Source organism: Thermus brevis (assembly GCF_026427635.1).
In the GTDB taxonomy this organism is placed as follows: Bacteria; Deinococcota; Deinococci; order Deinococcales; family Thermaceae; genus Thermus; species Thermus antranikianii.
The window spans coordinates 1,848,161-2,061,889 of sequence record NZ_CP102606.1 but is presented as its reverse complement, the minus strand read 5'-3'; the positions used below and the strand labels follow the sequence as shown (position 1 = coordinate 2,061,889).

237 protein-coding genes, 5 tRNA genes, 2 other RNA genes, 2 riboswitches and 1 other annotated feature (2 of these 247 only partly in view) are annotated in these 213,729 nt (G+C 65.6%); of the genes, 145 read left to right on the top strand and 99 right to left on the bottom strand.

Annotated elements, in window-relative coordinates:
• Positions 1-750 carry the 3' portion of a pyrroline-5-carboxylate reductase gene (proC, locus tag KQ693_RS11150; protein ID WP_015717584.1) on the top strand. The gene continues 36 nt to the left of window position 1, outside the view, so the window shows 750 of its 786 coding nt (coding positions 37-786); the start codon falls outside the window, past its left edge; its stop codon occupies positions 748-750.
• 4 nt (positions 751-754) lie between these two features.
• Positions 755-1,327 carry a hypothetical protein gene (locus KQ693_RS11145; RefSeq protein ID WP_267261313.1) on the top strand — a complete coding sequence of 191 codons (573 nt, stop codon included), beginning with the start codon at positions 755-757 and terminating at the stop codon, positions 1,325-1,327.
• On the opposite strand, the gene KQ693_RS11140 is transcribed toward KQ693_RS11145, so the two are convergent.
• From KQ693_RS11140 to rpsB, 8 genes are all read right to left on the bottom strand, one after another.
• Positions 1,324-1,953 carry a glycosyltransferase family 2 protein gene (locus tag KQ693_RS11140; RefSeq protein ID WP_219758542.1) on the bottom strand — a complete coding sequence of 210 codons (630 nt, stop codon included), beginning with the start codon at positions 1,951-1,953 and terminating at the stop codon, positions 1,324-1,326. The two genes, KQ693_RS11145 and KQ693_RS11140, sit on opposite strands and share 4 nt — an antisense overlap.
• Positions 1,954-2,964 (bottom strand): M50 family metallopeptidase, encoded by a 1,011-nt coding sequence (locus KQ693_RS11135; protein WP_267261312.1) that lies wholly within the window; start codon positions 2,962-2,964, stop codon positions 1,954-1,956.
• A complete protein-coding gene (gene dxr / locus KQ693_RS11130) occupies positions 2,961-4,064 on the bottom strand; it encodes a 1-deoxy-D-xylulose-5-phosphate reductoisomerase (RefSeq protein WP_267261311.1) in 1,104 nt (367 codons plus the stop codon). The genes KQ693_RS11135 and dxr overlap by 4 nt, the downstream gene beginning before the upstream one ends.
• Entirely contained in the window at positions 4,061-4,891 is an 831-nt protein-coding gene (locus KQ693_RS11125; RefSeq protein ID WP_219758539.1) for a phosphatidate cytidylyltransferase, read from the bottom strand. Before KQ693_RS11125 ends, dxr begins: the two co-directional genes overlap by 4 nt.
• Positions 4,892-4,984: 93 nt before the next feature.
• The gene (gene frr, locus KQ693_RS11120; RefSeq protein WP_267261310.1) at positions 4,985-5,542 is read right to left on the bottom strand and encodes a ribosome recycling factor; all 558 of its coding nucleotides are present in this window, start codon (positions 5,540-5,542) and stop codon (positions 4,985-4,987) included.
• 10 nt (positions 5,543-5,552) lie between these two features.
• Entirely contained in the window at positions 5,553-6,257 is a 705-nt protein-coding gene (gene pyrH / locus KQ693_RS11115) for a UMP kinase (RefSeq protein ID WP_038029605.1), read from the bottom strand.
• Positions 6,258-6,332: 75 nt separating this feature from the next.
• On the bottom strand, positions 6,333-6,923 hold the full coding sequence (gene tsf / locus KQ693_RS11110) for a translation elongation factor Ts (protein ID WP_019550673.1): 591 nt from the start codon (positions 6,921-6,923) through the stop codon (positions 6,333-6,335).
• Positions 6,920-7,708 carry a 30S ribosomal protein S2 gene (rpsB, locus tag KQ693_RS11105; RefSeq protein ID WP_015717575.1) on the bottom strand — a complete coding sequence of 263 codons (789 nt, stop codon included), beginning with the start codon at positions 7,706-7,708 and terminating at the stop codon, positions 6,920-6,922. The genes tsf and rpsB overlap by 4 nt, the downstream gene beginning before the upstream one ends.
• A 164-nt stretch (positions 7,709-7,872) precedes the next feature.
• Between rpsB and KQ693_RS11100 the strand changes: the two genes are divergently transcribed.
• A tRNA-Ala gene (locus tag KQ693_RS11100) sits at positions 7,873-7,947 on the top strand.
• A 219-nt stretch (positions 7,948-8,166) separates the two neighbouring features.
• Entirely contained in the window at positions 8,167-9,414 is a 1,248-nt protein-coding gene (locus tag KQ693_RS11095; protein WP_267261309.1) for a Gfo/Idh/MocA family protein, read from the top strand.
• 15 nt (positions 9,415-9,429) lie between these two features.
• Here KQ693_RS11095 and KQ693_RS11090 read toward each other — a convergent pair.
• Positions 9,430-9,523: transfer RNA gene (locus tag KQ693_RS11090), tRNA-Ser, on the bottom strand.
• Positions 9,524-9,579: 56 nt separating this feature from the next.
• Between KQ693_RS11090 and KQ693_RS11085 the strand changes: the two genes are divergently transcribed.
• The 4 genes from KQ693_RS11085 to KQ693_RS11070 are packed head-to-tail and all read left to right on the top strand — an operon-like array spanning position 9,580 to position 13,530.
• A complete protein-coding gene (locus tag KQ693_RS11085; protein ID WP_267261308.1) occupies positions 9,580-12,066 on the top strand; it encodes a CBS domain-containing protein in 2,487 nt (828 codons plus the stop codon).
• Positions 12,041-12,646: a zinc metalloprotease gene (locus KQ693_RS11080; protein WP_219758535.1), complete on the top strand. Its 606-nt coding sequence runs from the start codon at positions 12,041-12,043 to the stop codon at positions 12,644-12,646. The genes KQ693_RS11085 and KQ693_RS11080 overlap by 26 nt, the downstream gene beginning before the upstream one ends.
• Positions 12,643-13,302, top strand: a complete 660-nt coding sequence (locus KQ693_RS11075; protein WP_267261307.1) for a site-2 protease family protein — start codon at positions 12,643-12,645, stop codon at positions 13,300-13,302. Before KQ693_RS11080 ends, KQ693_RS11075 begins: the two co-directional genes overlap by 4 nt.
• 9 nt (positions 13,303-13,311) lie before the next feature.
• The gene (locus KQ693_RS11070) at positions 13,312-13,530 is read left to right on the top strand and encodes a hypothetical protein (protein WP_267261306.1); all 219 of its coding nucleotides are present in this window, start codon (positions 13,312-13,314) and stop codon (positions 13,528-13,530) included.
• On the opposite strand, the gene nfo is transcribed toward KQ693_RS11070, so the two are convergent.
• From nfo to ileS, 5 genes are read right to left on the bottom strand one after another with little or no spacing between them, the layout of a single operon-like run.
• Positions 13,510-14,328 (bottom strand): endonuclease IV, encoded by an 819-nt coding sequence (gene nfo / locus KQ693_RS11065; RefSeq protein WP_267261305.1) that lies wholly within the window; start codon positions 14,326-14,328, stop codon positions 13,510-13,512. The genes KQ693_RS11070 and nfo overlap by 21 nt on opposite strands.
• Before the next feature lies 1 nt (position 14,329).
• Positions 14,330-14,827, bottom strand: a complete 498-nt coding sequence (locus KQ693_RS11060) for a septal ring lytic transglycosylase RlpA family protein (protein ID WP_267261304.1) — start codon at positions 14,825-14,827, stop codon at positions 14,330-14,332.
• Positions 14,828-15,859, bottom strand: coding sequence for a M24 family metallopeptidase (locus KQ693_RS11055; protein ID WP_267262382.1), 1,032 nt, complete (start codon positions 15,857-15,859; stop codon positions 14,828-14,830).
• A 23-nt stretch (positions 15,860-15,882) separates the two neighbouring features.
• Entirely contained in the window at positions 15,883-16,050 is a 168-nt protein-coding gene (locus KQ693_RS11050) for a hypothetical protein (protein ID WP_267261303.1), read from the bottom strand.
• 4 nt (positions 16,051-16,054) lie between these two features.
• A complete protein-coding gene (gene ileS, locus KQ693_RS11045) occupies positions 16,055-19,186 on the bottom strand; it encodes an isoleucine--tRNA ligase (RefSeq protein WP_267261302.1) in 3,132 nt (1,043 codons plus the stop codon).
• Between the two features lie 34 nt (positions 19,187-19,220).
• Positions 19,221-19,458 (bottom strand) — a binding site (T-box leader).
• A gap of 137 nt (positions 19,459-19,595) precedes the next feature.
• Between ileS and fsa the strand changes: the two genes are divergently transcribed.
• The 8 genes from fsa to pdxT all read left to right on the top strand — a co-directional run bounded on the left by fsa (position 19,596) and on the right by pdxT (position 28,133).
• Positions 19,596-20,267: a fructose-6-phosphate aldolase gene (gene fsa / locus KQ693_RS11040; RefSeq protein WP_267261301.1), complete on the top strand. Its 672-nt coding sequence runs from the start codon at positions 19,596-19,598 to the stop codon at positions 20,265-20,267.
• A complete protein-coding gene (gene rho / locus KQ693_RS11035; RefSeq protein ID WP_015717442.1) occupies positions 20,264-21,547 on the top strand; it encodes a transcription termination factor Rho in 1,284 nt (427 codons plus the stop codon). The genes fsa and rho overlap by 4 nt, the downstream gene beginning before the upstream one ends.
• 125 nt (positions 21,548-21,672) lie before the next feature.
• On the top strand, positions 21,673-22,869 hold the full coding sequence (locus KQ693_RS11030) for a LysM peptidoglycan-binding domain-containing M23 family metallopeptidase (RefSeq protein ID WP_267261300.1): 1,197 nt from the start codon (positions 21,673-21,675) through the stop codon (positions 22,867-22,869).
• An 87-nt stretch (positions 22,870-22,956) separates the two neighbouring features.
• Positions 22,957-23,838 (top strand): pyridoxal 5'-phosphate synthase lyase subunit PdxS, encoded by an 882-nt coding sequence (pdxS, locus tag KQ693_RS11025; RefSeq protein WP_219758527.1) that lies wholly within the window; start codon positions 22,957-22,959, stop codon positions 23,836-23,838.
• 20 nt (positions 23,839-23,858) lie between these two features.
• On the top strand, positions 23,859-24,218 hold the full coding sequence (locus KQ693_RS11020; RefSeq protein ID WP_219758526.1) for an ArsR/SmtB family transcription factor: 360 nt from the start codon (positions 23,859-23,861) through the stop codon (positions 24,216-24,218).
• Positions 24,219-24,249: 31 nt separating this feature from the next.
• Positions 24,250-26,304, top strand: a complete 2,055-nt coding sequence (locus KQ693_RS11015) for a heavy metal translocating P-type ATPase (RefSeq protein WP_267261299.1) — start codon at positions 24,250-24,252, stop codon at positions 26,302-26,304.
• Between the two features lie 7 nt (positions 26,305-26,311).
• Positions 26,312-27,550 carry a Na+/H+ antiporter NhaA gene (gene nhaA / locus KQ693_RS11010; RefSeq protein ID WP_267261298.1) on the top strand — a complete coding sequence of 413 codons (1,239 nt, stop codon included), beginning with the start codon at positions 26,312-26,314 and terminating at the stop codon, positions 27,548-27,550.
• 7 nt (positions 27,551-27,557) lie between these two features.
• A complete protein-coding gene (gene pdxT, locus KQ693_RS11005) occupies positions 27,558-28,133 on the top strand; it encodes a pyridoxal 5'-phosphate synthase glutaminase subunit PdxT (RefSeq protein WP_267261297.1) in 576 nt (191 codons plus the stop codon).
• Between the two features lie 28 nt (positions 28,134-28,161).
• Here pdxT and KQ693_RS11000 read toward each other — a convergent pair whose 3' ends face one another.
• From KQ693_RS11000 to asnS, 4 genes are all read right to left on the bottom strand, one after another.
• A complete protein-coding gene (locus tag KQ693_RS11000; protein WP_267261296.1) occupies positions 28,162-29,475 on the bottom strand; it encodes a TRAP transporter large permease in 1,314 nt (437 codons plus the stop codon).
• Positions 29,465-29,983, bottom strand: coding sequence for a TRAP transporter small permease subunit (locus KQ693_RS10995; protein ID WP_323808522.1), 519 nt, complete (start codon positions 29,981-29,983; stop codon positions 29,465-29,467). Before KQ693_RS10995 ends, KQ693_RS11000 begins: the two co-directional genes overlap by 11 nt.
• Positions 29,984-30,002: 19 nt before the next feature.
• Positions 30,003-31,085: a TRAP transporter substrate-binding protein DctP gene (gene dctP, locus KQ693_RS10990; protein WP_267261294.1), complete on the bottom strand. Its 1,083-nt coding sequence runs from the start codon at positions 31,083-31,085 to the stop codon at positions 30,003-30,005.
• 224 nt (positions 31,086-31,309) lie between these two features.
• Entirely contained in the window at positions 31,310-32,626 is a 1,317-nt protein-coding gene (gene asnS, locus KQ693_RS10985) for an asparagine--tRNA ligase (RefSeq protein WP_267261293.1), read from the bottom strand.
• A gap of 80 nt (positions 32,627-32,706) precedes the next feature.
• On the opposite strand from asnS, the gene KQ693_RS10980 reads away from it, so the two are divergent.
• From KQ693_RS10980 to KQ693_RS10965, 4 genes are all read left to right on the top strand, one after another.
• Entirely contained in the window at positions 32,707-33,345 is a 639-nt protein-coding gene (locus KQ693_RS10980; RefSeq protein WP_267261292.1) for a hypothetical protein, read from the top strand.
• Between the two features lie 61 nt (positions 33,346-33,406).
• A complete protein-coding gene (locus tag KQ693_RS10975; RefSeq protein ID WP_267261291.1) occupies positions 33,407-34,069 on the top strand; it encodes a response regulator transcription factor in 663 nt (220 codons plus the stop codon).
• Positions 34,047-35,291, top strand: a complete 1,245-nt coding sequence (locus KQ693_RS10970; RefSeq protein ID WP_267261290.1) for a sensor histidine kinase — start codon at positions 34,047-34,049, stop codon at positions 35,289-35,291. Before KQ693_RS10975 ends, KQ693_RS10970 begins: the two co-directional genes overlap by 23 nt.
• On the top strand, positions 35,267-35,905 hold the full coding sequence (locus KQ693_RS10965; protein ID WP_267261289.1) for a hypothetical protein: 639 nt from the start codon (positions 35,267-35,269) through the stop codon (positions 35,903-35,905). Before KQ693_RS10970 ends, KQ693_RS10965 begins: the two co-directional genes overlap by 25 nt.
• Here KQ693_RS10965 and KQ693_RS10960 read toward each other — a convergent pair.
• The 4 genes from KQ693_RS10960 to hisS are packed head-to-tail and all read right to left on the bottom strand — an operon-like array spanning position 35,902 to position 40,641.
• Positions 35,902-36,729 (bottom strand): HAD family hydrolase, encoded by an 828-nt coding sequence (locus KQ693_RS10960; protein WP_267261288.1) that lies wholly within the window; start codon positions 36,727-36,729, stop codon positions 35,902-35,904. The genes KQ693_RS10965 and KQ693_RS10960 overlap by 4 nt on opposite strands.
• On the bottom strand, positions 36,729-37,622 hold the full coding sequence (locus tag KQ693_RS10955) for a PhzF family phenazine biosynthesis protein (protein ID WP_267261287.1): 894 nt from the start codon (positions 37,620-37,622) through the stop codon (positions 36,729-36,731). The genes KQ693_RS10960 and KQ693_RS10955 overlap by 1 nt, the downstream gene beginning before the upstream one ends.
• The gene (gene aspS / locus KQ693_RS10950; RefSeq protein ID WP_267261286.1) at positions 37,615-39,360 is read right to left on the bottom strand and encodes an aspartate--tRNA ligase; all 1,746 of its coding nucleotides are present in this window, start codon (positions 39,358-39,360) and stop codon (positions 37,615-37,617) included. Before aspS ends, KQ693_RS10955 begins: the two co-directional genes overlap by 8 nt.
• A 24-nt stretch (positions 39,361-39,384) precedes the next feature.
• Positions 39,385-40,641, bottom strand: coding sequence for a histidine--tRNA ligase (gene hisS, locus KQ693_RS10945; protein WP_267261285.1), 1,257 nt, complete (start codon positions 40,639-40,641; stop codon positions 39,385-39,387).
• A 41-nt stretch (positions 40,642-40,682) separates the two neighbouring features.
• Here hisS and KQ693_RS10940 point away from each other — a divergent pair, with 41 nt between their 5' ends.
• Complete coding sequence (locus KQ693_RS10940) at positions 40,683-41,027, top strand: hypothetical protein (protein WP_267261284.1); 345 nt, start codon at positions 40,683-40,685, stop codon at positions 41,025-41,027.
• Positions 41,028-41,483: 456 nt separating this feature from the next.
• Here KQ693_RS10940 and KQ693_RS10935 read toward each other — a convergent pair whose 3' ends face one another.
• From KQ693_RS10935 to modA, 3 genes are all read right to left on the bottom strand, one after another.
• Complete coding sequence (locus KQ693_RS10935) at positions 41,484-42,485, bottom strand: ABC transporter ATP-binding protein (protein WP_267261283.1); 1,002 nt, start codon at positions 42,483-42,485, stop codon at positions 41,484-41,486.
• A complete protein-coding gene (gene modB / locus KQ693_RS10930) occupies positions 42,464-43,138 on the bottom strand; it encodes a molybdate ABC transporter permease subunit (RefSeq protein WP_267261282.1) in 675 nt (224 codons plus the stop codon). The genes KQ693_RS10935 and modB overlap by 22 nt, the downstream gene beginning before the upstream one ends.
• A gap of 1 nt (position 43,139) precedes the next feature.
• Entirely contained in the window at positions 43,140-44,021 is an 882-nt protein-coding gene (gene modA, locus KQ693_RS10925) for a molybdate ABC transporter substrate-binding protein (protein WP_267261281.1), read from the bottom strand.
• Positions 44,012-44,135, bottom strand: a riboswitch (molybdenum cofactor riboswitch). (Overlaps the previous gene by 10 nt.)
• A 79-nt stretch (positions 44,136-44,214) precedes the next feature.
• Here modA and argF point away from each other — a divergent pair.
• The 9 genes from argF (at position 44,215) to KQ693_RS10880 (ending at position 50,315) form a co-directional block, all read left to right on the top strand.
• Positions 44,215-45,120, top strand: coding sequence for an ornithine carbamoyltransferase (argF, locus tag KQ693_RS10920; RefSeq protein ID WP_267261280.1), 906 nt, complete (start codon positions 44,215-44,217; stop codon positions 45,118-45,120).
• 4 nt (positions 45,121-45,124) lie between these two features.
• Positions 45,125-45,643: a Uma2 family endonuclease gene (locus KQ693_RS10915; protein ID WP_267261279.1), complete on the top strand. Its 519-nt coding sequence runs from the start codon at positions 45,125-45,127 to the stop codon at positions 45,641-45,643.
• A gap of 2 nt (positions 45,644-45,645) precedes the next feature.
• Complete coding sequence (gene argC / locus KQ693_RS10910) at positions 45,646-46,683, top strand: N-acetyl-gamma-glutamyl-phosphate reductase (protein ID WP_219758698.1); 1,038 nt, start codon at positions 45,646-45,648, stop codon at positions 46,681-46,683.
• Entirely contained in the window at positions 46,674-47,819 is a 1,146-nt protein-coding gene (gene argJ / locus KQ693_RS10905) for a bifunctional glutamate N-acetyltransferase/amino-acid acetyltransferase ArgJ (RefSeq protein ID WP_267261278.1), read from the top strand. The genes argC and argJ overlap by 10 nt, the downstream gene beginning before the upstream one ends.
• Before the next feature lie 142 nt (positions 47,820-47,961).
• Positions 47,962-48,435 (top strand): hypothetical protein, encoded by a 474-nt coding sequence (locus KQ693_RS10900; RefSeq protein WP_267261277.1) that lies wholly within the window; start codon positions 47,962-47,964, stop codon positions 48,433-48,435.
• A 91-nt stretch (positions 48,436-48,526) separates the two neighbouring features.
• Positions 48,527-48,979, top strand: a complete 453-nt coding sequence (locus KQ693_RS10895) for a hypothetical protein (RefSeq protein WP_267261276.1) — start codon at positions 48,527-48,529, stop codon at positions 48,977-48,979.
• Between the two features lie 21 nt (positions 48,980-49,000).
• The gene (locus KQ693_RS10890) at positions 49,001-49,573 is read left to right on the top strand and encodes a hypothetical protein (RefSeq protein ID WP_267261275.1); all 573 of its coding nucleotides are present in this window, start codon (positions 49,001-49,003) and stop codon (positions 49,571-49,573) included.
• A 29-nt stretch (positions 49,574-49,602) separates the two neighbouring features.
• Positions 49,603-49,881 (top strand): hypothetical protein, encoded by a 279-nt coding sequence (locus tag KQ693_RS10885; RefSeq protein ID WP_267261274.1) that lies wholly within the window; start codon positions 49,603-49,605, stop codon positions 49,879-49,881.
• Complete coding sequence (locus tag KQ693_RS10880; protein WP_219758505.1) at positions 49,878-50,315, top strand: DUF420 domain-containing protein; 438 nt, start codon at positions 49,878-49,880, stop codon at positions 50,313-50,315. Before KQ693_RS10885 ends, KQ693_RS10880 begins: the two co-directional genes overlap by 4 nt.
• On the opposite strand, the gene minC is transcribed toward KQ693_RS10880, so the two are convergent.
• Genes minC through deoC form a run of 7 tightly spaced genes read right to left on the bottom strand, consistent with a single transcriptional unit; the run spans position 50,260 to position 56,199 of the window.
• A complete protein-coding gene (minC, locus tag KQ693_RS10875; protein ID WP_267261273.1) occupies positions 50,260-50,829 on the bottom strand; it encodes a septum site-determining protein MinC in 570 nt (189 codons plus the stop codon). The genes KQ693_RS10880 and minC overlap by 56 nt on opposite strands.
• Positions 50,830-50,838: 9 nt before the next feature.
• The gene (locus tag KQ693_RS10870) at positions 50,839-52,584 is read right to left on the bottom strand and encodes a penicillin-binding transpeptidase domain-containing protein (protein WP_267261272.1); all 1,746 of its coding nucleotides are present in this window, start codon (positions 52,582-52,584) and stop codon (positions 50,839-50,841) included.
• Complete coding sequence (gene mreD / locus KQ693_RS10865; protein WP_267261271.1) at positions 52,581-53,039, bottom strand: rod shape-determining protein MreD; 459 nt, start codon at positions 53,037-53,039, stop codon at positions 52,581-52,583. The genes KQ693_RS10870 and mreD overlap by 4 nt, the downstream gene beginning before the upstream one ends.
• Complete coding sequence (gene mreC, locus KQ693_RS10860) at positions 53,036-53,824, bottom strand: rod shape-determining protein MreC (protein WP_219758501.1); 789 nt, start codon at positions 53,822-53,824, stop codon at positions 53,036-53,038. Before mreC ends, mreD begins: the two co-directional genes overlap by 4 nt.
• Positions 53,821-54,396: a Maf family protein gene (locus tag KQ693_RS10855; RefSeq protein ID WP_267261270.1), complete on the bottom strand. Its 576-nt coding sequence runs from the start codon at positions 54,394-54,396 to the stop codon at positions 53,821-53,823. The genes mreC and KQ693_RS10855 overlap by 4 nt, the downstream gene beginning before the upstream one ends.
• Complete coding sequence (locus tag KQ693_RS10850) at positions 54,372-55,526, bottom strand: phospholipase D-like domain-containing protein (protein ID WP_267261269.1); 1,155 nt, start codon at positions 55,524-55,526, stop codon at positions 54,372-54,374. Before KQ693_RS10850 ends, KQ693_RS10855 begins: the two co-directional genes overlap by 25 nt.
• On the bottom strand, positions 55,516-56,199 hold the full coding sequence (gene deoC, locus KQ693_RS10845; protein WP_267261268.1) for a deoxyribose-phosphate aldolase: 684 nt from the start codon (positions 56,197-56,199) through the stop codon (positions 55,516-55,518). The genes KQ693_RS10850 and deoC overlap by 11 nt, the downstream gene beginning before the upstream one ends.
• A gap of 73 nt (positions 56,200-56,272) precedes the next feature.
• Here deoC and ychF point away from each other — a divergent pair, with 73 nt between their 5' ends.
• The 15 genes from ychF (at position 56,273) to glgP (ending at position 72,868) form a co-directional block, all read left to right on the top strand.
• Complete coding sequence (gene ychF / locus KQ693_RS10840) at positions 56,273-57,397, top strand: redox-regulated ATPase YchF (protein ID WP_267261267.1); 1,125 nt, start codon at positions 56,273-56,275, stop codon at positions 57,395-57,397.
• A gap of 109 nt (positions 57,398-57,506) precedes the next feature.
• Positions 57,507-57,580: transfer RNA gene (locus KQ693_RS10835), tRNA-Gln, on the top strand.
• A 44-nt stretch (positions 57,581-57,624) separates the two neighbouring features.
• A complete protein-coding gene (locus tag KQ693_RS10830; RefSeq protein WP_219758496.1) occupies positions 57,625-57,984 on the top strand; it encodes a response regulator in 360 nt (119 codons plus the stop codon).
• A gap of 20 nt (positions 57,985-58,004) precedes the next feature.
• Positions 58,005-60,143, top strand: a complete 2,139-nt coding sequence (locus KQ693_RS10825) for a transglycosylase domain-containing protein (protein WP_267261266.1) — start codon at positions 58,005-58,007, stop codon at positions 60,141-60,143.
• A gap of 22 nt (positions 60,144-60,165) precedes the next feature.
• The gene (locus KQ693_RS10820; protein WP_267262381.1) at positions 60,166-60,921 is read left to right on the top strand and encodes an RNA methyltransferase; all 756 of its coding nucleotides are present in this window, start codon (positions 60,166-60,168) and stop codon (positions 60,919-60,921) included.
• Positions 60,914-62,461: a sensor histidine kinase gene (locus tag KQ693_RS10815; protein WP_219758494.1), complete on the top strand. Its 1,548-nt coding sequence runs from the start codon at positions 60,914-60,916 to the stop codon at positions 62,459-62,461. Before KQ693_RS10820 ends, KQ693_RS10815 begins: the two co-directional genes overlap by 8 nt.
• A 13-nt stretch (positions 62,462-62,474) precedes the next feature.
• Positions 62,475-62,966: a low molecular weight protein-tyrosine-phosphatase gene (locus KQ693_RS10810; protein WP_219758493.1), complete on the top strand. Its 492-nt coding sequence runs from the start codon at positions 62,475-62,477 to the stop codon at positions 62,964-62,966.
• The gene (locus KQ693_RS10805) at positions 62,944-63,732 is read left to right on the top strand and encodes a fructosamine kinase family protein (protein ID WP_219758492.1); all 789 of its coding nucleotides are present in this window, start codon (positions 62,944-62,946) and stop codon (positions 63,730-63,732) included. The genes KQ693_RS10810 and KQ693_RS10805 overlap by 23 nt, the downstream gene beginning before the upstream one ends.
• Complete coding sequence (locus tag KQ693_RS10800; protein WP_267261265.1) at positions 63,708-64,469, top strand: DUF4388 domain-containing protein; 762 nt, start codon at positions 63,708-63,710, stop codon at positions 64,467-64,469. Before KQ693_RS10805 ends, KQ693_RS10800 begins: the two co-directional genes overlap by 25 nt.
• Before the next feature lie 19 nt (positions 64,470-64,488).
• Positions 64,489-65,334, top strand: coding sequence for a pseudouridine-5'-phosphate glycosidase (locus KQ693_RS10795; protein WP_219758490.1), 846 nt, complete (start codon positions 64,489-64,491; stop codon positions 65,332-65,334).
• 4 nt (positions 65,335-65,338) lie between these two features.
• Complete coding sequence (locus KQ693_RS10790; protein WP_267261264.1) at positions 65,339-66,214, top strand: RodZ domain-containing protein; 876 nt, start codon at positions 65,339-65,341, stop codon at positions 66,212-66,214.
• Positions 66,215-66,296: 82 nt separating this feature from the next.
• Positions 66,297-67,601, top strand: a complete 1,305-nt coding sequence (gene rimO, locus KQ693_RS10785) for a 30S ribosomal protein S12 methylthiotransferase RimO (RefSeq protein WP_267261263.1) — start codon at positions 66,297-66,299, stop codon at positions 67,599-67,601.
• Between the two features lie 12 nt (positions 67,602-67,613).
• Positions 67,614-68,951, top strand: a complete 1,338-nt coding sequence (gene trkA, locus KQ693_RS10780) for a Trk system potassium transporter TrkA (protein WP_267261262.1) — start codon at positions 67,614-67,616, stop codon at positions 68,949-68,951.
• On the top strand, positions 68,923-70,395 hold the full coding sequence (locus KQ693_RS10775) for a TrkH family potassium uptake protein (RefSeq protein ID WP_267261261.1): 1,473 nt from the start codon (positions 68,923-68,925) through the stop codon (positions 70,393-70,395). Before trkA ends, KQ693_RS10775 begins: the two co-directional genes overlap by 29 nt.
• A gap of 16 nt (positions 70,396-70,411) precedes the next feature.
• On the top strand, positions 70,412-72,868 hold the full coding sequence (gene glgP / locus KQ693_RS10770) for an alpha-glucan family phosphorylase (protein WP_267261260.1): 2,457 nt from the start codon (positions 70,412-70,414) through the stop codon (positions 72,866-72,868).
• Positions 72,869-72,915: 47 nt separating this feature from the next.
• On the opposite strand, the gene KQ693_RS10765 is transcribed toward glgP, so the two are convergent.
• On the bottom strand, positions 72,916-73,647 hold the full coding sequence (locus tag KQ693_RS10765) for a cytochrome c (RefSeq protein WP_267261259.1): 732 nt from the start codon (positions 73,645-73,647) through the stop codon (positions 72,916-72,918).
• A 199-nt stretch (positions 73,648-73,846) separates the two neighbouring features.
• Between KQ693_RS10765 and KQ693_RS10760 the strand changes: the two genes are divergently transcribed.
• The 6 genes from KQ693_RS10760 to KQ693_RS10735 all read left to right on the top strand — a co-directional run bounded on the left by KQ693_RS10760 (position 73,847) and on the right by KQ693_RS10735 (position 79,667).
• Positions 73,847-74,611 (top strand): ABC transporter substrate-binding protein, encoded by a 765-nt coding sequence (locus KQ693_RS10760; RefSeq protein ID WP_267261258.1) that lies wholly within the window; start codon positions 73,847-73,849, stop codon positions 74,609-74,611.
• Between the two features lie 56 nt (positions 74,612-74,667).
• A complete protein-coding gene (locus KQ693_RS10755) occupies positions 74,668-75,456 on the top strand; it encodes an amino acid ABC transporter permease (RefSeq protein WP_028493034.1) in 789 nt (262 codons plus the stop codon).
• Positions 75,457-75,517: 61 nt separating this feature from the next.
• A complete protein-coding gene (locus KQ693_RS10750; RefSeq protein WP_267261257.1) occupies positions 75,518-76,468 on the top strand; it encodes a TAXI family TRAP transporter solute-binding subunit in 951 nt (316 codons plus the stop codon).
• Between the two features lie 55 nt (positions 76,469-76,523).
• Positions 76,524-78,497 (top strand): TRAP transporter permease, encoded by a 1,974-nt coding sequence (locus KQ693_RS10745; RefSeq protein ID WP_267261256.1) that lies wholly within the window; start codon positions 76,524-76,526, stop codon positions 78,495-78,497.
• A complete protein-coding gene (locus KQ693_RS10740; protein WP_323808501.1) occupies positions 78,494-79,237 on the top strand; it encodes an amino acid ABC transporter ATP-binding protein in 744 nt (247 codons plus the stop codon). Before KQ693_RS10745 ends, KQ693_RS10740 begins: the two co-directional genes overlap by 4 nt.
• A 4-nt stretch (positions 79,238-79,241) precedes the next feature.
• The gene (locus KQ693_RS10735; protein WP_219759712.1) at positions 79,242-79,667 is read left to right on the top strand and encodes a hypothetical protein; all 426 of its coding nucleotides are present in this window, start codon (positions 79,242-79,244) and stop codon (positions 79,665-79,667) included.
• 3 nt (positions 79,668-79,670) lie between these two features.
• Here KQ693_RS10735 and KQ693_RS10730 read toward each other — a convergent pair whose 3' ends face one another.
• The gene (locus tag KQ693_RS10730) at positions 79,671-80,510 is read right to left on the bottom strand and encodes a patatin-like phospholipase family protein (protein ID WP_267261255.1); all 840 of its coding nucleotides are present in this window, start codon (positions 80,508-80,510) and stop codon (positions 79,671-79,673) included.
• A gap of 55 nt (positions 80,511-80,565) precedes the next feature.
• On the opposite strand from KQ693_RS10730, the gene trpC reads away from it, so the two are divergent.
• Genes trpC through KQ693_RS10705 form a run of 5 tightly spaced genes read left to right on the top strand, consistent with a single transcriptional unit; the run spans position 80,566 to position 84,998 of the window.
• Positions 80,566-81,333, top strand: a complete 768-nt coding sequence (trpC, locus tag KQ693_RS10725) for an indole-3-glycerol phosphate synthase TrpC (protein ID WP_267262380.1) — start codon at positions 80,566-80,568, stop codon at positions 81,331-81,333.
• Positions 81,334-81,337: 4 nt separating this feature from the next.
• Positions 81,338-82,048: a 1-(5-phosphoribosyl)-5-[(5-phosphoribosylamino)methylideneamino]imidazole-4-carboxamide isomerase gene (gene hisA, locus KQ693_RS10720; protein ID WP_267261254.1), complete on the top strand. Its 711-nt coding sequence runs from the start codon at positions 81,338-81,340 to the stop codon at positions 82,046-82,048.
• A 4-nt stretch (positions 82,049-82,052) separates the two neighbouring features.
• Positions 82,053-82,367 carry a LapA family protein gene (locus tag KQ693_RS10715; protein WP_267261253.1) on the top strand — a complete coding sequence of 105 codons (315 nt, stop codon included), beginning with the start codon at positions 82,053-82,055 and terminating at the stop codon, positions 82,365-82,367.
• A 45-nt stretch (positions 82,368-82,412) separates the two neighbouring features.
• Positions 82,413-84,431 carry a single-stranded-DNA-specific exonuclease RecJ gene (locus KQ693_RS10710; RefSeq protein ID WP_267261252.1) on the top strand — a complete coding sequence of 673 codons (2,019 nt, stop codon included), beginning with the start codon at positions 82,413-82,415 and terminating at the stop codon, positions 84,429-84,431.
• 3 nt (positions 84,432-84,434) lie between these two features.
• Positions 84,435-84,998, top strand: coding sequence for a DUF6812 domain-containing protein (locus tag KQ693_RS10705; protein ID WP_219759716.1), 564 nt, complete (start codon positions 84,435-84,437; stop codon positions 84,996-84,998).
• Here KQ693_RS10705 and KQ693_RS10700 read toward each other — a convergent pair.
• Entirely contained in the window at positions 84,982-87,570 is a 2,589-nt protein-coding gene (locus KQ693_RS10700; RefSeq protein ID WP_267261251.1) for a valine--tRNA ligase, read from the bottom strand. The two genes, KQ693_RS10705 and KQ693_RS10700, sit on opposite strands and share 17 nt — an antisense overlap.
• A 212-nt stretch (positions 87,571-87,782) precedes the next feature.
• Here KQ693_RS10700 and KQ693_RS12935 point away from each other — a divergent pair, with 212 nt between their 5' ends.
• Positions 87,783-87,938 carry a hypothetical protein gene (locus KQ693_RS12935; RefSeq protein ID WP_323808500.1) on the top strand — a complete coding sequence of 52 codons (156 nt, stop codon included), beginning with the start codon at positions 87,783-87,785 and terminating at the stop codon, positions 87,936-87,938.
• Here KQ693_RS12935 and KQ693_RS10690 read toward each other — a convergent pair.
• Positions 87,908-88,513 (bottom strand): hypothetical protein, encoded by a 606-nt coding sequence (locus tag KQ693_RS10690; protein ID WP_267261250.1) that lies wholly within the window; start codon positions 88,511-88,513, stop codon positions 87,908-87,910. The genes KQ693_RS12935 and KQ693_RS10690 overlap by 31 nt on opposite strands.
• A gap of 97 nt (positions 88,514-88,610) precedes the next feature.
• On the opposite strand from KQ693_RS10690, the gene KQ693_RS10685 reads away from it, so the two are divergent.
• The 5 genes from KQ693_RS10685 to KQ693_RS10665 are packed head-to-tail and all read left to right on the top strand — an operon-like array spanning position 88,611 to position 92,127.
• Entirely contained in the window at positions 88,611-89,663 is a 1,053-nt protein-coding gene (locus tag KQ693_RS10685) for an Mrp/NBP35 family ATP-binding protein (protein ID WP_219759719.1), read from the top strand.
• Position 89,664: 1 nt separating this feature from the next.
• Positions 89,665-90,261, top strand: coding sequence for a helix-turn-helix transcriptional regulator (locus KQ693_RS10680; protein WP_015717375.1), 597 nt, complete (start codon positions 89,665-89,667; stop codon positions 90,259-90,261).
• A 4-nt stretch (positions 90,262-90,265) separates the two neighbouring features.
• Positions 90,266-91,030, top strand: coding sequence for a 50S ribosomal protein L11 methyltransferase (locus KQ693_RS10675; RefSeq protein WP_267261249.1), 765 nt, complete (start codon positions 90,266-90,268; stop codon positions 91,028-91,030).
• Positions 91,031-91,033: 3 nt separating this feature from the next.
• On the top strand, positions 91,034-91,720 hold the full coding sequence (locus tag KQ693_RS10670; RefSeq protein ID WP_219759722.1) for a 16S rRNA (uracil(1498)-N(3))-methyltransferase: 687 nt from the start codon (positions 91,034-91,036) through the stop codon (positions 91,718-91,720).
• Positions 91,717-92,127 carry a hypothetical protein gene (locus tag KQ693_RS10665; protein ID WP_267261248.1) on the top strand — a complete coding sequence of 137 codons (411 nt, stop codon included), beginning with the start codon at positions 91,717-91,719 and terminating at the stop codon, positions 92,125-92,127. Before KQ693_RS10670 ends, KQ693_RS10665 begins: the two co-directional genes overlap by 4 nt.
• Here KQ693_RS10665 and KQ693_RS10660 read toward each other — a convergent pair.
• Positions 92,077-92,979: an AEC family transporter gene (locus tag KQ693_RS10660; protein WP_267261247.1), complete on the bottom strand. Its 903-nt coding sequence runs from the start codon at positions 92,977-92,979 to the stop codon at positions 92,077-92,079. The genes KQ693_RS10665 and KQ693_RS10660 overlap by 51 nt on opposite strands.
• Before the next feature lie 9 nt (positions 92,980-92,988).
• Between KQ693_RS10660 and KQ693_RS10655 the strand changes: the two genes are divergently transcribed.
• Complete coding sequence (locus tag KQ693_RS10655) at positions 92,989-93,837, top strand: Rossmann-fold NAD(P)-binding domain-containing protein (RefSeq protein WP_267261246.1); 849 nt, start codon at positions 92,989-92,991, stop codon at positions 93,835-93,837.
• On the opposite strand, the gene KQ693_RS10650 is transcribed toward KQ693_RS10655, so the two are convergent.
• From KQ693_RS10650 to KQ693_RS10630, 5 genes are read right to left on the bottom strand one after another with little or no spacing between them, the layout of a single operon-like run.
• Positions 93,834-94,742 carry an NADPH:quinone oxidoreductase family protein gene (locus KQ693_RS10650; RefSeq protein ID WP_267261245.1) on the bottom strand — a complete coding sequence of 303 codons (909 nt, stop codon included), beginning with the start codon at positions 94,740-94,742 and terminating at the stop codon, positions 93,834-93,836. The genes KQ693_RS10655 and KQ693_RS10650 overlap by 4 nt on opposite strands.
• A 9-nt stretch (positions 94,743-94,751) precedes the next feature.
• Positions 94,752-95,558: a carbohydrate ABC transporter permease gene (locus KQ693_RS10645; RefSeq protein WP_019551145.1), complete on the bottom strand. Its 807-nt coding sequence runs from the start codon at positions 95,556-95,558 to the stop codon at positions 94,752-94,754.
• Positions 95,558-96,667, bottom strand: coding sequence for a carbohydrate ABC transporter permease (locus tag KQ693_RS10640; RefSeq protein ID WP_267261244.1), 1,110 nt, complete (start codon positions 96,665-96,667; stop codon positions 95,558-95,560). The genes KQ693_RS10645 and KQ693_RS10640 overlap by 1 nt, the downstream gene beginning before the upstream one ends.
• 53 nt (positions 96,668-96,720) lie before the next feature.
• The gene (locus KQ693_RS10635) at positions 96,721-97,956 is read right to left on the bottom strand and encodes an ABC transporter substrate-binding protein (RefSeq protein WP_267261243.1); all 1,236 of its coding nucleotides are present in this window, start codon (positions 97,954-97,956) and stop codon (positions 96,721-96,723) included.
• The gene (locus KQ693_RS10630) at positions 97,913-99,106 is read right to left on the bottom strand and encodes an ROK family transcriptional regulator (RefSeq protein ID WP_267261242.1); all 1,194 of its coding nucleotides are present in this window, start codon (positions 99,104-99,106) and stop codon (positions 97,913-97,915) included. The genes KQ693_RS10635 and KQ693_RS10630 overlap by 44 nt, the downstream gene beginning before the upstream one ends.
• 131 nt (positions 99,107-99,237) lie before the next feature.
• A riboswitch (cobalamin riboswitch) is annotated at positions 99,238-99,397 on the top strand.
• 132 nt (positions 99,398-99,529) lie between these two features.
• On the opposite strand from KQ693_RS10630, the gene KQ693_RS10625 reads away from it, so the two are divergent.
• From KQ693_RS10625 to KQ693_RS10600, 6 genes are all read left to right on the top strand, one after another.
• On the top strand, positions 99,530-100,384 hold the full coding sequence (locus KQ693_RS10625; RefSeq protein ID WP_267261241.1) for an ABC transporter substrate-binding protein: 855 nt from the start codon (positions 99,530-99,532) through the stop codon (positions 100,382-100,384).
• Positions 100,385-100,387: 3 nt separating this feature from the next.
• Complete coding sequence (locus KQ693_RS10620) at positions 100,388-101,416, top strand: FecCD family ABC transporter permease (protein WP_267261240.1); 1,029 nt, start codon at positions 100,388-100,390, stop codon at positions 101,414-101,416.
• Positions 101,403-102,155, top strand: a complete 753-nt coding sequence (locus KQ693_RS10615; protein WP_267261239.1) for an ABC transporter ATP-binding protein — start codon at positions 101,403-101,405, stop codon at positions 102,153-102,155. Before KQ693_RS10620 ends, KQ693_RS10615 begins: the two co-directional genes overlap by 14 nt.
• Entirely contained in the window at positions 102,136-102,450 is a 315-nt protein-coding gene (locus tag KQ693_RS10610; RefSeq protein ID WP_015717361.1) for a hypothetical protein, read from the top strand. The genes KQ693_RS10615 and KQ693_RS10610 overlap by 20 nt, the downstream gene beginning before the upstream one ends.
• Before the next feature lie 84 nt (positions 102,451-102,534).
• Positions 102,535-103,272 (top strand): SDR family oxidoreductase, encoded by a 738-nt coding sequence (locus KQ693_RS10605; RefSeq protein WP_267261238.1) that lies wholly within the window; start codon positions 102,535-102,537, stop codon positions 103,270-103,272.
• 32 nt (positions 103,273-103,304) lie between these two features.
• Positions 103,305-104,471: a serine hydrolase domain-containing protein gene (locus KQ693_RS10600; protein ID WP_267261237.1), complete on the top strand. Its 1,167-nt coding sequence runs from the start codon at positions 103,305-103,307 to the stop codon at positions 104,469-104,471.
• On the opposite strand, the gene mntR is transcribed toward KQ693_RS10600, so the two are convergent.
• From mntR to KQ693_RS10585, 3 genes are read right to left on the bottom strand one after another with little or no spacing between them, the layout of a single operon-like run.
• On the bottom strand, positions 104,453-105,124 hold the full coding sequence (mntR, locus tag KQ693_RS10595; RefSeq protein ID WP_038069595.1) for a manganese-dependent transcriptional regulator MntR: 672 nt from the start codon (positions 105,122-105,124) through the stop codon (positions 104,453-104,455). The genes KQ693_RS10600 and mntR overlap by 19 nt on opposite strands.
• A gap of 30 nt (positions 105,125-105,154) precedes the next feature.
• Positions 105,155-106,063, bottom strand: coding sequence for a DUF72 domain-containing protein (locus tag KQ693_RS10590; protein WP_267261236.1), 909 nt, complete (start codon positions 106,061-106,063; stop codon positions 105,155-105,157).
• Positions 106,064-106,102: 39 nt separating this feature from the next.
• Entirely contained in the window at positions 106,103-106,423 is a 321-nt protein-coding gene (locus tag KQ693_RS10585) for an ArsR/SmtB family transcription factor (protein ID WP_234558123.1), read from the bottom strand.
• Between the two features lie 246 nt (positions 106,424-106,669).
• Between KQ693_RS10585 and KQ693_RS10580 the strand changes: the two genes are divergently transcribed.
• The 3 genes from KQ693_RS10580 (at position 106,670) to KQ693_RS10570 (ending at position 110,813) form a co-directional block, all read left to right on the top strand.
• Positions 106,670-107,152, top strand: a complete 483-nt coding sequence (locus KQ693_RS10580) for an arsenate reductase (azurin) small subunit (protein WP_267261235.1) — start codon at positions 106,670-106,672, stop codon at positions 107,150-107,152.
• 12 nt (positions 107,153-107,164) lie between these two features.
• Complete coding sequence (locus tag KQ693_RS10575; protein ID WP_267261234.1) at positions 107,165-109,750, top strand: arsenate reductase (azurin) large subunit; 2,586 nt, start codon at positions 107,165-107,167, stop codon at positions 109,748-109,750.
• 199 nt (positions 109,751-109,949) lie between these two features.
• Positions 109,950-110,813: a complex I NDUFA9 subunit family protein gene (locus KQ693_RS10570; protein WP_267261233.1), complete on the top strand. Its 864-nt coding sequence runs from the start codon at positions 109,950-109,952 to the stop codon at positions 110,811-110,813.
• Here the strand turns inward: KQ693_RS10570 and KQ693_RS10565 are convergent.
• The 32 genes from KQ693_RS10565 to KQ693_RS10410 all read right to left on the bottom strand — a co-directional run bounded on the left by KQ693_RS10565 (position 110,803) and on the right by KQ693_RS10410 (position 136,999).
• Positions 110,803-112,008 (bottom strand): YeeE/YedE family protein, encoded by a 1,206-nt coding sequence (locus KQ693_RS10565; protein ID WP_267261232.1) that lies wholly within the window; start codon positions 112,006-112,008, stop codon positions 110,803-110,805. The genes KQ693_RS10570 and KQ693_RS10565 overlap by 11 nt on opposite strands.
• A 101-nt stretch (positions 112,009-112,109) precedes the next feature.
• Positions 112,110-112,664 (bottom strand): DOMON domain-containing protein, encoded by a 555-nt coding sequence (locus tag KQ693_RS10560; protein WP_267261231.1) that lies wholly within the window; start codon positions 112,662-112,664, stop codon positions 112,110-112,112.
• Between the two features lie 15 nt (positions 112,665-112,679).
• Positions 112,680-113,123 carry a hypothetical protein gene (locus KQ693_RS10555; RefSeq protein WP_267261230.1) on the bottom strand — a complete coding sequence of 148 codons (444 nt, stop codon included), beginning with the start codon at positions 113,121-113,123 and terminating at the stop codon, positions 112,680-112,682.
• Positions 113,124-113,133: 10 nt separating this feature from the next.
• Positions 113,134-113,571 carry a hypothetical protein gene (locus KQ693_RS10550; RefSeq protein WP_267261229.1) on the bottom strand — a complete coding sequence of 146 codons (438 nt, stop codon included), beginning with the start codon at positions 113,569-113,571 and terminating at the stop codon, positions 113,134-113,136.
• Between the two features lie 263 nt (positions 113,572-113,834).
• Entirely contained in the window at positions 113,835-114,335 is a 501-nt protein-coding gene (ruvC, locus tag KQ693_RS10545; RefSeq protein WP_267261228.1) for a crossover junction endodeoxyribonuclease RuvC, read from the bottom strand.
• Between the two features lie 12 nt (positions 114,336-114,347).
• On the bottom strand, positions 114,348-115,403 hold the full coding sequence (gene ftsZ, locus KQ693_RS10540; protein WP_267261227.1) for a cell division protein FtsZ: 1,056 nt from the start codon (positions 115,401-115,403) through the stop codon (positions 114,348-114,350).
• Between the two features lie 30 nt (positions 115,404-115,433).
• Positions 115,434-116,678 (bottom strand): cell division protein FtsA, encoded by a 1,245-nt coding sequence (gene ftsA / locus KQ693_RS10535; protein ID WP_219759743.1) that lies wholly within the window; start codon positions 116,676-116,678, stop codon positions 115,434-115,436.
• Positions 116,675-117,259: an FtsQ-type POTRA domain-containing protein gene (locus KQ693_RS10530; protein ID WP_219759744.1), complete on the bottom strand. Its 585-nt coding sequence runs from the start codon at positions 117,257-117,259 to the stop codon at positions 116,675-116,677. The genes ftsA and KQ693_RS10530 overlap by 4 nt, the downstream gene beginning before the upstream one ends.
• A 33-nt stretch (positions 117,260-117,292) precedes the next feature.
• Entirely contained in the window at positions 117,293-118,090 is a 798-nt protein-coding gene (locus tag KQ693_RS10525; RefSeq protein ID WP_267261226.1) for a UDP-N-acetylmuramate dehydrogenase, read from the bottom strand.
• Positions 118,080-119,420, bottom strand: a complete 1,341-nt coding sequence (gene murC / locus KQ693_RS10520; protein WP_267261225.1) for a UDP-N-acetylmuramate--L-alanine ligase — start codon at positions 119,418-119,420, stop codon at positions 118,080-118,082. The genes KQ693_RS10525 and murC overlap by 11 nt, the downstream gene beginning before the upstream one ends.
• Entirely contained in the window at positions 119,417-120,436 is a 1,020-nt protein-coding gene (locus KQ693_RS10515; protein WP_267261224.1) for a UDP-N-acetylglucosamine--N-acetylmuramyl-(pentapeptide) pyrophosphoryl-undecaprenol N-acetylglucosamine transferase, read from the bottom strand. The genes murC and KQ693_RS10515 overlap by 4 nt, the downstream gene beginning before the upstream one ends.
• A complete protein-coding gene (locus tag KQ693_RS10510; protein WP_267261223.1) occupies positions 120,424-121,482 on the bottom strand; it encodes an FtsW/RodA/SpoVE family cell cycle protein in 1,059 nt (352 codons plus the stop codon). The genes KQ693_RS10515 and KQ693_RS10510 overlap by 13 nt, the downstream gene beginning before the upstream one ends.
• Positions 121,461-122,714 carry a Mur ligase family protein gene (locus KQ693_RS10505; RefSeq protein WP_267261222.1) on the bottom strand — a complete coding sequence of 418 codons (1,254 nt, stop codon included), beginning with the start codon at positions 122,712-122,714 and terminating at the stop codon, positions 121,461-121,463. Before KQ693_RS10505 ends, KQ693_RS10510 begins: the two co-directional genes overlap by 22 nt.
• Positions 122,711-123,568, bottom strand: a complete 858-nt coding sequence (locus KQ693_RS10500; RefSeq protein WP_267261221.1) for a phospho-N-acetylmuramoyl-pentapeptide-transferase — start codon at positions 123,566-123,568, stop codon at positions 122,711-122,713. Before KQ693_RS10500 ends, KQ693_RS10505 begins: the two co-directional genes overlap by 4 nt.
• The gene (locus KQ693_RS10495) at positions 123,559-124,266 is read right to left on the bottom strand and encodes a hypothetical protein (protein ID WP_267261220.1); all 708 of its coding nucleotides are present in this window, start codon (positions 124,264-124,266) and stop codon (positions 123,559-123,561) included. The genes KQ693_RS10500 and KQ693_RS10495 overlap by 10 nt, the downstream gene beginning before the upstream one ends.
• Positions 124,254-125,564, bottom strand: a complete 1,311-nt coding sequence (locus tag KQ693_RS10490; RefSeq protein WP_267261219.1) for a UDP-N-acetylmuramoyl-tripeptide--D-alanyl-D-alanine ligase — start codon at positions 125,562-125,564, stop codon at positions 124,254-124,256. Before KQ693_RS10490 ends, KQ693_RS10495 begins: the two co-directional genes overlap by 13 nt.
• Positions 125,548-126,867, bottom strand: coding sequence for a peptidoglycan D,D-transpeptidase FtsI family protein (locus tag KQ693_RS10485; RefSeq protein ID WP_267262379.1), 1,320 nt, complete (start codon positions 126,865-126,867; stop codon positions 125,548-125,550). Before KQ693_RS10485 ends, KQ693_RS10490 begins: the two co-directional genes overlap by 17 nt.
• Positions 126,864-127,127 carry a hypothetical protein gene (locus KQ693_RS10480; RefSeq protein WP_267261218.1) on the bottom strand — a complete coding sequence of 88 codons (264 nt, stop codon included), beginning with the start codon at positions 127,125-127,127 and terminating at the stop codon, positions 126,864-126,866. Before KQ693_RS10480 ends, KQ693_RS10485 begins: the two co-directional genes overlap by 4 nt.
• On the bottom strand, positions 127,127-127,987 hold the full coding sequence (gene rsmH / locus KQ693_RS10475) for a 16S rRNA (cytosine(1402)-N(4))-methyltransferase RsmH (protein ID WP_219759754.1): 861 nt from the start codon (positions 127,985-127,987) through the stop codon (positions 127,127-127,129). The genes KQ693_RS10480 and rsmH overlap by 1 nt, the downstream gene beginning before the upstream one ends.
• Positions 127,988-127,993: 6 nt before the next feature.
• On the bottom strand, positions 127,994-128,428 hold the full coding sequence (gene mraZ, locus KQ693_RS10470; RefSeq protein ID WP_038028266.1) for a division/cell wall cluster transcriptional repressor MraZ: 435 nt from the start codon (positions 128,426-128,428) through the stop codon (positions 127,994-127,996).
• A gap of 1,420 nt (positions 128,429-129,848) precedes the next feature.
• The gene (locus KQ693_RS10465; protein ID WP_267261217.1) at positions 129,849-130,097 is read right to left on the bottom strand and encodes a DUF6848 family protein; all 249 of its coding nucleotides are present in this window, start codon (positions 130,095-130,097) and stop codon (positions 129,849-129,851) included.
• Between the two features lie 10 nt (positions 130,098-130,107).
• Positions 130,108-130,521 carry a hypothetical protein gene (locus KQ693_RS10460; protein WP_267261216.1) on the bottom strand — a complete coding sequence of 138 codons (414 nt, stop codon included), beginning with the start codon at positions 130,519-130,521 and terminating at the stop codon, positions 130,108-130,110.
• A gap of 11 nt (positions 130,522-130,532) precedes the next feature.
• Entirely contained in the window at positions 130,533-131,954 is a 1,422-nt protein-coding gene (locus KQ693_RS10455) for a DUF2586 family protein (RefSeq protein WP_267261215.1), read from the bottom strand.
• A 10-nt stretch (positions 131,955-131,964) separates the two neighbouring features.
• Positions 131,965-132,168: a hypothetical protein gene (locus KQ693_RS10450; protein ID WP_267261214.1), complete on the bottom strand. Its 204-nt coding sequence runs from the start codon at positions 132,166-132,168 to the stop codon at positions 131,965-131,967.
• Position 132,169: 1 nt separating this feature from the next.
• Positions 132,170-132,655, bottom strand: coding sequence for a hypothetical protein (locus tag KQ693_RS10445; RefSeq protein ID WP_267261213.1), 486 nt, complete (start codon positions 132,653-132,655; stop codon positions 132,170-132,172).
• Positions 132,652-133,143, bottom strand: coding sequence for a phage virion morphogenesis protein (locus KQ693_RS10440; protein WP_267261212.1), 492 nt, complete (start codon positions 133,141-133,143; stop codon positions 132,652-132,654). Before KQ693_RS10440 ends, KQ693_RS10445 begins: the two co-directional genes overlap by 4 nt.
• Positions 133,143-133,580: a gp436 family protein gene (locus KQ693_RS10435; RefSeq protein WP_267261211.1), complete on the bottom strand. Its 438-nt coding sequence runs from the start codon at positions 133,578-133,580 to the stop codon at positions 133,143-133,145. The genes KQ693_RS10440 and KQ693_RS10435 overlap by 1 nt, the downstream gene beginning before the upstream one ends.
• Positions 133,580-134,482, bottom strand: coding sequence for a Mu-like prophage major head subunit gpT family protein (locus tag KQ693_RS10430; protein ID WP_267261210.1), 903 nt, complete (start codon positions 134,480-134,482; stop codon positions 133,580-133,582). Before KQ693_RS10430 ends, KQ693_RS10435 begins: the two co-directional genes overlap by 1 nt.
• On the bottom strand, positions 134,483-134,866 hold the full coding sequence (locus KQ693_RS10425) for a capsid cement protein (RefSeq protein ID WP_267261209.1): 384 nt from the start codon (positions 134,864-134,866) through the stop codon (positions 134,483-134,485).
• Between the two features lie 2 nt (positions 134,867-134,868).
• Positions 134,869-135,888, bottom strand: a complete 1,020-nt coding sequence (locus KQ693_RS10420; protein WP_267261208.1) for a phage protease — start codon at positions 135,886-135,888, stop codon at positions 134,869-134,871.
• A gap of 71 nt (positions 135,889-135,959) precedes the next feature.
• Entirely contained in the window at positions 135,960-136,235 is a 276-nt protein-coding gene (locus tag KQ693_RS10415) for a hypothetical protein (RefSeq protein ID WP_267261207.1), read from the bottom strand.
• Positions 136,236-136,324: 89 nt separating this feature from the next.
• Positions 136,325-136,999, bottom strand: a complete 675-nt coding sequence (locus tag KQ693_RS10410; RefSeq protein ID WP_267261206.1) for a helix-turn-helix domain-containing protein — start codon at positions 136,997-136,999, stop codon at positions 136,325-136,327.
• Positions 137,000-137,066: 67 nt separating this feature from the next.
• Here KQ693_RS10410 and KQ693_RS13010 point away from each other — a divergent pair, with 67 nt between their 5' ends.
• From KQ693_RS13010 to rnpB (KQ693_RS10285), 26 genes are all read left to right on the top strand, one after another.
• The gene (locus KQ693_RS13010) at positions 137,067-137,297 is read left to right on the top strand and encodes a helix-turn-helix domain-containing protein (RefSeq protein WP_416376359.1); all 231 of its coding nucleotides are present in this window, start codon (positions 137,067-137,069) and stop codon (positions 137,295-137,297) included.
• Entirely contained in the window at positions 137,278-139,233 is a 1,956-nt protein-coding gene (locus tag KQ693_RS10405; RefSeq protein ID WP_267261205.1) for a DDE-type integrase/transposase/recombinase, read from the top strand. The genes KQ693_RS13010 and KQ693_RS10405 overlap by 20 nt, the downstream gene beginning before the upstream one ends.
• Before the next feature lie 10 nt (positions 139,234-139,243).
• Positions 139,244-140,041, top strand: a complete 798-nt coding sequence (locus KQ693_RS10400; protein WP_267261204.1) for an AAA family ATPase — start codon at positions 139,244-139,246, stop codon at positions 140,039-140,041.
• A complete protein-coding gene (locus KQ693_RS10395; RefSeq protein WP_267261203.1) occupies positions 140,038-140,373 on the top strand; it encodes a hypothetical protein in 336 nt (111 codons plus the stop codon). The genes KQ693_RS10400 and KQ693_RS10395 overlap by 4 nt, the downstream gene beginning before the upstream one ends.
• On the top strand, positions 140,360-140,785 hold the full coding sequence (locus KQ693_RS10390) for a hypothetical protein (protein WP_267261202.1): 426 nt from the start codon (positions 140,360-140,362) through the stop codon (positions 140,783-140,785). The genes KQ693_RS10395 and KQ693_RS10390 overlap by 14 nt, the downstream gene beginning before the upstream one ends.
• Positions 140,785-140,973, top strand: coding sequence for a hypothetical protein (locus tag KQ693_RS10385; RefSeq protein ID WP_267261201.1), 189 nt, complete (start codon positions 140,785-140,787; stop codon positions 140,971-140,973). The genes KQ693_RS10390 and KQ693_RS10385 overlap by 1 nt, the downstream gene beginning before the upstream one ends.
• Entirely contained in the window at positions 140,960-141,244 is a 285-nt protein-coding gene (locus KQ693_RS10380) for a hypothetical protein (protein WP_267261200.1), read from the top strand. The genes KQ693_RS10385 and KQ693_RS10380 overlap by 14 nt, the downstream gene beginning before the upstream one ends.
• Positions 141,241-141,513, top strand: a complete 273-nt coding sequence (locus KQ693_RS10375) for a hypothetical protein (protein ID WP_267261199.1) — start codon at positions 141,241-141,243, stop codon at positions 141,511-141,513. Before KQ693_RS10380 ends, KQ693_RS10375 begins: the two co-directional genes overlap by 4 nt.
• A complete protein-coding gene (locus KQ693_RS10370) occupies positions 141,503-141,745 on the top strand; it encodes a hypothetical protein (protein ID WP_267261198.1) in 243 nt (80 codons plus the stop codon). The genes KQ693_RS10375 and KQ693_RS10370 overlap by 11 nt, the downstream gene beginning before the upstream one ends.
• Entirely contained in the window at positions 141,742-142,119 is a 378-nt protein-coding gene (locus KQ693_RS10365; RefSeq protein ID WP_267261197.1) for a helix-turn-helix domain-containing protein, read from the top strand. The genes KQ693_RS10370 and KQ693_RS10365 overlap by 4 nt, the downstream gene beginning before the upstream one ends.
• Positions 142,116-142,499 (top strand): hypothetical protein, encoded by a 384-nt coding sequence (locus KQ693_RS10360; RefSeq protein WP_267261196.1) that lies wholly within the window; start codon positions 142,116-142,118, stop codon positions 142,497-142,499. The genes KQ693_RS10365 and KQ693_RS10360 overlap by 4 nt, the downstream gene beginning before the upstream one ends.
• Entirely contained in the window at positions 142,483-142,698 is a 216-nt protein-coding gene (locus KQ693_RS10355; RefSeq protein ID WP_267261195.1) for a hypothetical protein, read from the top strand. Before KQ693_RS10360 ends, KQ693_RS10355 begins: the two co-directional genes overlap by 17 nt.
• Positions 142,671-142,862: a hypothetical protein gene (locus KQ693_RS10350; protein WP_267261194.1), complete on the top strand. Its 192-nt coding sequence runs from the start codon at positions 142,671-142,673 to the stop codon at positions 142,860-142,862. Before KQ693_RS10355 ends, KQ693_RS10350 begins: the two co-directional genes overlap by 28 nt.
• Entirely contained in the window at positions 142,859-143,107 is a 249-nt protein-coding gene (locus KQ693_RS10345) for a hypothetical protein (protein ID WP_267261193.1), read from the top strand. The genes KQ693_RS10350 and KQ693_RS10345 overlap by 4 nt, the downstream gene beginning before the upstream one ends.
• Positions 143,077-143,340: a hypothetical protein gene (locus KQ693_RS10340; RefSeq protein WP_267261192.1), complete on the top strand. Its 264-nt coding sequence runs from the start codon at positions 143,077-143,079 to the stop codon at positions 143,338-143,340. Before KQ693_RS10345 ends, KQ693_RS10340 begins: the two co-directional genes overlap by 31 nt.
• The gene (locus tag KQ693_RS10335) at positions 143,337-144,149 is read left to right on the top strand and encodes a helix-turn-helix domain-containing protein (RefSeq protein ID WP_267261191.1); all 813 of its coding nucleotides are present in this window, start codon (positions 143,337-143,339) and stop codon (positions 144,147-144,149) included. The genes KQ693_RS10340 and KQ693_RS10335 overlap by 4 nt, the downstream gene beginning before the upstream one ends.
• Positions 144,142-144,591: a hypothetical protein gene (locus KQ693_RS10330; protein WP_267261190.1), complete on the top strand. Its 450-nt coding sequence runs from the start codon at positions 144,142-144,144 to the stop codon at positions 144,589-144,591. The genes KQ693_RS10335 and KQ693_RS10330 overlap by 8 nt, the downstream gene beginning before the upstream one ends.
• 66 nt (positions 144,592-144,657) lie before the next feature.
• On the top strand, positions 144,658-144,903 hold the full coding sequence (locus KQ693_RS10325) for a hypothetical protein (protein WP_267261189.1): 246 nt from the start codon (positions 144,658-144,660) through the stop codon (positions 144,901-144,903).
• Positions 144,904-144,912: 9 nt separating this feature from the next.
• On the top strand, positions 144,913-145,242 hold the full coding sequence (locus tag KQ693_RS10320) for a hypothetical protein (protein WP_267261188.1): 330 nt from the start codon (positions 144,913-144,915) through the stop codon (positions 145,240-145,242).
• Position 145,243: 1 nt separating this feature from the next.
• Positions 145,244-145,426: a hypothetical protein gene (locus tag KQ693_RS10315; RefSeq protein WP_267261187.1), complete on the top strand. Its 183-nt coding sequence runs from the start codon at positions 145,244-145,246 to the stop codon at positions 145,424-145,426.
• Positions 145,414-145,962 (top strand): phage protein Gp27 family protein, encoded by a 549-nt coding sequence (locus tag KQ693_RS10310; protein WP_267261186.1) that lies wholly within the window; start codon positions 145,414-145,416, stop codon positions 145,960-145,962. Before KQ693_RS10315 ends, KQ693_RS10310 begins: the two co-directional genes overlap by 13 nt.
• Complete coding sequence (locus KQ693_RS10305; protein WP_267261185.1) at positions 145,952-147,229, top strand: terminase large subunit domain-containing protein; 1,278 nt, start codon at positions 145,952-145,954, stop codon at positions 147,227-147,229. The genes KQ693_RS10310 and KQ693_RS10305 overlap by 11 nt, the downstream gene beginning before the upstream one ends.
• Complete coding sequence (locus tag KQ693_RS10300) at positions 147,229-148,740, top strand: phage portal protein family protein (RefSeq protein WP_267261184.1); 1,512 nt, start codon at positions 147,229-147,231, stop codon at positions 148,738-148,740. Before KQ693_RS10305 ends, KQ693_RS10300 begins: the two co-directional genes overlap by 1 nt.
• Positions 148,724-149,914, top strand: coding sequence for a phage head morphogenesis protein (locus KQ693_RS10295; RefSeq protein ID WP_267261183.1), 1,191 nt, complete (start codon positions 148,724-148,726; stop codon positions 149,912-149,914). The genes KQ693_RS10300 and KQ693_RS10295 overlap by 17 nt, the downstream gene beginning before the upstream one ends.
• 20 nt (positions 149,915-149,934) lie before the next feature.
• Complete coding sequence (locus tag KQ693_RS10290; protein ID WP_267261182.1) at positions 149,935-150,162, top strand: hypothetical protein; 228 nt, start codon at positions 149,935-149,937, stop codon at positions 150,160-150,162.
• Between the two features lie 292 nt (positions 150,163-150,454).
• Positions 150,455-150,825: RNase P RNA component class A (gene rnpB / locus KQ693_RS10285), an RNA gene on the top strand.
• Between the two features lie 126 nt (positions 150,826-150,951).
• Here rnpB (KQ693_RS10285) and KQ693_RS10280 read toward each other — a convergent pair.
• Positions 150,952-151,578, bottom strand: coding sequence for a DUF4352 domain-containing protein (locus tag KQ693_RS10280; RefSeq protein WP_267261181.1), 627 nt, complete (start codon positions 151,576-151,578; stop codon positions 150,952-150,954).
• 66 nt (positions 151,579-151,644) lie between these two features.
• On the bottom strand, positions 151,645-151,866 hold the full coding sequence (locus tag KQ693_RS10275) for a helix-turn-helix domain-containing protein (RefSeq protein WP_267261180.1): 222 nt from the start codon (positions 151,864-151,866) through the stop codon (positions 151,645-151,647).
• 132 nt (positions 151,867-151,998) lie between these two features.
• On the opposite strand from KQ693_RS10275, the gene KQ693_RS10270 reads away from it, so the two are divergent.
• The 13 genes from KQ693_RS10270 to KQ693_RS10210 all read left to right on the top strand — a co-directional run bounded on the left by KQ693_RS10270 (position 151,999) and on the right by KQ693_RS10210 (position 163,311).
• The gene (locus KQ693_RS10270; RefSeq protein ID WP_267261179.1) at positions 151,999-152,265 is read left to right on the top strand and encodes a hypothetical protein; all 267 of its coding nucleotides are present in this window, start codon (positions 151,999-152,001) and stop codon (positions 152,263-152,265) included.
• Between the two features lie 8 nt (positions 152,266-152,273).
• A complete protein-coding gene (locus KQ693_RS10265) occupies positions 152,274-152,981 on the top strand; it encodes a hypothetical protein (RefSeq protein ID WP_267261178.1) in 708 nt (235 codons plus the stop codon).
• 292 nt (positions 152,982-153,273) lie between these two features.
• The gene (locus KQ693_RS10260) at positions 153,274-153,906 is read left to right on the top strand and encodes a M23 family metallopeptidase (protein WP_267261177.1); all 633 of its coding nucleotides are present in this window, start codon (positions 153,274-153,276) and stop codon (positions 153,904-153,906) included.
• On the top strand, positions 153,907-156,804 hold the full coding sequence (locus KQ693_RS10255) for a phage tail tape measure protein (protein ID WP_267261176.1): 2,898 nt from the start codon (positions 153,907-153,909) through the stop codon (positions 156,802-156,804). It abuts the gene before it with no gap.
• 1 nt (position 156,805) lies between these two features.
• Positions 156,806-157,399, top strand: a complete 594-nt coding sequence (locus KQ693_RS10250; protein WP_267261175.1) for a hypothetical protein — start codon at positions 156,806-156,808, stop codon at positions 157,397-157,399.
• On the top strand, positions 157,396-158,082 hold the full coding sequence (locus KQ693_RS10245) for a hypothetical protein (protein ID WP_267261174.1): 687 nt from the start codon (positions 157,396-157,398) through the stop codon (positions 158,080-158,082). Before KQ693_RS10250 ends, KQ693_RS10245 begins: the two co-directional genes overlap by 4 nt.
• Entirely contained in the window at positions 158,079-158,723 is a 645-nt protein-coding gene (locus KQ693_RS10240) for a phage baseplate assembly protein V (RefSeq protein ID WP_267261173.1), read from the top strand. Before KQ693_RS10245 ends, KQ693_RS10240 begins: the two co-directional genes overlap by 4 nt.
• A 3-nt stretch (positions 158,724-158,726) precedes the next feature.
• Entirely contained in the window at positions 158,727-159,089 is a 363-nt protein-coding gene (locus KQ693_RS10235) for a hypothetical protein (RefSeq protein WP_267261172.1), read from the top strand.
• Entirely contained in the window at positions 159,082-160,119 is a 1,038-nt protein-coding gene (locus KQ693_RS10230) for a baseplate J/gp47 family protein (protein WP_267261171.1), read from the top strand. The genes KQ693_RS10235 and KQ693_RS10230 overlap by 8 nt, the downstream gene beginning before the upstream one ends.
• Positions 160,112-160,768: a hypothetical protein gene (locus KQ693_RS10225; protein WP_267261170.1), complete on the top strand. Its 657-nt coding sequence runs from the start codon at positions 160,112-160,114 to the stop codon at positions 160,766-160,768. Before KQ693_RS10230 ends, KQ693_RS10225 begins: the two co-directional genes overlap by 8 nt.
• A 9-nt stretch (positions 160,769-160,777) precedes the next feature.
• Positions 160,778-162,031, top strand: a complete 1,254-nt coding sequence (locus KQ693_RS10220; RefSeq protein WP_267261169.1) for a hypothetical protein — start codon at positions 160,778-160,780, stop codon at positions 162,029-162,031.
• Entirely contained in the window at positions 162,031-162,840 is an 810-nt protein-coding gene (locus tag KQ693_RS10215) for a Kelch repeat-containing protein (protein ID WP_267261168.1), read from the top strand. Before KQ693_RS10220 ends, KQ693_RS10215 begins: the two co-directional genes overlap by 1 nt.
• 123 nt (positions 162,841-162,963) lie before the next feature.
• The gene (locus tag KQ693_RS10210) at positions 162,964-163,311 is read left to right on the top strand and encodes a hypothetical protein (RefSeq protein WP_267261167.1); all 348 of its coding nucleotides are present in this window, start codon (positions 162,964-162,966) and stop codon (positions 163,309-163,311) included.
• A gap of 553 nt (positions 163,312-163,864) precedes the next feature.
• Here KQ693_RS10210 and rnpB (KQ693_RS10205) read toward each other — a convergent pair.
• Positions 163,865-164,233: RNase P RNA component class A (rnpB, locus tag KQ693_RS10205), an RNA gene on the bottom strand.
• A 53-nt stretch (positions 164,234-164,286) separates the two neighbouring features.
• Between rnpB (KQ693_RS10205) and KQ693_RS10200 the strand changes: the two genes are divergently transcribed.
• From KQ693_RS10200 to KQ693_RS10190, 3 genes are all read left to right on the top strand, one after another.
• Positions 164,287-164,469, top strand: coding sequence for a hypothetical protein (locus tag KQ693_RS10200; RefSeq protein ID WP_019551117.1), 183 nt, complete (start codon positions 164,287-164,289; stop codon positions 164,467-164,469).
• An 80-nt stretch (positions 164,470-164,549) separates the two neighbouring features.
• Positions 164,550-164,765 carry a 50S ribosomal protein L31 gene (gene rpmE / locus KQ693_RS10195; protein ID WP_015717326.1) on the top strand — a complete coding sequence of 72 codons (216 nt, stop codon included), beginning with the start codon at positions 164,550-164,552 and terminating at the stop codon, positions 164,763-164,765.
• Positions 164,766-165,114: 349 nt separating this feature from the next.
• The gene (locus KQ693_RS10190; protein ID WP_041438428.1) at positions 165,115-165,693 is read left to right on the top strand and encodes a thymidine kinase; all 579 of its coding nucleotides are present in this window, start codon (positions 165,115-165,117) and stop codon (positions 165,691-165,693) included.
• Here the strand turns inward: KQ693_RS10190 and KQ693_RS10185 are convergent.
• Entirely contained in the window at positions 165,687-166,094 is a 408-nt protein-coding gene (locus KQ693_RS10185; RefSeq protein ID WP_015717323.1) for an Hsp20/alpha crystallin family protein, read from the bottom strand. The genes KQ693_RS10190 and KQ693_RS10185 overlap by 7 nt on opposite strands.
• 18 nt (positions 166,095-166,112) lie before the next feature.
• Here KQ693_RS10185 and miaA point away from each other — a divergent pair, with 18 nt between their 5' ends.
• The 4 genes from miaA to KQ693_RS10165 are packed head-to-tail and all read left to right on the top strand — an operon-like array spanning position 166,113 to position 170,298.
• A complete protein-coding gene (miaA, locus tag KQ693_RS10180) occupies positions 166,113-167,021 on the top strand; it encodes a tRNA (adenosine(37)-N6)-dimethylallyltransferase MiaA (RefSeq protein WP_267261166.1) in 909 nt (302 codons plus the stop codon).
• Positions 167,022-167,028: 7 nt separating this feature from the next.
• A complete protein-coding gene (gatA, locus tag KQ693_RS10175) occupies positions 167,029-168,444 on the top strand; it encodes an Asp-tRNA(Asn)/Glu-tRNA(Gln) amidotransferase subunit GatA (protein ID WP_267261165.1) in 1,416 nt (471 codons plus the stop codon).
• Complete coding sequence (locus tag KQ693_RS10170; RefSeq protein WP_267261164.1) at positions 168,444-169,187, top strand: 3'-5' exonuclease; 744 nt, start codon at positions 168,444-168,446, stop codon at positions 169,185-169,187. Before gatA ends, KQ693_RS10170 begins: the two co-directional genes overlap by 1 nt.
• A 1-nt stretch (position 169,188) precedes the next feature.
• Entirely contained in the window at positions 169,189-170,298 is a 1,110-nt protein-coding gene (locus KQ693_RS10165) for a hypothetical protein (protein WP_267261163.1), read from the top strand.
• Here the strand turns inward: KQ693_RS10165 and csaB are convergent.
• From csaB to KQ693_RS10145, 4 genes are read right to left on the bottom strand one after another with little or no spacing between them, the layout of a single operon-like run.
• The gene (gene csaB, locus KQ693_RS10160) at positions 170,261-171,265 is read right to left on the bottom strand and encodes a polysaccharide pyruvyl transferase CsaB (protein WP_267261162.1); all 1,005 of its coding nucleotides are present in this window, start codon (positions 171,263-171,265) and stop codon (positions 170,261-170,263) included. The two genes, KQ693_RS10165 and csaB, sit on opposite strands and share 38 nt — an antisense overlap.
• Positions 171,250-172,950, bottom strand: coding sequence for a DUF5693 family protein (locus tag KQ693_RS10155; RefSeq protein ID WP_267261161.1), 1,701 nt, complete (start codon positions 172,948-172,950; stop codon positions 171,250-171,252). The genes csaB and KQ693_RS10155 overlap by 16 nt, the downstream gene beginning before the upstream one ends.
• Entirely contained in the window at positions 172,947-173,585 is a 639-nt protein-coding gene (gene udk, locus KQ693_RS10150) for a uridine kinase (protein WP_219759554.1), read from the bottom strand. Before udk ends, KQ693_RS10155 begins: the two co-directional genes overlap by 4 nt.
• Positions 173,586-173,635: 50 nt before the next feature.
• Positions 173,636-174,766, bottom strand: coding sequence for an ABC transporter ATP-binding protein (locus tag KQ693_RS10145; protein ID WP_219759555.1), 1,131 nt, complete (start codon positions 174,764-174,766; stop codon positions 173,636-173,638).
• Between the two features lie 278 nt (positions 174,767-175,044).
• Between KQ693_RS10145 and mscL the strand changes: the two genes are divergently transcribed.
• Positions 175,045-175,425, top strand: coding sequence for a large conductance mechanosensitive channel protein MscL (mscL, locus tag KQ693_RS10140; RefSeq protein ID WP_219759625.1), 381 nt, complete (start codon positions 175,045-175,047; stop codon positions 175,423-175,425).
• Here the strand turns inward: mscL and KQ693_RS10135 are convergent.
• Positions 175,379-176,227, bottom strand: coding sequence for a hypothetical protein (locus tag KQ693_RS10135; protein ID WP_267261160.1), 849 nt, complete (start codon positions 176,225-176,227; stop codon positions 175,379-175,381). The two genes, mscL and KQ693_RS10135, sit on opposite strands and share 47 nt — an antisense overlap.
• A 121-nt stretch (positions 176,228-176,348) precedes the next feature.
• Between KQ693_RS10135 and KQ693_RS10130 the strand changes: the two genes are divergently transcribed.
• The 8 genes from KQ693_RS10130 to KQ693_RS10095 are packed head-to-tail and all read left to right on the top strand — an operon-like array spanning position 176,349 to position 184,334.
• Complete coding sequence (locus KQ693_RS10130) at positions 176,349-176,678, top strand: ArsR/SmtB family transcription factor (RefSeq protein WP_015717312.1); 330 nt, start codon at positions 176,349-176,351, stop codon at positions 176,676-176,678.
• A complete protein-coding gene (locus KQ693_RS10125; RefSeq protein ID WP_267261159.1) occupies positions 176,675-178,330 on the top strand; it encodes a proton-conducting transporter transmembrane domain-containing protein in 1,656 nt (551 codons plus the stop codon). Before KQ693_RS10130 ends, KQ693_RS10125 begins: the two co-directional genes overlap by 4 nt.
• Positions 178,327-179,181: a respiratory chain complex I subunit 1 family protein gene (locus tag KQ693_RS10120; RefSeq protein WP_267261158.1), complete on the top strand. Its 855-nt coding sequence runs from the start codon at positions 178,327-178,329 to the stop codon at positions 179,179-179,181. Before KQ693_RS10125 ends, KQ693_RS10120 begins: the two co-directional genes overlap by 4 nt.
• Complete coding sequence (locus KQ693_RS10115; RefSeq protein WP_015717309.1) at positions 179,169-179,801, top strand: NADH dehydrogenase; 633 nt, start codon at positions 179,169-179,171, stop codon at positions 179,799-179,801. Before KQ693_RS10120 ends, KQ693_RS10115 begins: the two co-directional genes overlap by 13 nt.
• Positions 179,802-179,803: 2 nt before the next feature.
• Positions 179,804-181,150: a proton-conducting transporter transmembrane domain-containing protein gene (locus KQ693_RS10110; RefSeq protein WP_015717308.1), complete on the top strand. Its 1,347-nt coding sequence runs from the start codon at positions 179,804-179,806 to the stop codon at positions 181,148-181,150.
• A complete protein-coding gene (locus tag KQ693_RS10105) occupies positions 181,138-182,469 on the top strand; it encodes a hydrogenase large subunit (RefSeq protein ID WP_015717307.1) in 1,332 nt (443 codons plus the stop codon). The genes KQ693_RS10110 and KQ693_RS10105 overlap by 13 nt, the downstream gene beginning before the upstream one ends.
• 8 nt (positions 182,470-182,477) lie before the next feature.
• Positions 182,478-183,266, top strand: coding sequence for an NADH-quinone oxidoreductase subunit B family protein (locus tag KQ693_RS10100; protein WP_015717306.1), 789 nt, complete (start codon positions 182,478-182,480; stop codon positions 183,264-183,266).
• Positions 183,267-183,275: 9 nt separating this feature from the next.
• Positions 183,276-184,334 (top strand): pyridoxal-phosphate-dependent aminotransferase family protein, encoded by a 1,059-nt coding sequence (locus KQ693_RS10095; RefSeq protein WP_054392007.1) that lies wholly within the window; start codon positions 183,276-183,278, stop codon positions 184,332-184,334.
• On the opposite strand, the gene KQ693_RS10090 is transcribed toward KQ693_RS10095, so the two are convergent.
• A complete protein-coding gene (locus KQ693_RS10090) occupies positions 184,297-184,887 on the bottom strand; it encodes a TIGR01440 family protein (protein ID WP_028492963.1) in 591 nt (196 codons plus the stop codon). The genes KQ693_RS10095 and KQ693_RS10090 overlap by 38 nt on opposite strands.
• A gap of 85 nt (positions 184,888-184,972) precedes the next feature.
• Between KQ693_RS10090 and KQ693_RS10085 the strand changes: the two genes are divergently transcribed.
• Together KQ693_RS10085 and KQ693_RS10080 are read left to right on the top strand one after the other, a co-directional pair.
• Positions 184,973-185,428 carry a hypothetical protein gene (locus tag KQ693_RS10085; protein WP_244922427.1) on the top strand — a complete coding sequence of 152 codons (456 nt, stop codon included), beginning with the start codon at positions 184,973-184,975 and terminating at the stop codon, positions 185,426-185,428.
• 19 nt (positions 185,429-185,447) lie between these two features.
• Positions 185,448-185,777, top strand: a complete 330-nt coding sequence (locus KQ693_RS10080) for a cupredoxin domain-containing protein (protein WP_248595786.1) — start codon at positions 185,448-185,450, stop codon at positions 185,775-185,777.
• Between the two features lie 52 nt (positions 185,778-185,829).
• Here KQ693_RS10080 and KQ693_RS10075 read toward each other — a convergent pair whose 3' ends face one another.
• The 8 genes from KQ693_RS10075 to carB form a co-directional block, all read right to left on the bottom strand.
• Positions 185,830-186,492 (bottom strand): anti-sigma factor, encoded by a 663-nt coding sequence (locus tag KQ693_RS10075; RefSeq protein ID WP_267261157.1) that lies wholly within the window; start codon positions 186,490-186,492, stop codon positions 185,830-185,832.
• Positions 186,493-187,053: an RNA polymerase sigma factor gene (locus KQ693_RS10070; protein ID WP_267261156.1), complete on the bottom strand. Its 561-nt coding sequence runs from the start codon at positions 187,051-187,053 to the stop codon at positions 186,493-186,495.
• A gap of 198 nt (positions 187,054-187,251) precedes the next feature.
• Positions 187,252-188,103, bottom strand: coding sequence for a menaquinone biosynthesis prenyltransferase MqnP (mqnP, locus tag KQ693_RS10065; RefSeq protein ID WP_054392012.1), 852 nt, complete (start codon positions 188,101-188,103; stop codon positions 187,252-187,254).
• Complete coding sequence (gene panD / locus KQ693_RS10060) at positions 188,100-188,450, bottom strand: aspartate 1-decarboxylase (RefSeq protein ID WP_038031501.1); 351 nt, start codon at positions 188,448-188,450, stop codon at positions 188,100-188,102. The genes mqnP and panD overlap by 4 nt, the downstream gene beginning before the upstream one ends.
• 23 nt (positions 188,451-188,473) lie before the next feature.
• Positions 188,474-190,024, bottom strand: coding sequence for an Rqc2 family fibronectin-binding protein (locus KQ693_RS10055; RefSeq protein ID WP_038031495.1), 1,551 nt, complete (start codon positions 190,022-190,024; stop codon positions 188,474-188,476).
• The gene (locus KQ693_RS10050; protein ID WP_267261155.1) at positions 190,009-190,773 is read right to left on the bottom strand and encodes a tRNA (adenine-N1)-methyltransferase; all 765 of its coding nucleotides are present in this window, start codon (positions 190,771-190,773) and stop codon (positions 190,009-190,011) included. Before KQ693_RS10050 ends, KQ693_RS10055 begins: the two co-directional genes overlap by 16 nt.
• Positions 190,774-190,901: 128 nt before the next feature.
• Positions 190,902-191,231: a cyclic-di-AMP receptor gene (locus KQ693_RS10045; RefSeq protein WP_015717299.1), complete on the bottom strand. Its 330-nt coding sequence runs from the start codon at positions 191,229-191,231 to the stop codon at positions 190,902-190,904.
• A gap of 35 nt (positions 191,232-191,266) precedes the next feature.
• Positions 191,267-194,374: a carbamoyl-phosphate synthase large subunit gene (gene carB, locus KQ693_RS10040; RefSeq protein WP_267261154.1), complete on the bottom strand. Its 3,108-nt coding sequence runs from the start codon at positions 194,372-194,374 to the stop codon at positions 191,267-191,269.
• Positions 194,375-194,509: 135 nt separating this feature from the next.
• Between carB and KQ693_RS10035 the strand changes: the two genes are divergently transcribed.
• The 6 genes from KQ693_RS10035 to clpX all read left to right on the top strand — a co-directional run bounded on the left by KQ693_RS10035 (position 194,510) and on the right by clpX (position 198,125).
• Positions 194,510-194,794, top strand: a complete 285-nt coding sequence (locus KQ693_RS10035; RefSeq protein ID WP_267261153.1) for a rhodanese-like domain-containing protein — start codon at positions 194,510-194,512, stop codon at positions 194,792-194,794.
• A gap of 28 nt (positions 194,795-194,822) precedes the next feature.
• Positions 194,823-194,899, top strand: a tRNA-His gene (locus tag KQ693_RS10030).
• Between the two features lie 54 nt (positions 194,900-194,953).
• A tRNA-Leu gene (locus tag KQ693_RS10025) sits at positions 194,954-195,038 on the top strand.
• A gap of 37 nt (positions 195,039-195,075) precedes the next feature.
• The gene (gene tig, locus KQ693_RS10020) at positions 195,076-196,290 is read left to right on the top strand and encodes a trigger factor (protein ID WP_267261152.1); all 1,215 of its coding nucleotides are present in this window, start codon (positions 195,076-195,078) and stop codon (positions 196,288-196,290) included.
• A gap of 61 nt (positions 196,291-196,351) precedes the next feature.
• The gene (gene clpP, locus KQ693_RS10015) at positions 196,352-196,936 is read left to right on the top strand and encodes an ATP-dependent Clp endopeptidase proteolytic subunit ClpP (protein WP_038031487.1); all 585 of its coding nucleotides are present in this window, start codon (positions 196,352-196,354) and stop codon (positions 196,934-196,936) included.
• Complete coding sequence (gene clpX / locus KQ693_RS10010; protein ID WP_015717294.1) at positions 196,923-198,125, top strand: ATP-dependent Clp protease ATP-binding subunit ClpX; 1,203 nt, start codon at positions 196,923-196,925, stop codon at positions 198,123-198,125. Before clpP ends, clpX begins: the two co-directional genes overlap by 14 nt.
• 4 nt (positions 198,126-198,129) lie before the next feature.
• Here clpX and KQ693_RS10005 read toward each other — a convergent pair whose 3' ends face one another.
• Positions 198,130-199,653 carry a nicotinate phosphoribosyltransferase gene (locus tag KQ693_RS10005; protein WP_267261151.1) on the bottom strand — a complete coding sequence of 508 codons (1,524 nt, stop codon included), beginning with the start codon at positions 199,651-199,653 and terminating at the stop codon, positions 198,130-198,132.
• Positions 199,654-199,695: 42 nt separating this feature from the next.
• Here KQ693_RS10005 and metH point away from each other — a divergent pair, with 42 nt between their 5' ends.
• The 4 genes from metH to greA all read left to right on the top strand — a co-directional run bounded on the left by metH (position 199,696) and on the right by greA (position 206,521).
• On the top strand, positions 199,696-203,244 hold the full coding sequence (gene metH, locus KQ693_RS10000; RefSeq protein WP_267261150.1) for a methionine synthase: 3,549 nt from the start codon (positions 199,696-199,698) through the stop codon (positions 203,242-203,244).
• An 85-nt stretch (positions 203,245-203,329) separates the two neighbouring features.
• Positions 203,330-205,180, top strand: a complete 1,851-nt coding sequence (locus KQ693_RS09995) for a chorismate-binding protein (protein WP_267261149.1) — start codon at positions 203,330-203,332, stop codon at positions 205,178-205,180.
• Positions 205,177-205,995 (top strand): aminotransferase class IV, encoded by an 819-nt coding sequence (locus KQ693_RS09990; RefSeq protein WP_267261148.1) that lies wholly within the window; start codon positions 205,177-205,179, stop codon positions 205,993-205,995. The genes KQ693_RS09995 and KQ693_RS09990 overlap by 4 nt, the downstream gene beginning before the upstream one ends.
• 55 nt (positions 205,996-206,050) lie before the next feature.
• Positions 206,051-206,521: a transcription elongation factor GreA gene (gene greA, locus KQ693_RS09985; RefSeq protein ID WP_015717289.1), complete on the top strand. Its 471-nt coding sequence runs from the start codon at positions 206,051-206,053 to the stop codon at positions 206,519-206,521.
• On the opposite strand, the gene recO is transcribed toward greA, so the two are convergent.
• Entirely contained in the window at positions 206,516-207,211 is a 696-nt protein-coding gene (gene recO / locus KQ693_RS09980; RefSeq protein WP_267261147.1) for a DNA repair protein RecO, read from the bottom strand. The two genes, greA and recO, sit on opposite strands and share 6 nt — an antisense overlap.
• Positions 207,212-207,230: 19 nt before the next feature.
• On the opposite strand from recO, the gene KQ693_RS09975 reads away from it, so the two are divergent.
• From KQ693_RS09975 to queA, 6 genes are all read left to right on the top strand, one after another.
• Complete coding sequence (locus KQ693_RS09975; RefSeq protein WP_267261146.1) at positions 207,231-207,461, top strand: hypothetical protein; 231 nt, start codon at positions 207,231-207,233, stop codon at positions 207,459-207,461.
• A 147-nt stretch (positions 207,462-207,608) separates the two neighbouring features.
• On the top strand, positions 207,609-208,112 hold the full coding sequence (locus KQ693_RS09970; protein ID WP_038031477.1) for a DsrE family protein: 504 nt from the start codon (positions 207,609-207,611) through the stop codon (positions 208,110-208,112).
• A 37-nt stretch (positions 208,113-208,149) separates the two neighbouring features.
• On the top strand, positions 208,150-208,908 hold the full coding sequence (locus KQ693_RS09965) for a TIGR00282 family metallophosphoesterase (RefSeq protein ID WP_267261145.1): 759 nt from the start codon (positions 208,150-208,152) through the stop codon (positions 208,906-208,908).
• Positions 208,905-211,490 carry a phosphoenolpyruvate carboxylase gene (locus KQ693_RS09960; RefSeq protein WP_267261144.1) on the top strand — a complete coding sequence of 862 codons (2,586 nt, stop codon included), beginning with the start codon at positions 208,905-208,907 and terminating at the stop codon, positions 211,488-211,490. The genes KQ693_RS09965 and KQ693_RS09960 overlap by 4 nt, the downstream gene beginning before the upstream one ends.
• Positions 211,491-211,501: 11 nt before the next feature.
• Positions 211,502-212,038, top strand: a complete 537-nt coding sequence (locus KQ693_RS09955) for a LabA-like NYN domain-containing protein (RefSeq protein WP_267261143.1) — start codon at positions 211,502-211,504, stop codon at positions 212,036-212,038.
• Positions 212,035-213,069, top strand: a complete 1,035-nt coding sequence (gene queA / locus KQ693_RS09950) for a tRNA preQ1(34) S-adenosylmethionine ribosyltransferase-isomerase QueA (RefSeq protein WP_219759580.1) — start codon at positions 212,035-212,037, stop codon at positions 213,067-213,069. The genes KQ693_RS09955 and queA overlap by 4 nt, the downstream gene beginning before the upstream one ends.
• Here queA and KQ693_RS09945 read toward each other — a convergent pair.
• Positions 213,059-213,451, bottom strand: a complete 393-nt coding sequence (locus KQ693_RS09945; protein ID WP_267261142.1) for an inorganic diphosphatase — start codon at positions 213,449-213,451, stop codon at positions 213,059-213,061. The genes queA and KQ693_RS09945 overlap by 11 nt on opposite strands.
• Positions 213,448-213,729: the 3' end of a magnesium transporter gene (gene mgtE / locus KQ693_RS09940; RefSeq protein ID WP_267261141.1), read on the bottom strand. It continues 1,068 nt past the right edge of the window; the window shows 282 of its 1,350 coding nt (coding positions 1,069-1,350); its start codon lies beyond the right edge, outside the window — the gene reads right to left on this strand; the stop codon is at positions 213,448-213,450. The genes KQ693_RS09945 and mgtE overlap by 4 nt, the downstream gene beginning before the upstream one ends.

The following is a 213,729-nucleotide window of genomic DNA, read 5'->3' as shown; positions in this document are numbered from 1 at the left end:
AAAAGCATCCTGAAGGGAGCCTTGGACCGGGGTTTCCTCAGGCCCGGGGAGGTGGGGGTGGTGGGCCGCACCCCGGAGCGCACCCGGGAGCTGGCCGAGGCCTTTGGCCTTCGTCCTTTAGCGCTTAAGGAACTCGCCCAGGCGGAGCGGGTGCTTTTGGCGGTCCAGCCCCGGGATTTTCCCCATCTGGCCCCGGAGATCGCCCACCCCGGGGTGGGATACATCTCCATCATGGCCGGGGTATCCACGGCGGTGCTTTCCCGCAGGCTGGATACCCGGCGGGTGGTGCGGGCTATGCCCAACCTGGCGGCGGTGATCGGGGAGAGCTCCACCGCCCTTACCGCCTTGAGGGAGGCCCGGGAGGCAGGGGACCTGGAGTTTGCCCGGTCCCTTTTCGCCACCGTGGGGGATGTGTACGAGATCCCCGAGCACCTCTTTGACCCCTTCACTGCCATGTCCGCTTCCGCCCCCGCCTATCTGGCGGTGGTGGCGGAGGCTTTGGCCGATGCTGGGGTGAAGATGGGTATGCCCCGGGCCCTGGCCCTGCGCCTGGCGGCGGAGGCCCTGGCGGCCACGGGGGAGCTCTTGAAAAGCCGTCATCCCGCCCAGCTCAAGGACGAGGTGGCCAGCCCCGGGGGAACCACCATCCACGGCCTCCATGCCCTCGAGGCCCGCTCCTTGAGAGCTGCCTTCTACGAGGCGGTGGAGGCCGCCACCCGTCGCGGGCACGAGCTGGGAGAGGCGGAGTAAGGGTATGGAAAGGGCTAAGGGCAGGGGGCTTTGGCGGTTCCTCTGGGCGGTGCCGGTGTTCCTTTCCCTGGCTCTCGGCCAGGTCTTTCCCCAGGGAGGGGGACGGTACCTGTACTCCGATGGCACCCAGCAGGAGCTTCTTCCCACCCAGGAGGGGTATCGCCTTCGCTACTGGAAGGAGGGGCGCGTGTTCCGGGAGGACCGGCTCAAAGGGGGAACCGAGGGGCTTTTTCTCCTGGGGGTGGGCCTGCCCGAGGGGTATTTTCCCTTTACGCCCCCTCTTCTTCTCTATCCCTCGAGGCTGGACCCGGGGCTTTCCTGGGGGGGAAGCGCCCGGTTTCGCGGGCAGCGGGTGGCCCTTTCCGCCCGGGTGGAGGGAATCGAAGGGGTAAGGGTGAAGGCCGGGGCCTTCAACGCCTACCGGGTGCGGGTGGCCTACACCACGGAGAAAGGGGGTACGGACCTCAAGGAGATCTTCCTGGTTCCGGGCCTCGGGGTGGTGGCCTACCGCACCGGGGAGGCCTGGGTGGAGCTTTTAAGGCTCCCACAGGCCCTTACGCCCAGGCAGGGGCCCTAAGCCTTGGCCTTGAGGTAATAGCGCAGGATTTCCCGGTACATGCGCAGGCGGTGGAGAAATCCCGGTAGAAGCCCCCGCTTTTCCTCCTTCATCACCTGGCTCACCCCAGGAAGGGGCAGGTAGAGGACCCGCCAGCCCGCCTTTTTGGCGTGGCGGGTGAGGAGGAGTTCCAGGTCGTATCGGGCACCCTCGAGGCCCGGCACCCTTCGCAAATCCTCCGTCTTCAGGGCCCGCTGTCCGGAGAGAAAGGGGGTAAGGCGCATGGCGAGATCCGTGGAAAGCCTTCCCCCTTGGAAGACGCCCACCGTCATCTCCGCCTTCCCCTTTGCCACAGGGTCCAGCAGGGACTCCAGATGGTGCGGGGCAAGACCCAGAAGATCCGCATCCAGGAGGAGGACCAAGGGGGTGTTCACCCGTTTGAGCCCCTCGGCGATGGCCCCGCCCTTACCCCGGTTGTGGGGCAGGCGCACCACCTGGGCTCCAGCCCTGGCTGCCTCCTGGGCGGTGCGGTCCTCTGAGCCGTCATCGGCCACCACCACGGGGAAACCTGCCTCCTTGGCTACCCGCACCACCCCTGCGATGGTGGCCTCCTCGTTGTAGGCAGGGATGAGGACCGTGGCCTCCATCTAGCCCCCGAGAAGCCGTCTTAGGTCCTGGAAGGTGACCAGGATGACCAGGAGGATGAGGAAGACGAAGCCCAGGTAGTGGACCATGGCCTCTTGCTCGGGGCGGATGCGGAGGAAACGGGAGAGGAAGAGGAGGAGAATACGCCCGCCATCCAGGGCAGGAATGGGTAAAAGGTTGAAGAGGGCCAGGGAGAGGTTGATGGCCACGGTGAGCTCCAGGAGACGGAAAGGCCCCTCTTGGGCTGCCCGGCCTGTTTCCGCCACGATACCCAACGGGCCCACTACCCCGCTATCCGGGTTCCCGGCCAGCACCCCCAAAAGCCCTCCCACCAGGGCCTTCACCATCTGGGGTCCGAAGGCCAAGGAGCGGCTCACCGCCAGGGTAAGGCCCTTGAGGAAACCCACCTTGCGGAAGGCTACCTCGGGCTGGTACACCACCCCAAGCCGCTCCATGCCTTCCTGCCAGGTGAGGGAGAGGGTGAGCTCCTGGCCCTGACGGCGCACGGTGAGGGTGTGGTTGCCTGGAGTCTTCACCCGTTCAAGCCCCTGGGCTTGGGCGAGGGGTGTCCCGTCCACGGCCACCAGGATGTCGCCGGCCCGTAGCCCCGCTTCTTCCGCCACGCTCCCCGGGAGGACTTCCAGGATCACCGCCCTTCCCGTGGCCTCCGGCACCCCTTGGGCGCTGAAGAGGTAGGCAAGGAGTCCCCAGGCCAGGAGGACGTTCATGACGACCCCGGCCACCAGGACCACAAGCTTCCCCGGGAAGGGAAGGATATCGTATCCCCGGCCCCGCTCCTCCGGGAGGAGGCCTTCGATGTCCGCGTACCCCCCCAGGGGAATGGCGGAAAGCCGCCACTCCGTTCCCCAGGCCTGCCGCCTGAGAAGGACGGGGCCGAAGCCCAGGCTGAAGGCCTTGACCCGCACCCCTTGGACCCGTGCCGCCAGGTAGTGCCCCAGCTCGTGCACGAAGATGCTCACGCCGATGATGATCAAAAACCAGAACAGGCTCATGCCCACCTCTTGGCCTCTTCCCGGGCCCAGGCATCCACGGCGAAGAGGTTCTCCCATGTTAGGGGAAGGGAAGGGGTGTTTTCCAGGACCCGGGCCAGGATCTTTGGGATCTCAGTGAAGGGGATCTTTCCGGAAAGAAAGGCCTCCACCGCCACCTCGTCGGCGGCGGAAACCGCTACTTGGGCTACCCCACCCCGCCTTCCCGCCTCGTAGGCCACCGCCAGGGCGGGGAAGCGCTTTAGGTCCGGCTCGAAAAACTCCAGCACCCCGGGGATAGGGAGGTCCTGGAAAGGGGTTTCCGCCCTTTCGGGGTAGGTGAGGGCGTACTGGATGGGAAGGCGCATGTCCGTGGGGCCCAGTTGGGCCTTGAGGCTACCGTCCACGAAGCGGACCAGGCCGTGGACATAGGCCTGGGGGTGAACCAGGACTTTGATCTTCTCCAGGGGAAAGCGAAAAAGCTCCTTGGCCTCGAGGACCTCGAGGCCCTTGTTGAAGAGGGTGGCCGAGTCTATCGTCACCTTGGGGCCCATGCGCCAGCGGGGATGGTTTAAGGCCATGGCTGGGGTGACCTGGGAGAGATCCTCAGGCTCCCAAAGGAAGGGTCCTCCGCTTGCTGTGAGGATGAGCTCGGCCACATCCTCCCACCTTTCCCCTAAAAGGGCCTGGAAAAGCGCCGAGTGCTCGGAGTCCACGGGGAGGATCTCGGCCCCCTGGGCTTCCACCTCCTGCCAGAGGAGGGGCCCCGCCGCCACCATGGCTTCCTTGTTGGCCAGGGCCAGGCGTTTTCCTGTTCTGGCCGCAGCCCAGGTGGGACCAAGCCCTGCAAGGCCCGGAATGGCGGCCACGGCCACCTCCGCCTCCAAGGACGCTACCTCCTCCGGGGTGCCAAGCCTTAGCCCGGGGAAGCGAGCCTTTAGCTCCCCGTGGAGGCTTTCGTGGGCGGCCACCAGGAGGGGCCTCCACTCCTGGATCTGCCGGGAGAGCTCCTCCAGGTTTTGCCCGGCGGCAAGCCCCACCACCCGGTAACCCCGCCAGCGGCACACCTCGAGGGCCTGCCGCCCTATGGAACCCGTGGAGCCCAGGATCACCACCCGTTTCATGTGAAGAGCACCACCAAAAAGTAGGTGAGGGGGAAGGTGAAGAGAAGGCTGTCGATCCTATCCAGAAGGCCGCCGTGGCCGGGAAGGAAGTGCCCCGAGTCCTTCACCCCACAGTACCGCTTCAGCATGGACTCCACCAGGTCCCCAAGCTGGGCGGCCAGGGAAAGGAGGAGGCTGAAAAGCCAAAGTTCCAATAGGCCGAAGGGGAAGACCTCCCGCACCAGCCCGGTGTAGAGGGCCAGGGCCAGGAAGCTTACCGCAATCCCCCCCAAAGAGCCTTCCACCGTCTTGCCGGGGGAGATTTCCGGGGCCAGCTTTTGCCGGCCCAGGGTCCGGCCCACGAAGTAGGCGCCGATGTCGGTGGCGAAGCTGGCCACCAGGGGCAGGGAAAGGGTCCAAAGGCCCAGGGTGCCGTCCGGGGTTTCCCGCAGGAGGAGAACATACCCCAGGCTCCAGGGCAGGTACAAAAAGGCCATGAGGGTGAAGGCGAAGCGCGTGAGGTCGGCTCCCTTGAGCAGCTCATGGCTGAAGCTTCCCAACAGGAAAAGCCCCAGGGCCACCTCCCGCCAGGGCACCTGGGGGAAGTGCCAGTAGAGCTGGGGCAAGGAGAAGAGGAAGAGGAGTACCCCTCCGCCCACCAGGAAGGGCAGATTCAAGCGGATGCCCCTTTTGGCCAGCATGTCCCTAAGCTCCAGGCTCCCCAGCCACAGGACAAAAACCAGGGTGGGCAGGATTAGGGCGAGTCCCCCCCAGAGCACCCATAGGAGCAAAAGGACCCCTACCAGGGCGGAGAAGACCCGGGTGGGCAGGTCGTCCCTGCCCTCCATCACCCCTCCTTCCCCGTGGGCCCCCGGGTAAGGGGCCCATAAGATTTGGGCAAGCCGTCCACAGCAGACAAAAGGTGGGTCCTAAGGGGCTTCCTAGCCTAGGATTTCCTGCTCCTTCTTCTCCAGAAGCTCGTCGGCCTTGGCGATGAACTCGTCGGTGATCTTCTGGATTTCGGCCTCCGCTCGCTTGGTATCGTCCTCCGAGAGGTGGAGTTCCTTGGAGAGTTTCTTGAGTTTTTCCAGGGCCTCACGCCGGACGTTGCGGATGGCGATCCGCCCCTCCTCGGCGTAGTGGCGGGCGGTTTTCACCAGCTCCTTGCGCCGTTCCTCGGTGAGGGGGGGAATGTTGATGTAGAGGGCATCCCCCTTGTTGGCAGGGTTCAGGCCCAGGTCCGAGTCACGGATGGCCTTCTCTATGGCCTTCAGGGCGTTTTGGTCCCAGGACTGCACCACCAGGGTCTTGGCGTCGGGGGCGGTTACGGTGGCGATCTGGTTCAGGGGCACATGGGTGCCGTAGTACTCCACCTTGAGGTGGAGGAGAAGGGCGGGGTTGGCCCGCCCGGTACGGAGGCCCGCCAGGTTGTGCTCCAGGGCCTCGAGGCTCTTTTGCATGTGCGCCCTTGTTTCCGCGTAAAGCTCTTTCAGGCTCATGGCACCTCCTTCAGGTGTGGATCAGGGTACCCACCTTTTCCCCCTGGATAATACCCACCAGGGCGCCGGGTTTGAAGATGTCAAAGACCACGATGGGAAGCCCCGCTTCCATGCACAGGGTGATGGCGGTGGTGTCCATGACCTGAAGGCCCCGGTTCAAGACCTCGAGGTAGGTGAGCTCGTCAAAGCGCACCGCGTTGGGATTCTTCCGGGGGTCATCGGAATAAACCCCGTCCACCTTGTTCTTGGCCATGAGGACCACCTCGGCCCCCACCTCCAGGGCCCTTAGGGCGGCGGCGGTGTCCGTGGAGAAGAAGGGGTTGCCCGTCCCCCCGCCGAAGATGACGATGCGTTCCTTCTCCAGGTGGCGCAGGGCCCGCCTGCGGATGTAGGGCTCGGCCACCTGGGTGATGGTGAGGGCGGTCTGGACCCGGGTGGGGATCCCCAGGGACTCCAGGGCGTCTTGCAGGGCTAGGGCGTTCATGATGGTGGCCAGCATGCCGATATAGTCGGCGGTGGCCCGGTCCATACCCACCCCCTGCCTTGCTCCCCGCCAGAGGTTCCCCGCCCCGATCACGATGGCCAGCTGGACTCCCGTGTCGTAGGCGGCCTTGATCTCCTTGGCCAAGGCCTTGGTGGCCTCGGGTTCGATGCCGAAGCCATTTGCGGTCAGAAACTCGCCGGAGAGTTTAAGGAGAACCCTTTTGTACTTCATGGCTTATCTGGCCCCACAACCTGATTTAACAAAACCGGGGCCCCTTTGGGTAAGGGCCCCGGTTTGCCGCATGGTCTATGCTCCCAGCTCAAAGCGGCAGAAGCGCCGTACCACGATGTTCTCCCCGGTCTTGGCGATGGCCTCCTGGATCAGCTCCTTCACCCGGATCTTGTCGTCCTTGACGAAGGGCTGTTCCAGAAGGGCTACCTCCTCCAGGTACTTTTTCAGGCGGCCCTCGGCGATCTTCTCCGCAATCTGGGCGGGTTTGCCCTCGTTGAGGGCGGCCTGGATGTAGATCTGCCGCTCCTTCTCCAGCTCCTCAGCGGGGATCTCCTCGGCGGAGACATAGCGGGGGTTCATCATGGCGATGTGCATGGCCAGGTCCCGGGCCAGGTTCTGGAAGATCTCGTTCCGGGCCACGAAGTCGGTCTCGCAGTTGAGCTCCACCAGGACCCCCACCCGCTGGTTGTGGTGGATGTAGTGGCCGATAACCCCTTCCCGAGCCTCTCGCTCCGCCTTCTTGGCCGCCTTCATGGCCCCCCGCTCCCGGAGGAGCTGGACGGCCTTTTCCTCGTTCCAGCCAGCGTCCTCGAGGGCCTTCTTCACATCCATCATGCCGGCCCCCGTGGCCTCGCGCAGCTTCTTGATGAGTTCCATCTGGCTCATGCTTCCACCTCGTCCTCGCCGAAGTCGGATTCCCCCTGGACCTGGGCTTCCGCCTTCTCGGCCTCCTCCACCAGGGCGTAGGAGGGGGAGGGTTCCACCACCCCGCCCCGGGCCTGGATGATGAGGTCCACGGCCCGGGAGACGATGAGCTGGATGGAGCGGATGGCGTCGTCGTTGCCGGGGATGATGTAGTCCACCAGCTCGGGGTCGGAGTCGGTGTCCGCCAGGGCCACCACGGGGATGAAGAGCTTACGGGCCTCCCGCACGGCGATGGCCTCCTTGGTGGGGTCCACCACGAAGATGGCGTCAGGAAGGCGCTTCAGACGGCGGAAGCCCGAAAGGTATTTCTGCAGGCGGTCCAGCTCGTGCTTCAAGCGCACCTGCTCCTTCTTGGGCCGGTCCTGGATCTCCGGGGAGGCGAAGAGGTTCTCCAGCTCCTCCAGGCGGTTCACCCGCTGGGAGATGGTCTTGAAGTTGGTGAGCATCCCACCCAGCCAGCGCTGGTTCACGTAGGGCATCCCCGCCCGCTCCGCTTCCATGCGGATGATGTCCTGGGCCTGCTTCTTGGTGCCCACGAAGAGAATGGTGCCTCCCCGCATGGCCAGGTCCTCGAGGAAGCGGAAGGTGCGCTCCAGCTCCACCATGGTCTTCTGCAGGTCGATGATGTGGATGCCGTTGCGCTCCGCGTAGATATAGCGGCTGAACTTGGGGTTCCAGCGCTTGCGCTCGTGGCCGAAGTGAACCCCTGCCTCAAGAAGCTCCTTGATGCTGATGTTTACAGGCATATTCCTCCCATTCGGGGAAGGTTGGGCTTGGCGTTTCCTGTGTGCCGTCCTCTTTCCCGCAGGACCTTCCCCTGCCTACGGGCTGGCCCGGCACACCTTCCCGATTATAGGGGGAAAAGGGGCTTTGCGTAACCCCCCCTTTTGGGCTATACTCCCCTAGGCTTGGGGCGGTAGCTCAGAGGGAGAGCACCCGCCTTGCAAGCGGGAGGTCAGGGGTTCAAATCCCCTCCGCTCCACCAAGTCCAGGACACAAAGCTTTACCCCCCGGTAGCGTGGCCGGGGGGTGGTTTTTACTGCTTCTCGAGGGCTTATGGGTTGGTTTTGGGCTCGCATCCCCGGCAGGCTGGGGCCCTTGGGTTTGGGCCCTTAGGCGCGATCGGGCGGCTGTTGGGTGAAAAGGCCTTGGAATCGCTCTTCGGGCCTTTTCCAAAGGGGGCGGGCCATGGCAGGATGGAGCCATGGCCCCCAGCCTGGTGTTCCTAGGAGCGGGCAACCGCGGCATGGCCTATGCCCACCACGCCCACGTCCTGGGCGCCCGTATCGCCGGGGTAGCGGACCCCCGCCCCGAGCGCCTCCAGGCCTTCCGGGAAGCCTTCTCCGTGGAGCGGACCTTTGCCGACTGGCGGGAGGTTCTGGAGGCTCCCCTTCTGGGGGAGGCGGCGGTCATCGCCCTGCCCGACCGGCTCCACGCCGAGGCGGCGGTGGCCCTGATGGAGAAGGGCTACCACCTTCTGTTGGAGAAACCCATCGCCCCCACCTGGGCCGAGGTGGAACGGGTGGCCCAGGCCAAGGAACGCACCGGACGCCTGGTGGCCGTGGCCCACGTGCTTCGCTACACCCCTTACGCCCGGGCCCTGAAGGGGCTCTTAAGGGAAGGAGCCGTGGGGGAGGTGGTGTCTGTCCAGCACCTGGAACCCGTGGGCCACTGGCACTACGCCCACAGCTTCGTGCGGGGAAACTGGCGAAGGGAAGAGGAGTCCAGCCCCTTTCTCCTGGCCAAGAGCGTGCACGACCTGGACTGGCTGCTTTTCGTGATGCCGGGGGAGGTGAACCGGGTGGCCTCCTTCGGGGGGCTTTTCCACTTCCGCCCCGAGAACCGACCTAATAAGGCGGCCTCCCGATGCCTGGAATGCCCGGAGGAGGTGGAGAGGAACTGCCCCTTCTCCGCCAGGCGCATCTACCTGGAAGCCTACGAGAAGGGGGAAAGGGGCTGGCCCCTGGACGTGGTGGCCTACCCGGTGACCTGGGAGAACCTGGTAATGGCCCTGGCGGAGGGTCCCTACGGGGAGTGCGTGTACCTGGGGAAAAACGACGTGGCGGACCACCAGGTGGTGATGCTGGGATACCGGGACGGATGCACGGCCAGCTTGCACGTGGAAGGCCTAAGCCGGATGCGGTTTCGGGAAACCCGGATCTTCGGCACCCGGGGGGAGCTCTTTGGGGACGGGAGGTACCTGAGGCTCTACCGGTTCGGGGAGGGGGAGAGGGTCTTTGACCTGGAGACGGAACGGGAGGGCTCCATCCGAAGCGGGCACGGGGGTGGGGACCTGGGTTTGGTGCGGACCTTCCTGGAGGCCCTAACCCGGGAGGACGAAAGCCTTGTGGAGCCTTTTTCCGAGGCGGTGCAGGCCCACCGGCTCACCTTCCTGGCGGAGGAGGCCAGGAGGGAGGGGCGGGTGGTTCAAGTAGACAATCCCCTGCCCTGAAGGGCAGGGGATCTTTGGCGGAGAGGGCGGGATTCGAACCCGCGAGGCAGGTTTAAGCCCGCCTACACGATTTCCAGTCGTGTCCCTTCAGCCACTCGGGCACCTCTCCAAGTGCCAAGCCTGAGTTTAACAAGGCCCGTTTTTATCGTCAAGTAAGCTGAAGGTGTGCGGGTGGTGGTGGCCCACGAGAACCTGGACTTTGACGCCCTGGGCTCCATGGTCCTGGCGGGAAGGCTCTTTCCGGGAAGCGTTCTGGCCTTGATTGGGGGCCTCGAGGGGCCCTTGAAGGAGATCGCCCCCCTTTTGGAGGATCGTCTGGATCTGGTACCGGCTGCGGAGATCCCCGTGGAAAGGGTGACCGAGGTGGTCCTGGTGGACAACGCCCGGCCCGAGCGCATCGGACCCTTTAAGGCCCTGGTGGGGCGGGTGCCCTTTTTGGTCTTCGATCACCATCCCCGGGCACCGGGGGATGTGCCTGCGGTGGGGGGGAGGGTGGCCCAGGTGGGGGCCACGGTGAGCCTCCTGGTTCCCCTGATCCGGGAGCGGGGCCTGACCCTCACGCCCTTGGAGGCCACCTTGGCCTATGCGGGGATCTGGGAGGATACCGGGGGGTTCAGCTTTCCCTCCACCACGCCCCAGGACCTCGAGGCCGCTTACTTTTTAGCCCAGCAAGGGGCGGAGATCCCCCGGGTGCGGGAGTGGGTGCGGCCCCAGCTGGGAGCGGAGGCCCGGGAGGTTCTGAAGAGCCTTATCCGCACCGCCAAGGTGGTGGAACGGCAGGGGTTCCGGCTCCTCCTCGCCCGGGCCCAAGAGGAGGGCTATGTGCCGGCCTTGGCCCCCCTTGCCCATGCTCTTTTGGACCTGCACGAGGCCCATGGGGTGTTGCTGGTGCTTCGGCTATCCCGGGAGGTCCTCCTCATCGCCCGGAGCCGGGAGCGGTTGGATGTGGGCCGCTGGCTTTCCCAGGTGGGAGGTGGGGGGCACCCCCGGGCGGCCTTTGCCCGGGTGCGGGGGGTACGCAATGCGGTGCGGCGCCTTCTAGAAAGCCTTCCCCAGTACCTGGAGCCCGAGCCCACCCTAGCCGAGGTCATGTCCGCGCCAGTGGAAACCCTGCGCCCCACCACCGTGCGGGAAGCCTTGCGGATCCTGGAGGAGCGGGGGTACGGGGCCATGCCGGTGGTGGAGCCCCTGGAGGGGGGAAGGGTGCGGGTCTTGGGCCTGGCCCGGAGAAGGGACCTCAGGAAGGCGGAAAGGCTCGGCCTGGCGGAACATCCCGTGGAGGGCTTTTTGGCCCGGGCCCTTGTCCTGCCTCCGGAGACCCCCCTTTCCGAGGTGGAGCCCCACCTGAAGGCGGGAGGGGGAAGGGTTCTGGTGGGGGAGAGGTTGGGGGAGGGCGTTAAGCTTCTTGGGATCTTCACCCGTACCGACCTCTACCGCAAGAAGCCCGCTTTGGAGAAGCCCCTGGGGGAGCGGATCCTGGAAGCCTTGCCCGAAGGGGCCAGGCGGGTGGTTCTGGCCCTTAGGGAGGCGTTCCCGCAAGGGATCTACCTGGTGGGGGGGGCGGTGCGGGATGCCCTTTTGGACCGGTCGGGCCCCGACCTGGACCTGGTTCTGGAACCGGGGGTCAGGGTAGGGGAGGTGGCCCGCTTTTTGGTGGAGCGCTTCGGGGGTAGCTTTGGCCTCCACTATGCCTTCGGCACCGCCCGGGTGCACGTGAGTTTCGGCCTTACCGTGGACCTGGCGGAAAGCCGGGAGGAGGTCTACCCCTATCCCGGCGCCTTACCCCAGGTGCGTCCGGCCCCCATCGCCAAGGACCTGGAGAGGCGGGATTACACGGTGAACGCCATGGCCCTGTCCTTGGCCACCTTAGAGCTTTTGGATCCCTATGGGGGCCTCGAGGATCTGAGGAATCGCCTCCTCCGTCCCCTTCATCCCCTTTCCTTCGTGGAGGACCCGAGCCGCATCGTCCGGGGGGCGCGCCTGGCCGCCCGGTTGGCCTTCCGTTTTTCCGAGGAGGCCTTAAAGGCTTTGCCCCCAGCCCTCCTTCCCGAGGTGCTCAAGGGCGCCAGCAAGAGCCGCCTGCGCGACGAGCTCTTCTTGACCCTGGAGGAGGAGTCTTTCCTCGAGGCCCTTTCCCTTTTGGAGGAGCTCGGGGCTTTGGGTCCCCTCTACGGGCTAAAGCTTCCACCCAGGGACCCCTTTGTACGGCTTAGGTGGGGGCCTCTGGAAGAGGAGGGGTTCCCGCCTGGGCGGGCGAGGGTGGAAGCCCGCCTCCTCCTTCTCCTCTACTTCCAGGAAAACCCCCTGGAAAAGGCCTTGGCCCTGGGGCTTCCCAAGCGGTTGCAGGAGGCCTTGGCCCTTCTTCTCAAAGGCTCCTGGGAAGAGGCGGACAAGGAGGCTTTGGGGAAGGAGCCCTTGCGCGGGGTTTTTCTGGCCCTATTCCCCGAGAAGGAGGGCTGGCTTACGGAAAAGAGGCGGGTCCTCATGGGGCGGGATCTCTTGCAGCTGGGCCTGAAGCCGGGTCCCAGGGTGGGGGAGATCCTGCGCCAGGTGGCCGAGGCGCGGGCCCGGGGGGAGGTAAGGACCTTCGAGGAGGAACTGGCCTTAGCCCGTAGACTGATAGGCGATGGGTCTTTTTCCGTACCTCAATGACCCCCCGGTCTTCCTGGTGGCCTTCGCCTTTGCTGTTTTTGGCCTCGTGGTCCACAACCTGTTCCAGGCCTACCTGGCGGACCGTTATGGGGATACGGCTCCCCGCCGCTACGGTTTCCTCTCCTTGGACCTAAAGGTCCACCTGGAACCCTTAGGCCTGGTCTTTTTGCTCCTTTTGGGTTTCGGATGGCCGAGAACCGTGCTCACGAATCTTCCCGGGAGGAAGGGGGCCATGGTGGCCCTCATGGGGCCTTTAGGGTTCTTTGTGGCGGCCTTCCTCTATGGCCTTCTCGCCCGCTTTCTGCCCTATCCCTTCGGCGAAGGGCTTTTGCTGGCCCAAAGGCTCATGCTCCTTCACGCTGCCATCTACCTTTTCCCCGTGCCTCCTTTGGATGGGGCCAAGGCCCTCTACGCCGTGGGCGGGTATGAGGCCCGGCGCTTTCTGGAGCAGCTTGCGGCCTATGGACCCCTGGGTTTTATCCTGATCTTTCTGGTGCTCTCCTATACGGGGGTTACCGGGGCGGTGGTCCAAGGGCTTGCGGGCTTCTTGGCCACGCTATACCGGGTCATCGGGCTATGATCGCTCTTTTGCAGCGGGATCCCCTGGCCTTTCTTTTGACCTTTGTTGTCTTGGTGTTCAGCCTGGTCCTTCACGAGCTGGGCCACGCCTACGCGGCCTACCTCTTCGGGGACGCCACCGCCAAGCGCCAAGGGAGGCTTACCCTTAACCCCTTAAGGCACCTGGATCCCCTGGGAACGGTGCTTCTCCTCCTGGTGGGCTTCGGCTGGGCCAAACCCGTGCCCATCTACCCGCCGGCCTTCCGCCACTACCGCCTGGGGCTTTTCGTGGTTTCCATCGCCGGGATCGTCATCAACCTGGTTTTGGCCGTGCTCTTTGCCCTCCTGGTTCGGGGGCTATTTGCCCTGGATCCCGTGGGAGTGGTGATGACCCTGCAGGGGGAGGGGCAGACTGGGCTTGGCCTGCTGGCCCTGGCGGCCTTTTTCGCCAGTTCCATTAACCTGGTCCTGGCAGTCTTCAACCTCCTGCCCATCCCCCCCTTGGATGGTTCCAAGATCCTGCAGAGCCTTCTTCCCCTTTCCTGGCAACCCCTTTTGTGGCGGTTGGAGCAGTACGCCTGGCTTTCCTTTCTTCTGATCCTTACTGTGTTGCGGGGGCCTATCCAGGAGGTGTTGCGCTTGGCCCGGCGGGTGTTCTTTGGCTTTTTCTTCGGCTAGACTGGGGTCATGCGCACCCTGAGCCTGGTGCTGGTCGTGGTGGCCCTCCTGCTCCTCCTCCCCGCCCTCCTGCCCCTTTTGGGCTGGCTCAACTGGGTGGTCCTGCCCCTGGCCCTTCTGGCCGCAGGGCTCGGCCTGCTTTCGGGAGAAGAGCGGGCCTTTAAGCTCGGGCTTCTGCTGATGGTGGTTTCCGCCTTGCGCCTTTTCCTAGGGGGAGGCTTCCTCTAGCCAGGTGCGCAGGATCCTCAGGTTCCAGGCGTCCTCCTCCGGGCTCCTTGGGGTTTCCAAGATGAAGACCCGGCCCCTCAGCCGGGGGTCGAGGAGCACGCCCTTAAGCCCTTCCCCGATCTGGCCCTGGAGGAGGTGGGCGTGGTGGTCGATGCGGCTAGCCAAGCCCCCCACGGAGTCGTTCAGGTGGACCACAGGCACCCGCTCGAGCCCCACGAGGCGGTCCAGCTCGCTCAAAACTCCCTTTGGATCCCCCTTCACGTCGTACCCGGCGGCATAGGCGTGGCAGGTGTCCAGGCAGACCCCCAAGGGCGTGTCCTCTATGAGCCAGGTCAGCTCCTCAAAGCGAGCCCCCACCTTTTCCCCGCCGCCGGCGGTGTTCTCCACCAGGAGGGTGGGGCGCTCCCTGACCCCGGCCAGGTGCAGGGCCTTCAGGAGGCCTTCCTTGACCCGCTTGGGTTCTCCAGAGCCCGGATGGACCACCACGTACTCCAGGCCCAGTAGGCGAGCTTTCTCTAGGTCGTCCGCCAGGCTCATCACGCTCTTTTCCCAAAGCTCCCCTTCCGCTCCCAGGTTTACCAGGTAGGAGGCATGGATAACCCCGGGAAGCTCCCCGGCCATCTCCCGCAGGGCGCGAAACGTTTCCACCTCGCTTGGGGAGAGGGCTCGGGTTTTCCAGCTTCTCGGGCTTTTGGCGAAGATCTGGAAGGCGGAAAGACCCAGGGCCTGGGCTTCCTCCACGGCCCCGGCCACCCCCTTTTTTCCGGCGATGGAGAGGTGGAAGCCGTAGCGCGCCATGCTACTCCTCCTCCACAACCTCCACCCGTACCCGGGTGGCGGAAAGGGCCCCGATGGTTTTGGCCGCGGCGTAGGAGAGGTCGATGATATACCTTCCTCCAAAGGGCCCCCGGTCGTTGATGCGCACCACCACGCTTTTGCCGTTTTTCAGGTTGGTGACCCGCACCCGGGTGCCGAAGGGCAGGGAGGGATGGGCGGCGGTGAGGGCGTGCATGTCGTAGCGTTCCCCGCTGGCCGTGCGCCTGCCGTGGAAGCCGGGGCCGTACCAGACCGCAAGCCCCTCCTGCAGGAAGCGGGTTTTGGCTGGGGGCTCCTTTTCCGTAAGCCTCAGGACCTGGCCGGGATGGATCAGGTCCGAGGTGAGGCCGTTGAGCTCCTTCAGTTCCCTCACGCTCATACCGTGGGCTTTGGCGATGCGGAAGAGAGTATCCCCCTTCTTTACCGTGTAGGTCTGGGCCAGGGCGCTGGAGAGGAAAAGGGCCAGGATGAGGGTGCGCACCTAAACCTCCTGCCAGCCCCGGGGGAAGCGGGAGAGAAGCTCAATCCCTGTGTCCCGGATGAGGACGAGCTCCTCAATCCGCACCCCGCCTATACCCGGCAGGTAGACCCCGGGTTCCACGGTGACCACCATGCCCGCCTCGAGGGCCTCCTCCGTGTAAGGGGAAAGCCCCGGCCCCTCGTGCACGGCAAGCCCCACCCCGTGCCCCAGGGAGTGGACGAAGTAGCGGTCCAGGTCAAAGCGCTTAAGCTCCTCCCGGGCCAGGGCGTCCATCTCCTTGGTGCTCTTCCCTGGGCCCAGAACTTCTAGAACCCGTTCCAAGGCGGCCAGGGTGGCCTCAAAGGCCCGCTTGAGTTCCCCGTCCACCCTTCCCAAGGCCACGGTGCGGGTCATGTCCGAGTGGTACCCCCCCACCCTGGCCCCCAGGTCCAGGGTAACGAGCTCCCCCGCCTCGAGGGCTTTTTCCGAGGCCCTGGCGTGGGGCAAGGCTCCCCGCACCCCCGAGGCCACGATGGGGGGGAAGGCCACCTCGGCCCCCCGCCGTTTCAGGAAGAACTCTATTTCCAAGGCGACATCCCGTTCCAACACCCCTGGCTTGAGCAGGGTAAGGGCGTGGGCCAGGGCTTCCTCCGCCAGGGCCTGGGCCTTGCGGATCCTTTCCACTTCCTCCGGTGTCTTTTTGAGCCGGAGACGCTCGATAACCCCCTTGGTGGGCACCCACTCCGCGGGGGCAAGCTCCCGCAGGCGTTCCAGGGCGGCGTAGGGGAGGTGTTCCGCCTCAAAGCCCACCCGGCCTTTCAAGCCCTTGAAGACCTCCTCTTTTTCCTCCCGCTTCAGCACCTTGGCGGGGATGCGGCTTTCCTGCTCCGCCTCGGGGTAGCGGGGATCCGTGAGGAGGAAGGCTCCTTCGTGGGTAACGAGGACCTGGGCGTCTTCGGGGTGAGGAAAGCCCGATAGGTAGCGCACGTTCTCGGGGCGGGTCACGTAAAGGGCATCCAGCCCTAGGGGCTCGAGGAGGGTCTTCGGGTCCAGCACGGGGCCTACTATACCACCCGTTAACCCTCTTCTAGGTTCACGCCCCGGTAGAGGTCGTCCACGGCCAACTCCAGGGTGGGGCAGGGGAGAGGAAGGCTCTCCCCCGGCCCCAGGCGGAGGTAGGTCCACTTGTTTCCCTCCCGCAGGTAGGCCTCGAGGCTGAGGGCCTTTCGGGCGGGCTGGCCCATGGCTCTATTCTAGCTTGGCCAAGCTGAAGCGCACCCGGCCTTCCTCGTCCTCCAGGAGGGTGGTGTGGCCGGGGAAGAGGCCTTCAGCAAACTCTAAGGCCAGGACCTCCTCGGCGATCCAGCTGCCGTGCCGTTTCAGGGCTTCCAGGTAGGCGCCTTCCGCCTCGTAGCCCACCCGGATGCGGTCGGAAACCTTGAGGCCCATCTCCTTGCGGGTCTGTTGCAGGTGGCGGATTAGGTCCCGGGCCAGGCCCTCAAGCCTCAGCTCCTCCGTGACCCGCACCTCCAGGGCGGCCACGTATCCCTCCTTTTCCAGGGCCTGGTACCCCTCGGGGGCCTGGGCCTCGAGGAGCACTTCCTCCGGCTCCAGGACCACCTCCTGGTCCTCCAAACGCAGGGGCACCCTTTCCCCCTTCAGGACCAGGCTAGCCACCCTCGAGGCCTCCCTTTCCAGGGCCTCGCGGATTTTGGGAAGGAGCTTGCCGTACTTCTTGCCGAGGAGCTTCAGGTTGGGCAGGACCCGGTAGCGGAGCACCTCTTCCCCTAGTTCCAAGACCCGCACTTCCTTCACGTTGAGCTCCTCGGCGATCTCGGGGGCGAAGTGCCTCAGGCCCTCCCGCTCGAGGGCGGTGGGAGCGGTGATGAGGAGAAGGGGAAGGGGGATGCGGGTCTTGATCCCGCTTCTAGCCCGGGCGGAGCGGGCCAGGTCCACCACCTTGAGCACCGCCCGCATCTTGGCCACCAGCTCCTCGTCCACCAGATGGGGGTCCACCTCGGGCCAGTCGGAAAGGTGCACGGAAAGGGGGGCCTCGGGGCTTACCAAGCGCACCAGGTTCTGCCAAAGCACCTCGGCCAGGAAGGGGGTGAAGGGGGCGGAGAGCTGGCTGATGGTGACCAGGGCCTGGTACAAGGTGGCGTAGGCGGACTCCCGGTCCAGGGGATCCTCGTTTTTCCAGTAGCGCCTGCGGCCCCGGCGCACGTACCACTGGGAGAGGTCCTCCACCACGAAGTCCCGCAGGGCCCGGCTGCTTTGGGTGGGGTCGTAGGCCTCGAGGGCCTCCGTCACCCTTTGAATCAGATCCTGGAGCCGGGCAAGAAGCCAGCGGTCCAGCTCGGGCCGCTTCTCCACGGGAGGCGGGTTCTTAAGGTCCGGCCGGTCCAGGTTGGCGTAGGTGACGAAGAAGCTATACACATTCCAGAGGGTGAGGAAGTAGTCCCGCACCGTTTCCCGCACCAGGTTGGGTCCGAAGCGGCGGTCCGCCTCCGGGGGAGCGGAGATGTAGATGTACCACCTGAGGGCATCCGCCCCAAACTCCCGGATGATGTCCCAGGGGTCCACCACGTTCCCCTTGGACTTGCTCATCTTCTGGCCCTTTTCGTCCAGGATGAGGCCGTGGCAGATGACGTTTTTGAAGGCGATGGAGCCGAAGAGCATCACCCCAAGCTGGTGCAGAGAGTTGAACCAGCCCCGGGTCTGGTCGATGCCTTCCGCAATGAAGTCCGCGGGGAAGGCCTCCTTGAACTCCTCCCCGTTCTCGAAGGGGTAGTGCAAGGAGGCAAAGGGCATGGCCCCGGAGTCGTACCAGACGTCGATCACGTAGGGAACCCGGCGCATGGTGCCCCCGCAGGTGCATCGGAGCTCCACCCCGTCCACGTAGGGACGATGAGGATCGAAGGGTTCGGGAAGGGGTTGAATGGCCCTTTCCTTCAGCTCCTGGAAGCTGCCGATGGCCTCTTCCTTTCCACAAGAGCCGCAGACCCAGATGGGAAGGGGCGTGCCCCAGTAGCGGTTGCGGCTTAGGGCCCAGTCCACCAGGTTCCGGAGCCACTCCCCGTAGCGTCCCTCCTTGATGTGGGGCGGGACCCAGTTGATCTCCTGGTTTTTACGGATGAGTTCCTCTTTGAAGAGGGTGTTTTTGATGAACCAGGTTTCCGTGGCGTAGTACATGAGGGGGGTGGAGCACCGCCAGCAGTGGGGGTAGCTGTGGAGGTAGCTTGCCTCCCTGAAAAGAAGCCCCCGGGAGCGGAGGTCTTTCAGGATGGCCCGGTTGGCCTCGCGGAAGAAGAGGCCCTTAAAGGGCTCCACCAGGAGTTTCCCTTCCTCGTCCACCGTCTTGAGGAGGGGAAGGCCGTAGGCCCTGGCCGTGTCCAGGTCCTCGGCCCCGAAGGCGGGGGCCTGGTGGACGATGCCCGTGCCGTCCTCCCGGCTCACGTACTCGGCCAGGACCACGAAGTACCCCTTCTCCAGGGCCTGGGGGTAGGGGGGGTCGTAGGCCAGGCCCTCCAGTTCCTTCCCGGAAAAGGTCCTTAGAATGGGGGTTTCCTCGCCGAGGAGCCTGCGGCCCAGGGTCTCCTCGAGGATCACCGCCTCCTCCCCCACGGCAAAGGCCCCATAGGTGTACTCGGGGTGCACCGCCGCGGCCACGTTCCCGGGCAGGGTCCAGGGGGTGGTGGTCCAGATGAGGAGGCTAGCCTTTTCCAGGCCCAGCCTCCCCGGTTCCTTAAGGGGAAGGCGCACGTAGACCGAGGGATCGGTGATCTCCTTGTACCCCAGGGAAAGCTCGTGGGAGGAAAGAGGCGTGCCGCACCGTGGGCAGTAGGGCACCACCTTGTGGTCCCGGTAGAGGAGCCCCCGGTCGAAGAGGTTCTTCAGGCTCCACCAGATGCTTTCCACATAGGTGGGGTGCAGGGTGGCGTAGGCGTTCTTGAGATCCACCCAGTAGGCGATGCGCTCGGTGAAGGCCTCCCACTCCTTCTCGTAGGTGAACACCGACTCCCGGCAGGCCTGGTTGAAGCGCTCGATGCCGTAGGCCTCGATCTCCCGTTTGCTCTTTAGCCCCAGCTTCTTCTCCACCTCCAGTTCCACCGGCAGGCCGTGGGTGTCCCAGCCGGCTCGGCGGGGCACGTAGTAGCCCCGCATGGTCTTGTACCGGGGGAAAAGGTCCTTGTAGCTTCGGGCCTGGGCATGGCCCACGTGGGGCATGCCGTTGGCGGTGGGGGGGCCTTCGTAAATGGTGTAGCGGGGCCCGCCTTTACGGTTTTCCACGCTTTTCTCAAAGATCCTCTCCCGCTTCCAAAACTCCAGAACCTCCTCTTCCAGCCTGGGAAAGTTGGGTTCACCGACCTCCTTGAACATACGCTCCTCCCTAAAGAAACGCCCGCGCCCTTGGGGCGCGGACGAAAGCGCAAGGGCTTCCGCGGTACCACCGCGCTTCCTGGAGATAGCCTCCAGGCCCTCATTTCCGCGCGATCACGGGCGCACCCGGCGGGCATTACTCGAGGCCCTTAGCCCCTTTCCTCCCGCGGCTCCGGGGTGATCTTCCCGCCTTTCCTCACCACCGGGCTTCCACCCTCCCCGGCTCGCTCTAGGCTATTGGAAAGGGGTACTCTCCCCATCCTCGCCTTTACAGCTCATGCCCCCTGGGGTAAAATCCCCCGTTGGCGGCTAAGCCCATGCTAGCAGCCCACCCCTTCCTTGACAACGCCTGGGCTGGGTCTGCTAGAATCGAGCTAAGCCGGTCCACTTCCCGACAAAAGGAGTGCTCATGGAGCTGTACCTGGATACCGCCAACTTGGAGGAGATACGGGAGATCGCTGCCTGGGGGGTGCTCTCCGGGGTTACCACCAACCCCACTTTGGTGGCTAAGGAGTATGCGGGCCGAGGAGCAAAGCTGACCGAGGAGGTTTTGTTCGCCCACCTACGGACCATATGCGAGGTAGCGAAGGGACCTGTGTCGGCGGAGGTGACCGCGCTGGAGGCAGGGGCCATGGTGGAGGAGGGCCTACGGCTTGCCGCCATCCATCCCCACATCGTGGTCAAGCTGCCCACCACCGAGGAGGGCCTGAAGGCCTGCAAGCGCCTTTCCACCCAGGGGGTGAAGGTGAACATGACCTTGATCTTTTCCGCCAACCAGGCCCTTCTGGCGGCCCGGGCGGGGGCGGCCTATGTCTCCCCCTTCCTGGGCCGGGTGGACGATATCTCCTGGGATGGGGGAGAGCTTTTGCGGGAGATCGTGGAGCTAATCCAGGTCCAGAACCTGCCGGTCAAGGTCATCGCCGCTTCCATCCGCCATCCCCGCCATGTGACGGAGGCCGCCCTTCTTGGGGCGGACATCGCCACCATGCCCTATACGGTCTTCAAGCAGCTTCTTAAGCATCCTTTGACGGACATAGGCCTTAGACGCTTTATGGAGGACTGGGAGAAGGTCAAGCCATGAGGAGAAAAGCAGATACCCAACAAGAAGCACCCCTCACCTATCAGGAGCTTTCGGCCAAGATCCTTCCGGAGCTCCACCTGCTGGCCCAGGAAGCGGGGATCGAGAACTACAAGCGCATGAAGAAGGACCAGCTCATCATGGCCCTCCTGGAGCGGCAGACCCAAGGGGAGGGCCTGCAGCTGGTCAAGGGTTACCTGGAGATCAGCCCGGATGGGTACGGGTTCATCACCGAGAACCTGTACAACCTGGAATCCAGGGTGGCCATCGTCTCTGCAGGACTCATCCGGCAGTATGCCTTAAGGAGCGGGGACTATATCGTGGGCCGGGTGCGGCCTCCACGGGAGAACGAGCGCTATGGAACCCTCCTCAAGGTGGAGGCGGTGAACGACCTGGATCCCGAGGCCGCCAAGAACCGGCCTCGCTTTGACGAGCTCATCCCCCAGTTCCCCGACCGGCAGATCAAGCTGGAGACCACCCCCGATGAGCTTTCCACCCGGGTGATCGACCTGCTGGCCCCCATCGGCCGGGGGCAACGGGGGCTCATCGTGGCCCCACCCAAGGCGGGCAAGACAACCCTCCTCAAGAAGATCGCCAATGCGGTCCTGAAGAATGAACCCGACATCAAGGTGATCGTTTTGCTCATAGACGAGCGCCCCGAGGAGGTCACGGACTTCCGGGAAAGCGTCCAGGGAGCTGAGGTTATCGCCAGCACCTTTGACGAACCTCCCCAGAACCACATCCGGGTGGCGGAATTCGTCCACGAGAGGGCTAAGCGCATCGTGGAGGAGGGGGGGCACGTGATGATCCTCCTGGACTCCATCACCCGCCTGGCCCGGGCCAACAACCTGGTAACCCCGCCCACGGGCCGTACCCTTTCCGGCGGTTTGGACTCTGCCGCCCTCTACTTCCCCAAGCGCTTCCTGGGAGCGGCCCGCAATATCCGGGGTGGGGGTAGCCTTACCATCCTAGCCACGGCCCTGGTGGAAACGGGAAGCCGCATGGACGACGTGATCTTTGAGGAGTTCAAGGGTACAGGGAACATGGAGCTCCACCTTTCCCGCCGCCTCGAGGAGCGGCGCATCTTCCCGGCCATAGACATTCTGAAGTCCGGGACCCGTCGGGAGGAGCTCCTCTTGGGCGAGGAGGTGGTGCACAAGATGTGGCTTCTGCGCAAGGTCCTGGCAGACATGGACCCGGCGGAGGCCATGGAGATGCTTCTTGCCCGTTTGGGGCGCACCAAGAACAACAAGGAGTTTTTGGCGTCCTTGGCCGCCCGTTAGGCGGGATTTTCCCTTGGGGGGCGGAAAGCCCGCCCCCCAAGGCCTTGTGCCCCTTGCGTTTTCCCCGCTTGGTCCTGGTATAATCCCCGCGAGGTTTGGGCGGGGTTTTTGTTGGGAGGTGAGCGTTGCGGGGAATATGGTGGGGAAATTTATGCCTATTGGTTTCCTCTTTGGCCTTTGCTAAGCTCCCTATTCTTAGCCCCCTTCCCCTTCCCGAGAACACGGTGGAGGTGGGCCAGGCGGCTAGAAAGGGGTGGGTGCTCTACGAGGTGAAGCCCGGGGATACCCTGGTCGAGATTGCCGCTCGTTACGGGGTGGATCCCAGGCACATCATGTGGTCCAGCAACCTGCAAAGCGACCGCTTGCAGGTGGGGCAAAGGCTTCTTATTCCCTTGGTGGCCGTGGAGGACCGCTCTCCCCGGGTACCCCCAGGGGTGGAGGTGTACCGCGTGCGCCCTGGGGATACCCTTCAGGGGGTGGCGAGCCGTTATGGCATAAGCGTCCTGGACCTGGTTTCCGCCAACCCTTCCTTAGAAAGCTTGGACCGGCTGGTGGCGGGGAGCGTTCTTTACATTCCAAAAAGGGCCAGGGGCTTGGTGGTATCCCTGCCCGAGGGGGAGACCTTGGTGGACCTGTCGGCCCGTTTTGGCCTCTCCCCGGTGGCGGTGGCCCGGGCCAACGGGGTGAAGGATCCCTTGGATTTGAAGCCAGGGGACCTAGTCCTCCTGCCCGGCATTCAGGCCAAAACCACGTACCAGCGCCTTTTGGCCAAACAGGAGGCGGAGCGCCAGGCCCGCCTCGAGGCGGAGCGGCGTCGCCAGGAGGAGCTGAGGCGCCTGGCGGAGGAACGCAGGAGGCAGCAGGCCCTGGCCCAGCAACGTACCCGGCAGGTGCAGCAGGCCCAGACCCAGCGGCCCCAGGTGCGGCGGGTGAGCTACCAGGAAGGGGCCATGCGTTGGCCCCTTTCCGACTTTCGTATCACCACCTACTTCGGCCAGCGGGGAGCTTTCCAGCGCTTCCACACGGGGATCGACCTGGCTGCTCCTTACGGCACCCCCATCGTGGCCGCCAAGGCGGGCCAGGTGGAGGTGGCGGGTTGGAGCTCGGTGGGGTACGGCTTCCACGTGGTGCTGGATCATGGTGGAGGGGTGGAAACCCTTTACGCCCACATGTCCCGCATCGCCGTGCGGGCGGGCCAGTGGGTGGAAGCCGGGCAGGTGATCGGATACGTGGGTTCCACCGGCTGGTCCACCGGGCCCCACCTGCACTTTGAGGTGCGGGTGGGCGGGGTGGCCCGCAACCCCTTGGCCTATCTGCCCTAGGTGGGCCTTAGCGCCGTGGGGGCCTTTGGGCCCCCGGATTCTTTTGGCTTGACCCGCCGGGCGGTAAGCTGGAGGATGGAGGACGGGATGGAGAAGGGTACCTTCCAGATCAAGACCGGCTTTGCCGAGATGTTCAAGGGCGGGGTGATCATGGACGTGACCACCCCCGAGCAGGCGGTGATCGCCGAGGAGGCGGGGGCGGTGGCGGTGATGGCCCTGGAGCGGGTTCCCGCCGACATCCGGGCCCAGGGGGGCGTGGCCCGCATGTCCGACCCCAAGGTCATCAAGGAGATCATGGCCGCGGTGTCCATTCCCGTGATGGCCAAGGTGCGGATCGGGCACTTCGTGGAGGCCATGATCCTCGAGGCCATCGGGGTGGACTTCATCGACGAGTCCGAGGTCCTCACCCCCGCCGACGAGGAGCACCACATCGACAAATGGAAGTTCAAGGTGCCCTTCGTCAACGGGGCCCGGGACCTGGGGGAGGCCCTGAGGCGCATCGCCGAAGGGGCGGCCATGATCCGCACCAAAGGGGAGGCGGGCACGGGCAACGTGGTGGAGGCGGTGCGCCACGCCCGCACCATGTGGAAGCAGATCCGCTACGTTCAGTCCCTCCGGGAGGACGAACTCGTGGCCTACGCCAAGGAGATCGGGGCCCCCTTGGAGCTGGTGAGGTGGGTCCACGACCACGGCCGCCTTCCCGTGGTGAACTTCGCCGCCGGGGGCATCGCCACCCCGGCCGATGCCGCCTTGATGATGCACCTGGGCATGGATGGGGTCTTCGTGGGAAGCGGCATCTTCAAGTCCGGTGACCCCAAGAAGCGGGCCAGGGCCATCGTGCGGGCGGTGACCCACTACAACGATCCCGAGGTGCTGGCTGAGGTTTCCGAGGACCTGGGTGAGCCCATGGTGGGCATCAACCTGGACCAGCTTAAGGAAGAGGAGCGCCTGGCCAAGCGAGGCTGGTAAGGGAAGCCTAGGGGAAGGCCATGGCTCGGGCGGTCTGTGGGGTTTACGAGATCCACCCCGAGCGGGTGGAGAAAGCCCGCACGGCATTGCCCGAGGAGGCGGTGCTGGGGGAAGCCGCCCTCCTCCTCAAGGCTTTGGCCGACCCCACCCGGATGCGCCTTCTTCTGGCGTTGAAGGCGGCGGGAGAGCTTTGCGTGTGCGATCTGGCTCTCCTCGCTGGGGTTTCGGTTTCCGCGGTGAGCCACCAGCTCAGGCTTCTGCGCCAGGCCCGGCTGGTGGCCTTTCGCCGGGAGGGAAAGCAGGTCTATTACCGCCTGGCGGACCACCACGTGGAGAGGCTGCTGGAAGGAGCCCTGGAGCACGCGTTGGAGAACACTTGAACAAATACTCAAGTGATGCTACCCTGGGGGCATGGAGGCTCCCAGGGTCCGCGTGTTCCGGGTGGAGGGTCTGGACTGCGCCGACTGTGCCTTAAAGGTGGAGAAAGCCCTTTCCGGGGTACCTGGGGTGGTGCAGGCCCAGGTCAGCTTTGCCAGCGGTAAGGCGTATCTGCACCTCGAGGTTCCCGGGGCGGAGAAAGAGGCGGAAAAGGTGGTTTCCGCCTTGGGCTACCGTTTGAAGCCTGAAGGGGACACGAGCAGGGGTGTTTTGGGACCCTGGCGCTGGGCCTTGGCTTCCGGAGGGCTTCTCCTGGCGGCCTTTTTGGCCTCTTTGTTCCTCCCCAGACTAGCCCCTTGGGGCTATGGGCTGGCGGCCTTGGTGGGGGTTTTCCCCCTGGCTCGTCGTGGGGTGGCTACGTTCCGGCAAAACCCCTTCAGCATGCAAACCCTGGTTACGCTGGCTACCCTGGGAGCTTTGCTTATCGGGGCGGAGGCCGAGGCGGCGGTGGTGGTCTTCCTCTTCCTCGTGGGGGAGGTGCTGGAGGCTTATAGCGTGGCCCAGGCCCGCAGGTCCCTTTACGCCCTTTCCGAGCTTCTTCCCAGGCGGACCTACCGCCTAACGGATGGAAGGGTGGAGGAGGTGCCCCTTAAGGCCTTGAGGGTGGGGGACCTGGTGCGGGTGCCCCCGGGGGAGCGGGTACCGGCCGACGGGGTGGTGGTGTCTGGGCAGGCTTCCTTGGAGGAGGCCGCCTTCACCGGGGAGCCCTTGCCTAGGCCCAAGGGGATAGGGGACCCGGTTTACGGGGGCAGCCTGGTGCAGGAGGGGAGCTTGGTGGTAAAGGTGGAGCGCCTTCCCGAGGAGGGCTTCCTGGCGGAGATGGAACGCCTGGCGGAGGAGGCCCTTCTCAAGAAGAGCCAGGCGGAGCGGGTGGTGGATGCCTTTAGCCGTCGCTACACCCCGGCGGTCCTAGCCCTGGCAGGCTTCGTGGCCCTGGTCCTTCCCCTCTTCCAGGGGGATTTCCTGGGGCATGTCTACAAGGCCTTGGCCCTTCTCCTCATCGCCTGTCCCTGCGCCCTGGTGGTGTCGGTGCCTGCGGCCATCGCCGCAGGGGTGGCCCGGGGGGCCAGGGCGGGGGTGCTCTTTAAGAGCGGGGCGGCCCTGGAGCGCTTGGCTGGGGTTCGCTACGTGGCTTTGGACAAGACGGGAACCCTGACCCTGGGAAAGCCCACACTGGTGCGGGTGGTTACCTTTGGGGTCTCGGCGGAGGAGGCCTTGGCCCTGGCGAAGGGGGTGGCGGAGGGTTCCTCCCATCCCTTAGCCCGGGCGGTGCGGGAGGCTTCGGGCCCCAAGGCCTTGCCCTCGGAGGAGCATTGGGCGGTGCCGGGCCTTGGGGCCTTCGCCCGGGTGGAGGGGAAGGAGGTGGGTTTGGTGCGGCCCGAGGCCTGGGACCTACTCCCCGGGGTGCAAGCCCAGGTGAGGGCCTTAGCCGAGGAGGGCTTCAGCCTTTCCCTCCTGGTTAGGGAAGGGGTTCCCCTGGCCCTCTTGGCCTTCCAGGATACCCCTCGCCTTGAGGCCCGGGAAGCTTTGGCCGGACTGCGCCAACTGGGTCTTAAGCCTCTCTTGCTCACCGGGGACCGGGAGACCTCTGCTTTGGCTTTGGCCATGGCCATAGGGCTTTTCCCTGGGGAAATCCGGGCCGGCCTTTCTCCCGTGGACAAGCTTCGCCTGGTGGAGGAGATGGAAGGTAGGGGTGGCGTGGCCATGGTGGGGGATGGGGTGAACGACGCCCCAGCCCTGGCCAGGGCCACGGTGGGGCTTGCCGTGGCCGAGGGCACGGAGGCTGCCCTGCAGAGCGCGGACGTGGGGCTTCTGAGCCTTGCCGCCTTGCCCCGGGCCTTCCGGCTAAGCCGCCTGACCCTGGGCGTGGTCCGCCAGAACGTGGCCTTGGCGGTGGGGCTCAAGGGGCTTTTCCTCCTCACCACCCTCATGGGTTACACGGGGCTTTGGGCCGCAGTGCTGGTGGACAATGGAGCACTCGTGTTGGTGACGGTCAACAGTCTGCGCCTTTTGTGGCGCCGGGTATAGTAATCCCATGCCCGTGCGCAGGTATCCCAGGCTACTAGAGCAGTTTCTTGAAAGTGAGGCCAAAGGAGGGCTGGTCCTCTTCTTGGCGGCTCTTCTGGCATTTATACTGGCCAACACTCCGGCGGCCACGGTCTATTTTGGGCTACGAGAAGTTCTGGTGGGTGTTCGTTTTGGCGAGTTTTCATTGGAAAAGCCGCTGCTTCTTTGGGTCAACGACCTCCTCATGGCGTTTTTCTTCCTACTGGTGGGACTGGAGCTTAAGCGTGAACTTGTTTCTGGCGAGCTTAAGAATCCCAGAAGGGCTGGGCTAGCCTTGGCAGGGGCGGTAGGGGGAATGATCCTGCCGGCCTTTTTGTACCTGGCAATCAATCCCAGCCTGCCCGAGGCTCGTGGTTGGGGAGTACCCATGGCCACGGACATCGCCTTTGCCTTGGGGGTTTTGGCTCTGGTACCTCGGGTGCCTCTGGGACTTAAGCTCTTTCTCACTGCCTTAGCCATAGTAGATGACCTGGGGGCGGTTTTGGTGATTGCCCTCTTCTACACCGGGGGCTTAGAATCCCTTCCCTTGATCCTGGCGGCCCTGGTCCTGGGTTTTGCTCTTCTGCTCAATCGCCTAGGGGTGTGGCATCTTTGGCCCTACATGCTTCTGGGGTTACTTCTGTGGTATTTTGTCCTCCAGTCAGGTCTTCATGCTACCTTGGCCGGGGTGCTTTTGGCTTTGGCTGTCCCTCTGCGGCGGGCTAGGACTTTCCAGGGGGCTACCTCTGCCCAGGACCCCGAGGAGCTGGAGGGGGAGTTGGAAGGCCTCGAGGAGCAGGTGGAGGAAGCGCAAAGCCCCTTGCACCGTCTGGAACACACCCTTCACCCTTGGGTAGCCTTTGGGGTGTTGCCGGTTTTTGCGTTTTTTAATGCTGGGGTTGCCTTGCAGGGGCTGGGGTTTGGTTCCGTGGCCTGGGGAATAAGCTTGGGGTTTCTCTTGGGGAAACCTTTGGGAATCCTCTTCGCTTCCTGGCTAGCGTTGCGGTTGGGTTTGGGCGCCTTGCCCGAAGGGGTGAACCTAAAGTCCATTGTGGGTGTGGGCTTTCTGGCGGGCATTGGCTTTACCATGGCCCTTTTCATTGCTGGCTTGGCCTTTGAAGGGGGGATGCTGGACCAAGCCAAGGTGGGGGTGCTCTCCGCTTCTCTAGTGGCCGGGTTAGTGGGTGTTCTTTTGGTGCGAGCTTCCCTTGACAGGTCCGAAGCCTAGGTCCAGGATGAGGGGCGTGGTCGGCGTCCTAGCCCTACAAGGGGATTTCCGCGAGCACAAGGAGGCGCTTAAGCGTCTGGGGATAGAGGCAAAGGAGGTGCGGAAGAAGGAGCACCTGGAGGGGCTCAAGGCCCTCATCGTGCCTGGCGGGGAGTCCACCACCATCGGCAAGCTGGCCCGGGAATACGGAATCGAGGACGAGGTGCGCAGGCGGGTGGAAGAGGGTTCCCTGGCCCTCTTCGGCACCTGCGCCGGGGCCATCTGGTTGGCCAAGGAGATCGTGGGCTACCCCGAGCAACCCCGTTTGGGGGTGTTGGAGGCATGGGTGGAACGCAACGCCTTTGGCAGGCAGGTGGAAAGCTTTGAGGAGGACCTCGAGGTCCGGGGTTTGGGTCCCTTCCACGGGGTCTTCATTAGAGCCCCAGCCTTCCGCAAATTGGGGGAAGGAGTGGAGGTGCTGGCGGAGCTGAATGGTCTTCCCGTCCTGGTGCGCCAGGGCAAGATCCTTGCCAGTGCCTTTCACCCTGAGCTCACCCAGGACCCCAGGCTTCACCGGTACTTCCTGGAGCTGGCAGGAGTGTAAAGGGTAGGCTCCAGGTATTTCCTGGAGCCTACTTCCCGTAAACCAGACTGGGCAACCAGGTGGCGAGCCCTGGGAAGAGCATAACCAGGATAAGGCCCGTGAGCTGGAGGAGGAGAAAGGGGATCGCTGCCCGGTAAATGGTGCCCATGGAGATCTGGGGTGCCACCCCCCTTACGTAGAAGAGGGCATACCCAAAGGGGGGTGAGAGGAAGGACATCTGCATGTTTACCAAGTAGAGGACCCCGAACCACAGTGGATCAAACCCTAGGCTCCGGATGATGGGTACGAAGACGGGAACGGCCAAGAGGAGTATCCCCACCCAATCCAGAAACATCCCCAAAATGATAAGGATGATCTGCATCACAATCAGGATTCCCCAAGGGGAGAGCCCGGTTCCTAAAAGGAGCTCGCTGACAAAGCGGTCCCCCCCTTGGGCCACGTAGAAGGCTACAAAGGCGTTGGCCCCGAAGATGATCCAAAGCACCATGGCGGTGGCCTTGGCGGTCTGCTCTAAGGCCAGCCGCAGGTTTTGCCAGGTGAGCTTGCGGTGTAGGGCGGCCACCAGCATGGCCCCGAAGGCGCCCACCGCCGCCGCCTCCGTGGGGGCGGCCAGGCCCAGGAAAATGGTCCCGAGCACCAGGAAGATGAGAAGGAGGGGGGCCCAGATGGCCCCGAGGGCTCGCCAGCGCTCCGCCCAGGTGGGCATTTCCTCCTTGGGAATCCTGGGGGCAGCCTGGGGATAGAGGAGCGCATAGACGACGGAGAAGAGCATGTACAGGCCCGAAAGGACCAACCCGGGGAGCACGGAGCCCAGGTAAAGCTCTCCCACGGACTGGTTGGCCACCAGGCCGTAGATGATGGCGAGGACACTGGGAGGGATGAGGATGCCGAGAGTGCCCCCTGCCATCACGGTGCCTGCGGCGAGCACGGGGCTATACCCCCGGCGGAGCATCGCCGGTAGGGCCACTAAGGCCATGGTTACCACTGCCGCGCCGATCACCCCCACCATGGCGGCGAGAACAGTGGAAGCGGCAACGGTGGCGACCGCCAAACCGCCCGGGACCCGCCCCAGCCACTTGTAGGCGACGTCAAAGATTTCCTCGATGAGCCCAGATTTTTCTAGCATGGAGGCCATGAAAATAAAGAGGGGGATGGCCGCTAGAAGGTACTGAGTCATGTTGTTCCACATGCGCTGGGGCACCAGGGCCAAGGCATCTGGGCTCCACAACCAGGCGATGAAGGTTACCGCAACGCCCCCAATCAGAAAGGCCAGGGGATAACCCGTGAAGAGGAGGAGGAAGAGGCTTCCGAACATCAACCAGGTGAGCGTCTCAATGGGCACGATCTTCCTCCTTTCCTAGAAGCACGAGAAGGTCCCGGATCGCGTTAGCTAGACCTTGTAGAAGCAGCAGGGCGGCACCCAGGGGGATAGCCAGCTTGAAGGGAAATATGGGGATGGCCTGGTTGGCCAGGGAAAACTCCCGGTTCTGCCAGGAAGCCAGGAAGAACTTCCAGCCATACACCACCAGGGTGCCAGCAAATAGCGTCAAAAAGACGAAGCCCAGGAGGTTGAACCAGGCCTGTCCCTTGCGGGAAAGGCGGCTATAGAAAACATCCACACCCACGTGGGCCTTTTCCTTTAGGGCATAAGCCCCGGCCAGCACATATAGGAGGCCAAAGAGGAGCGTGGACACCTCGTGGGCCCACTGGGTGGGGGCGTTGAAGAAGTACCGCCGCACCACTTCGGCGGTAAGGATGAGAACCGCTACCAAGGTAAGCCAGGCGACCGACCGCCCTGACCACAGGCTTAAGGCGTCGATGAGGTTGAGGAGGCGCAGCAGGTTTTGGATCACGGTGCAACCCTCGAGGCTAGAGGTTCAAGCCGCGGATATCCGCATCGGTGACGTACCCTAAGGCCTTCATGTACTCCAGCTGGCTAGCAAAGGCCTCCCGAGCGTACTTGTCCTGTTTGGCCCACTTGAACCAGATGGGGATGGCCACGCGGCGGAACTTGCGCACATCCACCGTGGACAGGCGAATAATCTGCACGCCTGCAGCTTTGTATTTGGGCCAGGTTTCCAGGTTTGCCTTCTGGATGCCAGCGTAGTGGATCCAGCTCCACTCGTGAACCGCTGCCTCAAAGCGCTCCTGAAGGTTCTTGGGCAGGGCGCGCCAGCGGTTGATGTTGATGGTGATATCCGCCAGGTCCACGGGCTGGTGGATGCAAGGCGTTTCGGGTGGGCCCATGATGATGTACTTGGTGACCTGGTGGAAACCCAGGTTGTAGTTCACCGCCGGGCCCACAAAGTCGGCCGCATCGATGACCCCGCGCTCCAAGGCGGGATACACCTCGCCACCCGGCAGGAGCACCGTGGCAGCCCCGGCAGCGGCGAAGATCTCGGCGATCATGCCCCCGGGCACCCTCAGCTTCACTCCCTTGAAGTCCTCGAAGCTCTTGATGGGCTTCTTGGAATGAATGAGGTTATAGTCATGCTGGACCGGGCCCACAAAGAAAAGCCCCTGTTCCTCGTAGGCCTTGCGGGCCAACGCTAGGCCACCCAGGGCGTAGTACCAGGTTTCCCACTGGTCAGGCCGATCCAGGCCCAGGGGGTAGGAGGAAAGGAAGGCGGTTACGGGCATCCTCCCTGCCCAGTAAAGGGTAAAGGGATGCATGCCGTCCAAGACCCCGGTCTTGACGGCGTCGAACATGTCAAAGGTGCCCACCACTGCCCCGGCAGGGAAGGTTTGGATTTCTATTTGGCCGTCGGTGAGCTCCTTGACCCGCTCGGCGAACTTCTGGAACAGGCTATAGCCCACGGTCCCTGCGTCCCAGGCCGACTGGATGCGCCAGCGGAACCTGGGGGCCTGGGCGACGGCCAGAGGGCTAAACACCGAGCTCGCCGCAACGCCGGTGGCCAGCTTGCGAATAAAGTTCCTCCGGTTCTCCTTCATGGTTCCCCTCCGGGATAGGGCGATATAAGCACCTCTAGGAGCAGCGCGGTAGGTTGGTGACGGACTTATAGAAACACGAGTGGCCTTATTTGTCAAGCCTCGGCATGATTATTCACAAAGTGAAATATTGAGGGTCCCTACTGAGAGCCAGCGTGAGAGGAAACCGCCCCACGCCGAAGAGCGTGGGGCGGGAGATGGCATGTGTGGGGGATTGACCCGGATCCTCAGGGCCGCATCCGGGTGTACATCCGGGGGAAGGGAATTGCCTCGCGCACGTGGGCGAGGCCGCAGATCCAGGCCACGGTGCGCTCCAGGCCCAATCCAAAACCCGAGTGGGGCACGCTGCCAAAGCGCCTCAGGTCCAGATACCAGTCGTAGACCGCCTCCGGGAGGCCGAACGCCTGGATTTTCCTGCGTAGAAGCTCCAGGTCGTGGATTCTCTGGCTACCCCCGATGATCTCCCCGTAGCCCTCGGGGGCCAGGAGGTCGTCGTTTAGGACCAGCTCCGGGTCCTCGGGGTCGGGTTCCATGTAAAAGGCCTTGATCCGGGCGGGGTAGCGCTCGATGAAGACCGGGCGGTCAAACTGGCGGCTGAGGGCGGCCTCATGGGGGGCACCGAAGTCCTCCCCGTAGGGTAGGGGTGGCACCTCGAGGTCCTTCTCCGCAAGCCGGTTCACCAGGGCCACCGCCTCCCGGTAGGTGAGCCGGGGGTAGTTGCCTTCCGCGGCGGGCTCGAGGGCTTTGGGATCCCGCTCCAGCATCTCCAGCTCCCTGGCCCTTCGCGTGAGAACCCGGCCCACCAGGTAGCTCACCAACTCCTCCTGCAGGGCCATGTTTTCCTCGTGGGTCATGAAGGCCACCTCGGGCTCGATCATCCAGAACTCCAGGAGGTGGCGGCGGGTTTTGCTCCTTTCCGCCCGGAAGGTGGGGCCGAAGGTGTAGACCTTGCCGAAGGCCAAGGCCCCGGCTTCGGCGTAAAGCTGGCCCGACTGGGAGAGGTAGGCCTTTTCCCCGTCAAAGAGGTCCACCTCGAAGAGGTCGGTGGTGCCCTCCACGGCGCTCGGGGTGAGGATGGGGGCGTCAAAGCGCAGGAAACCCCGCTCGGCGAAGAAATCGTGGACGGCCCTTTCCAGCTCGTCCCGGATGCGCATCACCGCGAAGGGACGGCGGTGGCGGAGCCACAGGTGGCGGTGGTCCATGAGGAAGTCGATGCCGTGCTCCTTAGGACCGATGGGATACTCCCCGTGGGGAAGGCTCACCACCTCGAGGTTCCGCACCGAAAGCTCAAAGCCCCCGGGGGCCCTCTCGTCCCGCCGCACTAGGCCATGGACCTTGAGGGCGGTTTCCTGGGGCAGGTGATCCGCTTGCTCAAAGATTTCCTCCGGTACCTCCCCTTTGAAGAGGGTGGCCTGCAGGAACCCCGTGCCGTCCCGGAGGATGAGGAAGTGGATCTTGCCCTTGGAGCGTCTTTGGTAGAGCCAGCCCCTTAGCTCCACCTCCTGGCCCTCGTATTTGGCGATCTCATCAATAAAGACCCGCATACCCTTCTATCCTAAGGGGCCTCGAGGTGTTTACCTGGCATTTACCTCTGTTCCCTACCCTGGGCATGGGAGGTGAAGGTATGAGCAAGCAGTGGCTGGTTGGGTTGTTGGCGGTGGCCTTCGGTGTCTGGGGTCTTGCTCAGCAGGAGCAGGGGGTTTGGGCGGAGGTCTATGCTCAGGGCCGGCTGGTGGCCCAAGGGGAGTTGGGTCAGGCTGCTTCTTCTTCTCAGCTCAAGGCTCAAGGAGAGGTGAAGCTCCACCTGGAGGGAAGGGTTTACGCCTTTACCCTGGCCCAGATGGGCAAGACCTTGGGGGAAACGAAGGTTTGGCTTAACGGACAGGCAACGGCTTTGGCCCAAGTGGCCACGGAGCTTCGCATGGCCCTGGAGGGCAAGAAGGAGCTGGCCGTCTTCTGGAAGGAGGGCCGGGTGGTGGGCCTGGTGGAGGTGAACCCCAACGCTCGGGTGTCCGCCGAGGGGGCAACCCAGGTGACCCTGATCCTGAACGGCCAGGAGCGAACCCTGCAGGTCCACCATGCGGGGAGCACCTTGGTGGACGTGAGCGTCAGCGTGGAGGGACAGGTTCGCGGCCTGTTGGAGGTGGCCCGGGGAAGCCAGGCGAAGGAAGGCTCACAGGGCCAAGGTTCCAGTGGGACGGAGGGTAGCGGCCAAGGAGGGGTGAATCTCAGGATCGGGATTGGGATCGGCGGGGGAAGGTAGAAGGACGTTTCCCCGGCCCCCCTTGACCTCGAGGGGGGCCGGGCCTTGGAATGGGGAAGGCGTGCGCATCCTGGTGGTGGAGGACGAACCGGACATCGCCGAGCCCGTGACACTTCTTTTGTCCCGGGAAGGGTATGAGGCAACCTGGGCTCCCGACCTGGATTCGGCGTGGGAGGAGTTTTTGGCTGCCGAACCCGCTTTGCTGGTTTTGGACGTGATGTTGCCCGAGGGGGAGGATGCGGGGTTTACCTTTGCCCGTCAGGTGCGGGAGGGAGGGTATTCCGGCTCCATCCTCTTTCTCACGGCCCGGGATTCCCTGGAGGACCGGGTAGCTGGGCTAAACCTCGGAGGGGATGACTACCTGGTCAAGCCCTTCGCCCTGGAAGAGCTTCTCGCCCGGGTTCGGGCCCTTCTCCGCCGGGGAGCCCAGCACAAGGGGGACCGCTTTCGGCGGGGGGATCTCGCGGTGGATCTGGTGGCGCGGAAGGCGTACTGGAAGGGAGAGGAGATCGGCCTGACCCTCAAGGAGTTTGCCTTGCTAGAGATCCTGTGCCTAAACCCCGATCGCCTTTTCACCCCCGAGGAGCTGGCCGATCGCTTGTTCCCGGGCCGGGATACGGCGGTAAGAATGGTGCGGATCTACATTCACCGCCTAAGGCAAAAGCTCGCCCCAGAAGTGGTGCGCACGGGGGCAGGAGGGTATGGCCTGGGGCTTCCGGAATAGGCTGCTCCTCGGGGTGGGGGTAGCGGTGGGGATTTCCGCCCTGGCCCAGCTGGGCCTGGGGTACTGGGTTTTGTTGCGCGCCGCTGAGGCAACGGTCCAAAGGGAGCTTCTGGTCTTTGCCCAAAGCCTTTATCAGGCTCTGGATTTTACCGGGCCCCTGCCCGCCCTTAAGCCGGAGGGTTACAGCCTCCTCCTCCCCTTCTCCAAGGGCAGGGCGCGGGTAACGAGGGAGGGGCGGATCTACCTCAGCTACGGCGGTCCCTTTCCGGTTCCTTCCCCCTTAGGGGAGCACCGAGCGGAAAGGGGCTGGATGAGCCAAGCCTGGGCCTTGCCCCAAGGGTACGCCCTCGAGGTGGCCCTGCCTGCCCCCAGTTTGGGGTATGCCCTGGGTGCAAGCCTTTTGGCCTTCCCCTTGGCCCTGGCCTTGGCCTTGGGGATCACCTTCCTGCTTCTCAAGGGTCTCCTTCGCCCTCTTGGGGAGTTGGCCCGGGCCACGGAGGCCCTTTCCCAGGAGCGTTTTCCCGAACCCGTTCCGGTTCCCACGGGGGAGGACGAGCTTGCCACCCTGGCCAGGAGCTTCAATCGCATGGTGGAGGCGGTGAGGGCTTTTTTGGAGAGGGAGCGCACCTTTACCCGGCATGCGGCCCATGAGTTACGGACGCCGGTGGCGGCTTTGCGTAGCCAACTGGAGGCCTTGGAGCGGGGTCTGGTATCGCAGGAGCAGGCCCTTCCCCGCTTGAAGGCGCAGGTTTCCCGCCTCGAGGGCCTGCTGAGGGACCTGCTGGCCTTGGCGCGGGGCGAGATGACCCGGGAGCGGGTGGGGTTGAAGGCTTTGTTGGAGGAACTGGGGCGGGAATGGCCGGGTTTGGTTTTGAAGCTGGAGACGGAAGGGCAGGTGTGGGGACCTCCCGATCTTCTGCGCCAGGTGGTGGCGAACCTTTTGACAAATGCTTTTCGGCACGGCAGTCCCCCTGTGGAGGTGGGGTTAAGGGAGGAAGGGGAATGGTTGGTCCTTAGCGTGCGCGACCATGGCCCAGGAGTTCCCGAGGCCCGGATACCTGCGCTCGGTAGCCCCTTTCACAAGGGACCCTCTTCTTCCGGTTCGGGCCTAGGCTTGGCCTTGGTGCGCCACACCGTGGAGCGGTTGGGGGGAAGGGTCCAGTGGGGAAACGCCCACCCCGGTTGGCAGGTGGTCCTATGGTTGCCCAAGGAGGTTCCATAAAGCGCTGGATGGCGGTGCTGGGGCTTTTGCTCCTGGGGTGGGGGTTGGCCCTGGAGTTACCCCCCTTGCCCCTTCCGCCCGTGCCTCTCCCCAAGCCTCCCGTCCTGCCCCCCCCGGTTACCCCATCCCCTTCCGACCAGGGCCTGCAGCGCTTCTACGGTCAGGTCACCCTCAGCGATGGGCAGGCGCTCTTGGTGGGTGGCGTTCCCCTCCTTGGTTCCTCCCCCTGGATGGCCCTTCTGGTTCCCGGGATGGCGGTGGAGGTGGAGGGAAGTTGGGAGGGAGCGGGGTTTCGCCTCCGGGAGTTACGCATTGTGGCCCCGGCGCGCTTCTCGTATTACCGGGGCCCGGGGGCCGTGGTGGGCCAAGGGGGCTACCGGGCCTTGGAGCTTTGGACGGTGGAGGAAGGGAACAGCGTGCGGACCCTGGCCCTAAGAACTGCTCCAGAAGGAGTCAGCGTTTACCTGGTGGCGTACTGGGATGGACAGCGCTTCTTGGCTCTGCCCCTGGGGCTCAGGCCCCCTGCCCCCAGCTTGGCTCCAGGCTGGGTGGAAGGGACAGGCGTTTATCGGGATGGGCGGGTGGTATGGGCGCGGTTTAAGCCATTCCCTTAAGGCGTTTGACTGGGCAATAGGCTGGCAAGAGCCTCCGCCAGGCCGCATGCCTCCACGGGAGCCACCACCCGTTGGGCCACCTTCTTGACCTGGGGCGAAGCGTTCCCCATGGCGATGCCTAGACCCGCTCCTTGGATGAGTTCCAGGTCGTTTTCCCCATCCCCCACCATGGCGCATTGGGCCAGGGTCAGGCCGTAGCTTTCCGCCACAAAGCGGGCGGCCGAGAGCTTGCTCACCCCCCGCTTGGTCAGGGAGACGAAGCGCACCCCGGGCATCCTGGGGCTTTCCGCCACGTGGGCCTGGAGTTCCTGGGGCAAGGGGTCCATGAGGGCGCCCAGGGGAGCTTGGGCCTCGGCCAGCACCTGGAGGCGGACCAAAGGGGTAGGAAGCCTTAGCAGGTCCGCTTCCTCGGCCACCACGCCCAGGAGTTCCTGGTGGGCCTTTAGGAGGGGACTATCCCCCTCTATGAAGAAGCCCCCGTCGGCGGTGTAGCCCTCGAGGGGAAGCCCGAGCCTGCGGGCCAGGCGGATGGCTTCCCGGGCCGCCTCCTGGGGCAGGGCTTCCACCAGGAGGGGGTGGGCGGGAGGGGAGTGGGGATCACGGGAAAACGCCAGGACCACCGCCCCCGACTCGAACACGTGGAGGCCCATGGGGTCCAGCCTGCGGGCGTAGGCCAGGGCGTGCCCCCGGCCCGGCCGGCCGGTGATGAGGCTTAGGCGGATGCCCTTGGCCCTTAAGGCCTCCACCGCTGGCCACACGCATTCGGGCACCCCCTCCTTGCCCACCAGGGTGCCGTCCACGTCCACGAAGACCAGCCGCACCATCAAACTTCCCCAGCGGATACCTGGACCGCCTCCCCCCCGATCTGCACCCCGTAGGGCTGGCCCGTGGGGCTGTACTCCACCACCACCTCCACCACCCCCGGGTTGCCCAGGCGGTGGCCCTGGTAGATGGTGAGGGCTACCCGGCCTTCCCGCCTGGGCACCACCCCTGCCCGGGCCAGGAGGGCGCCCAGGGCAGCGTTGGCGGAGCCCGTCACCGGGTCTTCAGGAATGCCCAGGATGGGGGCAAAGTCCCGGGCGTAGAAGCTCCTCGGGCCCATGGGGGCGTAGGCATGGACGGTGGCCACCTCCAGCTGGTGGGAAAGTTCGGCCAGGGTCTTCATCTCTGGCTCCAGGGCATCCACCACCCCGGGGGCGATAAGGGGGACGAAGAGGCTCCAAAGCCCGGTGTAGGCGATGCCGTAAGGCAGGCCGCGGTGCAGGTAACGTTCGTCTGAGCCCAAGGCCTCGAGGACCTCCTTGAGCACCTGGTAAGGGGGAAGATCCCGGAACCTCGGGGCAGGACCCCTCACCAGGGCCTTGCGGGGTTCTCCGGCCTCGTACAGGATCTCCACCGGCAGGGCCTCCGTGGGGGTGTGCAGGAAAAGCCGCCTGCTGCCCTCGGGAGCTAGGCCCAGGCGCACCAGGATAAGGCCTAGGGCTACGGCGGCATGGCCGGAGAACTCCACCTCTCCCGACGGGGTGAAGAAGCGCACGGCGAACAGGGTCTCTTGCCTTTCCGTTACGAAGGCGGTTTCCGGTTCGCCTAGGTGCCGGGCTAGGTTTCGCATCTCCTCGAGGTTCATGCCCCGGGCGTCCAGCACTATGGCCACCCGGTTCCCGGCCCCCGGGGTGGAGGCGAAGGCGTCCACGATCACGTAGGGAATCCTAGCCATGGGCGATCACCATGAGGCCGAGTTCCCGTAGCTGTTCCTCGGACACCGGGCTTGGGGCCCCAGTGAGGGGGTCTTTGCCCTCCTTGTTCTTGGGGAAGGCGATGACCTCGCGGATGGAGGGGCTGGCCGTCATAAGGGCCAGGAGGCGGTCCAGGCCCCAGGCGATGCCGCCGTGGGGTGGGGCCCCGTAGGTGAGGGCCTCGAGGAAGAAGCCAAACTTTTCCCGCTGCTCCTCCTCCCCGATGCCCAGGACCTGGAACATCCTGGCTTGAAGAGCGGGGTCGTGGATGCGGATGGACCCGCCTCCCACCTCGGTGCCGTTCAGCACCAGGTCGTAGGCCAAGGCCCGCACCCTCCCAGGATCGGTATCCAAGAGGGGTAGGTCCCCGGGATGAGGGCTGGTAAAGGGATGGTGCATGTAGGTGTACTGGCCCCTTTCCTCGTCCCACTCCAGAAGGGGGAAGTCCACCACCCAGAGGAACCGGAAGCCCTCCCGGGGAAGGCCTAAGACCTCCGCCAGCTTAAGACGCACCTGCCCCAAGGCGGTGGCCGCCACCTTGGCGGTTCCCGCCACGAAGAGAAGGGTGTCCCCCGGAGTGGCTTCCGTGGCCTCCAGGAGGCTTTGCCGCACGGGCTCCAGAAACCTGGCGACCCCGCCTGTGAATCCTCCCTCCTCCACCCGGGCAAAGGCCAGGCCCTTGGCCCCGTGGCGTTTGGCCAGCTCCTCCAGGTCGGCGATCTCCTTGCGGGAAAGGGCCTTGGGCACCGCCAGGGCCTTTATCCTTTCCGCTTCCCGGAAAACCTGAAACTCGCTTTCCCGGAAGAGGTGCCCCACCTCCTTGAGCTCGAGGCCGAAGCGGGTGTCGGGTTTGTCCGAGCCGAAGCGCTCCATGGCCTCCTGGTAGGTGAGGCGGGGGAAGGGGAGGGGAAGCTCCACGCCCAGGGCTTCCCGGAACACGTGGGCCATGAGCCTTTCGTTAACCTCCAGGATATCCTCCACCTCCACGAAGCTCATCTCCAGGTCCATCTGGGTGAAGTCGGGCTGGCGGTCGGCCCGGAGGTCTTCGTCGCGGAAGCAGCGGGCGATCTGGAAGTAGCGGTCAAAACCCGCCACCATGAGCATTTGCTTGAAAAGCTGGGGCGACTGGGGGAGGGCGTAGAAAAGGCCGGGCTGCTGGCGGTAGGGCACCAGGAAATCCCGGGCCCCTTCCGGGGTGCTTTTGGTCAGGAAGGGGGTTTCCACCTGGATGAAGCCCTCCCGGTCCAGGAAGTCCCAGATGGCCTTGATGACCCGATGGCGGAGGCGCAGGTTTTCCTGCATCCTCCTCCGGCGCAGGTCAAGGTAGCGGTACCTGAGCCTGAGCTCTTCGGAAACCTCCTTTTCCTCCTCTCCCCGCCAGCCGGCGTCCACGGGGAAGGGGGGTGTTTTGGCCTCGGAGAGGACCTCGAGGGAGGTAAGGGCCACCTCCACCGCTCCGGTGGGCAGGCGGGGGTTGGGCTCCGGGCGTAGGCGCACGGTGCCCCTGGCCCGCACCACCCACTCCGAGCGGACGCGTTCCGCTTCCTTGTAGGCAGGGCTTTCCGGGTGGGCCACCAGCTGGACCAAACCCTCGCGGTCCCGGAGGTCCAGGAAGATGAGCCCCCCCAGGTCCCGGCGGCGGTTTATCCACCCCTCGAGGACCACCTCCTCCCCCACGTGTTCTTCCCTTAGGCTTCCGGCGAAGTGGGTACGGCGCATAATCCCCCAAATCTTAACGGATTCTCACGCCAGGGCGGAAAGAAGGAAGCCCAACGCTTCCGTCTGGGGTAAGCGAACCTGCTCCCCCGTGGAAAGCCGCTTCAGGGTGATCTCCCCCGCTTTGAGCTCGTCCTCTCCCAGAAAGCCGGCGAAGGTGGCACCTCGTTTCAAGGCTTCCTCCACGCCTTTGCCCGGCTTCTTGGGAGTAAGGGCGTATTCCACCCGCAGGCGGGGCCTTAGCCTCTCCGCCAGGTAAAAGGCCTCGGCCACCGCACCCTCCGTGAGGGGGATGAGGTAGAGGTCCGGGCCTCTTTCCTCGGAAAGCCCGAATCCCTCCGCCTCGAGGGCCAGGGCCACCCTCTCCACCCCGAAGGCGAAACCCACCCCGGGTACCCGCGGCCCCCCCAGGAGCTCGGAAAGCCCGTCGTACCTTCCCCCACCCCCCAGGGCGCTCTGCGCCCCGATCTCCGCATGGTGCACCTCGAAGGCGGTACGCACGTAGTAGTCCAGGCCCCGCACCAGGGTGGGGTCCAGTTCGTAGGGCACGGAAAGCCTTTCCAGATGGCGTTCCACCGCCTTCAGATGGGCCTTCGCTTCCTCCCCCAGGAAGTCCAGCATGGGCCGGATGCTGAGCTCCTTGAGGAGGGCCTGGTCTTGCTCGCTCTTGGAGTCCAGGATGCGCATGGGGTTGAGCTCCAGGCGCTCCTGGGAATCCTGGGAGAGGGCCTCCCGGTGGGGGGAGAGGACCTCCCGTAGATAGGCGTTGTAGCGGGCCCGGTCCTCGGGGTCCCCCACGGAGGAGAGCTTGACGGTGAGGCGCCTCAGGCCGAGCTCCTTAAGGCTTTCATACAGGAGCACCACGGCCTCCGCATCCAGGATGGGGCTTTCCGAGCCCAGGGCCTCGTAGTTCACCTGGTGGAACTGGCGGTAGCGCCCCTTCTGGGGGCGCTCCGCCCGGAACATGGGCCCCGCCATCCAGAGCCTCACGGGCTGGGGCCAGACCTTCATCCCGTGTTCCAGATAGGCCCGCACCATAGCGGCGGTGCCCTCGGGGCGCAGGGTGAGGGAACGCCCACCCCGGTCCTGGAAGGTGAACATCTCCTTCCTGACGATGTCGGTGGAGATCCCCACCCCCTTCTCGAAGACCTGGGTTTCCTCAAACACCGGGGTGATGAGTTCCAGGGCCCCCGCCGCCTCCAGCACCCGGCGGGCGGTGGCCACGATGTGCTGGTGGAGCCTTAGCTCTTTGCCGAAAAGGTCCTTGGTGCCGCGCACGGCCATACCCCTTCACTTTACCCGAGGGCGAAGGCTATACTGCAGCCATGCCCTCGAGGGGTTCCGTACGGGGGTTTCTGGTATTCCTCTACCTCCTCCTCACCCTCACCGCCTCCACCGGGGTGGCCCTGCAGATGTACCTCATGCAGGTGCAGAACCCTGGCCTCCGGACGGATCTCTGCCAGGCCCCTGGGGAGGAGAGGGAGGTGGACCACTCCCTCTTCTGTGGCCTGCAGGTCTCTCCAGGTCTACCCCCCATAGGGGAGGTGGCGCCTCCTAACCTGGTGCGGGTGCTGCGGGCCAGAGTCGCCCCCGTGCCCGGCTATCCGGAACCCCAGGGAAGGGCTTTTTCTCCCCGCTCCCCTCCTTTTGCCCTGAAGATTGCCGCTTGAGTTAGGCGAAGGCTCCTTGGGCGAAAGGAGGGTAGAATCTTGGAAGCAGTGGTGTACACGGAAAATTTGCAGCTTTACGCCCTGGTGCACGGGGCGCTTGGCCCAGCGGGTTGGAAGGTGTACTGGAAGGAAGGCCACGGTCTGGCCCTGGCGGGGCTGGACCAGATGGAAAAGGGCGAGGTGCTTCTTTGGGCCACCCCTTGGGGGCTTAGGGCCTATGACCCTGTGGGCATGATCTTTCTCACCCGTCGGGACGATCCCAGGACCTTGGTTTCGGGCCTTGGGGGACGGGTGGGCCTACGGCTCCTTCCGGGGGAAAAGGCCGTGTTGTGGGCGGTGGGAAACGGAGTTCCCCCGAGGGTGGGGGCCTTGGCCCGGGCCCTGGGGTTTTCCCGGGACCGGGCCCGCTTTTTCCTGAAGGGAGTCATCAACAAGTTTGGCCTGGGGGAGGAGGGGTTAGCCCACCTGGCCCGGCATCAGGTGAAGGTAGTGGGGCTTAAGGACCACCTGGAGCCTTTGCCCGGGGTGCAGGTTCAACCGGGCTTGGACGTGCCTGGGGAGCAGGATCTGCAGGCGGATGGATCCCTGGAACACACCCCGGTAGGCGAGGCCTTCCGGATGGAGGCTTACCAGCACGCCCTCTAGGATGTTTTCCGGGGGTGGGGGCCGGTCCTGGCGCACCACGATGACCTCCTCGGCCCGGATGCCCACCCAGGCGGTGTCCCCGGGCCGGGCCCAGGGGGGGAGGAAAAGGCGGAGATGGACCCCGTTGACCTCCACGCCCCCGGGTCCTATGCGGGCCGGGAATAGGTTTTCGTAGCCCAGCAGCCTGGCCACCAGGAGCTGGCTTGGGGCGGAGTACACTTCCTCGGGTGGGCCTTCTTGCAGGATGGTTCCTGACCCCATCACCACAAGCCAGTCGGCCATGCGGGCCAGGATGGGGTCGTGGCTCACCGCCAGGGTGGGGATGCCTTCCCGGCGGATGAGTTCCACCAGCTCCCCCAGAACCTGGTCCTTGGTGAGGGGATCCAGGGCGCTGGTGGGCTCGTCCAGAAGGAGAATCTGCGGGTTCCTGGCCAAAGCCCGGGCGAGGGCTACCCGTTGCTTCTGGCCGCCGGAAAGCTGGCTCGGGCGTTTGTGGGTGTGCTCCTCGAGGCCAACCCGCTCCAGGAGGGCCAGGGCCCTAGCCTTCCGGTTTCCTCCCGCCAGGGGAAAGGCCACGTTCTCCCAAGCGGTCATGTGGGGGAAGAGGGCCAGGTCCTGGGGCAGGTAACCCACGGGCCGTCTTTCGGGGGGAAGGCCCCCATAGGGCCTGCCCTCGGCGGGCACCAGGCCTGCCAGGGCCTTGAGAAGCGTGGTCTTGCCTACGCCGCTTTCCCCGAGGAGCACGGTGAAGCCCTGGATGTGGAACCGGGCCTCGAGGAGGATGGGTTTTCTTATGCGGTAGTGGACTTCCATGCCCGCCCCTTAGCTTCCAACAGCCGTACCAGCACCAGGAGGACCAGGCTGAGGCCCAGGAGGACCAAGGAGGCCCGGGCCGCTTCCTCAAAGCGCAGGGCCTGTACCAGATCGTAGATGTAGATGCTCACCATCTGGGTTTTCCCGGGGATGGAACCACCCACCATGAGAACCACCCCGAACTCCCCCAGGGTGTGGGCGAACGCCAGAAGGGTGCCGGAGAGAAGCCCAGGCCACACGAGAGGGAACACCACCTCGCTCCAGACCTTCCACCAGGGGCTTCCCAAGGTGCGGGCTACGTCCAGAAGATTGCGGTCCAAGGCCAGAAAAGCCTCCCGGTAGGCGGTGAGGGCAAAGGGCAGGCTGAAAAGGACGCTGGCGAAGACCAGGCCTTCAAAGCGGAAGGCCCAGGAGAGGCCGGTGATTCGGAGCCAGGGTCCCTCGGGACCCAGAAAGAGTAGGACATAAAAGCCCAGCACCGTGGGGGGCAGGACCAGGGGTAGGAGGAAGATGGCCTCCAGGATGGATTTGCCTGGGAAGCGGCGAAAGGCCAGAAGCCAGGCCAGGGGAACGCCCACGAGGAGGAGGAGGAAGGAGGCGAGAAGGGCCACCTCTAAGGAAAGGCGAAGGGCAATCCAGAAGGAGGGGTCCATGCTACTCCCCGGGTAGGAGGAAACCGTATCCCTGGAAGATACGCCGGGCCTCAGGGCTTCCCACGAAGGTGTAGAAGGCCATCACCTCGGGCCGCTTCCTCCCTTTCAGGATCACGTAGTCCTGCTCCAAGGTGAGGTGGCTTCCCAAGGGGGCGAGCCAGTACACCCCGGGGCGGGAAAGGCTTTCATGTACCGCCAGGGAGAGGGCCAGGATGCCGGCTTGGGTGGTGGTGAGGGCCAGCTGGGCAGTCTGAGAGATGTTTTCCCCGTACACGAACTCAAAGCGGGGCTTGCCCTGGCGGAGGGGCGTGGCATCCCAGTAGGCCTCCACCCCCTGGGAGAGGCGTTCCCAGGGAATCTCCTCCCAAGAGAGGTTGGCAAAGGGTGTCTTCAAGCCGGGAAGCGGGGCATCGGCCCGGCGCCTTAGAAGGCCGTAATGTTCCAGCAGGGTGACGGCGGCCCGGCCGTAAGGAGCATGCACCGGGTTGGCGATGGCCAGCCGGGTGATCCTGGGGTCCTTGAGGGCCTCGGGGCTAGGCTCAAGGCCCAACTTCCGGTCCAGCCAGATGACCATGCGCCCGATGGCGTAGGGCCTGCGGGTTCCGGCCTCCGCCAGGCCTTTTTTTTCCAGGAGCTCGGGGTAGAGCCTTTCTGCAGAGAAGTAGAGGTCCGCCTCGAGGCCCTGGGTGAGCTGGGTGTAGAACTTTCCCGAGGAACCGAAGCTTAGCAAGACCCGTATCCCGGGGTTCCTGGCCTCAAAGGCTTGGGCTACTTCCTTCAAGGCATACTGCAGGTCGGCGGCCGCCACCACCTGGACCGTCCTCTGTGCCCAAGCCGGGGCAAAAGCCAGCACCGAGGACAGGAACAGCACCTTTTTGTTCACCCTTACCTCCTTTGCAACCGCGGCAGGCGGCGGGGTTGCCCCCACCACCCCGGGGCCATAAGCCCGGCCCGGAAGGCCCACGGGGTCTGTCCGGGCTCGGAGGCTAAGGGGATGCTAGCCCGCGGGCTCATCCCGTGTCAACCAGAGCCCGGGGTTGCATAAGTTTGCAAGGGTGCAGTATCCTATAAGCCTCATGGTGGGAGACGCCCTCACCCGGCCCAAGGATCTTTTGGACTTCTCGGCCTACGGTCGCCAGGAGATCGAGGCGCTTTTGGCCTTGGCGGAGAGGCTAAAGAGGGAGCGCTACCGCGGGGAGGACCTTAAGGGGAAGGTCCTGGCCCTTCTTTTCGAGAAGCCCTCCTTGCGCACCCGCACCACCCTCGAGGTGGCCATGCTTCACCTGGGAGGGCATGCCGTCTACCTGGACCAGAAACAGGTGGGCATCGGCGAGCGTGAGCCTGTGCGGGACATAGCCAAGAACCTGGAGCGCTTCGTGGAGGGGATCGCCGCCCGCGTATACCGGCACGAGACCGTGGAGGAACTCGCCCGCCACGCCCGCATCCCGGTGATCAATGCCCTTTCCGACCGGGCCCATCCCTTGCAGGCTCTGGCGGACCTCCTCACCTTGAAGGAGGCCTTCGGGGGATGGGAGGGCCTCGAGGTGGCCTGGGTGGGGGATGGCAACAACGTGTTGAACTCCCTTCTTGAGGTGGCTCCCCTGGTGGGCCTTAGGATGCGGGTGGCCACGCCAAGGGGGTATGAGCCGGATCCTGGCCTTTTGCAGAAAGCGGGGGCCTTCTTCACCCATGATCCCAAGGAGGCCGCCTTGGGAGCCCATGCCCTTTACACTGACGTTTGGACCAGCATGGGCCAGGAAGCGGAGCGGGAAAGGCGGCTCAGGGACTTCAATGGATTCCAGGTAAACGGGGAGCTTTTGCAGCTGCTACGGCCCCAGGGCGTCTTTCTCCACTGCCTTCCGGCCCACTATGGTGAGGAAACCACCGAGGAGGCGGTGCACGGGCCCCGGAGCCGGGTCTTTGACCAGGCGGAAAACCGTCTTCACACCGCTAAGGCCGTCCTCCTGCGCCTGCTAAGCTAGGGGTATGGTCCGGCCTTACCGCTTCTCCCTCGAGGAGTTTCTGCGGCTTCCCCTGCCCGAGCGGGGTGTGGAGCTTTTGAGGGGGGAGATCTACCAGATGGCACCCATAGGTCCTCGGCATGCGTACATGGTCAACCGGCTCAACCGGCTCCTGGTGCAGACATTCCCCCAGGCTTTGGTACAGCCCCAGGGTCCTTTGGCTTTGGGTGAGGATACCTATGTAGAGCCCGACCTGCTTGTGCTTCGGCCTAAGGACTATGGAGGAGCCTTGCCTGAGCCGGGGGATGTGTTGCTTTTGATGGAGGTGGCCGAGGCCAGCTTGGCCTATGACCTGGAGAGGAAGCTGCCTCTTTATGCGGAGGCGGGGATCCTCGAGGTCTGGGTGGTGGACTTGAACGCCTCTCGCCTCTTGGTCTTCCGGGGTCCTGCGGGCGACCACTACCGGGAGCAGCTTTGGCTTTCCCCTGGGGAAAAACTGGCTCCCTTGGCCTTCCCTGATATCCCTTTGGAGGTGCCGTGGTAAGGGTGGGGATCATCGGGGCCTCGGGGTATGGGGGAGGGGAGCTGATTCGCCTTCTTAAGGCTCACCCCGGGGTGGAGCTGGTAGGGTTTAGCAGCCGTAAACACGAGGGGAAACCCCTTTCCTCCGCCTGGCCCCAGCTATGGGATAAAGGGCTTTTTGCCACCCTGGAGGAAGTACTGGAGCAGGCGGATGTGGTCTTTTTGGCCTTGCCCAACGGGCTTGCCATGGAGCTTACTCCAAGGGCCCTGGAGGAGGGCAAACGGGTCATAGACCTCTCCGGGGACTTCCGGCTTCCCCCGGAGGTTTACGAATCCTGGTACGGGATCCCTCACAAGAGCCCAGGGCTTTACCGGGAGGCGGTCTATGGCCTTCCCGAGCTGCATCGGAAGGAGCTTGGGGGGGCGCGCTTGGTGGCCAACCCGGGGTGTTACGTGACGGCCACCACCCTGGCCCTGGCCCCTCTGGCGGCGGAAGGTGTCCTGCGGGGGGCCTTTGTGGTGGGTTTAAGCGGGGTCTCCGGGGCGGGCAGGGAAGGGGAGGGTACCTTTTTTGCCGAGGTGAACGAGAACCTTAAGCCCTACAAGGTGGGGGGTACCCATCGCCATATACCGGAGATGGAAAGGAACCTGGGCCGCCTTTTGGCCCAGGGGCGCCCGGTGCGCACCCATGGGCCCCTGGGGGAGGTGCGCCTTTCCTTCGTCCCCCACCTGGTGCCCATGACCCGGGGTATCTTGGTCACGGTGGAGGCGGAGGTGGAAGGGAACTGGAGCCAGAAGGCCCTGGACGAGCTTTACCAGGACTTCTACGCCCAGGAACCTTTTGTGCGGATCACCGAGGCCTTGCCGGAAACCAAGGGCACCTATGCTTCCAACCGGGTGGATGTGAAGCCTCTTTATGAAGCTAGAACGGGGCGTGTTATGGTGTTTGCGGCCTTGGACAACCTGGTGAAGGGGATGGCGGGGCAGGCGGTGCAGAACCTGAACCTGATGCTGGGTCTGCCTGAGGAGACCGCACTTCCCAAGGAGGGCCTATGGCCGTAAGGCTTGCCCGGGGTTTTCGCGCCGGGGCTACCCGGGCGGGCATCAAGCCTTCCGGCAAGCCCGATCTGGCCTTGTTGGTTTCCGGCCTTCCCGCTTCCTGGGCCTATGTGGCCACGCAGAACCGGGCTGCCGCCCCTTCCATCCACCGGGGTAGGGCCCTTTATGCCCAGGGTGAGACCCTGCGGGCAGTGGTGGTCAACGCGGGCAACGCCAACTGCGCCACCGGGGAGCGGGGCTTTTTGGACGATCGGCGCATGGCCGAAGCCGCTGCCCTGCGCCTTGGAGTGCCCGTGGAGGAGGTCTTGACCGCTTCCACAGGGGTTATCGGGGTTCCCCTTCCCGTGGAAAAGGTGGAGGCGGGTCTGCCCCAGATAGAACTCAGCCCCTACGCCGATGCCTTTGCCGAGGCCATCCTCACCACGGACTTAGTTCCTAAGGTAGCGGAGGCCGAGGTGGAGGGGGCAAGGATCGTGGGTATCGCCAAGGGCAGCGGGATGATCCATCCCAACATGGCCACCATGCTGGCCTTCGTGGTGACGGATGCCGCTTTACCCCAGGAGGCCTTGAGGGAGGCCTGGCGGGGCATCGTGGACCGCACCTTCAACCAGGTGACCGTGGACGGGGATACCTCTACCAACGATCTCGCCCTGGTGATGGCGAACGGGGCTTATGGCGCGGTGCCCCTCGAGGCCTTTTTCCCGGCCCTCGAGGCAGTGGCCCGGGAGCTGGCGAGGAAGATCGCCCGGGATGGGGAGGGAGCCACCAAGCTCATGACCGTGCGGGTGGTGGGGGCAGCCACGGAGGAGGAAGCCAGGCGGGCGGCAAGGACCATAGCGGGAAGCGCTCTTTGGAAGAGCGCCCTTTACGGAAACGATCCCAACTGGGGCCGGATTCTGGCGGCTTTGGGGAACTCTGGGGCCCGGTTTGATCCCCTAAGGGTGAGGATCCAGGTGCAGGGGATTCCCCTTTATGCCGGGGGCGCTCTTCCCTTTGACCGGGAGGCGGCGAGCCAGGCCATGCGTTCCGAGGAGGTGGAGATCCTGGTGGACCTCGAGGAGGGCCAGGGGGAGGGTGTGGCTTGGGGATGCGACTTAACAGAGGGGTATGTGAGGATTAACGCCCTTTACACTACCTAGGGACTGGTTTTGGAGTGTGCTTTCTCAGATATAGGCGCACCCGTGAAGCATCGCTAAGAGAAAAGGTTGACAAATGGAATGATCGGTTGCATGATAAAGATGAAACCCCGGTGAGAGGGTCACATAAGAGCGGGAGGTGGGTATGAAAGCCGTAAAGTACCACATTCTTTCGCTGTTCTTGTTGGTGGGTTTTGTAGTAGGCCAGCAGTCATATGTAGGGGGTTCCTTAGGTTTCTTTGGTCAGGCGCTCAACATGGGGTTTCATGTAGGGGCGTCTTTAGGAGGAGGTAAACCAGAAGCCAGGGTTTGCCTGGATGCTACGTTTGTACCTTCCTTGGTGATGTTGGGGCTGACCAGCGATACGTTGTTTACTGTTGGAACACTGGATGCCCCTGTTAAGCCATATCTAGGGGTCGGAGGCAATCTTTGGCTCTTGCCAGGTGTGGGATTTGGGTACGGGTTGCACGGTACCGTTGGGTTGAGAGTGCCGATTGCGCCAACTGCGTTTCGTGGTTTTGTCGAATTGCAACCCGTACTTGTGTTCTTATATGGTGGTGGGACCGGGGTCGGTGGCCTCGGTTATGTGCTAAAGGCAGGGGTGGATTTTGCGCGTTAAGGGGTGCACGTACTTGGAGCGACGTACGGATGATGTTGGCTTGCCTTGGAGTTTCAGGGGTGCTACGCTAAGAGGCGAAAGGGGGTTAGGTATGAGAAGAGTAGTTTTGGCGCTGTTGCTGTTCGTGTTAGGAAGCTCGTTAGCGCAGTCTTCTGGTTATGGACTGTACTCGGGATTTCCTACTTACTTGGGTCTTCAGTATCAAAGTGCTAATGTGCGCTTTGGTGTGGGACTGAGTGGATATGGCTTTGGGGGAGATGTTGGTTTGATTTTGGCTAAAAGCCCCCTGCCTGCGGCACCGGGCGTTTCTTTGGACTGGTACTATGGGGCTGGCTTCGGCTTAGGTTTCTGGACTGTACTTAGCTACAGCGGCTTTTACCTATTTCCCCATGGCCTGGTCGGGGTGGAATACCGCTTCCCAGAAATGCCTTTCAGCGCGTATGGGGAGTTGAATCTGGGTGTGGGGATTGGGCTCGGGAGCTTAGCAGGATGGCGGGGGATCGGTCCAGATTTCGCCGGAAGGGTTGGGATTATATTCCATTAAGCATAGGGTAGCATGGAGGGGATGCGTTGGCATTCCCTCCTTCTTTCATTGCTTCTTGCCTCCTGCGCCAGGCCCGACACCGCCCCCCCTGAGGTGGAGCTTACCGAGCCCTTGGGCGGAGCGGTGGCCCCGGGAAGGGAGGTTAGGGTGCAGGGCTATGCCTTCGATCCCTCGGGGGTGGTGAGCGTCCGGGTCAATGGGCAAGAGGTCCTGTCCTCTGGGGAGGTGGGTAAGCGGCTGGCTCAGTTTCGCTTCCGCCTGCAGGCCCCGGCCTCCGGGAGGGTGGAGCTTCTCCTAGAGGCGGAGGATGCCCGGGGTAACCGGGGGGAGAAGCGGGTTCCTCTGGTGCTGGATGCAGCGCCTCCCCGCATCGTGGTGGAGCGGGTGGAACGGGAGGGGAGCTTGTACCGGGTTTATGGACGGGTGGAGGACAACGTCCAGGTGGATCGAGTGGTGGTGCGGGTGGGCGGTCGTTTTAATCCCCTTTCCCTTCCCAAGGGGGCCACGGTGGCCTTTTCCGCAGAGGTGCCGGCCGGGGCTGTGTTGCTTGCGGTGGATGCCGCTGGAAACCGCACCAGCCGGCGTATTCCCTAGGGGCAGGGTGTGGTACACTCCTGGGGGCTATGAGGCCTAACGGTGACACCTTGGCGGACTTGGCCCGGGCGTTGAGGGGAACCCCCCTCGAGGTCAGTCAGGTTCCCAGGTTCCGCGAGATCGTCAGGCTTCTCCACCGGCTTCCCCCAGGGCGGGAGCGGGATGGACTTTTGGCTGTGGCCTACCTTAGGCTGTACCAGCTATTGGGCCAGGAGGAGGATTACCTGAGGGGTTACAGCTACGCGCGCACCGCAAAGCTGGAGCCGGTCCGGCTTCTTGGTGAGCGGCTAGGGGAGGGAAAGCGGTGAAGGAGCTTTTGGGTTTGCTGGCGGTGTGGAGCATCGTGCTTTCCGGGTTGGCCTTGGTGACAGGGGTCGTCTTGATCAAAAAGGGGAACAGAGTAGCCCACCATCGGGCCATGTTGGCGGCCACTTCCTTAGCCCTCCTTTTCCTGGTGTTCTATCTTGCCAAGTGGGCCCTTCACGGCACCACCGCCTACGGGGGGCCAGAGGCCTGGCGTGGGGCCTACTACTTCCTCCTCATCACCCACACCCTGCTGGCCGCCATCAACGGCCCCGTGGCCCTTTATGTGATCTGGAGGGCTTTTAGGGGGGAGTTTGTCCTGCACAAGCGTTGGGCCAGGGTGCTGGTGCCCATTTGGCTGTACGTGGCCGTGTCGGGTTGGGTTATTTATATGGTGCTGAAGCGCTACGGGGTGGAAACGGGAACCATCGCTTTCTAGCGGGCTCCACCACAATCTTTCCATCCTGAACCCGAGCGATCTCGGGGCCCTGGGTGTCCTGTTCCTCTGGTGCCTGGGCTAAGTGGGCGCCGATGCGCACCTGTTTGGCAGCCAGCTCCAGGGCGAAGATGAAGCGCTCCTCGTCCCCACCAGCGCCGGCATGGGCGAGGCCGCGCAGCTTGCCCACCACGATCACATCCCCTCCCGCCACCACCTCGGCCCCGGGGTTCACGTCGCCCAGAACCACCACCGTGCCGGGGTGCTCCACCCGTTCGCCGGAACGAAGGGTTTTGCTGAGGACCAGGGTACCGGCGGGAAGGCGGTTTCTGGGAGGGATCAGGGTGAGGGGCCGGCCTAGCTCCAGGAGGGCTTGGAGCACCTGTCCCGACACAGGCCCGGCCACCTCCACCTCGAGGGGGAGGTCTTCCGGAAGCTTGAGGTTTTGGACTTCTTCTGGGGTTTCCCCCCCATCCAGGCGCAGGGCTAGGGCTTTGGGGGTGGCGCGGAGGCGCATGGCGCTATTCTACCTGGCCTGGGCTTCCTCCACCTGCCAGTAGGCGGCCATTACCTTGCGCACCGCGGGAAGGGCCACGCGGCTTCCCTCCCCCCCGTTTTCAAAGAAGGCCACCACCACCAGGGGAGGGTAGGGGGAGCCAGGTTCAGCGGGGCCATAACCCATGTACCAGGCGTGCTCAAGGCCCGCTCGCTTGCCTGGGGTTTCCGCGGTGCCCGTTTTGCCGCCAGTGGGTACGGGAAAGCTCCCGAGGATATGGCGGGCGGTACCCTCCTTCACGGTCTTTCGTAGGCCCTCTTGAAGGATTGTCCAGAAACGCCCGGGAACCGGTTCAAGCCGGGGTTTAACCTCCCTCGGGCCGAGGCGTTTGACCAGGTGGAGGGTGGGTTTCTCTCCGCTGTTGACGATGGTGGAGAGCATCCGGGCCACCTGGGCTGGGGTGGTGAGGACGGGGCCCTGCCCGATGGCCAGGGAAAGGGTTTCCCCCGGGTACCAGGGCTCTTTGAAGACCTCCCGCTTCCATGCCCGGGTGGGGAGAAGTCCCGTTCGCTCGGCGATTTCCAGCCCGGTAGCTTCCCCTAGGCCCAGAAGGCGGGCCCTCGCCGCCAGGCGGTCCACCACCCCCAGGGGGTCCTGGGCCACCGCTTGGTAGTACCAGGTGTTGCAGCTCCAAGCGATGGCCTCCTTGACGGTCATGGGGCCCATATCCCGGGTGGCCCAGTTGCGGCGCACCTGGCCTCCAAAGACGATGTAGGGGCTGCACCGTAAGGCGGTGGAGGGGTTCACGTACCCCTCTTCCAGAAGGGTGTAGCTGGTGGCCAGCTTGAAGGTGGAGCCTGGGGTGTAGGGTTGCACCGCCCGGTTCAGAAGGGGAAGGTCCTTGTCCTTAAGAAGGGCCTGGACCTCCTGGGGTACGGGCCGTTTGGCGAAAAGGCTCGGGTCGAAGGATGGAGCGCTGGCCATGGCCAGAACCTCCCCCGTTTTGGGATTTACGGCCACGATGGCCCCCTTGACCCGGGTGGCGGGGGGAAGACCCTTGGACCTCCGCCCGGCGTTGATGTCGGCCAAGGCTTCCTCCAGGGCCTTTTCCGCCGCTCGCTGGAGGTCCAGGTCCAGGGTGAGGACCACATCCTGCCCGGGGGTGGGTTCCTCCAGGATGGTTTCCCTAAGGCGCTCCCCCCGGACGTTGACCTCCACCGCCTTCACCCCGCGCTTACCCCGGAGGTAGGGCTCGAGGGCTGCCTCGAGGCCTGCCTGGCCCACTTGCTCGTCGGGGCTGTATCCCCGCTTCACCTGCTCGGCATTGGCCTGGAGCACATACCCCAGGACGGGGCCCGAGATGGGGTTAGGGTAGGAGCGTTCGATGCGTTCCACCAGCTTGAGGTTTTTCTGCCCAGCGGTGATCTCCGCCAGGGTGGGCAGGAGGTGTTCGGGTACCCCTGCCTTGAGGACCGTGGGGCCTTGGACCTTGGGGAGTTCCTTCAGGCCCAGGAGGGGGAGGAGCCTTTCCTTGAAGGCCACCTCGCCCCCCTCGTACACCAGGTCCACCACCAGCCGGTCCTGGGCGATCACCCGCCCCTTGCGGTCCAGGATGCGGCCCCGGGGGGCGGGAATGCCCTCGGTCTTCAGGTAGTTGCCCTGGCTCCTTAGGGCGTACCGCTCGTGCTCCAACACCTGGAGGTGCCAAGCCCTTAAGGCCAGGAGGCCGAAGGCCAGGAGGAAGAAGAGCATGAGGGCGTAAAGCCGGCCGGTCATGGTCGTCGGGAGGAGGGCAGAAAGCGCCAGGCCAGGAGGAGCAGGGGAAGGGTGAAGAGGCCCTCGAGGAGAAGGTCCAGGGGCAAGAGGGAAGGAAGTTCCAAGCGGAGCCAGTAGGCCACCAGGAAGTAGCCCGCCCACTTGGCCAAAAAGGCCCAGAAAAAGGAAAAGAGAACCCCAGGGGTTTCTCCCGGGGCCAGGCGGCGGCTTGCCGCATAGAAGGCGTAGCTGGCGCTCAGGAGCCCCACCGCATGGAGGCCCAAAAGCCCGTAGCCCAGGAGGTCTTGCACAAGCCCCAGGAAAAAGGCCCAAGGGAGGCCCAGGTAATAGGGAAGGCTACGGGCATAAAGGAGGGCCAGGACCAGGAAGAGGTCCGGGGCCATCAGCCCCTGGGGCCAGAGGGCTCCTAGGAATCCGGAGAGCACAAGGGTGAGGAGGAGAAGAATCCCCATCATAAGGGCCTCAGCACGATAACCTCCTCCAGTAGGGAAAGCTCCACCAGAGGCTTGACCCAAGCCCGTAGCTTTAAACCCCCTTGGACGCGCTCGATGCGTTCCACCCGGCCCACGGGGATCCCGTCCGGGAAAAGGCCCAAGGGAGCTCCGGTGAGCAGGAGGTCTCCCGGAGCCACCTGGACCGTGGGGGGAAACTCCGCCACCAGATGGTCAGGGGGAACCCCCCGGGCCACTCCCCGCCCTGGGGCCTTTTCCGGCCGCACGCCCACCTGGCTTTCCGGGTCCAGAAGGGTGCGCACCAGGGCCCGGCGTTCCTCCACCTCCACGATGAGCCCCACCAGCCCTTCCGGGGCGGTCACCGGCATGCCCACCCGGAGGCCATCCCGCTCCCCTAGGCCCAGGATCAGGCGGCGGTAAAGGCCGGAGAGGTCCTCCCCCACCACCGGGGCCACCGCCACCACCCCGGGGGCCTGCGAGGCCCGCACCTTGAGGGCCCGGGAAAGGCGCTCCACCTCGAGGCGAAGCCTTCGGTTTTCGTTTTCCAGCTGGGCGAGCTGGGCCTTCAGGGAGCGGTTTTCCCTGTAGAGGTCCTGACGGTTCAGGAGAATGGCGGAGGCGGCCCGCAGGTTCTGCCCCAGGCGGTGGCCCAGGGCGGGCAGGGGAGCGGTGAGGGGGGAAAGGGTGAGGGCGAGGTGGGGGGCAAGGGGGCGCGTTAGGGCCGCCATGGCCAGGCCCAAAGCCAGGAGGAGGAGGAAGAGCCCCCGTCGCAAGGCCACTTCCCTCACGGCCTAAACCCCCTTTCCCAGAGGAGGACGAAAACCCGGGCCACGGGTAGGCCCACCACCGTGTAGAAATCCCCCTCGATTCCTTCCAGGAGGGCCATTCCCAGGCCTTGGGCCCCGTAGCCTCCTGCCTTGTCCAGCCCTTCGCCGCTCTGCACGTACCAGGCGATTTCCTCCTGGGAAAGGTTGCGGAAGCGGACCCGGGTGGTGTGCACCTCCACCACCAAATCCTGAGGGGTGCGCAGGTAGATGGCGGTGTGGACCTGGTGGGTTCTCCCGGAAAGGAGGCGGAGGAAGAGGTGGTTTTCCACCCGATCCCTGGGCTTGCCGAGGACCCGGCCGTCCAGGTCCACCACGGTGTCCGCCGCCAGCACCCACTCCCCCGGCACCTCCCCCCCTTTGCGCCGGGCCAGGGCTAGGGCCAGCTCCCTGGGGTCTTGGGGAAGGTCTTCCCCAGCTTCCTCCACCCTAGGGGGCACCACCTTAAGGGGAAAGCCCAGGACCTCGAGGAGAGCCCTGCGCCTAGGGCTTCCCGAGGCCAGGGTCAGCACTAAAGGGGTTGCCCTTCCCGCCATAGCCTTAGGATCTCCTCCTGGTAGCGTTCCGCCAGGGCGGGGCTTTGCAGGATCAGAAGGTTCTCGTTGTTCACCTGCCAGGCCCTGGCGGTGAAGTTGTAGCTTCCCGTGATCACAAAAGTGCTGTCGATCACCATCACCTTGTGGTGGAGGGTGTAAGGGTTGCCGTCCTTCCGCACCGCCACCCCGGCCCGCAGGAGGTCGTCTTCCCGGCTATCCCCGAGGTTGCGGGTTTCCAAAAGGGCCTGCACCCCCACCCCTCGCCTCTGGGCCTGGACCAGGGCTTCCACCACCTCCCGGTCCGTGAGGACGAAGGCCGCCACCAGGATTTCTTTCCTGGCAGCCCTGAGCCGTTCCAGAAGAGCCTCCCGGCCCAGCGCACCTCCTTTGGGGCTGAAGTAGGCGGTGCCCTCCGCCGGTATGCCCTTTTCCGGGGAAAGGTGGAAGGCAACCGGTTTTCCCAGGCCTTCCTTGGTGCCCTCGAAGAGGGCGGTGAACTCCCGGGCATAACCTTGGGCCAGGGTGGAAGAAGGCAGGAGGAGGCTGTTTTCGTTGTTCCGGGCGAAGGCATTCCAGGTCATGTTGGTGCTTCCCGTCCAGACCGCCTGCCCGTCCACCACCAAGAACTTGTGGTGCATGAAGCTTTCCCGTTCGTCAAAGCACACGGGAATCCCCACGATTTCCTCGCAGTCCAGGGACAAAGGCCGGATGCGCTCCCGTAGGGCCGCCTGGGGTATACGGGGGGTTTCCCCTTGCTGGCCCAAGGCCCCACCCACCAGGTAGCGGCGGAAGTCGTTTCGGTAATCGCTTTCCCCGTAGAGCCTCACCCTCACCCCCCGCTCCTTGGCCCTGAGCAAGGCCTTGGCGATCTCCAGGTCACGAAACTCGTAGAAGGCCCCATCTAGGCTTTCCTTGGCTCCGTCCATGAGGGCGATGAGCCGGGCCTTGGCGGCCTCCCCTTCCCGGGGCATGAAGTAGACCTCCACGCCCCCTGCTTCCGCCTGTGGGGGAGGCGAGGGGAGGCCCGGACGGAACTCCTGGAAAAGCCAAAGGAGGAGGATGACCAGGAGGAGCAAATAGCCGGGAAGCCCGGCCAGGGTGGGCTTTCTCCGCCGCCTCTTAGTACCCATCCCCGCCTTCCCCCTTCACCAGGGCCACCCCGCTGGAGGTACCCAGCCGGGTGGCCCCCGCCTCGAGGAGCTTGATGGCGGTTTCCCGGTTGCGGATGCCGCCTGCGGCCTTGACCTGGGCCCGGCCCCGGGCCACCCTTACCAGGAGTTCCACGTCCTCCAGGCTGGCCCCCCGGGGTCCAAAGCCGGTGGAGGTTTTCAGGAAGTCGGCCCCGCCCTGGATGGCAGCCTCGGCCAGGTTTTCAAGATAGCCCCTACGGGGCTGACCCAGGGCTTCAGGGGTGAAGTAGCCTGTTTCCAAGATGACCTTGAGCACCGCCTTGGGTGCTGCCTGGCGCACGGTGCGGACTTCTTCCTCGATGTAAGCGTAATCCCCAGCCAGCGCCCGGCCCAGGTGGATCACCATATCCACCTCATCGGCTCCCTGGGCGATGGCCAAGGCTGCCTCGAGGGCCTTGACTTCCTTGGCCTGGTAGCCCAGAGGAAAGCCCACCACGGTTACCAGGCGAAAGGGAGCATGCGGGTAACGCTCCCGCACCAAGGGGACATAGGATGGAGGGATGCAGAGGCCGAAAAACCCGTATTCCAGGGCTTCCTCTGCCACCTTCAGGATCTCTTCCGGGGTGGCGGTGGGTTTTAAGAGGGTGTGGTCGATGTGGGCGGCCAGGTCCATACCCTGCCATCATACGCAAGGGATGTGATAGGATGAAAAGAGGCCCCTTGCTGGGGCTTTTTTTGAGGTCGAGATGTTGGCTGTGGGAATCGTCGGTCTACCCAACGTGGGCAAGTCCACCCTCTTTAACGCCCTAACCCGGGCACAGGCTTTGGCGGCCAACTACCCCTTCGCCACCATCGACAAGAACGTGGGCGTGGTATCCCTGGAGGACGAAAGGCTTTACGCCTTGCAGGAGGTATTTGCCAAGGGGGATCGCAAGCCTCCGGTTGTCCCCACTCATGTGGAGTTTGTGGACATCGCGGGCTTGGTCAAGGGGGCCCACAAGGGGGAAGGCCTCGGCAACCAGTTTCTGGCCCACATCCGCGAGGTGGCGGCCATCGCCCACGTGCTCCGGTGCTTTCCCGATCCCGATGTGGTGCACGTGATGGGCCGGGTGGATCCCCTGGAGGATGCGGAGGTGGTGGAAACCGAGCTCCTTCTGGCCGATCTCGCCACCTGGGAAAGGCGGCTTGAGCGGCTTAGGAAGGAGGCCCGGGCCAACCGGGACCTGGCCCCCACCCTCGAGGTGGCGGAGGCCCTTTACGCCCACCTGCAAGGGGGAAAGCTCGCCCGCACCTTCCTCTTAAACGGAGAGCAGGGTGAGGATACCGAGCTCCGCCGCCTGCTTAAGGAAACCCCCCTCCTCACCGCCAAGCCGGTGATCTACGTGGCTAACGTGGGCGAGGAGGACCTGCCTGAGGGAGAGGGCAACCCCCACGTGCGGGCGGTGCGGGAAAGGGCCAAGGCCGAGGGGGCCGAGGTGGTGGTGGTTTCCGCCCGGCTGGAGGCGGAGCTGGCCGAGCTCGCTCCGGAGGAGGCGCGGGAGCTTCTTGCCGCCTACGGCTTAAGGGAAAGCGGCCTCCAGCGCCTGGCCCGGGCGGGGTATAGGGCCCTTGGCCTCATCACCTTCTTTACCGCTGGGGAGAAGGAGGTGCGGGCTTGGACGGTGCGCCGGGGAACCAAGGCCCCGGAGGCAGCGGGGGAGATCCACTCCGACATGGAGAAGGGCTTCATCCGGGCTGAGGTCATTTCCTGGGACAAGCTGGTGGAGGCTGGGGGATGGGCCAAGGCCAAGGAAAGGGGTTGGGTGCGCCTCGAGGGCAAGGAGTACGAGGTCCAGGATGGGGATGTCCTCTACGTTCTCTTCAACGTGTGATCCCATCCGGACTTGGGTCAAGGCGAACTCCAGAAGGGGATTTGACGGGAGCCCCGCTTTGCCCTACAATCTGGGTGGCTTTGCCCGTTAGGGCAGACACTTTGTGCGCTGGGGCGTCGTCTAATGGCAGGACAGCGGACTTTGGATCCGCCGGTCGTGGTTCGAGTCCACGCGCCCCAGCCAGATTTTTTCACATCCTTTTCGCAACCCTTAGATAAACTGGCCCCGTGGCGACGGATTATCCGGGGCTTCTCCTATTAAGCCGCAACGATGCCCTGCGGGCTTATGTGGACCTGGTGCTTTCCGAGCGGGGCATCCCCGTCCGCCACTTTGACCTGGCCCGGGAAGGCCTCTTTTGGCTGTTGGACCACACGCCCAGGTATGTGCTTTTGGACCAGGATCTGGACGTGGATCCCTTTGCCGTGGCCGCGCGCATCCGGCATGTGCGCCGGCTTAAGGAGGTGCCCTTGGCGGTGCTCATAGAGCCTACTGAGAAACACCGGACCACCGCCGAGGTGGTGCGGGTGAAGGCCATAGAAAAACCCCTCACCCGGGACAAGCTCTTTCGCTTTTTGGGTTTGGGGTAGGCCCATGTAAACTGAGGGCCGTGCGGGTGCTCCGCTTCCTCCTCCTGTCCCTGGCCGGACTTCTTGCGGGCGCAGGTCTGGCCCTGGGGTATCTGGCGTACGCCTACACCCGCCAGCTTCCCGACCTCTCCCAGTTTGATCGGCTGCGCCTCACCGCCACCTCCACCCTCTACGCCCGGGACGGCACCCCCCTGGCCCAGATCGCCAGCGTGGAGGAGGGAAGGGCCATCCACCGGAGCCTGGTGCGGCTTTCTGAGGTTTCTCCGGCGGCGGTGGCGGCGGTGGTCTTTTCGGAGGATCGTCGGTACTTCCAGCACTACGGGGTGGATTTCGTGCGCCTTCTGGGGGCCCTCTACGCCATCCTTCGGGGGGATCTTCAGGGGGGGAGCACCATCACCACCCAGGTGATCAAAAACACCCTCCTCAAGGAGCTGGCCCAGGCCCGTTCCCTGGAGCGCAAGTTCAAGGAGTGGGCCCTGGCCCTGGAGCTGGAGAGGCACTACACCAAGGAGGAGATCCTGGAGATGTACCTGAACGTGGTGCCCTGGGGAGGCAACGCCGTGGGCATCAAGGGGGCGGCGGAGGCCTATTTCGGTAAGGACCCTGCCGCCTTGACCCTGGCGGAAGGCCTCTATTTGGCCTCCCTGATCCCGGCTCCCAACGCCCGGTACCAGGACCTGAAGGGGGTGCGGGAGCGGATGCGTTTGCTTCTGGACCAAATGGTGGCCGAGGGCTGGGTGAGCCCGGAGGTGGCCGAGGCTGCCTGGCGGGAGCCCCTTGCCCCCAAGGGGTGGGAGGTGCGCTACGACGGGGAGGGAAACCTCCTGGAGGCCAGGCTGGTGGATCCCGAGGCCCGTATCCTCAGGCAGCTGGACTACCGGATGGCCCCCCATTTCGTCCTCGAGGTGCGCCGCCTCCTCGAGGCCCGCTTCGGGAAGGAAAAGGTCTACGGCGAGGGGGGGCTTAAGGTGTACACCACCTTGGACCCAGCCATGCAACGGGCGGCGGAGGCCGCGGCCAAGGGAGCCAGGCTGCCGGAGGGGGCGGAGCTGGCCATCGTGGGCCTGGATCCCGAAACGGGGGAGGTGCTGGCCCTGGTGGGGGGGGTAAGGCGGGAGGGGGATGAGTACAACCGGGCCACCCGGGCCCTGCGCAACCCCGGGAGTGCGGTGAAACCCTTTGTCTACGCCACCGCCTTGGAGGAGGGTTGGACCCAGGCCACCTTGGTTCCCGACCGCCCCCTGGAGTTTCCCGATCCCAGCCAGAAGGGAGGGGTATGGCGGCCCAAGAACTTCTCCGGCACCTTTCTTAACCGGGAGATCACCGTACGCTATGCCTTGGACCTCTCCCTCAACCTGCCCGCCATCTACACCGCCCAGGCCATAGGAGTGGAGAAGGTGGCGAGAAAACTGTCCCAGGCGGGTTTTGCGGTGAAGTATCCCACCCTGGCCATCGCCATCGGGGGAGCCTCCATCACCCCGGTGGACCTGGCGGCGGCCTATGCCGCCTTCGCCAACGGGGGTTACCGGGTTACTCCCATCTACGTGAAGCGTGTGGAGGATGCCCAGGGGCAGGTGCTTTACCAGGCTCTCCCGGAACGGCGGCGCCTCTTTGATCCCCAGGTGGCCTACCAGGGGTGGGACCTCCTGAAGGGATATGTCTACGACCTGGGGGAAAAGGGTCTGGCCAAAGGGGCCCGCATCCCCGGGCGGGTGGTGGGGGGAAAAACCGGCACCACCAACGAGGCCCGGGACCTGTGGTTTGCCGGGGTGACCCGAGGGCTTTCCGCAGTGGTCTGGGTGGGCCGGGATGACAACAAGCCCTTGCGCATGGGAGGGAGGGAGCCTTCCAGCTCCGTGGTCAACCCCCCCATCTGGCGGGAGTTCGTGGCGGGGGCCCTGAGGGGAAGGCCTGGAGGGGATTTCCCCCCGCCTGCGGGCCTGGTGCAGGTGGGGATGGATCTCCTCTCGGGCCAGCCTTCCCAGCAAGGGGTAAAGGTCTGGTTCCCCCAGGGGAAGGTACCCGTGCTTCCCCTGCAGGCTTCGCCCTCGGAGGGAACCGGGCTTCTTCAGGAAGCCCCCCCGGCTGGGGTGGGGCCTACGGACTACCCCTCGGGTTCTAACGAGGAGGCTTCCCCTACCCCCCCACCCGGGCAGTGAGGACCTCGAGGAGGAGGCTGTGCTGGAACGCGTGCGCATCGTCTTGGTGGAACCCCAGGAGCCCATGAACGTGGGGGCGGTGGCCCGGGCCATGCGGAACTTTGGCCTTTCGCGGCTTTACCTGGTGAATCCCTCGCCCCGGGTGGGCCCTCCGTGGGCCCGGGAGGCCTACTGGCTGGCGGTGCATGCCGAGGAGGTGCTGGACCGGGCGGTGGCGGTGGGAAGCCTCGGGGAGGCCCTCGAGGGGGTGGGCTTCGTGGTGGCCACCACGGGAAGACCCCGGGAGCTTTACCCGGCCCCGGTGGTGACGGCTCGCGAGGTGCCGGCCCACGTGCTTTCCATAAAGGGAGAGGTTGCCCTGGTCTTTGGCCGGGAAACCTTTGGCCTCACCAACGAGGAGCTGGACCTGGCCCACCTCATCGGCACCATCCCTACCGCTCCCGAGCAGCCTTCCTTGAACCTGGCCCAGGCGGTGGTGGTCTTTGCCTACGAGCTTTACCAGGCCTGGTTGCAGCAGGGCAGTACGGTATCCAAGGAGGAGCTGGCGGATGTGGCGGCCCTCGAGGGATTCTTCGCCGATTTGGGGCGTTATGTGCTGGAGATCGGGTTCACCGACGAACACCGCCACCCTTACGCCATGCGCCGCCTGCGCCGCATCTTCCACAAGGCCCGGCTTTCCCCGGGGGAGGTGCAGCTTCTCAGGGGGCTTCTGCATCAAAGCCGGTATGCGGTAGCCTCCGCCCTGAAAAAGGAGGGTACGAAGGGAAAGGATGGCTAGCCACAGCCTTTACCGATTGGTGCGCCTGGCCCAGCGGCTTTTGCCGCCCCTGATCGCTTCGGTGGTGGTGGTCTTTGAGCTGGCCCTTCTGCCCTACCGGCACGTGGATAGCCTCCTCTGGCTACGGCTTGGCTTTTACGGCCTGGTGGGGCCTCTGGTCACCTATGCAGTGCTGGAGTGGATCGCCCAGGAAACCCTGGAGAAGGTGCGGGCGGAAAGGGCCTTGGAGGAGGCGAACCGCCGCCTTTTGGCGGCAGGGCGGGTGTTCCGCGAGGCCTTGGAGAGCGAGAACCTCGAGGAGGCGGTCTCCCGCATCGCCCGGGCTTTGGGGGAGACCTTAGGGTACCCTGTGGCCCTCGAGGCCGAGGGGGTCCATGCCGGGGAGGAATGCGGGGGGATGCGGGTGGAGCTTCCGGGTTTGAAGGGATACCTGGAGGCTTGCCCTCCGGAGCCGGAACGGGTGTTTTTGGAGGTGCTGGCCCACGAGGTGGCGGGGGCCCTGCAATCCGTGGTGGCCCGAAGCCGGGACCGCCTTACCCTCTTTGAGGTGGACCAGGCCCTCAAGGCCGAGGCCAACCTGGACCGCCTCCTGGAAGGGCTTCTGGAGCGGATCCGGGCCTGGGCGGAGGCGGAGGGGGGTGGGGTTCTCCTGATGGACGAGGAGGGGTTCCTGGTACCCCGGGTGGTGCGGAACCTGGCCCTACCCTCCCATCCCTTCCTGCCGGATGGTGTTTGGAAGGGGAGCCTTGAGGGGCCGGTGTTCGTGGATGAGGAAACCCTGGCCCTGCCCCTAAAGGCCAGGGAGACGGTGGGGGTGCTGGTCCTCAAGGGCAAAGGCCTTTCCCGGCGCATCCCTTTCCTCTCCTTCCTGGCCTCCCAGGTGGCCTTGGCGGTGCGCAACGCCCAGGCGTACCTGAGGGCGGAGGAGCTGGCCATCAACGAGGAGCGCACCCGCATCGCCCGGGAGATCCACGACGGCATCGCCCAGAGCCTGGCCTTCATGGCCTTGAAGCTGGATCTGGCGGAGAGGCTTCTTGCCAAGGACCAGGAGGCGGCCCTGAAGGCCTTGGCCGAGGTGAAGGAGACCCTCAGGGCGCAGATCCGGGAGGTGCGCCGGAGCATCTTTGCCCTGAGGCCCATCGACTTGGAGCGCTACGGCTTCCTGGAATCCGTGCGCCGCTACGCCCAGGCCTTCGCCGAGCAGGCGGGCTTTCGCGTGCAGCTTTCCCTACCGGAAGGAGTGGGGCTTTCCCAGGCCAGCGAGCTGGTCCTCTTCCGGGTTCTGCAGGAGGCCCTCACCAATGCCGCCAAGCACGGCAAGCCCAGCCGGGTGGAGGTGGAACTCCTCCCCTTGGGGGAGCGAGGGGCGCGGCTGGTGGTCCGGGACAACGGGAAGGGGTTCCAAAACGCCGAGGCCCAGGGCTTAGGTGGGTTTGGCCTCACCCAGATGCGGGAGCGGGTGGAGGCCCGGGGTGGGCGCTTCCAGGTGCGTTCGGAGCCGGGAAAGGGCACGGAGGTGGTGGCGGAGGTTCCTTACTGAGGACCTGCTTATCATGGGAGGCATGGACCGTCCCGTACGGGTGCTTTTTGTCTGCTTGGGGAATATCTGCCGAAGCCCCCTGGCGGAAGGAGCGTTCCGCAAGCTCATCCGGGAGAGGGGCCTCGAGGCCCGGTTTGAGGTGGATTCCGCCGGCACGGGGGCTTGGCACGCCGGGGAGCCCATGGATCCCCGGGCCCGCAAGGTGCTGGAGCGGGAAGGGGCCTACTTCCCCCATGTGGCCCGGCAGATGACCCGGGAGGATGTCCTCCACTACGACCACATCCTGGTGATGGACCGGGAGAACCTGGTGGAGGTGCAAAGGCGTTTCCCCGAGGCCAGGGGGAAGGTGCGCCTCCTCCTGGACGACCTGGGCGGGGGGGAGGTGCCGGACCCGTACTACGGGGACCTGGAGGACTGCCAAGAGGTCTACTGGATGGTGGAGGCCGCCGCCACGGCGTTCCTGGACCGCCTTTTGGGGGAGGATGGACCCCGGAAAACTCCTTGAACGGGTGGGGCTTGAGGCTAAGGGTCCGCCTCAGCCCCTCCATGGCGGGGATATTTCCCGGGTGTACCGCCTGGGGGCCTATGTGGTGAAGCTTGCGCCGAACCCTCCTTTAGGCCTCTTCCCCGCGGAAGCCCGGGGGCTTAGGGCCCTGGCCGAGCGGGGGGTGCGGGTGCCCCGGGTATTCTTTGCCTCCGAAGAGGGATTGATCCTGGAATATCTGCCGGAAGGCCCACCCGATTGGGAGGGCCTGGCCCGTATGCTGGCGGGGCTACACCGCCAGCGCGAAGCCGTCTATTGGGCCGAGGCGGGGTTTTTGGGCACCTTTCCCCTGCCGGGCGGGGAGGGGAGGGAGTGGACGGAGTTCTTCTTTTCGCGGTGCATAGAACCTCTCTTGCAGGCCACTTGGGACCGCCTCGAGGGCCTTGGACCCAGGGTGGAGGCCCTCTTTCAGAGGCCCCTGCCCGCCGAGGGGCCTGCACCCCTGCACGGGGATCTTTGGCACGGCAACCTTCGGTTTACCCCGGAGGGACCTGCCCTCTTGGATCCTTCCTTTTTCGTGGGAGAGCGGGGGGTGGACCTGGCCATGATGCGCCTATTCGGAGGGTTTCCCAAGGCTTTCTGGCAGGCTTACCAGGCACTATACCCCATTCCGGAGGAGGTGGAGGAGGCCCTGCCCTGGTACCAGGTCTACTACCTCCTGGCCCACGTGCACTTCTTCGGCAAGGGCTACCTCGGTTCCCTATGGAAGGCGATTTCCGCCTCTTAGGTCCCATTGACTGGCTGCAGCTCCTCGCCCAGGGGGGAAAGACTGGGGTTTTTGCCGTGGAGGCAGGGGGTGGAAGGGGGGAGGTTTACCTGGAGCAGGGGCGGCCCGTCCATGCGGTGTTCGGGGAGAAGGTGGGGCGGGAGGCCTTGCTGGAGGTGCTGGCGTTGAAGGAGGGGCGCTTTCGCTTTCTGCTTTCCGTGCGACCCCCCTTGAGTTCCCTGGAAGGCCCCCTCGAGGCCTACCTCTTGCAAGCGATCCGCTTCCTGGACGAGCGGGTGGAGGTGGGTCCCTTTGACCTGGTGCGGCCGGGGTCCCGGGCCCAGGCGGTCCAAAGTACCCTGGACCCCGTGGAGCTTTCCCTCCTCCTGGCCCTGGGCAGTGGCCAAAGCCCCCTGGACCTGGCCTCCCGCCTGGCCCTGCCCCTGGGGGAGGTCCTGAGGCGCCTGGGCCACCTGGCCCGGCTGCGCCTGGTGGAGGTATTCCCCCGGGTGCCGCGCACGGCCCGGCTTCGGGTGGCCCTGGGGCGACAGGGGGCGCATGTGGATGCCTTGCTGCTTTCCGCTTGGCGGGAGCATTACGGTCCCTTTCAGCGGGTAAGGGTGAAGGCCCAGAAGGAGGTACTCCTTTCGGTGGAAGGCGCGGAGGGTCTGGGGGTGGAGATCCGCCTTGCGCCGGAGCTGCTTCTCTTCCACGGGCTCCAGGTGGGGGAGGAGGTCTTGGTGTGGCCGGAAGTGTGAGGCATGGTATCCTTCCCCCATGGCGGAAGCGTTGGTGGCCCTGGAGTCCGCGCTCCTGACCCATGGGTTGCCCTACCCTCTGAACCTGCGCACCGCTAAAGCCCTGGAGGAAGCGGTACGGGCCGAAGGGGCCATCCCCAAGACCATCGCCCTGGTGCGGGGAGAGGTGCGCCTCGGCCTTTCCCCGGAAGAGATGGAGGCCTTGGCCCAGGGGGGTGCGGAGAAGGCGAGCCTCTGGAACCTTCCCGCCCTCTTGGTTCAGAAGAAAAGCGCCGGGACCACGGTGGCGGCCACGGTCCACCTGGCCCACCGCCACGGGATCGCGGTCTTCGCCACCGGGGGGATCGGGGGGGTGCATCCTGAGCCCTTTGATGAGAGCGCCGATCTCTTGGCCCTTGCCCGCACCCCCATCCTGGTGGTTTCCTCCGGGCCCAAGGCCATCTTGGACCTGAGGGCCACCCTGGAGCGCCTGGAGACCCTGGGGGTTTCCGTGGTGGGCTACCGCACGGACCGCTTGCCCGCCTTCTTTTCTCCCTCTTCCCCCTTCCCCGTGCCCGCCCGGGTGGAAACTCCCCTCGAGGCCGCCTTGATCCTCCGCAAGTCCCGGGAGCTGGGCTTAGGGGCAGTCCTCCTGGTGAACCCGGTGTCCCAGGGCCTGCCCTACGAAGAGGTGGCCCTTTGGGTGGAGGAGGCCAACCACCAAGCGGCCAGGGAAGGGGTGTTTGGCAAGGACCTCACCCCTTACCTCCTGAGGCGCCTTTCCGAGCTTTCCCAAGGGGAGACCGACCGGGTCAACGAGAGGCTTCTCCTGGAAAACGCCCGCCTGGCGGCCCGGGTGGCCTTGGCCTTTGCCGGGCTAGAATAGCCTTGTGTGCGAACTGGGGGAAAGGTTAAGGCGGGCCCGGGAGGAGAAGGGGCTTTCCCTTAAGGAGGCGGCGGCGCGGTTGGCCTTGAAGGCCAAGGTGCTGGAGGCCCTCGAGGCCTGCCGTTTTGAGGAGCTTCCCGAGCCAGCCTTGACCCGGGGATACCTCCGGCGCTACGCCCTTCTCTTGGGGTTAGACCCCGAGCCCCTTCTGGCCCTTTATCCCCTGGCCCCCACCTTTCCGCCTCCACCCCCGCCGCCTTCCCGGCGCCCTTTCCCCTGGTTGCTTTTGCTGGCCTTGGCCCTTTTGGGGGCTTTGGGGTATGGAGCCTACCTGGTCCTGCGTCCGGCACCCGTGCAGACGGTAAGCCTGCCCCCCGAGCCCCCGCCCAAGCCTCCGGAACGTTTTGGGCTTCGGGTGGTGAGCGAGCCCCCGGGAGCCCGGGTGTACCTGGATGGCTTCTACCTGGGCCAGACGCCCTTGGCCTCGCCACCCCTGGAAGGAGGCAGGCGCCTTCTTAGGCTTGAGCTACCCGGGTACGAGCCGGTGGAGGAGGAGGTGAACCTGGACCGGAACCTCTCCTTAAGTTACCGCCTGGTTCCCAAGCCTTCCCCTGCACCTACTTCTACCAATCCCCAAGTGGAAGTTTCCCCGGGGAAGCTGGTGCTTCGCCTCGAGGGCCGGAGCTGGCTTAGGGTCACCCAGGGGGAGAAGCGCCTGTACGAGGGCATCCCCGAGGTGGGTGCGGAGCTTAGCTTTGACCTTCCGGTGGAGGTGCGCTCGGGGAATCCCGGGGTGGTGCGGGTTTTCCTGGATGGCAAGGACCTTGGGCCCTTGGGGGAGCCGGGGAAGCCCCTTACCCGCCGCTTTGAGGCGCCTTGATGCGGAAGCTTGGAAGGGGGCTATACTGGTTCGTTGGAGCCCCGAGGATGGCCCTTTGGGCTGACCGGGCTCCTGGAGGTCTATGGCGAAGATCGGCTTTGTAAGCCTGGGCTGCCCCAAGGCCCTGGTGGACTCGGAACAGATCCTTTCCCGGCTGAAGGCCCTCGGCTACGAAACCAGCGCCACCTACGAGGAGGCGGAGCTGGTGGTGGTGAACACCTGTGGCTTCATCACCCCGGCCATTGAGGAGAGCCTCGAGGCCATCGGGGAGGCCTTGCGGGAAAACGGCAAGGTGGTGGTGACGGGATGCCTGGGGGCCAGGCCCGAGGTGATCCGGGAAAGGTACCCCAATGTGCTGGAAGTCACCGGCCCGGGGGAGGTGGAGCGGGTTTTGCAGGCCGTGCAGGAGGTGCTTCCCGCACCCCGCAACCCTCTTTTGGACCTCATCCCGCCCCAGGTGAAGCTCACTCCCCGGCACTACGCCTACCTGAAGCTTTCCGAGGGATGCGACCACCGCTGTAGCTTCTGCATCATCCCCAAGCTGAGGGGAGGCTTGCGCTCCCGCGACGCCGGGGAGGTCCTGGCGGAGGCCGCCCGGCTGGTGGCCACGGGCACCCGGGAACTCCTCCTCATCGCCCAGGATCTCTCCGCCTACGGGGTGGACCTCCGCCACCGGGAAAGCTTCTGGGGTGACCGCCTGGTGAAGGCGGAGCTTAAGGACCTTCTTTCCCACATGGCGGAGCTTGGAGCCTGGATACGGCTTCACTACGTCTACCCCTACCCTCACGTGCGGGACCTTCTTCCCCTCATGGCCGAGGGCAAGGTGCTTCCCTACCTGGATGTGCCCCTCCAGCATGCTTCGGAGCGAATCCTCCGCCTCATGCGCCGTCCGGGGGGGTACCAAAGCCACCTGAAGACCCTAAAGGCCTGGCGGGAGGTGGTGCCGGAGCTCGCCATCCGCTCCAGCTTCATCGTGGGCTTCCCGGGGGAGACGGAGGAGGACTTCCAGATCCTCCTGAACTTTTTGCAGGAGGCGGAGCTGGACCGGGTGGGGGTCTTCACCTATTCCCCGGTGGAGGGAGCAGAGGCTAACGCCCTTTCGGGCCATGTCCCCGAGGAGGTCAAGGAGGAACGGAAGGCCAGGCTCATGGAGGTGCAGGCGGGAATCAGCCTGCGAAAGAGCCAAAGCTTCGTGGGTAAGACCCTCGAGGTCCTGGTGGACGAGCTTCCAGAGCCCGGCTTGGCCGTGGGCCGGAGCTATCGGGATTCCCCGGGTATAGACGGGCTGGTCTACGTGGAAACCGACGGCACGGCCCGGGTGGGGGAGAGGATCCCGGTTCGGATAACCCGGGCGGATACCTACGACCTTTACGGGGTCCAGGTTTAGGATAGGAGCGGTATGTACATCGTCATCGCCGGGGGCGGGGAGGTGGGCGGGGAACTGGCCCGCACCCTGGAAAAAGCCCATGAGGTGGTGGTTCTGGACCGTAACCCTCAGGCCAAGGAGCGCTTCGCCCATCTGGACGTGAAGGTGGTGGTGGGCGGGGCCACCGACCCCGATGCCCTTAGGGAGGCCGGGGTGGACCGGGCGGACCTCTTTATAGCCAGCACGGATTCCGATGAGGTGAACCTGCTGGCCTCCCTTCTGGCCAAGGGCCTTGGGGCCAAGGAAACCCTGTGCTTCGTGGGCAAGGGAGGGTACGTGGAGGTGCTCACCGATCCCCGCACCGCCGAGATTCTGGGTACCCGCATCGACAAAGTCCTCTGGCCGCAAAGGGCCATGGCCAGGGAGATCGTGGAGGTGATCCTCGTTCCTGGAGCCGTGGACACCGAGGTGCTGGCGGAGGGGCGGCTCCGCTTCGTGGAGTACCGGGTGAAGGAGGGGGGGCCCTACGCCCACCGGCTTCTATCCGAGCTTCCCTGGCCGGAGGGAGTCCTGGTGGTGGGGTTGGTGCGGGATGGAGCCTTTTGGAGCTTTGCCCACCCGGAGTATCCCGAGGTCATCCTAGAGCCCGGGGACAAGATCCTTTTCGTCACCACCTTAAGGGCTTTCCCTGAGCTGGAGGCCTGCTTCGCCACGGGGCGGGGCGTGCGCAGGGTGATGGTCATCGGTGGGGGGAACGTGGGTTTCATGGTGGCCCAGGAGCTTTTACGGCGGCGCCTCGAGGTGGTGATCATCGAGCCCAGCCGCGAGCGGTGCGAGTGGCTTTCCCAGGAGCTTCCCGGTGCCCTCATCATCCAAGGGGACGGTACCGACCTGGAGCTTCTGGAGGCGGAGGGATTGCAGGAGGCCGATGCGGTGGTGGCGGTGACTGACAACGACGAGAAGAACCTCCTGGCCTCCCTCCTGGCCAAGCAGCTTGGGGTGGGTAAGGTGATCACCCGGGTGTCCCGCTCGGAAACCCGAAGGCTCTTTGAGCAGGTGGGCATAGACCTGCCCCTCACTCCCCGCCAGGCGGCGGTGCGGGCGGTCTTGGACTACCTGGGACCCGAGAACGTGGAGCATGTGTCCACCATGGACGAGAACATCGAGCTACTGGAGGTGGAGCTTCCGGAGAACTTCAGGCCCCGGTACCTGAGCACCCTGGCCACACCCCAGGTGGCCCCGGTGGCCCTAGAGCGGGACCATCGGGTGATGCTCTACCGCGAGGACCTCGAGGCCCTGCCCAACGACCGGCTCTTTTTGGTGGTGGCTCGGGAGGTGGCGGATGAAGCCGTGGCCCGTGTCGTCGGCTAGGCAAGGGTTTCGCTCCAGCCTGTACCTCCTGGGCCTTACCTACCAGGGCTTTGGCCTTCTCATGCTGGCCTTTGCCCTCTTGGCCCTGGGCTGGGGGGAGGACGCCCGGGGGTTTCTTCTGGGGGCGGTAATGGGGGTGGGATTGGGCAAGGCCTTGCAGGGGGTGGGGCATGCGGAGGCCCAGCCGCACCGGGCCGAGGTCTTCGCGGCCGTGGCCCTGCTTTGGCTTTTGGTGCCTGCCTTGGGGGCCATACCCTACTGGATCTCGGGGGGGCTGGACTACCTGGACGCTCTTTTTGAGGCGGTTTCCGGCTTTACCACCACCGGGGCCACGGTGCTTTCGGATTTCGGGCAGTTTGGCAAGAGCCTTTTTCTCTGGAGAAGTTTCACCCAGTGGATGGGGGGTATCGGCATCGTGGTGCTTTTCCTGGTGGTCTTTCCCCAGCTTCAGGTGGCGGGCCGCCAGGCCTTTTTCGCTGAGAGCACGGGGGTGGAGAAGGAAAGGCTTACACCCAGGCTGCGGCACACCGCCCAGGCGGTCTTGCGGGTGTACCTGACCCTTACCGCCTTGGCCTTCCTGGCCTACTGGTGGGCGGGCGTACCCGTCTTTGAGGCCTTGGCCAACGCCCTCACCACCACCCCGGCGGGAGGGTTCAGCCCGAACCCGCAAAGCTTTGCCGCCTACCCCCTCCTGGCCCAGTGGCTGGGAAGCTTCTTCATGTTCCTGGCGGGGGTGAACTTCCTCCTGCAGTACCGCCTTTTCTTCGGACGGGAGGTCAAACCCCTCCTCAAGGATGCGGAGTTCCAGGCCTATGCCCTGCTGGTGCTCTTTGCGGGCTTACTGCTCTCCCTTTACCTCTACACCCACCACATGTATAGCCTCGAGGCCAGCCTCCGCCATGCCTTCTTCCAGGTGATCTCCATCGTGACCACCACGGGTTTTGCCAGCGTGGACTTCGCTCAGTGGGTGGTGCCGGCCCAGGCCATCCTGGTGCTCCTCATGTTCGTGGGGGGAAGCGCGGGCTCGGGGGCGGGGGGCATCAAGGTGGTGCGCTGGCTTTTGCTTTTCGGGCTTCTAAGGCGGGAGATCACCCGCACCCTCCACCCCAGGGCGGTCCTTCCCCTGCGCCTGGGACACCGGGTGGTTTCCGAGGAGGCCTTGCGGCAGGTTTCCGTCTTCATCTTTCTTTACACCCTTCTTTTTGGCTTCGGTACCCTGACCCTGGCGCTTTTGGAGGGGAACTTCGTGGAGGCCTTTACCGCCAGCGCCCAGGCCATCGGCAACATCGGGCCGGGGCTGGGGACGGTGGGCCCGATGAGTTCCTATGCGGAGCTCCAACCTGTTTCCAAGGTGGTCCTCATCTTCCAGATGTGGGCGGGGCGGATAGAGATCCTTCCCGTGGTCCTCCTCTTCAGCCCGGAGCTCTGGCGGCGGCTTCGGTGAGGGTATAATCCACCCCATGAAGGTACTGGGGCGTCTTACCGCCATGCCCGAGCTTCCCGAGGCCCTTAGGGGTTTGAGGAAGCTGGCCTATAACCTTTGGTGGAGTTGGAATCCGGAGGCGGCAGAGCTTTTCCAGGAGATAGATTCCTTGCTTTGGAAGCGTTTCCGCGGCAACCCGGTCAAGTTGCTCTTGGAAGTGGACCCCGCCCGCCTCGAGGCCCTGGCGGGGAGCACCTATCCCGCCCGGGTCCAGGCGGTGGTGGCGGCTTTGGAGGCTTACCTCAAGGAACGGGAAGTGAAGGAAGGGCCTCTCAGCGCGTATTTCTCCGCGGAATACGGCTTCCATAGCTCCTTGCCCATCTATGCGGGGGGGCTTGGCGTGCTGGCCGGGGATCACATCAAGGCGGCCAGCGACCTGGGCTTGAACCTGGTGGGGGTGGGGATCTTCTACCACGAGGGCTACTTCCACCAGCGCCTTTCCCCGGAGGGAGCCCAGGTGGAGGTGTACGAAACCCTGCATCCGGAAGAGCTACCCCTTCTGCCCGTGCAGGACCGGGGGGGACATCCCTTAAGGGTGGGGGTGGAGTTTCCGGGGCGTAAGGTCTGGCTTGGAGCCTTTCGGGTGCAGGTGGGTGCCGTGCCCGTATACCTCCTCACTGCCGATCTTCCGGAAAATGCCCCGGAGGATCGGGCCATCACCGCCAGGCTTTATGCTCCCGGTCTGGAGATGCGCATCCAGCAGGAGATGGTCTTGGGGATCGGGGGGATCAGGCTGCTACGGGCCTTGGGGCTTAACCCCCAGGTCTTCCACATGAACGAAGGGCACTCGGCCTTCCTGGGCCTGGAGAGGGTGCGGGAGCTGGTGGCCGAGGGGTATACCTTCCCGGTGGCTTTGGAACTGGCCCGGGCCGGGGCTCTTTTCACCACCCATACCCCGGTACCCGCGGGGCACGACGCCTTCCCCCTGGAGCTTGTGGAACGGTATCTCTTGGGTTTCTGGGAAAAGCTGGGCGTGGACAAGGAGGGCTTTTTCGCCCTGGGCCTCGAGGAGAAGCCTTGGGGCAAGGTCTTTTCCATGTCCAACCTGGCCCTTAGGACCAGCGCCCAGGCGGGTGGGGTTTCCCGCCTCCACGGGGAGGTTTCCCGGGAGATGTTCCACCACCTCTGGCCGGAGCTTTTGCGGGAGGAGGTGCCCATCGGCCACATCACCAATGGGGTCCACACCTGGACCTTCCTCCACCCCAGGCTACGCCGCCATTACGCGGAGGTGTTTGGTCCTGACTGGCTGCGGCATCCTGAGGACCCCGCCACCTGGAGGGTGGAGGGGTTGGGGGAGGAGTTTTGGCGCATCCACCGGGACCTCAGGGCTGAGCTGGTGCGGGAGGTACGCTCCCGCCTCTACGAGCAACGCCGCCGGAACGGGGAAAGCCCAAGCCGCCTCCGCCAGGCGGAGCGCATCCTGGACCCCGAGGCCCTCACTATCGGCTTCGCCCGCCGCTTCGCCACCTACAAGCGGGCCGTGTTGCTGTTCAAGGATCCCGAGCGCCTCCTCCGCATCCTCCAGGGGCCTTATCCCGTGCAGTTTGTCTTTGCAGGCAAGGCTCATCCCAAGGACGAGCCCGGCAAGGCTTACCTCCAGGAGCTGGTGGCCAAGATCAAGGAGTACGGCCTCGAGGACCGCATGGTGGTCCTGGAGGACTACGACATGTACCTGGCCCGGGTTTTGGTTCACGGCTGCGATGTCTGGCTCAACACCCCCCGGAGGCCCATGGAGGCCTCGGGCACCAGCGGGATGAAGGCGGCGTTGAACGGGGTCTTGAACTTAAGCGTCCTGGACGGCTGGTGGGCTGAGGCCTACAACGGAAAAAACGGTTTTGCCATCGGCGACGAACGGGTCTACGAGAACGAGGAGGCCCAGGACATGGCCGACGCCCAGGCCCTGTACGACGTGCTGGAGGGGGAGGTGCTCCCCCTTTTCTACGCCAAGGGGCCCGAGGGCTACTCCTCGGGGTGGCTTTCCATGGTCCACGAAAGCCTCCGCACCGTGGGCCCGAGGTTCAGCGCCGCCCGTATGGTGCGGGAGTACCTGGCCCTTTACCAAAGGGGGCAGGAGTGGGCGGGGAAGGCCAGAGGGGAAGAGGAGGTGCTGCGCGCCTTCCACCAGGCCTTGCCTGCTTTTTATGGTTTGGCCCTCCGGGTGGAGGTTCCAGGGGACCTGACCTTGAATGGGGAGCCCTTGCGGGCGCGGGCTTACCTGGAGGGGAAGGTGCCGGAGTCCCTAAGGCCTTTCCTCGAGGTCCAGCTGGTGGTGCGCCGCGCAGGCGGGGGGCTGGAAGTGGTGCCCATGGAGGAGGCATCGGGATGGTTCGAGGTGGCCTACCGCCCTTCCCGGCCGGGAAGCTACGCCTACGGGGTGCGCATGGCCCTCAGGCATCCCGTGACGGGCCGGGTGGAGTGGGTGCGGTGGGCTTAAGGCCACCCCACCCTGGCAAAGCCAGGGCGGGGGCTCTGGCGGTTGCCTTATTTCTCGGGTAGGGTCTGCAGGTAGGAGAGGAGGTCTTGGAGCTGGGCAGGGCTCAGGAAGGAGAACCCGGGCATGACAAAGTTCCCGGGTTGGCCGTTCAGGACCTTGTGGAGGACTTCCTGCAGGTTCTCCTTGGCCAAGGTACCCACGTATTCAGGGTTTTCCGGGGTGCTGAAGTTGACGGCCCGGCCATCCTGGCCATGGCAGGAGGCACAGACCCGGTACACCGCCTTCCCCGCCACGAGATCCCCGCGGAGAGGCTTTTTGGCCTTGTAGTCGATCAAGGTACGCATGTCCAGGGTGCCGTACTTGAGGAAAAGGGCAAGGTCCTCGAGGTCCTCCTGGCTTAAGTAGGGGCTGAAGTCGTGCTTGGGGTTGCTGGCACCCTTCAGGAGGGCAACGATTTCCTCGAGGGTCTTGCCCCGGACCTGGAGCACCCCCACGAATCCCGTGTAGTGGGATCCAGAGCCATAAGCTCCATCCTTACCCAGATAGTCCCAGCCGTGGCACTCCTTGCACCGCCAGGTGTCGGTGCCCTTCCGGGTATTGGTGGTCTGGAGGGCCCAAAGGGGGTGGTCACCCGCCGGGGTTTGCACGCCTTTGGCCTTGATCCAGTGATCGTAGAGTTGCCCGCCCCGCTGGATCCTCCAGGGATCGATGCCCGTTTGCCCCTGCGCCGCCAACAACAGGCTCCCCAATAAAAGGGCTACAAACCAGAACCCGCGCATATCCTACCTCCTTTCCCCCATGGTGGGGCACTTAAAGTATGGCACCGATCCCGTGGGACTTATGTCCTAAGCGCTCCTCCAGCTCTCCCATAACCTAGCACCCTGCTTAAGGAAGCCTCGCATCCGGGTGGTTTTCCCTTTTCCCTTGACCCCCAGGGCGCACCCGGTATAATCGGCCCGTGCATCAGGGAGGGTGAGCATGAAAAGGATTTTCTTGCTGCTTGGGGTACTAGGGTTGGCCGTGGCCTTCGCTCAGGTGCGGACCTTGGATCAGATCAAGCGCTCGGGCGAGATCCGCATCGGCACGGAAGGGGCTTTCCCCCCTTTCAACTACTTTGACGAGAAGAACCAGCTGGTGGGGTTTGAGATCGACCTGGGCAACGCCATAGCCCAAAAACTGGGGCTGAAGCCCGTATGGATCACCCAGGCCTTTGATAGCCTTCTCATCCAGCTGAACCAGGGCCGGTTTGACTTCGTGATCGCCTCCCACGGCATCACCGAGGAACGGGCCAAGGCCGTGGACTTCACCAACCCCCATTACTGCACGGGCGGCATCATCGTGAGCAAGAAGGGAGGCCCCAAGACGGCCAAGGAGCTTCAGGGCAAGGTGGTGGGGGTGCAGATCGGCACCACCTATATGGAAGCTGCTCAGAAGATTCCCGGCATCAAGCAGGTGCGTACCTACCAGAAGGACCCCGATGCCCTTCAGGACCTCCTCTCGGGCCGCCTGGACGCCTGGATCACCGACCGGTTCGTGGCCAAGGAGGCCATCAAGGAGCGGAAGCTGGAGAATACCCTCCAGCTTGGGGAGCTGGTCTTCCAGGAAAGGGTGGCCATGGCCGTGGCCAAGGGCAATAAGAGCGTGCTCCAGGCTCTTAACCAGGCCCTGGCCGACCTGATGAAGGACGGTACCTACGCCCAGATCAGCAAGAAGTGGTTCGGCGAGGACGTGCGCTGTAAGTAGGCCAGTCCCGGGCCCGGGGTGAAGGGGTTGCCCTGGGCCCTTTTCCTGCCGCGAAGATGCCATCTTGGTTGCGGGTCTTCTTGCTCCTGGCCCTCCTCCTTGGGGGGTATTTCGGCTTGTTCGCCCTGTTGGGCGTGGTGCTGGAGCGCTACTTCCTTCTTACCGGCTTTGGACCTGACCGGGCGGCTTCCGCAGGCCAGGCCATGGCCTTGGGTGCGGAGATCACCTTAAAGCTCACCTTGATCTCCAGCCTGGCGGGGCTGGTCATCGGAGTATTCGCCGGGATGTTCCGCCTATCCCGGCGTTTGTGGGTGCGGCTTCCCGCCAGCTTTTACATCTGGGTTACCCGGGGCACGCCCCTTTTGGTGCAGATCCTCTTTGCCTACAATGCCCTGCCCCTCCTGCTTCAGCCCCTCTGGCCCGAGGCCCAGCAGGTTCTCACCCCCTACTGGGCGGCCTTCATCGCCCTTTCCTTCAACGTGGGGGCGTATAACGCCGAGGTGGTCCGGGCGGGCATCCAGGCCATTCCCAAGGGGCAGTGGGAGGCGGCCTGGTCCCTCGGGCTTTCCCCGGCGGACACCATGCGCTTCGTGATCCTGCCCCAGGCCTTGCGCATCGTGGTACCTCCCTTGGTCAACAACGTGGTGGCCCTTCTCAAGGATTCCTCCCTGGCCAGCGTCATCGCCCTTACCGAGCTGGCCCTCTCCGGGCAGCGCATCATCTCGGCCACCTTCCGGCCCGTGGAGGTCTACCTGGCGGTGGCGGCCATTTACCTCCTCCTGACCACCGTACTCACCTTCTTCACAAACCTTTTGGAGCGGAGGCTCCAGGTGGCGGGGAGGTAGGGCTTGTGGAGGGGAAGGGGCTAGGGGTATACTGCCTGCGGCATAAAGGAGGTGTAAGGTTATGCGGCTAAGGAATACGTTATTGGCAGGGATCGCCTTCCTAGGTCTGGGCCTGGCTCAGGAATTTATCACCATTGGCTCGGGTTCCACCACGGGGGTCTACTTTCCCGTGGCCACGGGCATGGCCAAGCTGGTGAACGATGCGGGTGTGGGCATTCGGGCCAACGCCCGCTCCACCGGGGGCAGCGTGGCCAACATCAACGCCATCGCTGCCGGGGAGTTCGAGATGGCCTTGGCGCAAAACGACATCGCTTACTACGCTTATCAGGGATGTTGCATCGCTGCCTTCGATGGGAAGCCCGTGAAGGGCATCCGCGCTTTGGCAGCCCTTTACCCAGAGGTCATCCATATCGTGGCCCGGGCGGATGCGGGCATCCGCACCGTGGCGGACCTCAAGGGCAAGCGGGTGGTGGTGGGCGATGTGGGCTCGGGTACTGAGCAAAATGCCCGGCAGATCCTCGAGGCCTACGGCCTCCGGTTTGAGGACCTGGGCCAGGCTATCCGGGTGAGCGCCACCCAGGGCATCCAGCTCATGCAGGATAAGCGGGCGGATGCCCTCTTCTACACGGTGGGCCTGGGGGCCAGCGCCATCCAGCAACTGGCCCTCACCACCCCCATCACCCTGGTGGCGGTGGACCTGGGCAAGATCCAGGCCATCGCCAAGAAGTACCCCTTCTACGTGGGCTTCAACATCCCCGGGGGTACCTACAAGGGAGTGGAGGTCACCACGCCCACGGTGGCGGTGCAGGCCATGCTGATCGCCTCGGAGAAGCTATCCCCCGATACCGTGTACAAGTTCATGAAGGCGGTGTTCGGCAACCAGGAGGCCTTCAAGAAGATCCACCCCAATCTGGAGCGCTTCTTCAGCCTGCAGAAGGCAGTGAAGGGCCTGCCCATTCCCCTGCACCCTGGTGCGGAGCGGTTCTACAAGGAGGTAGGAGTCCTCAAGTAGGCTCTTGGCTGAGCCCAGGGGGCCCCGCCTGGGGCCCCCTTTGCCTGGAGGAAGTATGGAGAAGGACGCCTCGCTTTTGGTGGAGGAAACCGAGCTAGGGGGGCGAAGGCCCAAGGGGGCGGGCCGGTATGTGCTCTTCGGCCTGGGGGTGGCTTGGAGCCTCTTTCAGCTTTGGGCCACCGAGCTGGGTACCCTGGACCCCATGCGGCTCAGGGCGGTGCACCTGGCCTTTGCCTTGGCCCTAGCCTTTTTGGCCTACCCGGGGAGGCGGGGACCACGGGAGCGCATTCCCCTCCTGGACTGGGGCATGGCCCTCTTGGGAGTAGCCGGGGCCCTCTACGTGGTCTGGGATTACTACGGGATCACCCAGCTCCGGGGAGGTATCCCCAGCCAGCGGGATGTCTTCATGGGGACCCTGACCCTTGGGGTTCTCTTCCTGGCTGCCTGGCGGGTGGTGGGGCCTGCGCTGCCCATCATTGCCTCGGTGTTCGTCCTCTACGCCCTTACCGGGCCCAAGGGGCTTCTGCCCTTTACCCTTCCCTCCTGGCTCCAGCTCCATGCGGGCAGCCAGTGGGGGCAGCTCATGGGGCAGCTCTACACCACCGCGGAGGGCATCTGGGGGGTACCCTTGGGGGTTTCCGCCACCTTTGTGTTTCTCTTCGTCCTCTTTGGCGCGCTCTTGGAAAGGGCCGGGGCGGGGCATTTCTTCATCCAGGTGGCCTACGCCCTGTTGGGCTACTTCCGCGGGGGGCCCGCCAAGGCGGCGGTGGTGGCCAGCGCCCTCACGGGGGTGGTTTCGGGCAGTTCCGTTTCCAACGTGGTCACCACGGGCACCTTCACCATCCCCTTGATGAAGCGGGTGGGGTATCCGCCGGAGAAAGCCGGGGCAGTGGAGGTGGCCTCCTCCTCCAACGGGCAGCTCATGCCTCCGGTCATGGGGGCTGCGGCCTTCATCATGGCGGAGTTCCTGGGTATCCCCTATAGCCAGCTCATCCTGATCGCGGTCATCCCCGCCATTCTGGCCTACGCCACCCTTTTCATCACCGTGCACCTCGAGGCCCTGCAGCTGGGCCTCAAGGGGGTACCCAGGTCGGAGCTACCCCCCGTGGGTCCTATTCTGCGCTCGGGCCTTCACTACCTTCTGCCCCTTATCTACCTGATCTACGCCCTGGTGGCCCTGCGCCTGACCCCCGAGCGGGCAGCCTTGAACACCATCTTCCTCATGCTGGTCCTCATCCTGGTCCAGGAGGTGTGGCGGGCCTATCGGGCGGGAACCGGGTTTGGCTTTGGCCTTCTTAGGGGGGGAAGGCTCATTCTGGAGGGCCTCGAGGCGGGCGCCCGGGGCATGGTGGGCATCGCCTTGGCCACGGCCAGCGCCGGGGTCATCGTGGGCATCGTCACCATGACCGGGATCGGCTTTGGCCTCACGGACATCGTGGAACGCTTATCGGGGGGGAATCTGATCCTGGTTCTCATCCTGGCCCAGCTCACCAGCCTCCTTCTCGGGATGGGCCTTCCCACCACCGCCAACTACATCGTCATGGCCTCCTTGGTGGTGCCGGTGGTGCTTCAGCTGGCGGAGAAAGCGGGCTATGCGGTGCCCCCCGTGGCCGCCCACATGTTCGTCTTCTACTTCGGCATCATGGCGGACTCCACGCCCCCAGTGGCCTTGGCCGCCTACGCCGCCAGCGCCATCGCCAGGTCCGATTTCTGGAAGACGGCGGTTCAGGGCTTCGTGTACGAGCTTCGCACCGCCCTCCTCGCCTACATGTTCTTCTTTAGCCCCAAGCTCCTCTTGTTGGGGGTGGAAAGCGTGGCGGAGGGGGTGTGGATCGTTCTTTCCGCCCTCTTGGGCATGACGGCCTTCAGCGCCAGCCTGGTGGGCTTCCTGCACAAGCGCACCACCCTCTTGGAGAGGGCCCTGCTCATGGCGGCGGCCCTCACCTTGGTGATACCGGGCCTTCTTACGGATGCCATCGGTCTGGTCCTCTTCCTCCTGGTCTACGCCATGCAACGGGTGCGAAAATGAAGGCGGTGGACCCCATCATCCGCATCCACAACCTGCACAAGTGGTTTGGTACCCTGCACGTGCTCAAGGGGATCCATTTGGAGGTGGCCCCTGGGGAGAAGCTGGTGATCATCGGTCCCTCGGGCTCTGGGAAGAGCACCCTGATCCGCTGCATCAACCGCCTGGAGGACTTCCAGGAGGGGGAGGTGGTGGTGGACGGCCACAACGTGAAGGAGGAGCGGGCCCTCAAGGAGGTGCGGCGGGAGGTGGGGATGGTTTTCCAGCAGTTCAACCTCTTCCCCCACATGACGGTGCTGGAGAACATCGCCCTGGCCCCCATGCGGGTGCGGGGCTGGACCCGGGAGCGGGCGGAGCGGAAGGCCTTGGAGCTTTTGGAGCGGGTGGGGATCCTGGACCAGGCGAGGAAGTACCCGGGGCAGTTATCCGGGGGCCAGCAGCAGCGGGTGGCCATAGCCCGGGCCTTGGCCATGGAGCCCAAGGTGATGCTGTTTGACGAGCCCACCAGTGCGTTGGACCCGGAGATGGTGGGGGAGGTGTTGGACGTGATGCGGGACCTGGCCCGAGGGGGTATGACCATGCTGGTGGTAACCCACGAGATGGGGTTTGCCCGGGAGGTGGCGGACCGGGTGATCTTCATGGACGGGGGTCAGATTGTGGAGGAGGGGAGGCCGGAGGAGATCTTTTCCTCCCCCAGGGAGGAGAGGACCCGGGCCTTCCTGCAACGGGTCTTGCACCATTAGATCCATGCGTGCACCCGAGCGCAAAGAAGGTCTTTGGGGGCTTTTGGAAGCTCTCCTGGATCCGAAGGCCCCTTCTTCCTTGCGCCTTCGGGGCCTTAGGCTTTACGCGGGTTTCCTCCTGGTTCTCCAAGGGGGGGTGCTCCTTCTCCTGGCCTGGGTGGTGCCCCGGGCATCCCATCCCCTGCTTTGGGCCTTGGCCTTGGGAGGCGCTTTATCGCTTCTTTTTCAGGCGGAGGCCAGTTGGCGGAGGGAAGGGGAGGAGCCCCTCACTCCCTTGCGGGTGGTGGGTTTGGGGGGAGCCCTCTTCTTCTTTTTGGGGGTGATGGGCCTCCTCCTTTGGCCAGGGGGTTTTCTGCTCTTTCTCCTCGGGGCCCTTGGGTTTTTGTACCTTTGGTACCGCTCGGAACGGGCCTTGCTGGCCAGAAAGTAGTTTCTATTGGGAAAGCCTCAGGGCCCGGGCCACATCCTTTAGGCGCACCCGGGACAGGGCCTTGATCCCCTCGAGGTGTTCCCTGGCTCGCTTCTGCCCGAGCTGGTAGACCAAGGGGAGGGCCTCGTGGTCGAAGGTGCCGATGGCCATGGGGGGATTGAGGGCGATGACCAGGTCAGCCTCCTGCAGGGCCAGGTCCTTCAGGCGCCTGCGGCTCGCCTCCCCGGCTAAAAGCGCTGCCTCCAGGGCCGTTTTTGGCCCTTCCTTGGGTGGAGGGTTGGATACATCCACGGCCACCACCTTGGGGAAAAGCTCCCTAGCGGCCCGCACCGGCACCTTTTCCACCACGTCCCCATCCACCAAAAGCCTTCCCTCCCAGGGCACGGGAGGGAAGAGGCCAGGAATGGCCATGCTGGCGAGAACCGCCTTCCACACCGGGCCCTGGCGGAGGATTACCCGTTCCCCCGTGAGGAGGTCCGCCGCCTGGATGGCTAAGGGGATGGAGCTGGCCTCGAGGCGCGACTCTCCGAAGAGGCGCTGTAACCCCAGGGTGATCCTTTCCGCTTCAAAAAGATGGGGGCGCCGGAAGGCGGTGAAGAGCCTGGCCAGGGTGCGGAGGTTTCCCCCCTGGCGGAGCCCGGCGATCTCCTGGTCAAAGATGGCCTCGTGAACCCTCCAGGGATCCTTGTGGCCGAAGGCGTAGGCGGCGGCCGCCAAGGCACCGGCGGAGCTTCCCGCAAGGCCTCGGATGGGTATTCCGGCCTCCTCCAAAACCGCCAGCGCCCCCAGGTGGGCGTACCCGCGTACGCCGCCGCCTCCTAAGGCCAAGGCTACCCCTCGCACAATCCTTACCCTACACGTAAAAAGGCAGGGTATGAAGGCATGGTATAACGAGGGCATGCGCCCCCACTTGAGTAGGGTTCCCGGTGTGCTAGGGGAGATTGCCCGCAGGCGGGCGGAGGAGGTGGTTCCCTATCCCCTTCCCCCTGCTCCCGAGGCGGTGCCCTCCTTCCGGGAGGTCCTGTTTCAGCCAGGGCTTTCCGTGATCGCCGAGGTGAAGAAGTCGAGCCCCTCGGAAGGGACCATAAGGGCGCTGGATTCCGTGGCGGCTGCCCGGGCCTACCAACGGGGCGGGGCCCGGGCCATCAGCGTCCTCACCGAGCCCCATTACTTTGGGGGCAGCCTCGAGGATCTTCTTAGGGTCCGCCAGGCGGTGGACCTACCCCTGCTGCGCAAGGACTTCGTGGTGGATCCCTTCATGCTCAAGGAGGCCAGGGCCTACGGGGCCAGCGCGGTTCTCCTCATCGTGGCCCTTTTGGGGGAACTCACTGGGGTCTACCTGGAGGAGGCGAGGCGCCTTGGCCTAGATGCCCTGGTGGAGGTGCACACGGAAAGGGAGCTGGAGCTGGCTCTCGAGGCGGAGGCGGAGATGGTGGGCATCAACAACCGGAACCTCACCACCCTGCAGATAGACCTCACCACGGCCCCGAGGCTTGGCCGCTTGGCCCGGGAGGCTGGCTTTGGCGGGGTTTTGGTGGCGGAGTCGGGCTATTCCCGCCGGGAGGAGCTGAAGCCCTTGGAGGGGCTTTTCGACGCTGTGCTCATCGGCACCAGCCTCATGAAAAGCCCCGATCTGGAGGAAGCCCTGAGGGCGCTGGTAGGATAGCCCCATGTTGCTGATTCCCGCCGTGGACCTGAAGGGGGGCAAGGCGGTCCGGCTTTACGAGGGGGACCCGGGGCGGGAAACCCCGTACGGGGATCCGGTGGCGGCCGCCTTGCGCTGGCAGGAAGAGGGGGCCAGGCTCCTGCACCTGGTGGACCTGGACCGGGCCCTGGGAAGGGGGGATAACCTCGAGGCCCTCCGGCGGATCGCCCAGGGGATACGCATTCCCTTTGAGGTGGGGGGTGGGGTGCGTTCCCTGGAGGTTCTCCGGGAGATCCTCCTGCTGGGGGCTTCGCGGGTGGTGGTGGGCACGGTGGCGGTAAAGAATCCTGCCCTCTTGGAGGCCATGTTGGCGGAGGTGGGGCCTGCCAGGCTGGCGGTGGCCTTGGATGCCCGGGGCCTCGAGGTGGTGGTTTCAGGTTGGCAGGAGGCTGCTTCCCTTTCCGCCCCGGACCTCCTTGGGCGTTGGGAAACCATGGGAGTGCGCACGGTGATCTACACCGATGTGCGGCGGGATGGGACCCTGAAGGGCTTGGACCTGGAGGTGGTGGCCCGGGTGCGGGAGGCTTGGCCCCATGAGCTCATCGCGGGCGGGGGGATCGCTGGCCCGGAGGACCTTCTGGGTTTAAAGCGCCTGGGGGTGGAGGGTGCTCTTTTGGGCAAGGCCCTATACGAGGGGCGCGTGCGCCTTTCCGACTACAAAGAGGGGGTATTCTAAGGCCATGAAGCTGGCCCACTGGGTGTTTCTCCTCGTCACCCTGGGGGTGGCGGGAGCGGGGTTTTACCTGTACCTGGCCTTCCCTTTCCTGGAGGTGCCCACGCCCTTGGGTTCCTGGCCCCTTTACTACCTTCTTCCGGGGGCCTATGCCCTGGGTTTTTTGGTGGGGGGAGTGTATGCCCTGGTTCTTTGGCTTTGGGGCCTGCGGGAAAGGCGCGCCCTTCTCAGGGAGGTGCGGCGGCTTCAGGGCGAGGTCAACGCCTTAAAACGGGAGCGCATTGAGGAGATTCCCAGAATCCCTGATCGGGAAGAGGTGTAGCGATCCCCACTCTGGGGGATAGGGGAGGGAGGCTCAGGGGGTTATATGAAGGACCGGGTGCGCTGGCGTCTTCTTCCCTTGCCGCCCTTGAAGGAGTGGCGGGAGGTGATGGAGGCCTTTGGGGTGGGGCCGGAGGCTGCCTTGGCCTACTGGCACCGGGGGGTGCGCCGCCCGGAGGACCTGAAGCCTTCCCTGGGCCTTCTTCCCCTAAGCGGCCTTAAGGAGGCGGTGGAGCTTCTCCTTTGGGCGCTAGAGGGGAAGAAGCGCATCCGCATCCACGGGGACTACGATGCGGATGGCCTCACCGGAACCGCCATCCTGGTGCGGGGTCTCAGGGCCTTGGGGGCGGAGGTGCATCCCTTTATCCCCCATCGCCTCGAGGAAGGGTATGGAGTCCACCCCAAGCGCATCCCCGAGCACCTGGAAGCCGCCGATCTGTTCCTGACGGTGGACTGCGGCATCGCCAACCATGCCGAGCTTCGGGAGCTGGTGGAAAACGGGGTGGAGGTTCTGGTGACCGACCACCACACGCCCCGCGATACCCCGCCGCCGGGTGTCATTCTCCATCCCGCCTACACCCCGGACCTTAAGGAGCACCCCACGGGGGCCGGGGTGGCCTTCCTGCTCCTTTGGGCCCTCCATGAGCGGCTGGGCCTGCCCCCGCCCCTGGAGTATGCCGACCTGGCGGCGGTGGGCACCATCGCCGACGTGGCCCCCCTTTGGAGGTGGAACCGGGCGTTGGTGCGGGAAGGGCTTGAGCGCCTTAAGGACTCCCGCCTCTTGGGGCTTCGCCTCCTTGCGGAAAGCGTGGGCTACACGGGGAAGGCGGTGGAGGTGGCCTTCCGCATCGCTCCCCGCATCAATGCGGCAAGCCGCCTGGGGGAGGCGGAGAAAGCCCTTGGGCTTCTCCTCACGGAGGACGAGGAGGAGGCCAGGGGTTTGGTGGAGGAGCTCAATCGGCTGAACGCCCGCCGCCAGGCCATAGAGGAGGAGATGCTTAAAAGGCTCCTTCCCCAGGCGGATCCCGAGGCCAAGGCCATCGTTCTGCACGATCCCGAGGGGCACCCGGGGGTGATGGGCATCGTGGCGAGCCGGATCCTCGAGGCCACCTTGCGCCCGGTCTTCATCGTGGCCCAGGGGAAGGGCACGGTGCGAAGCCTCCCCCCCATCAGCGCCGTGGAGGCCTTAAGGAGTGCCGAGGACCTTCTTCTCCGCTATGGAGGCCACCGGGAGGCTGCGGGCTTTGCCGTGGATGAGGCCCATTTCCCCCGGTTTAAGGAGCGGGTGGAGGCCTTTGCCGCCTCCTTCCCCGACCCCGTGCGGGAAGTGCCCCTTGTAGGGCTTTTACCCCCTTTGACGTCACTTCCGGAGCTTCACCAAGCCTTGCTGGCCTTAGAGCCCTTTGGGGAAGGGAATCCCGAGCCCCTTTTCCTTCTCCAAGGCTCCCCGGAGGAGGCCCGGTCCATGGGGGAGGGGAAGCACCTCGCCTTCCGCCTGCAGGGGGTTAGGGTGGTGGCCTGGCGCATGGGGGAGCGGGCGGCCGCTATGCCCTCGGAGTTGGAAGCCGCCGTCTTACTGGTGGAAAACCGCTGGAACGGTACCGTGTCCTATGAGGCCCAGGCCCTGGACTTCCGCGAGCCCGGGGAGCTTGAGGGAGGGGTGGAGCCCTTTGCCTATCCCATTCCTTTGCCCGAGGCCTTGGCCCGAGCCAGGATGGGGGAGGGGGTATACGTTCCCGAGGATAACCCCGAGGGCCTGGAGTATGCGAAGGGGGCGGGGTTTCGCCTATTAAGCCCTGGGGAAGCTACGCTTTGGCTAGGGATACCCCCCACCCCCGTGGGGATTCCCCGCGGTCCGGTGTATGTGGCCCTGGGGGCGGGTGCCCGGGCCAGGCTCCTGGCTCCGCCCATGCTCCCCACGGACGGGGAGCGGCTTAGGGCCTTGGTGGGGCAGAGGCTCCTCTTCGCCTATCAGCGAGGGCATGCCCCCCTTTTCAGCGAGGCCCTGTTGGCCTACTGGGCGGTTTTGTCCGATAGGGCGCATGCATTGCCGAATAGGGGGTGAAGGATGTACAAGCAACCGCGGGAAGTTCATGAGGCCAGGATCTACACCCAGGCTTACCGGGTCTACGGGCTCATCTACCTGGTGCCCGGGGCGGGCACCGCCGACCTTTTGAACCAGGAGAAGCCCTATCTTCCGGTCACCGGCGCCCTCCTTTACACCCCGGGCTACACCCATCCCCCGGAGGCCAAGGACCTCAAGGCCAGCACCGGATTCCTGGCCTTGCGCAAGGAGCGGGTCCAGTGGGTGGTGGGGGGAAAACCCAGCGAGCCCCGCACCAGCCCAAGCCTTCTCGAGCGGCGCAAGCTGGCCTTTCTCTTTGGGGACTACCTTCTTGCGGGCGAGCTCCTGCTTCCCCGGGGGGTGCGGCTTTCCGACCACCTTTCCCAGGCCAAGCCCTTTCAGACCCTCCTCGAGGCCAAGCTTTACGTCCTCACCCCCAACAAACCCATCGTGGACCTGGAACCTTTGGAAACCTTCCCCTTCATCACCCTGAACCTGCGCCGGGCCGAGGCGGTGGCCGAGGCTCCGGGGGAGGCCCAAGACCCCCGGCTTACCCTATTTGGCTGAGGGCCTCCCGGATGCGCTCGATCTGGGCCAGGTTTTCCTTAAGCCTTTCCTCCTCGGCCTCCACCACCTCCTTGGGAGCCTTCTCCCGGAAGCCGGGGGCGGAAAGCTTTTTCTGGCTCCTTTCCGCCAGGGCCAGGAGTTCTTGCAGGCGCTTCTCCTGCCGACGCCTCCACTCCTCCACGTCGAGAAGGCCCTCCAAGGGCATGCGCACCGTCACCTTGGGCATGGCCTTCACCAAGGCCCTGTTGGGCTGCTCGGGTGACAGCTCGGCCCGGGCTAGGAAGCGGAAGACCTCCTGGTTTTCCACCACGGGCGTGGCTTCCCCTTCCAGGTAGACCCGCACCTCCTGGGCCAAGGGAAGCCCGGCCTCGGCCTTCAGGGCCCGCACCGCCGTTACCGCCTGCTTGAGGGCTTCAAACCGGGCTTCGGCTTCCTCGTCCGTGGCCTTGGGTTGGGGCCAGGCCTCGAGGGCCAGTTCCTCCTTGCCCGTGAGGGCCTGGTAGAGCTCGCTGGTGAGGAAGGGCATGATGGGGTGGAGGAGCTTCAGGAGGGTGGCGAGGGTTTCCTCGAGGGTGCGTAGGGTAAAGGCATTCCCAGCCCTGAGGGCTGGCTTGCTGGCCTCCAGGTACCAGTCGCAGAACTCGCTCCATACCAGCTCGTACACCTCCCGGGCCGCCTGGGCCAGGTCCAGGGCCTCATAGAGGCGGGTTATTTCCGCCACGCCCCGGCTCAAACGGCTTTGCATGAAGCGGTCGGCCAGGGTGGGCTCTTCCGCCTTGGCCTGGAAGGCCTCCCGGCTCAGGAGCACAAAGCGAGCGGCGTTATAGAGCTTGTTGGCGAAGTTCCGGGCCATTTCCAGCCATCGGAGGTCCAGCCTGATGTCTTGGCCTCCGGTGGCCAGATAGGTGAGGGCAAAGCGCAGGGCGTCCGCTCCATAGCGCTCCACCATTTCCAGGGGATCTATGACGTTCCCCTTGGATTTGGACATCTTTTGCCCCTTCTCGTCCAGGACGAGGCCGTGGAGGAGCACGGTCTTAAAGGGCCTTTCCCCCCGGAAGTGGTAACCGGAGACCTCCATGCGGCTCACCCATAGGAAGAGGATGTCGTAGCCCGTGACCAGGACGTCCCCGGGGTAGAAGGCCTCGAGGTCCTCCGTTTCCTCGGGCCAACCCAGGGTGGAAAGGGGCCAAAGGGCCGAGGAGAACCAGGTATCAAAGACATCCTCATCCCGCTTGAGGTTTGGGCTTCCGCAGGCCTCGCAGGTGCTGGGGTCTTCCAGGTAGCGCTCAGGGTGGGGCACGTTCACCGCCTGGCAGTCCTGGCAGTACCAGGCAGGGATCTGGTGCCCCCACCAGAGCTGGCGGGAGATGTTCCAGTCCCGAACATTTTTCAGCCAGTCCAGGTTTACCTTCTTCCAGCGCTCGGGCACGAAGGCGATTTCATCCCGTTCCAGGCCCCTGATCACCTTTTCCGCCAGGGGCTTCATGGAAAGCCACCACTGGGGGAAGATGGCGTACTCCAAGGGGGTGCCGCAGCGGGAGCAGGTGGCCATCTGGATGGTGTAGTCCTCCTCCTCCAGGAGGTGGCCTGCCTCCCGGAAGAGCTCCACCGCCTTCTTCCGGGCTTCGAACCGGTCCAGGCCCCGCAAGGGCTCCGGCACCCTTTCCCCTTCCATACGTCCTTCCAAGTTGATGACGGAAACCGCCTCCAGTCCGTGCCGTTCCCCGATCTCGTAGTCCAGGGGGTCGTGGGCTGGGGTCACCTTGAGGGCCCCGGTGCCGAACTCCCGCTCCACGGCACTGTCCGCCAGGATGGGGATCCAGATGTCCGTGAGGGGGATGCGGGCCTTTTTGCCGATAAGGTGCCGGTAGCGCTCGTCCTCGGGGTGGACGGCGATGGCCTGGTCAGCGAAGACGGTTTCCGGCCTTACGGTGGCGATGGCGATGCGTTCGCCGCCTTCCACCTCGTAGGCCAGGGTGTAGAGCTTGCCCGGGGTGGGCTCCGTTTCCACCTCCAGGTCCGAAAGCGTGGTCTCGCACCGGGGGCACCAGTTGACCAGGCGGGGGGCTCGGTAGGCCAGGCCCTCGTGATAGTAGCGGCTGAAGGCGTAGCGCACCGCCTTGGAGCGGGCTTCGTCCATGGTGAAGGCTTCCCGGCTCCAGTCAGCGCTGGCCCCAAGGCGTTTAAGTTGCTTTAGGATGGTACCCCCCGATTCCTCCTTCCACTCCCAAACCCGCTTCAGGAAGGCCTCCCGTCCCAGGTCGTGCCGGGTCTTGCCCTCTTTCAGGAGAAGCCTTTCCACCACTACCTGGGTGGCGATGCCCGCATGGTCGGTTCCGGGAAGCCACACGGCTTCATACCCTTGCATACGCTTATAGCGGATGAGGGCATCCTGTAGGGAGTTGTCCAGGGCGTGGCCCATGTGGAGGCTTCCCGTCACGTTGGGGGGTGGCATGAAAATGACGAAGGGGGTTTTGCCGCTTTTAGGATTGGCCACGAAGGGGTTGTTCGCCCACTTTTCCGCCCACTTGGGTTCCACGGTCTTGGGGTCGTAGGCCTTGGGTAGGTCCATGCTGTCCGATAGTTTACCCAAGCTGGGTGGGGTGCGTTCAGGGGGTGTTAAGATGAGGTTGGCATGGGGGAAGTAGCTCGGGCCTTGCCCATGTCTTTCACTGCCTACCTAGAAATGGAGGAAAGAAGCCCCGTGCGTCATGGGCTGATGGGCGGTTCCCCCCACGCTATGGCCGGGACCAGCAAGACCCATAACCCCAGGCGTATCTTCTGGTGAGCACCCGGGAGCCGCGCCTGGAGCTTTACCGTAGGGGGGAAGGAGGCTTCAGGTGGGAGGTGTACGCGGCGGGGCGGGTAGTTCTGCCTTGCCCGGAAGCGGCCTTGAACCTCGAGGCCCCCTACGAGGGCGTGGAGCTGGAAAGCGCATAGAGGTAGTAGTGGCCCTCCCCCAGGTCGAAGAAGGCATCCTCGTAGGCCAGGCCCTCTATCGGGGTTTCCCCAGGGATGGCCAGGAAGGTTTCCCCCACCCGGATCCCTTCGGGTTCCAGCTGGAGGATCCCCTGGGATACCTCCCTCGAATCCGCTTCGGGGTCGTTGATGGGTGTGTGGAGGAGCCGGACGGGAAGACCCTTGAGGCTATAGAGGACGTTGCTGGGGTCCCGGAAGGGAGCCCGGTGGAGAAGGCGCTCCTCCACCAAGACGATCTCCCCCAAAAGGGCATAACGGTCCAGGGGCAAAAGGGCCTTGCCGCTTTCCAAAAGGACCAGGAAGCGGGTGCGGTCCTCCGGGGAAAGGAGCACGGGAGCCTGGTTCCTTCCCACCTTGGGATCCTGGTCCAGCCTTTCTCCCTTTAGAAGGGCTTTGGCGGCCTCCAGGGCTTCCTCACGGGTTTTGTAAAGGCTATAGGGATTGACCTTGAAGAGAAGGTCGGAGCCCCTGGGTCCCTGAACCAGCCAGGCCAGGTGGAGTTCAAAGAAGGGTTGCTTCCGCCACTCGGGGTACATGCGAATCCATATTAGCCCAGGCCTCGGGAGGGTTTTGATGAAAACTGTGAGTCCTCCCCTTGCCCAAAACCATATCCGGGTATACCCTGAGCCCGGTATGGCGCTTACGGAAGAGCGGGTCCTCGAGGCCCTGCGCACGGTGATGGACCCCGAGCTGGGCAAGGATCTGGTTTCCTTGGGCATGGTGGGGGAGGTCAGGCTGGAGGGAGGCCGGGTGGACCTCCTGATCAACCTCACCACCCCCGCCTGTCCCTTAAAGGGCCAGATAGAAGCGGACATCAAGCGGGCCCTTCATCCTTTGGGGGTGGAGGAGGTGCGGGTGCGTTTCGGCGGTGGGGTTAAGGCTCCCGAGCAGTACCCCATCCCAGGGGTGAAGCACGTGGTGGCGGTGGGCTCCGGCAAGGGTGGTGTCGGCAAGAGCACCGTGGCCGCCAACCTGGCCCTGGCTCTCTTGCAGGAGGGGGCCCGGGTGGGCCTCTTGGACGCCGATCTCTACGGGCCCAGCCAGGCCAAGATGTTCGGCCTGGAGGGGGAGAGGCTCAAGGTGGACCAGCACCGGAAGATCCTTCCCCTCGAGGCCTTTGGCCTCAAGGTCCTCTCCATTGCCAACATCGTTCCTCCTGGCCAGGCCATGATCTGGCGGGGACCCATCCTCCACGGCACCATCAAACAGTTCCTGGAGGAGGTGAACTGGGGGGAGCTGGACTACTTGGTGGTGGACCTACCCCCAGGTACCGGGGATGTGCAGCTCAGCCTGGCCCAGCTCACCAAGGTTTCCGGCGGGGTGATCGTGACCACCCCGCAGGAGGTGGCCCTGATCGATGCGGAAAGGGCTGCGGACATGTTCAAGAAGGTGCAGGTGCCCGTCCTGGGGGTTTTGGAGAACATGAGCCACTTCCTCTGCCCCCACTGCGGCAAGCCCACCCCCATCTTCGGGGAAGGCGGCGGAAAGCGGCTTGCGGAACGGCTCAAGACCCGTTTCCTTGGGGAGATTCCCCTCACCCTACCCTTGCGGGAAAGCGGGGACCGGGGAAGGCCCATCCTGGTGGAAAGCCCGGAGGGTCCCGAGGCGGAGGCCTTCAGAAGGGCGGCCCGGGAGCTGGCCGCTGCCTTGAGCGTGCAAGCCTTCATCGCCCTGCCCATGGCCTGATATGGCCCTAGTTCTGGAAGGCACCAAGGAACGGGTTCTGGACCTCCTGAGGCTCAGGCCCTATACCGCCAAGGAGCTGGCCGAAGCCCTGGGGGTGAGCCGGGTGGCGGTTCTGAAGCACCTGCAGGACCTCGAGGCCCGGGGTCTGGTGCGCTCGGAGGTGAGGAAGTGCCTGGGCCGGGGCCGGCCCTACCGCCTGTACATGGCCCAGGACAGGGAGGCACCCTACGCTTCCCTTTGCGGGGATGTGCTTAAGGAGGTGGAGAGGGTTCTGGGTCGGGAAGGGGTGGTGCGCCTCCTTTTGGAAAGGAACCGCAACCTGTTTGCTCCCTTGAACCTGGAGGCCCTTCCCCTCAGGGAACGCCTGGCCCGCCTGGCCCAGTTCCTGAGGGAGCAGGGCTACGAGGCGGAGGTGGTGGAGGAAGGGGGAAGGCTGTACCTGTGCCAGAAGCGCTGCCCCAAGCTGGCCCTCTCCCGGGAGCACGAGGCCCTTTGCCAAAGCGAACTCCTCGCCTACCAGGAGTTGCTGGGCCTCCCCTTGCTGCGGGAGGAGAGGCTGGCGGAGGGGGGAAGCTGTTGCCGGTACCGGGTAGAATAGCGGGGTGTGGGTTTACCGCCTGAAGGGCAGGGCGGCGGAACTGGACCCCCTGATCCCCGATCTCTTTGACCGGGGGGCCCGGGGCCTCGAGGAGCGGGAGGGGGAGGTGTGGGCCTATTTCCCTGCTCCTCTGGACCTCCCCTTTGGGGGAGTATGGGAGGAGCTCCCCGACGAGGATTGGCTTTCCGCCTGGCGGCGGGACCTTAAGCCCGTGTGGGCTGGGCCCTTCGTGGTGCTGGCTCCCTGGCACCCCTGGGAGGGGGAGGGGATTCCTTTGGTGATCGAGCCCGGCATGGCCTTCGGCACCGGGCACCACGAGACCACCCGCCTGGCCCTCTCCGCCCTGGCCCGCCACCTGCGTCCTGGGGAAAGGGTGCTGGACCTGGGCACGGGCTCGGGCATCCTGGCCATCGCCGCCGCCAAGCTGGGGGGCAAGGCCTTGGGGGTGGATATTGACGAAACCGTGCTTCCCCAGGCGGAGGAGAACGCCAGGAGAAACGGGGCCGGGGTCCGCTTCCTCCCGGGTAGCCTCGAGGAAGCCCTGCCTCACGGGCCCTTTGACCTCTTGGTGGCCAACCTGTTTGCGGAGCTTCACCGGGAGCTGGCCCCCCTTTATCCAAAGGCCTTGGCCCCTGAGGGGAGGCTTCTTCTCACGGGGATCCTGGCGGAAAAGGCCTCCCTGGTGAAGGAGGCCATGGCCAGGGAAGGCTTCTCCCTCCTGGAGGAGGAGAGGGAAGGGGAGTGGGTGTTGCTGACCTACGGGATCTGAGCCATGCGCCCGCACCGCGCCTATAGCCCAGGCCTTACCGGGGTGCTTCCCTTGAGGGAAAGCCGGCACCTCCTGGAGGTGTTGCGGGCCAAGGTGGGAGACCGGTTCACCGTCTTTGACGTGGACCGGGAGGCCGTGGCGGTGGTGGTGGAGCTGGGGCCGCCGGTGCGCTACCGCATCCTGGAGGAACGGCACCCGGAGCGGGAGGTGGGGGTGGAGGTGGCCCTCTACCCCGCTCTTTTAAAGGGGGACAAGCTTGCCGAGGTGGTGCGCGCGGCCACGGAGCTCGGGGCCACCCGCATCCAACCCCTCATCACCCGGCACTCCGTGCCCAAGGAGATGGGGGAGGGGAAGCTGAAAAGGCTTCAGGCCATCGCTGTGGAGGCAGCCAAACAGTCGGGAAGGCTAAGGGTGCCCGAGGTCCTGCCTCCCATTCCCCTGAACGCCCTTCCGAAGGTGGAGCAGGGTATGGTGGCCCATGTGGGAGCAAGAAGCCTGGTTCGGGAGGTGCTGGACCTTGGGAAGTCCCTGGCCTTGGCCGTGGGACCGGAAGGGGGATTTGCGGAGGAGGAGGTGGAGCTTTTGCAGGAAAAGGGCTTTATCCCGGTCTTCCTGGGCCGGAGGATTCTGCGGGCGGAAACGGCGGCCATTGCCCTCCTCGCCCTGTGCACCGCTGGGGAGGGGAGATGAGGACCTTCGGCTGGCTTGGGGGTGTGGCCCTCCTCCTCTTCCTTGCGGGCTGCCGCTACACCTTCCTCCCCCTGGACCCGGGCAAGCCCCTGCCCCCGGAAAGGCCTTTTGTGGTGGCTCGCCTGGAGAAGGGAACGGAGGAGGCCATCCTGGTCCTCAGGGTGGAGCGCCTTCCTTCCCCGGGCTACCTCCACCTCAAGTGGTTCCGGGAGGAGGCCTTGCTCCAGGAGAAAACCCTCTTTCTAGAGGAGCCGGGCTCCTACCGGCTTTCCTTTCCCTTGAGCGAGGGCTATCACCGCCTGGTGGGGCTTTGGGTGGAGGGGGTTCTCTTCCAGCTGGACCTGGGGACGCCCAGCCTACCGGACCCCGATGAGGAGGAGGAAAAGGGGAATGGTCAGGAAGGCTAGGAAGGTGGAAACCACCACGCTCCTGGCCACCCGCAGGGCTTCCCCCCCAAACTCCCGGGTCAGGAGGAAGGCGTTCACCGCCATGGGGGTGGCTGACTGCAGGACCAGGACCTGGTGCTCCAGGCGGGGAAGGCCCAGGATGAACCCCACCCCGTAGGCCAGAAGGGGAGCCAGGAGGAGCCGCAGGCTGCTGGCCACTCCCTCAAAGGCCCCCACCTGGAAGCGGGTCTGGCTCATCTGCATTCCCAGGGTGAGGAGGAGAACGGGGATGGCCGCCTGGCCCATGAGGCGTAGGCCCTCGTCCAGGCGGAAGGGAAGGCTTACCCCCAGGGCCTTCAGCAGCAGGCCCAGAAGGAGGGCGTAAAAGAGGGGCAGGCGCAGGGTGAAAAGGAGCCCTTCCTTGAGGCCGCCTCCCCTTATGAAGGCCGGCCCCAGGCCGAACATGACCACGCTAGAGAGGATGAAGTACACCACGGCCCGCCTCAGACCTTCTTCTCCCAGGGCGAAGTAGACCAGGGAAAGCCCCATGTTGCCGGAGTTGGGGAACAGGCTGCAGACGAGAAGGGACTTGGTGGCCTCGGGGGAGAGGCCAAGGAGTCTGGCCATCCCGGTGATGGCCAGAAAGAGGAGGAGGTAGGTGAGGGTAAAGCCCAAGGCAAGGCCCACCAGGCCTTCCCGGGAGTACTCCGCCTGGTACATGGCGTCGAAGATGAGGGCGGGCACCAGGAGGTAGAGGGTGAGGCGGCTTAAGGTGGTGAGGTCCATGGGGATGCGCTTTCCCAACAGATACCCGGAGAAGACCACCAGGGCCACGGGAAGAACCGTGTTGAGAAGGGCCTGCATGTGAGGCATTCTAAAGGCATGGCAGGCTATCTGGCGCTTTCTAAGGCTATAGAGAGGGTGCTTCTCCGGAAGGCGGAGGTTCCGAGAAGGCAGGTCCTTCCCATCCCAGGAGGGCAGTTTTTGGTGATGCCCGCCGCAGACCAAGAGGTGGCCCTTTGCAAGCTGGTCACGGTGGAGGCTTCCCGAAGGGAACAGCCTGAGGCCCAACGCCAGCCTGCGGTGCAGGCGGAGGTCTGGGTCAGGAGGCTGGATACCGGGGAGGTTGTTCACCTGCCGGGGGAGGAGATCACGAAAAGGCGCACCGCTGCCCTTTCCCTTCTCGCGGCCCGGCTCCTTGCCCCTAGGCAAGAGGGGGCCCTGCTCCTGGTGGGGCCTGGGGTTCAGGGGGAAGCCCACCTCGAGGCCTTCGCCGAGGGATTTACCCTGCGCCGGGTGTGGATCCGGGGAAGGAGCAGGGAGCGGACCGAGGCCCTTTTGGCCAAGGCCAGGGGTATGGGCCTCGAGGCGGAGGAGTGGGTGGCCCCTGAGGTGCCTGAGGAGGTGGCCTTCATCGTCACGGCCACCTCGAGCCCTACCCCGGTGTTGCCCGAGAGGGTGCCGGAAGGCACCTTCATCGCCGCCGTGGGGAGCTTCCGCCCGGCGATGTGGGAGGTGCCAAGGGCCTTGGTGGAGCGGGCGGCGGTTTATTGCGACACGGAGGATGCCCTGGTGGAGGCCGGGGAGCTCCAGGGCCTTTCCAAGCCGGTGGTGACCTTAAGGGAAGCCCTTTTGGGCAAGCGGTCGGAAGGGGACCCCGTGCTTTTCAAGAGCGTGGGCCACGCCCTTTTTGACCTGGCGGCGGTGCGGCACCTCCTGGGCTTGGACTAACGGCGGACGACGATCTTGCCCACATGGCCCCGGTCCAGGAGGGCTTGGAAGGCGGCTTCAGCCTCGGGGAAGGGGAAAACCCTTCCCACCACGGGCTTGAGCTCCCGGCCCAGACGGGGCAGGAGAAACTGCAAGGCCTCCTGCACCAGGGCTTTTTCCCTGAGGAGGGGAGCAAGCCAAAAGCCCATTACCGTGAGGTTCCTCCGCATGAGGCGCAAGGGATTCAGGGGCGCCACCTCTCCCTCGGCGGCCCCAATATAGACCAGCCTTCCCCCTGGGTTCAGAAGGGAAAGGCTTTCCTCCAGCTGGCTACCCCGCACCTCCAGAAGGATATCCACCCCGCCGAATGCCCTGGCCTTTTCGGGGAGCTCCGCATAGGTGGCGACGGCCTCAGCCCCCAGGGCCTGGGGAAGATCCAGCTTCTCGGGCCTCGAGGCGGAGGCCAGCACCTTTAGGCCCATGGCCTTTGCCACCTGCACCGAAGCTGTTCCCAAAGCTCCCGCCGCCGCCTGCACCAGGACCTTTTCCCCGGGCTTGGCCCCCGCCCGCCTCAGGGCCAGGTAGGCGGTGAGGAAGGAAACCGGGTAGGCGGCAGCCTCCTCCGGGGAGAGCCCCTCGGGCACGGGTAGAAGGGCTTCCCTGGGCACGGCTACCTTCTCCGCCAGGGCCCCATGCCCCACCAAGGCGGCAAAGCACCGCCCCTCCACCCGGCCTACCGCCTCCATGCCCGGCACGAAGGGCGGATGAATCCGGGTGAGGTATCCGCCAAGCCGCATGAGGTGGTCGGCAAAGTTCAGGCCCACCGCCTCCACTTCCAGCACCACCTCTCCCGGGCCCGGCGTGGGGTCGGGGATCTCCTTAAGGGTCATGGGGCCTTGAAGGCGTTCTTGCACCCAGGCGCGCATGGCAGGAGTCTACCCCTTCACCGAGCCAGCCAGGAGTCCCCGAAGGAAGTACCGGCCCAGGAAGATGTAGACCAGAAGGGTGGGTAAAGCGGCCAGAATGGCCCCGGCCATGGGCAGGTTCCACTTGACTGCCTCACCGCCTGCCAGTTGCGCCAGGGCCACGGTGATGGGCTGGCTTTCCGGCCGGGTCAGGGTCACGGCGAAGAGGAACTCGTTCCAGATCTGGGTGAACTGCCAGATGGCCACCACCACGAAGGCGGGGGCAGAAAGGGGCAGGATTACGTGGCGGAAGATGCCGAAGAAGCCTGCCCCGTCTATGCGGGCAGCCTCCACCAGCTCATCGGGGATCTCACTGTAGTAGTTCTTGAAGATAAGGGTGACGATGGGGATGCCGTAGACCACGTGGACCAGGATGAGGCCCCATAGGGTGCCGTAAAGGCCTATGGCCTTTACGAACTGGAAAAGGGGGATGAGGATGCTCTGGTAGGGGATGAACATCCCGAAGAGCATGAGGGCAAACAGGAGGTTGGAACCCCTAAAGGGCCACTTGGCCAAGACGTAGCCGTTGAGGGCTCCCACCAGGGCGGACAGCGCCGTGGCGGAGAGGGCCAGGACCACGCTGTTTTGGAACTTGGGCCGGAAGGCATCCCAGGCGATTTTGAAGCTTTCCCAGTACACGGGGTCCGGCCAGCGCCAAACCGTGTCTAGGGTAATCTTGGCGGGTTCCTTCAGGGCGGTGAGGATCACCAGATAGACGGGGAGAAGGAAGAAGAGGGTGGCGAGGAGTAAGAAGGCGTACAGGAAGAACCGGCCCATCAGCGCCTGACCTCCTTCCGAAGCTGGCTTACCAGGTAGGGGATGACCACCAAGGCCACCAAAAGCAAGAGGAGTATGCCGATGGCCGCCCCCTTGGCGAACTGGTTGCCGCGGAAGGCGAGGAGGTACATGTAGATGGCGGGTACATCGGTGGGGGCGTAATCCAACCCGGCCATGGCGAAGATAAGGTCGAAGATCTTCAGGGCGATGTGCCCCAGGACGATCATGGCGGAAAGGGTGATGGGGGCGAGGAGGGGAAGGATGACGTGCCGGTAGGTCTGCCACTCGCTGGCCCCGTCCACCTTGGCCGCTTCCAGCACCTCCACGGGGATTCCCCTTAGACCCGCCAGATAAAGGGCCATGGTGTAGCCGGACATCTGCCAGACCGCCGCCAGAATCACCCCCACCAGGGCCAGGCTGAAGCCGTGGGGCTCGGGATAGGGGAGAAGGTGGGTGGTTCTGCCCAGGGTGAAGGCCCAAACCAGGAGGACTCCGCTGGACAACAGGCTCCAGAAAAGCCGCTTCCTTTCCCCTTCCCGGTGGGCTTTCCAAGCCACATACAAGAGGGTTAGGCCCACCGCCAAGGCGGTGTAAAAGGGCAGTTGGTTCCAGTCAAAGACCCAGGTCTGCTGCCTGGTGGTGAGCCAGGGGAAGTGGAAGGGGGGTAGGCCAAAGAGGGTGGGCAGGACGTTGATCCCACCTTGGGGCTGCAAGAGCCAGCGCCAGATGGTGCCGGTGACTACGAAGGAGAGGGCCATGGGAAAGAGGAAGACGGTGCGGAAAAAGCCTTCTCCCTTGGGCCCGCGGTCCAGGGCCATGGCCAGGAGGAGGCCTAGGCCCAGGCTTCCCCCCATGAAAAAGAGGGTGAAGAAGATGAGGTTGACCACGCTTTGGCGGAAACGCACGTCCACGAAGCCGGTGAAGAGTTCACGGTAGTTTTCCAGGCCCACGAAGTGGAGCTCTGGCCTCAGGGCCAGGGCCTGGGCTGGGTTCTTTCCCCAGTCGGTGAGGGACACCCAGAGGTTTTGCCCGATGAAGCCATAGACGAAGATGGCCACCGCCGCCAAGGAGGGAAGGAGGACCAAAAAGGCCGTGATCCGGTCGCGCATGAGGCCTCCGGGAAAAGCCCGTGGGGGCAAAAGCCCCCACGGGCCGAGGGGTTCTAGCGGCCCAAGCCCACCTGGTTGGCGATGGCCTGGGCGGCGTTGGCCGCCGCTTGCGGGTTCCTGCTTTGCAAGAAGATCTCCATCACCGTGCCGAACTGGCTCATGAAGCTTTCGGGTGCCACCGCCCCGTGCACCAAAGAGCCCACGATGCGGTTGGACTTCCAGTCCTTCATGGCCGACTGGCCGTAGGCGTTGTACTTGGCGGGGTCGGAGTCCAGCCGGGCGGCGATGGAGCCCTTCAGGGGGTTAAAGGTGTCCTGCCCCTCCTTGGAGCCCACGAGCTTGAGCCAGTTGATGGCGTTTTGCCGGTTCTTGGCTCCCTTGGGCAGGCCAAAGGAGTCGGAGAGCATCATGAAGATCCCGGAGGTGCCGGGGGACGGGGTCCAGGCGAAGTCGGTGCCGGGCTTGAGCTTCAAGGTGGTGCTCATGTAGCCGGCGGCCCAGTCGCCCATGATGTTGAAAGCGGCCTTGCCCTGGACTACCCGGTCCACCGCCTGTTGCCAGGAAAGCCCCGCGGCGTCCTTGTTGGCGCAATCCAGCACCTTGCCAAAGGTTTCCCATACGGCCACCGCCTTGGGGTCGGTGAACTTTAGCTTGCCGCTCCAGAGGTTATTCCAGCCGTCGGCTCCCAGGGTGGCCAAGGCCACGCTTTCCCAAAGGTGCTGCTGGGTCCAGTTCTCGCCCAGGGCCAGGGGCGCCTCAAGGCCCTTCCGCTTCAAGGTCTGGCAGGTGGCGAGGAACTCCGCCCAGGTCTTGGGCGGGGTCACCCCCCATTCCTTCAGCTTGGCGGGGATGTACCACATGACGTTGGAGCGGTGGATGTTGACGGGCACGCTCCAGATGCCTCCCTTGTAGGAGAGGAGGTCGATGAGGCCCTTGGGGAAGGCTTGGAGCCAACCCTCCTGCCGGAAGAGGCTGGTGAGGTCCTCCATGCGCTCGGCCACCACCCAGGTGCCGATGAGTTCCTGCCCGGCGTGCACCTGGAAGGTATCGGGCGGGTCACCGCCCAGCATGCGGGTCTTCAGGACCGCCTTGGCGTTCACCCCTGCCCCGCCGGTAACCGTGGCGTTGATGACCTCCACACCGGGATACTTTTGCTTATAAAGCCGGATGAGGGCCTCGAGGGCCGGGCCTTCGTCTCCCGCCCACCAGGAGAAGATCTCCAGCTTGCCCGTCTGGGCCAGGGCGCTAAGCCCCAAGGCCACGCCGATCGCCAAAAGCCACTTCCTCATACCTACCTCCATTGCGACGTGGGCTTTCCGCCCACAGGCCGCCCAGCTCGAAAAACCTCACCAAAAAGAGGCTAGCCCCACCCACCGCCGGGGCCAGGTGACCATAAAGGGAAGGTTGCACGGGCAAGGAACGATGGGCTTCCAGGAAGGCATGGGCCGCCAAGGACTGGCGCAAGGATTGCTCCAGGTAGGGGAAGAACTCGGCTGCCTTGCCCCCTATGACCACCCGGGCCGGGTCGTAGGCCACAGCCAGGTTGGCCAGGAAGCGGCCCAAGGCCTCGCCCAAGTGGTGGATGGCCTCGAGGGCCAAAGCCTCCCCCTGCTTGGCCTGCTGGAGCAGGGCCTCGAGGTCCCCCGCCTTTCCGCCTAGGGACCGGTAATGCTCCAAGAGGGCACCGAGGCCCAGTTCGGTTTCCAGGCACCCCACCCGGCCGCAGGCGCAGGGCTTGTGCCCCTGGCCGAGCCAGTGGCCCAGCTCCCCAGCGGCCCCACCCGCTCCCCGCAGGATCCGGCTATCCGATACCACCCCGATTCCCAAGCCCGTGCTGAGCACCAGGTAGGCGAGGTTGGCCTCTCCGTGAAAGAAGACCTCGGACAGGGCCGAGGCCTTGGCATCGTTTTCCAAGGCCGTGGGCAGGGGAAAGTGGGAGAGCAGGGGCCGGAGGTCCAGGTTTTTCCAGCCCAGGTTGGGGGCCAGGAGGAGCCGGTCCTCCACCACCACCCCAGGCAGGGTGAACCCCAGGCCCAAGGGTCCCGGTACATGGGGAAGAACCTCCTGCAGAAGCCGTTCCAGACGTTCCCTCGGACCGGCCTCCCGGGGGTGGCTCCATTCCTTGGCCCATAGAACCTCTCCCCGCCAGTCCAGGGCCAGAAGGACGGTTTCCTCCACCCCCAGTTCCGCGCCTAGGGCAAAGCGGGCGCCAGGGCGCAGGTGCAAGAGGGTGCCGGGCCGGCCCACGGGGGGAGAGGTAAAGGCTCCTTCCTCCAGAAGGCCCTCCTGTAAAAACTCATCCACCAGGCGGCTTACCGCGCTTTTAGCCAAACCGGTAAGCCGGGAAAGGTCCGCCCGGGTAAGGGGGCCCCGCCTCAGGTGGGCCAGGATAGCCCGGCGGTTGAGCCTGCGGATTTCCTGCGTGTCCCCTTTGCGCATCCCAGTTCCTTTCCCCTTGCCCTTTAGTTCGTTCTCGGGACTAAGTAAATCACCCGTCCCCGGATGTGTCAAGCCCTTGCCTTTTTGCCCCATTAGGCTTAGCCTGGCCTTAAGGCCCGCTAGGGCCTCAAAGCCAGGTCCGTTGCCCTGGTGCCTGGGCGCGTAGTCCAGGCTTAAAGTGGGGAAGTCCGGTGCAAGTCCGGCGCTGTCCCGCAACGGTAACCGGCCACGCTTTGGGCTTAAGCTTCGCAGGCCGGAAGCCCGAATACCTGCCAGGGCCGCCCGCCAGACCCCGAGGCGGGCACCTCACGCGGATGGGGGAGCGATGGGGGTTTGCAAAGCCGTTTGCGCCCCTGCCGCTTTCCGGCAGGGGTTTTCCCTACCTCCCCCGGGCCTGGCCCTAGCGGCCTTAGGGAGGTAGGCATGAGGAGAGTTCTTTCGGTTCTTTCGGTTCTTCTGGCGCTGGCCTTTGCTTTTCCCCTTACCCTCACCGACGACCTAGGGCGCACGGTCACGGTCAAGGCACCGCCCAAACGGATCGTCACCATGTTGCCCTCGGTGACGGAAACGGTCTGCGCCCTAGGGGCTTGCGACCGCATCGTGGCCACCGACGACTACTCCGACTGGCCCGAGAGGGTGAAGGCCCTGCCCAAGGCGGGGGGGCTTTACAATCCCAACCCCGAGTTCATCGTTTCTCTGAAGCCGGATCTGGTTCTGGTTTCCAAGTACGGGCGTTTGTACGAAACCCTGGAGCGGGCGGGCCTAACGGTGTATGCGGTGCGCACCGAGACCTACGAGGATATCTTCCGCACCACCCGTACCCTGGGGAAGCTTCTTGGCCTCGAGGCCCAGGCGGAGCGCCTGGTGGCCCAGATTCAGCGGGAGGTGTACCAGGAGGAGTCCCGTGCGGCCAAGGCCACGACCCGGCCCCGGGTTTACTACGAGATCGACCCCACCCCCTACACCGTGGGTCCGGAGAGCTTCATCGGGGTCCTGATCCAAAAGGCCCGGGGGGTGAACATCATCCCCAAGGAGCTGGGCCTTTTCCCCAAGATCGCCCCCGAGTTCGTGGTGGAGAAGAACCCCGAGGTGATCGTGGCCACCTACCCGGGTGCCCTGGAAACCATCCAGGCCAGGCCTGGCTGGAGCCGGGTGAAGGCGGTGCAGACGGGGCGCATCTGCGTGTTTACCGGGGGTCAGGATAGCCTCCTCTCCCGCCCAGGCCCCCGGGTGGCCCAGGGGCTTAGGCTTCTGGTGGATTGCTTCCATGGGCGCTAGGCCATGACCCGGGCCCTCCCCCTGGCCCTTAGGCGGAGCCTGGTCTTTTTCTGGCTCCTCCTCCTGCTCCTCCTGGCCCTGGTGCTGGGGGTAGCCATGGGGGCGGTGAGCCTGCCGCCGGGCGAGGTGCTCCAGGCCCTTTTGGGCCTAAAGGAGAATCCCATCGTCACGGAGATGCGGCTCCCCAGGGTCCTGGGGGGGATGCTGGTGGGGGCGGCCTTGGGGGTGGCGGGGGCCAGCTTCCAGGGGCTTTTCCGCAATCCCCTGGCCGACCCCTACCTCATGGGCTCGGCGGCGGGGGCGGCTTTCGCCGTGACCCTTCTGGCCAGCTTGCTGGGGGGCCTGGCCCCCGCCTTTGCCCAGCACGCCATCTTCCAAAGCCTTCCCCTTTCCGCCACCCTCTTCGGGTTCCTCGGGGCCCTCTCCGCCACCTTCCTCACCCTGGTTCTGGCAGGGGGAGCGGCCCGGACGGGGGAGCTGGTTCTGGCAGGGGTGGTGGTGGGGAGCGTTCTGACCGGGGCCACCACCTACCTGATGATGCAGGACGCCGACCGGGTGCGGGCGGTCTTCGCCTACACCCTGGGCAACCTGGCCTTCATGGGCTGGCCTTCGGTGAAGGCCATGGTCCTTTTTTTCCTTCTGGCCCTTCCCCCGCTGTTGCTTTTAGGGCGGGTGTTGAACGCCCTCCAGCTGGGGGAGGAGGTGGCCCGGAGTATGGGGCTACCCCTCGAGGGCTTGAAACTCCTCCTCCTCCTTGCCGCAAGCCTGTTGGTGGCTGCTGCCGTGGCCCAGGCGGGGATCATCGGTTTCGTGGGCCTGATGACCCCCCATCTCCTCCGGCGCCTCTTGGATGAGGATTACCGCCTGCTTCTGCCTGCTTCTGCCCTAGGTGGGGCGGTCCTCCTAACGCTGGCGGACCTCCTGGCCCGCACCCTTACCCGGCCGGCGGAGCTTCCCGTGGGGGTGGTGACCACTCTTCTTGGGGGGCCATTCTTCCTGTACCTGATGTGGAGGCGGCGTGGAAGGGCTTGAAGCCAATGGGATCGTGGGGCCCTACGCCCTCTTAGGGGTGGACCTGGCCGTAAGGCCAGGGGAGTGGGTGGCCCTTTTGGGCCCCAATGGATCGGGGAAGAGCACCCTTCTAAGGGTTATGGCGGGGCTCCTCCGCCCCAGGGCAGGGGGGGTCTTTCTGGAGGGAAAGCCCCTTCCGGCCTATGGAAGCTATGCCCGGGGCCGGCTCCTCGCCTACCTGCCCCAGGGAGGCCCCTACCCGGAGGGGCTCTTGGTGGAGGAGGTGGTGCGCTTAGGAAGGCTTCCCCACCTGGGCCTTTGGGGGCGGGAAGGGCGGGAGGATGTGGAAGCGGTGGAGTGGGCTTTGGAGGTTACGGGGGCTTCCCGTTTCCGGGGCCGGTACCTGGGTAGCCTTTCCGGCGGGGAGCGCCAGCGGGTTCTTCTGGCCCGGGCCCTGGCGGCTAGGCCCCGCTACCTCCTTCTGGACGAACCCACCACCTTCCTGGACCTGGAATACCAGGGTGGGCTTCTGGCCCTCTTCCAAAACCTGGTTGTCAAGGGGATGGGGATTCTTTCCGTCCTTCACGACCCCAACCAGGCGGCTTTGGCTGGACGGGTGGCGGTGTTGAAAGGAGGACGGCTTTTGGCGGAAGGAAGGCCGGAGGCGGTGCTCACGGAAACCCTTCTGCAAAACCTCTACGGCCCAGGGGTGCGGGTAGCCCACCTCATGGGGAGGCCCCATGTCTACCTGGACGGATAGGGCCAGGCTCTACATCCGGGGCCGGGCTTTCCTCCTGGACCTAGGGGAGGAGGTGGCCTTTTACACGGAATCCGGACCCAAGAGGGCCCGTTACCTCCTGGTGGGTAAGCTTTCCCTGCCCGAGCGCCTGCGGCTTGGCCTGCCCCGGGAAGGAGTTCTCCACTACCCTTTGCCGGTGGACCCCCTGGCCTTTGAGTGGGAGGGGGAGACCCTGATCCTTCCGGGGCTCAGGGTGTATCTGGGAGGGCCTCCGGCCTTTGTGGAAACCCCTTACTACGCCTGGCGGCTGGGGTGAGGCGAAGAAGCCCTTGACGGAAACCCCGCCACGGGGTAGGGTGAACTTACCGACCGTTCGGTCGCCAAACACAGGAGGTGGCGGATGCGGCTAAAGGACAAGGTGGTGCTGATCACGGGAGCGGCCCACGGGATCGGCCGGGCTACCCTGGAGCTCTTTGCCCAGGAGGGGGCCAGGCTGGTGGCCTGCGATCTGGAGGAGGAGCCCCTAAGGGAGGCGGCGGCGGCCACGGGGGCCTTGGCCCTTCCCATGAACGTGGCCGACCCGCTTTCCGTGGAGAGGGGATTCCACGAGGCCCTTCAGGCCATGGGCCGCCTGGACGGGGTGGTGCACTATGCCGGTATCACCCGGGACAACTTCCACTGGAAGATACCCCTGGAGGACTGGGAGGCGGTGTTGAGGGTGAACCTTACGGGAAGCTTCCTGGTGGCCAAAGCGGCCTCCGAGGCCATGCGGGAGCGGAACCCTGGTTCCATTGTGCTCACCAGTTCCCGGGTGTACCTGGGTAACCTGGGGCAGGCCAACTATGCGGCTTCCAAGGCGGGGGTGGTGGGGCTTACCCGCACCCTGGCCCTGGAGCTGGGGCGGTACGGGATCCGGGTGAACGCCCTGGCCCCGGGGTTCATTGAAACTCGGATGACGGCTAAGGTGCCGGAGAAGGTGCGGGAGAAGGCCATCGCCGCCACACCCTTGGGTCGGGCCGGCCAGCCCATAGAGGTGGCCTACGCCGCCCTTTTCCTGGTTTCGGACGAGTCCAGCTTCATTACCGGCCAGGTCCTCTTCGTGGATGGGGGTAGAACGGTGGGGGCTGCTCCCGCCTGAGGGTAGGGAGGCTAGGTCCCCAAGGGGGAACCATGGATTTTTCCCGGCTGGATGGTTTTTTGAAGAGGCAGGTGGCTGAGGGCCTTCTTCCTGGGTACGTGGCCCTGGTGGCCCGGGGGGGAGAGGTGGTCTATCAGGGAGTGGGGGGGTATCTGGATCCGGAAAGGGCTCTTCCCATGCGGGAAGACGCTCTTTTCCGCATCTACTCCATGACCAAGCCCTGGGTTTCCGCCCTGGCCCTCACCTTCGTGGAGGAGGGCAGCCTTTCCCTTCTGGACCCTGTGGAAAAGTACCTGCCGGGGTTCGCCGGGGTCAAGGTGGGGCGGGAAGTGGGGGAGGAGGTGGCCCTCGAGGCCCTTAGGCGGCCCCTCACCGTCTACGACCTCCTGCGCCACACGGCGGGCTTTACCTATGGGGTCTTCTTCCGCTCCCCGGTGAAACGGCTCTACCTGGAGGCGGGGGTGGACCGGTTTGACCTTTCCCGGGAGGAGTTTCTTGGGCGCCTGGCCGCTTTGCCCCTGCGCTTTCAGCCGGGAGAGGCCTTTGAGTACGGGCTTTCCACTGATGTGCTTGGACATCTTTTAGAGGTGCTTTCGGGGAAAAGCTTAGCGGAGCTCTTGGAGGAACGGGTGTTCGCCCCCTTGGGGATGCGGGATTCGGGTTTTCTGGCCAGGGATCCCGCCCGTTTGGCAAAGCCCTTCCCCCAGGACCCGGAAACGGGCAGGTCCATCCGCCTGATCCCCGTGGAGGCGGAGCCTCCCCGGTATGCGGGGGGCCTGGGCGGGGTGAGCACGGCCTGGGACTACCTGCGGTTCCTGGAGGCCCTACGCACGGGCCGCGGTGTGTTGCACCCGAGCCTGTGCCGCCTCATGACCCAGGACCACCTGGGTCCCCTTTACGAGGCCGGGTTGCGGCGGGGCTTGGAGTACACCCCGGGCCCGGGTTACGGCTTTGGCCTGGGGGTGGCGGTGCGTTTGCGCCCTGGGGGTCTGGCTCCGGGAAGCCCCGGGGACTTCTACTGGTGGGGGTTTGCCGGCACGTATTTCCTGGTGGATCCCGCCCTGGAACTGAGCGCCTTGCTTTTCACCCAGGCCCCCAATCTCCTTTCCGTGCTGGAGCCGGAAAAGGCTCTTCACTCCCGGCTTGGGCAGCGGCTTGGCCTGGCCTTCCGCACCCTGGTTTACGGGGCCCTTTCCTGAAGGGCCTCTACCCCAACGGCCTGGGCCAGCTCCTCGGGAAGGCGCAATACCTCCCCGGCCATTTCGATGCCTACCCCGTCTCCTTTCTCCACCACCCTAAGGACCTTTCCGGGAACCAGACCCAGCTTGGCCAGGAGGTTGAGGGTGCCCCGGTCCTGGGCCAGGGCCCGTACCACCCGGGCCTCCCCCAAGGGGGCCTGGGAGAGGGGGAGGGCTGGGGCTTCCGGCAGGGCCAGGTCCTTGGTGGGGATGGGGTCCCCGTGGGGGTCAAAGGGAGGGTGGCCTAACAACTCGGCGATCCTTTCCTCAAAGGCCTCGCTGATCACGTGCTCCAGCCGTTCCGCCTCCTGGTGGACCTCTTCCCAACCGTAGCCGAGGGCCTGGTGCAGGTAGGCCTCGAGGAGCCGGTGGTGCCTTAGGACCTCCAGGGCGATCCGCCGCCCGGCCTCGGTGAGCCGGGCCCCCTGGTAGGGGGCATGCTCCACCAGGCCCAAGGCGGTGAGCTTCTTGAGCATCTCCGTCACCGAGGGGGGTTTAACCCCCAAGCGCTCGGCAAGCGCCTGGGTGGGCACCGGGCCTTGCCGCTCCGCCTCCAGGAGGAAAAGCTGCTTCAGGTAGTCTTCCTGGGCCTCGGACAGGGGAGGGCGCGCCATCCCCCTCAAGGTAGCATGAAACCCTAGGGGTTAAAGAAGCTTCTTGGCCCAGGGAGGAGGCCCTAGGCCCAGGAGGCCTTTAAGCCCCAGGGCTGCCTCCACGCCCTGGGTGCCGTAGTTGTTGTTAAAGATGACGAAAACCGTCTCGGCCTTCTCCGCAAGGGTCAGGGTGGCTTGGGCCAGGTCCTGAAGCTCCTCTTCCGAGTAACGCCAGTTGAAGCGCTCGTAGGGCTTCTGGTGGGGGCCTTTCCAGGACTCTGCGTTCCTTCCGTGGCATCGGAGCACCGCCACGGGGTGGGTGGGTTCCAGGACCCGGGGTGGGGCCTCGGGATGGGGTGGGGCATCCACGCTCACGTGGATGAGGCCGAGCCGCTCCAGTTCCTTCCTCACGAATCCCCAGGCCACGTACCACCTGGGGTTGCGAAACTCCACCGCCACCCAGTAGCCCTGGGTCCTCTCTGCCAGATGCTCCAGGTAGCGAAAGCTTCGGGGCTTGGGTTCGGTCCAGGGCGGAAGGCCGAAGTGCAGGTACCCCAGCTTGCCGGCCTCCCTTAAGGGGGTGATGGCGGCGAAGAAGCGGTTCCAAGCTTCCTCCAGAACCTCTTGGGGGATTTCCCGCTGGGCCAGGTGGCCTTCAGTTTTGGGGAGAAGGGAGCGAAGGTCCTTGGGAAGGGTGGCGGCCTCGAGGCCATGCCCGGTAAAGGCGGAAAAAGCCTTCACGTGGAAGAGAAAGCCCGCTGGGGTCCTCTCTGCCCATTTCGCCACCACCTCCCGCCGGGGTAGGGCGTAGAAGGTGCTGTCCACCTCCACGGTGTCAAAGTGCTCCGCATAGTAGCGGAGGCGCTTCTCGGGATGGTGGCGTACCTCGGGAGGATACCACCCGGAGGCGAGGAGGGTTTCGTCCGTCCAGCTGGCGGTACCCACCCGGATCTCTCCCATGCCCTCATGGTGGCAGGGGTGGGGTTTTTAGACAAGCGCTTACCCCGCCTTGGCGGCGGCCCTCTCCGCTTGGCGGGCCAGGTGAAGGAGCTCGTGGGCTAGGGCCTCGAGGCCCCCTGGCTTAAGGCGGAAATAGGTCCAACGCCCCACCCGCACGCCCTCCACCAGCCCGGCTTCGCGAAGGATCTTGAGGTGGTGGCTTACCGTGGGGCCCGAAAGCCCGGTCTTCTCCTTCAGATGGCAAAAGCACACCCCGTAAGCGGTGCCACAGCGGGGATCGAAGGCGGTGTGCTCGTCGGGAAGCTCCGCCAGGAGGCGGACAATGGTTAGCCTGGCGGGATGCGCCAGGGCTTCGGTCAACTTAAGGGCCACATTGGGGCGGCCGGGCGCTGGATCACAAGCCATCAGGCTATACTTTAACAAAGGTCCCTCGTTTGGGAAAGGATGCTTATGCCAAACGCGAGATTCCTAATGCCTGTGAGGGCCCATCGGGAGGGCGGAAACAACCCAATACCCTTTTGGGGTATATGGACCGATATCAAAAGGGATTGACAAATGTCCCTTGTGTTTGATAGCCTTCAACTGCACCCAAGGAGGTGTGTGGCTATGACGCAAACCTTGTCGCGTAGGCGGTTTGTCAAGCTGACGGCGGCGGCCACCGCCCTCTTCACCGCAGGGGGCAAGGCCCAGTTGGGATATGCACCCAGCCTTACGTACCCGGCGGTGAAGGTGGCCAACGTTGCCCAGGTGAAAACGGGCCAGCCCATCACCTTCAGCTACCCCGATGCCTCCGCTCCGGCCATCCTGGTCAAGCTGGGCAAGCCGGCTATTGGAGGTGTGGGGCCTGGGCGGGACATCGTGGCCTTCTCGGGCCTTTGCACCCATATGGGTTGCCCTATCCAATACGAGGGGGAGAGGTTCATCTGCCGGTGCCACTACTCCATGTTCGACCCCGCCAAGGCCGGGCAGACCTACCAGGGCCTGGCCAGCTCTTGGCTTCCCCAGATTCCTTTGCGCATAGACGGCAAGGGTGATATTTACGCGGTGGCCGTGGCCGGTCTCATCTGGGGCCGGGTTAAGAACGTGTAGGAGGTGTAGGGTATGGCGCTTATTCCTAGAAGGGACCAGCTTCCCATTCCTCCCAAGAACGCTCGGGTGCACAACACGGTGTGCCAGTACTGCAACGTGGGTTGCGGCTACAAGGTGTACGTTTGGCCGGTGGGCGAGCAGGGCGGCCTGAAGCCTGACCAGAACGCTTTCGGCCTGGATCTTTCCCGGGCCCAGCCTCCCCTGGCTGGTCAGAGCTACACGGAGACCATGCACGGGATTACCGTGGGCAAGGACGGTCGCCAGTACCACGTGGTGATCGTGCCTGCCAAGGACAGTCCCATCAACCGGGGCAACTACTCTATCCGGGGTGGTACCAACGCCCTCACCGTGTGGAGCCTGGACCGGGGTACCCAGGACCGCCTCCTCTACCCCCTCCTGCGGGTGGGGGATCAGTTCCAGGCCATCACCTGGCAGGATGCCCTGACCCTCATGGCCGGGTTGATTAAAGGTATCCGGGATCGGGATGGCAACGACGACAACATCGCCGTGAAGTGCTACGACCACGGGGGCTCGGGCCAGGGGTTTGAGGACAACTACGGGGCGGGCAAGCTCTTCTTTACCGCACTTTCCGTGAAGCACATCGCCATTCACAACCGGCCTGCCTATAACTCCGAGGTCTGGGGCAGCCGCGAGCGGGGGGTGCACGAGCTTAACTACACCTACGAGGACGCCCGGCTGGCCGACACCATCGTTCTCTGGGGGGCTAACCCGTACGAAACCGCCACGGTGTTCTACGCCGAGCACATGCTCCCCAACATACAGGGGAACACGGTGGCGGAAAAGCAGAAGGTCTTTGACCGAGGGGAGCCTGCGGAACCCGGGTACCTGATCGTGATTGACCCGCGGAAGACCTCCTCCTATACCGTCGCCGAAACCGTGGCCAAGGACCGGGTCCTTCTCCTTCAGCCCAACTTGGGCACGGACTACATCCTGGCCAATGCCATCGCCCGGGTGGTCTGGGAGCGGGGCTACTACGACATGGCCTACCTCGAGGCCCGCACCGACATGAAGCTTTTCGAGGAGTACAAACAGAAGAGCCTCAAGCTTCAGGTGCCCTATGCCGAGTTCATGGCCCAGGTGGAAAAGATCACCGGGGTGCCCCGGGCCCAGATTGAGAAGGCTGCGGACTGGATTGCCAAGCCCAAGGCGGGGAAGTTCAAGCGCCGCACCCTCACCATCTACGAGAAGGGCATCATCTGGAACATGAAGAATTACGATCAGGTGGCGGCCATCGTGCAGCTGGCGGTCCTCACCCACAACATCGGCCGCCCCGGCACGGGCTGTGGCCGTCAGGGCGGGCACCAGGAGGGGTACGTACGGCCTCCTGCCCCCACCCCGGGCTCCATCTACCGGGGTGGCCCCCCTGTGAACGTGGATAAGTTCCTCACGGACGGCAAGGGCAAGTTCTACTGGGTGATCGCCACCGATCCTTATTTGTCCACGCCAAACGCCCAGGTCTTCCGCAAGCGCATCCACGAGCGTACGGAGAAGCTCACCAAGGCCCTGGGTGCTGGTGGGGAGCCCGGGACCATCCAGGAACGGGTGAAGAAAATCCTGGACGTGCTCTACTCCGACCCGGATGCCCTTTTCATGGTGGTTCAGGACATTTACATGACGGAAACCGCCCGCGACGCCCACCTGATCCTGCCCGCGGCCGCCTGGGGTGAGGCCAACGACACCTCCATCAACTGCAATAGCCGTCTGCTCCGCCTGTACGAGAAGTTCATGGATCCCCCCGGTGAGGCCAAGCCCGACTGGGAGATCTTCAAGTGGGTGGGCCTGCGAATCGCCGAGCTCTACCGGGCCGAGGGCAAGCACCAGGAGGCCGCCAAGTTTGAGTTCGGCAAGAACTGGAACACCGATGAGGATGTCTTCCTGGCCGGGGCGGAGGAGTTCAGCGACAACCGGGTGAGCGAGGAGGACGAGGCCAAGCTGGAGCCCGAGAACTACAGAGGGGTCACCTACAAGTTCCTCAAGGAGGTGGGCCAGCAAGGCATCCAAACTCCTGTGCGCCGGGATCCCAAGACCGGGAAGCTGGTGGGTACCGTGCGCCGTTACACCCACAAGTTCGGCACCCCGGACGGCAAGTTCAAGTGGTACGGCACCGACGACTGGGAGGGCTACCCTGCAGAGGTGGCCAAGTACCTGGAAGGGGAAAGGGCCCGGCAGTATCCCTTCTGGGTCACCACGGGGCGGGCCCAGACCATCTGGCAGACCGCCTACCACGACCGTCACCTGCCGGAAAAGACCGTGGCCCTGCCTTTGCCCTATGTGGAGGTCCATCCCGAGGATGCTAAGCGGCTTGGCCTCCAGTCGGGGGACCTGGTGGAGGTCTACAACGAAGAAGGAAACGGCACCTTCATGGTCTACGTGACCGATGCGGTGAGGCCAGGGATGCTCTTCCTGGTCATGTACCACTGGCGGGGCACTTCCAACTCCTTGGTTTCGGGCTACACCGATCCCAAGACCACCATTCCGTGGTACAAGGGCACCCGGGCTAACCTCCGCAAGGTGGCAGGGGCTATCCCCTCCGTGCAGCAGACGGCTAGCCTCCTGCAACAGAACAAGTTTGACTAAGCCCAGACGCTCGCCTAGCCCCGCCCCCAAAGGGGGCGGGGGCCTCCTTTGTGGGTGGGGTAACACCATGGGGTTGGTCTTTCTGGGAGAATGCCTAAAGTCCTCCCCAGCCCTGGAGCTGGGCGAAGGCAGGTTGGGGCAGTCTACCGTTAGCTTTCTAGGGGCAAAGGAGGACGAAGAGAGCCTTGGGACGCTTGGGATGAGGGTTCTGGTCGTTGGCGGGACGGGCTTTGTAGGCCGGCACCTGGTGGCCCGGCTTGTGCAAGGGGGCCACACCCCCTTGGTCCTGTCCCGCACCCCCAGGGACCTTCCCAAGGGAGCGGTCCACATCCCCGGGGACATTACCCGGGAGGTACCGACCCTCGAGGGGGTGGAGGCCGCCATTTACCTGGCGGGGATCATCCGGGAGAAGGACCAGACCTTCCGCCAGGTGCACGTGGAAGGGGTCAGGAACCTTCTTGTGGCCCTAAAGCGGGCTGGAGTGGGCCGGCTTCTTCACATGTCCGCCCTGGGGGCCAGGCGGGGCACGGGTAGCCGTTACCACGAGACCAAGGCTGAGGCGGAGGAGTTGGTGCAGGAAAGCGGCTTAAGCTACGCCATTTTCCGCCCAAGCCTCATCTTCGGCCCCGGGGACGAGTTCTTTGGCCAGGTGCTCAGGAGTCTCGTCTGTGGGTCCTTGCCCTTTGTGCCCCTCATCGGGGATGGAAGCTTCCCCTTTCGCCCCGTCCACGTGGGGGATGTGGCCGAGGCCTTTGCTGGGGCTTTGGAAAAGGGCCTCGAGGGTACCTTTGACCTGGTGGGGCCAAAGGAGTACACCTTCCGAGAGCTTTTAGAGCTTTGCATAAGGGTTGTGGGCCAGAGGAAACCCTTTCTCCCCATACCCCTTTGGCTGACGGACCTGGCCGTACCCTTCCTGTCCCGCCTGCCCTTCGCCCCCATCACCCAGGACCAGTACCTCATGCTGAAGGAGGGGAACACCGCTCCCTTTCCCGAAGCCCTAAAGGACCTCCTCCCGGCGCCCAAGGCCCTGGAGGAGGTCCTCCCCACCTACCTCAAGTGCTAGGCAGGCTCTTTCCCGTCCTGCCTTCGTTTTCCAGGCGGCAGGCGGGCCTAAGCCGCACCCCCAGGGCGGTGCCCAGGAGGGCGAAGACCCCCCAGAGGGGACCGTGGAGGCTGAAGGAGGCAGTGCCCCCCAGGTAGGCCCCGATGTTGCAACCCCCTGCCAGCCGGGCTCCGTAGCCCATGAGCACTCCTCCCAGGAAGACCCCTAGGTGGGTGGTCCAGGGGATGCGGCGCAGGTCCTGAAGCCTAAAGGCCCCACTCAGGGTGGCTCCCAGGAAAGCTCCCAGGAAGACCCCGAAGTTGGTCACGCTGGTGGGGTCTTTCAGGATGCTCTGCTCTAGCTTTTCGGCGAAGGCCGGGTTGTTGAAGAGGGCCCAATCCATCACCGGGATCCCCAGAAGTTGGGCCAGCTTGCCCCCCCAAAGGGCGAAGGCCGCCGTTACCCCCCAGGGGCGGCCCAATAATAGGAGGATAAGGAGGCTTCCTAAGGCTAGGACTGCGGCACCTCCCACCAGGCTCCAAGGGCCGAAGAGGGGGTGGGTGGCTTCCCGTTGCCAGAGAGGTACCACCTGGCCCGTGCGCCTTTTTTCCACCCGGGAAACCAGAAGGTAGAGGAAGGCCAAAAGGCCTATCCAGAGGAGAAGGCCCATGTAGGGGGAGGAAAACCAGGTGAGGGCACTACCTGGGTTCCAGGCGGGAAGGGCTTGCCAGTAAGAAAGGTGGTAGACCCCCAGCAAAGAACCCACCATGAAGCCCAGGAGAACCAAAATCCCCCGGCTGTCCCCGCTTCCCGTGTGGTAGAGGGTACCGGAGGCGCACCCGTCCCCAAGCTGCATGCCGATGCCGAAAAGGAAAGCCCCCACGGCGAGGGCGATCCCGATGGGTACCACAAACCCCTGCACCGCCTGGCCAAAGGCCTCCCCTTGGACCAGGAAGGGGAAGAAAAGCAGGCTGGCGAGGGTAAAGAGGAGAAAGTGGGCCCTCAATAAGCGGCTTTCCCCCGTGAGGAGGAAACGCCGGAACCCCGAGGCGAAGCCAAACTTGGCGTGAAAAAGGGCTAGTCCTAGGAGGATGGCTACCCAGAAGGCCAGGACCAGCCTGACACCGGAAGCCAGCCGAACGGCGTAGGAAAGACCCAGGGTCGCCAGGAGAAAAAGACCGAGATAAAGGGGTTGGATGGGCTGCAGCCGGTTCATGGTTTTTATGGTACCTCTGAGTCTGTAAAAGTCAAGGGTATCTATCCCTTGGTAAGACAATGGGCCTGGAAAGGGATTCCAGGCCCGAGGGGTAGAAGCCCTTAGAAGACGAAGTCCTCGAGGTACCAGCGCTCGGTCTTCTTATGCTCCTCCTTGGGGTCCATCTTTTCCGCGTGGGCCAGGAGGACGATGAGCTTTTTCCCCGGGGTGATCTCCACGTCGGTGGCTTCCCCGGTTTTCAGCTTGCGGCTAAACTCCACCACCCAGGTATCGCTCTCGTAGGTGGCCGCAGCGGCCAGGATGGAGTTTTTCCCTCCCTCCTTCTCGTCGGTTACCGGGGCTCCCGTGCGCTTCACCTGGTACATGTCCAGGGCCACCAGCTTGCCCCCTTCCATGTAGAAGAGGTACTGGTCCGCCCCCTTCTTCTTATCGGTCTTCTCCGGCAGGAAGCCAATGCCGATCCAGCCCTTGCTCTTGCCCTCGAGGGCCAAATACAGGGTGTCCCCCACGATGCTCCAGTGCAGGGTGATGCCGCTTTTCTCGTGCTCGTAGGTTTTGGCGTACTCCCCGCTGGCGATCTTCCCATCCACCTTGGGTGCCTGGGCCAGCGCCCCACTCAGGACCAGAACCAGAAACCAGACGACGCCCTTTCTCATACCCTTTACCTCCCGTTAGTCCCTTATGGTTATGCCCACCACGAAGGCCACCGCCCCCACATGCGTGTGCGCCAGGGCTGCCAGCACAGGGCGGCTTCCTTCAAAGGCTTCCAGAAACCCCCTGAGGCTCCAAAGGCTTACCTCGGCATCCTGGGCATTCCAAAGTAGGTGATAGTAAGCCCCCAGGATGCCTGTGGCCACGGTTACCAGCATCCAGAGTAGGAAGGGGTAGCGAACCCACTTGCCCCGGTGGAAGAACATGAGAAGGGTCAGGGGAAACCCCACCAGGGACACGAAGAAGGGGATGCGGCTTTGCCAGCTTTCCGTCCAGTGGTCCAACACCCAGTGTTCCATGCTGTAGAAGGCAAAGCCCACCAGGGCGATGAGGAGAAAGGTGGACCGCAAGAACTCCAAAAGCCTTTCTTCCTCGGTTTTGGCTTTGATGAGGGCTTCGATCATACCTCACCTCCTACCTGGCCCGGTAGATGGCCAGAAGCCCGGTTACCCCTATGTGGGTAAAGGCCAGGGCCGCCAAGACGGGGCGGCTTCCCGCCATGGCCTCCATGGCAGCCTCAAACTCCCAGGCCACCTCCCCCTCAAAGTTCCAAAGCAAGTGGAAGTAGGCCCCAATTAGCCCGGTGAACACCGAAGCCCACATGGTGAGGATGAAGGCCCACCTCGCCCAGGGTGTTTTCCGGTCGAAGAGCACCCACAAGGTGAAAATGAACCCTGGGATGGCCACAAAGAAGGGGATCTTACTCTGCCAGCTTTCTGTCCAGTGGTCCAGGAGGAGGAGCTCCACCGGATACATCACCCACCCCACCAAGCACAGAAGAAGCATGACCAGGCGGATGAACTCCAGGGCCCACTGGGTTTGGGTTTGGGCGCTTCTGAAGGCGGGTATCACCGTTCACCTCCTACCCACTATGCCGACTGTATCACGGGTATTAGGGGAGGGATGTCCCGTGGGGAATGTCCGCAAATCCACCGGGTGGGGTGGACTTCGGCCATGCAAGAGGAGAACGCTCCCGTCCCTGCTGCGGGAAGGAAGATACTAGCCCCGCGGGCAAGGGCTTGGCATCCGGTGACGGCCCCTGGGGTGCGTGGGGCATGCTTCGCCCAGCCCGGCCCTCTAACCGGAGGGCGTGGGCCTTCGTCCCTGGGAGAGGTCTACAAGGGCTTCTCCGCTCCTAGGCGGGCGTAAAAGGCGTGGGTCAAGGCGATGGCCAGGGCATCGGCCAGGTGGCTGGGCTTTGGAGCCTCCTTCAAACCCAGGATGCCCCGGACCATCAAGGCCACCTCTTCCTTACCGGCGTGCCCGTGCCCGGCCAGGGCCTGCTTCACCTGCATGGGGCCGTAGGCGTAAACGGGAACCCCGGCCTCAAAGGCCGCCACCAGCACCGCCCCCAGGGCCCAGCCCACCTTGTAGGCCAGCTCGTTCTGCCGGTAGAAGTACTGCTCCTCCACCGCCAGGGCCTCGGGGTGGAAGCGGGCGAGGGTCTCCTTTACCCGGGCGTGGATCCGCCCCACCCGTTCCTGGGCGGGTTCCTTGTGGGAGGTCCTCACCACCTCCCCGTGGAGGAGACGGGCTTTTAGAGTACCCTTGGGCTCCACCTCCACCACCCCCAGCCCCAGGTGGGTGATGCCGGGGTCTATGCCCAAAACCACCATGCCTCGAGGTTCCTAGTTTCCCTTTCTAGGGGGGTAGTCCGCATCCCCGTAGCGGATAAAGGCGGGGATGTCGAAGTTATAGGGATCGGCGTGGGTCGGGAAGTCCACGGGCCTAAGCGGCTTGGGCACCACGGTGCTTTCCCCGAAGCCTGCGGCGATGAGGATCACCCTGAGCTCGTCCTGGGCCCGGTCGTCATAGGTGACCCCGTAAAGGATGTCCACATCCTCGTTGCCCGTGGCCTCCCGCACCTGCTCCACCACCTCCGCCGCCTCCATAAGGGAGAGGTCCTCGGAGCCCACCACGTTGAGGAGAAGCCGCTTGGCTCCCTCAATGGAGCGTTCCAGGAGGGGGCTGTGGGTGGCAGTCTTGGCGGCTTCCTCCACCCGGTTTTCGCCCCGTCCCGCCCCGATGCCCATGAGCACCTGGCCTGCTCCCTCCAAAAGGGTTTTCACGTCGGCGAAGTCCACGTTGATGAGGCCCGGAAGATTGATGACGTCGGTGATGCCCTTGACCCCGTGGTAGAGGACCCGGTCGGCGATGAGGAAGGCATCCTTGAGGCTTACCTTCTTGTCCACGGCAGAGAGGAGGCGGTCGTTTTGCACCACCACCATGGCGTCCACCCGCTCCTTAAGGCGCTTGATACCCTCTTCCGCCGCCTTGAGGCGTTTCGGGCCTTCGAAGCTGAAGGGGCGGGTCACCACGGCCACCGTGAGGGCTCCAAGCCGCTTGGCGATATCCGCCACCACCGGGGCGCTTCCCGTTCCGGTGCCGCCCCCCATGCCGGCGGTGATAAAGACCAAGTCGGCCCCGTCCAAGGCTTCGGCGATGAGGTCCTCGGCCTCGAAGGCCGCCTTCTCCCCGATCTCGGGGTTGGCCCCGGCCCCAAGGCCCCGGGTGAGCTTCTCCCCAAGCTGGATGCGCTGGTCGGCCAGGCTCTTGGCCAGCACCTGGGCGTCGGTGTTGGCGGCGATGAACTCCACCCCCACGAGGCCCGCCTCAATCATGCGGTTCACTGCGTTGTTCCCCGCTCCCCCGAGACCGATGACCTTGATAACCGCTCCCTCCATCTCTGCCTCCTCTCCCCAAATAGACCAGAACTAGAACAGGTTATTCAGAATCTCCTTGATCCGCGCCCAAAGACCCTCACCCTTAGTCTTTTCCTCACGCCGTTCCCTCCTTTCCCTGGCCCTCCGGGGCTCGGGTGCGGTGAGGGGCAAAGTGGTGGCGTACCGGACCAAGCCCACGGCGGTGGCGTGGGCGGGGGTGGCCACCACGTCGGTGAGCCCGGAAACCCCATGGGGCTTACCCACCCGCACGGGAAGGCTGTACTGCTGCCTTGCCAGGAGGTCAAAGCCCTTAAGAAGGGCGCTTCCCCCAGTAAGGATGACCCGATTGACCTTGATCTCCAAGGGTCCTAGGGCCTCGTCCACCGACTGGCGGGCCAGGTGCAGGATCTCCCGCAAGCGGGGGCGGATGATGCGGGCGAGCTCGGGGGCAGGCACCTCGCCCAAGGACCCTCCTTCCTGGTTGATCTCCAGAACCAGCTCGGGATCCGCCAGCTCCGGCAAGGCTGCCCCGTACTTGCGCTTCACCCTTTCCGCCTCCTCGAAGGGGATCTTGAGGAGCTGGGCGATGTCCTGGGTCACGTGATCCCCACCCAGGGGCAGGACGGAGGAGTGGGCCAGACGGCCTTCCCGGAAGACCGCCACCTCGGTGGTGCCTCCACCCACGTCCAAGAGGAGCACGGTCATGTGTTCCTCCTCGGGGGACAGCACGCCGAGACCGCTAGCCAGGGGTTGGGCCACCAGGGCCTCGATCTCCAGGCCCGCTTCCCCCACTGCCCGGCGCAGGTTGGCCAAGGGTCCCCGGCCGGCGGCCACCAAGTGCACATCCACCTCGAGGCGCACTCCCGCCATGCCCACGGGATCGCGGATGCCCTCCTGGCCGTCCACCTTGAACTCCAGAGGCAGGGCGTGCAGGAGCTCCAGGTCGGCATCAAAGGGGTAGGCCTTGGCCTGCTCGATGGCCCGCTCCACGTCGGCGGCGCTGATGCTCTGGCCCCGGCGGATGGCGGCCAGGCCATGGCTGGTCACGCTCTTGAGATGGGGTCCTCCTACCCCCAGGATGACCCGCTCCACCTTCACCCCGGCCACCCTCTCCGCCTGGTGGACGCTTTGGCGGATGGCCTCCGTGGTGCGCTCCAGGTTGACCACCACGCCCCGCTTCAAGCCCTGGGAGGGCACGCTGCCCTCGCCGATGATATCCAGCACGCCATCGGGGGCCAGTTCCCCGATCACGGTGGTGACCTTGCTGGTGCCGACGTCCAATCCAGCGATAATCATGGGCTTACACTCACCCCCCAAGAATACAGGTAAACCCTGCCCTTTGGTACGCCCGCCTGGGCATACTTTACTAGAAGCTGGGCTTCCGGGGCAAAGGCCACGCCCTGGGGTGTTTCCACCCAGAACCCGGCGGGCGTGTAGCGAAGCCGGGTAGCCTCGGGGTAGGCGCGGGCTAAGGCCAGGAGGTCTTGGACCGGCAGGGGACCTTGGCCCTCCACCCGGGGGCCCTTGGCCATGGGGGCCCCTCCTGGAAGCACGGTCCCGTCGGTGGCCAAGGCGTTGCCGTCCGCCAGGGGGAGGAAGGGTTCCCGTTCCCTCAGGATCAGGCGAACCTCTCCTATCCGAGGCTTCTCCAGCCGGGCTTCCGCCACCCAGGGATCCCGCCGAAGGCCTTGGAGGCGGTCGGAGCGGATCCAAAGCCAGGGCTCGCCCGCATAGAGCTGGGTGCGGGCGAGGATCTCCTCGGTTTTCAGATGCTGGTTGCCTATCACCACGATGTGTTCCACGGGGAAGAGCACCAGGCTGGCCACATATAAGGTGGCGGCGAGGAGCAAGGCCAGCAAAAGCCTCATCCCCCACATCTTAATCTCCTCCTGTGAAAAAGCCACCAAACCTCAAGGCCACACCTCCCACTCCAGCTCCAGGGGCAGTTCTTCCTGGATCCGCTTTAGGAGTTCCACCACATCCTTAGCCGTGGCTTTCCCCAGGTTAACGATAAAGTTTCCATGTTCTAGGGATACCATAGCGTCGCCCACCCTGAGGCCCTTGAGGCCCCGTTCGTCTATGAGCCTTCCTGCGGAGTGGCCCGGGGGGTTTTTGAAGGCGCACCCGGCGCTTTTCCGCTTGGGCTGGCCCTTCCTGGCGGCGTCCACCTCGGCCATGCGCCGCCTTATCTCCTCCAGGGGGCGTTCTTTCAGCTTCAGGCGGACCCGGGTCACGATGCCCCCGGGGGGAAGGCGGCTTTGGCGGTAGCCGAAGCCCAGTTCCTGGGGGAGGTAGACGTGAAAACGGCCCTCGTGGAAGATCTCCACCGCCTCGAGGGCATCCGCCATCTCCCCGAACCGGGTGCCCGCATTCATCTTGACCGCCCCTCCCACCTGGGCGGGGATGCCGAGGAGGCCCTCGAGGCCGGAAAGCCCTTGGCGGGCTGCCTCCTGTACCAAGAGGGGAAGGAGGACCCCCGCTCCCACCCAGCCCTTGAGGTCATAGGTGGCGAACTCCCCTGCAAGGCGGATCACCCTTTCGGGCACCCCCTCGTCCATTACCAGAAGGTTGGAGCCGTTTCCCAGGACCCGGTAAGGAGCCTCCGTGGCCTTAAGGAGGTCCTCCTGGGTTTCCACGGTCCAAAGCTCCGCCGGGCCTCCCACCCCTAAGGTGGTGTAGTCCTTGAGAAGCACCCGCTCAACCCTCATGGACGAGCCTCCAGGCGAGCTCCGTCACGTCCCCGGCCCCCAGGGTGAGCCAGAGGTCCTCTGGGGTGGCGGTGGCCCTGGCGTAGGCCAAGGCCTCCTCCTTGTCCAGAAAACGGGCGGATTTCCCCAGGGCCAGAAGCCTTTCGGCGATCCTTCGGGAAAGGGCTTCGGGGGAGATGCCCGCCTTCTCCCCCGCGGTGTACACGGGAAGAACCACCACCTCGTGTGCGGAGGATAGGGCCTCGGCAAAGCCTTCCCAAAGCTCCTGGGTACGGAGGAGGCGGTGGGGCTGGAAGAGCACCCGAACCCGGCGGCCCAGGAGCTTGGCGGTGGCCAGGGTGGCCTTCACCTCCGTGGGGTGGTGGGCGTAATCGTCCACCACCCACGCACCCCGCACTTCCCCGATTTTTTGGAACCGGCGCCCCACCCCCGGGAAACGGGCCAGGCCCTCGAGGATGACCTTAGGTTCCACCCCGAAGCTTAGGGCGGCCAAGGCGGCAGCCAGGGCGTTTTGCACGTTGTGAGCGCCAGGGACCTGGAGCCTAGCCTCCCCCAGGGTCCGGCTTTGGTACACGAGCTGGAAACGGCTTCCCGTGGGTCCAAGCTCGGTTTCCTCGGCCCAAAGATCCCCTCCCTCCCCGAAAAGCTTCCTGGGGAGTCCCTGGGAAAGCCTTAGAAGCCTGGGGTCGAAGGTGGGCACCACCACCGTCTTGGCCCTGCTCAAAAAGCCCCGCATGGCTTCCTCCAACTCCTCCAGGCTCGCGTGGTAGTTGGGGGCCCTTTGCCCGGCAGGAGCAATGTGGTCCGCATCGAGGTTGGTGGCCACCGCCACCGCCACCTCCACCTCCTGGAAGAGGGGATCGGACTCGTCCACCTCCGCCAAGCGGGGGCCGAGGCCGAAGCGGGCGTTTCCAGGTAGGAGGAAAAGCTCGCCCCCGAGGAGCACCCAGGGGTCCAGGCCCGCGGCCAGGAGGATGCTGGCCAGCATCCCGGTGGTGGTGGTCTTGCCGTGGGTACCGGTAACCCCCAAGGAGGGTCTTTGCCTTAGCAGATGGGCAAGAAGCTCCATCCTCCTCAGCACCCGCATCCCCTTGCGCCTGGCTTCCTCCACCTCGGGGTGGTCCAGGGGGATGGGGGTGGGAACCACCAGGGTGTCCCCCTCCTGGAGGTGGGCGGGATCATGGCCCCTATGGACCGGGACCCCCAGGCTTTCCGCCCGCCGGCCAGGGGCTAGGTCGCACCCGGTTACCTCTATTCCTTCGCCCAGCAGGAGGCGGGCCAAGGCGCTCATGCCCACTCCCTCGAGGCCCATGATGTGTACCCGTGTCATAGGAATTCCTCCAGCCAATCCGCCAGCCTGCCCGCGGCGCCCTCAGGGGAAAGGCCGGCCATACCCTCCCGGTAGGGCTCGGGGTGGGCCAGGATCCCTTCCACCTGCTTTGCGAGCCTCGCCAGATCCCCAAGCTCCGCCCCACCTGCCTGCCGGTAGGCTTGGGCGTTGGCCGCCTGGGCACCTCCGTCCAGGCTGGGGGAAAGGGGAAACAGCAAGGCGGGCAGGCAGTGGTAGGCGGCCTCCGCCAGGGTGCCCGCCCCGGCCCGGGCAAGGAGGAGATCCGCGGCGCTCATGGCTAGGGGGGCGTCCACGAACCCCGCAACCCGGTAGCCCTCTTCTTCCAGATGCCGGTAGCGCTCCAGCCAGCGCTCCCCCACCTGGTGAAGGACAGGGAGGCCCAGGGGTTTGAGCAGGGGAGGGAGCTTCTCGTTGAGTTCCAGGCTGCCCTGGCTTCCCCCGAGAATGAGGAGCAAGGGCTTGTCCGGGGGAAAGCCCAGCCTGGCCTTGGCCTCGGCCTTGGGGTAGCGCACCTCCCGCACGGGGTAACCGGTGACCCGGGCCTTGCGGGCAAGCCCGGGGGAAAGGGTTACCGGCACGGAGAGGGCGAGACCCTGGGCCATGGGGACGAGGAGCCTGATGGCCAGACCCAGCTTGGCGTTTTGCTCGTGGAGGAGGACGGGAATCCCCTTGAGTTCCCCCACCATGGCCCCGGGAAACCCGGCGTACCCTCCCGTGGAGAGGATGGCCCTGGGCCTTCTCTCGGCGAGAAACCGCCAGGCGGCCCTGAGGCCTAGGAGGAACTTCTGGGCCTCCCTTGGCTTGAAGGCACTCCGGTCCAGCTTACCTGCGGGGATCAAGGCGTGGGGAATGGAGGTCTCGGGGAGGAGGCGGGCCTCGAGGCCCCCTTGGCTTCCCAGGTAGAAGACCTCCCGGCCCCGCTTCCTAAGCTCCTCCGCCACCGCCAAGGCGGGGAAAAGGTGCCCTCCGGTTCCGCCCCCGGTCAGGAGGACCATGGCCCCACCCCCTTCCTGGACGCTTCCCGGGCCAGGCGCATCAGGGCGCCTACGGCGAAGCCGGAAACCAAAAGGGAGCTTCCTCCATAGGAAACCAGGGGGAGAGGTACCCCCGTGACCGGCAGGAATCCCACGGTCACTCCGATGTTCAGGGCAGCCTGCAGGGTGAGGTAAAGGGTAAGGCCCAGGGCCACCAACCCCAAGGGTCCAGGGAGCCTGAGGGCCAAGGCGAGCCCCCGAGCGAAGATCAGGAGGTAGAGCAAGAGCACCATAAGCCCTCCCAGCCAGCCGGTGGCGAAGACCACGCTGGCAAAGACCATGTCGTTGTGGGCCTCGGGCAGGTGCGGCAGGTTGCCCGAAGGACCCTGGCCAAGGGGACCGGCCAGGATCAAGGCCTTTTGGGCCTGGAGAACCTGGTAGGAGGTCTGGGAGGGGCTGGCTTCACCTTGAAGGTAATCCACAAAGCCCGTAAAGCGCTCGGACACATAGCGGAAGCGGGCGAAGTAGATCCCGGAAAAGGGGGCTAGGACCATGGTCCCTGCCAGGCTCACCATGATGAGCCTCCGCCAGGGTACCCCCGCCAGGATGAAGAGGAGGCCGGCCAGGGTTACCAGGAAGAGGGCGGTGGCGAAGTCGGGTTCCACCAGCACCAACCCTGCGGTGAGGCCCACCAGGGCTGCGGCCCCCACGATGGGGTAGTCGTTTCCCTTCCGCCCCACGAAGGAGGCCAGGTAGTAGACCAGCACCACCTTGGCGAGTTCCGAGGGTTGGAAGGCTAAGGGCCCCAGGTAAAACCACCGCCGCACCCCTCCCGGGCCGCTTCCCACCATGAGGACCGCCACGAGGAGAACGAAGGTGGCGGCAAGCAGGAAGCGGGCGTGGCGAAGGAGCCTTGCGGGAGGCAGGAGAAGGCCCAGGATCATGGCCCCAAGCGCCACGCTGATGCGAAGGAGATGGTTGGGAAGGAGGGTTGGCTCGGCCACCCCCACGCCCAGGAGGCCGAAGGCCATGAGGAGAAGGGCGCTTAAGAGGAGGATGGGATCCATGGCTCACCTCCTAGGGCGTAGACCGCTTCCCGGAAGGCCTGGGCGCGGTCCTGGTAGTCCCTGAACTGATCGAAGCTGGCGGCCAGGGGTGCCAGGAGGACGCTTCCCCGTTCGAGGCGCTTTAAGGCCTCGGCCACCGCTTGCCGTAGGGCGGCCCGTCCATCGGTCTGGGGGAGGACCACCACCTCCACCCCATCCCCTAAGGCCTCGGCCATCTTGGGGCCATCCCGGCCGATGGCCAAAACCACCCGCACCCGGGAAAGGAGGGGGCGTAGGGGCTCGAGGTCGGCTCCCTTGTCCTCCCCACCCAGGATCCAGGCGATGGGCGCCGGGGCAGCCTCCAGGGCAGCGGCCACCGAGGGAGTGCGGGTGGCGATGGAATCATCGATGAAAACCACCTCCCCCTTCCGGGCAAAGATCTGGAAGCGATGGGGAGGGGAGGGGAGGGTTTTTAAGCTTTCTTGAAGAAGATCGGTGTTCAAGGGGCGGCCCAGGAGTTCCAGGTAGGCCCGGGTCGCCTCGAGGGCCGCCCTCAGGTTGGTTTCCCTGGGGGAGTTCCCCGGGGTAAAGGGGTAGAGCCGGACGGGGGAGGCCAGGGCCGCTTGCCGCACCTTGGGGTCCCCTTCGTTGTAGACCAGGGCGTCCTCGGGGGTGAGGTTCTTGAGAAGGTTCAACTTGGCCTGGTGGTAGGCCTCCACGCTTCCGTGCCGGTCCAGGTGGTCCACCCCAAGGTTGAGGAGAATTGCTACCCGGGGGCGGAAGGCGTGGATCCTTTCCAGCTGGAAGCTGGAAAGCTCGGCCACCGCCACCTCAGCCTCGTCCACCACGCTTACCAAGGGGGGATCCACGTTGCCCCCCTCGAGGGCCTTAAGCCCCTGCCCCCTAAGGAGATGGGCGGTGAAGAGGGTGGTGGAGGTTTTGCCGGCGGTGCCGGTGATGCCGATGATGGGGGTGGGGGAGAGACGGTAGGCCAGCTCCGCTTCCCCAAGGATCAGGGCCCCGCGGGCCTTCAGGGCCTCGAGATGGGGGTGGGAGAGGGGTACCCCGGGGGCGGCCACCACCTCCGGGTAGTCCCCCTCCAGGTTCCAGTCCGGAGTAAAGCCCAGGCTCAAAGCCTCCTGCACCTCTATTTCCTTGGGACGGTCGTCGTAGAAGCGGGCGGGGAGTTCCCGCTTCCTCAAGAAGCGCAGCACTCCAAGCCCGCTTCGTCCCAGCCCATAGACCAGGATCATGCTCCTCCCCCCAGGCTGAAGGCCAAGGCCGTGGCCAAGGCGGTGAGGACGGTGAAGCGGAAGACGATCTTGCTTTCCTCCCATCCGGAAAGCTCCAGGTGGTGGTGTAGGGGGCTCATGCGCAGAAGGCGCTTCCCCGTCCTCCGGAAGTAGAGGACCTGAACCACCACGGAGAGCACCTCCAGTACAGGGATGATGCCTGCCAAGGGCAGAAGCCAAAGCTTTCCCGTAAGGGTGAAAAGCCCGGCCAGCATGGCCCCCAGGGCCTGGCTTCCCGTGTCCCCCATGAAGACCTTGGCCCGGGGGGCGTTGTGCCAGAGGAATCCCAGGAGGGCGCCTAGGAGGGTTTGGGCGAAGGGGTAAGGGTAAAAGGGAAGGAGGAGCACGGCGGCGATGCTGGCTAAAAGCCCATCCAGGCCATCCGTGAAGTTGAAGGCATTGGCCGCGCCCACCACCGCCAGGAGGATAAGGAGCACATCCGCGAGGGGCCAGGGAGTGTAGGCCACCTGCCGCACTGCCCAAAGGGCAAAGATCAGGGCCATGAGGGTCTGCAGGGCGAGTTTCTCGCGGGCCCTTAGGGGCCGGGCGAGGCTTCCCCCCAGATCGTCCAAAAGCCCCAGGAGGGCGAAGCCCAGGCCCAGGAGCCAAAGGCCGGCGAACCCGTCCCGCCCTATCAGGCTGTAGGCCAGAAAGCCCGCCAGGAGGAAGGCCACACCCCCCATGCTGGGGGTACCCTGTTTGACCAGGTGGCTTTGGGGTCCGTCGGTACGCACCTTTTTGCCCAGGCCCAGGCTTCTCATGAACACGATCCAGACTGCGGTGAGGAGCCAGGAGAGGAGAAGGGCTAGGGCCATACCACCTCCTTGCAGGAAACCACCCGCCTGCCCGGGGTGAGGTAGAGGGTTTCTCCCCAGGCGGCAAAGTCCTGGGCCTCCGCCACCGGTTTGGCTCCCTCGGGCCGCACCAAGTAGACCCAGCCCTCCATGAGGGCTACCACCCCGCAGGCCCCGGCCTGGGCTTTGCGGACAACCTGGGGCAGGGGAAGGAGGAGGCCTTCCGGGTAGAAGTAGGCTTCCTGGCCCAGGGCCACCGCCCCGGTGTCCGAAGCCACCACCTGGGAGAAAGCCCCCGGGCGGAGAAGGGTGGTTTCCTGGTAAAGCCCCTTTTCTCCTACCCAGAAGAGCCCTTCTTGGCCCCAGGCGGCGTCCTGGGCGGGGTAGGGGAGAAATCCTTCCTCCGTGTACATGCCTTCTCCTAGCCCCACCACCACTTTCCCTGAAGAGGCCCTAAGAAATCGCGGGATGCCTGGCAGGGGAAGGCTTTGCCAATGGCCATCCCGGTAGATGAGAAGCTGGTACGGATAGGCGGCATAGAGGCTTTGCTGGTCAGCATCCAGCAAGAGGGGAGGTCCTGGCAGGGCCACGGAGAAGCGGCCCGTCACCCATCCTCCCTCGGCAAAGCCGCCCGGGTAAGGAAGCACAGGGGTGGTGGCCTGGAGGGGGGCACAGGCGCCGAGGAGGGCGAGAAGGGGCAGGGCGTTCAGGCGTCCCATAGCTCCAGAATCCTTTCCAGGCCCACGCTCCTCGAGGCCTTTAGGTAGACTAGGTCACCAGGCTGAACCCGTTCCTTGAGCCAACCTACGGCTTCCTCGAGGCCTTCCACCGCTTCCCCGCCTAAGGAGGCCTGGTCCTTGGCGTAGGGGCCCAGGTACAGGGGCTTAAGGCCCAACCGGGCTGCTTCCTTGGCCACCTCCAGGTGAAGCCTTAGGGCTTCCTCTCCCAGTTCCCGCATCTCCCCCAGGACCACCCACTTCCTGCCGGGTTGCAGGGCCAGCCAGGCCAAGCCCGCTTTCACCGAAAGGGGGTTGGCGTTGTACGCGTCGTTCAAGAACACCACCCCATCCTTTTCCCGCCGCTCCATCCGCCCCGGGGGAAGCACCAGGTGGGCTAGCCTCTCCGCCACTTCCTTGGGATCCAGGCCCAGCATCTCCGCCACCCCCAAGGCGGCCAAGGCGGCCAGGGCCGGGCCCATGCCGGGGTAGGGGATATGGACCTCGAGGGCCCCGTAGCGGAAGCGGGTTTCGTGAAGGAGAAGCCTCAGGTCCTCTCCCCGGAAGGTGGCCTCGCCAAAGCCGTAAGTGGGGAAGCCCCGGCCCAGGCCAAAGCGCTCCAGGACCTCGGCCGCCTGGAGGCTCACCAGGGCCTGGGGGGCGGACAGCAGGCCTGCTTCTTCCTCCACCACTCCCTCGAGGCTGCCGAAGGCTTCCAGGTGTTCCTCTCCCAAGGCGGTGAGCACCGCAAGGTGCGGCCTGGCCAGGCCCATGAGCTCGGCCATCTCGCCCACCCGATCCACCCCGAGCTCCACCACGCAGCCCGGGGCCTGGGGATCCAGCCTCAGGAGAAAGCGGGCGAGAGGCGGAGCCGTGTTCTGGTTGCCCGGAGGAGCGGGGAACCCCAGGCCTTGGGCCAGGGCTTCCTTAGTGGTGGTTTTACCCGAGCTGCCTCCCACCGCCACCACTTGGCCAGGAAAGAGCTCCCGCAAGGCCCTTCCCAGGCGGAGAAGGGCTTGGTGGGTGTCCGCCACCTCCACCGTGGCGGGTCCCGGACGGTCGGAGAGGACCAGGTGGGCCCCTTTGGCCCGGGCTTCGTCCACGTACTCCCGTCCGTGGGCCCGTTTCCCGGGCAAGGCCACGAAGAGACTGCCGGGGGTGGTCTCGCGGCTATCCCAGTGGAGGTCGCGCACGGGTTTTCCCCCAGGGTGAAGCCTTCCCCCGGTGGCCCTGGCCACCCACTCCGGCGTTACTTCCCTAACATGATGAAGATACACAAGCCACTCACCGCCCTTCAGCATAGGGGGGTACGCCCCGGTACGCCAAGAGCCCGGCGGCCACCTCCCGGAAGATGGGGGCGGCCACCAGGCTACCGTGGATCTCTCCTTTGGGATAGTGGACGGCCACCACCACGGTGTAGAGGGGTTCATCCCCGGGCACGAAGCCGGCAAACCAAGCGGTGAAGACCTCCTGGGAATACCTTCCGTTTACCACCACCTGGGCGGTTCCGGTCTTGCCCGCCAAGGGGTACCCTGCCAGGGAGGCACGGGGAGCAAGGCCTTCCTGCAGGGCTTGGCGGATGGCCCTGGCGGTGGCTGGGGAGAAGACCCGCTCCGCCTGACCTTCCTGCTGGATGAAGAGCCTGGGTGGGCGGTAGAGGCCGTCCACCAGGGCGTTGAAGGCAGCGGTGAGGTGAAGGGGGGTAATGAGGAAGCCCTGGCCGAAGGTGTGGTTGGCGTAGGCGGCGGGGCTCCAGGTACGGGGAGGGGTAACGATTGGGCTAGCCACCCTTACCCCGGGCAGGAGGGTGGGGTCGGTGAGGTGTAGTCGTTCCATATAACGGTAAAACACCTGCTTGGGCATCGCCTCGGCCAGCAGGCTGATGCCCACGTTAGAGGAATAGCGAAGCACCTCGGCCAAGGTGAGGACAGGAGGGTGGGGAACAGCATCCTTGATGGTCCATTCATCCACCACCCGTTGCATGGGGGCTTCCACGCGGGTGGTGAGGCTGGCTGCTCCTTCCTCCAGGAGCATGGCGGCGGTGAGGGCCTTCATGGTGGAGCCGGGCTCCAGGGGTACGAGAAAGGCGTGGTTCCGCCAGGAGATGTCCCGGTTGGGATCCCCCCTGGGGGCTAGGGGATCAAAGGCTGGCCCGTTGGCCACGGCCCTGAGGTTGCCTTCCCGGTCCATGACCAGCAGGGTGCCAAAGGCTCCCCGGCTTCGCGCCAGGCCCTCCCAGAGGGCCTTCTCCGCCAGGGCTTGGATCCAGGGGTCCAGGGTGAGGGTGAAGGAGCGGCCCGCCTCCAGGGCCCCGTTCAAATCCCGCTCCAGCCCCTCAAGCCCCTTCCCCGTGCCCCGTTCCCCGAAGCCCAGGAGCTGGCTGGCGCTTTTTCCCAGGGGGTAGTAGCGCCCTTCCTCGAGGTCCAGGGCCAAGGGGGTGCCATCCTGGGCATACAGGGTGCCTCGAGGGGGAGCGGCGGGAGGCAAGGGAGCGGAGAGCCTTGGAGGGCGGGCGATCAGGCTGTAAAGGCCCAAACCGAAGAGGACCACCCAGAGGGCGAACCCCAGAAAAACCCAGGAGACCCGGCTTACCCCTACGGTCACTCCGCCCACCTCCCTAGGCTCATGGGCACGAACCCCTTTTCCTTGGCCCAGGAAAGCACCCGGTGGGGCTCGGTGGCCTGCCACCTTTCCTTGAGCAAGGCTTCCTCCCGGGCTTTTAACCTGGCGAGCTCCTCTTCCATCTTGGCCAGGTGCGCCTTCTCCATTTGGTTGCGGTGGCCCACGGCGAAGACCAAGAGAAGGGCTAAGAGGTAGAGGAGGCCGAAGCGAAGGGTTGTGCCCAGGCTTCCCTGGCGGTGCATCAGGCCACCTCCTTCTCCGCCGCCCTGAGCTTGGCGCTACGGGACCTGGGGTTCTTCGCCACCTCCTCTGGGCTTGGGGTGATGGGCTTTTTGGTGAGTACCTTGAGGCTGCTTTCCTTCAGGAAACGCTTCACCACCCGGTCTTCCAGGGAGTGGAAGGTGATGACCAGAAGCCTCCCTCCAGGGGCCAAAACCTCCTCGGCTTGCCTGAGGAACTCCTCCAGGGCACCCAGCTCGTCGTTCACGTACATCCGGATGGCCTGGAAGGTTTTACGGGCCGGGTGTCCCGCCTTCCGGAAGCCCACCGCCTGTCGCACCACCTCGGCCAGCTCCAAAGTGGTGCGGATGGGGGCTTTCCGCCTTCTCTCCACGATGGCCTTGGCGATGCGGTGGGCCTGCTTCTCCTCCCCCAGGTCCCGCAGGATCCGCCGGAGGTCTTCCAAGGGAAGGGTGTTCACCACCTCGTAGGCGGTGGGGCCCTCCTCCCCCATGCGCATGTCCAGGGGGCCTTCCCTCTGGTAGCTGAAGCCCCGCTTGGGGTCCTCCAGGTGGAAGCTGCTCACCCCTAGATCCGCCAGGATGCCCGCCACCTGGCTAACCCCTGCCTCCTGGAGGACCTCCTTTAGATGGCGGAAGTTCCGCTGAAAAACCCTGAGCCCAGGGAGCCCCAGGGCCCTTGCCCGGGCCACGGCCTCGGGGTCCTGGTCCAGGCCGATGACCAGGCCTCCGCGTTCCAAGATGCCCTTGGTGTGCCCAGCCCCCCCTAAGGTAGCGTCCACGTACACCTGCCCCGGGCGGACTTGCAGGAGGTTTAGAACTTCTTCGTAAAGAACGGGAATGTGCTCGGTAATGGCGTTCATAGTCTCCTATCCGATAAGCCCCTTGAGGGCCTCGGGGGCCGGGGGGTTTTGCATGATCTCCTCAATGGTCTTCCACCAGCGTTCCTGGCTCCAGATCTCCAGCCGTCCCGGGGCACCGGCGATCACCACCTCCCCACCTTCCTGAAGACCTGCGAACTGGCGGAGGGGTGGGGGAATCAGGACCCGAGAGGCGTTGTCCATGCGGGTTTTGTGGGCCCCGGAGTAGAAGAAGCGCACGAAAGCCCGGGCCTGGGCGTCGGTGAGGGGGAGGTTGACCAGCTGCTCCTCAATCTTGCGCCAGCGGTCCGAGGGAAAGACATAGAGGCAGCCCTCCATTCCGCGGGTGAGCACCAGGCCGTCCTCGAGGAAATCCCGGAAGGGGCCGGGGATCACAACCCGCCCCTTGTCGTCCAGGCTGTACTGGTACTCGCCGAAGGGCATTTCCCACCTGGTCCCACCCTCTGGGGCTGGCTGGGCTTGGGCGTCCGGTTTGGAGCCTTACCCGCAGAGGAGTTCTTGCCCAGGAGTATAGCACGGACTCCCCACAGTTTTCCACTACCTCCCACCTACATCCCACTCAGTTCCCACCCCGGATGCAAAGAAAAACCCCAAGCCGAAGCTTGGGGAGCCCCAGGACAGGGCGTAAGCCGGGTTCTGTTTTCGGTGTAAGCGAGCATGCTTTGAGTTAGTTGGTTTAAGACCCGGCAAAAGGCGGCAAAAGGCGGCGGAATGCGGTGCAGGACGCGAAAAAAGGCGGCGGCGAGGTGGCGAAAAGCGGCGGCACCCGGCGAGGGGGGGTGCGTCATGCTTTTGGACAGTAATGGGCGGTCATGCCGATGGGGAGCGGGAAAGTACGAGGTGAACCCCTTGTTTTTGCGTGCAGGAGCTACTGACCGATAAAAGTATAAACTGAGTTGAGTTATGCTTGACCGCAGAGTCAGTCATGCTCCAGGAAAGTGGAAGAAGTGGCCTTCTGGTGAGGGAAAAGGGCCGTTAGCTTTACAATAGCGGGCGCAATGTTGATGAGAGGCAAGAGCGGGCTCCTGGAGGGCGAAAAGGGCGTTTATGCAAGTTGACGGTGTCTAGCCTAGACACCGTGGCCCTTTTTGGGGGGTGGACTAGACACCGTAGACACCGTGGACACCGTGAGGAAAGATGCGTCCAGTCCGTGGTTATTCATAGGTTGCATAAGACTAGACACCGTGACGCTGTCTAGTGGCAAAACTAAAGATGTTCTACCAATATGCTAATCCAAAACTCATATAAACCCGTACAATGATGACCCAAGCTTTTCACCTCTTGCCAGCCCTTCCACCCTTGAGGGGGCCCAGGTCTACCCCTTCCGCTCTCACAAAACTGGACACGGGTTCCCCCCCTTCGTGTCCTGGACAAAAGGCGGCGGGTGTGGTAGAGGGCTTCGCCCCGGCCCTCGAGGGGCCCCAAGCCCGAGGCCCGCAAGCGGGCGGGGAGGGGGCTGTGAGGGGCGGGCCCTGGGACGCGGGAGCCTTCGCGGAGGAGGTCCTGGAGGCGGGGGGAGAGGTAGGCCGTGCCTCTCATGGCACTCTCACAAAACTGGACACGAGTTCCCCCCCCTCGTGTCCTGGACAAAAGGCGGCGGGTGTGGTAGAGGGCTTCGCCCCGGCCCTCGAGGGGGCCCTGGCCTGAGGCTCGAGGCTCCCAAAGCCCCGGCCCCCGGGCCTTTACCCGGGGGCCTTGGCTTGGAGGTAGCGCTTTTCCAGCCAGACGGCCTGGCGGGCGAGCTCTAGGAAGGCCTCAAAGTCCTCCGGGGGCTCGCGGTGGAGCCAGTGGCGGATGAGGGCCTGGAGCTGGGCGATGGGCGGGAGGTCGGCATCCAGGCTCCTCAGGCGGTCGGGAAACCCAAAAGCTCCAGGATGCCGTTCGCCGCCTGGAGGGCGAGGCCGGGCTTCTCCTCCAGGAGGGCCTTCCAGGCCTCGGGCTCCTCGGCGAGCTCGGCGGTGAACTCAATGGCGGCGCTCACCGGGGCCCGGGAGATGCGGGCGGTGAGGCGGTTGATCTGGTCCACGGTGGGGCGCTTGAAGGCGAACCGCTGGCCCCCGTGCTCAAAGGCGTAGAAGGGCTTCTTCTCCACCCCTCACCCCCTAGCTGTGCTCCACGCCGCCCAGGACGGTGAACTCCAGCTCCACCGTGACCTTCTCGGTGTCCTGCTCCACGCCGCCGAAGGAGCGCTTGGTGAAGAGGCAGTCCTTGAGGGTGTCGGTGACCGTGCTGCTGCCCTTGTCGTAGGAGACCACGATGTCAAAGGGCTCCAGCTTGAAAATGTTCCCCTCAGGGGCGGCGGCCCGGAGGCGGTCGTACTCCTCCCGCAGGAGGGTGAGCTTGCCCGAGCCCTCCCAGTTGCCCTTGGTGTAGCCCCTGGGGGTGCGCCCCTTGCCGAAGATGGCGTTGACCTTCTCCGAGTCCTCGTAGTCAATGGAGAGGACGTCGGCCAGGGGCACGCCCTTCACCTGGATGCTGATGTGCTCCCAGTCATAGTAGCGGCCGTTGATGGGCATGCTTCACCTCCTCACGCCTTGGCCTGGGCCAGGAAGGGGTTCTCAAAGCCGATGTCCAGGATGATCTCCCGGAGGTAGCCCAGGGGGACGACCCGCACCTGCAGGAGGAGGGTGCGGGAGGCCAGGATGTCCTGGCCCGGGGGCACCACCACCCGGCCCCGGGCGATCTCCCCCAGGGACTGCATGACCCGGAGGGGGGTGTTGGCCCGGGCGATGAGGCTGGCCAGGGAGGCGTTCAGGTCCGTGGGGTCCACGTGCCACTGCACGAAGTCCAGGAGGGCCTGGCGGACCTGGGTGACCGCCTTGTCCATCACCCTGCGGTTCTGGACGATGAGGTAGTCGCTGGTGGGCGGCGCCGCCATGCGGCCGTCCACCAGGTAGACCCCGTCCCGCCCGATGAGCTTATAGACGGTGGTGAAGCCCGCGGTGTCCAGGGCCAGGGCGTGGGCGTTGTTGAAGAGGCTCTTCTTGCCGTAGCCCGTCTCCACGAAGGGGGCCACGGCCACCACGCCGGGCAAGGGCCCGAGCTGGACCCAGGCGGGGGAGACGTGGACCCGGTTCTTGGAGATGCGGGCTCCCACCCGGGCGGCCAGGCTCTGGACCTCCAGCCTCCCGGTGAGGGTGTCCACCACCTCTCCCCAGGCGGCCACGATCATGACCCGCTTGGAGGTGAAGCCCGCCTTCTCCGCGAGCCTGGCGTTGACCCAGGCGTCCACGTCATCGCCCGGCGGGGCGGTCTCGGTGAGGAAGAAGATGTAGCGGAACTGGTTTTCCGCCTCCGTGGCCAGGGCGTCCAGGGCGGCCCACATGGCGGCGTCGGTGGGCTGGGCCACCTGGATGTACTCGTAGAGGATGGGGGCGTTGAGGGCCTCCCGCACGGCGGCCTGGACGCTGGAGACGCTGGCCTTGGGGGCGGTGGCCCGGAAGCGGTAGACCGCCCCCGCGGTGTAGGTGCCGGTGCCGAAGGCCAGGTTAAGCCCGGTGCCGGGGAGGTCGTAGCTGGCGGCGGTGACGATCTCGGGGCTCACGGTGTCCCCGCCGTCCAGGCTGTAGGTGAAGGTGGCGGTGCCCACGGCCCCGCCCCGGACGATCCGCACCACGAGCTCGTAGGCGTCCAGGGGGCTCCCGCTCACGCTCACGGCGGGGGAGGCGGGGTTCGCGCTGTCGGCGGCCACGCTCCCCGCGATGTCGGCCTGGGCGCGCACCGCGTAGACCTGGCCGCCTCCGTAGGCCAGCTGGTCGGCCACGGCCCGGGCCAGGGGGCCGGTGCCGAGGAGGGTGGGCACCTGGGAGAGGTCGGAGAGGCCCACCACCTGGTTCACGGGCCCCTTGGAGGAGACCCCGACCACCACCCGCTGGCCGTCCCCGCTGGGGGCCACGATGCCCAGGCCCCCGTCCTGGATCTCGGGATAGACGCCGGGGAGTCTAGCCATTTTTCACCTCCTACTCCTTGGCGGTGGGCCCCTGGAGGAACTCCCTCAGGGCCCGCTCAAACTGGGCCCGGGAGACCCGGGTCCCCACGGCCCAGCCCATCCGCACCCGGAGGCCCGCCAGGGCCCAGGGCTCCACCTTGAGGAGCTCGGCGAGCTCCTCCACGGTGGGGTCGGGCTGGGGCTCCTTCTTCGTTTCCTTCGCTTCCTCGGCCACGTCACACCTCCTCCATGAGCCCTTCCACCTCCACCGCCACGGGCACCCAGTCCACCCCCTCCAGGAGGGAGACCTCCACGGGGATCTCCAGGGCGAGCCCGTTTTCGGGGAGGAGGAAGCCCTCTTCGTCCTGATAGGAAAGCGCGATATCGTCCAGCTTGGCTTGATAGGACCCCCCGGCTTCCAGGGGGGTGTGCCAGAGATAGAGGAGCACCCCCACCAGGAGGCGGTCCAGCTCCTCCTGGCTGCGGGCATAAAGCTCCAGGCGGGCCCGCACGAGCCCGCGATACAGGGTCCGGGTGGTGCGCTCGGGCCCCGCCTGCACCCGGCTCCCGTCCCGCCGCAGGCTTCCCGAGGTGAGGGCGAGGAGGGCGGCGGGCACCGCCCGGTAGGCCTCCTCGCGGCTTCGGCGCACGAGGACCCGGGTCCGGGGCAGCCCGGCGTGGACGCAGGCCTCGGTGAGGTAGGCGATCACGGGGGCGGTCATCTCCGGGAAAGCCACTCCAGGAGGAGGGCCTCGGCCTCCTTCCGGTCCTCCTCGGTGAGGCCCAGGAAGGGCCGGGCGGGGACGCGCACCTTCCTCCCCCGGCCCGCCTTCCCCCCGAACTGGTGGATGGCGGCGTAGACCAGGTTGGTGCCCACGGCGATGGCGTTGCCCGAGACCTTCCAGCCGATAGAGGCCTTGAGCCGCCCCGTGCGGACGAGGGGCTTCCGCAGGGCCACGCGCCGCTGGGCGGCGGCGGAGATCCCGCCCCGCTTGAGCCGGTCCCTGGGCCTCACCTCCTTCTCCAGCGTGGCCGGGGAGAGGGGCGGCCAGGGCCTGCCGTCCGGCCCCCGGCTCTCCTCAAAGCGGCGCTGGGTGCGGGCGTGGATGCCCTCGGCCACCGCCCGCTTCACCGCCTCGGGGACGCCCCCGGAAAGGCGGTGGAGGTGCCGGTGGAGGTCCTGCCAGTCCCCCTTAAGCCGGACGCCCATCAGAAGTCCTCCATGTTCTCCCGGCTGAAGGTGCGCTTACCGCGGATGGTGGGCCCGCCCTTGGGCACGGCCGGGGCGGAGGCGGGGGGAAGGGGAAGGCTGGCCTTGCCCAGGGCCACGTCCTTGAGGAAGGCCACGGCGTCCCGGTACCGCTGGAGGAGGACCTCGTCGGCGGTGCCGGGCCGGATGCCCCGCCTGAGGGCGAGCCGGTATATGGCGATGTCCAGCGCCTTGGCCCGCAGGACCTCGGGCAGGGCGGGAAGGGGGAGGGCGTAGCGCTGGGCGAGGTAGCTCTCCACCTCGCCCCAGGCCTCCCTTAGGGCGGCCTGGGCCCGGGCCTCCCCCTCCGGGGTGAGGACCCCCGCCCCCTCCTCGTCCACCAGGTAGAGGAGGGTGTCCAGGGGGAGGGCGTGGCGGAGGTCCTCGAGGGTGATCATCAGACGCCGGTGCCGGTGGAGCCGTAGGCCAGCTGCCAGAAGAGGTAGCCCGCGGCCTTGCGCTCGTACACCCCGTAGATGAAGACGTTCTTCTTGAACACCTCGTCGGAGGTGTCGGGGTCGTCCTTGGCCACCCACTCTGGCGAGCTCCGCCGCTGGAGGACGAAGGGGCGGATGGCCTGGCTCCCGTCCACCAGGAACCAGTAGGTCTCGTACTCCTCCACGAGCCAGGGGCTCACCAGGATCTCCGCCTTCCCGTAGTCGGGGTTGGCCCCGCCCGTGGACAGGGTGGGCACCCCCACGATCTCGTAGGCGGTGCTCTCCAGCCCGGGCCCCACCACCAGGTAGACGGGCTTCTGCAGGAAGAAGCCCAGGGGGTAGCCGCGGGCGTCGGTGAGCTTCCTCATCTGGCTCAGGGCCTGCCTGAAGGCGTCGCGGGTCAGGGGGGCGTTGGACCCGTTCTGGAAGGTCTTCTTCCCCACCGTGTGGGAGCCGAAGAAGGGGCGGCCGTCGTAGCCTTTCTGCTGGAACCCCTTGCGGAGGAGGTCGGCGATGAGGAAGTCGTCGTGCTCCGCCCACCTCCGGGCGTACTGGAGGGCGGTGATGCGGACGAGGTCCATCTGGTCGTCCTCCACGTCGGTGCGGGACACGGCGAAGGTGGCCTCCCAGTCCGCGTTGACGATGGGGAAGGTCTCGGCGGTCAGGTTCTGGATCTGCCGCTCCCCCTCCCAGAGGCGCATGGCGGGCATGTTCTCCAGCCAGGCGTAGTAGTTGGCCCGGGTGTTGGACTGGACCTCCAGGGCGATCTTGGGCCAGATGGGGGTGTACCCATCCTTGGTCTGAAAGACCAGGGCCTTCAGCGTCCTGCTGAGGGCGTTGAGCTGATCGCGGTTCAGGATCATCTACCACACCTCCACCCAGACGTAGTTCCCCTCCACCCGGAGGGCCCGGCCCGCCTTGGAGCGGCCCGTGCCCGTCTTGCCCACGGTGTTGGGCCCGGTGGCGTACACGTCCTTCCCGAGCTCCGTGGGGCCCACGGGGTCGGCGGGGTCGTTTTCCAGCCGGAAGACGCCGCGGCGCACCAGGACCCGCTTCTCCCCGTCGGCGCCCCCGGTGTTGTCCACGGTCTCCTGGGCCACCCCGAGGGCGATGAGCCCGGCGGCGGCCGCCGCCTCCCGGGCGTAGCCCGCGTCCACCATGACCAGGGCCCCCTGCCGGATGACGGCGTTCGCCTTCACCGGCAGGGAAAGGAGGTACTCCTCCGCCCAGCGCTCGGTGTCAAACATCCTCACTCACCTCCGAACCGCTTCAGGGCCTCCTCGGAGACCCGGAAGATCTGGGCGTACCTGCGAAGGAGGTCGTTGCTCTCCAGGGGCTCCTTCGGCTCCTTCGGCTTGGGAAGCCCCGTGGGAACCAGCCGGGGCATCCCCTCCAGGGCCTTGCGGGCGGCCTCGAGGTCGGCCCGGGCCTGGGCCAGCCAGAACTCCCGCTGGTGGGGCAGGATGCGCCCCTCCTCCAGGGCGGCCCGCACCAGGGCCTGGGCCTTCTCCTCTCGGGTCTCGGCCCGGAGGGCCTCCAGCTCCGCCCGGGTCCTCTCCAGCTCCGCCAAGGCGTCCTGGGCCGCGAGGAGCCGTAGGAGCCTTGCTTTAAGCTCCACCTCGTCCTCCGCGCCCAGGCCCACCTCCAGGACCACCCGGCCCACCCGGGCCTCCTCCAGGACCTTCTCCAGGGCCTGGAAGGCCTCCTCCTCGGTGGCCGTGGGCGGCAGCCTAAGCGCCTGCCTGAGCTTCTCCAGCATGTCCGCCTCCGCTTCTATGCGCTTTTGGAACCGGATGCCGGGGTTGTTGGTGAGGGCGAAGGAGTGGTAGCCCAGCACCCGGTGCCTGCCCAGCTCGTCGGGCCGGGGGTCGTAGTAGAAGACGGGGCTCACGTAGGCGTACTCCCCCCGGCTCACCCTCTCTCTGCCCGTCTCCGACCACTCCACGAGGCCGTAGACGAAGCCGTCTTCCCCCACCTCCAGCCCGGTGATGAAGCCCGCCGCCGGGGCCTCCTGGCCCTGGCCCTCCTCCACCCGCACCGTCTGGTGGTGGAAGTCCAGGACCCAGGGCACGCCCCGCGCGCTGAGGTCCTGCAGGGCCGCCTGGAGGCTCTCCTCGTCGTAGAGGAAGACGGTGCCGTTTCCCACGAACTCCCCGAAGGGGTGGAGGGGGATGCGGCTAGGCGCCTCGGCCAAGGCGGCGCGCAGCGTGCCGGAAAAGGTCGGGGTGGAGGTATCGGTATTCTTGGGGAAGCCGGTCAAACTCGGCATAGGGCCTCCTCAGCGCCACCCCCCAGAACGCCCGGTTCTCCAGCCTGGCCGTCTCCGGGGAGAGGGGCCAGCTAGGCCCCGGCGGGGACGGCGGCGCCTTGAGCGCCCTCACCCTTGCGAAAGGTGCCGTCCCGGTTGAAGATGCCCACCACGGTGTCAATGACCCAGCCCAGGACGCTGTCGGGGATCCAGGCGGGCCAGAAGCCGAGGATGGCCATCACCACGTCCTTGACCCGGCCGATGGCCTCGGCCTTCTTCTGGATACCCGGGACCCCGTCCATGAGGTCTTCCACCACCAGCACGGCCAGGCCGGTGGCGAAGTAGACGACCCTGAGGAGCTTCAGCATGCTTCCCTCCTAAACGCCTTTGCCCCCGGGATTTCCCCGGGGGCACCTTTGGCACTCTAGGGCCAGTTTATCCCTAAGCTTGGTCCTTGTCAATCTACACGGCTTCTCACCTCCACCACCCTGCCCACGATCTCGGCTACCTCGCTCGCGGGGATGACGGGAGGGCCGTGGTTTTCTTCCAGATTGGCGGAGACCAGGAGGCCGTTTTTCAGGAGCTTGGCCACGTACTCCCCGTTTTGCAGCCGGGCCACCACGATGGCCCCGGGGTGCCCCTTGTCCTCGGTGTTGACGATGACGATGTCCCCATCGCAGATGGGGCGCCGCCCGGCGCACATGGAGTTGCCCCGCACCACGAAGGCGGCGAGGTGCCGGGCGCTCCCCTTCACCCGCACCGGGACGGTGCGTTCCTCAATCTCCTCCGCCTGGGAGGGGCCAGCGCCCACGTAGCCGAGGATGGGGACCTGGACTTCCTGCCGCATCACGAGGGGCATCTCGTTCTCATAGAGCTTGGCAATCAGTTCTTCAACGGGGATGTTGAGAGCGGTTGAAAGCTTGACCACGGTGTCTAGGGAAGGCTTGATCCACTTGTTGCCCACTTTTCGGCCCAAGACGAGGTTGTATACCGTGGTCCGGCCAAGGCCGAAGGTATCAGCAAACTCTTCCAAGCGCCTCATGCCGAGGCGCTTCATGGCCGCCAGGATTTCTTCGGCGAAGGGGCCTTCTAGTTTGACTTTTTCCTTGTCTAGCTTGGCGAGTTGGCTCATCTTTCAGCCCCCCCTTGACGCACATGCGAGAGTAGATTAAGCTACTCGCAGGTGCGTGTAAAGGGGCATGGATATGGTGAACCGAGAAAAGCTCAAAGCCCTCATGCTGGCTAGGGGACTGCGCCCTGTAGACCTAGCTCGGCTCAGTGGCCTTTCAACGGGGCACATATCCCAGATTCTCAAAGGCGAGCGCTTTCGCCTCGAGGTGAGGACCCTAGTTCGCTTGGCGAAGGCCTTAGATGCCGATATCAGGGACCTGTTGGAGGAGGACGATAACCATGCCCTGGCTTCCCGTTGATGAAGCCGCAAAGCAGCTGGGAGTTTCAAGGGCCTGGGCCTTTGAGACGATTCGCCGCTATAACTTGCCCACCCGCAAGGACAAGGTGGGCCGGACGTACCGCACCCTGGTGGACACCGACGCTCTCGCCCTGGTGCTGGGCCAAAACTCCAGGGGGAGAGAGGAGAACCCGCCCAGCCTCCCGTCCCTCCCTGATGGTCAGGGAGAGAGACCGGGCCTCCTGCGCATCGCGCGCATCGCCCAGGAGTACCAGGATCTGCCCCCGGGCCTCCGGTGGGACCTAATCAAGGCCGAGGCGGAGCGCCTGGGCGTGACGCCCAACTACCTTTCACGACTGGTGCGCCGCTACCTGAACGAGGGGGGGAAGGCCCTAGCCCCGCGAAGCAGGCGGGATAAGGGGACGCACCGCGTGCCCGCCGAGCTCAGGAAGCTCGTGGTGGGCCTGAAGCTCGCCCACCCCGGGGCCTCGGCCCGGCGCATCCTCCGCATCATCGCCCTGAACGACGAGCGGGTGCTCTATTACCGCCCCTATTCCACGGAGACCATGTTCAAGCTCTCGGAGACCACCGTGCGCCGCATCCTCCGCAAGGCCGAGGAGAACCCGGCGTTCCGCTGGGCCCTCCTCACGGAGGAGGGCAGGCGGGAGTTCGCCCGCACCTGGGCGGGGCACGTCCTGGCCGAGTACCCCATGCAGATGGTCATGGTGGACATGACCAGATGCGATGTGTTCGTCTACGTCCCCGACGAGGACCGGATGGTGCGCCTCCGCATCCACGCCGCCATAGACGTGTTCTCCGGGGCGGTGCCCTCCCTGGTGTTCAGCCGGGAAGAGGGGCAGGTGCCCACGGACCAGCTCCTCATCCTCATGACCCAGGACAAGACCTTCCTGGTGCCCGAATGGGACGTGCGCGGGGTGCCCGAGAAAATCTACTGGGACAACGGCAAGGTCTACCGCTCGGAGAAAAGCGAGAGGTGGGCCCAAGCCCTGGGCGTGGAGCTGGTCTACTCCCGCCCCCGGATCTCCCACACCCGGGGTAAGGTGGAGCGGTTTTTCGGGGCTTTCCACCAAACCGTTGAGGCCCTCCTCCCGGGCTACGCCGGGCGGGACGCCACGGAGCGGGACTCCTCGGAGCTCAAGCGCCTCTTCCAGAACACCCGGCGCTGGGTCCTGGAGGGCATGCCCCCCGAGCGGGACCCCTGGCCGGAGCGCCTCCTCCTGGAGGACGAGTACAAGCAGAGGGCCCTGCAGTGGCTCATCGGCTCCTGGCACCGGGAGCCCCTGGAGGACGGCCTGAGCCGCCTGGACCTCTTCCGGGCCTTCGTGCCGCGGCACCGCCTGGTGGACTTCCACCTGGAGGACCTCTACCTCCTGGCCGCCTACCAGGTGGAGCGCAAGGTGCGGGGGAACGGCACGGTGGAGTACCGGGGCCGCACCTGGTACCTGGACCCGCGCCACGGAAGCCTCCTGCCCTGGCAGGGGCAGAAGGTGGTGGTCCTGGACGTCCAGGTCCTCCCCGGCCAGCCCCTGCGCGTGGCCCTGAAGAACCCCGACGGCACCCTCAGGGTGCTCGGGGAGCTTCTTCCCGAGCCCCTGCGGGCGGACAGCCTCGAGGCCCGCGCCAAGCGGGCGGCGGACAGGGCCGCCATCCGGGCCCTCCAGGAGGAGGCGAGGAAGCTCGTGGAGGAGCTTTCCCCCGCCGTGCGGATGGAGGAGATCCTGGAGCGGCTTTCCGGGCTCGCCCCCCTGCCCGCCCGGCGGGAGCGCGTGGTCCTGCGGGCCCAGGAGGAGCTTCCCGCCCCCTCCCCGGAGGAGGTGGCCCGGGCCGCGGCGGAGCTGGAGGCCGAGCTGGAGGACGACCTGATTCTGGACCCCATCGCCCTGGGGGAGCGGTGGCTTCGCGAGCGGGGCCACCGCTTCCCGGGCGAGGAGGAATAGGAGGTAGCGCATGGCGAAGCGTAACGGCGGGAACGGCGACTGGACGGCCCTCATTGACGAGGCCCTGGGCATCGTCATGGGGGAGGCGGACCTCTGGAAGGACCCCCGGGACGGGTTCATCCCCACGGAGGGGGCCAAGGGCCTCCTCGGGCACCTCAACCTGGTGGCCCAGGAGGCCTTCCCCCTGGCCCTGGTGGTGGGTCCGGCGGGGGTGGGGAAGACCCTAACCTGCAGGTACTGGGCCCGGGAGCACGAGGCCCCCTGGGTGCGGGCCCAGCCCAGCTACAGCCCGGCGGCCTTCCTGGAGGACCTGGCGGTGGAGCTCCGCATCACCCGCACCAAGGTATTCCGCGTCCTCCTGAGCATGGTGCGGGACGCCCTCCTCCTCACGCCCAGGGTGGTCTTCGTGGACGAGGCCCAGCTCATGGACCGCCCCACCCTGGAGACGGTGAAGTACCTGGCGGACGAGACGGGGAGCTCGTTCGTGCTCATCACCTCCGAGGAGTTTGAGGGCGCCATCCGGCGCCACCGGGACATTGAGAGCCGCATCGGCACCATCGCCCGGATAGGCCCCATCTCCCTCCAGGAGACCCAGGCCATCTACCAGGGCTCGGGGTATTCCCCGGAGACCCTGGCCGAGGTGCACACCCTCACGGGGGGCATCCTGCGGGACATCGTGCGCCTCGTGCGCCAGATGGACCGGGTGGTGGAGTTCAACGCCGATAGGGGTCTCACCAAGGCGGCCTTCAGCCCGGCCCACGTGCGCCGGGTGGCCGCTCGCTTGAACCTGGCCGGGGGTGTGCGGTGAGGTCCAAGAGGCCCCCTGAGATACCTCCGGTGAAGTCGGAGGGCACGTACATTTACCTGGCCGACGAGGGAAGGTGGCCGGAGAAGCCCCACGTCATCCTGACCACGGCCCTCTTCTGGCTCCAGGAGGGGATGCTTCTAGAGCTTCAAGATCTACGCCCATCTTCGGCTATGGGAACACTCATGCGTGTGAGAGTTGTGGAGATTCGTCCACAGGTGCGGGTATTTCCCGGCTGGTACGGCCAGGTAGTGGTTCATGTGCTGGTGGAGCCCTTCCCCGAAGAGGAAGAGGCGGTTCGGTTTGTGGAGGAGGCCCTTCATGAACCGGATTGACCACCCCCTCGAGGGCCCCCGCCTGGTCATGCGCCTCCTGGAGCTCCCCGGCCTCATCGGCGAGGTGAAGCGCCAGATGACGGCCTTGCGGGCGGAGCGGCGGGAGCTGGAGCGGTGGATGGAGGCCCGGGAGGCCCAGGCCTACCTGGAGGTCCAGGCCAAGACCGACCGGGAGCGCCAGGCCCGGGCCCGGACCCTTCTGGCCCAGGTCCCGGACTGGCAGAAGGCGGAGCGGCGCCTGAACCAGATCCTCACCCAGCTGGACAAGCTCCAGGCGGAGCTTGAAGTCTTGGAGCACGAGCGGAAGGCCATTTACGGGGCGCTGGTGGCCCGGCACACCGAGGCTCTGGAGACGGCCCTGGCCCAGGGCTTCTTCGGGGCGAGGCCCCCGGCGCCCCGGGGAGGGAACTGATGACGCGGGAGGAGCTCATTCGGCTTCTCAGGGAGGACCCGGAGGTCCGGGCCGCCCTTCAGGAAGCCCTCCGGGGGGCGCGCCCCCGCCCCCTGGAGGAGGCGGGCAGGGGCATTCAGGAGATCCTGGCCGAGGCCGAGCGGGAGTGGCTGGCTCGGCACGGGGAGGTGCGCCGTGAAGAAGCGTGAGCGGACCAAGCTGGAGGAGCTGGTGGACGAGCTGGCGGAGGAGGGGCTTCCCCGGCACCTGCGGGTGGCCTACGCCCTCTACGACCTGGCCCGGGACATGGTGCGGGCGGCCAACGAGGCCCGGGACACCGAGGCCGTGGACCTGGCGGAGCTGGAGCGCCTGGCCCGCCGGGCCCTGGCGGTGCGCCTGGCCGCCGAGGCCGACTCGGACCAGAAGGCGCGGGAGGTGCTCTCCCACCCGCACCGCATGAAGGGGGTGGCCTGCCCATGAGGAGGCCCTTCAAGAGCGTCCTGGACACCATCCGGGGCTACGGGCTTACCCCGGCGGAGCTCCGGGAACGGGCCCGGCTGGCGGAGCGGCACGGCCAGACCTTCCTGGCCCAGCTCTACCGGGACGAGGCGGAGGCCCAGGAGGTGGCCCTTCGGCTCCGGCCCTGCGGCCTCTGCGGGGGCACGGGGCGCATCGCCGACGACATCTTCTGCTGGCGGTGCGACCCCCACCTCTCCCTGGCCTGGGTGGAGGCGCGCCGTGGACCCTAGGATGCTCCTTCGCAGGCTCCGGGCCGACCCCGGCACCCCCTACCGCCTGCGGATCCGCGGGCTCACGGGGGAGGGGACGGTCTTCCTGAAGTGGGAGGGGGGCGGGGTCATGTTCTGGCTCCGGCCCCTGCGCCTCTGGGACGGCCCCTACGCCGAGCCCAAGGCCCTGGAGGTGATGGGGCCCTGGCGGGTGCTGGAGTTCGCCCCGGCCGGGAAGGAGGAGGTGGCGTGATTCGGGAAAGGCTCAGGGAGATGGGCCTGGACCGCCCCCTTCTCACCCCCGCCCAGGCGGCGGCGGTGCTGGAGGTGGGGAAGCCCGCCGTGGAGCGCCTGGTGCGGGAGGGGCGGGTGCGCACCGTGCGGGTGGGGCGCCGGGTCTACATCACCGCGGCCAGCCTGGAGCGCCTCCTGGAGGGGGGCGTGCCCGCGGCCCAGGCCGCCTGGCTCGCCCTCCGCCTCATGGAGCGGGCGGGGCTCAGGGTGGAGCTGGCCACGGATAAGGGCGGCTTTCGCGCCTCGGCCGGGGGGAAGGAGGCCCTGGGGGTCTCCCCCGAGGAGGCCCTTCTCAGGCTGGCCGAGGCCGTGGCCGGGGAGGAGGAGCGGTGAAGATCCCCAAGATCACGGACGGCGAGCTCCGGGCCGCGGCGGGGCTCCTGCTCATGCGGGGGACATGGGGGGTGCCGCGGGAGGAGTTCGGGCGCCACTTCGGCGGCGACCGCCGGGGGCGGGCCATCATCGCCGAGCTCCGCAAGCGCGGGGTGCTCCCCGTGGTGGTGGCGGAGTCCCCCACTGGGGACGAGGTCTACCGGGTGGCGGCCTCGGAGGAGGAGTTCCGGGCCTTCCGCCAGAGCCTGGTCTCCCGCATTGAGGAGCTCCACGCGGCGGTGCGGGGCCTGGACCTGGCCTGGACCCACTGGAGGCGGCACCGGGCCCCCAGGTGGTCCCAGCCCTCGCTCTTTGAGGTGGCCGATGGAGGGGGACGATGAGGTCCTGGCCTTCCTGGAGGGGCTACTTTCGCGCTACCCGCGCCGGATGGGGGGGCTTTCGCTCCACGCCTTCTTGGACGAGGAGGGCCGCTGGACGCTGGCCCTCTTCCTCGGGGAAGCGCTCGTGGCCCTGGACTGGGGGTACGACCCCCTGGAGGTAGAGGAGGCCCTATGGCGGCGCTTCTCAAGCTGGTCCTGATCTACGTGGCCGCGGGCCAGGCGGGGCTTCTCCTCCTCTTCGCCTGGCTCGCCCTGGGCCGCCGGGCGCCCCTGCCCGAGGGGGCCTCGGTGGGCCTCCTCCTCTTCGCGGTCTTCTTCGGCCTTCTGGGGGTGGTCCTGGCCCTGGCCTGGAGGTGGGTATGAAGGACTTCGGGGAGTTCCTGGCGGAGGTGGGGCTTCTCCTGCGGCGGCGGGCCCGGGGGATGCCCGTTTACTTGGGCATCACCGCCCAGGGGAGGCCCTACGCCCCCGGCCTCGGCCTCATGGAGGAGGCGGTGCGGGTGCCCGGGGGCCTGGTCTGGTTCCGGCGGGAAGGAGAGCGGGTCTACTTCATGTGGCAGCCGCTGGGGGAGGTTGCATGGAGCCACGGGAAGCCCTTGCCGTGGTAACGCAACACGCCTTTGAGGCGGCCTCCGGGGCCGATTACCTGCGCTTGGAGCGGGCCGAGGCCGCGCTCCGGCAGGCCCTGGGCCGCCTCGAGGGCCTGGAGCGCGAGGCCGAGGCCCTGAGGGCCCGGGAGGCGGCGCTCCTCAAGCGCATCGCCCTCTTGGAGGGGGCCCAGGCCCGGGCCCTCGCACTGCTCTACGACCTGGAGCGCGCCCTGAAAGGAGGCGCAAGATGAAGACGGCGTTCGTAGCGCTTTTGGTGCTGGCCTATCTCTCCACCCTGGCCATGAGCGCGGGCCACCTGGCCCAGTGGTACGCCCTTTCCCTGGGGGCCCTGCCCCCCTGGCTGGCCTGGGGCCTGGCGGGGAGCCTGGAGTTCACGGCCTTCCTCCTCTCCCTCCTCTCCAACTCCCTCCTGCGGGGCTCCTCCTGGGCCTCGGGCGGGGCCCTGGCCGCCCTCCTCCTGGTGTGGATGGGGAACGCCCTCTCCATGCACCGGGCGGCCCCCGGCCTTCAGCCCTGGGAGACCCTGGCCATGAGCCTCTTCGTTCCCGTGGGGACCTGGGTGGTGGGGAAGGTGGTGGGGGAGATGGTCCGGGTGGTCCCCGGGGACCGGGAGCGGTCCGGGCGGGCGGTACCGGGTGGTACCGCCCTCCGGGCGGGTGGTACCGCCGTGGTACCGCGCTCCCCCTTCCCCGGTACCGGGGTGGTCCAGGAGGTGGTACCGGAAGGGGCCGGGGTGGCACCTTCCGGGGTGCCCGGTGGTACCACCTTCCGGGAAAGCGGTACCGCCCCTGACCAGGAGCGGACCACCATCCGGTACCAGGAGAAAACGATGGAGCTCAGCGTGGAAGGGGAGGGCCGGGCCGCCGAGGTTCTGCGGGTCCTCTCCCGGTACCGGGAGCCCGTGAGCCTCACCGCCCTGGTCCGGGACCTGGGCTGGCCCAAGACCACGGTCCGCCGCTGGTTGGACCGCCTGGAGGACCAGGGCCTGGTCCACAGGACCGGGGAGGGGTGGGCCTTGAGGGAGGACCGCCATGCATGAACCCCTGGACCTCTGGCGGGCCAACTTCCTGGCCCTGGCCCTTTGGCGGGTGGCCCACGGGGAGGCCCGCTGGGTGGAGCTCTCCCCCCAGGACCCGGCCCCCCGGGGGGCGGACCGCCCCCGAGCCTACGCCGGGGGGCCTTCCCGCCCCGCCTTCCTCCCGGTCTACGTCCCCCGCTCTCCCGCCGGCGATCTGCCCCACGAGCTCAGGCTCTACCGGGACACCTACCAGGCCTTCCTCCGGGGCCTGAGCCTGGGGGAGAGGCAGGCCCTCGAGGCCTACCTCGGCCTGGGCCGGGCCCGGAGGCTCCTCTACTGGCACGCCCCCTCGGGCCGCTTCCGCCGCGCGGAGGGGGTGGGGGAGGACACCCTGGAGGTCTTCTTGCGCCTCACCCGGCTCGCCGCCGTCCTTCCCCTAGACAAGGACCAAGGTTCGGGCTAAACTGGCCTTAGAGTGCCACACGTGCCCCCGGGGCCGTCCCGGGGGCGAACGCGTTTAGGGGGGAGCGTGGATGAGCGCGACCTGGAGCTGGAGATCCTCTCGGGCGTCCTGGAGGAGCTTTCCCGCCTGGGCGCCCCCGAGGAGCGCCTTAGGCCCCTGCGGGAGAGGCTTTGGGCCCTCCGCCTCTTCCGCGCCCTGCCCCAAAGCCCTCCTCCGGTGTGGGGCCGCCCCATCTTCTGGACGGTCCTGGCCCTCCTCCTCGCCCTCCTCGGGGCCCTTCTGGGCCTGCCCGTCCACAAGCTCTTTCCCTGAGGGAGGCCTATGCTCAGAGACCCGAACCGCCAGCGCCTAGTGCGCGGGACCATCCTCCAGGCCCTCTACATCAACGCGATGGGGGCCGACCCGCCGGTGAACGTCCAGGACCCCTACGCCATGCCCCGGGGCGTGCTCGCCCGGGTGCTGGAGCTCTCCCACCTCCTCCCCTCCCGGAGCGAGATGAACGCCGCCGTGCGCTACCTCCAGCAGAAGGGCTACGTGGAGGCCGCCTGGGACGAGGAGGGGGAGTTCACCCTGGTGCGGCTCACGGGGGCGGGCATGGACCTGGTGGAGGGGACCACCCGGGACCCCGGGGTCCTCTTCCCGAGGAGGTAGCGTGGACCTCCGGGACGAGCTCCTCGCCCTGCACCTGGCCTTCCGCCGCCACCACGAGGAGGTGTTGGGGGAGATCCGGGCCCTCAGGGAGGAGCTCGCCCGCGAGAGGCGGGCCCGCTACGCCGAGCGCGGCCTCCTCCTCCTGGCCCTGGTCCTGGCCCTGGTGGGGTGGTGGCGGCCGTGAGGCTCCACTACCGCAGGCACCGCCTCTGCAAGGTCTGCTCCCTCCCGGACGACCTCCGGGAGCGGGTGGACGCCATGCTCCTCGGTGAGGAGACGGAGGAAGACGGGCGCCCCTACACCCTGGAGGGCATCGCCCGCTGGCTCCAGGCCCGGGGGCAGGAGGCTTCCCCCTCGGGCTTGCGCCGCCACGCCCGGCACCTGGCCCCGGCCCTGGACCAGGTGCTGCAGATGGAGCGCCTGGTGGAGGCGGTGGAGGAGGCCACGGGAAAGCGCCTCTCCTACGCCGCCGCCCTCGCCAACATCGTGGTGCACAAGGCCCTCCGCTACCTGGACGGGCTGGAGCTCGGGGAGGCGGAGGTGGACCCGGAGAAGGTGGTGCGCCTCGGGCTGGAGGCGGCCCGGGTGGCCCTGAGCCTGGAGCGGATAGACCGCTCCCTCAGGCAGGAGGCGGCGGAGAAGGTGGAAAAGGCCCTCCGGGTGCGGGAGATCGAGCCGGAGGTGATTGAGGCCATCAAGCGGGACCTGTATGGCCTTTGACCTTCTTCCCTACCAGCGCGAGTGGCTTCGGGACGAGAGCCGCTTTAAGATCGGCCTCTGGTCCCGCCAAACGGGGAAAAGCTTCGCCCTCACCCTCGAGGCCGCCCTCCACGCCGTGGAGCACCGGGGGAGCACCTGGGTCCTCCTCTCGGCGGGGGAGCGGCAGAGCCGGGAGCTCGCGGAGAAGGCCAAGGCCCACCTGGACGCCATGAAGCAGGTGGCCACCCTCATGGAGAGCCGGTTCTTTGAGGGGGGCGAGAGCGTGACCCAGCTGGAGATCCGCCTCCCCAACCTCTCCCGCCTCATCTTCCTCCCCGCGAACCCCCGCACCGCCCGCGGCTACACGGGGAACGTGGTGCTGGACGAGTTCGCCTTCCACCAGGACTCCGAGGCCATCTGGGCGGCCATGTACCCCATCATCACCCGCAGGCCCGACCTCAAGATCCGGGTGATGAGCACCCCGAACGGCCCCCGGGGGAAGTTCTGGGAGCTCTGGGAGAAGGGCGGGAAGGCCTGGAGCCGCCACAGGGTCACCATCTACGACGCCGTGGCCCAGGGCCTTCCCGTGGACCCCGAGGAGCTCCGGGCGGGCCTGGCCGACGAGTTCATCTGGCGGCAGGAGTACCTCTGCGAGTTCCTGAGCGCCGAGGAGGCCTTTTTGCCCTGGAGCCTCATCCTGGAGGCGGAGGCCAAGGAGGACCCCCGGGGGGACTGGGATCCCGAGCGGGCCTACCTGGGGATGGACGTGGGCCGCCACCGGGACCTCACCGTCTTCGTGGTCCTGGAGCGGGTGGGGGACGTCTACTGGGTGCGCCTCCTCGAGGCCCTCCACCGGGCCCCCTTCCACGCGCAGGAGGGCCGCCTCCACGCCCTCCTCCCCCGGGTGCGCCGGGCCTGCCTGGACGCCACGGGCCTCGGGGAGATGCTGGCGGAGAACGCCCGCCGGGCCTTCGGCTACAAGGTGGAGCCGGTAAAGTTCACGCCCGAGGTCAAGGCCGACCTGGCCCAGCGCCTGCGCCTCCTCTTTGAGGACCGGAAGGTGCGCATCCCCGAGGACCGGGCCCTCAGGGAGGACCTCCACAGCGTGCGCCGCATCGTCACCCCCTCGGGCAACGTGCGCTACGACGCCGAGCGCTCGGAGCGGGGCCACGCCGACCGCTTTTGGGCCCTGGCCCTCGCCCTGCACGCCGCGGAGAACCGGCGGGGCCCCGTGGAGTACCGCACGGTCCTCCGCCGGGCCTTCGCGGGCTGGAAAGGAGCGTTCTGATGCCCATCCTGGACCCCTACGGCAACCCCATCCCCAAGGAGCCCCCGAAGGCGGCCCGGGGAAGCCTCCCGGTGCTGAGGCCCTTCGCCGGATACCCTTCCCGCGGCCTCACCCCCGAGCGCCTGACCCGGATCCTCCGGCAGGGGGCCGAGGGCTACCTGGCCGAGCAGGCGGAGCTCTTCCTGGAGATGGAGGAGCGGGACGCCCTCCTCATGAGCCTCCTCCAGACCCGGAAGCTCGCCGTCATCGGCCTGGACTGGCGCCTGGAGCCCGCCGAGGCCTCCCGCCAGGGGAAGCGGGTCCTCGGGGCCCTGGAGGAGGTGTGGTGGAACCTCCCCCTGGAGGACCTGATGCTGGACCTCCTCTCCGCCATCCCCCAGGGGGTGAGCGTGGTGGCCGTGGCCTGGGAGTGGGACGGCCTCCTCTGGAGGCCCGCCCGCTTCCGCTGGGTCCACCCCGGGGCCCTGGCCTACGACGAGGCCCAGGACCGCTTCCTCCTCGTGGGGGAGCGTGGGGAGGCGGAGCCCTTCCCCTACGGGGCGGCCATAGAGCACCGCTACAAGGCCCGCTCCGGCCTCCCCACCCGGGCCGGGCTCATGCGGAGCCTGGCCTGGCTCTACCTCTTCAAGCACTACGCCCTCAAGGACTGGGTGGTCTTCGCCGAGGTCTACGGCCAGCCCTACCGCATCGGGAAGTACGACCCCGCCGCCGGGGAGGAGGAGCGGAGGCGGCTTGAGGAGGCGGTGCGCTCCCTCGGCGCGGACGCCGCCGGGGTCATCTCCAAGGACACGGAGATAGAGATCCTGGAGGCGGCCAAGGGCCAGGGCCCCCAGGTGTACGAGGGCCTGATCCGCATCGCCAACCGGGAGATGGCCCAGGCGGTCTTAGGCCAGACCCTCACCTCCAGCGAGGGGGACGGGGGGAGCTACGCGCTGGCCAAGGTGCACGAGCGGGTGCGGATAGACCTCCTCCGGGCCGACGCCCGCGCCCTCTCCCGGACCCTTCGGGAGGGCCTCATCCGCCCCTTCGTGGCCTTCAACTTCGGCCCCGAGCTCCTGGACCTCGCCCCCTATCCCGTGCCGGGCGTGGAGGAGGAGAAGGACCTCGAGGCCCGGGCCCGGGTGCTCCAGGCCCTCCAGGGCATGGGCCTCGCCCTGCCCGAGGCCTGGCTCCGGGAGGAGTTCGGCGTGCCCGCTCCCGGGGAAGGGGAGGCCGTCCTCGCCCCCGCCCTCGCCCCCCAGGAGAGGCGGCCCCGGGGCATGGTGGCGGGGCAGGCCTTCGTGGACGCCCTGGCGGACCGCCTCCTGGAGAAGGCCCCCATGCCCGGCCTCCCCGACCTCCTCCAGGCCATCGCCGAGGCCCAGGACTACGAGGACCTGAGGCGGCGCCTCCTCGCCCTCTACCCCGGCATCCCCTTCGCCGAGCTCGCCCAGCTCCTGGACGCCGCCCTCACCCTCTCGGAGCTTTCGGGCAGGCTCGCCCAGCGCCAGGACAGTGGCCTGGACGGTTGAGCCCGACCCCCTGCGGCCCGAGGAGGCCCTGGCCTGGTTCCGGGCCCGCCTCCCCCTCCCCGACCCCGAGTTCCGGGCCCTCGCCGAGGAGGCGAGGCGCCGGGCCTTCTTCGCCGCGGGGCTCGCCGCTTTGGACATGGTGCAGGAGGTCATGGACGCCCTCGAGGAGGCCCTGAGGGAGGGGAAGCCCTTCGCCGACTTCCAAGAGGCGCTTTCCGGGCGGGTGCGGAACGCCTGGGGCGAGGGGAGCCGCCACCGCCTGGAGGTCATCTTCCGCACCAACCTCCAGCTGGCCTACGGGGCGGGGCGGTGGAAGGAGGCGGTCTCCGCCCGGGAGCTCCGGCCCTACTGGGGCCTCTCCGTGGTGCTGGACGGGCGCACCTCCGAGGTGTGCAGGCCCCTGGCCGGGGTAGTCCTCCCCGCCGACCACCCCTTCTGGCGCACCCACATCCCGCCCCTGCACCACAACTGCCGGACCGTCCTGGTCACCTACGCCCGGGAGGAGGGGGAGAGGCGGGCCTGGAGGGAGGCCCCGGCCCACGAGCCCCAGGCGGGCTTCGGCCGCCCCCCCACGGAGGAGGAGTGGAGCCCCGACCCCCGGGACTACCACCCTGAGCTCTGGCGGGCCTTCCTGCGGGCCCTCGCCGCCCTCCCCGAGGCCCGGGCCCGGCTCCGGGGCCTGGCGGAGAGCCGGGGCCAGGGGAAGCCCGACCCCCGGGACTGGCTCTTCGCCGCCGGGGAGATGGCGCGCTCCCCCTTCAACCGCCGGGGGCGCTCCGTTCCCGAGGAGCTGAGGCCCCTCCTCGGCCGGGAGCGGGCCACCAGCCTGGAGCTCCACGTGGCCCAGCGGGTCCTGGACGGGGACCTGGCCCCGGGTACCCCTCCCGAGGTCTACGAGCGCCTGTGCCTCGAGGCCGCCGCACACCCTGAGGCGGCCCTCTTCGCGTATTCGCGGGGCCAGGGCCCGGTGCTGGCCGCCGCGGCCCCGGCCTCCTTCATCCCCGAGGAGGCCCGGGGGCCCGGGATGAGGCGCCTTTGGTTCGTGGTATACTCCTTCCACAGCGGGACGCTGGTCACCGGCTACAGCGTGAGGGACCTAAGCGAGCTGGACGTCCCGTGGGGCAAGGTGGTATGGCTCAAGAAACCCCATTGGCTTACGCCCCCCTCGCCCTAGCCCGGGCCTACCTGTCCTGGGTGAAGGGGCTCCTGGACCTGGGGGAGGAGGCCGACCCGGACGAACTCCTGGACGCCGTGGAGGAGTGGACCCCCTTCCGCCGCTACCTCCGGGACGCGGCCCGCGAGGACCGGGAGGCCGCTTTGGCCCTGGCCCGGGAGGCGTTCGCCGAGAGGGCGAGGCTCGCGGCCCAGGGCTTTCCCGTGCCCGAGACCTGGGAGGCCTTCCTCCAGAGGCTTGGCCTCTGAGGGCGGAAGGAGGGGGGCCGGGGTCATCCCGGCCCCCCTCGTTTTTCGGGTCCGGCCCTTCCCGGCGGATGGGCTTCTGCGCCCCTAGAAGACCTTAAAGGCCCGGGGTGGGGGTGGCTCGGCCTTCCCCCTTCGCCCTCCTTGCCCCCCGGCTTTTTGGGCCTTTGGAGGCCGGTTTCCGCCCCCCGTTCACGCCTTGCCGCGCCCTCCGGAACGGGGTTTCTTTGGGCTTTTGAACCGGAGCGTGAGCGATTTCCCCAATGCTTCCCCCAATGGTAGAATGAAGGTGCCCCGGGACGGGGGCGCGGTCGCGCCCAAGGGCCAACCCCCTTGGGTGAGGAAAGTCCGGGCACCATAGGGCAGGGTGCCAGGTAACGCCTGGGCGGGGTAACCCGACGGAAAGTGCCACAGAGAATAGACCGCCAGCGGCCGAGGCCAAGCCTCGGTGCGGGCAAGGGTGAAACGGTGGGGTAAGAGCCCACCGCCTGGCCTGGCAACAGGCTGGGGCACGGCAAACCCCACCCGGTGCAAGGCCCGGTAGAGGGGAAGGGCTGGCCCGGCCCGCCAGAACCCCTGGGATGGGCCGCTTGAGGCCGGTGGCGACACCGGTCCCAGAGAGATGACCGCGGAAAACAGAACCCGGCTTACGCCCCGTCCCGGGGCCCCCGGAAGGGGTTATTCTTGACCTGCTTCTTTGAGGTGGTCTTTGTTTTCTTGGGATACTCCCCCCTATGCGGCTAACAAAAACCCCGCCCCCCATCATGTGGGCGGGGTCGTGAGCGAGGCGCGCTACTTTAGTTTCCAGCTCTTTTCGCCGGAAAGCCCCGCTCGAACGGTAAGCGTTAATCCTGTGGCGTCTTCCGCTACTTGATAAACCAAGTAGCCACTACGTGTGGCTCCGGGAGGCACGTCTACTAGGTCCAGCTGTGTTCCTTCTGGAAGGTACATATCCGACATCGTTTCGACTTCGTATTCCCGCCCTTGAGCGTCTCGGAGCGTCCAGGTGACAAATATAAGGCTATCTGTCTTGTTGCTTACGTTAGTCACGCTCACAGGTACGAGGGCGTAAACGAAACCATCATCTGCACGAGTATTGACATACTCATTCCCCAGCACCTTTAGGCGCTTTACTTCTGCGTGGCCAGCGGTAATGTCCCAAATGCCCACCCGGAGGGTAGTGCCAGGCGCTGCGACGGAAGAGGTCTGTGGCGGCTGGGATGCAGGGGGCTGTGCGGGGTTTCCCACAGAGGGAGGATTTGGTGCGGGTTGAATACCCTGCTCGGGGCTCGGAGTTAAAGCTACACCCACCAACAAGGCCAGGGTACCTCCTACAACCCCCTTCCATTTTTGGCCGCGCTTGCGCGTAAGGCCGAAGATGATAAGCGCCAGCCCCGTAAGTATAAGCAGACCACCCATGTTTCACCTCCAGGCTTCTATTTTACATGGGAGGTAACGTAGCAGCCCCCGTTTTAACCAAGCCGATTATTCCCGCACCACCTCGAGGATTTCCTCCAGCTCCACCTGGCGGCCGAGGAGGGCCTCGAGGGCGGCGTGGAGCTTTGCTAAGGTGTCTAGACCCGGTGAGGTTTGCCCTTTGCCGACGGCGTAGACGGTAGACGGCAGGAGGCCGCTCTGCTTGCTAAGTCTATACAGGGTCAGGCCGTTTTGTTCGGCCAGCTCTTTGATGCGCACCCGGTACTTCATCGCCCGGATGATACCCCCGGCTATTACTGGAAGGCAATATGTTGACAAACCATAATGGCTTGGCAATAATAGTGGTGACCCAAGAGGGAGCCCGCCAAAGCCACCCCTCTTGGGTCTCCGAAAGGAGGACGTATGCAAGATACCACAGGCGTCCGGTTTCAGGCCATAATACGCGCCGCGCGGGAGAGGCCCGAGCTCCACCTTCCTCCGGCCGAGGCCCTGGTGTGGAACCGCCTCGGCCCCTTCCTCTACCAGGCCTGGGACGCGGCTCGTAGCGGCGACTGGGAGAGCTTCGTGGACGTGCTCCGGGACGTGTACCTGGAGGGGGCCTCGGACGGCGCCCTGCCCCTGGGGGTGCTCTTGGCCGGAGCGTGGGAAGTTCTGAAGGAGGAGGAATGACAGCCCAAATGGTCCGGCTTCAGAAGGTGGAGGAGCTGGAGACTCCCCTGGGCACCCGTCTGCCTGTGGCCTGGTTGGAGCTTGGGGGGCGGACGGAGGTGGCAGTGCCGATGGCTAGGCTGGGGGAGGTGTTGGGCTACGAGCGGAAGAATCTGTACGGTCTAGTGGATAGGGACCCTGTGCTCTCCAACTACCGTGTGGTCTTGATGACCACGCGGGACGGAGTGCCCCACAAGACGGCCTTCCTCCAGCGTCCCGGGGTCCTGGGGGTTCTGGCCAAGATGGACACGAGCCGCATCCAGGACCCTGCCAAGCGGGAGCGGGTCATCGCCTTCCAGCGCTGGGCCTTTGAGACCCTGGACCGGCTCCTCTTCTCCTCTATGGCCCCCCAGCCCGCCCTCTTTGCCTCTCCCTCCCCTCAGCCTTCCCTCTTCCCCCCGCCTGCCCAGACCTTCTCCCCCGTGGGCCGGGGGGACCGGGTGCTGGCGGAGCGGATGCTCAAAGGGGAAATCAGGGGGCCCCGAGGGGAGCTGTTGAGCTACAAGGCCATTTCCCGCAAGACCGGGGTGCCCAAAACCACCTTGCACAATATGGCCAAACGCCTGGGCGTTGGCCACCTGCGGGCGGCACCTCCTCGGCGGAGCCAGAACCGCCTTCTGGCCGAGGTCCTGGCCCAGCAGGCGGCCCTTCTGGCCGAGCTGGCCCGCAGGCTCTGAGCCCCCTAGACGAGCCCCCTAGACAAGACCCAAGATTCGCCTTAAACTAAGGCCAACCTCCGGGAGAAGGAGGAAAAGAGGGAGCTCCTTAAAGAACTCATGGAGCCCCTCAACGGGAGCGAGGGTGGCCTGAAAGACCAAGAACAGAAGGGGGGAGGAGACCCCTAGACACCCCACCCCCTGGGGTTGTGAGTGTCCTGAACAGGTACTTGCCAAGGACCAAGCTCAGGGCTAAAATAAGGTTAGAGTGCCAGAAGTGCCCCCTGGGAAAGCCCAGGGGGTTAAGGTTTTTATGCGCGTGCTTTGGCCCCTCCCCCCCTCGCCGGACCTGAACCGCGTGGACGCGGGCTTCCTTGACCCCCGCTACCCCGAGTGGCGCCGGGCCCAGGGCCTGCGGCCCGACCAACACCCCGGGGTGGACATCAACCTCCAAGGCTCCTCCGGGGACGCCGACCTGGGCTACCCGGTGGTGGCCGTGGCCGAGGGAAGGGTGGTCCACTCCGCCTTCCACCGGGTGTGGGGGAGCGTGGTGCTCATGGAGCACGACCTGCCGGGTCTCGGGCGCTTCTGGACCCAGTACGCCCACCTGGCCCACCGGGCGGCCCGAGAGGGGGACTACCTCTTCGCCGGGGAGCCCGTGGGGAGCGTGGGCAAGGGGGATCCGGCCCGCCCCTACCTGGCCCACCTGCACTTTGAGATACGGCAAGCCCCCCTGGAGGCCGACTTCTGGCCTGGCGGGGACGTGAACCTCATCCGGGAGAAGTACCTGGACCCCCAGGCGTTCCTCGGGGCCCACTACGAGCCCCGGCGCAGGTACTTCCGCGCGCGGGGCGTGCTCTGGATCCCCGAGCGTCGGGAGCTCCCCGGGCTCGTGGTGAACCTGGAAGACCCCGTCCTGGCCCAGATCGCCCTGAGGAGGCCCTGAGTGCTCACCGGCGCCCTCTTCCGCCTCCAGGTCCTGATGGAGCTCGCGGACCGCATCTCGGGTCCGGCGGGGGCGGTGGCCGCCCGCATCCAGGCCATAGAGGGCGCCGCCCTGCGGGCCGGGGCCGCCCTGGAGCGCCTGCAGACCGCCACCTCCCTCACCGCCGCCGGGGCCGCCCTGGCCGCCCCCCTGGTCCTCGCCACCGGGGCGGCCATGCGCTTTGAGGAGGCCTTCGCCGACGTCAGGAAGGTGGTGGACGCTCCCCTTCCGGCCCTCCAGGCCCTCCAGCGGGAACTCCTCGCCCTCACCCGCGCCATCCCCATGAGCGCTACCGAGCTCACCCAGATCGCCGCCGCCGCGGGCCAGGCGGGCATCCCCTTCCAGGGGCTCGTGCGCTTCACCCAGGACGCGGCCCGGGTGGGGGTGGCCTTCGGCATGTCTGCCTTTGAGGCGGGAGACGCCCTCGCCAAGCTCAGGAACGTCCTGGAGCTCACCCAACCCCAGGTCATGCGGGTGGCGGACGCGGTGAACTACCTGTCCAACAACATGGCCGCCACCGCCCCCGAGATTCTGGAGGTCCTCCGCCGGGCGGGCGGCACCGGGAAGCTCCTGGGCCTCACGGGCCAGCAGGTGGCGGCCTTCGGGGCCAGCTTCCTCGCCCTGGGCACCGCCCCCGAGATAGCGGCCACGGCCCTCAACGCCCTCTTCCAGCGCCTGGCCGCCGCCCCCGCCCAGCCCCAGGCCTTCCAGGAGGCCCTGGCCCGTCTGGGCCTCACCGCGCGGGGGCTCCAGGCGGCCCTGAAGCGGGACGCCGCCGGGGCCATCCTGGACTTCCTAAGCCGCCTCCGGGCCGCCCCCGACCAGCTCACCCTCCTCAGCGACCTCTTCGGCATGGAGTACGCCGACGACATCGCGAAGCTGGTGGGTTCGCTGGGGACTTTGCGGAAGGCCTTCGCCCTGGTGGCCGACCCCGCCCAGTACACGGGGAGCGTCCTCCAGGAATTCCAGAACCGGAGCCAGACCCTGAAGAACCAGCTCCAGCTCCTCAAAAACGCCCTGGAGCGGGTGTGGATGGCGCTGGGGAACGGCCTCCTGCCCATCGTCACCCCGGTGGTGGAGCGGCTCACCGGCTTCGTCAACCGCATCTCGGACCTCCTGGAGCGCTTCCCCCTCCTGCGCGGTGCGGTGGTGGGGGTGCTCGGGGTCCTGGGGGGGCTCCTCGTCCTCGGGGGACTCGCGGTGGGAAGCCTCGCCGCCATCGGCTTCGCCTCCGCCCAGGCGAGGCTCGGCCTCCTCGCCCTCCAGGGGGCGGCGGGAAGCCTCGCCCGCCAGCTCCGCCTCCTCTCCCTGGGCCTCGCCCTCCTCCGGGGGGAGATGGCCCGCCTGGGCGCGGTGGGGCTCCTCCGGGGGGCCTTCGGCGCCCTGGCCCAGGGGGCCCTTCTCGCCGGGCGGGCGGTGCTCTTCCTTTCGCGGGCCCTCCTCCTGAACCCCCTGGGCCTCCTCCTCACCGCCCTCGCGGGGGCGGTCTACCTCTTCCGCCAGGCCTGGCAGGCGAGCGCGAGCTTCCGGCAGGGCGTTATGGACACCCTGAACGCCCTGCGGGGGGCCTTCGCCCCGGTCCTCGCCGAGCTCCGGGGCCTCGGGGAGGCCCTGGCGGGCCTCTTCCGCCCCGTGGGGGAGGGCCTGAAGGCGTCCCTGGCCGGGGTGCTTCCCGCCTGGGACCGGGTCATGTACGCCCTGGGGTTCGGTCTCGGCTTCCTCTTCGGCTTCCTTCGGGGTCTCCTCCAGCGCCTCGCCCCCATCTTCGGGGAGGGCCTGGGCGGGGCGGTGAGGGTGGTCCGGGGCTTCGTGGACGTGGTGGTGGGCCTCCTCACCCTGGACCTGGACCGGGCGCGGCAGGGGGCCATCCGGGTGTGGGAGGGCCTGAGGACGGTCCTCTCGGTGCCCATCCGGGTGGGGGGCGTGGTGGTGGACGCGGCCCTGAACGCCCTCCGGGCCCTGTGGGAGGCTGCCAGCGCCCGCTTCCCCGCCTTGGCCCGCCTCGGCGAGGGCCTGGGAGCGGCTTGGCAGGGCCTTCTAGGGCTCGCCCGGACGGTCTTCGGCCTCTTGCGGGCCGTGGTGGCCTCCGCCGTCCAAGCCATAGGCGCCCTTCTCAGGGGGGACTTCGCCTCGGCCCTGTACTTCGCCCGCGCGGGCCTGAGGGCGCTGGGGGGCCTCTTGGCCCTGCCCCTGCGCCTCGGCGGCCTCGCGTGGGACGCCCTGCGGGGTGGCCTCCAGCAGGCCCTCGCCTTCGTGCGGGGTCTCGCCGCCCTCTTCTTGGAGGCCGGAAAGGGCATCGTGCAGGGCCTGGCCCAGGGCATCAAGGCCCTGGCCCTGGCCCCGGTGAACGCCGTCAAGGAGATCGGCGGCCAGGCCCTGGCCACCCTGAAGCGCCTCCTCGGCATCCGCTCTCCCTCCCGGGTCTTCATGGGCCTCGGGGCCATGACCGCCCTCGGGCTCGCCGTGGGGCTCCAGAACATGGCCCCGGCGGTGCGGGAGGCGGCCCGGGCCCTGGTCCCGGCGGTGGAGGTACCCGCTCCCCGGATGCCGGAGCTTCCGCGGGTTCCTGCGCCGGTGGTGGAGGTTCCCCGGGTTCCTGTGCCGGAGGTACCCGCTCCCCGGATGCCGGAGCTTCCGCGGGCCCTTTCCTCCTTGGCAGAGGTCCCGGGGGTACCCGCCCTCGAGGCGCCCTCCCTAGCGGCGCCCGAGTCTCCCGCCCCTTCCCCCGCCCCCGGGAGGAGGGGGGAGAGGCCCGTGGTGCAGGTGCGCATTGAGCGGGTGGAGCTCCCCGGGGTGCGGGACGCCCAGGAGTTCCTGGAGGAACTCAAGCGCCTCTTCCTGCCCTACCTGGAGGCCTAGGATGCCCTACCTGAGGTTCGCCACGGGAGACCGGCTCCGCCTGGACGGCGAGGAGATGCCCGGGGTGGTGGTGGCGGTGGAGGTGGAGGGGGAGAACTCCATAGAGAGCCTTCCCCGGGAGGGGCGGGCTGGGGACGTGCACGTGATGCGGGGCTACCGGGACTTCCGGGTGCGGATCACCCTGCGCCTGGCGGGGAGCGATCCCCTGGCCGAGGCCCGAAAGCTTCAGGCCAAGTTCGCCAAGAGCAAGACCGAGCCCCTCAGGGTGGTCCACCCCCACCTGGCGGCCCGGGGAGTGGAGAAGGCCCTCTTCGCCCGGCTCACCACCCGGGAGCTCGGGGGAGAGGAGGGGGTGGAGGCCCTCCTGGAGCTCACCCAGGTGGAGCCCCGGGAGGCCCTGGCCCAGGCCAACGCCGAGGAGGGGAAGGCCCTGGCCCAGGCCGCGGCCAAGGGCCCTGTGGCTGGCCCGCCCCCCGGGAGCGCCCAGGCCAAACGGAACCAGGAGGCGCGGAAGCCCGCGGAGCCCCCGGCCTTCCTGCAGGGTTTCCTCAGCGGGGAACGGAGCGGCTTCGCCGCGGCGGGAGGTGGGCGGTGAGGCTCTTCCACCTGCCCAGGCCCAGGACCCCGGAGGGCGTCCCCTCCCTGGTGGAGGTGGCGGAAAGCCCCCACGTCCCCTGGCGGTGGGGGCTCGTCCGGGGCGTGGAGCGTCCGCCCTCCCGCCTCCTCGTGGACGAGGAGCCCCTCCTGGTGGGGCAGGCGGTGGCCCGCCTTCCCGCCCAGGAGTGGGCCCTCTGGGGGCTTCCCGAGTGGCGGCGCGCCGTGGGGCCCCAGGGGTTTCAGGACGTCCCTCTGGAGGCCGTCCTCTCCTGGGTCCTGAAAGCATGCGGGGGGAAGGCCAAGATCCAAAGCCAGGGGTCCCCCAAGCGCCACTACGCCCTACCCCGCCTCCCCGCCTGGGAGGCGGCCCTTCACGCGCTGCGGGCCTGGGGGAAGGAGGACGTCCTCCACGAGCTGGACGGCGGGGCGCTCTACATCGGCCCCCTGGACGGGAGCCCCCACGCCCCCGTGCGGCACCGGGTGGCGGAGGAGGTGGCCGTTCTCCGGCGCCTCGCCGAGGGGCGCTACTACCTCCTCCTTCCCCCCATGCCCCGCCTCCGCCTCTACCACCTCCTGGAGGTGGACCATCCCGGCTTCCGGGGGGTCCTCAGGGTGGTGGAGCACCGCCTCCGCCTCTCCGGGGAGGAGGCCTTCCACGAGGTCTACGGGAGGGCGGCATGACCTCGAGGCTGCACCTGGCCCTGAGGCGGCTCGTGGAGGCCCTCTGGCCCGAGCTCGCGGCCCGCACCCACCTCCCCCACAAGGCCAGGGTGGTGGCGGTGCGCTCCGAGGCGGGGGTGGCGGGGCCGCCGGGGGCGTGCCGCTACAGCGTGGACCTGGAGCCCCTCACCCCCGACGGCCAGCCCGACCCCCACCGCCCCTTCCTCAAGGACGTCCCCCTGGACGTGCCCTGGGTGGGGAACGGGCGGGGGGTCTACGCCCTCCCCGAGGTGGGGGCCATCGTGCGGGTGGCCTACTACGACGGGAACCCCGCCTACCCCTACGTGGACGGGGTCCTCTCCGAGGGGAAGGCCCTGGCCCAGGTGGAGCCGGGGGAGTACCTGGTCCAGCGGGACGCCGACACCTGGGTCCGGCTCCGCCCCGACGGGGAGATCCACGCCCAGGCGGCCCCTGGGGTGCACCTCCGCCTCAAGCCGGACGGCACCGTGGAGCTCTACGGCACGGCGGTGGTGCGGGTGGACGCCCCCCGGGTGGAGCTCGCCGGGGGCGGCCCCCCCGTGGCCCGGGTGGGGGACCCGGTGCAGGTGGGGAGCGCCATCGGCCAGATCATCGGGGGGAGCGGCAAGGTCTTTTCGGGGTGAGCCGTGTACCGGGACTGGAAGTGGCAGGACGGGGACTTCGCCTTCACCCCCAGGGGGGACGCGGCCCTGGCGGAGGGGATGGAGGTCCTGAGGCAGGACCTCCTCGCCCGCCTGGTCTCGCCCCGGGGGAGCCACTGGGCCTTCCCCCTGGAAGGGAGCGGGCTTCTGGACTACGTGGGGGCCCCCTTGGACGACCTCACCCGCACCGAGGTCCTGCAGGAGGCCGAGAGGACCTGCCTCGAGGACGCCCGGGTCCTGGAGGCGGCCGGGGAGTGGACCCCGACCGGCCTCCGCCTCCTTCTGCGCCTTTCGGAGGAGGCCCTGGAGCTCCTCCTCCCCTGGCCCTTGGAGGTGAACCGTGCCTGACCTGATTCCGCCCCTGCCCGACCTGGAGGAGGAGGCGGCGCGGCTCTTCGCTCTCCTCCCCGAGGGCTTCCCCGTGCGGGACCCGGACGCGTTCTCGGCCTTCGGCACCTACCTCCGCCTCGCCGCCCAGGCCTCCCTCGAGGCCCGCGCCTTCGCCCGGGCCCTGGCCCCCCAGCTCCTCGTCACCCGGGCCACGGGAGCCTGGCTGGACGAGCACGCCCGGGGCATGGGCCTGGAGCGGAAGCCCGCCCGGCCCGCCCGCCTCCTCCTCCGCTGCGTGGCCTCGGCCTCCGGCACCTTCCCCGCGGGGGCGTGGGTGGGCCTCGGGGAGCTCCGCTACCGCGTCCAGGGCCCCTACGCCCCCGACGCCCGGGTGGAAGCGGTGAGCGAGGGGGTGGGGAGCCGCTACACCCTGCCCGTGGGGGCGGTCCTCTACCCCGTGACCGTGGTGCCCGGCCTGGAGCGCCTGGAGGTGGTGGAGGTCCTGGAGGCGGGGCAGGACGAGGAGACGGACGAGGAGCTCCGGGCCCGCCTCCTCCTCGCCTGGCCCGCCCTGGGCCGGGGGAGCACCTACCACGCCTACATGAGCTGGGCCCTGGAGGTGCCCGAGGTGCGGAAGGTGAGGGTCTTGGACCAGCACCCCCGGGGCCAGGGCACCGTGGACGTGGTCATCGCCCCCGCCCGGGGGCTCCCCACCCCTGAGCTCGTGGCCCGGGTCCAGGCCCTGGTGGACGAGCGAAGGCCCCTCACCGTGGACGCCCGGGCGCGGGGGCCTACCCCCAAGGCCCTGAACCTCAACCTCCGCCTGCACCGCCTGCCGGGGAGCCCGCCCCTGGAGGCCTGGCGCTCCCGGGCTCTGGACTTTCTCCACGGCCTGGGCATCGGGGAGACCTTCTGGCCCTCCCGCCTCATGGACTACCTGCACGACTTCGGGGGCCTCGAGGCGGTAGAGGTCCTCTCCCCGGCCGCCCCCGTGGCCGCGGCCGAAGATGAGCTCATCGTCCCCGGGGAGGTGAGCGTGGGTGAGTGAGCTCGCCGAGGCCCTCTACCGCCACCTCCTTTCCCTCCTCCCCCCTGGGCGCCACCCCCGGGAGGGCGGGGCCGCCGACGGGATGGTGCGGATGCTCGGGGCCCTGGAGGCCTCCGCCGTGGAGGAGGCCCTGGCCTTCTTCCGCCAGGCTCTCCCCCAGCACGCCGAAGGGGCCTTCCTGGAGGAGGTGGGGCGGGGGAGGGGACTTTCCCCCTTCCAGGGGGAGCTGGAGGCCGCCTTCCGGAATCGGGTGGTGCAGGCCCTGCGCTTCTGGCTCCTGGGGGGCACCCTCCCCGGCGTCCTCCTCTGGCTGGAAGCGGCGGGTTATGACGCCTACGTCTACGAGCACTTCCGCGATGACCCTTCCATCTGGGCGGAGTTCTCCGTCTGGCTCTGGCCCAAGGTCGCGTCCTACATCTCCGACCGCTGGGACGACGGGGTGGGGGCGTGGGATGACGGAACCCCATGGGACTATGCTCTAGCCGCCACGGAGCTCTACCGCATTCCGGCCGTTCTGAGGGAGGTTAAGCCCGCCCACGCCCGGGTGCGCTCGGTCTACTACATCCCGGGCCCCAAGGACGTCTGGGACGACGGCAGGGTGTGGGACGACGGGGGCGTGTGGAACCCCGAGCCCGTTCAGATCGCGTAGGAGGAGGATATGCCGAAGAACCTGACGCCACAGGACCAATGGGAAACCGAGTTTCAGGTGCCCCTTCCGGGGGAGCCCCGGAACATCGGGCCGCTGGAGACCCTATTTCAGCGGCTTTTGAACCGCACCGAGCGGCTGAAGGGGCGCATCGCCGCCATCTTGGGCTTGCCCTGGGACGCCACGCCGCCGGACACGCTGGCTGGTCTCGCGGGGCGGGTGGAGAACCTCGAGGCCGCCCAGGGCGGCACCACCCTCTCTGCCCACCGCACCGCTCCGGTGCTGGACCACCCCGATGGGAGCGTCACTGCCTCTAAACTCGCCCCCGGCGCCGCCGTTGCCAACATCGGATACACCCCCGTCAACCGAGCCGGGGACACAATGACCGGAAACCTTACTGTGCCGTCAATAACGCTTCCACAGGCAACGTCCCGCATTCACTTCTCCGACAAACGTGCCATCAACGTCTACGTGGACCACGGAGGCGATACTGGTACCCGCTACTACTATTTGGGACACGTCCATAGCGGTGCGGGTATCCTGAAAGTGCAGGGCATCTTGGGTGGTCATGCTCAAGCCCAAGGCCGGGCCAACGTGGACCTGCAGTTCTCGTACCGGGACGGTTTCCGGGTAGATGGGGAGGTTATCGGAAAGGTTGGCCAGGCGGACATCTATGTGTACGAACCTGGGGACGGGGACATCTACATCTACCTGGTTACCAAGGAATGGGCTTTGGTGAACCTTGAGCTGTCTGCTGTTGGTCCAGCTTGGATTACTTATGACGGCACCTTCTCTTACTCGGCACCAACCTTCGGTGGGCAAAGCTTTTCTCCAATCTACCTCCTTAGCACAGACGCCAGCGCGAATACGCTTAGGGTAGATGAGGCGGGTAACGTCTACGTCAACGGAACGATTAACGGAAAGCTAGCACCTGGGTTTACCCCCTACGACCTCGCCATCTTCTACCCCGGTACTCCCCCCAGCGGAGCCCTCCTGGCCGCCCTGACCGTGCCCCGCAACCTATCTCTCCAGGGTGGCTCCGTGGTGGTTGGCACGGCCCCCTCTGCAGACTGGAGCGCTACTATCTACAACGGCGGCACGGCCATCGGTACGGTGTCAGTTCTGGCGGGTCGAACTTCCGGGACTGTTACCCTAAATACTACCCCCACCTCCTTTGGCGCTGGGGCCCTTCTCCGCATCGTAGGCCCCGCCACAGCGAACTCGGCCATCCGGGACATCTCCATAGCTCTCCAGGGGGTGGTGTGATGCCGTGCCTGGTGATTATCCCGGCTAGGAGGGGGTTCCCTCCCGACACCTGGTTCTCTAGTGAGGCAAGCATGGGGGACCCTTCCTTCAAGCCCGCTCCCATGCCTACCGCCAGGCACGCCTTGGCTGCCGCCCGCTTACAGGACAACCTCTTAGCGGCTGTGGGTGGGTCCACTAGTAGCAGTAGTACTGGCATTATCTCCACAAACGAGGTTTACGACTTCACGACCAACACCTGGTCTTCCAAAGCTCCCATGCCTACTGCTAGATATCTTTTAGCAGCGGCACAGTTGCAAAATAACGTCATAGCAGCCGTGGGTGGGTACAATGGTATTAGTGCCCTCTCCACAAACGAGGTTTACGACTTCACGACCAACACCTGGTCTTCCAAAGCTCCCATGCCTACCGCCAGGCAACTTTTAGCAGCGGCTCAGTTGCAAAATAACGTCATAGCGGCCGTGGGTGGGAGCAATGGTGGTTCTCTCTCCACAAACGAAGTTTACGACTTCACGACCAACACCTGGTCTTCCAAAGCTCCCATGCCCACTGCTAGGCACAACTTGGCGGCTGCCCAGCTGCAAGCTAACGTCATAACGGCTGTGGGTGGGTTCAATAATGTCATTAGCGCCACTCTCTCCACAAACGAGGTTTACGATGCCACGACCAACACTTGGTCTTCCAAAGCTCCCATGCCTACTGCTAGATATCTTTTAGCAGCGGCACAGTTGCAAACCAGACTTATAGCGGCTCTGGGTGGGAATAGCGCTAGTGGGCTTCCTCTATCTACGAACGAAACCTACAGCCTATAGCTTCGGACTGGGGAGGATAAGATGAAAAAGGTACAGGCATTGACGGCGATGGCTCGTAGGCTACAGGATAGTGGGCTTTCTCTCTCTCCTGAAACCCGCCCATCTACGTACCTTTCCCAGCTCATGGGGTCCCAGAACTGGGAGGAGTTTTGGGCGGGGAGGGTGCAGGAAGCCCGTCAGTCCGTCCAGGCGTACGTGTGGCAGGGGGAGATTCTCCCCACCGGGAGGCCCGCCCCCGCCGAAGCCGTGCCGGGGGCGAGCTACATCGTCCTCGCCCCCAACGGGGCGGTGATATTCCAATACGGGGACTCCCCCTACGCCCCGGAAACGCCCGGACAGGCTCCGGGGACGCTTACCACAGAGAACGTCCAGGCGGCGATGGAAGCCCACGCCCAGGCCCTGGCCGAGAGCCTGGCAATGGAAAAGCTGCTCCAAGAGTATCTGGAGTGGGTAGCTGATCGGTTCATGTAGCTCGCACTACGAGTGGTATGCCGAAGCTTGAGGCGTACCCCCCTTTTCATGGATGTATCTCTCACAAAACTCATCCTTTTGCTGTGGGCCCTCCTTGCTCACGGACCCCCTGACGACTGGGACGTTGCGGTCCAGGCCCGCCTTTCCCTCTACCTCCCAGGCCCTGTGGGAAGCGTAGGCCTCGCGCTGGACCCTGTGCCTATCTACTACCGGCCTCTACCTGGGGATCTGTGTGGAGAGTACCGTGGGGTTGTGGTCGTGGACCCCCACGCCCCGGAGAAGGGTTGCAGGGACACCCTGGCTCACGAACTCGCTCATGTGTGGCAGGCTCGGGTCTACGGGCTTTTCCAGCCTCTCACCTACGCCCTCTCACCCTCTCTATGGGAGCCCGAGGCCCCGTGGAGGGAGGTTCCGGCCTCCCCCAGGGCCTTGGAGTGGGCGCTCATCCGGTTCTGGTGGCCATTGGCAAATGGCTGCTGTGCACTCAACTCTTTTATGCATACTCACTAACGTTACTCTCCTACAAACATGACTGCACTTGGTCTATTATCCCAAAAGCATGGTTGATACTGACCTTAAAGCATGACGGATGACATTCGGCGGTCATCTCTCTGGGGCCGGCGTCGCCGCCGGCCTCAAGCGGCCCATCCCAGGGGTTGTGGCGGGCCGGGCAAGCCCTTCCCCTCTACTGGGCCTTGCACCGGGTGGGGTTTGCCGTGCCGCCCCTGTTTCCAGGAGGCGCGGTGGGCTCTTACCCCACCGTTTCACCCTTGCCCGCACCAGGCCTTGGCCTGGCCGCTGGCGGTCTTTTCTCTGTGGCACTTTCCGTCGGGTTACCCCGCCCAGCCGTTAGCTGGCACCCTGCCCTTTGGTGCCCGGACTTTCCTCACCCGGGAGGTTCGGCTCCCGGGCGCGACCGCCCCCCTGTCCTGGGGCATCCTTTATTTTAGTCCAGCTAGGGAGTAAAGTGAAGGCGTGAGGCTTCCCTGGTACCTGCCCCTTCTCCTCCTCTTTTTCGCCCTGGTGGGGCTTGGGGTTTTGGGGATTCTCTGGCTCCTGGCGGTTTTGGGCGTGGGGGTAGGGGTGTTCTGGATGGCCTGGGAGCGGCTACGCCGGCGCCTCTTCGGACCCAGGTGGCGCCGCCTGCCCCCGCCTTAAGGTTGCGGGATGCCCCGGGGTCCTGGTAGAGTAGGAGATGGTTTTGCGCACGGCCAAGACCGTGCGAAAGGAGGCGAAACGTGAAGGAAGGCATCCACCCCAAGCTGGTTCCCGCCCGCATCATCTGCGGTTGCGGCAACGTCATCCACACCTATTCCACCCGCCCGGAGATCCACGTGGAAGTGTGCAGTAACTGCCACCCCTTCTACACGGGACAGCAGCGCTTTGTGGACACGGAAGGCCGCGTGGAGCGCTTCCAGCGCCGCTACGGGGATTCCTACCGCAAGGGACGGTAAGGGCAGGTTTTTGGTCTCCGGCGAGGCCCTTTAAGGCCTCGCCGGTTCCGTGGTTAGGGTCAGGAACAGGGTTTCCCGTGGCGGCTCCCTTCGGCTTATTCCCAGCACTTCTATGGGGAGTGGGGCAGGTGTGCTTTGATCGTCCCCACTTCCCCAAGATCGCTCCCTCCGCTAGCTACCCGTCATAAGCGCGGGCCAGGGCCTCTTCGTGGGGGTTCAGGGGAGGGGAGTTGGCGAAGAAAGGCCAGGGCCTCCCCGTCAGAGCCTTCCTCCAACATCCTCCGAACCCGGTCCAAGGCCCCCATTTTGGAGAAAGTATACCCTATGCCCGGGTAGAATCTGGGCCAGGATGCCCCCGGTACTGCACCGCCAGGGTTGGATTGAGGTTATCACCGGGCCCATGTTCTCGGGCAAGAGCGAGGAACTCATCCGCAGGGTCAAGCGGGCCCTCATCGCCCGGCAGCGGGTTTTGGTGTTCAAGCCCCGGCTGGACACCCGCTACCACGAAAGCCAGGTGGTGAGCCACGACGGCCAGCGGGTGGAGGCCATCCCCGTGGGCGAGGCCAGGGAAATCGAGGCGTACCTATCCCCCTTGCCCCAGGTGGTGGCGGTGGACGAGGTCCAGTTTTTGGATGCCGGCCTTCTCTCCTTGGCGGAGGATCTGGCCCGCCAGGGCGTACGGGTGATCCTGGCGGGGCTGGATTTGGACTTCCGGGGTGAGCCCTTCGGCCTCATGCCGGAGCTTTTGGCCCGGGCGGAGTTCGTGGAGAAGCTTACGGCCATCTGCGCCCAGTGCGGGGCCCCTGCCACCCGCACGCAGCGCCTGGTGAACGGAAAGCCCGCCCGCTACACGGACCCCGTGATCCTGGTGGGAGCCAAGGAGCACTACGAGCCCCGTTGCCGGGCCTGCCACCAAGTGCGCTACTGAGAGAGGGGCAGGGGAGCCCCTTTGCGCTTCTTGAACCGTACCTCCAGTACCCCCTGGCGCAGGCTTGCCTGGGCGGTGCCCTCCTCGATGGGGCCGGGCAGGTCCAGGGTCCGGCGGAAGGTGCCCATGGGCCGTTCCTCCAGGAGGTAGACCCCAGGTAGGGGATGGCGGATCCCGGCGAGGGTGATGCGGCTTCCCTCCTCCAGAAGCTCCAAATCCTCGGGGCGCACCCCGGGGAGGTCCACGAGGAGGACGTAGTGGTCCTCGTCCTCGAGGAGGTCCACCTTGGGGGTCCAGGCGGCGGGTTCCTCCCCTGTGAGCTGGTAGGCCAGCTCGGCGATGCGCTCCTGTAGCTCTTTCAGCTTGCGCAGGGTCTCCAGGCGGTCTAGGCGCTCCAGCATGCCCTTAGCATAAGGGATGTGAGGGCGATCCCGGTCCTGGCGGGCCCCACGGGGAGCGGGAAGACCCTCCTGGCCTTGAGGCTTGGGGAGGAGCTTCCCCTCGAGGTGGTTTCCGCCGACGCCACCATGGTCTATCGGGGCCTGGACATCGGCACGGACAAGCCCAGTCCGGAGGAAAGGCAAAGGGTTCCCCACCACCTGGTGGACATCCTGGAGCCCTCCGAGGCCCTGAGCGTGGTGCGCTGGGTGGAGCTGGCGGAGGCGGCCATCGCCGATATCCTGGCCCGGGGAAAGGTGCCTTTGGTGGTTGGGGGGACGGGGTACTACATCCGGGCCCTTTCCCAGGGGCTTCCCACCCTGCCCCCGCCCGATCCAGAGGTCCAGGAGGCCCTTTGGCGGGAGCTCGAGGAAAGGGGCCTTGAGACCTTGGTGGCCGAGCTTTCCCGGGTTAGCCCGGAGGATGCCCTGCGGGTGGATAGGAACCCCAGGCGGCTGGTGCGGGCCTTGGAGGTGGTAAGGCGCACGGGAACGCCCCCTGCCCGCTTTCCCCTTCGCCCACCCCGGTTCGCCTACAGGAAACTGGTTCTCTGGCCTGAGCGCACCTGGCTTTTTCCCAAGCTGGAGGAAAGGGCCAGGCGCCAGTTCGCCCGGGGTCTGGTGGAGGAGGTGAAGCGCCTGTTGGAGCGGTACCCCGCCATGCCGACCGCCCTTCAGGCCATCGGCTACAAGGAGGTGGTGGGGTACCTCCAGGGTGCGTACAGCCTGGAGGAAGCGCTGGCCCGGGATATCCGGGCGGTGAAGGCCTACGCCAAAAGGCAGTACACCTGGTTCCGCCACGAACCCGGGGACGTCACCTATTTGCCGAGGGGAGGGGAGGAGGCTTACCGGGGCTTTCGGGACTGGCTTGATCTCCACTTCGGGCTATAGTAGGGGCATGTTGGCCCACGAGATCCGCGCCAAGGTGGCGCAAGGGGAGGTATCTCCCCTGGAGGTGGCCCAGGTTTACCTGGAGCGGATCCGCTCCTTGGACCCAGGCCTTGGAGCCTTCCTCACGGTAAACGAGGGGGTGCTGGAGGAGGCCCGTTCCCTGGACCCTTCCCTTCCCCTTGCGGGGCTTGTTGTGGCCGTTAAGGACAACATCGTCACCAAGGGAATCCCTACCACGGCGGGAAGCCGGCTTCTGCAGGGTTTCCTGCCCCCTTACGAGGCCACGGCGGTGGCCCGGCTAAAGGCCCTTGGCGCCCTGGTCATAGGCAAGACCAACCTGGACGAGTTCGGGATGGGTTCCTCCACCGAGCACTCCGCCTTTTTCCCCAGCCGAAATCCCTTTGACCCCACCCGGGTGCCCGGGGGGTCCAGCGGGGGAAGCGCGGTGGCGGTGGCGGCGGACCTGGCGCCTTTGGCCTTGGGGTCGGATACCGGGGGAAGCGTGCGCCAGCCTGCAGCTTTCTGTGGCATTTATGGCCTTAAGCCCACCTATGGCCGGGTAAGCCGCTACGGCCTTATCGCCTACGCTTCGAGCCTGGACCAGATCGGCCCCATGGCCCGCTCGGTGCGGGATCTCGCCCTGCTCATGGACGCCATCTCCGGTCCCGATCCCCTGGACGCCACCAGCCTGGACCTGAAGCCCCGGTTTCAGGAGGCCCTGGCGGAGCCCCTGCCCTCCTTGCGGCTTGGGGTGGTGCGGGAGGCCCTTTCCGGGAATAGCCCCGGGGTTGAGGAGGCTTTGCGGCAGGCCTTGGAGGTCTTCCGGGGGCTTGGCCTTCAGGTGAAGGAGGTCTCCTGGCCTTCCCTGCCCCTGGCCCTAAACGCCTACTACATCCTGGCCCCCGCCGAGGCCAGCTCCAACCTGGCCCGTTACGACGGGACCCTCTTCGGCTATCGGGCCGAAGGGGAGGAGCTGTGGCGGGTGGTGGAGGAGACGCGGGCCCGGTTTGGCCTCGAGGTGAAGCGCCGCATCCTGGTGGGCACCTTTGTGCTTTCCAGCGGGTACTACGAGGCCTACTACGGCCGCGCCCAGGCCTTCCGCAGGCGGCTTAAGGCGGAGGCCCAGGCCCTTTTCCAGGAGGTGGACCTCCTCCTCCTCCCCACCACCCCTCATCCCGCCTTTCCCCTGGGAGGCAGGCCCGATCCCTTGGCCATGTACCGGGAGGACCTCTACACCGTGGGGGCGAACCTGGCGGGCCTTCCCGCCCTATCCTTCCCCGCCGGCTTTGAGGATGGCCTTCCCGTGGGCCTTCAGCTTTTCGCTCCCTGGGCAAGGGATGAACTCCTCCTGCAGGCGGCCTTGGCTTTTGAGGAGGCTACCGACCGGGCTTTCCTTCATACCCCCTTGGGCGAGGCTTTGTAGTGGAGGCTTTCTTTCGCCACCGCCTGGCCACCCGCCTGGCCCGAAGGCTTAGGGCCGAGGGCAGGCCCTTGCCCCTTCCCGCCCTGGGGGAAGCCCTGGGGCTAAGGGGTCCGGTGGAGCCCGTGGTGCGGCCCCTCTTAGACGGGCGCTTCCGCTTGGGGGAGGAGGTGGAGCTTTGGGAGTGGCACTACCCTTTCCCCTATCCCGGGGAGGCGGTGGTGGTCTTGGACCTGGAGACCACCGGGCTTTCCCCCGGCCTCAACGAGGTGATCGAAGTGGGCTTGGTGCGGCTGGAGCAAGGAGAGCGCAGGAGCTTTCAGAGCCTGGTGCGCCCAAGCCGCCCCCCAAGCCCCTTTATCGAGAGGCTTACGGGGATTCGCGCTTGGGAGCTGGAGGAGGCTCCTTCCCTCGAGGAGGTTCTGGAGAAGGCCTACCCCATCTTGCGGGGGGCCACCTTGGTGATCCAAAACGCCAGCTTTGACCTGGGGTTCCTGCGGCCCGCCCTGGAGGGCATGGGCTATTCCCTGGAGAACCCGGTGGTGGACACCCTCCGCCTGGCCAAAAGGGCCATGCCTGGCCTCAGGCGCTACGGCCTCGACGCCCTTTCCCAGGTCCTGGAGCTTCCTCCCAGGGAAGCCCACCGGGCCCTTGGGGATGTGGAGCGCACCCTTGCCGTGGCCTACGAGGTGTATTATATGCTCACTTCAGGGATTCCCCGTCCCTTGGTGGACCTCGGGAGGTGATATGACCGCACGCTATGTGCTGACCAGCACCTGTATCCAAACGGGAACCATGGCCCTAACCGTCTCCCTCCGCCAGCATCTCCTTGGCAAGGAGCGGGTGCGTTTCGTGGACGAGGATGGGGAGGTGTACGAGGTGGAGGTGGACTGGAAACAGGGGGTGGTGCGGGGGCTTCTGCCCTACTATCAAAAGCGCCGCCTTGCCGTGAACGAGACCATCCTTCTCCACTTCCGCGGGGAGGAGGTGGAGCTCAAGGCCACCCCTAGGGGCCTCCCCCGGCTCGGGCAGGCGGAGTCCAGGGAACCTGCCCAGCCCGAGAGGCGGGAGGCGAGGCAAGCTGCTTCCGGGAAGGACCCCAAGGAGATAGGGGATCCCAAGCCGGAGAAGCGGCGGGTGCGGGTGACACCCTATCCCAAGGAGGTGCTTTTCCCCAACGAGCCGCAAAGGGCCTTGGAGCCCCCTGGGGTTACCGAGGACCTGAGGCGGCTTGGCTTCCTCCTGGAAGGTGGCCCGCCCTGGGTGTACAAAGCCCCCTTGGGGCGCCGCCAAGTGCTTCTGGTGTTGCTGCGTCCGGGGGAAGGGGAGCCCAGCCTGCTCAAGTCCTACCGGCAGCAAGGGGCGTACGTGGCCATCCTGGCGCCGGAATCCCAGAAGGAAGGGGTGCTGGAGGGAGTGGGATACCTTTCCCCGGAGGCGGTGAGCCGCCTGGTGCGCCTTAAGGCTCGCTTTCCCCTTTCGCCTTTGGACCTGGAGGACCTTCTTCGGGAAGGTTTTGTGGACCTCGAGGCGGTGGAGTCCCTGGAGGACCGGCTGGTGGCCGAGCTTTCCGAGCGCGGGGCCTTCGCCGCCTTCCTCCTTTTGCTTTCCCGCAAGTCCATGGGGGAGGTGTTTTTGCTGGCGGATCTGGAGGCGGAGGCCTTGGAGGAAGGCCTCATCCCCGAGGTGGTGCGCCAGGGGGTGGAGGTGCTCTCCCAGCCTCCCTTCCTCGTGCTCAAGCGCCTTTCCCCAGGGGAGTTCCTCTTGAGGCAGGGGGTGGAGGAAGCCCTTTCCGACCTCGAGGCCTTCGCCCAGGGGCTTAGGGGCCGCTTGAACCGCGTCCGTGGGTCTTTTTGACCAGGCTGGCCTCCCCCAGGGCCAGGTCAAAGCTCTGCCGGGCCCTTTCCTTCAGGGCCGCCACCTTTTCCCAGTCGGGGTAGCGGCCGTACATGGCGGCCTTGGAAAGCTTGATGGGGTCGCCGGGGAGTTCCTGGTAGTAGGCCCCGGTTTCCTTGGCGAAGGCGGCCACCTTGGGGTCGTAGGAAAGGGCGGCGAAGGGGGTGCCGGCGGCCGCGGCCAGGATGAGGCCGTGCAGGCGCATGGAGATCACGTATCCCGCCTGGGCGGCCAGGTAGAGGACCCGCCTGGGATCGGCGGTCTTCTCCACCCGGTGCAGGCGGAAGATCTCGATGACCTCGTCGTCGTATCCCGGCTGGAGGAGGAGGACCAGCACCCTTCTTCCCTCGTGCACCAGGTGGTTGGCGGTGATGTAGAGGTTGGTGAGGGCTTCCTGGTCCACCCCAGCCCGGGGAATGACGAGAACCAGGTCCTCTTCCCGCTTTACGGGGGGCGGGGTGAGGAGGAGGGCAGGGTCGGCACCCAAGGCGGGGGAAAGGCCCAGATTCTTGGCGTACTCCCAGGAATCCTGGTCGCGAAGGATTATGGGCACGCTCCGCAAGGCCCGTTTCACCTGCTTTTCCCCCCAGGGGGTGAGGGGGCCGAGGGACTGGTTGAATACCACCACCCTCTTGCGGAAGAAGCGGGCAGCCCGGAGTACGGACAGGTAGTAAAGAAGGCTTAGGGAGCTGGTGGCGTCCTGCAAAAGCCCTCCGCCCCCCAAAAGCCAGAGGTCCGCCTGGAGAAGGGCCAAGGGGTTTAGGCGATGGGCGGCCCGGATCCCGTGCTCCTTAGCGGTCTGCCTGGGATCGCCGGAAAGGGCGAGAACCTGGTGCCCCCGGGCCTTCAGCTCCCGGGCGATGGCCTCGAGGATGGCCTCGTCCCCGGCGTTTTTAAACCCGTAGTATCCCGCTACCCCAACCACCATGCCCGAAGCCTCCTTACCAGCATAACCCCGAGAAGCCCGAGGGAAACGCCCAAAAGCGCCCCGTTCACCACCCGGAAGAAGGAGATGGGAAGGGGGGTGTGGAAGTGGCTGAAGGTGTTCAGGATGGAGGCCACCCCGAGAGCGGCAAGGAAGAGGAGGCCGTTTTGCACCCACTTCGGCCAGGGAAGGAGGAGGGCCAGGGGGAAGAGGGCGTGGCCGAAGACCTCCTTGAAGCGGGGGCGCACCATGAGGTCCTGGAGGAGGTTCCTAAGCTTCAGCTCCAGATCCGGGACCAAGGGGGCCTCGTTGCCCCGGCGCAGCAGGGCCAGGAGGAGAAGGGCGAGGGCCACCCCTGCCAGGGCCACCTCCCCCAGGCGCAGGGGGTGCAGGAAAAGCCGGGTCAAGGTTTCCTTGTAGTTCCTGTCCAGGAAGCTGAGGGCCACCAGGAGGGGAGGCACCAGGAGGGTGAGGGAAACGCCCTTGAAGGCCTGAAGCCCCAGGATGGTCTCCGGGGTGGAGCCCAGGGCCGAGAGGAAAACCGTCCCGGCCAGAGCGTAGCCCAGGGTGCGAAGCCACATCCAGAGGCCATTCCTGGGACCCAGGAATCCCAGCACGGGGAAGACCAAGGCGGCCAGAAGGGCTCCCGCCTGGTTTCCCGCATACCCCAGGGCCAGGAGAAGAAGGAGGAAGGCCACCCCCGGCCCGTACACGGGTAGCCCCAGGGCCAAAAGCCCTAGCCCCGATACCACCCCCACCCAGGCGGCCAGGCGGAGGGGGCTTGGCGTGAACTCCCGGACCACGGGATGGCCCAGGGGAATGTGGCTGGCCTCTAGGCCTTCCTGGATCCGCTTGAGGAGGCGCTCCGTGTCCTGGCGGTAGGGGTAGGGCCGGAGGTAGAGGAGCTGGTGGCCCCGTTCCCGGGCGGCCAGCACATACTTGTCCGCGGCCTCCTCGGGGGTCAGGGTGAGCTGCCACTCGTACCGCAGGCTAAAAAGCCTCAGGATGCCCTTTTCCCGGTAGGCGGCAAGCCCGGGCTGGGGCGTGCCCTCGATGAGGGCCACGGGTACCGGGACCCGCTCTCGGGCTTCCTCCAGGCGGTAGGGGTAGCCCAGGGCCTCGAGGCCAGCGAAGACCACGGCGTCCGCCTCCTTGGGAACGATGGGCAGGGAAGGGTCCAGGCGGCGGTAACGCTGGTTGATGGGGCGGACCGCCACGAAAAAGCCAGCTTCCTTGGCGGCCCGGACCTCCTCCAGGGGATAAAAGGCAGGGAAGGCCTGGACATCCAGGGGGAAGCCCAGCCAAGGACCCACCCATTCGTGGGGAAGGTCATAGGCCGTCTGTAAGAGCTCAAGAAGCTCTCGGTTGCCCCGGAGGTAGTACCAGCTGGGTTTGGCGGGTAGCCCCGCTTCCAAAAGCTCCCTCCCGGTCCGGTAAAGAAGTTCCCCTTGCCCCACCCAGTCCTTCACAAATCGTTCCGGGAAGGCCACCCCTCTGACCCCCAGGGGGCGGTAGGACTCCAGCACCTCTAAAAGGCTTTTCCCTTGGCTTTGGGCCTCCTCCCGCAGGGCTTCCGCATCCAGGAGGAGCACCACGGGACCTGGCCGCTCCGCCCGCAGGCGGGGTTGAAGGGCCAGGAGGGAGGGCACCAGGGCCAGGAGGAGGAGAAGATGGAGGAACCTTTTCATGCCACCCCCATCTCCGCCAGGCGGGCCAAGGCTTTGGCCTTGAGCATCTCCAAGGCCACTGGGTTCTGCCCGCCACCGGGCAGGATCACGTCCGCATGCCGCTTGGTGGGTTCCACGAAGGCCAGGTGCATGGGCTTCACCTTTTCCAAGTACTGGCGCACCACGCTTTCCAGGCTACGCCCACGTTCCTGGACGTCCCGTTCCAACCGCCGGATGAAACGCTCGTCGGCGTCCGCATCCACGAAGACCTTGAGGTTCATAAGGGCCCTGAGGGGCTCGGGGTAGAGGACCAGGATGCCCTCGAGGATCACCACGGGAGCGGGCAGGACCCTTTCCGTCTTCGGGCTTCGGGTATAAGCCCGGAAGTCGTAAAGGGGCATTTCCACCGCCTGCCCGGAAAGAAGGGCGTGCACGTGCTCAAGATAGAGGGGAAGGTCAAAGGCCTCCGGGTGGTCGTAGTTGGCTTGGAGGCGCTCCGGGAAGGCCACGTGGGAAAGATCCCGGTAGTAGTGGTCCATGGGGAGCAGGGCCACCCGCTCCCCCAAGGCCTTGGCCAGGGAGCGGGCCAGGGTGGTTTTGCCGCTGGCGCTTCCCCCAGCGATGCCTATGATGAAGGGCTTATCCCGCCGGCTCACCCTTCCATGATAAAGGCGGGGGATGCCCTCCCCCGCCTAAAGGCCTATTCCTAGCGGGCCACCGCTTCCCGTTCCTGGGCGTGGCCGATGGTCTGGTCGCTTTCCACGTCAAAGGCATGGAGGCGGGAGGTGTCGGCCAGAAGCTCCACCCTATCCCCGGGCTTCACCGGAGCGTGGCCGTCCACCTTGGCCACCAGGACCGTGCCGTCCACGCTCACGTGGATCTCGGTTTCCGCCCCCAGGGGCTCGGCCACCTCCACCTCGCCCCGGATGACGTTTTCCTCCTCGGGAATCACCGTGTAGCCCTTCAGGCCCAGGTGCTCGGGGCGGATGCCCATCCAGACCTCCTTGCCCGCATAGGGCCTCAGGGCCTGGGCCAGGATGGGGTTGGCCCGGACCCGGAAGCCCGGGGCCACCAGGTATACCTTTTCCCCCTGCGCCTCCACCCCAGCCCGGATGAAGTTCATGGAGGGGCTACCGATGAAACCCGCCACGAACCGGTTGGCGGGGAAGTCGTAGAGGTTTAGGGGAGTGTCCACCTGCTGGATCTCGCCATCCTTCATGACCACGATGCGGTGGCCCAGGGTCATGGCCTCCACCTGGTCGTGGGTCACGTAGATGGTGGTGACCCCAAGACGCCTTTGCAGCTTGGCGATCTCCGCCCGCATCTCCACCCGGAGCTTGGCGTCCAGGTTGGAGAGGGGCTCGTCCATGAGGAAGACCTTGGGCTCCCGCACGATGGCCCGGCCCATGGCCACCCGCTGGCGCTGGCCGCCGGAAAGCTCCCGGGGCTTGCGGTTTAGAAGGTGCTCGATCTTGAGGATGCGGGCGGCCTCCTTCACCCGGCGGTCTATTTCGTCCTTGGGGTAGCGCCTTAAGCGCAGGCCGAAGGCCATGTTCTCGTAGACGTTCATGTGGGGGTAAAGGGCGTAGTTCTGGAAGACCATGGCGATGTCCCGGTCCTTGGGGGGCACGTCGTTCACCAGGCGGTCGCCGATGTAGATGCGGCCCTCGGAGACCTCCTCGAGGCCCGCGATCGTCCGCAGGGTGGTGGTCTTGCCGCAGCCCGAAGGCCCCACGAAGACCACGAACTCCCCGTCCTCGGTTTCCAGGTTGAAGTCCTTGACCGCCACCACCTTGCCGAAGCGCTTCCAAACGTGCTCCAGCCTAACCTTGGCCATGCTTTACCTCCTAGGCCCCGCGCTTTGAGCCCGCAAGGTAGCCCTTTGGGCTGACCTTGGCCCATCGGGGGTTCGGGGGCATTATATACCGCCTGGGCTTCCCCCTTCGGTGAGGGTCTTTCCCAAAGCGGGCCAGGTCTGGAATGCAGGGGAAGGGTAGCGGTGGCCTTTCAGGCGGGGGTTCTTTTCACAAGGTTTTCAAAGGGGGCGGGTAGGGTGGCCATGGGTCCAGGAGTTCGGACCAGGTTTGGCGTTAGGGAACGTGCAAGGAGGTGCGTATATTGAAGGGTTTTAGGGATTTCATCATGCGGGGCAACGTGGTGGACCTGGCGGTGGCCGTGGTTATCGGCGGCGCCTTCGGCCAGGTGGTGAACTCCTTGGTGGCGGATGTCCTCACCCCCTTGATCGGGGCTTTGGGAGGGGCGCCGGATTTTTCCGCCATCAAGCTGGGGCCCATCGCTTTGGGGAAGTTTATCAACACCGTGGTGAACTTCCTGGTGGTGGGGGCGGCCATCTACTTCCTGGTGGTGGTGCCCCTGCAGGAGGTGCAGCGGCGCCTGAAGAAGGAGGCCGAGGCTTCCCCACCCCCTCCTCCTGAGCCGCCAGAGGAGGTCAAGCTTCTTCGGGAGATTCTTTCGGAGTTGCGGCGGAAGGCCTAAGCCGGTTCCAGAGGAAGAGCGCCAGGTACCCCAGGCCGAGCTCCGGCCTGGGGTTTACCGTTACGGAAAGAGCGAAGGCATGGAACAAAAGGCTTTCCAAAACATGGCGCGGGGTGCGCAGGAAAAGCTTTTTGAGGGTAGGCCCCTGCTGCAGGATCAGCGCCCCCAGGTAGGGAAGGTAGAACCAAGGGCCGGTGGCTAGGCCCAGGGCGGAAATCCCCAGGCTGGCGAAGGCCAGGCCCCGAAGGAAGGGCAGGGGTTGGAACCCAAGGGGGTGGAGCTGTTGCCACAGGGGTTCCTCTCCTCCTGGCCAGGGGGTTTTTAGGAGGAGAAGCCTTTTCCCCTCGTGCCCCCCCAGGTAGAGGGGGGGCTCGGGGGCTGCCCCCAGGGGGAGGAGGTGGGTGGGGTTTTCCTTAAGGGTTTGGTAGAGGAGGGGGTCCAGGGGAAGCCCGTCCACCAGGTACCAGGCGTGGGGCTGGCCGGAGAGGAGAAAGCCGAAGGCCCGTTCCACCTTGTGTCCCTTGTGGGCCAGGATGCCGGGCCAGGCCTCCGGGGGTTCAAAGAGGAGGGTTTTTCCCCAGGGGGGAGGATGCTTTAGGGGTTCGGTCTTCAGCGGAAAGCGCACCTCGAGGACCTCCCCCTCGGTTAGGGAAAAGCGGGCCAGGAGATTCCCCTGGGCCTCGTACACCTCCTCGGGCCGCCGGGAGAGGAAGAGGTCCCCCACTTTCTGCCCGGGAAGGCTCTGGGGCAGGGGAAGCAGGAGGGTTTCCTGCCCTGGGCTTCGGTAGCGGAGGCGAAACATGGGGTCTGGCATAAAGGGGCCGCTGGCGGGACATGATACCACGTGGGGCTGTTGACAGGACCGGGGGGGAGGCCTAAGGTTGAAAGTATGTGGCTATATGCATATAGCCAAAGGAGGATGTATGCCTAGCACCCTCCACCGCTACAAGGCGGAGTTCTTTAAGGCCCTGGGCCATCCCTTGCGCCTAGCCATCCTGGATGCCCTGCGGGGGGGAGAGCGCTCGGTTTCCGCCCTGCAACGGGAGCTCGGGGTGGAACAGTCGGTGCTTTCCAGGCAGCTTTCCCTCCTGCGGGAGCGGGGCCTGGTGGAGGCCAGGAGGGAAGGGCAGATGGTCTACTACCGCACCCGGGACCCGGAGGTCTACGCCTTCTTGGATCTGGGGCGGCGGATCTTTGAGCGGCACCTCGAGGCGGAAAGGGAGCGCCTGGAAGCCCTGAGGGAGGAGGAATGAGCCCCCTTTGGACCTTTTTGCCCTTGGCCCTGGCGCTTCTATCCGCCGGGACTCCCTGGCGTTTCCGGGGGCTTTCCCTCTTCCTGGGCATGGCGGGCCTGGCTTGGGGGGTGCTGGGGGGTATGGGCTGGGCTTCGGGTTTGGGTGCTCCGTACCTTTACCTCTTTCTCCTCGGAGCCTTGACCCTGAGCCTCGCTCCCTACCTTCCTGCCTACCTGGCCCATCACCCCCGTGAGGCGCACCTTTATGGCCTTCTGCTTCCCCTTTTCTTGGCTACCATGGCGGGGGTGGCCTTGGCTTCCCCTGGGCTTGGCTTCCTCTTTTTGTGGGAGGGTATGGCCCTTTTGGGCTATTTTCTCATCGCCCTCGAGGGGCCAAACGCCCTGGCAGGGGCCCGGGCCTTTTTCCTGGCGAGCCGCCTTTCTGGGGCTGGGCTTTACCTGGCCTTTTTGGGGCACGGACATGTGGGAGCTGACTGGGTCTGGGCCGGGCTTCTTTTGGGCTTCGGGGTGAAGGCAGCCCTCTTCCCCTTCCACGCCTGGTTGCCTCAAGCCCACCCGGTGGCCATAAGCCCGGTTTCGGCCCTGCTTTCCGGGGCCATGACCAAGCTGGGCCTTCTTGGCTTGTACCAGTCCCAGTACTGGTTCGGTCCACCCCCGCCCTGGGTGGGGTGGGTTTTGCTCCTCCTGGGCCTTCTGGGTGCGGTGTACGCCCTGGTGCGGGGCCTTGGGGAAGAGGACCTAAAGGGCGCTTTGGCCTATTCCAGCGTGGAGAACCTGGGCCTCATGCTTGCCGCCTTGGGGGCCTATTTCCTGAAGCCCATGCCCTTGCTCCTGGGGGCCTTTTTCCTCCATCAGGTGGCCCATGCCCTGTTCAAGGGGCTCCTTTTCCTGGGGGCAGGAGCCCTGGGGGAGCGGCGGATTTCCCACCTGGGTGGGCTTTTCCGCAAGGCTCCCGGACTTGGAGCCCTCGCCTTGTGGGGAATGGGGGTGGGGGCGGGTCTGCCTCCTGGCCCGGTGTTTCTTGCGGAGTGGCAGCTTTACCAAGGCTTTTTGCAGGGGCCTTTCCTGGTGCCCCTGGCTGCCGGGGCCTTGGCCCTGGTGGGGGCCTTGGCCCTCTACTTCTACGTGCGCCTATTCGGGCTAGCCTTCTTGGGCCTGCCTCGAGGCGAGGCTGCCCTGCACTGGACCCAGGGGATGCGCCTGGGTCTTGGGGTGCTGGCGGGGCTCCTCCTCCTTCTGGCCTTGGTGCCCGGGCTGGTCCTGGACCCCCTTGGGGTTCCCACCTACCCCAACTGGCTTCTCTTGATCCTTCTTGGGGTTCTGGCTGGGGTGTTTTACCGGGGCCTTCTCCGGATGCCCATGCGGGCCTACGGTACCTGGGACTGCGGTTTCCAGCCCCTCAGCCCCAGGATGCAACCCAACGGCCTGGGCTTCGCCGAACCGGCCCTTCGCCTTTTCCCCTTCCTTCGCCTCCAGGTGGGGGAGCATCCCCGTCTGGAGGAACCCTTGGCCGAGGTGTACCCCGGGGTGGGGCGGATCTACGCCCGCCTTGCGGCTTGGGTGCAAACCCTGCAGTCAGGAAGCCTGCACCTTTACCTTCTCCTGCAACTCCTCACCTTGGTGGTGGTTCTGGGGGTGGTCTTGCTATGACGGCGCTCTTGGCCCTGGTGTTGGCTCCGCTTTTTTCGGGAAGCGTCAAGTGGCTGAAGGCTAGGCTTACCCACCGGCAGGGGCTTAGCCCGCTGGTGGAATACCGAAATCTGATCAAGCTCTGGCGGAAGGTCTGGATAGCGCCCCATCCCACCACCCCTCTTTTCCTCCTCGGGCCCATCCTGGCCCTTTTGGGAACCCTGGGGGCCTTGGCCCTCTTGCCCATTCTCCCTGGCCCAACCTTCAAGGGGGACTTTCTCCTCGCCCTTTACCTCCTGGGCCTCGGGCGCTTTTTTCAAATGCTGGCGGCCCTGGATGCGGGCAGCAGTTTTGGGGCCCAGGGAGGTTACCGGGAGGGTGTGGTCACGGTGTTGGCGGAGCCCGGGACCTTGATGGCCTTGGCCGGGGCAGTTCTCTTGGGGGAAGGGTTTTCCCTAAGCGGTCTACCCGAGCTTGGGGTGGAGAACAGCTTGGTGCTCTTTCTGGCCCTGGCCTCTCTCGCCCTTGGCCTTCTGGCCGAGGGAGCGAGGATGCCGGTGGACGATCCCACCACCCACCTGGAGCTCACCATGATCCACGAGGCGCAGATTCTGGACCATAGCGGCCCTCTTCTGGCCCTCTACGAGCTTGCCGGGTCGCTCAAGATGCTCTTCTATGCGGGGTTGATGGCCTTGTTGTTGCCGGGGTTCAAGCCCCTGGTCTTCCTGGGGGTGGGGGCGGCCTGGGTTTTGGCGCTGGCCTACCTGGAAACCTACGGGGTAAAGCTCCGCTACCTGAGGCTTCCGGACTTTCTTTCGTACAACACCCTTTTCGGGGTGCTGGCGCTTTTGGGGGCGATATGGCGCTTTTAAACACCTTGGTCCTGGCCATTCTGGCCACAGGTTTCCTGATGGTGAGCCGCCGCAGCCTGGACGCCATCATCCGGCTCTACGCCCTGCAGAACATCCTTTTGGCCCTGGTTTCCTTCGGGCTTGCGGGAGGGGAGTTGCACTTCGTGCTGGCCGGCCTGGCCCTCTTCGCGGTTAAGGGGGTGCTCATACCCTGGTACCTGTTCTGGCTGATCGACCGCCTCGAGGTGAGCCACGAGGTGGAGGGGTACCTGTCCGTTTCCCTCTCCCTCCTTCTGGCAGGGCTCCTCACCGCCTTGGCCTTCCGGGTGGGGAAGGCCTTTGTGCTTCCCGAGGCCCCCTTGCCCCAAGGGGTGCCCGTGGCCCTCTCCTTGGTGCTTCTGGGAATCCTTTCCATGGTGAGCCGCAAAAAAGCGATAAGCCAGGTTCTGGGCTTCCTGGCGCTGGAGAACGGGGTTTTCCTCATGGCCCTTTCCGAGAGCCACGGCCTGCCCCTCTTCGTGGAGTTGGGGGTGGCCTTGGATGCCTTCGCCGCCGTGTTCTTGGCGGGGATCCTCATCTTCCGCATCAAGGGGGAAATGGGGCATGTGGATACCGCGAGGATGCGCTCTCTAAGGGGGTAACGGTGCTGTATCTTCTGGTCCTCTCACCCTTGGTGGTCTTCCTGGCCCGCAAGGAGGCCGGTCTGCTGGTGCGGCTTTCCGTTTTGGTGCCCATCCTCAGCTTTCTTCTGGCTCCGTTTCTGCTGGGTACGGCAGCGGGTCCTTTCCGGTTGGATGGGGTAGGGCTCTTTTATCTCCTTCTGACCGACCTGATCTACGCCCTGGTGGCGCTTTTTTCCCGGGGCTACTTCGCCCGGGAAGAAGCCTGGCGCTTCTACTGGGCGGGTGCCCTTTTCCTGGCCTCGGCCCATGGGGCCTACCTGGCCCACAACCTGGGCATGCTCTGGGTTTTCGTGGAGGGTAGCACCCTGGCCTCGGCCCTTCTGGTCTACCACAAGGGTGGAGCCCGCCCCCTCGAGGCCACCTGGAAATACCTCATGCTGGGCAGCGTGGGCATCGCCATGGGGCTCATCGGGGTCATCCTGGTCTACGCCCTGGTGGGCGGGGCCACCCTGGACTGGGGAGAGGTTCGGTCCCTGGTGGGGGAGGCCGATCCCGAGGGACTTAAGGTGGCCTTCGCCCTTCTTTTGGTGGGCTTTGGAACCAAGGTGGGGCTATTCCCCTTGCAGGCCTGGCTTCCCGATGCCCACGCCGAGGCCCCGGGGCCGGCTTCGGCCTTGCTTTCGGGAACCCTCCTCAACGTGGCCTTTTATGCCCTTCTCCGCTACGCCGCCATCATGCAGGCGGCGGGGCTTTTCGCCTTTGCCTCCAGCCTGCTCCTTACCTTTGGCCTGCTTACCCTTTTGTTTGCGGCCCTCTTTCTCTTTGGACAGAAGGAGTACAAGAGGCTTCTCGCCTACTCCAGCATGGAGCACATGGGTCTTGCGGTCTTCGCCTTGGGCCTGGGATTGCCCTGGCTGGCCCTTTACCATACCCTGGCCCACTCCCTGGCCAAAACCTTGGCCTTTTTGGGGGCCAGCGGTATCCTGTCCCTCACGCACGCCAAGGAGGTGGGGCGGGTGGGCGGGCTGGTCTTCCACGTGCCGGCCTTGGGGATCCCCTACGTCCTGGCCTTGGCGGCCCTCGGGGGCCTGCCTCCCTTTCCCCTCTTCTTCGCCGAGTTTAAGGCGGTGGAGGCGGCCATGCGCTGGCCTGGGCTGGCGGGGCTCTACCTTTTGGGCCTGGGTATGGCGTTTGCTGGCCTCCTTTCTCCCATGGCCCAGATGGGCTTCGGTAGGGGGAAACCCCTTAGGGGGCAGGGCCTGGATCTCTGGATTTTGTGGTTGCTCCTGGGCATCCTGGTGATCCTCGGCGTGTTCCCGGGGGTGGAGGTGTTTAAGGAGTTGGAGGTGGTGCTGTGGAGAAAGTGATGGAGGCCCTGCGCGAGGGGAGGCCTGTGGCGCTTTTTCCTTATGGAGACCGGGTGCTTCTGTGGGTAGAGCATCCGGGGGGCCAGAAGGGTGCGTTAGGCCTCACCGAAGCCTTCCTCTTGGGTGAGAGGAGGCGCTTTCCCAGCCTGGCCGCCGAGTTTCCCGCTCTGGATTGGTTTGAACGGGCCCTTTGGGAGAGGGGTTTTGAGCCGGTGGGGCACCCCGGGTTGAAACCCCTCCGGCGTCACGACCTTCCCTACACCTTCCGGGAGTTTCCCCTCCTCCACGAGGTGCCTGTGGGACCCGTGCATGCAGGGATCATCGAACCCGGGCACTTCCGGTTTAGCGTTTTGGGCGAGCGGATCGTGAACCTGGAGATCCGCCTGGGTTACCAGCACCGGGGCTTGCTTTCCCTGATGCCGGGCAAAGGGGCTGAGGCCGCGCTCCTTCTGGTGGAGCGGGCGGGGAGCGAGCCCGTGGCCCACGCCATGGCCTTCGCCGAGGCCTGGGAAAGGGCCTTGGGCTGGGAGGCCCCTTCTCGGGCGCAGCACCTTCGCCGGGCAGCCCTTGAGTTGGAGCGGGCCTTTGGCCATCTGGGTCATCTGGCCGGGCTCTTCACCGATATCGGCTACGCCTACGGGGCCACCCAGGTGGGGCGGATACGGGCTCTTCTGCAGGGGGAACTGGACCGGTTAACCGGCCACCGCTACGGGAGAAACTTCCTAAGGGTTGGGGGGGTGTGGCGGGAGGGCCAGCCGGACCTCGAGGCCATCGCCGCCTACCGGGAGGAGCTGGCCCGCCTGCTGCCCAGGCTTCTCAAAAATCCCCAGGTGCTGGACCGCATGCGCTATGTGGGGGAGGTGCGCCGGGCCGAAGCCTTGGCCCTGGGCTTCGTGGGCCCCACGGCCCGGGCCAGCGGGGTGGGGAGGGACCTGAGGCAGGACGACCCCCTTTACCCCGACTTTACCCCCGTGGTGCGCCAGGGAGGGGATGTGCTGTCCCGGGCCCAGGTGTATGCCGAGGAGAGCCTTAAGGCCCTGGATTACGCGCTTTTCTTCCTTCGCCATCTTCCCGCCGGGCCTCTGGCCCTGGACCCCCCTCTGGGGGAGGGTGAGGCCTTGGCCCGGGTGGAGGCGGGAAGGGGTGAGGTGGTGTGGTTCGTACGGGTGGAGGCTGGGAAGGTGGTCATGGCCGAGGGGGTGGACCCGAGCTTCAAGAACTGGCGGGCTTTGGAGCTTGCGGTCCGGGGGGAAGGCTTGCCGGACTTTCCCCTTTGCAACAAGTCCTTTGACCTCTCCTATGCGGGAAGCGACCTCTAGGGGGTGCCATGAGCTTGCTGCACACGCTTAAGGTGGGAAGGTTGGCCCGCAAGCTGGAGGAGATCCTGAAGGTTCCCCAGCACGCTTTTGGCTACCCCTTGCTGAAGCCGGCGGGCTTGACCCCAAGGGTTCGCGAGGGGCTTGTCCATCTTTGCCCAAGCGGGGCTTTTGCCGAGGCGGAAGGGATTTTCAGCCTGGACCTCGCCCGGTGCGTGGGATGCGGACGGTGTGCCCTGGCATACCCGGAGGCCGTGGGGGAGATGAGGTCCCTGGAGGTGGCCGTGACCCGCAAGGAGGACCTGGTCCAGCGGGTGGACCTGGAAAGGGGAGGGTTTCTGGACCCGGGCCCTCCCCCTTCCCCTCGGACAGAGCTTCGCCTGCCCACCCTGGCCTTTCGCGAGGTGAGCGCCGGGGACACGGGCCTTGCCGACTCGGAGATCGCCCTTCTTGGCAATCCTTTTAACGACATGGGCCGCTTCGGGTTCCAGGTGGTGGCTTCACCCCGGCACGCCGACGCCCTTCTGGTCACGGGCCCCGTGAGCCGCAACATGGCCGAGGCCCTAAGGCGCACCTACGAGGCCATGCCGGAGCCCAAAGGGGTGGTGGCTGTGGGGAACGAGGCCATTTCGGGTGGGGTGTTTGCGGGAAGTCCCCAGGTTCTGTCCGGCGTGGACCAAGTGGTACCTGTGGACGTGTACGTGCCTGGGGATCCGCCGAGGCCCGGAGCCATCCTCCACGGCTTGATGCTTTTGGTGGGCCGCATGACCCAGCGGCTGGTAGGGGGGGTTTTGCGCTAAGCTCTTGCCATGGACTGGCTCCTCACTCCGGGTCCTGTGCGGCTTCATCCCAAGGCGCTAGAGGCTCTTTCCCGCCCTCAGCTTCACCACCGGACTGAGCCCGCCAGGGCACTTTTCCTTAAGGCCCGAAGCCTTCTTCGGGAAGCCTTCCGCACCCAGGGCGAGGTGCTCATCCTCACGGGAAGCGGCACCCTGGCCATGGAGGCCCTGGTGTGGAATCTCTTCGCCCCCGGGGAAAGGGTTTTGGTACCGGTTTACGGCAAGTTCTCCGAGCGCTTCGCCGAGATTGCGGAAAGCGCGGGCCTCGAGGTGGATCGGCTGGAGCTCCCTTACGGGCAGGTACCGAGCCCGGACCAGGTGGCAAGGCCCGGTTACCAAGGGCTACTGCTGGTTCACTCGGAGACCTCCACCGGGGCCATGGTGGACCTGCCCGCCCTGGCGAAAGCCTTTAAGGAGGCCAACCCCGAGGGTCTGGTGGGGGCCGACATGGTGACCAGCTTGCTGGTACGGGAGGTGGCCCTCGAGGCCTGGGGAGTGGATGCCGCGGCCTCCGGTAGCCAGAAGGGCCTCATGTGCCCCCCGGGGCTGGGTTTTGTGGCCCTAAGCCCCTGGGCCTTGGAACGTTTGCGCCCCCGGGGCTACTACCTGAACCTCTCCCGGGAGCTCAAAGCCCAGAGGGAAGGGGAAAGCGCTTGGACCCCGGCCATCAACCTGGTGGGGGCGGTGGCGGCGGTGCTGGAGGAGGTGTCGCCCAAGCTTCCCGAACACCTGGCCTTAAAGGCCTGGCAAAACGACCTTCTGTACCGGGTTGGGGCGGAGCTGGGGTTAAGCCCTGTGCCCGAGGTGCCAAGCCCGGCGGTGGCCGCCTTTTACCTGCCCGAAGGGGTTTCCTACCAGAAGGTGAAGGAGGCCTTTGCCCGAAGGCAGGCGGTGATCGCCGGGGGCCAGGGGCCCTTGAAGGGAAGGGTATTCCGCCTTTCCCTCATGGGTTATTACAACCGCTACGAGGCCCTCGGGGTGGCGGCCCTTTTCAGGGAAGCTTTTGCCGATATTCTTCCAGCTTCCTGAGCATCTCCTCCCGGGTGTAGACCGCCCTGGCCCCGCCCACCAGCTTGGGGCGGGTTTTGGCGGCGATGAGTACTGCCTCGCCAATCCTGCGCAGGGAAAGCCTAAGGGGTACGGCCACGGGCCGCAGGTGCATGCCGATGAGAACGCCCCCGATGTCCATTCCCCCGTGGGCTTGGGCCTTTAGGGATTCCACCATCACGGGGTCCTGGAAACGAAGAAAGGCGGCCGTGGCCAGGCTTCCTCCCGCCTTGGGATGGGGAAAGACGGTGACCTCCTCCAGGCTGTAGGTCCGGGCTGCCTCCCTTTCCACCACCAGGGCCCGGTTCAGGTGCTCGCATCCCTGGACGGCTACCCATATCCCCCGTTCGAGGAGAGGGGGAAGGAGCCCCTCGAGGATGGCCTCGGCCACCTCGAGGCTGGGCTTCGTTCCCACCTTTTCCCCCAAGACCTCGCTGGTGGACCCCCCCAGGACGAAGAGGCTTCCCCTGGGCATGGGGAAGAGGTCCAGAAACTCCAAAATCGCCTTTTCCGCCGCCTTGCGGATGCCCTCCATACCTCAAGCCTACTCCTCCCCGCAGGAGCGCTGCATCCATTTGGATCCAGGTGGGCGTAGTAAGGGGTGAGGGGAGGTGTGTGGTATGCGCTGGCGGTTGGCGTTCGGGTTGGGGGTTTTATCGTTGGTGGCTTGGGTGGTCTTGGCCTTGGGCCAGGGTGGGAAGAAGCCGGAGGTTTACCTGGCAGAGCTGGCGGGGCAGGGGCTCAAAGGGCGGGCGGTGGTTTTGGTTGGTTCCCAAGGGGGGCTGGAGGTCTTCGTCTATTTGGAGGGCCTGAGGCCGGGATCCGGGGCCTATGCCAACCACATCCACTTCAACCGCGGGGGTAACGCCACGTGTAAGGAGCAGAACGGGGATCAGATCCTGGGCTTAACCTCCCTGGTGGCGGATGCCAACGGCCGTGCGGTGGCCTATACCCGGTTGCCCGCCGCCTCTTTGCCGGGGGGTAGCACCTATGTGAACGTTCATGCCAACACCCCGACACCGGTGGGTGGAACCCTGGCCTGCGGCGATCTTCAGGCCACCGAGGTTCGCTACTGAGGAGGTGGGCATGCGTTCCATGTGGATAGGCATGTTTGCCGCCCTGACGCTGGCGGGATGCTACCCCCGGACGGGAGGGGGTGGGGGTTTGGAGCCCTGTCCTTCGGTAATCCGGATTCAGGGCTTTGCCTTTCATCCGGCCCGGTGCTTCGTGGCCTCGGGGGGTAGCCTGAGCTTTGAGAACCAGGATGCCGCACCCCACACCGCCACTGCCGAGGGTGGGGCCTTTGACACGGGCACCCTGAGCCAGGGCCAGACCTCTGCTCCCATCGTTTTGAATCAGCCAGGAACCTACCCCTATTTCTGCCGCATCCATCCTGGTATGCAGGGAGAGATTGAGGTTAGGTGATGCGGTAGATCTTCAGGGGACTTGTTCTCGCCGGGCAAAAAAGGGCTTGGCCTCAGGGCAGGTTCAAGCGGGTAAGGAAGCGGGCTGGGGGGGATGGCCTGGGCTTTCCGGAGACCGCATTTTCCGGCCGGGACTCCAGGCTGAGGACTAGGGTACGGAAGTGGCCGTAGTCGGCTTCCAGGATGCGCGTTGGCCCCCCAGCCAAGGGAAAAAGCTGACCGCCCTCCTCTCCCCAAAGCTGGTAAACCGTGCCACGGGGAGGGGGTTCCCGGAACAGCACCAGGCAGCGTCCGTCTTCCCGCCACAGGAGGAGGCCCAGGCTTTCTTCCTCAGTACGCAGTAGGCGCCAATGGGCCCCTGGATCGCTGGCCCAATACGCCACTTTTTCCAAGGCTGTTTCCTGGATGGGCGTTTTCCCGCCCAAGTAGATCCCCAGGGCGAAGGCCACTCCCAGGGCGGCGGCAAGGAAAAGGGTCCGGATGGCGTCTCGCTTCCGCCTGTTCCAGCGGAGCTGCGACCTGATCCGATCTAGGCTTTCCGGGGGCGGTGGAACCGGGATTAGGGCGTGGGTCAAGGCGTAGAAGGTTTCCTCCAAGGCTCGCAATTCCTCTTGGCAACGGCGGCACGTTCGGAGGTGGGCCTCCACCTGGGCTTGGTCCCTCGCCTCGAGGCTCCCCGTAAGGTAGTCGGTCAGCAGTTCCTCCACGTGTTCCATCTACGCCTCCCCCAGCTTTCCCCTCAGCTTGGCCAGGGCCCGGCGGATGCGGGCCTTAACGGTTCCCAGGGGCAACCCGTGGCGTTCCGCCAGTTCCCGGTGGGTTAGTCCAAGGTAGAAGGCCTCTTCCAAAAGGAGGCGCTCTTGAGAGGAGAGGTCTTCTAGAGCTTGCACCACCCGGACCCTGTCCTCCCGGTCTTCCCGCTCGGTTCCCCAGGTGGCCTCCCGATCCCCCTCGGGGTCGTGGGGATCCAGGGTGGGGTCCTTAAGGGGTTGCCGCCGTTCTCCCCGCAGGCGGGAGAGGGCGAGATTGCGGGCTATGGCATAGACAAAGGTTGTGGGCTTGCCCCGCTTGGGGTCGTAGCGCCAGGCCTGCTGGTAGACCCTCAAGAAAGTATCCTGTAAAACCTCTTTTGCCACTTCCGGATTTTTCAGAATTCTATGGATCAAGGCGAACACCCAGGGAGCGAGGGTCTGATACAGGGCCTCTAGCGCTTCTTCTTCTCCACGGGCCATGCGTAGGAGCTGGCAGTGTAAGAGGGCCTCCTCCTTGTCGTTCACTTGCCCCTTTCCTCCTATAGCTCCCTTCACCCCTAGTCCCCCTAGCCTTTCCAGGGGGCCAAGGAGATTGAAAGGTAGGCTAGGGGTATGGCCCGTTCCAAGCGTGGGCCTTTGCGTCCAGGGTCGTTTCGCCTCCAAGCCCAGGCTTAGGCCAGATGGTACCAGGATAGGCGCCCAGGCCTTGGCCGTCAATTTCCCTTAACCCCAAAGAAGATCCAGCACGATAAAGAGGAACATCCCCAGGCTCACCCCCACGTTGGCCTGGAAAAAGGCCAGGTCCACCCGGCTTAGATCCTCGGGGCTCACCAGGCGGTGCTCGTAGAAGAGGAGCCCTCCCACCAAAAGGAGGCCTACAAAGTAGAGGCTTCCCGCCCCGTAGCTAAGGCCGGCCAGGAGGAAGGCCAGCCAGGCGGTAAGGTGGGTGGCCCGGGCAATCCAGAGGGACAAGGGGATGCCGAAGCGGGCCGGGATGCTCTTTACCCCGTAAGCGCGGTCGAAGGTGTAGTCCTGCGTGGCGTAGAGGATGTCGAATCCGGCGATCCAAAGCCCCACCCCTGCCCAGAGCCAGTAGGCGGTGGGGTGGAAGCTTCCCGTGACGGCGATCCAGCCACCTGCGGCGGCAGCCCCGATGGTGAGGCCCAGCACGTAGTGGCAAAGCCAGGTGAAGCGCTTGGTGTAGCTGTAGATGGTGAGGAAGAAGACCGCCACCGGAAGGAGACGGGTGGTGAGGGGATTAAGGGATAGCCCGGCGAGGGTCAACAGGAGGAGGCCCACCAGGGCCAAAAAAAGGGTTTCCCAGGGTTTGACCAGCCCTTTGGGCAGATGCCGGTTCTGGGTCCTGGGGTTTAAGGCGTCGATCTTCCAGTCTATGAGGCGGTTTAAGGCCATGGCCATGGTCCGGGCCCCCACCATGGCCAGGGTCACCAGGAGGAAGGTGCGAAGGCCCGGCCAGCCCCCCGCCGCAAGAAGCATCCCCCCGTAGGCAAAGGGAAGGGCGAAGAGGGTGTGCTCGAAGCGGATTAGGTCTAGATAAAGCCGAAGCCGCTTCATCCCCGTCGCACCTCAAGAATCCGGTTTGTATCGTCCACCAGGACCACGGTGGGTTTGAGGTTCCTTGCCTCCTCCTCCTCAAAGATGCCGTAGGCCACCAGGATCACCAGGTCCCCTGGGCGCACCAAATGGGCGGCGGCCCCGTTGATCTGCACCACCCCTGACCCCCTCGCCCCGGGTAGGGCGTAGGTGGTGAGCCGGGCCCCGTTGGTGATGTCGTAGATGTCCACCTGTTCGTAGGGCAGGATGCCGGCGGCATCCAAAAGATCCTGGTCCACGGTGACCGAGCCCACATAGTGTAGGTCTGCGTGGGTTACCGTGGCCCGGTGGATCTTGGCGTGGAACATGACCCTTTTCACAAAGGTCAAGTTTACCCTTCGCCTCCTTCCTGAGGAAGCGTCCCCTCCACGAAGAGGGTCTTGGCGTGGGTGTAGAGCACCTGGCCGGGTGCCGCCTTCCTGGGGCGCCACACGTGCTTTTTGCGGGTGTAGTCCACGGGGACCTGGGTTTCCCCCCTGGCCTTGGAGTAGTAGGCGGCGAGCCTGGCGGCAAAGAGGAGGTCGTCAAGGGGGGGATTCTTTCCCTCTGCCTTAAGGATCACGTGGCTTCCCGGCACCCCTTGAGCGTGGAACCACAGGTCCTCGGAGTGGGCCATGCGGGTGAGGAGGTCGTTTTCCTTGGCGTTTCTGCCCACCAGGACGGGATAGCCCGAGGGGGAGGTGTACCTGAGGCCAAGCCTAGGCCCCTTTCCCTCCTTGGGTTTTCGGGAAAGGTCCAAGAGCTCCTGGAGGTCCGCCTGCCTGACCCGCTCCATCTCCCTCTCCAGGGCCTTTAGCTTCTCCTCCGTTTGCGGGATGAGCTCTAGGGCCCTTTCCGCCAGCTCCTCCAGGCGGCGGGCCCGGTCGTAAAGCTTCCTGGCGTTTTCCTGGGGGGATAGGGTGGGATCCAAGGGGATCTCCACCGGCTTGCCGTCAAACCCTTCCAGAACCGCCTTTTCCGCACCCCGGGGTACCTCCTTAAGCCGGGCCAGGAGGAGATCGGCTTTCTGCCGCAAGCTTTCCGCTTCCTCCAGGCGCTCGAGGGCCCGGTGGTAGTCGGAAAGCCTTGCCGAAAGGGTCTTCTGCTCCTGCTTTAGAGCCTCGAGGAGCGGCTTCCTCAAGGCCTCTTTCTCCTCCTCGGCCCACTTTTCCCGGAGCTCCTGGGAAAGAGCGGTGCCCAGGGAGGGATTCTCCACAAGGGCCTTTAGCGCCTCGAAAACCCTGGCCAGGCCAGCCTCGTCCAAGGGGGTTTCCGGGGTGAGGGCAGCCCTTTTGGCCAGCTCCCGCAGGAGTTCCAGCCCTATCCCATCCACGTGGCGCACCACTTCCTTAAGGGGTTTTTCCAGAAGGACCCGGAGTTCCTCCAGGGTCAGGGTCCTGGGATCCAGCTTCTCGTAAGGGGGTGGGGGCACGTAAGGCAGGCCGGGCTTCACCTGGCGGTAGCGGTTCACCTCGCGGGTGATGGGGCGATCCACCCCGAGGATAACGCCTTCTTCATCCAAAAGGATGAGGTTGGCGTTCCGCCCTGTGGCCTCGAGGACCAAGGTGGCGGGTGGGGTATCCACGAACCCCTTTTCCCCGGCAAAGCGGAAGAGGACCACCCGGTCCAGCTTGATCTGTTCCGCCTCCAGCAGGGGGCCCTTTACCCGGGCCTGGACCTGCCGCTGGAAAGGGGTCTTGGGCTCTCCCAAGAGGGTTCCCTCCTCCAGGGCCAGGCTGGGAGACGGGGGGCGGTAGCGGGCCACCAGGTTGAAGATGCGGCCCGATTGACCCTTGAGGAGGATGGCCAGGCTACCTTCCTCGGGAAAGGCCAGGCCCAGGTTTAAAGCGGGAAGCTCCTTTCGTAGCTCCCGCAGGAAGGCGTGGATCAGCAATCCTTCCATTTTCTAAAGACCACCAGAAAGGCGGTATGCCCCACCTGCTGGAAGCGAGGATGGGCCACGGGAAGCCGGATCTCCCACTCCCGCCAGGCTACCTCCAGGACCCGCTCCAACGTGAGGGGCAGGCCCTCAGCCCTCTGTACCAGCTCCAGCACCTGGGTGATGTTGGGGAGGTAGGCCACCAGGAAACGATCGGGCCTAAGAGCCCCCGTGGCCTTGGCCAGGACCTTCCAGGGTTCCATGAGGTCCAGGGCCACCCCGTGAACGCTTTCCGGCTCCAAGGAGGCTTCCTCCAGGTTGCCCAAGTGGAAGCGCACGTTTTCCACCTGCCAGAAGGCCTTCACATTGGCCTCTGCCTGGGCCAGGTGCTGGGGCCGTTTCTCGTAGCTTTCCACGAGCCCCGTGGGCCCCACTGCCCGGGCCAGGAAGAGGGTGAGTCCCCCGGAGCCCGTGCCCGCCTCGAGGACCCGCATCCCCGGGGCCAGGTCCAAAAGGGTCACCATGGCGCTGGCGTCCTTGGGGTACGTGGGGGTGGCGCTACGCCGCATGTGGAGGAGGTACTCCTCCAGGGTGGGGTGGTGGACGGAAAGTTCCTCCCCCAGGTGGGTCCACACCTTTCCCCCTGGGCCAGCCTTGCGGATTTCCTCGTGAGGCACGGTGCCCCGGTGGTGGTGGAAGACTCCACCCTCCTTAAGGCGAATCAGGAAGGCTCGGCCTTTGGCGTCCTTGAGAAGAAAGAGCTCACCTTCCATCCCAAACACTTTAGCGGGCCAGGGCCCGGTAGTCCAGGACCCTCTTCAGCTCACAGGGGTTTGGAACCCTCTGGGATCCCGCAAGGGTACGAAGGGTACCCAGAGGCCTAAGCGCAGGGCCTAGCCCTTCACACCTTGAAAAACCCTTCCACCGGCAGGACGAAGACCACCGCCCCGCCCACCTGCACCTCCACCGGCTGGGCCAGGAATGGGTCGGGGGCCTCGGAAAGGGGAAAGCCCCGGGTGACCAGGCGGGTGCGGGTGCGGCATTTTTCCCGGATCAGCTCCAGCACTTCTTGGACCCTTTCGTCCTCCACCCCGATCAGCAAGGTGGTGTTCCCCTCCCGCAGAAAGCCGCCGGTGGAGGCCAGCTTGGTGGACTGCAAGCCCCGCTCCAACAGGGCTTTGGTGAGCCCGGGGGCGTCGGTATCCTGCACGATGGCCACGATGAGCTTCATTGGCCTTCATTGTACACTGCTGGGCCTCCTTGCCCTCAGGCTTTCTGCAAGATGCCGTGCCATTCCTGTAGGCTTCTGGCCTCGGGGCCTTTTTCCCTGGCCGTGAGAATGGCCTTTAAGCTCCACCAGGCACCCTCTAAGGTGGTGATGAAGGGAAGGCCCTTTCCCACAGCCCGCCTCAACTCGGGGTGGGGGACAGGGCTGATGAGGAGGTCATATTCCCCTTCGGAGAGGGTAAAGCCCGCCTCGAGGTAGGCTTGCCGGAGTTCTTCCAGCCGACGGGCTTCCTTGGGGGGAAGCCCTTCTTGGATAAAGCGCACCCGCCCCTCTAGGGGAAGCCTCTGGCCCGCGCCCAGCTCTGCCTTGTAGTAGGCCAGGTAAGGGTCCTCGTCCAGGCCCATGCTTTCCCCGGTGGAGCGCATCTCGGGACCCAAAACCGGGATGACCCCGGGGAACTTGAGCCAGGGGATGACCACCTCTTTCACCGCGTAGTAAGGGGGTATGGGGTCCAGGTCCCGGATCCCCAGGTCCCTCAGGGTTTTCCCCACGGCGATGAGGGCGGCCAGCTTGGCCAGGGGTATCCCGATGGCCTTGGAGACAAAAGGGACGGTGCGGCTTGCCCGGGGGTTGGCCTCGAGGATGTACACCTCCTCCCCCAAAACGGCATACTGCACGTTCAAAAGGCCCTTCACCCCCAGGGCCAAGGCCAGCTTCCGGGTGTAGGCCCTGACCTTTTCCAAAGCGCCTGGGGAAAGGTGCACCGGGGGCAGCACCGTGGCGGAGTCTCCCGAGTGCACCCCAGCGCGCTCCACATGCTCCATCACCCCGGCGATCATCACCTCCTCCCCGTCGGAAAGGGCGTCCACGTCCAGCTCCAAGGCCCCTTCCAGGTACCGGTCCAGGAGGATGGAGGGCTTGTCCTGAAGGGGCTCGTAGACCTCCTCCAGGTAGCGCTTTAGCTCCTCACGGCTCTGGAGCACCCGCATGGCCCGCCCCCCCAGGACGTAGCTGGGCCGCGCCAGGAGGGGGTAGCCCACTTCCTCGGCACGCTCCAGGGCTTCCCCGGGGGTGGCCGCCACCCGGCCCTCAGGCTGAGGGATACCCAGCTCCCGGCAGAGCCGGTTGAACTCCTGGCGGTCCTCCGCCTTGTGGATGGCGGCGAAGGGAGTGCCGAGGAGCTTTACCCCGGCTTCCTCGAGGCCCTTGGCCAGCTTCAGGGGGGTTTGGCCACCCAGGGTGGCGATGACCCCGATGGGCTTCTCATGCTCCACCAGGTTCAGGACATCCTCGAGGGTCAGGGGTTCAAAGTAAAGGCGGTCGGCGGTGTCGTAATCGGTGGACACCGTTTCGGGGTTGGAGTTCACCATGATGGTCTCGTACCCTGCCTCCCGTAGGGCCCAGACCGCATGCACCGTGGCGTAGTCGAACTCCACCCCCTGGCCGATCCTTATGGGCCCTGAGCCCAGGATCACCACCTTGGGTTTGCTGGAGGGCCAGACCTCGTCCTCCACCTCGTAGGTGGAGTAGTGGTAGGGGGTGTAGGCCTCGAACTCCGCGGCGCAGGTGTCCACGGTCTTGTACACGGGCACCACCCCCAGGGCCTTCCGCTCCTGGCGGACCTCCTTTTCCCCCTTGCCCAGGAGCTCGCCCATGCGGGCATCGGTGAGCCCCAGGCCCTTATAGAAGCGCCAGTCCTCCCGGTCCTTGGGGGGATGAAGCTGGAGCCACCCCTCGGCCTGGACGATTTCCTGTATCTGGTACAGGAACCACGGGTCGATGCGGGTGGCCTGGTACAGGTCCTCTATGGGCATCCCCCGCCGCAGGAGCTCCATGACCGCATAGATGCGGTCGGGGTTGGGGTAGAGCTTCTTCTCCAGGTCCTCCGTGCGCACCTGGGCCAGGGCCTTGACGTCCCGTTCCAGACCCCTCAGGGCCTTCATGAGGGCTTCCTTGAAGGTGCGGCCGATGGCCATCACCTCCCCCACGGACTTCATCTGGGTGCCGAGCTCGTCTTTAAGCTCCCCGAGGGTGTTGGGGAGGTCTTTGAACTTCTCAAAGGCGAAGCGGGGGATTTTCACCACCACGTAGTCGATGGTGGGCTCAAAGGAGGCCGGGGTCTTGCGGGTGATGTCGTTGGGAAGCTCGTCCAGGCGGTAGCCCACCGCTAGAAGGGCCGCGATCTTGGCGATGGGGAAGCCCGTGGCCTTGGAGGCGAGGGCGCTGGAACGGGAGACCCGGGGGTTCATCTCGATGATCACCTGGCGGCCCGTCTTGGGGTCCACGGCGAACTGGATGTTGGAGCCCCCGGTGTCCACCCCGATTTCCCGGATCACCGCCTTGGCGGCGTCCCGCATCCGCTGGTACTCCGCATCGGAAAGGGTTTGAGCGGGGGCCACGGTGATGGAGTCCCCGGTGTGGACCCCCATGGGGTCCACGTTTTCGATGCTGGTGATGATGACCACGGTGTCCGCATGGTCCCGCATCACCTCCAGCTCAAACTCCTTCCACCCCAAAACCGATTCCTCCACCAAGGCGGTGTGCACCGGGGAAAGGAGGAGGCCCCGGCCGAGAACCTCCCTTAGCTCGGCCTCGTCCCGGGCGATACCGCCCCCGGTGCCCCCCAGGGTAAAGGAGGGGCGGACCACCACCGGGTAGCCCACCTCGCGGGCGAAGTGGAGGCCCTCCTCCACGCTGGACACCATCTGGCCTCGAGGCACCTCGAGGCCGATCTTGCGCATGGCCTTTTGGAACTCCTCCCGGTCCTCTCCCTTTTTGATGGCCTCAGCCTTGGCCCCGATGAGCTCTACCCCGTAGCGGGCAAGTACCCCTTCCTCGTGAAGGGCCATGGAGAGGTTCAAGGCGGTCTGCCCCCCCAAGGTGGGGAGAAGGGCATCCGGGCGCTCCTTGGCGATCACCCTTTCCAGGTACTCCAGGGTGAGGGGCTCCAGGTAGGTGCGCTCGGCCAGCTCGGGGTCGGTCATGATGGTGGCGGGGTTGGAGTTCACCAGGATGGCCTCGTACCCCGCTCCCCTGAGGGCCTTCACCGCCTGGGTGCCCGAGTAGTCGAACTCCGCAGCCTGGCCGATGGTAATGGGCCCGGAACCGATGATGAGGATTTTCTTGAGATCTCTTCTCGGCGGCATCGCGTACCCAATGGGCGAGGATAACATACTTGGCCCGGGTTGTCCAAGGAGAATGCCACTTCTTATGCAAAGTACCCGGGCTTAACTGCATAACTTTGCGCCAAGACATCGCCTTCGCCTGGTACAATCAAGGGTATGCGCAGGGTCAAACCCGAGGAACTCCCGGCCCTCCTGAACCAGGGGGTGAAGGTGGTGGACGTCCGCCCGAAGGACAAGCGCCATACCCCCTTGCCCTTTCCCGCAGAGTGGGTGCCTTTGGAGAAAATCCAGGCGGGGGAGCACCACCTGCCCAAGGTTCCCTTGCTCTTGGTGTGCGAAAAGGGGCTAATCAGCCAGGTGGCGGCCCTGTATCTGGAGGCGGAAGGGTACGAGGCCATGAGCCTGGAGGGCGGGCTACAGGCCTTGACGGAGGGTAGTTAGGCCCTTAGAATGGCGGATGCTGAGCGTGGTGAGCGTAGCTCAGCTGGTTAGAGCACCGGACTGTGGATCCGGGGGTCGTGGGTTCAAGTCCCATCGCTCACCCCAATCCCGCCACCCCGTAAGGGGTGGTATTTTAAAGGGGGGCTTCGCCCTCCTTTTGCGAGGATGGCGGAACCGGTAGACGCGCCGGACTTAGGATCCGGTGGGGTAACCCGTGCGGGTTCAAGTCCCGCTCCTCGCACCACAAGGGCGGGGCCCCTTTTTTAAGCGCGAGGTGAGGCGTGGCGGAAATCCTGGAACGTTCCGGCTTTCTGGTAAAGGTCCGGGTGGAGGTACCTAAGGAGAAGGTGGAGGAAAGGTACCAGGCCCTCCTTAGGGACGTGGCCAAGCGGGTGAAGATCCCGGGGTTCCGCCCGGGGAAGGCCCCCTTGAAGGTGGTGGAGGCCCGCATCGGGCGGGAAGAGCTCCTGTCCGACCTCAAGGAGCGCCTGGTGGAGGAAACCTATCCCCTTGCGGTGCAGGAGCTGGGCCTCCTGCCCGTGGCGGCGAGGGTGGTGGAGGAGGAGCTGAGGGAGGGGGAGGGTTTTCGCTATGTGGCCGAGGTGGAGAACTACCCCGAGGTGCAGCTTCCCGACTGGCGGAGCTTTGACCTCCAGGTGGCCCAGGAGGAGGTCACGGAAGAGATGGTGGACAAGGCCTTGGAGGAGCTCCGCCATCGCTACGCCGAGCTGGTGCCTGTGGACCGTGAGGCCCAGGAGAAGGACCACGTTTTCGTGCGCACCGAGGAGGGGGCGGAGTTCCCCATTGACCTCTCCAAGGCCCTTCCCCACGTGAGGGAGGCCCTTTTGGGCAAGCGGGCGGGGGAGGTGGTCATGGTCCCCGTCTTGAACGAGAAGGGGGAGAAGGTGCGGGAGGTGCGCACCGAGATCCTGGAGGTGAAGACCCTCGAGCTTCCCGAGCTGGATGAGGAGTTTGCCAAGACCTTCGAGGCGGAGAGCCTGGAGGAACTGAGGGAGAGGGTGCAGGAAAGCCTAAAGCGCCAGGCGGAAGCCCGGTACCAGGAGGCGCGGGAGCGGGCCTTCCTGGAGAAGCTCGCCGAGGGGTTGGAGGCGGAAATACCCCCTTCCATGCTGGAGGCGGAGGAGCGCCACCTCCTGGAGCACCTGGCGGAGGACCTCGCCCGGCAGGGAATTCCCCTCGAGGCCTACCTCAAGGCCCTGGAGGAGAAGGGGGAGTTTGAGAAGTTCCGGGAGGAGCTGAGGCAGGAGGCCTTGAAGCGGGTGAAGCGGTCCTTGGCCAAGGAGCGCCTGGCGGAGGAGCTCAAGCCCGAGGTGAGCGAGGAGGAGTGGCAGGCCTACTTGCAGGCGGTGGCCCGCTCCTACGGAATCTCCTTGCAGGAGCTGAGGCGGGAGTTTGGGGAGAGGGGCCTTGCCCGCTTGCGGACGGCCTACATCCAGGACAAGGCCGTGAAGGAGGCCTTGGCCAAGCTCCTGTAGGAGCGTCATGGTGGCCCAGGGGGCTTTTCCCCCTGGGCTTGCCGCTACAATGGGGACTGGTATGGTCATACCCTACGTCATAGAGCAGACCGCCCGCGGCGAGCGGGTCTACGACATCTACTCCCGGCTTCTCAAGGATCGCATCATCTTCCTGGGCACCCCCATAGACTCCCAGGTGGCCAACATCATCGTGGCTCAGCTACTTTTCCTGGATGCCCAGAATCCCAATCAGGAGATCCGCCTCTACATCAACTCCCCCGGGGGCGAGGTGGATGCCGGGCTTGCCATCTACGACACCATGCAGTTCGTCCGGGCTCCGGTTTCCACCATCGTCATCGGCATGGCGGCCAGCATGGCCGCGGTGATCCTGGCCGCCGGGGAGAAGGGCCGGCGCTACGCCCTGCCCCACTCCAAGGTGATGATCCACCAGCCCTGGGGCGGGGTCCGGGGCACGGCCAGCGACATCGCCATCCAGGCCCAGGAGATCCTGAAGGCCAAGAAGCTTTTGAACGAGATCCTGGCCAAGCACACCGGCCAGCCCCTGGAGAAGGTGGAGAAGGACACCGACCGGGACTACTACCTTTCCGCCCAGGAGGCCCTGGAGTACGGCCTGATCGACCAGGTGGTGACCCGTGAGGAAGCCTAGACCCTACTGCAGCTTTTGCGGCCTGCGTCCGCCGGAAACGGGGCGGCTTTTGGAAAGCCCCATCGCCGAGGTCTACATCTGCGAGGACTGCGTGGAGCGGGCCCAGGAGCTCTTGCGCCAGGAGAAGCGGGGGCCCAAGGGGCCAACACGCCTTCCCAAGCCCCAGGAGATCAAGGCCCACCTGGACCAGTACGTGGTGGGGCAGGAGGCGGCCAAGAGGGCCTTGAGCGTGGCCGTCTACAACCACTACAAGCGCCTCCTCCATCCGGAGGCGGAGATCGGTAAGTCCAATATCCTCCTCATCGGCCCCACGGGTACGGGTAAGACCCTCCTGGCGGAAACCCTGGCCCGTTTCCTGGATGTGCCCTTTGCCATCGCCGACGCCACCACCTTGACCGAGGCGGGGTACGTGGGGGAGGACGTGGAAAACGTCATCCTACGCCTTCTGCAGAACGCCGACTTTGATGTGGAGCGGGCGGAGATGGGCATCGTCTACATCGACGAGATCGACAAGATCGCCCGTAAGTCGGAAAACCCCTCCTTGACCCGGGATGTTTCCGGGGAAGGGGTGCAGCAGGCTCTGTTGAAGATCATTGAGGGTACCATCGCCAACGTGCCTCCTCAGGGAGGGCGCAAGCACCCGCACCAGGAGTTCATTCCCGTGAACACCAAGAACATCCTCTTCATCCTGGGCGGGGCCTTTGAGGGGCTGGAGAACATCGTCAAGGCCCGCACCGAGCGCACCACCATTGGCTTTACCCGTGGCAAGGCCAAGGAAGCCCATGAGGAGCCCTTAGAGGTCATCCCCGAGGACCTGGTGAAGTTCGGCATGATTCCAGAGTTTGTGGGGCGGGCCCCCCTCATCGTCCAGCTTCATCCCCTTACGGAAGACGACCTGGTGCGCATCCTCACCGAGCCGAAGAACGCCTTGGTGAAGCAGTACCAGGAACTCATGCGCCTGGAGGGGATCGAGCTTCGCTTTACCCAGGCGGCCCTGAAGGAGATCGCCCGCCGGGCCCTGAAGCGGGGCACAGGGGCCCGGGGCCTTAGGGCCATCCTGGAGAAGACCATGGTGGACCTCATGTTTGAGGCCCCGGGAAGCGGGGTCCGCGAGCTGGTGATCGACCTTCCCCACCTGGACCAGCCCCTGAAGGCCCTCGAGGAGGCCAAACTCCGCCAGGCCTCCTAGGGAGCTACCCCTGGCCCAGGCGGGCCACCAGCTCCTCCTTCAGGGCGAAGAGCCGTTCGCTGAGGGAGACATGGTAGACGTGGGGGTTTACCAGGCGGCGCACCCCGGGGTCCAGGCGTTCCACGTCCCTTCGCCGCCTTTCCTGTAGCACTTCCAGGGGTAACGGCGGAAAGAGCCGCTTGCCCCGGTAGGCTTCCTCCAATAGGGGCTCGAGGGTGAACTCCCCCGGGCGGAGGGTGCGGCGCTTGGTGGGATCCGTGGGGTGGCGCAGGCAAAGGGCCTGGTTCTCCCGCACCTCCTCATCGTGGGCCGTCAAAAGGTCAGCGGTGGCCAGGCCCCGGCGGTCGTATACCCGGTAGACCTTCTTGTGCCCGGGGTTCAGCACCTTCTCCAGGGAATCGGAGATCTTGATGGCCGGGGCCCAGGTGCCGTTTTCCCGGATGGCCACCAGCTTGTAGACTCCTCCCAGGGCCGGATAACCCCAGGAAACCACCATCCGGGTCCCCACCCCGTAGACCAGGCGCTTGAGGAGGCGGTCCGGGTCCACCCCGTAGCGGGGGGCCTCCTCCTGAATCTGGCTTTTGATCTGCCAGATGACCAGCTCGTCCAGGTCCCCGGAAAGGACGATGAGGGTGTCGGGGAAGCCCGCCTTGTCCAGCTCTCTGGCCACCTGTATGGCCAGGTAAGCGAGATCCCCGGAGTCTATGCGCACCCCCACCGGTTTGTGCCCCTTGCGCCGCAACCGCTCAAAGACCCGGATGGCGTTGGGAAGACCCGAGTCCAAGGTGTCCACGGTATCCAAAAGGAGGATGGTGTCGTCGGGGAAGACCTCGGCGAAGGCCTGGAAGGCTTCCTCCTCGGAGTGGCCCAGGGCCAAGAAGGCCTGGACCATGCTGTGGGCATGGGTACCCGAGGAGGGAAGCCCAAGGAGGTGGGAAAGGCTCACGGCGCTGGACCGGTTGGCCCCCCCGATGAGGCTCGCCCGGGTGGCGGCCTCCCCTCCTTTGGCGGGGGCGCGGCGGAGGCCGAATTCCAGCACCAGGGCCTCCCCCGCGGCTTCCCGTACCCGGCTCGCCTTGGTGGCGATGAGGGTTTCGTAGTTGATGCGGTTTAAGAGGGCGGTTTCCAGGAGCTGGGCCTGCAGGAGGGGGCCTTCCACGCTGATGAGGGGCACCTGGGGGTGGGCTACCCGGCCCTCGGGAAGGGCCCTAAGGGTCAGGCCCTGGAAGCCTCCTATCCCCTTGAGGTAGCGCAGGTAGTCCTCGGCGAAAAGGGGTTTCCCGCTCCGGCTTTTCAAGGCGCTCAGGGCGGCGAGCTCCTCCTCGCCGAAGCGGGCTTCCTCCATCCAGGTCAGGAGGGGATCTAGCCCGGCGAAGATGGTGTAACCTGCCTGGTGGGCTCCGTAGTCAGGGTTCTTACGATAGAAGGCTTCGAAGAGGGCCTCCTTCTCGTGAAGCCCAAGCCTAAAGTAAACCTGGCCCATGGTGAGCTGGTAAAGGTCCGTGTAGAGGATGCCAAAGGGGTCCATGAGCCTAGCATAGCCCGCCTTTTTTCGCTACACTAGCGGGATATGGTGGAGGTCCACACCTGTAGCCCTGGTTGCCGCCACCACCTTGGAGGGGCGGGGTTTGGGGATGCCCCCTTGGTGCGGTTGGGTTACAACAAGGAGGCCCGGGCAGAGAAGTTCCCTTACCTTAAGGCCCTCTTGCAGAGACCCCTCGTCTTTGACGGGGCCATGGGTACCGAGCTGCAAAAGCGCCACCTCACCCCGGAGGACTACGGGGGAGAGGCCTACTACGGCTGCCCTGAGGTGCTGAACCTAACCCGACCCGAGGTCGTCCAGGAGATTCACCGGGCTTACCTCGAGGCCGGGGCGGAGGTGATCGAGACCAATACCTTCGGTGCCCTGCGCCATGTGCTGGCCGAGTATGGTTTGGGCGAGAAGGCGGAGGAGCTAGCCTATCTGGGAGCCAGGATCGCCAAGGAGGTAGCCGAGCCCTACGGGGCCTTTGTGGCGGGGGCCTTGGGACCGGGCACCAAGCTCATCTCCCTGGGCCAGATCTCCTGGGATGCGCTCTTTGCCGCCTATAAGGAGGCGGTGCGGGGGCTTCTTAGGGGCGGGGTGGACCTGATCCTTCTGGAAACCGCCCAGGACATCCTGCAGGTGCGCTGTGCGGTCCTGGCGGCCCGGGAGGCCATGGCCGAGGTGGGCAGGGAAGTACCCTTGCAGGTACAGGTGACCATGGAGGCCACGGGCACCATGCTGGTGGGTACGGACGAGCAGGCGGCCCTGGCGGTCTTGGAGAGCCTGCCCATCGATGTGGTGGGCATGAACTGCGCCACGGGCCCCGACCTTATGGACGCCAAGATCCGCTACTTCGCCGAGAACGCCACCCGCTTCGTGAGCTGCCTGCCCAACGCCGGCCTGCCCCGGAACGAGGGGGGGAAGGTGGTCTACGACCTCACCCCGGAGGAGCTGGCCAAGTGGCACCTCAAGTTCGTGACCGAGTACGGGGTGAACGCCGTGGGGGGGTGTTGCGGCACGGGGCCGGAGCACATCCGCAAGGTGGCGGAAGTGGTGAAGGGAAAACCTGCTCCCAAGCGAAAGGAAACCTTCCCCCCCCAGGTGGCCTCCCTCTATCAGGCGGTTCCTCTCCGCCAGGAAGCAAGCGTTTTCCTGGTGGGGGAGCGCTTGAACGCCACGGGGAGCAAACGGTTTCGGGAGATGCTCTTTGCCCGGGACCTCGAGGGCATCCTGGCCCTGGCCCGGGAACAAGTGGAGGAGGGGGCCCACGCCTTGGACCTCTCCGTGGCCTGGACGGGAAGGGATGAGCTTCAGGATCTCGCCTGGCTCCTTCCTCACTTGGCCACCGCGGTCACCGTGCCCTTCATGGTGGACTCCACCTCCCCTTTGGCCATGGAGTTTGCCCTTAAACACCTTCCAGGCCGGGTCCTTTTGAACTCCGCTAACCTCGAGGACGGCCTGGAGAAGTTTGACCGGGTGGCCTCCCTGGCCAAGGCCCACGGGGCGGCCTTGGTGGTCCTCACCATCGACGAAAAGGGCATGGCCAAAACCCAAGAGGAGAAGGTGCGGGTGGCCTTGCGCATGTACGAGCGCCTCACCGAGCACCACGGTTTCCGCCCGGAGGACCTCCTCTTTGACCTCCTCACCTTCCCCATCACGCAAGGGGACGAGGAAAGCCGCCCTTTGGCCAGGGAAACCCTTTTGGCCATGGAGGAGCTAAGGGAGAGGCTTCCCGGGGTGGGGTTCATCCTGGGGGTGTCCAACGTGTCCTTCGGCCTGAAGCCCCGGGCCAGGCGGGTTCTCAACTCGGTCTTCCTGGACGAAGCCCGTAAGAAGGGTCTCACCGCCGCCATTGTGGATGCGGGCAAGATCCTTCCCATAAGCCAGATTCCCGAGGAGGCCTATGCCCTGGCCCTGGACCTGATCTATGACCGGAGGCGGGAGGGATTTGACCCCCTCTTGGCCTTCATGGGCTACTTTGAAACCCACCGGGAGGACCCGGCCCTCAAGGAGGATGCCTTCCAGGCCCTGCCCGTTCTGGAGAGGCTGAAGCGCCGGGTGGTGGAGGGAAGGAAAGGGGGCCTCGAGGCGGATCTGGACGAGGCCTTGCGGGAAGGCCATAAACCCCTGGACCTCATCAACGGCCCTCTTCTTTCGGGCATGAAGGAGGTGGGGGAGCTTTTCGGGGCAGGAAAGATGCAGCTTCCCTTCGTCCTCCAGGCTGCCGAGGTGATGAAGCGGGCGGTGGCCCACCTCGAACCCCACATGGAACGGCGGGGCGAGGGCCGGGGCAAGATGGTCTTGGCCACGGTGAAGGGGGATGTGCACGATATCGGCAAGAACCTGGTGGATATCATCCTCACCAACAACGGCTACCAGGTGATCAACCTGGGCATCAAGGTGCCCATCGAGGAGATCCTGAAGGCGGTGGAGGAGCACAAGCCCCATGCGGTGGGCATGTCCGGCCTCCTGGTTAAGAGCACCGTGGTCATGAAGGAGAACCTGGAGTACATGCGGGATAGGGGGTATACCCTGCCGGTGATCCTGGGGGGGGCGGCCCTCACCCGCTCCTATGTGGAGGAGCTTAAGGCCATCTACCCCAACGTGTACTACGCGGAGGATGCTTTTGAGGGCCTTAGGCTCATGGAAGCCCTCACCAGCGGGGAGGCCACCTCGGTGAGGAAGGAGGCCCAAAAGCCCAGGGTGGAGGCTCCCAAGGCGGTACCCAAGGCTAAGCCTGTGGGGGAGGCTCCTTCCGTGCCCCGCCCCCCCTTCTTCGGGGTGCGGGTGGAGGAGAACCTGGACCTGGCCACCATCGCCCACTATGTGAACAAGCTGGCCCTTTTCCGCGGCCAGTGGGGGTATAGCCGCAGGGGCCTCACCCGGGAAGAGTGGCAGGCTTTGGTGGAGCGGGAAGCGGAGCCGGTCTTCCGGAGGCTACTTAGGGAGGCCATGGAGGAGGGGTGGCTCAGGCCCAAGGTCCTCTACGGCTTCTTTCCCGTGGCCCGGGAAGGGGGGGAGCTTTTGGTGTTCTCCCCCAAGACCGGGGAGGTTTTGGAACGCTTTGCCTTCCCCCGGCAGAAGGGCGGGGGCCTCAGCCTGGTGGACTACTTCCGTCCTCGCTTCGCTCCTCCTTTGGCGGATGAAGATAGGTGGCTTCCTGCTTATGAAGCGGGGGCCAGGGATGTCCTGGGGGTGCAGCTGGTAACCATGGGGGAGGAGCCTTCCAGGAAGGCCAAGGCGCTTTTTGAGGCTGGGGCCTATCAGGATTACCTTTTCGTGCATGGCTTCAGCGTGGAGATGACCGAGGCTCTGGCGGAGTACTGGCACAAAAGGATGCGCCAGATGTGGGGCATCGCCGGGAAGGATGCCACGGAGATCCGCAAGCTCTTCCAGCAGGGCTACCAGGGAGCCCGCTACTCCTTTGGTTATCCCGCCTGCCCGGACCTGGCGGACCAGGCCAAGCTGGACCGGCTCATGGACTTCAGCAGGGTTGGGGTGCGCCTCACGGAGAACTTCCAGCTGGATCCCGAACACGCCACCAGCGCCATCGTGGTCCACCACCCGGAGGCGCGGTATTTCAACGTGGATTAAAGGGGAGCCTGCTCCCGGCCTTGAGGTAGGCCTCCCTGGCGAAGCGGAATCTGGCCATCCCCCCAAGCCCGGTATACTTGGCCCCGTGCTGGGCCTTTACCACGCCGCCAGGAGCCTAGGCCTACGGCCAGCCCTGCTGGAATCCTTGGGGATAAGGGCGCCCTTTTCCCGGCTTTCCCTTTTGGGCTTAAGGCCAGCGCACCGCCTCGAGGTGTGGGAGGGCTGGCTTTACCTGGATGGAAGGCGGGTAGGAGAGGCCCTGGACATCTTCGCCTACCTGGAGAAAGGCCTGGGAAGAGGGTCTTTTCCTGCCTGGATAGGGTTTTTCGCCTACGAGTTTGCCCGCCACCTGGGCCTCTCCACCCACAAGCCCCTTCCTGGCCTTCCCGAGGCCGCTTTTTTCTATTACCCCGAGGGATTTGCCCTCCTCGAGGGGCGGCTGGTGGAAACCCCTTCCTTCCCCTTGAGGCCCCTCCCCTACAACCCCCCTCCCTTGCCCCACCACCCTTTGGCGTCCGACTTCCCTAGGGAGGCTTTCCTCGAGGGGGTTTTTTCAGTCCAGGAAAGGATCCGGGCCGGGGTGGTCTACCAGGTGAACCTCTCCCATCGTTTCCGGCTCCTCGGGAGTGTGGATCCCCTCCTCCTCTACGCCCGCCTCCGCTCCTTAAACCCTTCCCCTTTCATGGGGCTTGTGGAGGGGGAGGGATGGGCGGTGGTTTCGGGTAGCCCGGAGAGGCTTTTTAAAAAGGTGGGTAGCCGGGTCCTGGCCCGGCCCATTGCGGGAACCCGGCCCCGGGGGAAGACGGAGGCGGAGGATCTGGCTTTGGAAAAGGACCTCCTTGCCTCCCCCAAGGAGTGGGCCGAGCACGCCATGCTGGTGGATCTTCTCCGCAACGACCTGGCCAGGGTGGCCCTGCCGGGCACGGTGAGGGTGCAGGAGCTTTTCACCGTGGAGCGCTACGCCCACGTGATGCACCTGGTTTCCCAGGTGGAAGGCTACACCCGGGCCTCCCTGGGCCAGGTCTTCGCCAGCTTATTCCCGGGAGGCACCATCACCGGAGCTCCTAAGGGAACGGTGATGGAGGCCATACGGGAGCTGGAGCCTGTGCCAAGGGGGGCTTACACGGGAAGCCTGGGGTACGTGTCGGGTCGGGGGGTGGATTTCAACATCCTCATCCGCTCCTTCCAGAGGGTGGGGGAGGAGGTGTATTTCTCTGCGGGGGCGGGCATCGTCATCGCCTCGGAAGCGGAAGCGGAGTACCAGGAAACCCTCTACAAGGCGGAAAGCCTCCTTCTGGCCCTGAACCGGGGCCGGCCTGGGGTCAAGCCTTTGCCTCCCAAGCCCATGGCTTCCTGGGTCCCGCCCCCTCCTCCAAGGAGGGTGAGGGCCCGGGTGCTTTTCCTGGAAAACCGCGATTCCTTCAGCTACAACCTGGTGGACTACCTGCGGGCCCTGGGGGCGGAGGTGGCCGTGGTAGACCAGGAGGAGCCTCCGAACCTCCGGGGATTCAGCCACCTGGTGGTGGGGCCAGGGCCCAAGGACCCCTTTACGGCGGGAAGGGTCTTGGAGTGGACCCGAAGGGCCCTGGAGGAGGGTGTTCCCTTCCTCGGGGTTTGCCTGGGCCACCAGGCCCTGGGGGTGGCCCTGGGGGCTGAACTCTACCGGGAAGCCCCCGTGCACGGGGAGGCCCATGCCATCCACCACCGGGGAGAAGGCCTCTTTCGGGGCCTGCCCAACCCCCTTCCCTTTGCCCGCTACCACTCCTTGGCCATAAGAAACCTTCCCAGAGGGGTGCGCCTCCTGGCCTGGACGGAAGATGGGGTGCCCATGGCCATCTGGGATGGCAGGCGGGCCTACGGCGTGCAGTTCCATCCGGAGAGTATCCTTTCCCCATGGGGGATGGAGCTTCTGGCGCGGTTCTTGGAGGAGGCATGAGGCAGGTCCTCCTGAAGGGGGTGCCCTTCCGCGAACCCTTGCCCGAGGGCTTTTTGTACCACGGGATGAGCGTCTTCACCACCTTGCGGGTGGAAAGGGGCCGACCCCTTTGGCTGGAGGAGCATCTTTTTCGCCTGCGCCGGCATGCTTTGGCCTTGGGGCTTCCCTACCCAGGGAATGAAGTGTTTTTGAAGGACCTCGAGGCCCTGGCCAAGGAGTTCGCCCACCTTCCCTGTTTCCGCCTCCGCTTCACCGTGGGGGAGGGGGTGTGGCTTTCCGAGGCCCGTCCCTACTCGCCACCTCCCTTGACCGCTTACGAGGAGGGGGTTCGGGTTCTCCTCACCCCTTACCGGGTGCATCCGGACCTTGGCCGCTTCAAGACCGGAAACTACCTGCCCTACCGCCTGGCCCAGAAGGAAGCGGAAGGACAGGGAGCCTTTGAAGGGCTTTTGCAGGACAGCGAGGGGTACGTGGTGGATGGAAGCCGCACCAGCCCCCTTCTTTACCGGGAGGGAGCGCTCTTCCTGCTGGAGGGGGGCCTCGAGGGCATCACCCGGGAAAAGGTGGCCCGGGTAGCCCGGGAGATGGGCCTTCGGGTGGAGCGGGCGCGGCTTTACCCCTGGGAGCTTCCCCTGGCTGCGCCCCCTCCTCTTCCCCCCCACCAGGCCCTGCGCCGCCGGGGAGGAGAGCGGGAGGGAGCGAAGGGGGTGTTGTTCCTGGCGGGAAGCGGGGTGGGGCTTTTGCCCGTGGGGCCGGCCCCCAAGGAGCTCCTTCCCCTGGTGGAGCGCTTCCTTCCCGCCTGCTATACTGAATAGCGGTACCTCCAGCCCATGGCCATGGGCTGGTGCCCTTTTTACACGGAGGGAAGGAATGAAGAAGCCGGTTTACCTCACCCCAGAAGGCTTTAGGCGCCTTCAGGAGGAGCTGCATCACCTGAAGACCACCAAGCGGCAGGAGATTTCCGCCGACTTTGAACAGGCCCTGGAGGAAGGGGATTTAAGGGAGAACGCCGGTTACGACGAGGCGCGCCGGGCCATGTGGCAGAACGAGGCCCGCATCGCCCAGCTGGAAGACCTCTTGGCCCGGGCGGTGGTGGTGGAGGGGAATGGTTCCTACGACCAGGTGGCCCTGGGCTGCCAGGTGGAGCTGGAAACCGAATCCGGGGAAAGGCTTTCGTTGGCCATCGTGGGTAGCCACGAGGCGGATATCTTCAGCGGCAAGATCTCGGACGAGTCCCCCCTTGGCCAGGCCCTTTTGGGTAAGAAGGTGGGGGACGTGGTGGAGATAAGGGGCAAGAAGGGAGCCCAGGTCTACACCATCCTGGAGATCAAGCCCCTATAGTTCGGCGGTGAGCCCAGGTGTGGCCTTGAGGGGGCCTAGGGCCTCTTCCGCATGGTGTTTCAAGGCGAGGAATAGCCTTTCCAGGGGAGCCTCTTCCAGATAGGGAAGGGCCTCGCTACCCGGAAGATGGAGGATGGCCCTGAGGGCCTCCACGCCCTTTTCCCCCAGGTAGATGCCCTCCTCCCCGTACGGGCCGGACCCGTGAACCAGGCGGCCTGCCTTCAGGTATAGGCCAGGCCCCAGAAGGTTTGGGCTTAAGCCCCCCGCCTTCACCACCCGCCATCCCGCCCATACCAGGGGCAGAAGGGGCCTGGGGTGCTTGGCGATGCCCCTCAGGCCGGAGATGAAGACCGGGTAAATCCTGGGGGCGGCTTCCGGGGAGGCCAGGCGGTAGGAGAGCTCCGCCAGAAAAGAGGCCAGAAGGAAGCGCCTGGGTTCCTCCAGGCCGTGTAGCCTTCCGAGGAGCTCCGCCTGGGTAAGGGTGGGAAGGCCCTCCCCCTTGGTGTAAAGCTGGAAGCGCACGTGGTGAAACAGGGAGAGCCTGCCCGAGCGCCCCGAAGGGCGCACCCCCTTGCGGGCCACGGCCTCGAGGCTTCCTTTGGGAGTGAGGAACCGCAAAAGGAGGTCCCCTTGAAGCAGGGCCTTCCGGCCCACCACAATGCCTTCCTCCAGGCGGTACCGCTCCACCATTCCAGTGTATGCTGAGAGTATGGAACGGAGCCTGCGCGACATCCTGGAATGGGTGGTTTTGGGCCTCTTGGTGGTGGTGGGGGTGCTTTTGGCCCTCTGGGTGGGGGGATGGGTCTTCACCTTCTTGGGCCGGGTGCTTCTGGCCCTTTCCGGCCTCATCTGGGAGCTTCTGCGGTTCGCCATCCCCTTGCTGATCCTGGCGGCCATCGGCTACGGGGTGGTTTATCTATTGCAGAAGCGCACTGCATAGGCTAGCGGCTCGAGGAAAGCCTGGGGATAACCTGGAATAAGTGCCCAGCCCCCGTTGGAGGGGCTGGGCTTATCCTTAGGGTGTTTCATACCCTTGACGGAGGAGATGTGGGGGGTGTACGCTTTCCCCCAATAGAAGGGAGGGAGCATGGACCGCAGGTTTCTGCTGAGGTTAGGAGCTTTTCTGGGGGCGGGTTCCCTGCTGGGGGCCCGGGCCAACGAGCGGGTGGCCTACAAGGACTTCAAGAAGGAAACCCCGGTGGCCGTGGTTTACCACCTGGACTTCGGGGATCCCAACCGCTTTGGACAGATGCTGACCAACATCAGCAACCACCTGTCCGTGTACGACAACGATCCCTTCAAGATCAAGATCGTGGTGGTGGCCCATGGTGCCGGGGTGCAGTTTTTCCTCAAGGATCTTGAGGGTACCCCCTGGGCCTCGGCCCAGTACGACCGGGAGGCCCTGTTCAGCCGGGTGAAGCAACTTGCCCAGCTTGGAGTGGAGTACTACCTCTGCGAGATCACCTTTAGCCGGAACAACATTCCCAAGGACAAACTTCGTCCGGATGAGTTCCTCAAGTGGGTGCCTTCCGGGGTGGGGGCTTTGGGAGAACTTCAGGCCAAGGGGTACGCGTACATCAAGGTAGGCTGAACCTGAAAGGACCCGCATGGGTGCGTATAATGCCCCCATGCGGGTTCTCTTCATCGGCGACGTGATGGCCGAGCCCGGCCTGAGGGCGGTGAGCCTCCACCTGCCGGACATCCGGGACCAGTACGACCTGGTCATAGCCAACGGGGAGAACGCCGCCCGGGGTAAGGGTCTGGACCGGCGTTCCTACCGCCTCCTACGCGAGGCGGGGGTGGACCTGGTGTCCCTGGGAAACCACGCTTGGGATCACAAGGAGGTCTACGAGCTCTTGGAACGGGAGCCCGTGGTGCGGGCCCTCAACTACCCTCCTGGCACCCCCGGGTGGGGGTGGTGGCGGCTTAGCGCAGGTGGGGAGAGCCTTCTCTTCGTGCAGGTGATGGGCCGGATCTTCATGGATCCCCTGGACGATCCCTTCCGCGCCCTGGATGCCCTTTTAGCCCAGGAGAAGGCGGATTACATCCTGGTGGAGGTGCATGCCGAGGCCACCAGCGAGAAGATGGCCCTGGCCCACTACCTGGATGGGCGGGTCACGGCCGTGCTGGGCACCCACACCCATGTGCCCACCCTGGATGCCATGCGCCTGCCGAAGGGCACCCTGTACCAGACCGACGTGGGCATGACCGGCACGTATGCATCCATCATCGGCGGGGAGGTGGAGACCTTCCTGGCCCGCTTCCTTACGGGTAGGCCCCAGCCTTTTCGGGCTGCCCAGGGAAGGGCGCGCTTCCACGCCACCGAGCTGGTTTTGGAGGGCGGCAAAGGGGTTTCCATAGGCCCTTACGTGTGGGAGGAGCCGTGAAGCCTGCGAAGGAGGATACCTTTGACCTATTGCGGGCGGAGGTGGACCTTTTAGGCCGCCTTCTGGGCGAGGCCATCCGGGCGGTTTCGGGGGAGCGTTTTTTCGCCTTGGTGGAGGAGGTGCGCCTCCTATCCAAGGCCCGACGACAGGGGGACGAAGGAGCGAGGGCCACCCTTTTGAAGCGGGTGGAGGGGCTTTCCCTCGAGGAGGCCGAGGCCCTGGTGCGGGCTTTTACCCATTACTTCCACCTGGTAAACCTGGCGGAGGAGAGGCACCGGGTGCGGGTGAACCGCCTTAGGGCCCAGGCGGAAACCCCGGAGAACCCGAGGCCCGAGGGCTTCTTGGCCCTGGCCAGGGCGTTGAAGGAAAGGGGGCTTTCCCTGGAAGAGGTGGAGGCCCACCTGAACCGCCTGGAGCTATGGCTCACCTTTACTGCCCATCCTACAGAGACCCGCAGGCGGACCCTAAGGCACCATCTGGAAAAGTTACAGGAGGAGCTGGAGGCCCAAGACCGTTCCCGCTTGGCGGCCAGGGTGGCCCTGCTCTACGCCACCGAGGAGGTGCCCAAGGCCAGGCCCACGGTGGAGGACGAGATCAAGGGCGGGCTCTACTACCTGCCCACCACCCTCTGGCAGGCGGTACCCCGGGTGGTGGAGGGCCTCGAGGCCGCCCTGGAGAAGGTCTATGGCAGGCGTCCCCGCCTGAAGAGCCCGGTGCGCTTCAGGAGCTGGATCGGGGGGGACCGGGATGGCAACCCCTTCGTCACCCCTGAGGTGACCGCCTTTGCCGCCCGATATGCCCGCCAGGTGGCCCGGGAGCGGTTTTTGCTGGAACTGGAAAACCTGGTGCGGGACCTTTCCCTTTCCGAAACTAAAGTTCCCGTGCCCAGGGGGGTGCGGGAGGGAGGGGAGGGAACGGAGCGCTTCCCCGGGGAGCCCTACCGGCGGTTCTTCGCCAGGCTTTATGCCCGCCTGGAGAAGGGTGAGGCGAGCACGGAGGAGCTTTTGCGAGCCCTGAGGGTGGCGGAGGAGGGCCTGGCCTCCGTGGGCCTGGAACAGGTGGCGGCCTCCTTCCTCTGTCCCCTCGAGGCCCGCCTTTTCGCCTTCGGCCTGGAGCTTGCGCCCTTGGACCTGAGGGAGGAGTCCGGGAAACTCCTGGAGGCAGCGGCGGAACTCCTCAGGGTTGGGGGGGTCCACCCCGATTTCCTTTCCTTGCCCCCCGAGGCCCAGGAGGCCCTCCTCACCGAGGAGCTGAGAAGCGCCCGTCCTCTTTTGCCCGTGGGCCATGAGCCCCAGGGGGAGGCCCTGCGGGTGGCGTTGGGGGCCTTTCGGGCCTGGTGGGACAAGGGGGCCCACGTGGTGTCCATGACCCACCACCCCGGGGATCTCCTTGCCGTGTTCCTTCTCGCCCGGGAGGTGGGGCTTTACCGGCCGGGAGCCCCTTTGCCCCTGGATGTGGTGCCCCTCTTCGAGACCCTCGAGGACCTCCACCGGGCCCCGGAGGTGCTCACCCGCCTTCTGCAAAACCCCGTCTTCCTGGCCCACGCCCGGGGCCGGGGCGGGGTGGAGATCATGATCGGCTACTCCGACTCCAATAAGGATGCTGGCTTCCTGGCTGCCAACCTGGCCCTTTACGAGGCCCAGGAGGCCTTGGCCAAGGTGGGGCAGAGCTTCGGCCTGCCGGTTTTCTTCTTCCACGGCCGGGGTACCTCCACCGCCCGGGGCGGGGGGCCTGCGGGCCGGGCCATCGCCAGCCTGCCCCCCAGGAGCGTGGGGCACCGCATCCGCCTCACGGAGCAGGGGGAGGCCCTGGCGGACCGCTACAGCCATCCTGAGCTGGCCGTGCGCCACCTGGAGCAACTTCTCTTTCACTTCGCCCAGGCGGCCTTGGGTGAGGGGGTGGAGCCCAGACCTGAGTGGCGGGAGGCTTTGTGGCGGGCAGGGGAGGAGAGCATGCGCCGCTACCGGGCCCTTTTGGCCCAGGAGGGTTTCTTCCCCTTTTTCGAGGCCTTCACCCCCATCCGGGAGATCGGGGAACTCCCGATCGCCAGCCGCCCTGTGTACCGCCACGGCCGGGTGCGGGAGATCCGCGACCTCAGGGCCATTCCCTGGGTGATGGCCTGGACCCAGGTGCGCCTGCTCCTGCCCGGCTGGTACGGGCTTACGGCCTTGGAGGCCTTGCCCCTGGATCTTCTCAGGCGGATGTACCGGGAGTGGCCCTTCTTCGCCACCACCTTGGAGAATGCCGCCATGGCCTTGGCCAAGGCGGACCTGGGGGTGGCGGAGCTTTACCTGCGCCTGGTGCCGGAAAAGCTACACTCCCTCTTCCACAGCCTTGCCCAGGAGTACCAAAGGACGGTGGCGCTTCTGGAAAGCATCTTCCAGGCCCCCCTCCTTCACAACCAAAGGACCTTGGAAAGGCAGATCGCCTTGCGCAACCCCTACGTGGACCCCATCAACTTCGTGCAGGTGGAGCTTCTCCGCCGCTACCGCGCTCCTGGGGGCCGGGAGGATGAGGCCTTGAAGAAGGCCCTTCTCCTCTCCATCCTGGGGGTGGCGGCGGGCCTTAGAAATGCGGGTTAAGATGGAGGCCGATGGAGCTTGGCCAGCATCCTGACCAGCGGGTGGGCGTTTTCGTGGACACCCAGAACCTTTACCACTCCGCTCGGGACTACTACGAGCGCAACGTGAACTTTGAAAGCCTCCTGCGCTTTGCCGTGGGGGGGAGGCGTCTGGTGCGGGCCACCGCCTACGTGGTGGAAAAGGAAGGGGACACCTCCGCCTGGCCCTTCATCTACAAGCTTTCCACCATCGGCTACCGGGTGCGGCGCATGTACCTCACGGTGAAGGAGGTGGGTGAGGGTGGCAAGCCCATCTACGAGGGGAACTGGGACATGGGCATCGCCGCGGACATGGTGAGGCTTATGTCTCACCTGGACGTGGTGGTCCTGGGAAGCGGGGATGGGGACTTTGTGGAGATCCTCGAGGTCCTCATGGAACGGGGCATCCGGGTGGAGGTGATCGCCTTCCGGGAGACCACCGCCCAGAAGCTCATCGATGCCGTGGACCGCTTCGTGCACCTTCCCGATATCCCGAATGCCTTCATGGAGCCCAAGAACACCGAGCGATGAGCCTCGAGGCCTACGACTACTTCCTGCCCGAAGAACTCATCGCCCAGGAGGGGGTGGAACCCCGGGATAGGGCCCGGATGCTGGTGGTCCATAGGGAAGGGCCTTTTCGTGCGGAGCACCGCCAGGTCAGGGACCTTCCCGAATACCTTCGCCCGGGGGATGTGCTGGTGTTTAACGAGAGCAAGGTAATCCCCGCCCGCCTCTTGGCCCAAAGGCCCACGGGGGGAAGGGTGGAGGTGCTTCTGGTGCGGGAACGGACTCCGGGGCTTTGGGAAGCCCTGGTGGGGCCCGGCCGCAAGGCCAAGCCCGGCACCAGGCTCCGCTTTCTATCTCCCCGGGACCTCCGCGTGGTTCCGGACCTCGAGGCGGAGGTGGTGGGGGTGGAGGAGGATGGGGTGCGGCTCCTCCGCTTCCAGGGGGACCTGATGGCCCACCTGGAGGAGGTGGGGGAGGTGCCCCTGCCCCCCTACATCAAGGCCAAAATTCCTCCGGAACGCTACCAGACCGTGTACGCCAGGCGCCCGGGCTCCGTGGCCGCCCCCACCGCTGGGCTTCACTTCACCCCGGAGCTTCTGGCCCGCCTGAGGGGCATGGGGGTGGAGCTCCGCTTCCTGACCCTGCACGTGGGCCCCGGCACCTTCCGCCCGGTGAAGGGGGATCCCGAGGAACACGAGATGCACCCCGAGCCCTACGAAATCCCTGAGGAAACCGCAGAAGCCATCAACCGGGCCAAGAAGGAGGGCCGGAGGGTGGTGGCGGTGGGCACCACCGTGGTCCGGGCCCTGGAGAGCGCCTTCCGGGAAGGGATGGGGGTGGTGCCGGGGATGGGGGAGACCCGGCTTTTCATCCGCCCGCCCTATGCCTTCCAGGTCATAGACGCTCTTTTCACCAACTTCCACCTGCCCCGTTCCACCCTGCTCATGCTGGTGGCCGCCTTCCTGGGCTACGAAAAGACCATGGAGGCGTACCGGCTTGCGGTGGCGGAGCGGTACCGGTTTTACTCTTTGGGGGACGCTATGCTTATCCTCTGAGCAACGCCTTCAGCCAGTCCCTGGCCTCCTGTGGGCCGAGGAGAAGGGGCTTGCGGCTTCGGTGGAACCAGGCGAGGAGTTCTTGGGCTTCCCTTGGGCTTGGCCCTTGCCCCTGGGCCTCGAGGAGGATCTTGTGGTCCCCATCCGCCAGCCACACCATGCCTACCACTTCCCCCTCCACCCGGGTTCCCGGGGAAAGGGGAGGTCCCAGGAAAACCGCATCCACCTCTTCCCCGTCGGCGGGGTTGACGAGGCCAGGGATGAGGCCATAGTTCACCGGCGCCGGTTGGTCCATGGCCACCAGGGCCAGGTGCCCTTCCTTCCAGGCATAGCGGAAGGGGCTCCCCTTGCTCCACTCCACCACCATGCGAAGCCGCGTCATCCCAGATCCAAGAGAAGCCGGGCCACCGAGAGGTAGATGAGGAGGCCCGAGATATCGGAAAGGGTGGCTACCAGGGGATTGGAAACCAAGGCCGGGTCCACGCCAAGGCGCCTTAACACCACGGGGAGCATGGCCCCCACCAGGTTGGCGAAGAGCACCAGGAGGAAAAGGGCCAAGCCCACCGCCGGGGCCAAGGCGGCGTGCCCGTCCAGAAAAACCTTACCCAGGAGTAAAGCGGCCAGGGTGAGGCCGAGAAGGCTACCCACCAGGGTTTCCTT

Bases quoted from the DNA above. Each gene is read 5' to 3' on its own strand.
- KQ693_RS11145 (WP_267261313.1), top strand. From the start codon at position 755: ATGGAAAGGGCTAAGGGCAGGGGGCTTTGGCGGTTCCTCTGGGCGGTG.
- KQ693_RS11140 (WP_219758542.1), bottom strand. From the start codon at position 1,953: ATGGAGGCCACGGTCCTCATCCCTGCCTACAACGAGGAGGCCACCATC.
- KQ693_RS11135 (WP_267261312.1), bottom strand. From the start codon at position 2,964: ATGAGCCTGTTCTGGTTTTTGATCATCATCGGCGTGAGCATCTTCGTG.
- dxr (WP_267261311.1), bottom strand. From the start codon at position 4,064: ATGAAACGGGTGGTGATCCTGGGCTCCACGGGTTCCATAGGGCGGCAG.
- KQ693_RS11125 (WP_219758539.1), bottom strand. From the start codon at position 4,891: ATGGAGGGCAGGGACGACCTGCCCACCCGGGTCTTCTCCGCCCTGGTA.
- frr (WP_267261310.1), bottom strand. From the start codon at position 5,542: ATGAGCCTGAAAGAGCTTTACGCGGAAACAAGGGCGCACATGCAAAAG.
- pyrH (WP_038029605.1), bottom strand. From the start codon at position 6,257: ATGAAGTACAAAAGGGTTCTCCTTAAACTCTCCGGCGAGTTTCTGACC.
- tsf (WP_019550673.1), bottom strand. From the start codon at position 6,923: ATGAGCCAGATGGAACTCATCAAGAAGCTGCGCGAGGCCACGGGGGCC.
- rpsB (WP_015717575.1), bottom strand. From the start codon at position 7,708: ATGCCTGTAAACATCAGCATCAAGGAGCTTCTTGAGGCAGGGGTTCAC.
- KQ693_RS11095 (WP_267261309.1), top strand. From the start codon at position 8,167: ATGGCCCCCAGCCTGGTGTTCCTAGGAGCGGGCAACCGCGGCATGGCC.
- KQ693_RS11080 (WP_219758535.1), top strand. From the start codon at position 12,041: ATGGGTCTTTTTCCGTACCTCAATGACCCCCCGGTCTTCCTGGTGGCC.
- KQ693_RS11075 (WP_267261307.1), top strand. From the start codon at position 12,643: ATGATCGCTCTTTTGCAGCGGGATCCCCTGGCCTTTCTTTTGACCTTT.
- KQ693_RS11070 (WP_267261306.1), top strand. From the start codon at position 13,312: ATGCGCACCCTGAGCCTGGTGCTGGTCGTGGTGGCCCTCCTGCTCCTC.
- nfo (WP_267261305.1), bottom strand. From the start codon at position 14,328: ATGGCGCGCTACGGCTTCCACCTCTCCATCGCCGGAAAAAAGGGGGTG.
- KQ693_RS11050 (WP_267261303.1), bottom strand. From the start codon at position 16,050: ATGGGCCAGCCCGCCCGAAAGGCCCTCAGCCTCGAGGCCTACCTGCGG.
- ileS (WP_267261302.1), bottom strand. From the start codon at position 19,186: ATGTTCAAGGAGGTCGGTGAACCCAACTTTCCCAGGCTGGAAGAGGAG.
- fsa (WP_267261301.1), top strand. From the start codon at position 19,596: ATGGAGCTGTACCTGGATACCGCCAACTTGGAGGAGATACGGGAGATC.
- rho (WP_015717442.1), top strand. From the start codon at position 20,264: ATGAGGAGAAAAGCAGATACCCAACAAGAAGCACCCCTCACCTATCAG.
- pdxS (WP_219758527.1), top strand. From the start codon at position 22,957: ATGGAGAAGGGTACCTTCCAGATCAAGACCGGCTTTGCCGAGATGTTC.
- KQ693_RS11020 (WP_219758526.1), top strand. From the start codon at position 23,859: ATGGCTCGGGCGGTCTGTGGGGTTTACGAGATCCACCCCGAGCGGGTG.
- KQ693_RS11015 (WP_267261299.1), top strand. From the start codon at position 24,250: ATGGAGGCTCCCAGGGTCCGCGTGTTCCGGGTGGAGGGTCTGGACTGC.
- nhaA (WP_267261298.1), top strand. From the start codon at position 26,312: ATGCCCGTGCGCAGGTATCCCAGGCTACTAGAGCAGTTTCTTGAAAGT.
- pdxT (WP_267261297.1), top strand. From the start codon at position 27,558: ATGAGGGGCGTGGTCGGCGTCCTAGCCCTACAAGGGGATTTCCGCGAG.
- dctP (WP_267261294.1), bottom strand. From the start codon at position 31,085: ATGAAGGAGAACCGGAGGAACTTTATTCGCAAGCTGGCCACCGGCGTT.
- asnS (WP_267261293.1), bottom strand. From the start codon at position 32,626: ATGCGGGTCTTTATTGATGAGATCGCCAAATACGAGGGCCAGGAGGTG.
- KQ693_RS10980 (WP_267261292.1), top strand. From the start codon at position 32,707: ATGAGCAAGCAGTGGCTGGTTGGGTTGTTGGCGGTGGCCTTCGGTGTC.
- KQ693_RS10970 (WP_267261290.1), top strand. From the start codon at position 34,047: ATGGCCTGGGGCTTCCGGAATAGGCTGCTCCTCGGGGTGGGGGTAGCG.
- KQ693_RS10965 (WP_267261289.1), top strand. From the start codon at position 35,267: ATGGTTGCCCAAGGAGGTTCCATAAAGCGCTGGATGGCGGTGCTGGGG.
- KQ693_RS10960 (WP_267261288.1), bottom strand. From the start codon at position 36,729: ATGGTGCGGCTGGTCTTCGTGGACGTGGACGGCACCCTGGTGGGCAAG.
- KQ693_RS10955 (WP_267261287.1), bottom strand. From the start codon at position 37,622: ATGGCTAGGATTCCCTACGTGATCGTGGACGCCTTCGCCTCCACCCCG.
- aspS (WP_267261286.1), bottom strand. From the start codon at position 39,360: ATGCGCCGTACCCACTTCGCCGGAAGCCTAAGGGAAGAACACGTGGGG.
- hisS (WP_267261285.1), bottom strand. From the start codon at position 40,641: ATGGCCGTGCGCGGCACCAAGGACCTTTTCGGCAAAGAGCTAAGGCTC.
- KQ693_RS10940 (WP_267261284.1), top strand. From the start codon at position 40,683: ATGCCCTCGAGGGGTTCCGTACGGGGGTTTCTGGTATTCCTCTACCTC.
- KQ693_RS10935 (WP_267261283.1), bottom strand. From the start codon at position 42,485: ATGGAAGTCCACTACCGCATAAGAAAACCCATCCTCCTCGAGGCCCGG.
- modB (WP_267261282.1), bottom strand. From the start codon at position 43,138: ATGGACCCCTCCTTCTGGATTGCCCTTCGCCTTTCCTTAGAGGTGGCC.
- argF (WP_267261280.1), top strand. From the start codon at position 44,215: ATGGTGGGAGACGCCCTCACCCGGCCCAAGGATCTTTTGGACTTCTCG.
- KQ693_RS10915 (WP_267261279.1), top strand. From the start codon at position 45,125: ATGGTCCGGCCTTACCGCTTCTCCCTCGAGGAGTTTCTGCGGCTTCCC.
- argJ (WP_267261278.1), top strand. From the start codon at position 46,674: ATGGCCGTAAGGCTTGCCCGGGGTTTTCGCGCCGGGGCTACCCGGGCG.
- KQ693_RS10900 (WP_267261277.1), top strand. From the start codon at position 47,962: ATGAAAGCCGTAAAGTACCACATTCTTTCGCTGTTCTTGTTGGTGGGT.
- KQ693_RS10895 (WP_267261276.1), top strand. From the start codon at position 48,527: ATGAGAAGAGTAGTTTTGGCGCTGTTGCTGTTCGTGTTAGGAAGCTCG.
- KQ693_RS10890 (WP_267261275.1), top strand. From the start codon at position 49,001: ATGCGTTGGCATTCCCTCCTTCTTTCATTGCTTCTTGCCTCCTGCGCC.
- KQ693_RS10885 (WP_267261274.1), top strand. From the start codon at position 49,603: ATGAGGCCTAACGGTGACACCTTGGCGGACTTGGCCCGGGCGTTGAGG.
- minC (WP_267261273.1), bottom strand. From the start codon at position 50,829: ATGCGCCTCCGCGCCACCCCCAAAGCCCTAGCCCTGCGCCTGGATGGG.
- KQ693_RS10870 (WP_267261272.1), bottom strand. From the start codon at position 52,584: ATGACCGGCCGGCTTTACGCCCTCATGCTCTTCTTCCTCCTGGCCTTC.
- mreD (WP_267261271.1), bottom strand. From the start codon at position 53,039: ATGATGGGGATTCTTCTCCTCCTCACCCTTGTGCTCTCCGGATTCCTA.
- KQ693_RS10855 (WP_267261270.1), bottom strand. From the start codon at position 54,396: ATGGCGGGAAGGGCAACCCCTTTAGTGCTGACCCTGGCCTCGGGAAGC.
- KQ693_RS10850 (WP_267261269.1), bottom strand. From the start codon at position 55,526: ATGGGTACTAAGAGGCGGCGGAGAAAGCCCACCCTGGCCGGGCTTCCC.
- deoC (WP_267261268.1), bottom strand. From the start codon at position 56,199: ATGGACCTGGCCGCCCACATCGACCACACCCTCTTAAAACCCACCGCC.
- ychF (WP_267261267.1), top strand. From the start codon at position 56,273: ATGTTGGCTGTGGGAATCGTCGGTCTACCCAACGTGGGCAAGTCCACC.
- KQ693_RS10815 (WP_219758494.1), top strand. From the start codon at position 60,914: ATGGCTAGCCACAGCCTTTACCGATTGGTGCGCCTGGCCCAGCGGCTT.
- KQ693_RS10810 (WP_219758493.1), top strand. From the start codon at position 62,475: ATGGGAGGCATGGACCGTCCCGTACGGGTGCTTTTTGTCTGCTTGGGG.
- KQ693_RS10805 (WP_219758492.1), top strand. From the start codon at position 62,944: ATGGACCCCGGAAAACTCCTTGAACGGGTGGGGCTTGAGGCTAAGGGT.
- KQ693_RS10800 (WP_267261265.1), top strand. From the start codon at position 63,708: ATGGAAGGCGATTTCCGCCTCTTAGGTCCCATTGACTGGCTGCAGCTC.
- KQ693_RS10795 (WP_219758490.1), top strand. From the start codon at position 64,489: ATGGCGGAAGCGTTGGTGGCCCTGGAGTCCGCGCTCCTGACCCATGGG.
- rimO (WP_267261263.1), top strand. From the start codon at position 66,297: ATGGCGAAGATCGGCTTTGTAAGCCTGGGCTGCCCCAAGGCCCTGGTG.
- trkA (WP_267261262.1), top strand. From the start codon at position 67,614: ATGTACATCGTCATCGCCGGGGGCGGGGAGGTGGGCGGGGAACTGGCC.
- KQ693_RS10775 (WP_267261261.1), top strand. From the start codon at position 68,923: ATGAAGCCGTGGCCCGTGTCGTCGGCTAGGCAAGGGTTTCGCTCCAGC.
- glgP (WP_267261260.1), top strand. From the start codon at position 70,412: ATGAAGGTACTGGGGCGTCTTACCGCCATGCCCGAGCTTCCCGAGGCC.
- KQ693_RS10765 (WP_267261259.1), bottom strand. From the start codon at position 73,647: ATGCGCGGGTTCTGGTTTGTAGCCCTTTTATTGGGGAGCCTGTTGTTG.
- KQ693_RS10760 (WP_267261258.1), top strand. From the start codon at position 73,847: ATGAAAAGGATTTTCTTGCTGCTTGGGGTACTAGGGTTGGCCGTGGCC.
- KQ693_RS10755 (WP_028493034.1), top strand. From the start codon at position 74,668: ATGCCATCTTGGTTGCGGGTCTTCTTGCTCCTGGCCCTCCTCCTTGGG.
- KQ693_RS10750 (WP_267261257.1), top strand. From the start codon at position 75,518: ATGCGGCTAAGGAATACGTTATTGGCAGGGATCGCCTTCCTAGGTCTG.
- KQ693_RS10745 (WP_267261256.1), top strand. From the start codon at position 76,524: ATGGAGAAGGACGCCTCGCTTTTGGTGGAGGAAACCGAGCTAGGGGGG.
- KQ693_RS10740 (WP_323808501.1), top strand. From the start codon at position 78,494: ATGAAGGCGGTGGACCCCATCATCCGCATCCACAACCTGCACAAGTGG.
- KQ693_RS10735 (WP_219759712.1), top strand. From the start codon at position 79,242: ATGCGTGCACCCGAGCGCAAAGAAGGTCTTTGGGGGCTTTTGGAAGCT.
- trpC (WP_267262380.1), top strand. From the start codon at position 80,566: ATGCGCCCCCACTTGAGTAGGGTTCCCGGTGTGCTAGGGGAGATTGCC.
- hisA (WP_267261254.1), top strand. From the start codon at position 81,338: ATGTTGCTGATTCCCGCCGTGGACCTGAAGGGGGGCAAGGCGGTCCGG.
- KQ693_RS10715 (WP_267261253.1), top strand. From the start codon at position 82,053: ATGAAGCTGGCCCACTGGGTGTTTCTCCTCGTCACCCTGGGGGTGGCG.
- KQ693_RS10710 (WP_267261252.1), top strand. From the start codon at position 82,413: ATGAAGGACCGGGTGCGCTGGCGTCTTCTTCCCTTGCCGCCCTTGAAG.
- KQ693_RS10705 (WP_219759716.1), top strand. From the start codon at position 84,435: ATGTACAAGCAACCGCGGGAAGTTCATGAGGCCAGGATCTACACCCAG.
- KQ693_RS10700 (WP_267261251.1), bottom strand. From the start codon at position 87,570: ATGGACCTACCCAAGGCCTACGACCCCAAGACCGTGGAACCCAAGTGG.
- KQ693_RS10690 (WP_267261250.1), bottom strand. From the start codon at position 88,513: ATGTACCCCGAGTGGCGGAAGCAACCCTTCTTTGAACTCCACCTGGCC.
- KQ693_RS10685 (WP_219759719.1), top strand. From the start codon at position 88,611: ATGGCGCTTACGGAAGAGCGGGTCCTCGAGGCCCTGCGCACGGTGATG.
- KQ693_RS10680 (WP_015717375.1), top strand. From the start codon at position 89,665: ATGGCCCTAGTTCTGGAAGGCACCAAGGAACGGGTTCTGGACCTCCTG.
- KQ693_RS10670 (WP_219759722.1), top strand. From the start codon at position 91,034: ATGCGCCCGCACCGCGCCTATAGCCCAGGCCTTACCGGGGTGCTTCCC.
- KQ693_RS10665 (WP_267261248.1), top strand. From the start codon at position 91,717: ATGAGGACCTTCGGCTGGCTTGGGGGTGTGGCCCTCCTCCTCTTCCTT.
- KQ693_RS10660 (WP_267261247.1), bottom strand. From the start codon at position 92,979: ATGCCTCACATGCAGGCCCTTCTCAACACGGTTCTTCCCGTGGCCCTG.
- KQ693_RS10655 (WP_267261246.1), top strand. From the start codon at position 92,989: ATGGCAGGCTATCTGGCGCTTTCTAAGGCTATAGAGAGGGTGCTTCTC.
- KQ693_RS10650 (WP_267261245.1), bottom strand. From the start codon at position 94,742: ATGCGCGCCTGGGTGCAAGAACGCCTTCAAGGCCCCATGACCCTTAAG.
- KQ693_RS10645 (WP_019551145.1), bottom strand. From the start codon at position 95,558: ATGGGCCGGTTCTTCCTGTACGCCTTCTTACTCCTCGCCACCCTCTTC.
- KQ693_RS10640 (WP_267261244.1), bottom strand. From the start codon at position 96,667: ATGCGCGACCGGATCACGGCCTTTTTGGTCCTCCTTCCCTCCTTGGCG.
- KQ693_RS10635 (WP_267261243.1), bottom strand. From the start codon at position 97,956: ATGAGGAAGTGGCTTTTGGCGATCGGCGTGGCCTTGGGGCTTAGCGCC.
- KQ693_RS10630 (WP_267261242.1), bottom strand. From the start codon at position 99,106: ATGCGCAAAGGGGACACGCAGGAAATCCGCAGGCTCAACCGCCGGGCT.
- KQ693_RS10625 (WP_267261241.1), top strand. From the start codon at position 99,530: ATGAGGAGAGTTCTTTCGGTTCTTTCGGTTCTTCTGGCGCTGGCCTTT.
- KQ693_RS10620 (WP_267261240.1), top strand. From the start codon at position 100,388: ATGACCCGGGCCCTCCCCCTGGCCCTTAGGCGGAGCCTGGTCTTTTTC.
- KQ693_RS10610 (WP_015717361.1), top strand. From the start codon at position 102,136: ATGTCTACCTGGACGGATAGGGCCAGGCTCTACATCCGGGGCCGGGCT.
- KQ693_RS10605 (WP_267261238.1), top strand. From the start codon at position 102,535: ATGCGGCTAAAGGACAAGGTGGTGCTGATCACGGGAGCGGCCCACGGG.
- KQ693_RS10600 (WP_267261237.1), top strand. From the start codon at position 103,305: ATGGATTTTTCCCGGCTGGATGGTTTTTTGAAGAGGCAGGTGGCTGAG.
- mntR (WP_038069595.1), bottom strand. From the start codon at position 105,124: ATGGCGCGCCCTCCCCTGTCCGAGGCCCAGGAAGACTACCTGAAGCAG.
- KQ693_RS10590 (WP_267261236.1), bottom strand. From the start codon at position 106,063: ATGGGAGAGATCCGGGTGGGTACCGCCAGCTGGACGGACGAAACCCTC.
- KQ693_RS10580 (WP_267261235.1), top strand. From the start codon at position 106,670: ATGACGCAAACCTTGTCGCGTAGGCGGTTTGTCAAGCTGACGGCGGCG.
- KQ693_RS10575 (WP_267261234.1), top strand. From the start codon at position 107,165: ATGGCGCTTATTCCTAGAAGGGACCAGCTTCCCATTCCTCCCAAGAAC.
- KQ693_RS10570 (WP_267261233.1), top strand. From the start codon at position 109,950: ATGAGGGTTCTGGTCGTTGGCGGGACGGGCTTTGTAGGCCGGCACCTG.
- KQ693_RS10565 (WP_267261232.1), bottom strand. From the start codon at position 112,008: ATGAACCGGCTGCAGCCCATCCAACCCCTTTATCTCGGTCTTTTTCTC.
- KQ693_RS10560 (WP_267261231.1), bottom strand. From the start codon at position 112,664: ATGAGAAAGGGCGTCGTCTGGTTTCTGGTTCTGGTCCTGAGTGGGGCG.
- KQ693_RS10555 (WP_267261230.1), bottom strand. From the start codon at position 113,123: ATGATCGAAGCCCTCATCAAAGCCAAAACCGAGGAAGAAAGGCTTTTG.
- ruvC (WP_267261228.1), bottom strand. From the start codon at position 114,335: ATGGTGGTTTTGGGCATAGACCCCGGCATCACCCACCTGGGGCTGGGG.
- ftsZ (WP_267261227.1), bottom strand. From the start codon at position 115,403: ATGGAGGGAGCGGTTATCAAGGTCATCGGTCTCGGGGGAGCGGGGAAC.
- ftsA (WP_219759743.1), bottom strand. From the start codon at position 116,678: ATGATTATCGCTGGATTGGACGTCGGCACCAGCAAGGTCACCACCGTG.
- KQ693_RS10530 (WP_219759744.1), bottom strand. From the start codon at position 117,259: ATGTGGGGGATGAGGCTTTTGCTGGCCTTGCTCCTCGCCGCCACCTTA.
- KQ693_RS10525 (WP_267261226.1), bottom strand. From the start codon at position 118,090: ATGAGGGTTGAGCGGGTGCTTCTCAAGGACTACACCACCTTAGGGGTG.
- murC (WP_267261225.1), bottom strand. From the start codon at position 119,420: ATGACACGGGTACACATCATGGGCCTCGAGGGAGTGGGCATGAGCGCC.
- KQ693_RS10515 (WP_267261224.1), bottom strand. From the start codon at position 120,436: ATGGTCCTCCTGACCGGGGGCGGAACCGGAGGGCACCTTTTCCCCGCC.
- KQ693_RS10510 (WP_267261223.1), bottom strand. From the start codon at position 121,482: ATGGATCCCATCCTCCTCTTAAGCGCCCTTCTCCTCATGGCCTTCGGC.
- KQ693_RS10505 (WP_267261222.1), bottom strand. From the start codon at position 122,714: ATGATCCTGGTCTATGGGCTGGGACGAAGCGGGCTTGGAGTGCTGCGC.
- KQ693_RS10500 (WP_267261221.1), bottom strand. From the start codon at position 123,568: ATGGCCCTAGCCCTTCTCCTCTCCTGGCTCCTCACCGCAGTCTGGATC.
- KQ693_RS10495 (WP_267261220.1), bottom strand. From the start codon at position 124,266: ATGGGACGCCTGAACGCCCTGCCCCTTCTCGCCCTCCTCGGCGCCTGT.
- KQ693_RS10490 (WP_267261219.1), bottom strand. From the start codon at position 125,564: ATGCTGAAGGGCGGTGAGTGGCTTGTGTATCTTCATCATGTTAGGGAA.
- KQ693_RS10480 (WP_267261218.1), bottom strand. From the start codon at position 127,127: ATGCACCGCCAGGGAAGCCTGGGCACAACCCTTCGCTTCGGCCTCCTC.
- rsmH (WP_219759754.1), bottom strand. From the start codon at position 127,987: ATGAACGCCATTACCGAGCACATTCCCGTTCTTTACGAAGAAGTTCTA.
- mraZ (WP_038028266.1), bottom strand. From the start codon at position 128,428: ATGCCCTTCGGCGAGTACCAGTACAGCCTGGACGACAAGGGGCGGGTT.
- KQ693_RS10460 (WP_267261216.1), bottom strand. From the start codon at position 130,521: ATGCCCATCAACGGCCGCTACTATGACTGGGAGCACATCAGCATCCAG.
- KQ693_RS10455 (WP_267261215.1), bottom strand. From the start codon at position 131,954: ATGGCTAGACTCCCCGGCGTCTATCCCGAGATCCAGGACGGGGGCCTG.
- KQ693_RS10445 (WP_267261213.1), bottom strand. From the start codon at position 132,655: ATGACCGCCCCCGTGATCGCCTACCTCACCGAGGCCTGCGTCCACGCC.
- KQ693_RS10440 (WP_267261212.1), bottom strand. From the start codon at position 133,143: ATGGGCGTCCGGCTTAAGGGGGACTGGCAGGACCTCCACCGGCACCTC.
- KQ693_RS10435 (WP_267261211.1), bottom strand. From the start codon at position 133,580: ATGATCACCCTCGAGGACCTCCGCCACGCCCTCCCCCTGGACACCCTC.
- KQ693_RS10430 (WP_267261210.1), bottom strand. From the start codon at position 134,482: ATGATCCTGAACCGCGATCAGCTCAACGCCCTCAGCAGGACGCTGAAG.
- KQ693_RS10425 (WP_267261209.1), bottom strand. From the start codon at position 134,866: ATGTTTGACACCGAGCGCTGGGCGGAGGAGTACCTCCTTTCCCTGCCG.
- KQ693_RS10420 (WP_267261208.1), bottom strand. From the start codon at position 135,888: ATGCCGAGTTTGACCGGCTTCCCCAAGAATACCGATACCTCCACCCCG.
- KQ693_RS10415 (WP_267261207.1), bottom strand. From the start codon at position 136,235: ATGCTGAAGCTCCTCAGGGTCGTCTACTTCGCCACCGGCCTGGCCGTG.
- KQ693_RS10410 (WP_267261206.1), bottom strand. From the start codon at position 136,999: ATGAGCCAACTCGCCAAGCTAGACAAGGAAAAAGTCAAACTAGAAGGC.
- KQ693_RS13010 (WP_416376359.1), top strand. From the start codon at position 137,067: ATGGATATGGTGAACCGAGAAAAGCTCAAAGCCCTCATGCTGGCTAGG.
- KQ693_RS10405 (WP_267261205.1), top strand. From the start codon at position 137,278: ATGCCCTGGCTTCCCGTTGATGAAGCCGCAAAGCAGCTGGGAGTTTCA.
- KQ693_RS10400 (WP_267261204.1), top strand. From the start codon at position 139,244: ATGGCGAAGCGTAACGGCGGGAACGGCGACTGGACGGCCCTCATTGAC.
- KQ693_RS10390 (WP_267261202.1), top strand. From the start codon at position 140,360: ATGAACCGGATTGACCACCCCCTCGAGGGCCCCCGCCTGGTCATGCGC.
- KQ693_RS10385 (WP_267261201.1), top strand. From the start codon at position 140,785: ATGACGCGGGAGGAGCTCATTCGGCTTCTCAGGGAGGACCCGGAGGTC.
- KQ693_RS10375 (WP_267261199.1), top strand. From the start codon at position 141,241: ATGAGGAGGCCCTTCAAGAGCGTCCTGGACACCATCCGGGGCTACGGG.
- KQ693_RS10355 (WP_267261195.1), top strand. From the start codon at position 142,483: ATGGAGGGGGACGATGAGGTCCTGGCCTTCCTGGAGGGGCTACTTTCG.
- KQ693_RS10350 (WP_267261194.1), top strand. From the start codon at position 142,671: ATGGCGGCGCTTCTCAAGCTGGTCCTGATCTACGTGGCCGCGGGCCAG.
- KQ693_RS10345 (WP_267261193.1), top strand. From the start codon at position 142,859: ATGAAGGACTTCGGGGAGTTCCTGGCGGAGGTGGGGCTTCTCCTGCGG.
- KQ693_RS10340 (WP_267261192.1), top strand. From the start codon at position 143,077: ATGGAGCCACGGGAAGCCCTTGCCGTGGTAACGCAACACGCCTTTGAG.
- KQ693_RS10335 (WP_267261191.1), top strand. From the start codon at position 143,337: ATGAAGACGGCGTTCGTAGCGCTTTTGGTGCTGGCCTATCTCTCCACC.
- KQ693_RS10330 (WP_267261190.1), top strand. From the start codon at position 144,142: ATGCATGAACCCCTGGACCTCTGGCGGGCCAACTTCCTGGCCCTGGCC.
- KQ693_RS10320 (WP_267261188.1), top strand. From the start codon at position 144,913: ATGCTCAGAGACCCGAACCGCCAGCGCCTAGTGCGCGGGACCATCCTC.
- KQ693_RS10305 (WP_267261185.1), top strand. From the start codon at position 145,952: ATGGCCTTTGACCTTCTTCCCTACCAGCGCGAGTGGCTTCGGGACGAG.
- KQ693_RS10300 (WP_267261184.1), top strand. From the start codon at position 147,229: ATGCCCATCCTGGACCCCTACGGCAACCCCATCCCCAAGGAGCCCCCG.
- KQ693_RS10280 (WP_267261181.1), bottom strand. From the start codon at position 151,578: ATGGGTGGTCTGCTTATACTTACGGGGCTGGCGCTTATCATCTTCGGC.
- KQ693_RS10275 (WP_267261180.1), bottom strand. From the start codon at position 151,866: ATGAAGTACCGGGTGCGCATCAAAGAGCTGGCCGAACAAAACGGCCTG.
- KQ693_RS10270 (WP_267261179.1), top strand. From the start codon at position 151,999: ATGCAAGATACCACAGGCGTCCGGTTTCAGGCCATAATACGCGCCGCG.
- KQ693_RS10265 (WP_267261178.1), top strand. From the start codon at position 152,274: ATGGTCCGGCTTCAGAAGGTGGAGGAGCTGGAGACTCCCCTGGGCACC.
- KQ693_RS10260 (WP_267261177.1), top strand. From the start codon at position 153,274: ATGCGCGTGCTTTGGCCCCTCCCCCCCTCGCCGGACCTGAACCGCGTG.
- KQ693_RS10250 (WP_267261175.1), top strand. From the start codon at position 156,806: ATGCCCTACCTGAGGTTCGCCACGGGAGACCGGCTCCGCCTGGACGGC.
- KQ693_RS10240 (WP_267261173.1), top strand. From the start codon at position 158,079: ATGACCTCGAGGCTGCACCTGGCCCTGAGGCGGCTCGTGGAGGCCCTC.
- KQ693_RS10220 (WP_267261169.1), top strand. From the start codon at position 160,778: ATGCCGAAGAACCTGACGCCACAGGACCAATGGGAAACCGAGTTTCAG.
- KQ693_RS10215 (WP_267261168.1), top strand. From the start codon at position 162,031: ATGCCGTGCCTGGTGATTATCCCGGCTAGGAGGGGGTTCCCTCCCGAC.
- KQ693_RS10210 (WP_267261167.1), top strand. From the start codon at position 162,964: ATGGGGTCCCAGAACTGGGAGGAGTTTTGGGCGGGGAGGGTGCAGGAA.
- KQ693_RS10190 (WP_041438428.1), top strand. From the start codon at position 165,115: ATGCCCCCGGTACTGCACCGCCAGGGTTGGATTGAGGTTATCACCGGG.
- KQ693_RS10185 (WP_015717323.1), bottom strand. From the start codon at position 166,094: ATGCTGGAGCGCCTAGACCGCCTGGAGACCCTGCGCAAGCTGAAAGAG.
- gatA (WP_267261165.1), top strand. From the start codon at position 167,029: ATGTTGGCCCACGAGATCCGCGCCAAGGTGGCGCAAGGGGAGGTATCT.
- KQ693_RS10165 (WP_267261163.1), top strand. From the start codon at position 169,189: ATGACCGCACGCTATGTGCTGACCAGCACCTGTATCCAAACGGGAACC.
- csaB (WP_267261162.1), bottom strand. From the start codon at position 171,265: ATGGTGGTTGGGGTAGCGGGATACTACGGGTTTAAAAACGCCGGGGAC.
- KQ693_RS10155 (WP_267261161.1), bottom strand. From the start codon at position 172,950: ATGAAAAGGTTCCTCCATCTTCTCCTCCTCCTGGCCCTGGTGCCCTCC.
- KQ693_RS10145 (WP_219759555.1), bottom strand. From the start codon at position 174,766: ATGGCCAAGGTTAGGCTGGAGCACGTTTGGAAGCGCTTCGGCAAGGTG.
- KQ693_RS10135 (WP_267261160.1), bottom strand. From the start codon at position 176,227: ATGTTTCGCCTCCGCTACCGAAGCCCAGGGCAGGAAACCCTCCTGCTT.
- KQ693_RS10130 (WP_015717312.1), top strand. From the start codon at position 176,349: ATGCCTAGCACCCTCCACCGCTACAAGGCGGAGTTCTTTAAGGCCCTG.
- KQ693_RS10125 (WP_267261159.1), top strand. From the start codon at position 176,675: ATGAGCCCCCTTTGGACCTTTTTGCCCTTGGCCCTGGCGCTTCTATCC.
- KQ693_RS10120 (WP_267261158.1), top strand. From the start codon at position 178,327: ATGACGGCGCTCTTGGCCCTGGTGTTGGCTCCGCTTTTTTCGGGAAGC.
- KQ693_RS10115 (WP_015717309.1), top strand. From the start codon at position 179,169: ATGGCGCTTTTAAACACCTTGGTCCTGGCCATTCTGGCCACAGGTTTC.
- KQ693_RS10100 (WP_015717306.1), top strand. From the start codon at position 182,478: ATGAGCTTGCTGCACACGCTTAAGGTGGGAAGGTTGGCCCGCAAGCTG.
- KQ693_RS10095 (WP_054392007.1), top strand. From the start codon at position 183,276: ATGGACTGGCTCCTCACTCCGGGTCCTGTGCGGCTTCATCCCAAGGCG.
- KQ693_RS10090 (WP_028492963.1), bottom strand. From the start codon at position 184,887: ATGGAGGGCATCCGCAAGGCGGCGGAAAAGGCGATTTTGGAGTTTCTG.
- KQ693_RS10085 (WP_244922427.1), top strand. From the start codon at position 184,973: ATGCGCTGGCGGTTGGCGTTCGGGTTGGGGGTTTTATCGTTGGTGGCT.
- KQ693_RS10080 (WP_248595786.1), top strand. From the start codon at position 185,448: ATGTGGATAGGCATGTTTGCCGCCCTGACGCTGGCGGGATGCTACCCC.
- KQ693_RS10075 (WP_267261157.1), bottom strand. From the start codon at position 186,492: ATGGAACACGTGGAGGAACTGCTGACCGACTACCTTACGGGGAGCCTC.
- mqnP (WP_054392012.1), bottom strand. From the start codon at position 188,103: ATGAAGCGGCTTCGGCTTTATCTAGACCTAATCCGCTTCGAGCACACC.
- panD (WP_038031501.1), bottom strand. From the start codon at position 188,450: ATGTTCCACGCCAAGATCCACCGGGCCACGGTAACCCACGCAGACCTA.
- KQ693_RS10055 (WP_038031495.1), bottom strand. From the start codon at position 190,024: ATGGAAGGATTGCTGATCCACGCCTTCCTGCGGGAGCTACGAAAGGAG.
- KQ693_RS10050 (WP_267261155.1), bottom strand. From the start codon at position 190,773: ATGGAAGGTGAGCTCTTTCTTCTCAAGGACGCCAAAGGCCGAGCCTTC.
- KQ693_RS10045 (WP_015717299.1), bottom strand. From the start codon at position 191,231: ATGAAGCTCATCGTGGCCATCGTGCAGGATACCGACGCCCCCGGGCTC.
- carB (WP_267261154.1), bottom strand. From the start codon at position 194,374: ATGCCGCCGAGAAGAGATCTCAAGAAAATCCTCATCATCGGTTCCGGG.
- KQ693_RS10035 (WP_267261153.1), top strand. From the start codon at position 194,510: ATGCGCAGGGTCAAACCCGAGGAACTCCCGGCCCTCCTGAACCAGGGG.
- clpP (WP_038031487.1), top strand. From the start codon at position 196,352: ATGGTCATACCCTACGTCATAGAGCAGACCGCCCGCGGCGAGCGGGTC.
- KQ693_RS10005 (WP_267261151.1), bottom strand. From the start codon at position 199,653: ATGGACCCCTTTGGCATCCTCTACACGGACCTTTACCAGCTCACCATG.
- metH (WP_267261150.1), top strand. From the start codon at position 199,696: ATGGTGGAGGTCCACACCTGTAGCCCTGGTTGCCGCCACCACCTTGGA.
- KQ693_RS09990 (WP_267261148.1), top strand. From the start codon at position 205,177: ATGAGGCAGGTCCTCCTGAAGGGGGTGCCCTTCCGCGAACCCTTGCCC.
- greA (WP_015717289.1), top strand. From the start codon at position 206,051: ATGAAGAAGCCGGTTTACCTCACCCCAGAAGGCTTTAGGCGCCTTCAG.
- recO (WP_267261147.1), bottom strand. From the start codon at position 207,211: ATGGTGGAGCGGTACCGCCTGGAGGAAGGCATTGTGGTGGGCCGGAAG.
- KQ693_RS09975 (WP_267261146.1), top strand. From the start codon at position 207,231: ATGGAACGGAGCCTGCGCGACATCCTGGAATGGGTGGTTTTGGGCCTC.
- KQ693_RS09970 (WP_038031477.1), top strand. From the start codon at position 207,609: ATGGACCGCAGGTTTCTGCTGAGGTTAGGAGCTTTTCTGGGGGCGGGT.
- KQ693_RS09965 (WP_267261145.1), top strand. From the start codon at position 208,150: ATGCGGGTTCTCTTCATCGGCGACGTGATGGCCGAGCCCGGCCTGAGG.
- KQ693_RS09955 (WP_267261143.1), top strand. From the start codon at position 211,502: ATGGAGCTTGGCCAGCATCCTGACCAGCGGGTGGGCGTTTTCGTGGAC.
- queA (WP_219759580.1), top strand. From the start codon at position 212,035: ATGAGCCTCGAGGCCTACGACTACTTCCTGCCCGAAGAACTCATCGCC.
- KQ693_RS09945 (WP_267261142.1), bottom strand. From the start codon at position 213,451: ATGACGCGGCTTCGCATGGTGGTGGAGTGGAGCAAGGGGAGCCCCTTC.